General features: G+C 62.5%; 195 protein-coding genes, 2 pseudogenes and 1 riboswitch (1 of these 198 cut by a window edge). Of the genes and pseudogenes, 113 read left to right on the top strand and 84 right to left on the bottom strand.

The genetic code is table 11. The features are described from left to right. The 4 genes in view from AC1Q80_RS16980 to AC1Q80_RS16965 are tightly spaced (at most 1 nt apart) and all read left to right on the top strand, a layout consistent with a single transcriptional unit that may run on beyond the window. Positions 1-1,242: the 3' portion of an ABC transporter ATP-binding protein gene (locus AC1Q80_RS16980; RefSeq protein WP_492361209.1), read on the top strand. It extends 288 nt beyond the left edge of the window; only the last 1,242 of its 1,530 coding nucleotides appear in the window; its start codon lies off the left edge, out of view; the stop codon is at positions 1,240-1,242. Next, entirely contained in the window at positions 1,232-2,281 is a 1,050-nt protein-coding gene (locus AC1Q80_RS16975) for an ABC transporter permease (protein WP_492361208.1), read from the top strand. Before AC1Q80_RS16980 ends, AC1Q80_RS16975 begins: the two co-directional genes overlap by 11 nt. 1 nt (position 2,282) lies before the next feature. Next, positions 2,283-3,224 (top strand): ABC transporter permease, encoded by a 942-nt coding sequence (locus AC1Q80_RS16970; protein ID WP_492361207.1) that lies wholly within the window; start codon positions 2,283-2,285, stop codon positions 3,222-3,224. Then, positions 3,221-4,513 (top strand): amidohydrolase family protein, encoded by a 1,293-nt coding sequence (locus tag AC1Q80_RS16965; protein WP_492361206.1) that lies wholly within the window; start codon positions 3,221-3,223, stop codon positions 4,511-4,513. The genes AC1Q80_RS16970 and AC1Q80_RS16965 overlap by 4 nt, the downstream gene beginning before the upstream one ends. 915 nt (positions 4,514-5,428) lie before the next feature. On the opposite strand, the gene AC1Q80_RS16960 is transcribed toward AC1Q80_RS16965, so the two are convergent. Beyond that, positions 5,429-6,376 (bottom strand): LysR family transcriptional regulator, encoded by a 948-nt coding sequence (locus AC1Q80_RS16960; protein ID WP_492361330.1) that lies wholly within the window; start codon positions 6,374-6,376, stop codon positions 5,429-5,431. 124 nt (positions 6,377-6,500) lie between these two features. On the opposite strand from AC1Q80_RS16960, the gene AC1Q80_RS16955 reads away from it, so the two are divergent. From AC1Q80_RS16955 to AC1Q80_RS16910, 10 genes are all read left to right on the top strand, one after another. Next, on the top strand, positions 6,501-7,547 hold the full coding sequence (locus AC1Q80_RS16955) for an aromatic ring-hydroxylating dioxygenase subunit alpha (protein ID WP_173421622.1): 1,047 nt from the start codon (positions 6,501-6,503) through the stop codon (positions 7,545-7,547). A gap of 12 nt (positions 7,548-7,559) precedes the next feature. Next, entirely contained in the window at positions 7,560-8,660 is a 1,101-nt protein-coding gene (locus AC1Q80_RS16950) for a 2Fe-2S iron-sulfur cluster-binding protein (protein WP_492361205.1), read from the top strand. 53 nt (positions 8,661-8,713) lie between these two features. After that, on the top strand, positions 8,714-9,823 hold the full coding sequence (gene hisC / locus AC1Q80_RS16945) for a histidinol-phosphate transaminase (RefSeq protein WP_492361204.1): 1,110 nt from the start codon (positions 8,714-8,716) through the stop codon (positions 9,821-9,823). A gap of 115 nt (positions 9,824-9,938) precedes the next feature. Next, a complete protein-coding gene (locus tag AC1Q80_RS16940) occupies positions 9,939-11,903 on the top strand; it encodes a DUF2817 domain-containing protein (protein ID WP_492361203.1) in 1,965 nt (654 codons plus the stop codon). Positions 11,904-11,981: 78 nt separating this feature from the next. Continuing rightward, positions 11,982-12,779 (top strand): transporter substrate-binding domain-containing protein, encoded by a 798-nt coding sequence (locus AC1Q80_RS16935; RefSeq protein WP_492361202.1) that lies wholly within the window; start codon positions 11,982-11,984, stop codon positions 12,777-12,779. 99 nt (positions 12,780-12,878) lie between these two features. Next, positions 12,879-13,586, top strand: a complete 708-nt coding sequence (locus AC1Q80_RS16930) for an ABC transporter permease (protein WP_492361201.1) — start codon at positions 12,879-12,881, stop codon at positions 13,584-13,586. Between the two features lie 3 nt (positions 13,587-13,589). After that, on the top strand, positions 13,590-14,276 hold the full coding sequence (locus AC1Q80_RS16925; RefSeq protein WP_492361200.1) for an ABC transporter permease: 687 nt from the start codon (positions 13,590-13,592) through the stop codon (positions 14,274-14,276). A 47-nt stretch (positions 14,277-14,323) separates the two neighbouring features. Next, positions 14,324-15,451 (top strand): S-(hydroxymethyl)glutathione dehydrogenase/class III alcohol dehydrogenase, encoded by a 1,128-nt coding sequence (locus tag AC1Q80_RS16920; protein WP_457582949.1) that lies wholly within the window; start codon positions 14,324-14,326, stop codon positions 15,449-15,451. Positions 15,452-15,567: 116 nt separating this feature from the next. After that, entirely contained in the window at positions 15,568-16,149 is a 582-nt protein-coding gene (gene gfa / locus AC1Q80_RS16915; RefSeq protein WP_492361199.1) for an S-(hydroxymethyl)glutathione synthase, read from the top strand. 55 nt (positions 16,150-16,204) lie between these two features. Next, the gene (locus AC1Q80_RS16910) at positions 16,205-17,626 is read left to right on the top strand and encodes an FAD-binding oxidoreductase (RefSeq protein WP_492361198.1); all 1,422 of its coding nucleotides are present in this window, start codon (positions 16,205-16,207) and stop codon (positions 17,624-17,626) included. Between the two features lie 690 nt (positions 17,627-18,316). On the opposite strand, the gene AC1Q80_RS16905 is transcribed toward AC1Q80_RS16910, so the two are convergent. Then, a complete protein-coding gene (locus tag AC1Q80_RS16905) occupies positions 18,317-20,620 on the bottom strand; it encodes a rhodanese-like domain-containing protein (protein WP_492361197.1) in 2,304 nt (767 codons plus the stop codon). Between the two features lie 743 nt (positions 20,621-21,363). Here AC1Q80_RS16905 and rsgA point away from each other — a divergent pair. Continuing rightward, positions 21,364-22,386 (top strand): ribosome small subunit-dependent GTPase A, encoded by a 1,023-nt coding sequence (gene rsgA, locus AC1Q80_RS16900; protein WP_492361196.1) that lies wholly within the window; start codon positions 21,364-21,366, stop codon positions 22,384-22,386. A 270-nt stretch (positions 22,387-22,656) separates the two neighbouring features. Here rsgA and AC1Q80_RS16895 read toward each other — a convergent pair. The 3 genes and pseudogenes from AC1Q80_RS16895 to AC1Q80_RS16885 form a co-directional block, all read right to left on the bottom strand. Next, a pseudogene (locus tag AC1Q80_RS16895) lies at positions 22,657-22,857 on the bottom strand (hypothetical protein); the annotation flags it as partial. A gap of 238 nt (positions 22,858-23,095) precedes the next feature. Continuing rightward, positions 23,096-24,094 (bottom strand): ABC transporter permease, encoded by a 999-nt coding sequence (locus AC1Q80_RS16890; protein ID WP_492361195.1) that lies wholly within the window; start codon positions 24,092-24,094, stop codon positions 23,096-23,098. Between the two features lie 35 nt (positions 24,095-24,129). Beyond that, on the bottom strand, positions 24,130-24,927 hold the full coding sequence (locus AC1Q80_RS16885; RefSeq protein ID WP_234902986.1) for an ATP-binding cassette domain-containing protein: 798 nt from the start codon (positions 24,925-24,927) through the stop codon (positions 24,130-24,132). Between the two features lie 131 nt (positions 24,928-25,058). On the opposite strand from AC1Q80_RS16885, the gene AC1Q80_RS16880 reads away from it, so the two are divergent. From AC1Q80_RS16880 to AC1Q80_RS16865, 4 genes are all read left to right on the top strand, one after another. Further along, positions 25,059-26,039 (top strand): NAD-dependent epimerase/dehydratase family protein, encoded by a 981-nt coding sequence (locus AC1Q80_RS16880; protein WP_173421610.1) that lies wholly within the window; start codon positions 25,059-25,061, stop codon positions 26,037-26,039. 47 nt (positions 26,040-26,086) lie between these two features. Then, positions 26,087-27,076, top strand: a complete 990-nt coding sequence (locus tag AC1Q80_RS16875; RefSeq protein WP_173421609.1) for a sugar-binding protein — start codon at positions 26,087-26,089, stop codon at positions 27,074-27,076. Between the two features lie 285 nt (positions 27,077-27,361). Further along, positions 27,362-28,258 (top strand): NAD-dependent epimerase/dehydratase family protein, encoded by an 897-nt coding sequence (locus tag AC1Q80_RS16870; protein ID WP_492361194.1) that lies wholly within the window; start codon positions 27,362-27,364, stop codon positions 28,256-28,258. 410 nt (positions 28,259-28,668) lie between these two features. Beyond that, positions 28,669-30,825, top strand: coding sequence for an aq_1923 C-terminal domain (locus AC1Q80_RS16865; protein WP_492361193.1), 2,157 nt, complete (start codon positions 28,669-28,671; stop codon positions 30,823-30,825). Positions 30,826-31,011: 186 nt separating this feature from the next. Here the strand turns inward: AC1Q80_RS16865 and AC1Q80_RS16860 are convergent, their stop codons facing one another. From AC1Q80_RS16860 to AC1Q80_RS16815, 10 genes are all read right to left on the bottom strand, one after another. Continuing rightward, positions 31,012-31,971 carry an XdhC family protein gene (locus AC1Q80_RS16860; protein ID WP_492361192.1) on the bottom strand — a complete coding sequence of 320 codons (960 nt, stop codon included), beginning with the start codon at positions 31,969-31,971 and terminating at the stop codon, positions 31,012-31,014. Between the two features lies 1 nt (position 31,972). Beyond that, positions 31,973-32,554: a UbiX family flavin prenyltransferase gene (locus AC1Q80_RS16855; protein WP_492361191.1), complete on the bottom strand. Its 582-nt coding sequence runs from the start codon at positions 32,552-32,554 to the stop codon at positions 31,973-31,975. 4 nt (positions 32,555-32,558) lie between these two features. Beyond that, positions 32,559-33,932: a UbiD family decarboxylase gene (locus AC1Q80_RS16850; RefSeq protein WP_492361190.1), complete on the bottom strand. Its 1,374-nt coding sequence runs from the start codon at positions 33,930-33,932 to the stop codon at positions 32,559-32,561. A 61-nt stretch (positions 33,933-33,993) separates the two neighbouring features. Then, positions 33,994-34,938, bottom strand: coding sequence for an amidohydrolase family protein (locus tag AC1Q80_RS16845; RefSeq protein WP_209789444.1), 945 nt, complete (start codon positions 34,936-34,938; stop codon positions 33,994-33,996). An 18-nt stretch (positions 34,939-34,956) separates the two neighbouring features. Continuing rightward, positions 34,957-35,880 carry an amidohydrolase family protein gene (locus AC1Q80_RS16840; protein WP_077504493.1) on the bottom strand — a complete coding sequence of 308 codons (924 nt, stop codon included), beginning with the start codon at positions 35,878-35,880 and terminating at the stop codon, positions 34,957-34,959. A gap of 396 nt (positions 35,881-36,276) precedes the next feature. After that, positions 36,277-37,407, bottom strand: a complete 1,131-nt coding sequence (locus AC1Q80_RS16835; protein WP_492361329.1) for a CobW family GTP-binding protein — start codon at positions 37,405-37,407, stop codon at positions 36,277-36,279. 2 nt (positions 37,408-37,409) lie between these two features. Further along, positions 37,410-39,716 carry a xanthine dehydrogenase family protein molybdopterin-binding subunit gene (locus AC1Q80_RS16830; RefSeq protein WP_492361189.1) on the bottom strand — a complete coding sequence of 769 codons (2,307 nt, stop codon included), beginning with the start codon at positions 39,714-39,716 and terminating at the stop codon, positions 37,410-37,412. Continuing rightward, positions 39,713-40,195 carry a (2Fe-2S)-binding protein gene (locus AC1Q80_RS16825; RefSeq protein ID WP_492361188.1) on the bottom strand — a complete coding sequence of 161 codons (483 nt, stop codon included), beginning with the start codon at positions 40,193-40,195 and terminating at the stop codon, positions 39,713-39,715. The genes AC1Q80_RS16830 and AC1Q80_RS16825 overlap by 4 nt, the downstream gene beginning before the upstream one ends. Then, positions 40,192-41,055, bottom strand: a complete 864-nt coding sequence (locus tag AC1Q80_RS16820; protein WP_492361187.1) for an FAD binding domain-containing protein — start codon at positions 41,053-41,055, stop codon at positions 40,192-40,194. The genes AC1Q80_RS16825 and AC1Q80_RS16820 overlap by 4 nt, the downstream gene beginning before the upstream one ends. 63 nt (positions 41,056-41,118) lie before the next feature. Further along, positions 41,119-42,510: a nucleobase:cation symporter-2 family protein gene (locus AC1Q80_RS16815; RefSeq protein WP_492361186.1), complete on the bottom strand. Its 1,392-nt coding sequence runs from the start codon at positions 42,508-42,510 to the stop codon at positions 41,119-41,121. A 160-nt stretch (positions 42,511-42,670) separates the two neighbouring features. Here AC1Q80_RS16815 and AC1Q80_RS16810 point away from each other — a divergent pair, with 160 nt between their 5' ends. The 8 genes from AC1Q80_RS16810 (at position 42,671) to AC1Q80_RS16775 (ending at position 51,782) form a co-directional block, all read left to right on the top strand. Beyond that, entirely contained in the window at positions 42,671-43,567 is an 897-nt protein-coding gene (locus tag AC1Q80_RS16810) for a LysR family transcriptional regulator (protein WP_173421597.1), read from the top strand. A gap of 196 nt (positions 43,568-43,763) precedes the next feature. Beyond that, a complete protein-coding gene (locus tag AC1Q80_RS16805; RefSeq protein ID WP_492361185.1) occupies positions 43,764-44,552 on the top strand; it encodes an aldolase in 789 nt (262 codons plus the stop codon). Between the two features lie 222 nt (positions 44,553-44,774). Then, positions 44,775-46,070, top strand: coding sequence for an amidohydrolase family protein (locus tag AC1Q80_RS16800; RefSeq protein ID WP_492361184.1), 1,296 nt, complete (start codon positions 44,775-44,777; stop codon positions 46,068-46,070). A gap of 54 nt (positions 46,071-46,124) precedes the next feature. After that, positions 46,125-47,114, top strand: a complete 990-nt coding sequence (locus AC1Q80_RS16795; RefSeq protein WP_492361183.1) for a BMP family protein — start codon at positions 46,125-46,127, stop codon at positions 47,112-47,114. Between the two features lie 69 nt (positions 47,115-47,183). Then, positions 47,184-48,278 carry an ABC transporter permease gene (locus tag AC1Q80_RS16790; RefSeq protein WP_492361182.1) on the top strand — a complete coding sequence of 365 codons (1,095 nt, stop codon included), beginning with the start codon at positions 47,184-47,186 and terminating at the stop codon, positions 48,276-48,278. 80 nt (positions 48,279-48,358) lie between these two features. Beyond that, positions 48,359-49,291 carry an ABC transporter permease gene (locus AC1Q80_RS16785; protein WP_173421592.1) on the top strand — a complete coding sequence of 311 codons (933 nt, stop codon included), beginning with the start codon at positions 48,359-48,361 and terminating at the stop codon, positions 49,289-49,291. Positions 49,292-49,296: 5 nt separating this feature from the next. After that, positions 49,297-50,829, top strand: coding sequence for an ABC transporter ATP-binding protein (locus AC1Q80_RS16780; RefSeq protein WP_209789435.1), 1,533 nt, complete (start codon positions 49,297-49,299; stop codon positions 50,827-50,829). A 56-nt stretch (positions 50,830-50,885) separates the two neighbouring features. Continuing rightward, the gene (locus AC1Q80_RS16775; protein WP_173421590.1) at positions 50,886-51,782 is read left to right on the top strand and encodes a LysR family transcriptional regulator; all 897 of its coding nucleotides are present in this window, start codon (positions 50,886-50,888) and stop codon (positions 51,780-51,782) included. A 251-nt stretch (positions 51,783-52,033) separates the two neighbouring features. On the opposite strand, the gene AC1Q80_RS16770 is transcribed toward AC1Q80_RS16775, so the two are convergent. The 10 genes from AC1Q80_RS16770 to AC1Q80_RS16725 form a co-directional block, all read right to left on the bottom strand. Next, entirely contained in the window at positions 52,034-52,786 is a 753-nt protein-coding gene (locus AC1Q80_RS16770) for an SDR family NAD(P)-dependent oxidoreductase (protein ID WP_173421589.1), read from the bottom strand. 4 nt (positions 52,787-52,790) lie between these two features. After that, positions 52,791-53,543, bottom strand: coding sequence for an SDR family NAD(P)-dependent oxidoreductase (locus AC1Q80_RS16765; RefSeq protein ID WP_492361181.1), 753 nt, complete (start codon positions 53,541-53,543; stop codon positions 52,791-52,793). Next, entirely contained in the window at positions 53,540-54,571 is a 1,032-nt protein-coding gene (locus AC1Q80_RS16760) for a proline racemase family protein (RefSeq protein ID WP_492361180.1), read from the bottom strand. The genes AC1Q80_RS16765 and AC1Q80_RS16760 overlap by 4 nt, the downstream gene beginning before the upstream one ends. After that, positions 54,568-56,037, bottom strand: coding sequence for an aldehyde dehydrogenase family protein (locus tag AC1Q80_RS16755; RefSeq protein WP_492361179.1), 1,470 nt, complete (start codon positions 56,035-56,037; stop codon positions 54,568-54,570). Before AC1Q80_RS16755 ends, AC1Q80_RS16760 begins: the two co-directional genes overlap by 4 nt. A 56-nt stretch (positions 56,038-56,093) precedes the next feature. Next, positions 56,094-57,326 (bottom strand): NAD(P)/FAD-dependent oxidoreductase, encoded by a 1,233-nt coding sequence (locus AC1Q80_RS16750; RefSeq protein WP_492361178.1) that lies wholly within the window; start codon positions 57,324-57,326, stop codon positions 56,094-56,096. A 62-nt stretch (positions 57,327-57,388) separates the two neighbouring features. After that, positions 57,389-58,267 (bottom strand): dihydrodipicolinate synthase family protein, encoded by an 879-nt coding sequence (locus tag AC1Q80_RS16745; protein WP_492361177.1) that lies wholly within the window; start codon positions 58,265-58,267, stop codon positions 57,389-57,391. Positions 58,268-58,303: 36 nt separating this feature from the next. Further along, entirely contained in the window at positions 58,304-58,969 is a 666-nt protein-coding gene (locus AC1Q80_RS16740) for an amino acid ABC transporter permease (RefSeq protein ID WP_209789428.1), read from the bottom strand. Between the two features lie 11 nt (positions 58,970-58,980). Then, positions 58,981-59,649, bottom strand: coding sequence for an amino acid ABC transporter permease (locus tag AC1Q80_RS16735; protein WP_492361176.1), 669 nt, complete (start codon positions 59,647-59,649; stop codon positions 58,981-58,983). Between the two features lie 10 nt (positions 59,650-59,659). Beyond that, complete coding sequence (locus AC1Q80_RS16730) at positions 59,660-60,430, bottom strand: amino acid ABC transporter ATP-binding protein (protein WP_173421581.1); 771 nt, start codon at positions 60,428-60,430, stop codon at positions 59,660-59,662. A gap of 77 nt (positions 60,431-60,507) precedes the next feature. Continuing rightward, entirely contained in the window at positions 60,508-61,341 is an 834-nt protein-coding gene (locus AC1Q80_RS16725; RefSeq protein ID WP_492361175.1) for a substrate-binding periplasmic protein, read from the bottom strand. 199 nt (positions 61,342-61,540) lie between these two features. On the opposite strand from AC1Q80_RS16725, the gene AC1Q80_RS16720 reads away from it, so the two are divergent. Further along, a complete protein-coding gene (locus AC1Q80_RS16720) occupies positions 61,541-62,260 on the top strand; it encodes a GntR family transcriptional regulator (protein WP_173421579.1) in 720 nt (239 codons plus the stop codon). A 3-nt stretch (positions 62,261-62,263) separates the two neighbouring features. Then, a complete protein-coding gene (locus AC1Q80_RS16715) occupies positions 62,264-63,046 on the top strand; it encodes a pyrroline-5-carboxylate reductase (protein ID WP_492361174.1) in 783 nt (260 codons plus the stop codon). 200 nt (positions 63,047-63,246) lie between these two features. Here the strand turns inward: AC1Q80_RS16715 and AC1Q80_RS16710 are convergent, their stop codons facing one another. Next, a complete protein-coding gene (locus tag AC1Q80_RS16710; protein ID WP_492361173.1) occupies positions 63,247-64,269 on the bottom strand; it encodes a serine hydrolase domain-containing protein in 1,023 nt (340 codons plus the stop codon). Between the two features lie 109 nt (positions 64,270-64,378). Next, complete coding sequence (locus AC1Q80_RS16705; protein ID WP_492361172.1) at positions 64,379-64,963, bottom strand: TetR family transcriptional regulator; 585 nt, start codon at positions 64,961-64,963, stop codon at positions 64,379-64,381. An 88-nt stretch (positions 64,964-65,051) separates the two neighbouring features. On the opposite strand from AC1Q80_RS16705, the gene AC1Q80_RS16700 reads away from it, so the two are divergent. Continuing rightward, the gene (locus AC1Q80_RS16700; protein ID WP_492361171.1) at positions 65,052-65,960 is read left to right on the top strand and encodes an SDR family oxidoreductase; all 909 of its coding nucleotides are present in this window, start codon (positions 65,052-65,054) and stop codon (positions 65,958-65,960) included. Between the two features lie 34 nt (positions 65,961-65,994). On the opposite strand, the gene AC1Q80_RS16695 is transcribed toward AC1Q80_RS16700, so the two are convergent. Beyond that, positions 65,995-71,655 carry an alkaline phosphatase D family protein gene (locus tag AC1Q80_RS16695; RefSeq protein WP_492361170.1) on the bottom strand — a complete coding sequence of 1,887 codons (5,661 nt, stop codon included), beginning with the start codon at positions 71,653-71,655 and terminating at the stop codon, positions 65,995-65,997. A gap of 603 nt (positions 71,656-72,258) precedes the next feature. Here AC1Q80_RS16695 and AC1Q80_RS16690 point away from each other — a divergent pair. After that, positions 72,259-72,513, top strand: coding sequence for a hypothetical protein (locus AC1Q80_RS16690; RefSeq protein ID WP_077501204.1), 255 nt, complete (start codon positions 72,259-72,261; stop codon positions 72,511-72,513). 30 nt (positions 72,514-72,543) lie between these two features. Here AC1Q80_RS16690 and AC1Q80_RS16685 read toward each other — a convergent pair whose 3' ends face one another. From AC1Q80_RS16685 to AC1Q80_RS16645, 9 genes are all read right to left on the bottom strand, one after another. Further along, positions 72,544-73,164, bottom strand: a complete 621-nt coding sequence (locus AC1Q80_RS16685; RefSeq protein ID WP_173421573.1) for a pentapeptide repeat-containing protein — start codon at positions 73,162-73,164, stop codon at positions 72,544-72,546. 162 nt (positions 73,165-73,326) lie between these two features. Then, complete coding sequence (locus tag AC1Q80_RS16680; protein WP_492361169.1) at positions 73,327-74,361, bottom strand: DUF6925 family protein; 1,035 nt, start codon at positions 74,359-74,361, stop codon at positions 73,327-73,329. Then, complete coding sequence (locus tag AC1Q80_RS16675; RefSeq protein WP_492361168.1) at positions 74,354-75,169, bottom strand: ABC transporter ATP-binding protein; 816 nt, start codon at positions 75,167-75,169, stop codon at positions 74,354-74,356. Before AC1Q80_RS16675 ends, AC1Q80_RS16680 begins: the two co-directional genes overlap by 8 nt. Beyond that, positions 75,166-76,167 (bottom strand): FecCD family ABC transporter permease, encoded by a 1,002-nt coding sequence (locus AC1Q80_RS16670; protein ID WP_492361167.1) that lies wholly within the window; start codon positions 76,165-76,167, stop codon positions 75,166-75,168. Before AC1Q80_RS16670 ends, AC1Q80_RS16675 begins: the two co-directional genes overlap by 4 nt. Beyond that, positions 76,164-76,994, bottom strand: coding sequence for an ABC transporter substrate-binding protein (locus AC1Q80_RS16665; protein WP_492361166.1), 831 nt, complete (start codon positions 76,992-76,994; stop codon positions 76,164-76,166). The genes AC1Q80_RS16670 and AC1Q80_RS16665 overlap by 4 nt, the downstream gene beginning before the upstream one ends. A 38-nt stretch (positions 76,995-77,032) precedes the next feature. Next, the gene (locus AC1Q80_RS16660) at positions 77,033-78,946 is read right to left on the bottom strand and encodes a TonB-dependent receptor plug domain-containing protein (protein ID WP_492361165.1); all 1,914 of its coding nucleotides are present in this window, start codon (positions 78,944-78,946) and stop codon (positions 77,033-77,035) included. Between the two features lie 175 nt (positions 78,947-79,121). Next, positions 79,122-79,330: riboswitch (cobalamin riboswitch) on the bottom strand. A 92-nt stretch (positions 79,331-79,422) separates the two neighbouring features. Next, positions 79,423-80,535 carry an ABC transporter permease gene (locus AC1Q80_RS16655; RefSeq protein WP_492361164.1) on the bottom strand — a complete coding sequence of 371 codons (1,113 nt, stop codon included), beginning with the start codon at positions 80,533-80,535 and terminating at the stop codon, positions 79,423-79,425. Positions 80,536-80,537: 2 nt separating this feature from the next. Further along, positions 80,538-83,324: a ribosome-associated ATPase/putative transporter RbbA gene (gene rbbA, locus AC1Q80_RS16650; protein WP_492361163.1), complete on the bottom strand. Its 2,787-nt coding sequence runs from the start codon at positions 83,322-83,324 to the stop codon at positions 80,538-80,540. After that, positions 83,324-84,394: an HlyD family secretion protein gene (locus AC1Q80_RS16645; protein WP_209789414.1), complete on the bottom strand. Its 1,071-nt coding sequence runs from the start codon at positions 84,392-84,394 to the stop codon at positions 83,324-83,326. Before AC1Q80_RS16645 ends, rbbA begins: the two co-directional genes overlap by 1 nt. A gap of 300 nt (positions 84,395-84,694) precedes the next feature. Between AC1Q80_RS16645 and AC1Q80_RS16640 the strand changes: the two genes are divergently transcribed. The 10 genes from AC1Q80_RS16640 to AC1Q80_RS16595 all read left to right on the top strand — a co-directional run bounded on the left by AC1Q80_RS16640 (position 84,695) and on the right by AC1Q80_RS16595 (position 96,042). Then, positions 84,695-86,173: a sugar ABC transporter ATP-binding protein gene (locus AC1Q80_RS16640; RefSeq protein ID WP_492361162.1), complete on the top strand. Its 1,479-nt coding sequence runs from the start codon at positions 84,695-84,697 to the stop codon at positions 86,171-86,173. Between the two features lie 59 nt (positions 86,174-86,232). Further along, entirely contained in the window at positions 86,233-87,237 is a 1,005-nt protein-coding gene (locus AC1Q80_RS16635) for an ABC transporter permease (protein WP_492361161.1), read from the top strand. 84 nt (positions 87,238-87,321) lie between these two features. Next, positions 87,322-88,308, top strand: coding sequence for a substrate-binding domain-containing protein (locus tag AC1Q80_RS16630; RefSeq protein ID WP_492361160.1), 987 nt, complete (start codon positions 87,322-87,324; stop codon positions 88,306-88,308). 60 nt (positions 88,309-88,368) lie between these two features. Then, positions 88,369-89,142, top strand: a complete 774-nt coding sequence (locus tag AC1Q80_RS16625) for an SDR family oxidoreductase (RefSeq protein ID WP_173421561.1) — start codon at positions 88,369-88,371, stop codon at positions 89,140-89,142. Positions 89,143-89,171: 29 nt separating this feature from the next. Beyond that, positions 89,172-90,164: a dihydroxyacetone kinase subunit DhaK gene (locus AC1Q80_RS16620; protein ID WP_492361159.1), complete on the top strand. Its 993-nt coding sequence runs from the start codon at positions 89,172-89,174 to the stop codon at positions 90,162-90,164. Between the two features lie 15 nt (positions 90,165-90,179). Then, positions 90,180-90,821: a dihydroxyacetone kinase subunit DhaL gene (gene dhaL, locus AC1Q80_RS16615; RefSeq protein ID WP_492361158.1), complete on the top strand. Its 642-nt coding sequence runs from the start codon at positions 90,180-90,182 to the stop codon at positions 90,819-90,821. A 283-nt stretch (positions 90,822-91,104) separates the two neighbouring features. Continuing rightward, positions 91,105-93,192: a bifunctional sugar-binding transcriptional regulator/dihydroxyacetone kinase subunit DhaK gene (locus tag AC1Q80_RS16610; RefSeq protein WP_492361157.1), complete on the top strand. Its 2,088-nt coding sequence runs from the start codon at positions 91,105-91,107 to the stop codon at positions 93,190-93,192. Positions 93,193-93,249: 57 nt separating this feature from the next. After that, positions 93,250-93,897: a dihydroxyacetone kinase subunit DhaL gene (gene dhaL, locus AC1Q80_RS16605; protein WP_173421557.1), complete on the top strand. Its 648-nt coding sequence runs from the start codon at positions 93,250-93,252 to the stop codon at positions 93,895-93,897. A gap of 212 nt (positions 93,898-94,109) precedes the next feature. After that, positions 94,110-95,171: a L,D-transpeptidase family protein gene (locus AC1Q80_RS16600; RefSeq protein WP_492361156.1), complete on the top strand. Its 1,062-nt coding sequence runs from the start codon at positions 94,110-94,112 to the stop codon at positions 95,169-95,171. Positions 95,172-95,244: 73 nt separating this feature from the next. Further along, positions 95,245-96,042 carry a L,D-transpeptidase family protein gene (locus AC1Q80_RS16595; protein ID WP_173421556.1) on the top strand — a complete coding sequence of 266 codons (798 nt, stop codon included), beginning with the start codon at positions 95,245-95,247 and terminating at the stop codon, positions 96,040-96,042. 53 nt (positions 96,043-96,095) lie between these two features. Here the strand turns inward: AC1Q80_RS16595 and AC1Q80_RS16590 are convergent, their stop codons facing one another. Further along, positions 96,096-96,830 (bottom strand): L,D-transpeptidase family protein, encoded by a 735-nt coding sequence (locus tag AC1Q80_RS16590; protein ID WP_173421555.1) that lies wholly within the window; start codon positions 96,828-96,830, stop codon positions 96,096-96,098. Between the two features lie 251 nt (positions 96,831-97,081). Further along, the gene (recX, locus tag AC1Q80_RS16585) at positions 97,082-97,636 is read right to left on the bottom strand and encodes a recombination regulator RecX (protein ID WP_492361328.1); all 555 of its coding nucleotides are present in this window, start codon (positions 97,634-97,636) and stop codon (positions 97,082-97,084) included. 366 nt (positions 97,637-98,002) lie between these two features. Between recX and AC1Q80_RS16580 the strand changes: the two genes are divergently transcribed. Together AC1Q80_RS16580 and dinB are read left to right on the top strand one after the other, a co-directional pair. After that, the gene (locus tag AC1Q80_RS16580) at positions 98,003-100,069 is read left to right on the top strand and encodes an ATP-dependent helicase (RefSeq protein ID WP_492361155.1); all 2,067 of its coding nucleotides are present in this window, start codon (positions 98,003-98,005) and stop codon (positions 100,067-100,069) included. Between the two features lie 31 nt (positions 100,070-100,100). Next, positions 100,101-101,210: a DNA polymerase IV gene (gene dinB, locus AC1Q80_RS16575; protein ID WP_492361327.1), complete on the top strand. Its 1,110-nt coding sequence runs from the start codon at positions 100,101-100,103 to the stop codon at positions 101,208-101,210. 257 nt (positions 101,211-101,467) lie between these two features. On the opposite strand, the gene AC1Q80_RS16570 is transcribed toward dinB, so the two are convergent. Continuing rightward, complete coding sequence (locus AC1Q80_RS16570) at positions 101,468-102,439, bottom strand: 3'-5' exonuclease (RefSeq protein ID WP_492361154.1); 972 nt, start codon at positions 102,437-102,439, stop codon at positions 101,468-101,470. Between the two features lie 239 nt (positions 102,440-102,678). After that, positions 102,679-103,155 carry an SRPBCC domain-containing protein gene (locus AC1Q80_RS16565; protein WP_173421552.1) on the bottom strand — a complete coding sequence of 159 codons (477 nt, stop codon included), beginning with the start codon at positions 103,153-103,155 and terminating at the stop codon, positions 102,679-102,681. Positions 103,156-103,423: 268 nt separating this feature from the next. Here AC1Q80_RS16565 and AC1Q80_RS16560 point away from each other — a divergent pair, with 268 nt between their 5' ends. Continuing rightward, positions 103,424-104,287, top strand: a complete 864-nt coding sequence (locus AC1Q80_RS16560) for a GlxA family transcriptional regulator (protein ID WP_492361153.1) — start codon at positions 103,424-103,426, stop codon at positions 104,285-104,287. A 123-nt stretch (positions 104,288-104,410) separates the two neighbouring features. On the opposite strand, the gene AC1Q80_RS16555 is transcribed toward AC1Q80_RS16560, so the two are convergent. Further along, positions 104,411-104,833 carry a RidA family protein gene (locus tag AC1Q80_RS16555; protein WP_492361152.1) on the bottom strand — a complete coding sequence of 141 codons (423 nt, stop codon included), beginning with the start codon at positions 104,831-104,833 and terminating at the stop codon, positions 104,411-104,413. 390 nt (positions 104,834-105,223) lie between these two features. On the opposite strand from AC1Q80_RS16555, the gene AC1Q80_RS16550 reads away from it, so the two are divergent. Next, positions 105,224-105,475, top strand: a complete 252-nt coding sequence (locus tag AC1Q80_RS16550) for a hypothetical protein (RefSeq protein WP_077501159.1) — start codon at positions 105,224-105,226, stop codon at positions 105,473-105,475. A gap of 169 nt (positions 105,476-105,644) precedes the next feature. Here the strand turns inward: AC1Q80_RS16550 and AC1Q80_RS16545 are convergent, their stop codons facing one another. From AC1Q80_RS16545 to AC1Q80_RS16510, 8 genes are all read right to left on the bottom strand, one after another. After that, entirely contained in the window at positions 105,645-107,330 is a 1,686-nt protein-coding gene (locus AC1Q80_RS16545; RefSeq protein WP_492361151.1) for a Na/Pi cotransporter family protein, read from the bottom strand. Positions 107,331-107,359: 29 nt separating this feature from the next. Further along, the gene (locus AC1Q80_RS16540) at positions 107,360-107,965 is read right to left on the bottom strand and encodes a histidine phosphatase family protein (protein WP_209789340.1); all 606 of its coding nucleotides are present in this window, start codon (positions 107,963-107,965) and stop codon (positions 107,360-107,362) included. Next, positions 107,962-109,062 (bottom strand): ABC transporter ATP-binding protein, encoded by a 1,101-nt coding sequence (locus AC1Q80_RS16535; RefSeq protein WP_173421548.1) that lies wholly within the window; start codon positions 109,060-109,062, stop codon positions 107,962-107,964. Before AC1Q80_RS16535 ends, AC1Q80_RS16540 begins: the two co-directional genes overlap by 4 nt. Beyond that, positions 109,059-110,807 carry an ABC transporter permease gene (locus tag AC1Q80_RS16530; RefSeq protein WP_492361150.1) on the bottom strand — a complete coding sequence of 583 codons (1,749 nt, stop codon included), beginning with the start codon at positions 110,805-110,807 and terminating at the stop codon, positions 109,059-109,061. The genes AC1Q80_RS16535 and AC1Q80_RS16530 overlap by 4 nt, the downstream gene beginning before the upstream one ends. 54 nt (positions 110,808-110,861) lie before the next feature. Then, positions 110,862-111,980: an ABC transporter substrate-binding protein gene (locus AC1Q80_RS16525; protein WP_412728346.1), complete on the bottom strand. Its 1,119-nt coding sequence runs from the start codon at positions 111,978-111,980 to the stop codon at positions 110,862-110,864. Positions 111,981-112,007: 27 nt separating this feature from the next. Continuing rightward, entirely contained in the window at positions 112,008-112,844 is an 837-nt protein-coding gene (locus AC1Q80_RS16520) for a MurR/RpiR family transcriptional regulator (protein ID WP_209789338.1), read from the bottom strand. Positions 112,845-113,298: 454 nt separating this feature from the next. Beyond that, positions 113,299-114,153 (bottom strand): MurR/RpiR family transcriptional regulator, encoded by an 855-nt coding sequence (locus tag AC1Q80_RS16515; protein ID WP_492361149.1) that lies wholly within the window; start codon positions 114,151-114,153, stop codon positions 113,299-113,301. A gap of 101 nt (positions 114,154-114,254) precedes the next feature. Then, positions 114,255-115,334, bottom strand: coding sequence for a polyamine ABC transporter substrate-binding protein (locus tag AC1Q80_RS16510; protein ID WP_492361148.1), 1,080 nt, complete (start codon positions 115,332-115,334; stop codon positions 114,255-114,257). A 165-nt stretch (positions 115,335-115,499) separates the two neighbouring features. Here AC1Q80_RS16510 and AC1Q80_RS16505 point away from each other — a divergent pair, with 165 nt between their 5' ends. The 7 genes from AC1Q80_RS16505 to AC1Q80_RS16475 all read left to right on the top strand — a co-directional run bounded on the left by AC1Q80_RS16505 (position 115,500) and on the right by AC1Q80_RS16475 (position 124,402). Next, a complete protein-coding gene (locus tag AC1Q80_RS16505; protein WP_173421544.1) occupies positions 115,500-116,591 on the top strand; it encodes an ABC transporter ATP-binding protein in 1,092 nt (363 codons plus the stop codon). 1 nt (position 116,592) lies between these two features. Beyond that, positions 116,593-117,492: an ABC transporter permease gene (locus AC1Q80_RS16500; RefSeq protein ID WP_492361147.1), complete on the top strand. Its 900-nt coding sequence runs from the start codon at positions 116,593-116,595 to the stop codon at positions 117,490-117,492. Positions 117,493-117,501: 9 nt separating this feature from the next. Then, positions 117,502-118,332, top strand: a complete 831-nt coding sequence (locus AC1Q80_RS16495; RefSeq protein WP_173421542.1) for an ABC transporter permease — start codon at positions 117,502-117,504, stop codon at positions 118,330-118,332. 2 nt (positions 118,333-118,334) lie between these two features. Further along, positions 118,335-119,459, top strand: a complete 1,125-nt coding sequence (locus AC1Q80_RS16490) for a DmpA family aminopeptidase (protein ID WP_492361146.1) — start codon at positions 118,335-118,337, stop codon at positions 119,457-119,459. Between the two features lie 370 nt (positions 119,460-119,829). Next, the gene (locus AC1Q80_RS16485; RefSeq protein WP_492361145.1) at positions 119,830-121,167 is read left to right on the top strand and encodes an HlyD family secretion protein; all 1,338 of its coding nucleotides are present in this window, start codon (positions 119,830-119,832) and stop codon (positions 121,165-121,167) included. A 20-nt stretch (positions 121,168-121,187) separates the two neighbouring features. Beyond that, a complete protein-coding gene (locus AC1Q80_RS16480) occupies positions 121,188-122,432 on the top strand; it encodes a hypothetical protein (protein ID WP_492361144.1) in 1,245 nt (414 codons plus the stop codon). Positions 122,433-122,440: 8 nt separating this feature from the next. Next, a complete protein-coding gene (locus tag AC1Q80_RS16475; RefSeq protein ID WP_492361143.1) occupies positions 122,441-124,402 on the top strand; it encodes a glycosyltransferase family 2 protein in 1,962 nt (653 codons plus the stop codon). 61 nt (positions 124,403-124,463) lie between these two features. Here the strand turns inward: AC1Q80_RS16475 and AC1Q80_RS16470 are convergent, their stop codons facing one another. Then, positions 124,464-126,863 (bottom strand): thiamine pyrophosphate-binding protein, encoded by a 2,400-nt coding sequence (locus AC1Q80_RS16470; protein WP_492361142.1) that lies wholly within the window; start codon positions 126,861-126,863, stop codon positions 124,464-124,466. 123 nt (positions 126,864-126,986) lie between these two features. On the opposite strand from AC1Q80_RS16470, the gene AC1Q80_RS16465 reads away from it, so the two are divergent. After that, positions 126,987-127,478, top strand: coding sequence for an Lrp/AsnC family transcriptional regulator (locus AC1Q80_RS16465; RefSeq protein WP_492361141.1), 492 nt, complete (start codon positions 126,987-126,989; stop codon positions 127,476-127,478). A gap of 20 nt (positions 127,479-127,498) precedes the next feature. Here AC1Q80_RS16465 and AC1Q80_RS16460 read toward each other — a convergent pair whose 3' ends face one another. Beyond that, positions 127,499-128,137 carry a TetR/AcrR family transcriptional regulator gene (locus AC1Q80_RS16460; RefSeq protein WP_492361140.1) on the bottom strand — a complete coding sequence of 213 codons (639 nt, stop codon included), beginning with the start codon at positions 128,135-128,137 and terminating at the stop codon, positions 127,499-127,501. Between the two features lie 278 nt (positions 128,138-128,415). Here AC1Q80_RS16460 and AC1Q80_RS16455 point away from each other — a divergent pair, with 278 nt between their 5' ends. The 9 genes from AC1Q80_RS16455 (at position 128,416) to chrA (ending at position 141,224) form a co-directional block, all read left to right on the top strand. Continuing rightward, positions 128,416-128,979, top strand: coding sequence for a TRAP transporter small permease (locus AC1Q80_RS16455; protein ID WP_492361139.1), 564 nt, complete (start codon positions 128,416-128,418; stop codon positions 128,977-128,979). A gap of 10 nt (positions 128,980-128,989) precedes the next feature. Beyond that, entirely contained in the window at positions 128,990-130,270 is a 1,281-nt protein-coding gene (locus AC1Q80_RS16450) for a TRAP transporter large permease subunit (RefSeq protein ID WP_492361138.1), read from the top strand. 66 nt (positions 130,271-130,336) lie between these two features. Beyond that, positions 130,337-131,353 carry a TRAP transporter substrate-binding protein gene (locus tag AC1Q80_RS16445; protein ID WP_173421534.1) on the top strand — a complete coding sequence of 339 codons (1,017 nt, stop codon included), beginning with the start codon at positions 130,337-130,339 and terminating at the stop codon, positions 131,351-131,353. A gap of 62 nt (positions 131,354-131,415) precedes the next feature. Further along, positions 131,416-132,276, top strand: a complete 861-nt coding sequence (locus AC1Q80_RS16440) for a shikimate dehydrogenase (protein WP_492361137.1) — start codon at positions 131,416-131,418, stop codon at positions 132,274-132,276. A 25-nt stretch (positions 132,277-132,301) separates the two neighbouring features. Continuing rightward, positions 132,302-134,188 (top strand): bifunctional sugar phosphate isomerase/epimerase/4-hydroxyphenylpyruvate dioxygenase family protein, encoded by a 1,887-nt coding sequence (locus AC1Q80_RS16435; protein ID WP_492361136.1) that lies wholly within the window; start codon positions 132,302-132,304, stop codon positions 134,186-134,188. A gap of 251 nt (positions 134,189-134,439) precedes the next feature. Continuing rightward, positions 134,440-135,546 (top strand): efflux RND transporter periplasmic adaptor subunit, encoded by a 1,107-nt coding sequence (locus AC1Q80_RS16430; RefSeq protein ID WP_492361135.1) that lies wholly within the window; start codon positions 134,440-134,442, stop codon positions 135,544-135,546. Between the two features lie 2 nt (positions 135,547-135,548). Further along, positions 135,549-138,785, top strand: a complete 3,237-nt coding sequence (locus AC1Q80_RS16425; RefSeq protein ID WP_492361134.1) for an efflux RND transporter permease subunit — start codon at positions 135,549-135,551, stop codon at positions 138,783-138,785. Positions 138,786-138,994: 209 nt separating this feature from the next. Next, on the top strand, positions 138,995-139,816 hold the full coding sequence (locus AC1Q80_RS16420) for a chromate resistance protein ChrB domain-containing protein (RefSeq protein ID WP_209789322.1): 822 nt from the start codon (positions 138,995-138,997) through the stop codon (positions 139,814-139,816). Position 139,817: 1 nt separating this feature from the next. Beyond that, positions 139,818-141,224: a chromate efflux transporter gene (gene chrA, locus AC1Q80_RS16415; RefSeq protein WP_492361133.1), complete on the top strand. Its 1,407-nt coding sequence runs from the start codon at positions 139,818-139,820 to the stop codon at positions 141,222-141,224. Between the two features lie 57 nt (positions 141,225-141,281). Here the strand turns inward: chrA and AC1Q80_RS16410 are convergent, their stop codons facing one another. After that, positions 141,282-141,635 carry a winged helix-turn-helix transcriptional regulator gene (locus AC1Q80_RS16410; protein WP_173421527.1) on the bottom strand — a complete coding sequence of 118 codons (354 nt, stop codon included), beginning with the start codon at positions 141,633-141,635 and terminating at the stop codon, positions 141,282-141,284. 100 nt (positions 141,636-141,735) lie between these two features. Between AC1Q80_RS16410 and AC1Q80_RS16405 the strand changes: the two genes are divergently transcribed. The 3 genes from AC1Q80_RS16405 to AC1Q80_RS16395 all read left to right on the top strand — a co-directional run bounded on the left by AC1Q80_RS16405 (position 141,736) and on the right by AC1Q80_RS16395 (position 143,793). Next, positions 141,736-142,749 carry a zinc-binding alcohol dehydrogenase family protein gene (locus tag AC1Q80_RS16405; RefSeq protein WP_492361132.1) on the top strand — a complete coding sequence of 338 codons (1,014 nt, stop codon included), beginning with the start codon at positions 141,736-141,738 and terminating at the stop codon, positions 142,747-142,749. Positions 142,750-142,958: 209 nt separating this feature from the next. Beyond that, positions 142,959-143,270 (top strand): putative quinol monooxygenase, encoded by a 312-nt coding sequence (locus AC1Q80_RS16400; RefSeq protein WP_492361131.1) that lies wholly within the window; start codon positions 142,959-142,961, stop codon positions 143,268-143,270. A 238-nt stretch (positions 143,271-143,508) separates the two neighbouring features. Then, the gene (locus AC1Q80_RS16395; protein WP_492361130.1) at positions 143,509-143,793 is read left to right on the top strand and encodes a DUF6894 family protein; all 285 of its coding nucleotides are present in this window, start codon (positions 143,509-143,511) and stop codon (positions 143,791-143,793) included. A gap of 98 nt (positions 143,794-143,891) precedes the next feature. On the opposite strand, the gene AC1Q80_RS16390 is transcribed toward AC1Q80_RS16395, so the two are convergent. From AC1Q80_RS16390 to AC1Q80_RS16370, 5 genes are all read right to left on the bottom strand, one after another. Continuing rightward, the gene (locus tag AC1Q80_RS16390) at positions 143,892-146,213 is read right to left on the bottom strand and encodes a TonB-dependent receptor (protein WP_492361129.1); all 2,322 of its coding nucleotides are present in this window, start codon (positions 146,211-146,213) and stop codon (positions 143,892-143,894) included. 106 nt (positions 146,214-146,319) lie between these two features. Next, on the bottom strand, positions 146,320-147,258 hold the full coding sequence (locus tag AC1Q80_RS16385) for a FecR family protein (protein WP_492361128.1): 939 nt from the start codon (positions 147,256-147,258) through the stop codon (positions 146,320-146,322). Between the two features lie 150 nt (positions 147,259-147,408). Beyond that, positions 147,409-147,930, bottom strand: coding sequence for an RNA polymerase sigma factor (locus AC1Q80_RS16380; RefSeq protein WP_173421523.1), 522 nt, complete (start codon positions 147,928-147,930; stop codon positions 147,409-147,411). Positions 147,931-148,524: 594 nt separating this feature from the next. After that, a complete protein-coding gene (locus tag AC1Q80_RS16375) occupies positions 148,525-148,860 on the bottom strand; it encodes a hypothetical protein (RefSeq protein ID WP_173421522.1) in 336 nt (111 codons plus the stop codon). Positions 148,861-149,161: 301 nt separating this feature from the next. Next, positions 149,162-150,112, bottom strand: a complete 951-nt coding sequence (locus AC1Q80_RS16370; RefSeq protein ID WP_492361127.1) for a GGDEF domain-containing protein — start codon at positions 150,110-150,112, stop codon at positions 149,162-149,164. 249 nt (positions 150,113-150,361) lie between these two features. Between AC1Q80_RS16370 and AC1Q80_RS16365 the strand changes: the two genes are divergently transcribed. The 4 genes from AC1Q80_RS16365 (at position 150,362) to AC1Q80_RS16350 (ending at position 154,085) form a co-directional block, all read left to right on the top strand. Continuing rightward, complete coding sequence (locus AC1Q80_RS16365) at positions 150,362-151,288, top strand: LysR substrate-binding domain-containing protein (protein ID WP_492361126.1); 927 nt, start codon at positions 150,362-150,364, stop codon at positions 151,286-151,288. Positions 151,289-151,359: 71 nt separating this feature from the next. After that, the gene (locus AC1Q80_RS16360) at positions 151,360-152,523 is read left to right on the top strand and encodes an adenosylhomocysteinase (protein ID WP_492361125.1); all 1,164 of its coding nucleotides are present in this window, start codon (positions 151,360-151,362) and stop codon (positions 152,521-152,523) included. Between the two features lie 12 nt (positions 152,524-152,535). Then, positions 152,536-153,555: a Gfo/Idh/MocA family protein gene (locus AC1Q80_RS16355; protein WP_492361124.1), complete on the top strand. Its 1,020-nt coding sequence runs from the start codon at positions 152,536-152,538 to the stop codon at positions 153,553-153,555. Between the two features lie 167 nt (positions 153,556-153,722). Beyond that, positions 153,723-154,085 carry a hypothetical protein gene (locus tag AC1Q80_RS16350; protein ID WP_173421517.1) on the top strand — a complete coding sequence of 121 codons (363 nt, stop codon included), beginning with the start codon at positions 153,723-153,725 and terminating at the stop codon, positions 154,083-154,085. Positions 154,086-154,194: 109 nt separating this feature from the next. On the opposite strand, the gene AC1Q80_RS16345 is transcribed toward AC1Q80_RS16350, so the two are convergent. The 3 genes from AC1Q80_RS16345 to AC1Q80_RS16335 all read right to left on the bottom strand — a co-directional run bounded on the left by AC1Q80_RS16345 (position 154,195) and on the right by AC1Q80_RS16335 (position 155,782). Continuing rightward, positions 154,195-154,722, bottom strand: a complete 528-nt coding sequence (locus AC1Q80_RS16345; protein ID WP_282438136.1) for a pyridoxamine 5'-phosphate oxidase family protein — start codon at positions 154,720-154,722, stop codon at positions 154,195-154,197. Between the two features lie 99 nt (positions 154,723-154,821). Beyond that, positions 154,822-155,424, bottom strand: a complete 603-nt coding sequence (locus tag AC1Q80_RS16340) for a hypothetical protein (protein ID WP_173421515.1) — start codon at positions 155,422-155,424, stop codon at positions 154,822-154,824. A gap of 43 nt (positions 155,425-155,467) precedes the next feature. Beyond that, positions 155,468-155,782, bottom strand: coding sequence for a PepSY domain-containing protein (locus AC1Q80_RS16335; protein ID WP_492361123.1), 315 nt, complete (start codon positions 155,780-155,782; stop codon positions 155,468-155,470). A gap of 380 nt (positions 155,783-156,162) precedes the next feature. Here AC1Q80_RS16335 and AC1Q80_RS16330 point away from each other — a divergent pair, with 380 nt between their 5' ends. The 3 genes from AC1Q80_RS16330 to AC1Q80_RS16320 all read left to right on the top strand — a co-directional run bounded on the left by AC1Q80_RS16330 (position 156,163) and on the right by AC1Q80_RS16320 (position 160,678). Beyond that, positions 156,163-157,344: a low temperature requirement protein A gene (locus AC1Q80_RS16330; RefSeq protein WP_492361122.1), complete on the top strand. Its 1,182-nt coding sequence runs from the start codon at positions 156,163-156,165 to the stop codon at positions 157,342-157,344. A gap of 102 nt (positions 157,345-157,446) precedes the next feature. Continuing rightward, positions 157,447-158,667: an NAD(P)/FAD-dependent oxidoreductase gene (locus tag AC1Q80_RS16325; RefSeq protein WP_492361121.1), complete on the top strand. Its 1,221-nt coding sequence runs from the start codon at positions 157,447-157,449 to the stop codon at positions 158,665-158,667. A gap of 124 nt (positions 158,668-158,791) precedes the next feature. Then, complete coding sequence (locus AC1Q80_RS16320; protein WP_492361326.1) at positions 158,792-160,678, top strand: AI-2E family transporter; 1,887 nt, start codon at positions 158,792-158,794, stop codon at positions 160,676-160,678. 279 nt (positions 160,679-160,957) lie between these two features. Here AC1Q80_RS16320 and AC1Q80_RS16315 read toward each other — a convergent pair whose 3' ends face one another. Both AC1Q80_RS16315 and AC1Q80_RS16310 read right to left on the bottom strand, forming a co-directional pair. Further along, entirely contained in the window at positions 160,958-161,104 is a 147-nt protein-coding gene (locus tag AC1Q80_RS16315; protein ID WP_492361120.1) for a DUF1127 domain-containing protein, read from the bottom strand. A gap of 176 nt (positions 161,105-161,280) precedes the next feature. Next, the gene (locus tag AC1Q80_RS16310) at positions 161,281-164,316 is read right to left on the bottom strand and encodes a PAS domain-containing protein (protein WP_492361119.1); all 3,036 of its coding nucleotides are present in this window, start codon (positions 164,314-164,316) and stop codon (positions 161,281-161,283) included. Between the two features lie 321 nt (positions 164,317-164,637). Between AC1Q80_RS16310 and AC1Q80_RS16305 the strand changes: the two genes are divergently transcribed. Continuing rightward, the gene (locus tag AC1Q80_RS16305; protein WP_209789303.1) at positions 164,638-165,084 is read left to right on the top strand and encodes a PRC-barrel domain-containing protein; all 447 of its coding nucleotides are present in this window, start codon (positions 164,638-164,640) and stop codon (positions 165,082-165,084) included. A gap of 92 nt (positions 165,085-165,176) precedes the next feature. On the opposite strand, the gene AC1Q80_RS16300 is transcribed toward AC1Q80_RS16305, so the two are convergent. Continuing rightward, the gene (locus AC1Q80_RS16300; RefSeq protein ID WP_173421508.1) at positions 165,177-166,124 is read right to left on the bottom strand and encodes a LysR family transcriptional regulator; all 948 of its coding nucleotides are present in this window, start codon (positions 166,122-166,124) and stop codon (positions 165,177-165,179) included. Between the two features lie 193 nt (positions 166,125-166,317). Here AC1Q80_RS16300 and AC1Q80_RS16295 point away from each other — a divergent pair, with 193 nt between their 5' ends. Then, entirely contained in the window at positions 166,318-168,012 is a 1,695-nt protein-coding gene (locus AC1Q80_RS16295) for a GMC family oxidoreductase (protein WP_492361325.1), read from the top strand. A gap of 79 nt (positions 168,013-168,091) precedes the next feature. Here the strand turns inward: AC1Q80_RS16295 and AC1Q80_RS16290 are convergent, their stop codons facing one another. Further along, positions 168,092-168,955: an alpha/beta fold hydrolase gene (locus tag AC1Q80_RS16290; protein ID WP_492361118.1), complete on the bottom strand. Its 864-nt coding sequence runs from the start codon at positions 168,953-168,955 to the stop codon at positions 168,092-168,094. Positions 168,956-169,221: 266 nt separating this feature from the next. On the opposite strand from AC1Q80_RS16290, the gene AC1Q80_RS16285 reads away from it, so the two are divergent. Further along, entirely contained in the window at positions 169,222-169,899 is a 678-nt protein-coding gene (locus tag AC1Q80_RS16285) for a DUF8692 domain-containing protein (RefSeq protein ID WP_492361117.1), read from the top strand. A 25-nt stretch (positions 169,900-169,924) separates the two neighbouring features. Here AC1Q80_RS16285 and AC1Q80_RS16280 read toward each other — a convergent pair whose 3' ends face one another. Both AC1Q80_RS16280 and AC1Q80_RS16275 read right to left on the bottom strand, forming a co-directional pair. Next, on the bottom strand, positions 169,925-171,994 hold the full coding sequence (locus AC1Q80_RS16280; protein ID WP_492361116.1) for a prolyl oligopeptidase family serine peptidase: 2,070 nt from the start codon (positions 171,992-171,994) through the stop codon (positions 169,925-169,927). 181 nt (positions 171,995-172,175) lie between these two features. Continuing rightward, positions 172,176-173,081, bottom strand: coding sequence for a LysR family transcriptional regulator (locus AC1Q80_RS16275; protein WP_492361115.1), 906 nt, complete (start codon positions 173,079-173,081; stop codon positions 172,176-172,178). A gap of 143 nt (positions 173,082-173,224) precedes the next feature. On the opposite strand from AC1Q80_RS16275, the gene AC1Q80_RS16270 reads away from it, so the two are divergent. Then, positions 173,225-174,760: an MFS transporter gene (locus AC1Q80_RS16270; protein WP_492361114.1), complete on the top strand. Its 1,536-nt coding sequence runs from the start codon at positions 173,225-173,227 to the stop codon at positions 174,758-174,760. Here the strand turns inward: AC1Q80_RS16270 and AC1Q80_RS16265 are convergent. Continuing rightward, the gene (locus AC1Q80_RS16265; protein ID WP_492361113.1) at positions 174,738-175,577 is read right to left on the bottom strand and encodes a COG3904 family protein; all 840 of its coding nucleotides are present in this window, start codon (positions 175,575-175,577) and stop codon (positions 174,738-174,740) included. The genes AC1Q80_RS16270 and AC1Q80_RS16265 overlap by 23 nt on opposite strands. Before the next feature lie 584 nt (positions 175,578-176,161). Here AC1Q80_RS16265 and AC1Q80_RS16260 point away from each other — a divergent pair. After that, a complete protein-coding gene (locus AC1Q80_RS16260) occupies positions 176,162-176,605 on the top strand; it encodes a hypothetical protein (RefSeq protein ID WP_492361112.1) in 444 nt (147 codons plus the stop codon). Between the two features lie 166 nt (positions 176,606-176,771). Here the strand turns inward: AC1Q80_RS16260 and AC1Q80_RS16255 are convergent, their stop codons facing one another. Next, on the bottom strand, positions 176,772-177,017 hold the full coding sequence (locus tag AC1Q80_RS16255; RefSeq protein ID WP_115422369.1) for a hypothetical protein: 246 nt from the start codon (positions 177,015-177,017) through the stop codon (positions 176,772-176,774). A gap of 97 nt (positions 177,018-177,114) precedes the next feature. Here AC1Q80_RS16255 and AC1Q80_RS16250 point away from each other — a divergent pair, with 97 nt between their 5' ends. The 8 genes from AC1Q80_RS16250 (at position 177,115) to AC1Q80_RS16215 (ending at position 186,392) form a co-directional block, all read left to right on the top strand. After that, entirely contained in the window at positions 177,115-177,480 is a 366-nt protein-coding gene (locus tag AC1Q80_RS16250) for a DUF1127 domain-containing protein (RefSeq protein WP_492361111.1), read from the top strand. Positions 177,481-177,487: 7 nt separating this feature from the next. Next, positions 177,488-178,318 carry a helix-turn-helix transcriptional regulator gene (locus AC1Q80_RS16245; protein ID WP_209789292.1) on the top strand — a complete coding sequence of 277 codons (831 nt, stop codon included), beginning with the start codon at positions 177,488-177,490 and terminating at the stop codon, positions 178,316-178,318. A gap of 542 nt (positions 178,319-178,860) precedes the next feature. Further along, positions 178,861-180,645 (top strand): IucA/IucC family protein, encoded by a 1,785-nt coding sequence (locus tag AC1Q80_RS16240; protein ID WP_492361110.1) that lies wholly within the window; start codon positions 178,861-178,863, stop codon positions 180,643-180,645. Further along, positions 180,629-182,365, top strand: coding sequence for an IucA/IucC family protein (locus AC1Q80_RS16235; RefSeq protein WP_492361109.1), 1,737 nt, complete (start codon positions 180,629-180,631; stop codon positions 182,363-182,365). The genes AC1Q80_RS16240 and AC1Q80_RS16235 overlap by 17 nt, the downstream gene beginning before the upstream one ends. Next, complete coding sequence (locus AC1Q80_RS16230) at positions 182,362-183,642, top strand: AMP-binding protein (RefSeq protein WP_492361108.1); 1,281 nt, start codon at positions 182,362-182,364, stop codon at positions 183,640-183,642. Before AC1Q80_RS16235 ends, AC1Q80_RS16230 begins: the two co-directional genes overlap by 4 nt. Then, positions 183,639-184,949 (top strand): DUF6005 family protein, encoded by a 1,311-nt coding sequence (locus AC1Q80_RS16225; RefSeq protein ID WP_492361107.1) that lies wholly within the window; start codon positions 183,639-183,641, stop codon positions 184,947-184,949. Before AC1Q80_RS16230 ends, AC1Q80_RS16225 begins: the two co-directional genes overlap by 4 nt. Continuing rightward, positions 184,946-185,794, top strand: coding sequence for a sugar phosphate isomerase/epimerase family protein (locus tag AC1Q80_RS16220; protein ID WP_492361106.1), 849 nt, complete (start codon positions 184,946-184,948; stop codon positions 185,792-185,794). The genes AC1Q80_RS16225 and AC1Q80_RS16220 overlap by 4 nt, the downstream gene beginning before the upstream one ends. A gap of 436 nt (positions 185,795-186,230) precedes the next feature. Further along, positions 186,231-186,392: a hypothetical protein gene (locus tag AC1Q80_RS16215; RefSeq protein ID WP_173421493.1), complete on the top strand. Its 162-nt coding sequence runs from the start codon at positions 186,231-186,233 to the stop codon at positions 186,390-186,392. Positions 186,393-186,472: 80 nt separating this feature from the next. Here the strand turns inward: AC1Q80_RS16215 and AC1Q80_RS16210 are convergent, their stop codons facing one another. Next, complete coding sequence (locus AC1Q80_RS16210) at positions 186,473-187,123, bottom strand: YceH family protein (protein ID WP_209789276.1); 651 nt, start codon at positions 187,121-187,123, stop codon at positions 186,473-186,475. A 137-nt stretch (positions 187,124-187,260) separates the two neighbouring features. Between AC1Q80_RS16210 and AC1Q80_RS16205 the strand changes: the two genes are divergently transcribed. The 3 genes from AC1Q80_RS16205 to AC1Q80_RS16195 all read left to right on the top strand — a co-directional run bounded on the left by AC1Q80_RS16205 (position 187,261) and on the right by AC1Q80_RS16195 (position 190,738). Beyond that, the gene (locus tag AC1Q80_RS16205) at positions 187,261-188,718 is read left to right on the top strand and encodes a hypothetical protein (protein ID WP_492361105.1); all 1,458 of its coding nucleotides are present in this window, start codon (positions 187,261-187,263) and stop codon (positions 188,716-188,718) included. Positions 188,719-188,939: 221 nt separating this feature from the next. After that, a complete protein-coding gene (locus AC1Q80_RS16200; RefSeq protein ID WP_492361104.1) occupies positions 188,940-189,644 on the top strand; it encodes a GntR family transcriptional regulator in 705 nt (234 codons plus the stop codon). Positions 189,645-189,775: 131 nt separating this feature from the next. After that, complete coding sequence (locus AC1Q80_RS16195; protein WP_209789272.1) at positions 189,776-190,738, top strand: dihydrodipicolinate synthase family protein; 963 nt, start codon at positions 189,776-189,778, stop codon at positions 190,736-190,738. 106 nt (positions 190,739-190,844) lie between these two features. Here AC1Q80_RS16195 and AC1Q80_RS16190 read toward each other — a convergent pair whose 3' ends face one another. Then, complete coding sequence (locus AC1Q80_RS16190; protein ID WP_173421489.1) at positions 190,845-191,882, bottom strand: Ldh family oxidoreductase; 1,038 nt, start codon at positions 191,880-191,882, stop codon at positions 190,845-190,847. A gap of 143 nt (positions 191,883-192,025) precedes the next feature. Between AC1Q80_RS16190 and AC1Q80_RS16185 the strand changes: the two genes are divergently transcribed. The 8 genes from AC1Q80_RS16185 to lhpI all read left to right on the top strand — a co-directional run bounded on the left by AC1Q80_RS16185 (position 192,026) and on the right by lhpI (position 200,731). Continuing rightward, positions 192,026-193,543, top strand: coding sequence for an aldehyde dehydrogenase (NADP(+)) (locus tag AC1Q80_RS16185; RefSeq protein WP_209789270.1), 1,518 nt, complete (start codon positions 192,026-192,028; stop codon positions 193,541-193,543). 181 nt (positions 193,544-193,724) lie between these two features. Further along, positions 193,725-194,531 carry an ABC transporter substrate-binding protein gene (locus AC1Q80_RS16180; protein ID WP_173421487.1) on the top strand — a complete coding sequence of 269 codons (807 nt, stop codon included), beginning with the start codon at positions 193,725-193,727 and terminating at the stop codon, positions 194,529-194,531. A 179-nt stretch (positions 194,532-194,710) separates the two neighbouring features. Beyond that, on the top strand, positions 194,711-195,376 hold the full coding sequence (locus AC1Q80_RS16175) for an amino acid ABC transporter permease (RefSeq protein ID WP_173422233.1): 666 nt from the start codon (positions 194,711-194,713) through the stop codon (positions 195,374-195,376). Positions 195,377-195,388: 12 nt separating this feature from the next. Beyond that, on the top strand, positions 195,389-196,042 hold the full coding sequence (locus AC1Q80_RS16170; protein WP_173421486.1) for an amino acid ABC transporter permease: 654 nt from the start codon (positions 195,389-195,391) through the stop codon (positions 196,040-196,042). Next, positions 196,035-196,757 (top strand): amino acid ABC transporter ATP-binding protein, encoded by a 723-nt coding sequence (locus AC1Q80_RS16165; protein ID WP_173421485.1) that lies wholly within the window; start codon positions 196,035-196,037, stop codon positions 196,755-196,757. The genes AC1Q80_RS16170 and AC1Q80_RS16165 overlap by 8 nt, the downstream gene beginning before the upstream one ends. 7 nt (positions 196,758-196,764) lie before the next feature. Next, on the top strand, positions 196,765-198,015 hold the full coding sequence (locus AC1Q80_RS16160; protein ID WP_492361103.1) for an NAD(P)/FAD-dependent oxidoreductase: 1,251 nt from the start codon (positions 196,765-196,767) through the stop codon (positions 198,013-198,015). A 14-nt stretch (positions 198,016-198,029) separates the two neighbouring features. Beyond that, on the top strand, positions 198,030-199,031 hold the full coding sequence (locus AC1Q80_RS16155) for a 4-hydroxyproline epimerase (protein ID WP_025429445.1): 1,002 nt from the start codon (positions 198,030-198,032) through the stop codon (positions 199,029-199,031). Further along, complete coding sequence (gene lhpI, locus AC1Q80_RS16150) at positions 199,028-200,731, top strand: cis-3-hydroxy-L-proline dehydratase (RefSeq protein ID WP_492361102.1); 1,704 nt, start codon at positions 199,028-199,030, stop codon at positions 200,729-200,731. The genes AC1Q80_RS16155 and lhpI overlap by 4 nt, the downstream gene beginning before the upstream one ends. 88 nt (positions 200,732-200,819) lie before the next feature. On the opposite strand, the gene AC1Q80_RS16145 is transcribed toward lhpI, so the two are convergent. Continuing rightward, the gene (locus tag AC1Q80_RS16145) at positions 200,820-201,185 is read right to left on the bottom strand and encodes a hypothetical protein (RefSeq protein WP_173421482.1); all 366 of its coding nucleotides are present in this window, start codon (positions 201,183-201,185) and stop codon (positions 200,820-200,822) included. A gap of 250 nt (positions 201,186-201,435) precedes the next feature. Between AC1Q80_RS16145 and AC1Q80_RS16140 the strand changes: the two genes are divergently transcribed. Further along, a complete protein-coding gene (locus tag AC1Q80_RS16140; protein WP_209789266.1) occupies positions 201,436-201,666 on the top strand; it encodes a hypothetical protein in 231 nt (76 codons plus the stop codon). A gap of 167 nt (positions 201,667-201,833) precedes the next feature. On the opposite strand, the gene AC1Q80_RS16135 is transcribed toward AC1Q80_RS16140, so the two are convergent. From AC1Q80_RS16135 to AC1Q80_RS16125, 3 genes are read right to left on the bottom strand one after another with little or no spacing between them, the layout of a single operon-like run. Further along, the gene (locus tag AC1Q80_RS16135) at positions 201,834-203,804 is read right to left on the bottom strand and encodes an iron ABC transporter permease (RefSeq protein WP_492361101.1); all 1,971 of its coding nucleotides are present in this window, start codon (positions 203,802-203,804) and stop codon (positions 201,834-201,836) included. Then, the gene (locus AC1Q80_RS16130; RefSeq protein ID WP_492361100.1) at positions 203,804-204,667 is read right to left on the bottom strand and encodes an ABC transporter ATP-binding protein; all 864 of its coding nucleotides are present in this window, start codon (positions 204,665-204,667) and stop codon (positions 203,804-203,806) included. The genes AC1Q80_RS16135 and AC1Q80_RS16130 overlap by 1 nt, the downstream gene beginning before the upstream one ends. After that, the gene (locus AC1Q80_RS16125) at positions 204,664-205,410 is read right to left on the bottom strand and encodes an AraC family ligand binding domain-containing protein (protein ID WP_492361099.1); all 747 of its coding nucleotides are present in this window, start codon (positions 205,408-205,410) and stop codon (positions 204,664-204,666) included. Before AC1Q80_RS16125 ends, AC1Q80_RS16130 begins: the two co-directional genes overlap by 4 nt. Positions 205,411-205,746: 336 nt before the next feature. Between AC1Q80_RS16125 and AC1Q80_RS16120 the strand changes: the two genes are divergently transcribed. Together AC1Q80_RS16120 and AC1Q80_RS16115 are read left to right on the top strand one after the other, a co-directional pair. Continuing rightward, a complete protein-coding gene (locus AC1Q80_RS16120) occupies positions 205,747-207,972 on the top strand; it encodes a TonB-dependent siderophore receptor (protein WP_492361098.1) in 2,226 nt (741 codons plus the stop codon). Then, a complete protein-coding gene (locus AC1Q80_RS16115) occupies positions 207,966-208,844 on the top strand; it encodes an iron-siderophore ABC transporter substrate-binding protein (protein ID WP_492361097.1) in 879 nt (292 codons plus the stop codon). Before AC1Q80_RS16120 ends, AC1Q80_RS16115 begins: the two co-directional genes overlap by 7 nt. Positions 208,845-208,994: 150 nt before the next feature. Here the strand turns inward: AC1Q80_RS16115 and AC1Q80_RS16110 are convergent, their stop codons facing one another. The 5 genes from AC1Q80_RS16110 to AC1Q80_RS16090 are packed head-to-tail and all read right to left on the bottom strand — an operon-like array spanning position 208,995 to position 213,562. Then, positions 208,995-209,852 carry a transporter substrate-binding domain-containing protein gene (locus AC1Q80_RS16110; RefSeq protein ID WP_173421478.1) on the bottom strand — a complete coding sequence of 286 codons (858 nt, stop codon included), beginning with the start codon at positions 209,850-209,852 and terminating at the stop codon, positions 208,995-208,997. A gap of 38 nt (positions 209,853-209,890) precedes the next feature. Further along, the gene (locus tag AC1Q80_RS16105) at positions 209,891-210,673 is read right to left on the bottom strand and encodes an ABC transporter ATP-binding protein (protein WP_173421477.1); all 783 of its coding nucleotides are present in this window, start codon (positions 210,671-210,673) and stop codon (positions 209,891-209,893) included. Continuing rightward, positions 210,670-211,395: an ABC transporter permease gene (locus AC1Q80_RS16100; protein ID WP_209789260.1), complete on the bottom strand. Its 726-nt coding sequence runs from the start codon at positions 211,393-211,395 to the stop codon at positions 210,670-210,672. Before AC1Q80_RS16100 ends, AC1Q80_RS16105 begins: the two co-directional genes overlap by 4 nt. Continuing rightward, positions 211,395-212,114, bottom strand: a complete 720-nt coding sequence (locus tag AC1Q80_RS16095; protein WP_492361096.1) for an ABC transporter permease — start codon at positions 212,112-212,114, stop codon at positions 211,395-211,397. The genes AC1Q80_RS16100 and AC1Q80_RS16095 overlap by 1 nt, the downstream gene beginning before the upstream one ends. Beyond that, on the bottom strand, positions 212,111-213,562 hold the full coding sequence (locus AC1Q80_RS16090; RefSeq protein WP_173421474.1) for a M20 family metallopeptidase: 1,452 nt from the start codon (positions 213,560-213,562) through the stop codon (positions 212,111-212,113). Before AC1Q80_RS16090 ends, AC1Q80_RS16095 begins: the two co-directional genes overlap by 4 nt. Positions 213,563-213,737: 175 nt before the next feature. Between AC1Q80_RS16090 and AC1Q80_RS16085 the strand changes: the two genes are divergently transcribed. Together AC1Q80_RS16085 and AC1Q80_RS16080 are read left to right on the top strand one after the other, a co-directional pair. After that, positions 213,738-214,409, top strand: a complete 672-nt coding sequence (locus AC1Q80_RS16085; RefSeq protein ID WP_173421473.1) for a GntR family transcriptional regulator — start codon at positions 213,738-213,740, stop codon at positions 214,407-214,409. A gap of 105 nt (positions 214,410-214,514) precedes the next feature. Continuing rightward, positions 214,515-214,706 (top strand): hypothetical protein, encoded by a 192-nt coding sequence (locus tag AC1Q80_RS16080; protein ID WP_173421472.1) that lies wholly within the window; start codon positions 214,515-214,517, stop codon positions 214,704-214,706. Positions 214,707-214,771: 65 nt separating this feature from the next. On the opposite strand, the gene pdxR is transcribed toward AC1Q80_RS16080, so the two are convergent. After that, positions 214,772-216,244 carry a MocR-like pyridoxine biosynthesis transcription factor PdxR gene (gene pdxR, locus AC1Q80_RS16075; protein WP_492361095.1) on the bottom strand — a complete coding sequence of 491 codons (1,473 nt, stop codon included), beginning with the start codon at positions 216,242-216,244 and terminating at the stop codon, positions 214,772-214,774. Between the two features lie 154 nt (positions 216,245-216,398). Between pdxR and tauA the strand changes: the two genes are divergently transcribed. From tauA to AC1Q80_RS16020, 11 genes are all read left to right on the top strand, one after another. Beyond that, the gene (tauA, locus tag AC1Q80_RS16070) at positions 216,399-217,418 is read left to right on the top strand and encodes a taurine ABC transporter substrate-binding protein (protein WP_492361094.1); all 1,020 of its coding nucleotides are present in this window, start codon (positions 216,399-216,401) and stop codon (positions 217,416-217,418) included. Positions 217,419-217,499: 81 nt separating this feature from the next. Then, a complete protein-coding gene (locus tag AC1Q80_RS16065; protein WP_492361093.1) occupies positions 217,500-218,312 on the top strand; it encodes a taurine ABC transporter ATP-binding protein in 813 nt (270 codons plus the stop codon). Then, the gene (locus AC1Q80_RS16060; RefSeq protein ID WP_173421468.1) at positions 218,305-219,132 is read left to right on the top strand and encodes an ABC transporter permease subunit; all 828 of its coding nucleotides are present in this window, start codon (positions 218,305-218,307) and stop codon (positions 219,130-219,132) included. Before AC1Q80_RS16065 ends, AC1Q80_RS16060 begins: the two co-directional genes overlap by 8 nt. A gap of 168 nt (positions 219,133-219,300) precedes the next feature. After that, complete coding sequence (locus AC1Q80_RS16055; protein ID WP_492361324.1) at positions 219,301-219,687, top strand: nuclear transport factor 2 family protein; 387 nt, start codon at positions 219,301-219,303, stop codon at positions 219,685-219,687. A gap of 25 nt (positions 219,688-219,712) precedes the next feature. Continuing rightward, entirely contained in the window at positions 219,713-221,110 is a 1,398-nt protein-coding gene (locus AC1Q80_RS16050) for an NAD(P)/FAD-dependent oxidoreductase (protein WP_492361092.1), read from the top strand. A 40-nt stretch (positions 221,111-221,150) separates the two neighbouring features. After that, positions 221,151-222,926 carry a sulfoacetaldehyde acetyltransferase gene (gene xsc / locus AC1Q80_RS16045; protein WP_492361091.1) on the top strand — a complete coding sequence of 592 codons (1,776 nt, stop codon included), beginning with the start codon at positions 221,151-221,153 and terminating at the stop codon, positions 222,924-222,926. Between the two features lie 75 nt (positions 222,927-223,001). Continuing rightward, a complete protein-coding gene (locus tag AC1Q80_RS16040; RefSeq protein ID WP_492361090.1) occupies positions 223,002-224,039 on the top strand; it encodes a YeiH family protein in 1,038 nt (345 codons plus the stop codon). Further along, positions 224,039-225,037 (top strand): phosphate acetyltransferase, encoded by a 999-nt coding sequence (pta, locus tag AC1Q80_RS16035; protein ID WP_492361089.1) that lies wholly within the window; start codon positions 224,039-224,041, stop codon positions 225,035-225,037. Before AC1Q80_RS16040 ends, pta begins: the two co-directional genes overlap by 1 nt. Positions 225,038-225,225: 188 nt before the next feature. Continuing rightward, on the top strand, positions 225,226-226,713 hold the full coding sequence (locus tag AC1Q80_RS16030) for a nucleobase:cation symporter-2 family protein (protein ID WP_492361088.1): 1,488 nt from the start codon (positions 225,226-225,228) through the stop codon (positions 226,711-226,713). Between the two features lie 111 nt (positions 226,714-226,824). After that, positions 226,825-227,211, top strand: a complete 387-nt coding sequence (locus AC1Q80_RS16025; protein WP_492361087.1) for a CidA/LrgA family protein — start codon at positions 226,825-226,827, stop codon at positions 227,209-227,211. Continuing rightward, on the top strand, positions 227,201-227,926 hold the full coding sequence (locus AC1Q80_RS16020; RefSeq protein ID WP_209789239.1) for an LrgB family protein: 726 nt from the start codon (positions 227,201-227,203) through the stop codon (positions 227,924-227,926). The genes AC1Q80_RS16025 and AC1Q80_RS16020 overlap by 11 nt, the downstream gene beginning before the upstream one ends. A 25-nt stretch (positions 227,927-227,951) precedes the next feature. On the opposite strand, the gene AC1Q80_RS16015 is transcribed toward AC1Q80_RS16020, so the two are convergent. Both AC1Q80_RS16015 and AC1Q80_RS16010 read right to left on the bottom strand, forming a co-directional pair. Beyond that, on the bottom strand, positions 227,952-228,074 hold the full coding sequence (locus tag AC1Q80_RS16015; RefSeq protein WP_268833705.1) for a hypothetical protein: 123 nt from the start codon (positions 228,072-228,074) through the stop codon (positions 227,952-227,954). Between the two features lie 85 nt (positions 228,075-228,159). Continuing rightward, complete coding sequence (locus tag AC1Q80_RS16010; RefSeq protein WP_115422714.1) at positions 228,160-228,399, bottom strand: hypothetical protein; 240 nt, start codon at positions 228,397-228,399, stop codon at positions 228,160-228,162. A gap of 489 nt (positions 228,400-228,888) precedes the next feature. On the opposite strand from AC1Q80_RS16010, the gene AC1Q80_RS16005 reads away from it, so the two are divergent. Beyond that, a complete protein-coding gene (locus AC1Q80_RS16005; RefSeq protein WP_492361323.1) occupies positions 228,889-230,124 on the top strand; it encodes an alpha/beta hydrolase in 1,236 nt (411 codons plus the stop codon). A 366-nt stretch (positions 230,125-230,490) separates the two neighbouring features. On the opposite strand, the pseudogene AC1Q80_RS16000 reads toward AC1Q80_RS16005, so the two are convergent. Continuing rightward, a pseudogene (locus tag AC1Q80_RS16000) lies at positions 230,491-230,686 on the bottom strand (gfo/Idh/MocA family oxidoreductase); the annotation flags it as partial.

Genomic DNA, 230,686 nt, shown 5'->3' with positions numbered 1-230,686 from the left:
ACGGTGCAGGAAAACATCGCGCTTGGCACGCAAAGCCTCTGGCGCATGCGTCTCGACGGGACCGCAGCGCGACGACACATAGAGCAACTCTCCAGCGATTTCGGCCTCGCCGTCGATCCCGCAGTCACCGTCGCCACTCTTTCGGTCGGCGAACGCCAGCGCGTCGAGATCCTGAAGGCGCTTTACCGTGACGCCCGCGTCCTGATCCTCGACGAGCCGACGGCCGTTCTGACACCCGCCGAAACCGACGCACTCTTCCGGACGCTGAAGCTACTCGTCGCCAAGGGTTTGTCGATCATCTTCATCTCTCACAAACTGCACGAGGTGATGGCGGTCAGCGATCGTGTGCTGGTTCTTCGCTCCGGCCAGCTTGTTGGCGAGCGCGACACCGCCTCCACAGACCGAAAGGAACTGGCGGCCCTCATGGTCGGCCAGGAGGTCAAGTCGGCGAAGGTCAGCCTGATGAAACGGGGTGCACCGCTGCTGGCGCTCGAACGCGTGTCCACAGCGCCCTATAACGGGTCCGGCCTCGACGAGGTGTCGCTCACGCTTACAGCCGGAGAAATCACAGGGCTTGCCGGCGTTGCCGGCAATGGCCAGGCCGTCCTTGCCGCCCTCATCGCCGGCATCCGGCGCCCGGTGCGCGGGAACATTTCCATCGCCGGGCAAGACGTCGCCGACTGGTCACCCCGCGCAGCCCTCGCCCATGGCGTGGCCCGCATTCCGGAAGACCGCCACGCCATCGGCAGCATCGGCGACATGAGCGTGACGGAGAATGTCATCGCCGAACGCTACAGGAGCCCACGGTTCAGCCGCATGGGCTTCCTGAACTGGAAGGCATCCCGCCAGTTCGCCGAGAAACTCATCGCCGACTACGAGGTCAAATGTCCCTCGCCCGAGGCAAGGATACGCCTGCTTTCGGGCGGCAACATGCAGAAGCTCATCCTCGGGCGGGCCCTTGACCCAGACCCGACGGTCATCCTGGCAAGCCAGCCGACCCGCGGCCTCGATGTCGGCGCCGTCTCCTATGTCCACCGCATGCTGCTCGAAGCACGCGACAGGGGCGCGGCAATATTGCTGATTTCGGAAGACCTCGAGGAAGTCCTGGCCTTGTCCGACCGCATCATCGTCATGTCCAAGGGACGCCTTTCGACGCCGTCTTCGCGCGGCGAGCGGAGCATTCGGGAACTGGGAGAGTTGATGGCAGGCCATAGCGGGGAGCACAGCGACCATGCGGCTTGAGCCGAAGTCGGCACCGTCCCTGGCGGTCACCCTGATGTTTCCGCTGGCGGCCATCGCCACGACGCTTTTCCTGACATCGATGCTGGTGCTTGCCGCTGGCGCCTCTCCCCTCTCCGTCTTTTATCTCGTTGCCAAGGGCGCGGCCGGCTCGCAGTTCGCGCTCGTGGAAACCCTGACCCGCGCAACACCGCTGATCTTCACCGGCCTGGCGATCGCCGTCGCCTTTCGGGCAAAGCTCTGGAATATCGGCGCGGAAGCCCAACTCTACATCGGCGGTGTGGTCACGGTGGTGCTCGGAACCGGCGCACTGCCGCTGCCTTCGGTCATCCTGATCCCGGTGATCATGATCGCCGCCATGGCGGCAGGTGCGGCTCTTCTGCTCGGCCCGGCCGTGCTGAAGACCCGCTTCGGCGTCGACGAAGTGGTGACCACGCTGCTGCTCAATTTCATCGTGCTGCTGTTCGTGTCGATGCTGCTTGAAGGTGTCCTCAAGGATCCGATGGGGCTCGGCTGGCCGCAATCGCAGAAGGTCATCGCCGAGGCCCAGTTGCCGCGCATCATCCAGGGCAAGCGCCTGCATTACGGCTTCGTCATCGCCATCGTTTCGGCCGTTCTCGTCTGGCTCGTCATGAAAAAGACGGTTCTCGGCTACGAAATGCGCGCCGTCGGCCATAACCCGGAAGGCGCGCGGTTCGTCGGTATCCTGGTCAATCGCACGCTGATGAAGACGGCGTTGCTTTCGGGCGGTCTGGCGGCACTCGCCGGCTTTTCCGAAGTCTCGGGGCTCAAGGGCAACCTGACGCTCGATCTGTCGCCGGGCTACGGCTACAGCGGCATCGTCGTCGCCATGCTCGCCATGCTCAATCCGCTCGGCGTCATCGCATCGGCCATCTTTGTCGCCGGCATCTTCGTCGGCGCCGATGCCATGAGCCGTGCGGCCAAGGTGCCGAGTTACATAGCGGACGTCATGGTCGCCACCTCGCTTCTGACGATGGTTGTCGCGATCCTTCTGACGCGCTACCGGATCAGGTGGAGGTGACATGGACGCGCTTGAAATCCTCTTCACCGCCTCCTTCTGGGTTGCCGCCATCCGCATAGCGTCCCCGCTGATCTTCGCGACCATGGGCGAGTTGATCTGCGAGCGGGCTGGCGTTCTCAACCTCGGCATTGAGGGGATCATGACGGCAGGCGCTTTCGCCGGCTGGTTCACCGTCTACTCCGGCGGCGATCTTTGGGCCGGCGTGCTTGTCGCGGCCCTTGTCGGCGCCCTGTTCGGGCTTTTGCACGCCACGCTCACGGTTCCGCTCGGCCTGTCACAGCACGTCGTCGGCATCGGCGTCACGTTGCTTGCCACGAGCCTGACCTATTTCACCTATCGGCTTGTCCTGCCCGAGGTGACTTCGCCGCCAAAGATCGAGCCGTTCCAGCCGCTGCCGATCCCCGGCCTGTCCAGTATTCCCGTCGTTGGCGAGGCGCTGTTTACCCAGACGCCGCTGACCTATCTCGCATTCGTATCGGTCGCAGCCGTCGCCTGGATCCTTTATCGTACGCCCGTCGGCCTCGCCGTTCGCGCCGCCGGCGAAAACCCGTCGGCGGTCGAAGCGCAGGGCATTTCAGTCACCGGCATCCGCATGGGTGCGGTGGCCGTCGGCAGTGCGCTGATGGCGGTCGGCGGCGCCTTCCTCACCATCTCGGCCTTCAATTCATTCTTCTTCCAGATGATCAATGGCCGCGGCTGGATCTGTATCGCGCTGGTCGTCTTCGGTTCCTGGCGGCCAGGAAAAGCGCTAATCGGCGCCATCCTGTTTGCCGCCTTCGATGCCTATCAGGTTCGCCTGCAGCAGATATCCGGCGGCATCGTGCCCTATCAGGTTTTCCTGATGATGCCCTATGCGCTATCGATCCTGGCGCTGATCCTGGTCGCGCGGCGCGCGACCTACCCCAAAGCTCTGATGATCCCGTACCAGAAAGGCGAAAGATGAGTTTCGATCTGATCGTAAAGGGCGGAACGCTGCCCGATGGGGCCATCGCCGATATCGCCATCAAAGGTGACAGGATCGCGGCCATCGAGCCAGGCATCGATGCAGAGGCTGGTCGTGTCATCGACGCCTCGGGCAACCTCGTCAGCCAGCCCTTCGTCGACCCGCATTTCCATATGGATGCAACACTGTCCTACGGCCTGCCGCGCATCAATGCCTCGGGCACGCTGCTCGAAGGCATCGCGCTGTGGGGCGAGCTCAAACCGATCCTGACCCATGAGGCTGTCAAGGAACGTGCTCTGGCCTATTGCGACTGGGCCGTCTCGATGGGCCTGCTCGCCATCCGCACCCATGTCGATACCTGCGACGACCGTCTTCTTGCGGTGGCGGCGCTGCTCGAGGTCAAGAAGGAGATCGCGCCCTATATCGATCTCCAGCTCGTCGCCTTTCCGCAGGATGGGCTCTATCGCTCGCCGAATGCCCGCGAAAACACCATCCGTGCGCTCGACATGGGCGTCGACATCGTCGGCGGCATCCCGCATTTCGAGCGGACCATGTCCGACGGCACGCGGTCCGTGACCGAACTTTGCGAGCTCGCCGCCAAGCGCGGCCTGATGGTCGACCTGCATTGTGACGAGACCGACGACCCGCTGTCGCGCCATATCGAGCAGCTAGCCTATGAAACCCAGAGGCTCGGCCTGCAAGGCAGGGTCGCCGGCTCGCACCTCACCTCGATGCATTCGATGGACAACTACTACGTCTCGAAGCTGCTGCCGCTGATTGCGGAAGCGGGCGTCTCGGCGATCCCCAATCCGCTGATCAACATCATGCTGCAGGGGCGGCACGACACCTATCCCAAGCGCCGTGGCATGACGCGCGTGCCCGAGATGCTGAAGGCCGGCATCCGCGTCGGCTGGGGTCAGGATTGCGTGCTCGACCCGTGGTACTCCCTCGGCACAGCCGACATGCTCGACGTCGCCTTCATGGGATTGCACGTCGCCCAGATGTCCTCGCCAGCGGACATGCGCTCCTGCTTCGACATGGTCACCAAGGTCAATGCCGAGATCATGGGGCTCGATCATCTCGGGCTGGCCGTCGGCAGATCGGCAAGCCTTGTCGTTCTCGATGCAGGCAACCCCATCGAAGCGGTGCGCCTGCGCGCCGAGCGGCTCTGTGTCGTCTCGAAGGGCAAGGTCGTGGCGGAACGCGAAAAGCGCGATACGTCCCTCTCCATCAAGGGCCGTCCGGCGACCATCAACCGCCGCCACGTCGTAGCGCCACAAGCGCGTTGAACAAACTGGGAGAATGCAGAGCAGCCGCACCGCCATCGGCGGTCTTGATCTTTAAAGTGATGCAGGCGGCCGTTCTCATGGATCAAGAATGACTCCCTTGCCTCTTCTCTGCCCTTCCGCCGCAAAGCCTGAGCCGGGAGTTCTGCCCCCTTGCTGACCTTCACCAGCGGCACATCGCATGGCTGCCTTGCGCCTCATTCTGGCCATTCGCAACACCGGTTGAAGCTCCTGAAAGCTGTCCTTGCGCGTAGCCAGGGTTGTCACCCACGGAGCGGGCCGAAAGCGAGCTGCCACCCTCAAATCGAGCTAGCGCAAGCCAGCCTCTCGACATCGGCGACTGATCCAAAGCATCGAACTGTTTGGACTTGGAAATACGATTTGGGACGCAACCCCCGCAGCTCAGGCAGGTATCGGGTCCGACAGTCGCCATGTCCACTATCGCTCGCGTGACAGCTCCCCCTGAAGGGTGCCTCAATGGGGATTGGCCATTGACCTGGGTGTCCCCAAAGCGGGCCGTTTACTCGCCGGAACACAGCTTGCCTAGGATCGGCGTGGACCAAACCCGCTGTTGTCTAGTCGGTTCTCGAGGGCAGCGACAACGATCCACGTGACTGGCTGGTCACCGTGCTGATCATCGTCTGGCGCTTCGGCAATAACCTCTTTCACTGCGAGAAATGGGCATGCCACTTCCAGGATCAGCTCGCTAACTTCACCCATGCCAACGGGGTCTTGATGCGTCTCCACGGTAGTACAATCAAACCCAGGACCGCAGCTTTCAACAACAGCTATGCGGCATCTATCTCTCTGAATTGCCCGTCCGCTTTCGGCCCGAGAGCCAACTATCGATCCCTCGCCTTGAACGGAATCGAACCGTCCATCACGCACAGCCTAGGGCAGACAACACGTTTCTTGAGACTAAATTCTCATGTTAGCCGGGTCGAACGAGGAGCCTGGAGCTGACATTTGATCTTGCTGTCTAGCAACGCCAAGCAACCATTTGTGAAACTTCTGCCCAAATGGTTTTTCGAGGGCGGCCCGATCCCAGGCGAGATAGTAGCTTTCGGGCAGTTTCATACGAATGTCGAAGGGCACAACCAGAGATCCAGAGGCGATCTCATCCTTGATCATGGAAACCTGCGCGAGAACAAATCCCCTACCGTTCACGGCCGCGTCAATCGCACTGCTCGACAAGGTGAAGGAGAGACCTGAGAACTTTTGGCCGCCATCGGCGTGCACCAGCGCCGCCCAGTCATTCCATTGCGGCGAAGCTTTGTAGTCTGCCTCCCACTCCACGTTAAGAAGGGGAAAGCTCAGGATATCGCACGGCGTTTCAAGGCCGCGTCCGGCAATCAGCATCGGCGAGCAGGCAGGGACCATCCAGTCCGTGAACAGGGTGGCCACGTGCTCATGCACGTAAGAGCGCCGACCGTAGGTAATGCGGAAATCCACTTGATCGGCACCGATGCGCGGTTCCTGCTCCTGCCCGAGAATGCGGACGCTCGATTCCGGACAGAGCGTTTGCCAGTCGAAAATCTTGCGGTTGACCCACTTGTTGGCGACCGACGTCAGGGCGCTCAGAACGATCCCGGTCTCGTTGCGGGCGCGGGTGAGAACGTTGGCGGCATGGGAGAGCTGCTGGAAGCCTTTCGCGACTTCCCGGTAGTACAACCGGCCCCAGGAAGAAAGCTCAACACGCCGCCCGCGCCTCTCCAATAACGTCAGCCCGAGACATTGCTCCAGGTTTCGTACCAACTGACTGACGGCACCGGGCGATACCCCGAGGTCCTCCGCCGCAGCGCTGACCGTGCCACATCGTCCGATCGCCTCAAAGGCCTGCAAGCCGCGCAAGGACGGGTTCGGCATCGTAAAGCACTCCTTCTGCCAGTCGCTCCAATTTAGAAAATCTAAAAAAGAACGCAGGCGCTGGCAACTTGTTGGCACAAAGAAAAAGCCGAACACTGAATTAACAAAACGCAAGGAGAGCGAAATGTTTCTCAAGAACGCCTGGTATGTCGCAGCCTGGGATCACGAGGTCGACCGCGAGCTGAAACCGGTGACGATGCTCGGCGAAAACATCGTCCTTTACCGCAAGCAGGACGGCAGTGCCGCGGCACTCGAGGATGCCTGTCCCCATCGCAAGCTGCCGCTCTCGATGGGGCGCATCAAGGGCGACGACGTCGAATGCGGCTACCATGGCCTCACCTTCGACTGTTCGGGCATCTGCACGCGCGTTCCGGGGGCTGAGCGGATCCCGCATGTCGCCAAGGTGCGTTCCTACCCGGTGCATGAGCGCTACGGCCTGCTTTGGGTCTGGATGGGAGATGTCGACAAGGCGGACCCGAAGGATATCTTCGAAGTCGAGCATTTCGGCGACCCGGCCTGGGGCGTCAATCGCGGCGAGTCGATGACGCTGAACTGCAATTACCTCTATATGACGGACAACCTGCTCGACCCGTCCCATGTCGCCTGGGTCCACCAGTCATCCTTCGCCAGCTCCGCCTGCGAGGAAACGCCGCTTGAGACGACCGTCAAAGATGACGGCGTCACCGTCTGGCGCTGGATGATCGATTCTGAACCGGCCCCGTTCTATGCGCCCTTCCTGCAATTTGAGGGCAATACGGACCGCAAGCAGCACTACGAAGTGCGTTATCCGAGCAACGCGATCATCAAGGCGATCTTCGCGCCCGCCCACACTGGCGGCGAAGGCCGGGCGCTGCCGGAAAATACCTTCCTGATGGACAGCTACAACTTCATGACGCCGGTCGATCAAAACCGGACCAAATATTACTGGTTCCAGATGCGCAACTTTGCGCCTGACGACGTCAAGGTTTCCGAGAGTTTTGCCAAGTCCGTGCGCGGCGCTTTCGAAGAGGACCGCGTCGTTCTGGAAGCCGTTCATCACGGGATGGCGAACCAGCAGACGCCGAACCTCGACCTGAAAATCGACGTCGGCCCGATGCGCTTCCGGCGCAAGCTGGCTCAGTTGATCGCCGCCGAGACGAAAACCGATCCCGCCAGCGTCGCAGCCGAGTAGGGAGCGTTCCGGATGCTCGATGCAGCTGCCTCGCGCTTCCTTCCCTTCGAAGTCATCTCGAAGGTACGCGAAAGCGCCACCATCACCTCGTTCCGCCTTGCCCCACTCGAACGCCAACACTGGCGGCCATTCGAGGCGGGACAGTTCCTGACGATGCGTGTTCCCGACCGCAAGGGAGGACATGTCCTGCGCAACTACACCGTCTCGTCTTCCCCACGAGAGGAGGGAACCTACCGGATCACCGTGAAGCGTGAGGCCGCACCGTCGAGCGACGTGCCGGATGGCCTGAGCTCCTGTTGGCTGCATGACGAGATCGAGCCTGGCGCCGTTATCGACATCGACCCGCCGCGCGGCGCCTTCAAGCTCGACAGCATGAGCTCCCGACCCGTCGTCCTTCTTTCCGGCGGCGTCGGGCTGACGCCGACAGTTTCGATGCTCGATGTGCTGGCGAGGGACAGCGACCGCCCTGTCTGGTTCATCCATGCCTGCGACCATGCAGGCGTGCATGCGCTGCGCGAAGAGATGGAAAGTCTCGCGGCGCTGCGTTCCGGCATCGCCATCCATTTCTGCTACCGCTTTGCCGAAGGTGCAGATTTGGAAACTGCCCGCTGCCACTCCACGGGCTTTCTGACCCGCACCACGCTTCAGAGCCTTCTGCCGCTCGACGACTACGAGATCTACATGTGCGGGCCGCCGCCCTTCATGCAGGCGCTCTACGGAATTCTGACCGGCCTCGGGGTGCGCAAGGAACGCATCGCCTACGAGTTCTTCGGGCCGGCGAGCCTGTTGACGGAGCCTGGGCAGACGACGGCGCGATCCGCAATAACAACAACCGCCCAGCCGGCCACCAATGCGGATGGTCCACGCATTGTTCTGCGGAAGTCGGGCCGCAGTCTCGCCTGGGATGGAACGAGCGAATCCATCCTCGCCTTCCTGGAGGCGCAGGGCATCGAGCCCGAGTTTTCCTGCCGGGCCGGCGTTTGCGGGACCTGTGAACAGAGTTTGGTCTCGGGCGAGGTCGCCTACTTCGAGGAACCTCTCGACGAACTGCCGGCCGACCGGGTGCTTCTGTGCTGCACCAGACCGAAATCCTCGATCGTGCTCGATCTCTGATCGCCCAAAAAGGCGCCGTTTCAACCAGATGTCCAAGCCTTGAAGGAAGATCCGTGACGAAACCGCTTCATACCGAACTCCCGCTCAATCCGCATGTGGCGGGCCTTCCGCCCTACAATGCCGGCATGAACATTGCCGATGCGCGGCAAAAGAGCGGTCGGCAAGACATTGCAGCACTTGCCAGCAACGAGAACCCGGACGGGTGTTCACCACATGTCGCACCCGCACTCGGACACCTTGAGCCCTCGCGCTACTCGGATCCTGCCTGTATGGCGCTGCGGGCGGCGCTCAGCCAAAAGCTCGGCGTTTCTACCGACCGGATCGTCGCCGGCAACGGCTCGGAGGAAATGATCGCCGCGATCTGTCGCGCGGTGCTGCGCCCCGGCACTCTCGCGGCAACGGTCTGTCCCGGCTTCGGATTGCACGAGATCGAGGCGCTTGCCAATGGCGCCAGGGTCGAGAAAGTCGGCATGCGGCCAGATCTCGATTTCGACATACCGACGATTACCACCATGCTCGAGCGCGCACCGGCGATTTTCTTCCTCTCGTCCCCTTCCAATCCGGTCGGTCCGGCGCTCGATCGCAAGGGACTGGCGCGCATTCTCGCAGCGGTGAGACATGAAACGCTTCTGGTGCTCGACGAGGCCTATTTCGAGTTCACGGACGAAGACACGCCCGACGGTCTTGCCACGCTCTCGGCGACGGACCTCTCCTGGGTGGTGCTCAGGACCTTTTCCAAGGCCTATGGGCTTGCAGGCCTGCGCGTTGGTTATGCCGTGACATCCGATGTCCGGCTGGCGCGGGCTGTGAGCGCCGCCAAGACGCCATTCAACGTCAACGCCGCTGCGCAGGTGGCAGCCGTCGCCGCCCTTGCGGACGAATCATGGATGCGGTCCTCGGTTGCAAGGCTGAAACGCGAGCGGGCGCGGGTCGCCAGTGCCGTCGCCGACATGGGCCTTTCGGCGGGCAGATCGCAGACCAATTTCCTGTTCATCGACGTCGGGCGGGAAAGCCGGATCGTGTTCGATCACTTCCTGTCGCAGGGGATCATCGTCAAGCCATGGAAGGAGGAAGGTTACGACACCTTCATCCGCGTAACGATCGGCACCCCCATAGAAAACAACCGCTTCCTCGATGCGCTTCGCGACCTCATCAGGACGTGATGGCTGCGGCGTCCTTCAAGTCAAAACAGAACAGGGGGTCGCGGCACGGCCCCACGGGAACGAGCAAATGAGCGGAAACGCAAGCCTGCACAGAGTAAACCGGGAGCCCCATCGCATGTCCCCTTCAGCGCCATCCGGCCTTTTCTCCGGTGACTTTTCCGCCTTGCGCGCCCGTTTTCTCGCTGCCGCGCGCACCGCGGGCGCCAGCCTGGTCGAGTACCTGCACCCGTTGCACGGCCCGAAGGGGGAACGGCTGGCGACCGACGTTGCCTATCTCGGGCGCAACGATGCCGAAAAGCTGATGGTGCTGATCTCCGGGACGCACGGCGTCGAAGGTCCCTTCGGCTCGGCCTGCCAGACAGCGTGGCTTTCGCAAAACTCCCCTTGGAAACTTCCAGATGATACCGCCGTTCTGGCGATCCACCTCATCAACCCCTGGGGCACGGCATGGGCACGCCGGGTGAACGAAGACAATGTCGATCTCAACCGCAATTTCATCGACTGGCGAAAGGCGCCGCCGAACAACGAACGCTATGCCGCATTGCATCAGGCCCTGGTCTGTCGCGCCTGGGACGGCCCGGAGCGTGACGCAGCCATTGAGGCATACGAAGACGCCAAGCGGCGGTTTGGTGGCCACGCCGGCATCGCCCCGATCGTGGAAGCGGGACAATACGACTTTCCGGACGGTCTGTTCTATGGCGGCGACGGTCCGGTCTGGTCCAACCGAACCCTGATCGAGATCCTGTCGACATTCGCACAGAAGGCGGCCGAGGTTGTCGTCTTCGACCTGCACACCGGCGCCGGGCCTTACGGCTATCCCGCCCTCCTCTCGGTCGCCGAGAGCGAGCACCCCGGTCTGGAATGGGGCCGACGCATCTTCGGTCCCGCGCTCTCGGTCGTCTTGACCGGTGAGGACGCGACGACAGATACCGGCATCGCCGCGACCGCCACCGGCTATGTATCGGCCGCTGTACGTGGTGCGCTACCGAAGGCGCGTGTGCTGCCGCTCGTCGTCGAATGTGGCACTCTGGACGGTTCAACCGTCTCGGATGCCGTCCGGGCGGACAATTGGCTTCACCTGTTCGGCAAGATCGATACGCCGCTCGGCCGCCGGATCAAGAAGGACCTGCGCGCCGCCTTCGTTCCGGAAGACGCCGACTGGCAGAGCGCCTGTCTTGAGGCATCCTTGCGCCACTTCGACCGCGCCTTTGCCGATCTCAAGGCATTAGGCGGCGCGCGACCCGAAAAATCCGTGCCCACAGCAGCTGCGGTCATCGTCGTCGCCCATCCGGAGTCCGGCGGCCCAAGGCTTGGCGAAAGACCGGCGATCGAGGTGCACGAGATCCACAAACGCTTCGGCCCCCTCTCGGTGCTCAACGGCGTCAGCGTCTCTGCACAACCGGGTGAGGTCGTGTCGATGATCGGCTCTTCCGGTTCGGGAAAGAGCACCTTCCTGCGCTGCATCAATCTGCTCGAGCAGCCGAACGACGGAAGCATCATCATCGACGGTGAAGAAATCCGCATGAAGAAAACGCCGGACGGCAGTGCTGCACCGGCCGACATCCGGCAGGTCGAGCGCATCCGCTCACGCGTCGGCATGGTGTTCCAGAACTTCAATCTCTGGCCACACATGACGGTCCTCGAAAACATCATCGAGGCGCCGATACACGTCCTGAAGGAGGGACGACAAGCAGCTGTCGATCAGGCCCATGCGCTCCTGAAGAAGGTCGGCCTTTCAGACAAACATGCCCAGTATCCCGGGCAGCTGTCCGGTGGCCAGCAACAACGCGCCGCCATTGCCCGCACGCTCGCCATGCGTCCGAAGCTGATCCTCCTCGACGAGCCGACTTCCGCGCTCGATCCCGAGCTGGTCGGCGAGGTCCTGCGCGTCATCCGGCAGCTGGCCGAAGAAGGAAACACGATGATCCTCGTGACGCACGAAATGCAGTTCGCGCGCGAGGTCTCGCACAAGATCCTCTTCCTCCACCAGGGAAAGGTGGAGGAAGAGGGTGCCCCGGCGGATGTCTTCACCAACCCGCGCTCCGAACGCATGCGCCAGTTCCTGGCCCGTACGCTCTGACAGCCCGCCGTCATTACCCGTCCGGGGCTCACCCCGGAACGGGAGCCAACAAGAATGCTCAGCAAGGGGAACCAAAACATGAAGCTGAAAAGTCTATTGCTCGCCACGTTCTTCGCCACGGGCCTTACTGCGGCCCACGCAGCCGAGGGCGAATTGTCGATCGGAACGGAGGGCGAATATCCGCCGTGGAGCATGGCCGATGCCGCCGGCAACGTTACCGGTTTTGACGCGGATGTCGGAAACCTGCTCTGCGCCAAACTGGAAATGAAGTGTCACTTCGTCGTTCAGGCATTCGACGGCCTCATTCCGGCGCTGAAGGCCAAACGTTTCGACATCATCATTTCCGGCATGTCGATCACCGCCGAGCGCAAGAAGCAGATCAACTTCTCGGTCGGCTACGCAGAGCTCGCCAACATGTTCGTGGTCAAAAAGGATTCAGATCTTGCCGGCGTCAAGGACATCGAGACGCTGCTGACATCGCTCGACGGCCGTACGGTCGGCGTCCAGGCCGGCACCACCCATGCGCATTTCATGGAAAAGCGTGCCTCGTCCGCCGTCCTGAAGACCTATGACACGCTCGACCAGATGCAGATCGACCTCGCCAGCGGCCGCGTCGAGGCGGCATTTGCCGATTCATCCGCCCTTCAAGACTTTCTCGGGCGCCCGGACGGCAAAGACTTCCAGTTCGTCGACGTCAAGGTGCTGAGCACTTTCGACCCGACGCTCGGCGAAGGTATCGGCGTCGGCATCGCTCAGGAGAATACCGAACTGAAGGCCCGTATCGACAAGGCGCTCTGCGAAATGGTCGCCGACGGCTCTATCGGCAAGGCAAGCCAGACCTGGTTCAAGACGGATATCTCCCGTCCCTGCCAGTAACGGCAACCGCACCCCTCCCGGGAAGGCGAAAGACCGGCAGGTCTCTCCTTTCTCGGGAGGCTTCATCCGACAGGACAAAGCATAGGTTGGGCGTGTTCGATGGAACTTGGACTTTGGCAGGTGTGGGAAGGTGGCTGGATATCGGCAATCCTGCGCGGGGCGGCAATCACCATCGCCCTCGGCATGGCGAGTATGGCCTTTGGCGCCGTCATCGGCGTTGGCTGTGGCCTGATTAAATGGGCCCGGATTTTTCCGCTGACGCTTGTCGTGGACTTCTACACGTCGGTCGTGCGGGGCGTGCCAGAACTTCTGATCATCTATCTCCTCTTTTTTTCCTCCGTCGAGTTCGTGGCCCGAGTGGCCGCGGCGTTCGGCTACGAGGGACTGGCCGGCAACGGTTATGCCTTCACCATCGCGGTCGTCGCGATCGCCGCCATATCGGGGGCCTATTCGACCGAAGTGGTGCGAGGGGCACTCGCTGCCATTCCAAGCGGGCATATCGAGGCGGCGCGGGCACTCGGGATTCCGGGCAGGCGGATCTTTCGCCGCATTATCGCGCCGCAGATGCTGCGGATCGCCATTCCGGGCATGAACAATGTCTGGCAGACAACGATCAAGGATACCGCTCTCGTCTCGGTGGTCGGCCTGCAGGAGTTGATGCGCGTCGCCTTCGTCGGGGCCGGTTCGACCCGCCACCCCTTCATTTTCTACCTCATCGCCGCTCTCGTCTATCTCGCGATCACCTTGGTCAGCCAGGGTGGTTTCGACTGGATCGAACGCCTTCTGCGCCCCCGTACGAGGAAATAGGTCATGAATTTCGAGCTCGTCTTCCTCGCGGTTCCGACCCTTGCAAAGGGACTGTGGCTGACCGCCATGCTCACGGTCGCTTCTGTCGCCATCGGCTTCAACCTTGGACTGGCGCTTGCGGTCATGCGCCTGTCGAACAACAGGGCGCTCAGCGGCTTTGCCAAAGGCTACAGCACTGTCTTTCGCGGCACGCCGCTGCTGGTGCAACTCTTTCTCTTCTACTACGGCCTCGGCCAGCTTTCCTTCGTGCGGGACAACCCCGTGCTCTGGTGGATCGTCGGCGACGGTGCCCATTGCGCAGTGACGGCACTCGCGCTCAACACGGCGGCCTATACGTCGGAGATCCTGCGCGGTGGCCTCATGTCCATCCCGGGAGGGCTCGTCGAAGCAGCACAGGCCTGCGGCATGTCGCGGCTGCTGCGCTTTCGCCGGATCACGTTTCCTCTTGCCATCCGGCAAGCGCTGCCGGCCTACGGCAACGAGCTCGTCCTCGTCGTCAAGGGAACGAGCCTCGCCTCCACCATCACCGTCCTGGAGATCACCGGCCATGCGAAGCGGCTGATGAGCCAGACCTATGCGATCCTCGAAATATTCGCCATCGCTGGTCTGCTTTACCTGCTGATCAACCTGGTGCTGATCACGCTTGTCCGGCTCCTGGAAGCCCATCTTACACGCTACCTGCCCCGGTAGGCTTCGCCGCCTGACCGGCTGAAAACCTTAAGAGAAAGAGACACAAAATGGATGTACGCGCCGCCGTCGCTGTTCAGGCAGGCAAGCCGCTGGAAGTGATGACCGTTCAGCTCGAGGGCCCGCGGGCCGGAGAAGTGCTGATCGAAGTCAAGGCCACCGGGATCTGCCACACCGACGATTTCACGCTGTCGGGTGCTGATCCCGAAGGTCTGTTCCCGGCAATCCTCGGCCACGAGGGTGCCGGCGTGGTCGTCGACGTCGGCCCGGGCGTCACCTCGGTCAAGAAGGGCGATCATGTCATTCCGCTCTATACGCCGGAATGCCGCTCCTGCCCGTCGTGTCTGTCGCGCAAGACCAACCTGTGCACCGCGATCCGTTCGACCCAGGGCCAGGGCCTGATGCCGGACGGCACCTCGCGCTTCTCGATCGGCAAGGACAAGATCCACCACTACATGGGTTGCTCGACCTTTGCCAATTACACCGTGCTGCCGGAGATCGCCGTCGCCAAGGTCAACCCTGACGCCCCCTTCGACAAGATCTGCTACATCGGCTGTGGCGTCACCACCGGTATCGGCGCCGTCATCAACACCGCAAAGGTCGAGATGGGCGCGACCGCGATCGTCTTCGGTCTCGGCGGTATCGGCCTCAATGTCATCCAGGGCCTGCGTCTCGCCGGTGCCGACATGATCATCGGTGTCGATCTCAACAACGACAAGAAGGCCTGGGGCGAGCGCTTCGGCATGACCCATTTCGTCAACCCGAAGGAAGTCGGCGACGACATCGTGCCCTACCTCGTCAACATGACGAAGCGGGGTGCCGACCAGATCGGCGGCGCCGACTACACCTTCGACTGCACGGGCAATACCAAGGTCATGCGCCAGGCGCTCGAGGCATCGCATCGCGGCTGGGGCAAGTCGGTTGTCATCGGCGTTGCCGGCGCCGGCCAGGAGATCTCCACCCGTCCGTTCCAGCTCGTCACCGGACGCAGTTGGATGGGCACCGCCTTTGGCGGCGCACGCGGCCGCACCGACGTGCCGAAGATCGTCGACTGGTACATGGAAGGCAAGATCGAGATCGATCCAATGATCACCCACACCATGCCGCTAGAAGACATCAACAAGGGTTTCGAGCTGATGCATTCCGGCGAAAGCATCCGTTCGGTCGTGATATACTGAGCGCGGGTTCAAGACCGCATTCCGAATGCAATCCGTGCATCGCATCGTCGGCCTCCGGCCGACTGCGCCAGTGATCGGCCGCGCATCAAGCGTCGGCCATGAAGGAGGAGAAGCCCATGCCCAGCATTGCCATACATCCGTCCCTCGACGGCGGCTTCAAGGCGACCGACGCTGCATTTTCCGGCGGCACGCTTGCCTGCAACTGCACCAGCAATCCGGTGAAGATCCGCATCAAGGGCGACATCGCCCACAACCACGCCTGCGGCTGCACGAAGTGCTGGAAACCTGACGGCGCTGTCTTCTCAGTCGTTGCCGTGGCACCGACCGCCAACGTCGAAGTCCTTCAGAACGGAGACAAACTTGCAGTCGTGGATCCAGGCGCGCTGATCCAGCGGCATGCTTGCAAGGACTGCGGCGTGCACATGTATGGACCCGTGGAACGCGATCATGCGTTCAAGGGGCTTTCCTTCCTGCATCCCGAGCGGTTCCAGGAAACGGGATGGGCTAAGCCCGGCTTTGCTGCCTTCGTCTCCTCGATCATCGAAAGCGGCTACGATCCGGCAAGGATGGACGGCGTGCGCGCTCGTCTCAGGGAGCTTGGCCTGGAACCTTATGATTGCCTCAACCCCGTTCTGATGGACGTTATCGCCACCTGGACGGCCAAGAAGAGTGGCACACTGAAGACGCAGGCGGCCTGATCAGGCCGGTGCACAACCTCTCTCCGTTCTCAACGCCACCAACAGGTAACATCGAATGGACTGCCTAAGGCCTGAATTCAAAGACGAACTTCGCAAGATTGTTGGTGACGGAAATCTCAAGGACGGCGAGGCCCTTTCCTCGATCGACCACGGCGTCGCACCGGAAAATCTCGGGGCCGGCGTCGTGGTCCTTCCGAGAACAACCGGCGAGGTCTCGGCGGTTGTCAAATGCTGCGTTGCCAACGGAGTTCCGCTCGTTACCCATGGGGGACGAACCGGCCTTGTCGGCGGCGCTATGTCGAGACCAGGCGAGCTTGTGCTCTCGACCGCCCGCCTCGATAGAATCCTGCATGTTTCATCCGTCGAGCGCGTTGCCGTGGTGGAAGCCGGTGTCACGCTGCAGGCGCTGCAGGCAGCGGCCAGTGAGCATCGACTTGAAACGGGGATCGACTTGCCGTCACGTGGTTCCGCAACGATTGGAGGAATGGCGTCAACGAACGCCGGCGGCATCGCGGCCTTCCGGCACGGGGTCATGCGGCATCGCATCCTTGGCCTGGAGGTCGTGCTTGCGGATGGCTCCATCTATTCCGACCTGACACGGGTGGTGAAAAACGCCGCCGGCTATGATCTGAAGCATCTGTTCGTGGGAGCCGAAGGCACACTCGGCATCATCACGCGTGTTGCCGTCAAGCTCGAACCCCAGCCCCTTGCCAACGCCACGGTCCTCTTTGGCCTACCGTCTGTGGACGCCGCGCTCGAGACGGTCCGCAGAGGGCTCGACGCGAAGTACGGGCAACTGCGTGCGGCAGAAGCGATCTGGAACGGCTATTTCCGCCTGACATCAGGCCATCATCGCTGGTCGGTCACGGACTACAGTGCCGATCATCCGGTAAACCTTCTGGTCTCGCTGGGTGGGGCCGAGGAAGAAGCGTTGCAATCGGAACTTGGACGTATCTACGAAGACCTCGTCGAGGATCACCCCGACGCTTCCACAGTGATCGCGTCGTCCGTCGCACAGGAGGCGGATCTTTGGCGGTTGCGCGAGGACACAGACCTCATCTACCGAAAGCATCCTGGTGCGCCGTCCTACGATGTCTCGGTCCCTCTTTCGGAAATCGGGACGTATCTTGATCGCTGTCTTGCGGGATTGAAGGAGGTCGATGCGACCTTTGATCCCTTTGTCTTTGGCCACCTTGCCGACGGAAACCTCCACATCGTCCTCAATGCGGCCGGTCGAGAGGTTACAGGCGAAAAGGCGAGAGCCGTCGAAACGGTGCTGTACCGGGACATCGCTGTAATCGGCGGATCATTCTCCGCCGAGCATGGGATCGGCCTCAAGAGGGTGGGATCCCTGTCAGCCATTTCGAACCCGGTGAAAGTGGCGCTCATGCGTCGGGTCAAGGACGCGCTCGATGCATCCGCAATCCTCAATCCAGGAAAAGTGCTGCGCGCAGGCAAACGGGAGGCATCGTTGTAACGGACGGCACGCCCGCGGCGGCCAACGGATCGGTCTTGTGGAACAGGACGCCCCACAGTTGTGGCTGGGGCGTGGGCTAGTGGTGCATACCTATCTGATACCAGACGGCATCGCCATTTCGTACGACTGCAATGCCCCTATTCCCTATGAGCGCTGTCGGCTCAAAGCGCCGCGACCTCGCAAGCCAGAGCTCATCTCCTGGCAGCATCCGCGCGAGTAGAGTCTTCAGTTCCTCCTCTGGAGTAGGAATGCGGTCCCAAAACTCGGCGGGCAGAGCCTCGATGCCGCCCATGAGGGCAATGAGCCACTCGCGATATCTTTGCGGGTTGGCTCGCTCCAACAACACAACTTCGTCTCCAGCGACAGGGCGGTCGATTCCGGCTGGCATTTTTCTTCCCGTGGTTATGGTGAGGACCAAAGCAGCCTATTTCGCTATCACTCGGAATACGGTGCGGACAAGTCTTCGTCCCGCCTAGACAACGGTTGCTCTAGTTGGTGCATAATCCAACAATCGTGCGGTACTTTTCGGCCACTGCCAATTCAACGGCTTGCACGGCGCAAATTTCAGGGTCAGTTTAGTGGCCGCTTAGGGCCGAACTCGGCCCTGGTAGGGATGCGCCAGTCGCAGTCCTGAGATCGCGGATGGCGTTTGGCAACCCAGATGGTTTCATGTGGCAATTCCTGCCCAAGCTAGTTCTTGACCTCAATCACTAGAGGATAGCCCTCGTCCTCCCACTCCGAAAATCCGCCCGCAAAAAGGAGCACGTGCGTGTAGCCCCAGGCAACCGCCTTGGCCGAGGCATAGGCGGAATAGTGGCAATGCTTGCCGTGGCAATAGAAGGCGACCTCGTCGTCCTTGCCCGCCACCTTGGCGAGGCTTTCCTTCGACAGGCCGGTGACCAGCGATAAATTGATGGCCTTGGGGATGTGGCCGTTTTCGTAGCTGAGCGGGGCTCGCACATCGATAAAGGGCACGCCGCGGGCGAGCAGCGCCTTTGCGTCTGCTACATTGACTTTCATCGTGCCGTCGACACTGGGTTCGCCGTTCGTTGTCGTTATAAACTTGAGATAGTCGTCAAGGGCGAGGTCGGTACCGGCCCCATCGGGCACACCGGCTTTCCGTAGACCGTCCTGCAGGCGCGTTATGTAAGGTCTGTAGTAGGCGAACGCACTACCGTACCAATCAAATGCACTTTCCTGGATTGTGAGCGGATCGCACAGGGAAGACTCCGCCAATTTATTGTACTTGTCGACGAGAGCCTGAGCGCCCTCAGTACGTCCGAGGTGGCCGTAGCTCGATATCAATGTGGTGTAGTCCGCAAGGACGTCGGATTTTTTTGCCATCACACGTTCAAAGTTTCCGGCAGCTTCGTCGTACTTTCCCTGGGAGAAGAGGGAGATTGCGAGCATGCGCAGTGTTGCAGGCGAGAAACGGGGATCGAATCGCATCGCCTGGCGGACCTGCTGTTCAGCCTCTACCGCTTGTCCCGTCGCGTTGAGAATCCGCGCCATGCTGACATGGTTGTCGGGATCATTCGGCGCAAGGTTCATCGCCCGGCCGATGGCAGAGAACGCTTCGTCGTAGCGCCCCTGCTGCGCGAGCAGCTGCGCTGTTATCGCATAGGCAAGCGGCGTCGGCCTCTCCATTGCCTTTGCAAGATTTCGGTTCAGGTTCTGGGAAGCGTTCTCCCTGCCATACCAGGTTGAAACGGTAATCCTCCAGTTTGCCGCCGCCAGCGATGCATAGGCGCGACTATAGTTCGGATCGAGTACGATAGCCTTCTGGAAGAAAGCGGCAGCCGTGACCGTTTCCGACTCGGTGTCCCGGCGGAGGTGATCCCATCCCTGCAACAGCAGATCATAGGCTTGCGGATTGGCTGTCTCCAGCGCAACTGAGGCTTTCTGTTCCGCACTTGTCAGCTTCACGGCGAGCGTCGACACGATCTGTCCTATCACCCTGTCCTGCAGCCCAAACACGCCGCTCATTTCACCATCATAGCGCTCAGCCCAGAGGTGGTGTCCTTCGATCGCGTCGATCAACTGGGCATTGACTCGAACATGGTTTCCTTCTCGACGCACGCTGCCCTCGAGGATGTAGTGGACGCCCAATTCCTCGGCCACCTGCTGCGCCGTGGTGGGCTTGCCCTTGTAAGTGAAGGTCGAGTTTCGCGCGATCACGAAAATGCCGGACAGTTTTGAAAGTTCAGTGATCAGGTCGTCAGTCATTCCGTCGGCGAAATAGCCCTGCTCGGCATCGGAACTAAGATTGTCGAACGGCAGGACGGCGATCGACGGCTTTTCTGGCAGCGGAAAAACCGTCCGCGCGACGGACGACGTGTCGGCGCTCGTGTTCCTCTGGGCCAGCCACATTGCAGGAACGCCTATCAAGAGGAGGAGGGCTAAAGCGGCTGGAATTCCCCAATTGCGAAGGCTCCTGACGTTGAACCGCCGATGCTGCGCATCCCCCTCGAACCTCACCCGATAGACACGCACCGCCCGCTCGATATTCTTCACATGTTGCTCGCCGATGAATTCCAGTGGCAATTCGAGCTTGCCTTGCAAGTGATCGAAAGTGGTGCCGGACACGAAAAGTCCTCCCGGCTCACATATCTGCTCAAGGCGGGCCGCAACGTTGACACCGTCGCCCAGCAAATCATCGCCGTCCACGACGACATCGCCGAGATTGATACCCATGCGGAAAAGAAGGCGAAGTTCGGGTGCAACATCTACCTGGCGCGCGGTGACCTCTCTTTGTGACGCGACGGCGAATGTCACAGCATCGACGACGGAGCTAAATTCCACGATCTCGCCGTCGCCCATAAGTTTCACGATGCGCCCGTGATAATCTTCTAATAGGGGATCGAAGATTTCGGAACGCAACGCTTTCATCGCAGCCAGGGTCCGGGCCTCGTCGGCTTCGATGAGACGCGAATAGCCAACAATGTCGACGGCAAGAATTGCGACCAGCCGCCGTTCGGCGCGAACCGCTCCCATGGCCGCCTCTCCCAAAGGTATAGAAGGCCTCACTTTTGCGTTGGTTCAGGGAGGGAAACTTCCCAGCCTCATAGCCTTCGCAAGCTACTCTTGTTTCCGCGCTCGTGCCAGATTTATTGCCTGACTTGGGACCGTGCCGGAATGGCCACTTAGCGCTGAATTCCGACGACGATGTTATCTCGTCCTGGCCAGGGAAAAGCTCGAAAAGCGCTTGACCATGACACGCCGATTAGAGAAGCGTTGCCGGGACCGAACACCCTCGGCAACTCGCCCTCACCTACCTGCTCTAACCAGTGACCGCGCAATACCGATGATGCTGTCGCGTGCGGCCGTCGGGTCGTCCTTGGACCAATGCGACCCCCGCCAGTCCAGGATGTCGATTCCGATCCCTCGCCTTGATGGGATACGAACCGGCGTTGGCTAGTTCGTCTTTTGTGCGGGCACGTGATATTGCGATAGATTGCGAAGTATGACAGCCGGACATCATTTTCAGAGTTTGGAAACACTGGACCGAAACTGGAGAGCATTTATGGGTTGGAAAACGCCAAAATTTGAATACGTGAATGGGTATAAGATCGTCGAAGTCGATGGACCAGCCTTCAAAGTTTATGACGGTGACAGTCAGTTAGGGGACCATTTCCCCTACTCCGGCGAGGCTGCAGCTTACGCAAATTCTTTGCCAAAACGAGATCATCAGCGCAACTAGGCAAGAAGCCTGCAAAAAATCAAAGGCGAAGCAAAATTTGACGAACTCCAGTCTCCACTCAGCGTTGGAATTGCTTGGTTGGTCCGGCTTTTTTGCGGATCAGGTAAAGCCGACCGAAGCAGATCTCGTACCCAGGCGCATTGCGTCGGTTCACCGGGCACGCATTGAGGCGATGGGCACCACGGGATCGATCAGGCTAGAGCTACCTGCCAATGCCAATACGGCTGATTTCGCCGTGGGCGACTGGGTGCTTGCCGATCCCCGGTCCGACATGCTTGTCAGGCGGCTTGACCGGAAAACCGTGTTTAAGCGACGCCCGGAGGTCGGACGTGGCCAACAACTTGTTGCTGCCAACATCGACACACTGTTGATCGTGACGTCGTGCAACGCCGATTTCAATATCGAGCGGCTGGAACGTTACCTCATCATGGCTAACCAGGCGGGCAGCAAACCGGTGGTCGTGTTGACCAAGGCTGACACCGCGGAAGACGTTGGCATATTTCAGGCCAAAGCCGAGGCTTTGCAGCGCGACCTACCTGTCGTTGCCCTGAATGGGCGCTCAGCCGATGCAAGCTCCCTTTTGAGTTCCTGGTGCGGCGCTGGCCAAACGATCGCCCTGGTTGGATCGTCGGGAGTGGGAAAGTCGACATTGGTCAACACGTTGACCAGACTTGAATCGAACGCACAGCAGAAAACCGGGACTATTCGCGAACATGACGCGCAAGGCCGTCACACCACGACCGCGCGCTCGCTACATCCTATTCCGGGCGGCGGCTGGGTCATCGATACGCCTGGAATAAGAACACTGTACGTCAGCGATATCACCGATGGCATCGACACGCTTTTTTCCGACATAAAGGAACTGGCACAGCTTTGCCGCTTTCGCGATTGTACCCATGCGCATGAACCGGGCTGCGCGGTTCAGGCAGCCGTCAAAAGCGGCACTCTGGCCGCCGACCGCGTTGAACGCTGGCGAAGCCTGGTTTCTGAAAACCGTGACAGAACACCTGTCATCAGCGGACCACGTGGCAACAAGATCGTTCGCAAAAAGAAATATTGAAGGTCTGACGCCTTGATTGGATCAGAACCCTCGGTGCATCTAGGGGACTGTCGAGCTCATGAACCAGTCACTTGGCAAATGAGCGTACCGGGCGTTGGCAGCGTCGCTGCCAGCGCCAGTTTGTGCGCGGCTTGACCGGTTGAAAGGGGTCGCGCGCCAAGAGGTTCAGCATAGCACCGCCTGAAAGGCGGGAACCGGGACTGAATACCCCCCCCGGCAGACCGTTCCGCCCGATAGGGGGACCGCCCAGTCACGATCGCCCAACCTCACTCACCTGCCAGCCCTGACCAGCGACCGCGCGATATCGATGATGTCGTCACGGGTAGCCGTTGGATCATCCTTCGACCAGGCGACACGGAGCCCAATCCCGAAATCTGCGCCCCTCACCTTGTGAAGCTCGAAGTTGCGATTGGGCAGATCCAGCGTCTATTCCGGTGCAAAGCCGATGCCGAGGCCGGCAGAGACCAGTGAGAAGGTGCCGTCGCCCAACCATCTGCGCGGTCAACCACCAGGTTCTAGCGGCTGCCTGATAGCCACCTCAAGTGCGGAAGATTGCACTGCCACCCACAGCCGAACCACCTCCAGAAGACAATGCGTGTGGCCTGCGTCAGGGCGCCAATTCCACCCGCCAACAAGATGAATTTGATCTCCTGGAAGGTGGCCCCAGGAAGCACCGCGTATAGTGCCGTCCTTACATGGGATTGGTGAGCTATTCAGACTGCCGGAAATTGCGGATGCGGTCGAAAAGGACCGCGAGGATGGTCGCGCCGCCGATGAACGTCCCCTGCCAGAATGCGTTGATGCCGAGCAGCCCGAGGCTATTGCGGATCACTTCAATGAGCGCTGCACCGACCAGTGCTCCAAGGGCCGTGCCTGTGCCGCCGGCCAGGTTGGCACCGCCGATCACCGTCGCTGCGATGACCTGCAGCTCCATGCCGGCGCCAATGTTGGTTGTCACCGCTCCGAGCCACCCAGTCTGGACGATGCCGGCGACGCCGGCCGAGAGGGCGGAAATCATATAGACACCGACCTTGATCGGTCGAACCGGAATACCGGTCGCGGTCGCCGCGTGCTCGTTGCCGCCGATGGCGTAGATATAGCGACCGAGCCTCGTCCACCGCAGAACGAAGCCAGTGAGCAGCGCCAGCACGATCATGTAGATTACCGGGTTGGCGATGCCGAACAGCCATGCCCCACCGCCAAGAGCCAGCAGCTTGTCGTGGTCGGGGCCAAACTGAAAAACGACAGTGTTGTTGGAGGCGACCATCGCCAGGCTTCGCGCAATCGAAAGCATGCCAAGCGTGACCACGAAAGGTGGAAATCCCAAATAGGCAATGAGGACACCGTTGAACGCGCCGATGACAAGCGCCGTTGCCACCGAGGCAGCAATTCCGACCTCGATACTGTAGCCGGCATGCATGACCACCGCCAAAATCATACTGCATAGGCAAAGCACCGATCCGACAGACAAGTCTATCCCGCCGGTGATGATGACCAGCGTCATGCCAAGGGCAATGATGGCGACAAAGGTGGTGTTGCGGGTGATGTTGTAAAGGTTCTTCGACGTGGCGAAGGAATCCGTCGCGAAGGACAGGAAAACGCATGCCAACACGACGGCGAGCAAAACCCAGAAGGTCTGGTTGGCGAGGACGGCAGCCCCCAGCGTGCGCCGTTTCTGAGCCATGGTCTGGTCGAGCATCGTTGCCATCGTCTACGCGTTCCCTCGATGCAGCCTTGCAGCGCTCATCCTCTTTCGATGGCGCCGGTAATCAGTCCAGTCACTTCCTCAGGCGATGTCTGCGAGATCGGCTTGTCGGCAACCTTTCGGCCACGACGCATGACCACCACGCGATCGGCAACGTCAAAGACGTCCGGCATGCGATGGCTGATGAGCACGACCGCAATGCCGCGGTCGCGCAGTCCTCGGATCAGATGCAGCACTTCGGCGACCTGCCGCACGGATATGGCGGCCGTCGGTTCGTCCATGAGGACAATCTTTGCCTCGGAAATCATCGTTCTCGCGATCGCGACCGCCTGCCTTTGCCCTCCGGACATCTGCCGGACGAGGTCACGGGGGCGCGTTTCGGATCGAAGCTCCCTGAAGATTTCTCCAGCGCGCCTGTACATCGCCTTATAGTCCAGCACACGCAAAGGGCCGAAGCCGCGCCTGAGTTCGCGCCCAAGGAAGACGTTGGCCGCCGCCGATAGATTGTTACAGAGCGCCAGGTCCTGGTGAACGATTTCGATGCCGTGCTGCCTAGCCTCGATCGGTCGATGCAGCACGATTTCGCTGCCGTTGAGCCGTATCGTTCCCTGGCTCGGCCGATAATTCCCGGCAATCATCTTGACCAAGGTTGATTTGCCGGCGCCGTTATCTCCCATGAGGCCGACCACCTGCCCCGCCTCCAGCGAAAGCGAAACGTCGCTAACCGCCTGAATGGCACCGAAGTGCTTGGAAATGTTGGTGATCTCAAGTGTCGCCACCAGCCGTCTCGCCTCCCGAAGCGCGCCGGCACGCCAGGGGGCGCGATCGTTCCTCAGTCTTCACCCAGCGGTCGACAGCTTATTTACGCAAATCCTCATGAAGGCGTCAATGACGTCCTCTGCGTAGAAACTGTTTTGTATGACAAATACACGTTGCCCTGTATATTAGACATCGGTGGGAGACGAGCATGCTTATCCTTGTCACCGGTGCAACGGGCAAGGTCGGGCGGAACCTCATCGCGAGGCTGCTTGACCAAGCACGTTTTTCGAGGGCGCGAATCCGTGCGCTCTGCCACAATCGGCGGCTTGATCCGTCCGAGCGAATGGACGTGGTTTGCGGAACGATTGCCGACCGCAATGTGGTCGAAGCCGCAGTGAAGGGTGTGACCCATATCGTGCACCTCGCCACCTGCAAGGAAACGCCCGACGATGTCATGGACACCACGATCAAGGGCATGTTCTGGCTGCTGGAGGCCTTCCGGATCAGCCCTGCCGCGCGCCAGTTCATCCTCATCGGGGGTGACGCGGCCGTTGGTCATTTCTTCCAGCGCCACGATGGACCCGTGACCGAGAACACCCCCCACCGCGCCTACCCCGGCTGCTACGCGCTATCGAAGGTTCTCGAGGAAGTGATGCTCGAGCAATACGCGGTTCAATATGGAACGAATGGTTGCTGCCTGCGTGCACCGTGGATCATGGAGAAGGACGACTTCAAGCACACGTTGTCGTTCGGCGACGATCTATTCGGCGGGCCTGACTGGAAGACCTTCTTTGCGCCTGAAGAAGCGCGGCGATACGCCGAAACCGGTACCGTGCCGCTCCTGCGTGACGCCGATGGTCGGCCGCTCAAACGCAATTTCGTCCATGTCGGCGACCTGGTCTCAGCGATCTTGGCGGCGATCGACAACCCGCGTGCCGAACGGCAGCTCTTCAATGTCTCCATGGATCGCCCGGTCGACTACGGGGAGGTCGCAAGCTACCTCGCACGCACGCGCGGCCTCGCTTCAGTCGACGTTCCCAGCGCATTCCACTCGAACTGGATGGATAACAGCAAGGCCAAGTACCTCTTGGATTGGCGCCCTGACTACGATCTCGAAAAGCTTATCGACTCGGCCTGGCAATACGAGCGTCAGCCGAACGATCCTCGTGTCGTCTGGTATCCGGGTTGATTTGTGCCGCGGACAGATGCTGTCCGCTTGTTCAATGGGAGGAAAGAATGAGAAAAACTGTATTGTTGGCTGCCGTCGCCGTCCTGGCACTCTGCGCCGGTCAGGCATTGGCCAAGAAGCAACTCGTCATCGTCGTGAAGGGCCTCGACAACCCCTTCTTCGAAGCGATCAATCAGGGTTGCCAGAAATGGAACAAGGAAAATCCGGATTCCGAATATGAGTGCTTCTACACCGGACCGGCCTCGACGTCGGATGAGGCAGGCGAAGCGCAAATCGTTCAGGACATGCTCGGCAAGGCCGACACGGCCGCAATCGCCATTTCGCCCTCGAATGCCAAACTGATCGCTCAGACGCTGAAGACAGCCAACCCGACCATTCCGGTCATGACGCTCGACGCCGACCTCGCCAAGGAGGACTCTGCCCTGCGCAAGACTTATCTCGGAACCGACAACTACCTGATGGGCGCGCGGATCGGTGAATACATCAAGAAGGCCAAGCCGAGTGGCGGCAAGATCTGCACGATCGAAGGCAATCCGGGAGCGGACAATATCTTGCGCCGGGCCCAGGGCATGCGCGACACGCTAACCGGCAAGGAGGGGCTGACGGAACTGAAGGGCGAAGGTGGCTGGACGGAAGTCGCAGGCTGCCCGGTCTTTACCAATGACGACGGGGCCAAAGGCGTCCAGGCGATGACCGACATTCTTGCAGCCAACCCGGACCTCGACGCCTTCGGCATCATGGGCGGCTGGCCACTGTTCGGGGCACCGCAGCCCTACCGCGATCTCTTCAAGCCGATAGCGGAAAAGATTGCCAAGAACGAATTCGTCATCGGCGCCGCAGACACGATCGGTGACGAGGTGGCCATCGCGAGGGAAGGACTGGTGACAGCTCTCGTCGGGCAGCGCCCGTTCGAAATGGGGTACAAGGCGCCGTCCGTGATGATGGACCTGATCGCCGGCAAGCCGGTAGAAGATCCGGTGTTCACCGGACTTGATGAATGCACCAAGGACACGGTCGATACGTGCATCCAAAAGTGACGGTCTCGTCCGGGGCCTCGTCGTGGGTGCCCGGATGAAACCCCTCGCAGTCTGCCGCGCCCGCGTCGCGCCTTCAAGGCGCGGACGCGGGCCGTATCAAGGTCTTCCCTGTTGACGCGAGCGAGACGTATCGACAGCATCGTAGAGTATTGATCGACAGCCGCAATTCATACTTCGCGGCTTTGTCGGCGGGTTCGCAATGCCGATCATTTGAGCCATCGGCTCAATGGTTCCTGAGCGCATTGGCGAGAGAGAACACATGTATATCACAGTGTGGGGAGCAGAATGACAAAGAGGATCATCTTCACCGGCGGCAGCGGCAAGGCCGGCCGCCATGTGGTTGAATACCTGGTCGAAAGAGGGCACCAGGTGCTCAACCTCGATACCCGGCCACTCGACAATCCCAAGGTCAGGACACTCATCACCGATATCACCGATAGCGGCCAAGTCTTCAACGCCTTGTCGAGCTACACCGGGCTGCACGAGTTCGACCCGTCCTTGAGACCGCAGCCCATCGACGCCGTCGTGCACTTTGCCGCCATTCCACGCATCATGATCGCTCCCGATAACGAGCTTTTCCGCGTCAATGCGCTCGGCACCTACAACGTCATCGAAGCGGCGGTGAAACTCGGTATTCGCAAGATTGTCATCGCATCCAGCGAAACGACCTACGGCCTCGTCTTCGCCAACGAACCCCGCAACCCGGCCTACTTCCCACTCGACGAGGAGTACGACGTTGACCCTATGGACAGTTATGCCCTGTCGAAAGTCGTCAACGAACAGACGGCACGCGCGTTTGCGGCGCGCAGCGGCATCGACATCTACGCCTTGCGCATCGGCAACGTCATCGAACCGCATGAGTACGCGTTGTTTCCCGGATGGTTTGCAGATCCGGGTTTCCGCAAGCGTATCGCCTGGAGCTACATCGATGCGCGCGACCTTGGCCAGATCACGCTTCGCGCCGTGGAAAAGGACGGGCTCGGGTTCCAGATTTTCAATGCTGCCAACGACGACACCTCCTCCGATCTGCCGACCCGCGAACTGATCGACCGGTTCTATTCCGGCACACCGCTCAAGCGGGAACTCGGCGAATTCGAGACACTTCTGTCGAACCGGAAGGTCCGGGAGGTGCTGGGTTTTCGCGGCGAGCATGGCTGGAGAAAATACGTCTCCGTCGGCTGAAGCCGCGCGCGAATAGAGACGGCGTGATTGGCAAGCTGACGCTTGGCAGCCCTCGGGATCGCGGGGGTGTAATGGCTTTTCGGAAGGCTCAGACTTCGAACGGTTAGCCGCAACGTCGCATCAACTGGGCAGACGCGACGTCGCCCTGAATGATCGAAACGCACTCAGCGCCCTGATTGCGCGACCGTCGTCGATTTACGCCAGATCCAGAATGACCGCGGTGGCTATCGTCATGGGAACGACGAGCGACTGCTATTCACCCGGACTAACCCGCGACACACGGTCTGATGGTCCGGTGCAGGAACGATGTGCTTCAACGCTCGCAAAACTTGCATAAAGCGAAGCCGCTCATTAGTCACACGGCACGCAAGGAATCGTTGTGAGTCTTGTTTGGTGAAGGAACAAAAATCGTGCCGCAAGCAGAAATTGGAACCGGTCGTGGCGGGCGCAAGGCGTTATGGGCCTCGGTAGCGATCATCGCGCTCGCAGTGGCGGGCGCAACCGCCGGCAAGTTCATGATCGCAAGGGAGGCCGATCGATTTCTTGTCGAGCGCGGTGGCAAGGCAGGTTCGGTTGAAGCCGACTTTTTCGGGCGCATTCATATGCGTGACGTCACGCTTCCTTTCGCCAGCGGCGGCAGTGTGCGCGTCGCTGCGATTGACGGGCGACCCACGATTTCCTTCCTGAAGGGCGGGTTTGAGCTGCAGGGGCTCGAGCTCGAACTGGCGATGGGCAAACTGTCCGTGCCACAGGTGAGCATCGAAGAACCCGATTTCGCCACCGTGGCAAATGCAAAGAGCGGCGATCAAGCGAAGGTGCCGCTGCTGAAACGCATTGAGGGCTTTGCGGCAAAGCGTGTGCTGGCGCCGGAAGTTACGATCAGCCAGGCTGTCGCCGGCTCTGAGCAGAAGACAGTCTACAAGGATGTTGCTTTGGAGGATATCGGAGGCGGCCGCGTGGCACGCTATTCTGCAAGCGGGGCGAGCTTCGGTTTGAAGCTGGACATCCCGAACGGAGAAGGCGAGCCGACACGGGAGGAAATGAACGGCTCCATGGGCGCCATGAATGGCAAGGATTTCGACGCCGCCTATCTCGCCCGGATATACGGGGACAAGGCAGGGCCTGACGACAAAGACCCCAAACCACTTTACGGCCCCGTCTCGGTCAAGAACATCGTGCTATCGCATGGCGCGTCGAATTTCAGCTACGACGAGTTGCGCAGCAGTGGCTTGAGCATCCGCATGCCGGCCGAACCGCTCCTTGAAACGCTTCAGAAGCTGCAAGTGGCCGATCCCGACGCACTGCCGCCTGCTGAGCGTCAGGCGTTTTTCAAGCGCGCCCTTTCGCTTGCCGACATCATCGGCAAGGGCGACATCGAGATGCTCGGTCTCAAGACACAGATCTCGGAAAAGGATGACGACGGCGGAAGCAGGACAATCAAGCTGGACGTCGACAAGATGGCGTTTCATCTCGAAGGTCGCACCTTCGACGGCGCGATGCATGGCGTTTCCATCGGCGAAGGTGCCGATTACGCCAGATTCTCGGAAGCGAGCATCACAGGCTTCTCGTGGCACCCGACCATGGAAGCGCTGACGAAACTGGCGGCGTTGAACGAAGAGCAGATCGACAGCTTCCCTCTCACCACGCTCATGCCGGAATTCGGCACGATCCGGTTGAAGGGTCTGGACATCGATATGCCGGGGGAAGCGGCAAGCACGTCTGCCACCGAAACTGTCACGGAAGAAGACAGCTCAACCGACAGCGCCACAGCGCCGCCTGAAACCACCGACGCATCGCCCGAGGCGGATCCGTCCAACGAAGCCGCCAACCCGAACGCGGAGTTGAACGAGGAACCGGTGGACCAGGCTGCCATACCTTCCGTCCCCGAGCGCATCCGGTTTACGCTGGACAGCTATGAAGTGGCATTGACCAAGCCGCGCAACGGCATCCCGACCGACGTTCGCATTGCTTATCAGGACCTCAGCGTGCCGCTCCCTTCGGACGCCGTGGACGAAGGCTCCAAGACGCTGCGCCAGCTTGGCTTCGACAAACTGGTCTTTTCTTCCAACGTCGAACTGGCCTGGGACGAGCCGAATGAGAACCTCGTCATCAAGGATATTTCCTTGAGCGGCAAAGACATGGGCAGCTTTTCCTTCTCGGGGATCATGGGCGGTGTCACCACGGACTTCTTCTCCGGCGACATGACCGCCGCTCAGATGGCACTCTTCGGCCTCACGGCCCGGGAGGCGAAGGTCAAGATCGAGGACAAGGGGATCATGGCGAAGGGCATCAAGCTCTATGCCAATGAGAACGGCCTGACCGAAGACAGCGTGCGCGGCATCCTTGTGATGATGACGACCGCTGGACTGCAGCAGTTTGCGTCCACGCAACCAAAACTGCAGGAGGCAGCCACGGCGCTTTCTCAGTTCATCACCAAGCCGGGAACCTTCACCCTGACGGTCAAAGCCAAGGACGCTGCCGGCATCAGTGCGCTCGACCTCGTCGGAGCCGCAGAGGATCCCGCGCTTCTTCTCGGCAAGATCGATCTCGGCGCCAACGCGCAATAGAGCAACGCCGGGCTTCGAACGGAGCCCGGCTTGCCTCTGTCTGCTTGTTGACCTGAAATGATGTCGCATGTGATAGCCCGCTTTTCGCAACGAGAGGCGGGCGTGGTTCGGATCGGTGCAGATCGGAACCGGTGATGTGCAATGGCGGCTGAGCGCAAATGAGGTCCGAAGCTTTCGAGACGGCTCTCAGCGGTGAGAATTTGGATTGAAGGCTGTTTCCAGCCGCGTCCGTGCATGCGCGATATCTGCAACGACGGAGATGGCGAGTGCACGTGCATCCCTTGCCTTGTCAAATATGCCTATCGGCGCCCTGATGCGGGCAAGCATGCTCTCGGTTTGCCCGCACGCAAGCAGGGCCCCGCAACGCTTGGCATGCGTGCGACGACTGCCAAGGGCGCCGACGTAGAAGGCGTCTGACGCGAGCGCCGCGGTAAGCACCGGTAACTCACGGTCAACATCGTGAAATAAGAGAGCGACGGCCGTGTCCGCGTCGAGGTCGCCTGGTGACGGCACCTGGCCACCCTCAAGCGCTACGGTCTCGTAGCCGGCCGCGACGGCAACGCGGGCAACCGCTCCGACCTCCAACGGCGTGCCGGCAACGACGATCCGCGGCTTCGCCCTATAGGCCCGCACGAACCACTCTCCATCCCAACCGCTTGCTGCTTCGCCCTTGCGCAAATGGAGGGCGCGCTTACCCGGATGATAAAGCAGCCCCACCGGCATGCGGCGATCAAGGGCGGCCAGTGCCTGGCGCAAGACTGCGGCGTCCGCCAAGACATGGATCGCAAGCGTAATGCCGCCGCCGCAGGGCAGAACGATATCAAAAAAGGGCGACCCTTCACCAAGAAGAAGGTGACGATCCATGCCCTTCGCAAGGGCGATCATCGCTTCGGCAGCGACGGCAGCCTCCGTACAGCCACCCGAAACGAACCCGCAATAAAGACCGTCGTCCCGCACCACCATTTGCGCGCCGAGACGGCGCGCCGCACCACCGCGGATTTCGACTAGCGTGATGAGGGCGGCGGCGCGCCCCTCTTCGAGAGACTGAACGGCGAAGGCAAGGATATCAATCGCATCATCCGAGATGAAGGCGACGCGGGGTTCTGGCGCAAGCGTCTCCGGATCGGCGGCGATGCGGGCAGTCATGTCATTCCACTCCCTGCGTTCCCGGCCAGCGGCGCACAATGCCCGGGTCAAGGTCGAAGAGATCGAGCACCCGACCGACGGTGTGGTCGACCATGTCTTCGATACTCTGGGGCTTCGCGTAGAAAGCGGGCACGGGTGGATAGATGATGCCGCCCATTTCGGTCACCTGTGCCATGTTGCGGATATGGCCGAGATGAAGCGGCGTCTCTCGCAGCATCAGCACGAGGCGACGCCGCTCCTTCAGCACCACGTCGGCCGCGCGAGAAATGAGGTTATCCGTCGTGCCCGTGGCGATCTCGGCAAGCGTCTTGACCGAGCAGGGCGCGACGATCATGCCGAGGGTCCTGTAGGAGCCGGAGGAACAGACCGCGCCGATATCCTTGTTGGAATGGGTCGTCGTCGCCAGGGCTTCAAGGTCCTGTCTGGTAAAGACCGCCTCGGCCGCAAGCGTAATGCAGGCGGCGCGCGACATGATCAGGTGCGTCTCGATTTCGAGATCACGCAGCAGTTCGAGGATGCGCTTGCCGTAGACCACTCCGGAGGCGCCTGAAATACCGACGATCATGCGTCGTGGATGCGTCATCGCCCTATCTCGCGCTTTTCAGGAGTGCTGCGGCGCGCGCGCAGGCCTCATCGCTGATGCGGGCCCGCACGCCGTGGAAATTCGGGCCGCGCGTCGCATCGAGCCCCATCCGCGAAGTCGTCCCGATGCCGCTGGCCGAAGGATCGAGAGCGTTGCCCGGCAGGCCCTCGATGATGACCACGTCCTTGTGCGGCTGGAAATGGGTGGCGAGCGCCCAAAGCACCTCACTGTCACGGGTGATATCAACATCCGCGTCCACCACGACGACGGTTTTCAGATACTGGTCCCAGCCGAGAAGCCCGAGCATAACCTGCCGCGCCTCTCCCTCGCGCGTCTGGTTCATGGCGATATAGGCGTGGAAATGCGTGCCCGATGAGGGGTAGTGCACCGCGGTAATTGAGGGGAAGCGGGCCTTCAGCTTCTCCACCACCTCCGCCTCGCGCGGCACACGGCCAAGGTTCAGGTGCTCGGCGGAATTGCCGCCCGCTACGCTGACAAGCATGGCATCGCGCCGACGCATGATCGTTTCGACGCTGAAGAGGTTGTTGGTCGAGCGGTCAGAGGAATAGCCGGTGAACTCGCCGAACGGCCCCTCCTCCACATGCGCCTCGGGATCCAGCACGCCTTCGAGCACGATCTCGGCATGGGCGGGAACGCGGATTCCGTACTTCGGCGTGCGCACGACCTGAAGCGGTTCACCCAGCAGGCCGCCGGCGACATCGCGTTCGTCTTCGCCGAAGGCAAGGCGGGCGGAGGCGGCGATCATGAAGAGCGGATGGCCGCCGATGACCATGGCTACCGGCATCGGCTTGCCCTTTTCCTTGGCCATGTTCATCAGCCGCCAGAGATGGCCGCGCGAATGCAGTGAGGTCGCAAGCGAGTTCTTCGAATGGATCATCGCGCGGTGGTAGCTGAGATTGCCGGCGCCGGTTTCCGGATGCTCGCCGATGATAATGCCGCTGGTGATGTATTTCGCTCGATCCGTGTCGAAGTGCTTGAGCATCGGCAGCGCATTGAGGTCGACGGCATCGCCGGAGATGATCTCCTGCGTAATCGGGCCCTCTTCCAAGACCTGAGGCGTAAACGGCCGATTGGCGCGCGCCTGGTAGGCCTCGTGCAGCCTGTCGGCGGTCGAGCCGAGAAGGCGCCCGATGCGGTCGCGCGAGGCGAAGATGTTGCAAAGGACCTCGCTGCCGATGCCGCTTACGCTTTTGAGGTAGAGCATGGGGTGCTGGCCCCTATCGGCCAGGTTCCAGATCAGCGCCGTCGCATCCTGGTCGTCCAGGACTGGCTGGTCGATGGTGATCACGTCCTCGGGGTGTTCTGCCCGGTAGTCGGCCAGGAAGCGACGAACGTCTTGCTTGTGGTACTCGGTCATAATCTCGGCCTCGGCGCAGCGGTTGGGTGACGGCGCCCCCGGAAGGGCGCCGTCGACTTGTTCAGGCAAATTCCCTGTGCTTGCCCGTGGCGCGGTCGACGCCGGCGTACGAGTCCTTCAGGCGCGCCTGGGCGTCCCTCAGGTCACGGGGCGGCGGCGACGGATCGATGCCGACGAGCCTGGCGATGTTGTTGCCGAGGTAACCTTCCAGATCGTCCTCAGAGAGGTTGATCCCGTGCGGCGGATCCTTGCAGAGCACCTCCAGTTCGCGCAGCCACATACCCGGATCGTTCGGCGGGCTGTCGGTGCCGAAAACGATCTTGTTCTTCGGCAGCTGCTGGGCGAATTCGACGATGCGCGACTGGAAGCACCAGCCGGATTCGCAGTAGACGTTCGGGGTATCCATCGCCATCCAGAAGGATTCGAACGAGTAGTTGCCGCCCGTCTGGATGCCGAAGTGACCAATGATGAAGTTGACCATCGGAAACTCGCGGATGATCGGGTAGAACATCGTCGGGATGGTGTACGGGCCGTCGCCGGTGTGGATGAGGACCACCACCCCAAGTTCGGCGCATTTCTTCATCGCCGGACGCAACCAGTCGAGCGCCCGGTCAGGACGGTAGCCGTGCATGTTGGCGTGCAGCTTCAACATCTTGAAGCCGTATTCCTTGACGTGGAATTCCAGCTCCGCCGCGCCGTTTTCAGGTCCCCAGCGCGGGTTGTAGTTGAAGTTGCCGATGAAGCGGTCCGGGTACTTCTGGCAAAGCTCGGCGCAATAGGCCATGTAGTCGCGAATGCCCTCGCGACCCTTGCGGTTGCCGTCGCGGTAGCCGGTATTTCCCGGCGGCGGCTGGATGAAGCCCATGTCGATCCGGCGCGGCTTGCCGTTGATCATGTAGGGGCCATCCATCAGCTTGAGCATGCGCTCGCCCGTGAAGGGCTCGCCTGTGTGGCGCCACGCCTCGTCAACGAGGTTGGTCGGGTGAAGGTGGGTATCGATGATCATTGTTCACTCCGTTCAAATTTACGCGGCAAGTGCTACGCCGTGCTGGCGCAGATACGCCTCGGCTTCCTCGACGGTGGCCGGCGGCTTCGTCGCTTCCAGGCCGATCATCCGGGCGACGTTGTTGCCGAGGTAATCTTCGAGCGTATCCTCATCGAGGTTGAGGCCCTGCGGCGGCTCGTGGCAAAGGACCTCCAGAAGGTTGATCCACATGCCCGGCTCGTTCGGCGGTGTGTCGGAGCCGAAGAGGATCTTGTGCTTGGGGAGCACCTTGGCGAACTCGACGATGCGCGACTGAAGGCACCAACCGGATTCCACGTAGACACTCGGCGTGTCGAGCGCCATCTGCATAGGCTCGAACACGTAGACGCCGCCGGTCTGAACGCCGAAATGCGCCAGGATGAAGTTGACTTCCGGAAACTCGCGGATGATCGGATAGAACTCCGTCGGGATCGAGTACGGACCGTCACCGGTATGCACCTTCACCATCAGCCCGAGATCCGCGCACTTTTTCAGTGCCGGGCGAAGCCAGTCGAGGGCGCGGTCCGGGCGGTAGGCGTGCATGTTTGCCTGCAGCTGCACCATCTTGAAATCAAACTCCTTCGCATAGCGTTCGATTTCTTCGGCACCGTTCGTGGTGCCGTAGCGCGGGTTGTAGACGAAGCAGCCAAGGAACCGGTCTGGATGCTCGGTGACCATCTTTTCCGTGTAGGCCATGTACTGGCGGATGGCGGCCTTGCCCTCCAGATCCATGACCTCGTGGGTGTAGATGGTGTTGCCCTGCGGCGGCTGGATAAAGGCCTTGTCGATCCGGCGCGGCTTACCGTTCACATAGTACGGGCCATCCATCATCTTGAGCAGTTTGTCGCCGGTGAACGGCGGTCCGTCGTGTCGCCAAGCCAAGTCCACCAGATCGGTGGGATAGCAGCTCAGGTCAATAATCATAGGTTTCTCCTGTCGTAGAGGGTCCGGTCGATGCGGGGCCGCGCGATGAACGCCATGCCGGCCGAAGCCGGGCGTGGATCCGCGATCTCAGGAAATGCCGAAGACGGAGGGAACGGGCCGGCGCATAAGCTCCCAGGGCGGGGCAACCGGGCATTCCTCTATTCGTCAGCATCGACATCGCAGCCTCATCTTCCAACAGACGGTGAGCAATTGTCGGTGCTTCTACTCGCCTTCAAAGGAACCACTCCGCGTGGTTTCTGTCAACACAAAAATAGATCTAAGTCATTATTTTTAAATAGATTTTTAGAAAAACAGCAGCAACCGCCCGCGCTGGAGGTGCGCGGGCGGCTCAGACAGAAAGGCTTACGCAAGCGCCGTCCGGCGGGAGACTCGCTGCTAGGGCACCAGGCATGCACGCAAGTTTCTGTCGATGCTGACACGGTCGAGATTGCGGCCGATAAACACGAATTTCGACTTCCGCCTGTCTTCGCCCCAGGCGTGGTCCGGGCGGAAATCGACAAGCTTGTGCACGGCCTGGAGCACAAAGAAACGGTCGTCGCCGGCAACGGAAACGATGCCCTTGGTGCGAAAAATGTCGCCACCGTGCTCGCCGAGATAGTCCTTCAGGAACCCTGCGAGCTTCTCGCCATCGAAGGCTTCGGAATAAACGAAGGAGTGGGAGTTCACCGTCGCGTCATGCAGGTGTGGCCGCAGGGCGGCTACATGCGGATGTCCATGGTCATGGCCGTGATGGTGGTGCCCATGATCGTGATCGGGGTGGTCGCAACAGGGCTCGGAGCAATCATGATGATGGTGGTCAACACCGTGATCGTCATCCATGTCGATGTCGAGGATTTCCGCCCGCTCGCGCACGTAGGACGGCCGGAAACCTTTGACGCCGAGGATATTGGAGAGGTCCACCTTGCCGTAGCTGGAGCGCAGGATGGGTGCCGTCTGGTTGAGCCGACGCAGCGAGCTTTCCAGCGAACCGAGGGCATCCTCCTCAGCAAGGTCTATCTTGTTGACCAGAATGCGGTCCGCCGCGACGATCTGGTTGACCGCCTGATTGTCGCTGCCGTCGAGCACCGGATCGTATAGGTGCTGGTCGATATGCATTGCATCCACCAGCGTCACGACGGCGTCGAGCTCCACCTCGTCGGCCACACTGCGGTCTACGAAGAAGGCGGTGGCAACTGGCGTGGGGTCGGCAAGACCTGAGGTCTCGACGATGATGTGGTCGAACTTGTCCTTGTGGCTCAGGAGCTTCTTCATCACGTCGATCAGATCATTGCGCACATCGACGAAGCAGCAGATGCAGCCGTTCTGCATCTGGAAGATTTCCTCGTCGGAAGCGAGGACCAGATCGCTGTCCACGTCGACCTCGCCGTATTCGTTCTCGATCACCGCGATGCGATGGCCATGACGCTCGGTAAGGATGTAGTTGAGCAACGTCGTCTTTCCCGACCCCAGGAACCCGGTAAGGATCGTGATCGGGAGTTTCTGCTGGCTCGCAGGCTCGATATGCATGTTCATGCGCCCTTCTCCCTCAAGGCTTTGAGAACGTCTTCCGGAGTAATCGGATAGTGGTGGAAGCGAATGCCGATCGCGTCGTGAATGGCGTTGGCGATGGACGGCCCGATCGCGATGATCGGATCCTCGCCCACACCCTTGGCGCCCCATGGGCCGCCCGGATCGGGCGCTGCCTCGAGAATGATCGTCTCGATATCGGGCATGTCCATGGAGAGCGGCATCTTGTAGTCGACCAGGCCAGCATTGAGCGAGCGGCCGGTTTTCTTGTCGATCAGGTAGTCCTCGGTCAGTGTATGGCCGATGCCCTGCTGGATACCGCCTTCGATCTGCCCCTGCGCGGCGATCGGATGGATCACCCGGCCGACATCGTGCACCGGCACGACACGCTTGACCTCAACGATCCCGGTTTCCGTATCAACGTCGACCTCAGTGAAGTGCGCCGCAAAGGAATAGGACTTGGTAGGTTCATAGGTACCGTTGCCGACAATGTTGGCGGCGGGAATTCCGCGCGAGGGCCCCATGGCTTCCGAAACCGTCATGGAGCGGTCGGGCTCGGCGGTGACGAAGACCTTGCCATCGCAAAGGTCGATCTCATCAGACGAGACCTGCAGCTTCATGGCTGCCCGTTCGAGCACGGCGGCGCGGACCTTGCCAGCGGCCATCTTGGCGGCGGTACCGACCAGATAGGTCGTGTGGCTGGCGAAGGCGCCGATGTCCCACGGAACCACATCCGTATCGCCATGGATCACGCCCACGTCCTCGAAGCGCACGCCAAGTTCTTCCGCAACGATCTGCGCAAGGGCTGTGTGCGCGCCAGTGCCGAGGCCGGCCGCACCGGTCAGGAGCGTCACCGTGCCGTCCTCGTTGATCTTCACCGTGGCGTTGCCCTGCTCCTTGATGCCAGGGTAAGCGGACGAGCCGTGCATTTCGCAGCCGATGCCCCACCCTTTGCGGATGTGCGGGCGCTTCGGATCGGGCGTCCGGTCACGGCCCCTCAGCGTCTTCCAGTCCAGCACGTCGATGCCGTGCTTGAGGCAGATTTCAAGTCCGTGGCCAATGATCGGGTGGCCTGATGGCGCGATGTCACCCGCCCGCACAACGTTCTTCAACTTCAAATCCGCCGGATCCATGCCGAGCCTTTCGGCCGCCTCGTCCATCTGGATGTCGAGCGCATAGTAGCTCTGCACCACCCCGTAACCGCGGAAAGCGCCGTTAATCGGGGTGTTGGTATAGACGCAGCGCCCTTCCAGCCGCACGTTCTCGCAGCGATAGAGCGAGGTGGCGGCGGTGGTTCCGACAATGGTCACACCCGGACCGTGGGAACCGTAGGCACCGGAATCATAGACCAGCTTCATGTCGCGGGCGACAAGCGTGCCATCGTTCTTGAAACCCTGTTTCAGCCAGATCCTGCAGGGGTGACGCGAGCGACCAGCCACGAAGGTCTCGTGGCGGGTGAACTCCATTTTCACCGGCCGGCGGGTTTCCTTCGCCAGCAGCGCGCACAGAAACTCGTGCTGGAAGAGGTCCTGCTTGGCTCCGAAGCCACCGCCCATATGATCCACGAGCACGCGCACCTTGGTGAGTGGCAGGCCGAGCACTTCGGCGAGGATGCCGCGGACCATGAAGGAGGTCTGGGTCGAGGTCCAGAAGGTCAGCTTGTTGGAGCCGTCCCAGTCGGCGATGCAGACGTTCGGCTCCATGTAGGCCGGGTGCGGCCGCCCGCCGGCAAAGGTGCCCTCGAGAACGAAATCCGCCTCGGCGAAACCCTTGTCGATGTCGCCGCGGTTGACGCGCACGGGGTCGAGCACCAGGTTGCCGCCGGGGCCGATGTCGTGGATCAGCGGTGCGCCTGGCTGCGCGGCATCCTCCGGTTCGAAGACGGCCGGCAGGGCTTCATATTCCACCTCGATCAGGTCGAGCGCCTCGTCGGCGATCTCCTCGCTGATGGCAGCGACGGCGGCGACGCCCTCGCCCCAAAACCGCACTTTGTCGTCGAGAATGTATTGGTCCTTGGTGCAGGAGGCCGAGCGAGGGTGCGGCGAGCCGTAGTGCAGCACGCGCGGCACGGTCTCATGGGTCAGGACGGCCTTGACGCCCGGATAGGCGAGCGCCTTGCTGACGTCGATCGCCTTGATGCGGGCATGGGCGATCGCCGCGCGCTTGATCTTGCCGTGCAGCATACCGGGGAGCTTGATATCGCCGGTGTACTGCGCCTCGCCTGTCACCTTCTCGAGCACGTCGTCGCGCTTGACGCTCTTGCCGACGATTCTGAACTCGCGCTGTTCGATAGGGGTGGTGATGTTCATGGTCTTGCAGCCTCCATCTCGCGCGCGGCGGATTTGATCGCGTCGAATATCTTGGTGTAGCCAGTGCAGCGGCAGATATTGCCGGAGAGCCCGAAGCGGATTTCCTCATCGGTCGGGCTCGGATTGTCGTCGAGCAGCTTCTTCGCCATCATCAGAATGCCGGGCGTGCAGAAGCCGCATTGCGAGGCGCCGTGCCGCATGAAGGCATCCTGCAGCGGATGCAGCCTGTCGACGCCCGGCTGGAGCCCTTCGACTGTCTCAACCGAGCGGCCCTCGGCTTCCACGGCAAGCATCAGGCAGGCGTTTACCGGCTCGCCATCGACGAGCACGGTGCAGGCGCCGCAGTCGCCGACGTCGCAGCCCTTCTTGGTGCCGGTGAGACCGACATCGTCGCGCAACGCATCAAGCAGGGACCGGCAGCCATCGACGGCCATCTCGCGCTCCTCGCCATTCACGATGAATTCGATCATCCGTTTCATGCGAAATTCTCCAATGCCTGTCTGATGGCCCGGCCGGTCAGGACGCCGACCATGTCGCGCCGGTAGTCCGCGCTTGCGCGAACGTTGCTGATCGGTGTGCATTCCTCCATTGCCTTGTCGGCGGCCTTCCTGACCGTCGCGGCGTCGAGCCTCGATCCACGCAGCATGGCTTCGGCTTGCGGCGCGCGGAGCACGGTGGCACCGACCGCACCGAGCGCAATGCGGATGTCGCTGCAGACACCCTCGTCCATCGCCAGGCTCACGGCGACGCCGACGGTGGAAAGCTCCATCGCCTTGCGGCGACCGTGCTTGAGATAGGCCTTGCCGATATTGTCCGCCGCTGGCGGCACGGTGATGCCGGTGACGATCTCGCCCTTGGCGAGAACGGTCTTGCCGGGGCCGGTGAAAAACTCGGCGATCGGCACGACCCGCATGTCGGTGCGGCTGTAGATGTGCACGAAGGCGCCGTCCGCGACCAATGGCGGAATGGTATCGGCCGACGGTGAGGCGCGACAGATATTGCCGACGACGGTCGCGCGGTTGCGCACCTGGATGGAGCCGAGCGAGGCGAGTGCGGCACGCAGATTCGGATATTGCTGGCGCACCAGCGACAGGTTCTCCAGCCGTCCGACGGTCACCAGCGCGCCGAAGGTCAGGCCGCGCGTCTCGTCGTAGGTGATGTCGGACAAGCCAGGGATCTGCTTGATATCGACGACGTTGCGCACGCGTCGCAGCCGCTCGCGGATCTCGACCAAAAGGTCCGTGCCTCCGTTGAACAGAAATGTATCGTCGCCGAGTTCGGTGAGAAGGCGGGAGGCATGCTCCAGCGTTTCCGCCCGATAATAGTCGAAGCGTCTCATGGAATTCCTCTTGGGGTTCGGAGCTCCGGCGGCGCGCGGCCGCCGGACTAATGGTGTTGCTCTCTAGGCAAGGTCGGCAGCCGGCGTGCCGTCCGCGAGCTCTGCTTCCTCCGGCTCCTTCGCCGGAACGCCGTTGAAGAGAATGTTGAGCAGCGCTGCCGCGAAGGTACCGACGAGGACGCCACTGTGCAGGAACTTCTCGATCGCCGAGGGCAATTGGTCGAAGATGTTTTCGGCGACAACCGGCACCATGGCGAGGCCGACGCTGACGGCGACGATGTAGAGGTTGCGCCTGTTCGCTGCGAAATCCACCTTTGTCAGGATCTTCACGCCAGTTGCCGACACCATGCCGAACATCACGATGGCAGCACCGCCGACAACGTAGCTCGGGATCGAAGCGCTGACGAAAGCAACTTTCGGCAACGAGCCGAGCAGGATCAGGATGACGCCGCCCGCCGCCACCACGAAGCGGCTGAGCACGCCGGTGATCTGGAGAAGGCCGACATTCTGCGCATAGGTCGTGTACGTAAAGGTATTGAGCAGGCCGCCGATAATGTTCCCGACACCGTCGGTTCTCAAGCCCCGGGTCAGTTCAGCCTGGGTGATCTTGCGACCGGCCATGTCGCCTACCGCCAGGAATTGTCCTGTCGATTCGATCATCATGACCGTCATGACCGCACAGAGCGACAGGATCGACCAGAACTCGAAGATCGGCCATCCGAAGGCGAGCGGGTGAATGATGCGCACCCAGTCGGCCTCTGCAACGCCGTGGAAGTCCACCTTGCCGGCAGCGATCGCGATCACGAAGCCGACACCGATGCCAAGCAGGACCGCAAGATTGGCCATGAAGCCCTTGAGGACGCGGGTGAGCAGCAGAATCGACAGGAGCACGATGGCGGCGACGGCGAGCGCGAAGGGCGCGCCATAGGCGGGGTTGGGGATCATGCCGTCCGGGCCCTTTATCATCGGCTGGCCGCCCGCCGCCCAGTTGACCCCGACGCGCATCAGCGAGAGGCCGATGACCAGCATCACGGTACCGGTGACAACAGGCGGAAAGAAGCGCACCCAGCGGCCGAAGAACGGCGCGACCAGGACCGTGAATACCCCGGAGCCTATGACGGCGCCAATGACGCCCGGCATGCCGAGATCGGGATTGGTGCCCGTAGCGATGATGGAGGGCACGGCGGTGAACGAAATCCCCATCATGATCGGCAGTCGAATGCCGACGTTCCAGATGCCGAGTGCCTGGATGAGGGTAACGATGCCACAACAGAACAGGTCGGCGCTGACGAGCATCGCGATCTGTTCCTTGGGCAAGTGAAGCGCGCTGCCGACAATGAGCGGTACGGCGACCGCTCCGGCATACATGACGAGAACGTGTTGCAGGCCCAGAGCCATCAGGCTCGGAATCGGGTACATCTTTTCGACTGGATCCGTCGTGTCGGACTTACGCATTCGCTTTCCTCCCAGCGAACAGCTTCCGGCGCGGTGGGGCATCTTGGCCTCATGATCTTTTAACCGCACGCCGTACACCGAGGATCATGCGGCTGGTCAAATCAGCAAACAATCGGCACAATTAGATTTATTCATATAACAATTGAATGAATGGGTCGCGATGGACATCACGCTGAAACAGCTTAGGGCCTTCGTCACCGTGGCCAACCTCGGACAGTTCACCCTGGCTGCCGACAAACTCGGCTCGTCGCAGTCGGCCGTCAGCACGCTCGTGCGCCAGCTGGAGCAGAACCTCAATCTGCGTCTCTTCGACCGTCACACGCGACTTCTGCGCCTCACGGAGGCCGGCACGGACATATTGCCGGTCGCAGCACGCGCCGTGGCCGACATCGAAGGCATGGTGGAGAGCTCGCGTGAATTGAATGCGCTCCGGCGCGGAAAGGTTTCGATCGCAGCCGGAACTGTGCAGGCCGCTCTGATGCTGCCGCAGCTCGTCAACGCCTTCAACAAGCTCTACCCCGAGATCTCCGTCGCCCTGCATGATGTCGCGGAGAAAGCCGTCTTGGAACAGGTCGCCAACAGCTCGGTGGATCTTGGCATCGGCACGGTACCGGAGGACGACAGCGAACTCATGGGCACCCGGCTTACGACCGATGAATTCCTCGTCGTCCTTCACCCGGACGATCCGCTCGCCAAACTGACCGAGCTGCGTTGGACAGATCTTGTCGACAGGAAGCTGATCGGGCCGCAGCGGGGCAATCCGATCCGAGACCGCCTGGAGAACGAACTGGCGCGCAACGGCATCGTGCTGCCCTTCGACAAGACGATGCAGGAGGTCGCGCTGCCGCTGACAATCATCGGCATGGTCGAGGGCGGTCTCGGCGTCGCGATCATGACCTCGGCGGTCACGCGCCTCGCGACGTCGATGGGCCTCGTCGTGCGGACGCCGACCGAGCCGCACATCAAGCGGGAAGTCAGCCTGATCCAGAAGCGTGCGCGTTCGCTCTCGCCAGCCGCCCGACGGTTTCGGGACTTCCTGCTGAAATCCGTGCACTAGGCTTTTACCGTAAAGGGTCAGCGGTGCCGGACCCCCGGACCACCAGCCCGCAATTGACCGCGCAAGGCTTCGAGCGTTATCTGGTGGCGCTGCTGGACCGCGACGACTCGGGCAGGCAGGGCGCAGCCGCACGACGCTGCGCGCGGTAGCCTTCGGGCCAGCCGCCGCTCCCAGCCCAACCATGCCCAGGAGCACCATGGCCCATTCTTTGAAATGCCACACCGATGCGGACCGTCACAACCGGCCCGATCTTTCCGCCGATGCCGTCCGTACGGCGAAGGAAGACCTTGCCGCCTGTTTCCGCATGGCAGCGCGCAACGGTTTTGAGGAGGGGATCTGCAACCATTTTTCGGCGGTCGTGCCTGGCCACGAAGATCTCTTCATCGTCAACCCCTACGGCTATACCTTTCGCGAACTGACGGCGTCAAAACTCCTCGTGTGCGATTTCAATGGCACCGTCATCGACGGCGAAGGCGAACCGGAGGCGACAGCCTTCTACATCCATGCGGAGATACATCGCCGACTGCCGCGTGCAAAGGTCGCGTTCCACACCCACATGCCCTATGCGACAGCGCTCTCCATGACCGAGGGTGCTCCGTTGATCTGGGCTGGACAGACGGCGCTGAAATTCTACGGACGCACCGCCGTCGACGAAAACTACAATGGCCTGGCGCTCGACCACCAGGAGGGTGCGCGCATCGCTGCAGCCGCCGGCGACGCTGATATCGTTTTCCTGAAACACCATGGCGTGCTGGTACTGGCGCCCACGATCGCCGACGCCTGGGACGACCTCTATTACCTGGAGCGAGCGGCCGAAGTGCAGGTGCTCGCCATGTCCACGGGCAGGGAGGTCTTGCCGGTAGATCCCGCAATTGCCGAGGCGGCCTACAGACAGATGCGCGAAGGCGATCCCGCGTCCGCCAAGGCCCATCTCGCAGCCCTTCGCCGCCAGTTGGATGTCGAGGAACCGCAGTATCGTCACTGATTATGGGTGGTCGTCTGCCGTAGGTGATGGGTCACAACCCTCGACCCATCGCAGTCGCAGCACGTTGATTTAGCTTACTACTTTCTTTGGAGATCTTTACTTGCGCGCATTCCGGACGAAAGCAATTATTGCGATTTACTTATCAAATGATTGAAATAATGAATTTGTTTCAATTAATGACCCGTGCTTAGTCTTCCGCCATGACAAGAAGGTGGGGACGGAATGGCACGTGATAATCTAACGGCGTCGCTCGCAAAACTGACCGGCGGTCAGTCTTTTGCTCTCACGGGCGGAAGCGTCATTCATGACGACGGCTCACAATCGGTGAGCGACATTGTCGTCGGCGCCGACGGGCGCATCGCCATTGTCGAACCCTTTCTCGACAGCGGGTCCTACAGCGCCCATGTGGATATTACAGGCATGCTCGTTTCGCCGGGTTTCGTCGACGCGCACCAGCATCTCGACAAAACGGGCGTACTGCGCTTTACCCCCAATCCGTCAGGCACGCTCCAGGGCGCCCGCGAAGCCTTCGCGAAATATGCCCGTACCGCCGGCCCTGACGACATTCGCAAGCGCGCCACGCGCACAATCGGGCGATGTCTTTCCCGCGGCACGACCGCGATCCGCAGCCATATCAACGTCGACAAGGATGCCGGCTTCCACGGCATCGAGACGCTGGCGGCCATTCGCGATGCTGAGAAGCACCGGATCACGCTTCAACTGGTCGCCTTCATGACGCCCCATCCCGGCCAGGATTTCGAGTGGCTGGGCAAGAACATCGACGGCGCCGTCGCGCTCGCCGATGCCGTCGGCGGAACACCGGCCGTTTCCGAGGACCCGCCGCGTTACCTCGACATCTTGTTTTCCGCGGCAGTGAAGTCCGGCAAGCCGATCGACCTGCATCTCGATGAACACCTCAATAGCGGGGTGCATCTCCTCGACGCCGCTCTCGATCGCGTGGAGCACTTCGGCATGCAGGGGCGCACCGTCTTCAGCCACGTCTCTGTGTTGAGCGCCCTGCCCCGTCGGCAGTTCCAGCGGATTGCCGAGCGCCTGCACAAACTGAATGTCGGCGTCGTGACGCTGCCTGCGGCAAATCTCTATCTGCAAGGCCGCGACTACGAGGTCCTGCCGCCGCGCGGACTGACGCGCGTCGCCGAGCTCTATCGTGCCGGCATCACCATCGCCACGGCCTCGGACAATATCCAGGACCCCTTCGTCCCGACCGGCTCGGGCGACATGCTGGAAATCGCCCGCTGGACGCTGCTGGCCGGCCACCTGCGCGGTGATGAACTCGCCGCAGCGCACGGCATGATCACGACGGCCCCTGCCCGCCTGATGGGCCTTGGAAGAGACTATGGCCTGAGGCCCGGCGCGCGCGCTGACTTCGTGGTCACTGACTGCATCGATACCGACACGCTGGTGGCCGGCGGACCGGATCGGGCCTTTGTCTTCTCGAACGGGCGCCTGGTCTCGCAGAGCGCCACCGAAAATATCCGCCTGCAGGAGAACGCATAAAAGGGAACGGCTGCTCCGGGGGGATTGTGACTTCAATCTAATGGGAGGAATGAAATGATAACTGAAATTTCGCGTCGTTTACTGCTTGCGTCCACTCTCGGAATGGCCCTGACCGGAATGCTCCGGCTCGACGTCGCGCATGCGGAAGACTTCAAGATGGGCCTTCTAGTGCCCGGTAGTGTCTCCGAAGAAGGATGGAACCGGATCGGTTACAACGCGCTCAAGGGCGTGGAGGAACAGCTTGGCGCCAAGATCAGCTATGTCGAGCTGCAGCAGAACCCGGCCTCCTTCGAGAAGGCGTTTCGCGACTATGCCAGCCAGGGTTACAAGGTCATCCTCGGCCACGGCTTCGAGTTCCAGGACGCCGCGCGCGATGTCGCCCTCGACTACCCGGATACCTATTTCCTTATCTCGTCGAGCGCGATCCACGAAGGCAACGTCATCGGGCTCAATACCGATACCAGCCAGCCCTTCTACCTGATGGGCGTCATCGCCGCGAAAATGGGCGGCAAGGCCGGCCTCGTTGGCGGCATGGAAATCCCGCCGATCCAGCAGGCCTTCACCGGCTTCAAGAACGGCGCAAAAAGCATCAACCCGGACTTCTCGATCAGCGAGGCCTATATCGGCAACTTCACCGATACGACCGCCGCCAAGGAAGCCGCATTGAGCATGATTTCGCAAGGCGCGGACTTCGTCGTACCGAACGCCTCGGGCGCAACGGTCGGCGGCTACCAGGCCATCGCAGAGTCCGGCCCTGACGTGCGCTCCTTCTCGATCTTCAGCGATTTTACCGAGGTAGCGCCCAACAACATCCTGGGGCTCTACGTTGCCGACTACGCGCAAGGCGTGGTCGAGGTGGTCCGCGCTATCAAGGACGGTCACCCGCCGGCGGCAAACGTCGTTTTCGGCCTGAAGGATCCCAAGGTCATCTCGTTTACGTTTCGCGACGACGGCCCGGTCACCGTGCCGGAGGACATCCGCGCCGAGGTGAAGGCAATCAGCGACAAGATCGCCGCTGGCGAGATCAAGACCGGCGCAGAATAGCCGGCTTCACGCTGCGGCAGGTCGTCCGGCCGCAGCCCTCCCGCCTCACACCAACATCCGGACCGACCCATGGCTGAGATAAACCAGGGAGTGCGTGAGACCGTGAATTCTCAAGCAACCCACGCCTTCACCCACACGCTCTCGCGCGCCGCGATCAGCGCTCTGACACCCATCGCGGCGGTTCTCGTCGCTCTCGCCTTTGGCGCCGCCCTTTTATCGCTCAACGGCTTCAACGGCAGCGACGTCGTTACCGTGATGGTCTTCGGCTCGTTTCAAGACATGCGTTCGGTCGGAGAAATTCTCCTCAAGGCGACCCCCCTGATCCTGATCGGCGCGGGCCTCTGTGTAGCCTTCCGCTGTTCGATCTGGAACATCGGCGCCGAGGGCCAACTCTATGTTGGTGCGATCGCTGCAACTCTTGTCGGCACCAGCATCGATGGACTTTCCGTGTGGGTGCATGCGCCGCTCGTGATGCTGGCCGGGGCGTTGGCGGGCGCTGCCTGGGCCGGCATTGCCGGCTACCTGAAGGTGCGCTTTCAGGCGAGCGAGATCGTCACTACGATCATGCTCAACTACATCGCCCTCATCCTCACGAGCTATCTGGTCACCGGTCCGATGCGCGACGCGAGTGCTGCCTATCCGCAATCGGCAAGGCTGGTGCGCGAAGCCTGGACACCACGTCTGGTGACCGACCTGCGGCTTCACATCGGCATTCTCGTCGCTGTGGTTCTGGCCGTCGGCCTCTACATCTTCCTGCGAAGAAGCAGTCGCGGCTTTGCGCTGCGCGTCGTCGGTCTCAACCCCCACGCCGCCCGCTATGCCGGCATGAACGTTGCACGAAACGTCATGATCGCTATCTGCATCAGCGGCGCGATGGCCGGGCTTGCCGGCGCCTTCGAAGTGGCGGGCGTCACCCGACGGCTCTATCAGAACATCTCGCCCGGTTATGGCTTCGAAGGCATCGCCGTGGCGCTGCTGGCGGGCAACAATCCGTTGGCAGCGATTCTCTCGGGCGGCCTGTTTGCGACGCTGCGCTCCGGCTCGGAAGTCCTCCAGATCACCTCGCAGGTCCCGCAGGTCCTGGTGCTCGTCATCCAGGGCATTGTCATCCTCTCGGTCGTCGCCTTCGCCAAGCTGCGCGACGTCCTCAGGATCGTGGCTTGAAAGCATGGAAACTCCCGCACGGCCCTTTGCCTTCCGCGGGAAAACAAAATCTTTGGCGACATTCCTAGAGGGTATAACCGATGGACGACATGATGCTCCTCACCTTCCTCGCGACGCTCGTCGGCGCCGCCTGGAGGCTCGCCACCCCCTTGATCTTCGCCTCGATCGGCGAGGTCTTTTCCGAGCGCGCGGGCGTGCTCAATATCGGACTCGAGGGCACAATGCTCGTCGGCGCATTCTGCGGCTTCGCTGCGGCCTCGGCCACCGGCAACATTCCGCTCGGGCTCTTGGCGGGCGTTGCCGGCGGGATGCTGTTCGGGCTCGTCTTCGCCTTCTTCACGATCACCATCAAGGCAGACCAGATCGTGGTGGGCGCGGCACTCAACCTGCTCGGCATGGGCCTGACGGCCTTCCTCTTCCGCACCTATTACGTCTCGACTGGCAAGGGCATCGATATCGCCCAGCCAGTCCACATACCGTGGCTGAGCGACCTGCCCTTCCTCGGGGAGGCGTTCTTCCGGCAAAACCTGATCGTATACTCGACGATACTGGCCGCCATCCTCGCCACACTCGTGCTCTACCGCACCTCGTTCGGCCTGACGCTTCGCGCCGTCGGCGAACACCCGAAAGCCGTCGACGTCGCCGGTCGCAGCGTGCCTGGCTACCGTTATGCCGCCGTTCTCGTCGGTACCGGGTTTGCGGGGCTCGGAGGCGCGTTCCTGACGCTTGGTCACTCCAACCAGTTCGTCGAAGGCATGACCTCCGGCCGCGGCTTCATCGCCCTGGCTGTCGTGGTCTTTGCGCGCTGGTCGCCGATCGGGGCATTCTTCGTCTCGCTGCTCTTCGGCCTCTTTTATGCCCTGCAGCTCATGCTCCAGGCGCAAGCGTCCATCGTCGTGCCCTATCAGGTGCTGCAGGCGCTTCCCTATATCATGACGATCATCACGCTCGTCGTGTTCCGCGGCAAGGGTGCTGCACCCAGCAAGCTCGGCCAGCCCTACGAGATGAGGTGATCGACATGTCGACAAGACCCTTCCTGCGCATCGACAATATCCGCAAACGCTTCGGGCCCATCGTCGCCAGCGACGGTGTATCCCTCGAAATCGAGGAGGGCGAAATCCACTCGCTGCTCGGCGAAAACGGCGCCGGCAAGAGCGTGCTGATGAGCATGATATGCGGCATGGTCCGGCCGGATGAAGGCGATATCGTCTACAAAGGGCAATCGGTGAGCTTCGCCAGCCCGCGCGACGCGATCCGCCAGCGCATCGGCATGGTGCACCAGCATTTCATGCTGGTGCCGAACCTCACGGTGGCGGAAAACTACATCCTCGGCCAGGGTTCTGCACTCAGCGTCATCTCCGACATGGACAAGGTCCACCGAAAGATCCGCGCGCTTTCCGAACGCTACGCCCTCGACGTGCGTCCCGACGCAATCGTCGAAGATCTCTCGGTCGGCGAGCAGCAGCGGGTGGAAATCTTGAAAGTGCTGTTCCACGGCATCGACCTGCTGATCCTCGACGAGCCGACCGCCGTTCTGACCCCGCAGGAGACCGACCGCCTCCTCTGCCTGATGAGCGATCTCGTGAAGGATGGAAAGACCGTCGTCTTCATCTCGCACAAGTTGGACGAGGTGATGCGCGTCAGCAATCGCATCAGCGTCATGCGCGACGGACGCGTCGTACACACGGTCAAGGTAGGGGAAACGAATGCGCGGGAGCTCGCCCGCATGATGGTGGGCCGCGACGTTCGCATGGAGCTGCCGCGCAACCCCGAGCCACCCGGCCCTATCGTGCTCTCTGTTGAAAACCTTGCCTGCCGCGCAGAGAATGGCATTCCGGCCGTGCGCGGCGTGAGCTTCGACGTGCGCGCCGGCGAAATCGTCGGCATCGCCGGCGTTTCCGGCAACGGCCAGACGGAACTCTCGCTCGCACTTTCCGGACTGCTGCCCGTCGATACAGGGCGCGTCGTTCTCAACGGAAAGGAGATTACCGGTCTTGATCCCGCCGCGATCAATGCCAGGAGCTTTTCCCACATACCGGAGGACCGTCACAAACATGGCATCGTGCTTCCGCTGTCGCTCAGCGAAAACACCATCCTCCAACGCTACGACCAAAAACCCTTCGCGACGGGCGGCATGCTGAATGGCCGGGTGATTGCCGAGCATACCCGCGACCTGATCAAGCGTTTCCGTGTGAAGAGCCGGGACGAGAACCAGCCAATCGCTGCGCTGTCAGGTGGGAACCAGCAAAAACTGGTCGTCGCGCGGGAGCTGGCGCGCAATCCCGATTTCATCCTCGTCAACCAGCTTACCCGCGGTATCGATATCGGCGCGATGGAGTTCGTGATGGAGGAGATGCTGAAGCAGCGCGACAGCGGTCGCGCCATTCTGCTGATCTCCACGGAGCTCGAGGAGCTGTTCGCAATCTGCGACCGCATCCTGGTGATGTTCCACGGCGGGATCCTTGGCGAACTGCCCCCGGACCGCACTCGTCTCGACGAACTAGGCTTGCTGATGGCCGGCAACAAGGAACAGCCGGCACCTGCGGGGTAGACAAGCGAAGATTTGGCAGGCTTTGATGGGGCAGGACAACGGGAGGTCGCGCGTACATGAACATAACCCTGCGGCAACTCAGGGCCTTCATCGCAGTGGCCGAGCTCGGCCAGTTCAACATCGCCGCACGCAATCTCCATCTCACCCAGTCCGCGGTCAGCATCCTCATCCGCGACCTTGAGACGGAAATCGGCGTGCGTCTGTTCGACCGGCATACGCGCATGGTCTCCCTCACTCTTGTCGGCCAGGAGTTTTTGCCGCAGGCGCGAAAGATCCTGAAGGACCTGGAACTGGCCGTCGGCGACGTGCGCGACAACGCCATGCTGAAGCGCGGCCAGGTGACGGTCGCCGCGGCGATCGTACTTGCCGCCACCATCGTTCCGCCGATCATCGCGCGCTTCCTGCGCATGTACCCGGAGATCTCCGTCAATATTCGCGACATGCCCGAGGAGCAGATCACCCCGGCGCTCAAGCGCCACGAGGTCGACATCGCCGTCGGCACCCTCTCCGAGGAGGATCCGGAGATCACCGCGACGGCCTTGCTGCGCGACAAGCTGATGCTCGTCTGCCGGGAAGATCACCGGTTTGCAAAGCGCAAATCCGTGCGCTGGGCACAACTCAAAGACGAGACCCTGATTACGCTTGCCGCTTCCAATCCACTACGCAACATCGTCGAGCACAATCTTATCCGCGTCGTCCCGAACTATCGGCCGAAGTACGAGGTGCGTTTCTCGACGACCGCGATCAGCATGATCGCGGCCGGGATGGGTGTTTCGGTGCTGCCGGAGAATTCCGGACAACTCGCCTCGGCCGTCGGGGTGACCACAATCGATCTCATTGACCCCATCGTCATGCGCGATGTCTCACTGCTTCAACGGCGCCATCACAGCCTTTCTCCCGCTGCCGAGCATCTGAAGGCGGCCTTCATTGCCAGCGCTGCAAGAAACAATTGAGTGTTCGACAAGGCCCCGGGACGCTCTACCAGCGTGCTCGTCGCTTGCGATGACGAACTCTTAAACCTCGCCCCTTCTTTAAATCCCGCGTCAGTTCACCGATCCGGCTGCTCCGCCCTGACCTGCTTTGAGCAAAGTGTCGTCAGAGCAGTGCGACACAACACCGACGGCTTGAAGCGATATCGAACTGCGAACCTTCTCATCAGGCCAGTGTCCGATCCGTGCCTACTGCCGAAATGCTGGCCCCAATCTCAGGCAACCGCCTGTGCGCCGGTGATTTCGACAAGTGAACCGCACATGAAGGCTGCTTCGTCGGAGGCCAGGAAGGCGACCAAGGCTGCGACCTCCTCGGGTTTCCCGATGCGGCCGAAGGGAACGAGCTTGTCGAGATCGGCAATGGTGCGTCCGGAACGCTTCACTCCGGCTTCCAGCATCGGGGTGTGGATCTCGCCAGGGCAGACGGCGTTGACGCGGATCTTGTTCGGCGCGTAGTCGCGCGCAAGGTTCTGCGTGAAGCTGGCCACCGCGGCCTTCGTGACGTTATAGGCGATGTGATTGGGGGCAGGATAAAGGCCCCACTGGGAGGCCGTGTTCACGATCGCGCCGCCGCCTGCCTCGATCATGTGAGGTAGCGTCGCCTGGCACAGGTGGAACATTGCATCGACATTGACCGCAAAGCTCAGCCGCCAATCCTCCGGCATCAGCGAGAGGAGATTGCCGCGGCGGTTGATGCCGGCATTGTTGCAAAGCACGTCGATATGCCCTTCGGTCGCAATGACGTTATCGATGATGGCGCGGCAACCCTCGGCAGTGGCGATGTCGCTGGCGAGCGCACGGGCGTTGCCGCCCTCGCCCGAAATCTGCGCGACGGTCGCTTCCGCGCCTTCGCCGTTCATGTCCGTGACGATAACGCGCGCCCCCTCGGCAGCGAAGCGGGCGCTGATCGCTCCCCCGATGCCGCCAGCAGCTCCAGTGACGATGACGACCTTATCCTTGAAACGCATCCTGTTACCTCATGTAGCTGCCGCCGTTCACGTCCAGCACGGCGCCGTTGAGAGAGGCCTGCGAGGGACGGAAGGCGAAGGCGGTGATCTCGCCGATTTCCTGTGGGTCGACCATCCTGGCGATGGGGATGCCGGCCAAAGCCGCCGCCTCACCGTGTTCGGCGATATAGGCTTCGGCCATTTCGGTGCGCACCCAGCCGGGCGCCAGCGCTAACGCGGTCACGCCCTCATGCCCGTGGCTTTGCGCAATCGATTTGGTGAGATTGATCAGGGCGGCCTTCGAGGCGCCATAGGCCATGGCACTGGAGGTGTAGCCGCGCTGACCGGCACGGCTGGCCATGTTGACGATCCGGCCGCCGCCATGCACGCGAAAATGCTGGATGGCGAGCTTCGACAGATCGACTGCCGAAAGGAAGTTGACCTGCATTTCGCGCACCCAGACCCGCTGCCACTCTTCCATCGGCGCGTCGATCGTAACTTCTGACCGGATACCGGCATTGTTGACGAGGCCCGTCAGCCGACCGGCAACGGCCAGGGCCTGATCCCACAGGGCCTGCGGCCCGGCCGGATCCGACAGATCGGCTGGCACGCACCAGCCCCTGCCGTTAAGCGATTTCACAAGCACCTCGGCGGCATCGCGATTTCGGCTGTAGTGCACGACGACGTTCGCTCCGTCCGCCACGAGAGCATGGCAGATCGCCCGCCCGATGGCGCCCGTCGCACCGGTGACGAGAATGGACTGTCCCGAAAGCTTCATAGTTCACCCACCTGCGGACCCCAGGTATCCGACAGGGCAAAGCCTTGCGCGAAAGGATCCTGTGGATCGAGCCGAAGTTGCTGGCGGCCGAAGACGTAGCCCTGGCCGGTGATGCGCGGCAGGACGGCCGGGCGTCCGCCGACGGTTGTCTCTCCGACAATCTCCGCCGTGAAGGTCCCCCCAATGATGCTGCGCGAAATGCGCCTGTCACCGATCCGTGCCAGCCCCTTTGCATGCAGGATCGCCAGATTGGCCGAGGAGCCAGTGCCGCAGGGCGAGCGGTCGACCCGGCCCGGTTTCAGTGTTGTGCAGGTGATGACCGATCCATCAGGTTGATAGTCGCGGAACATCACATAGGCGATCTCATCGAGACCCGGGATCTCAGGATGATCCACCTCCACCTGCTTGGCCAACAGCGCCTTGATCTCCGTCCCTGCCTCGGCCAGGGCGCGGGCCGCCTCCGGCACGATCCTTAAGCCCACTCGATCAACGTCGATCTGGGCATAAAAGACACCGCCAAAGGCGATGTCCCCGGTGATGCGCCCCCATTTCGGCGTGTCGATCACGACATCGAGCGCGTGAACGAAGGCCGGGACATTGTCGAGGCTGACCGACAGGCATCGGCCATTCTCACACTGCGCGCGGGCGACGATCAGCCCGGCTGCGGTATCCAGACGGACCACCGTTTCCGGCTCGATCATGGCAACACGGCCGGTTTCGATAAGCGCGGTCACCACGCAGATGCAGTTGGAGCCCGACATCGGATGGGCACGATCCGGCTGCAGCACGATGAAGGCGGCATCGGCATCCGGCCGGGTCGGCGGCAGCAGCAGGTTGGTCGTGTGGACAACCTGTGCCCGCGGCTCGCGTGTCAGGAACAGACGCAGCGACGGGTCCACGTTGTTGAGATGGTTCATCTTGTCGAGGATGGTTGCGCCCGGAATGTCGGGGGCGCCGCCGATGAGGACATTGCCGCTTTCGCCCTGGCAATGCACGAGCAGGATATCGAGCACCTTGTCGAAGGTCATTTCAGATACCATCCCCACGGCTCATCACCAACCAGACGCGTGATCTGCTTTGTCTCCAGATAGTTGTCGAGGCCCCATCGGCCGAGTTCCCGACCAATTCCGGACTGCTTGTAGCCGCCCCACGGCGCTTCGGTGAAAGTCGGCTGCGAGCAGTTGATCCAGACGATCCCGGCGCGGAAGGCGGCGGCCACGCGTTCGCAGCGTTCATCATCCGCCGACATGACGGCGGCGGCGAGGCCGAAGCGGGAATCATTGGCAAGATGGATCGCCTCCTCCTCGGTCTCGAAAGGACGAATGCAGACGACCGGGCCAAAGATTTCCTCGACCCAGGCATCGCTGTCGAGCGGCATGTCGGTGAGGATCGTCGGCGCGACCCAGAAACCCTTGTCGAAGCCCTCGTATCTGCCGCCGCACGCGACGGTCGCGCCCTGCTCTATCGCACGGTCGATGTGGCGCAGGACGTCCTCGTACTGGCCCTTGTTGACCAGTGGCCCGAGCAGCGTACCCGCGTCGAGGCCGTTGCCCATCTTGATCTTCCTTGCTTCCTCCACCAACCGCGCCAGAAGCTTCGGGTAGAGCGGGGCTTCCACCAGTACCCTTGACGTGGCCGAGCAGACCTGGCCCTGGTTCCAGAAGATGCCGAACATGATCCATTCGACGGCCTTCTCGATATCGCTGTCGGCAAAGACGACGAACGGCGACTTGCCGCCGAGTTCGAGACTGATGCGTTTAACGTCTTTCGCGCCGGCAGCCATGATGCGCGAACCAACCGGCCCGGAACCCGTGAAAGCCACCTTGTCGACCGCGGGATGCTCGACGAGGGCCTGCCCTACGACCGAGCCTTTGCCCGAGAGAATGCTCAGCACCCCCCGCGGCAGCCCCACTGCCTCGGCGATCGCGCCAAGCTCCAGCGCCGTCAGCGAGGTGGTTTCGGCGGGCTTGAGGATCATGGTGCAGCCGGCTGCAAGAGCAGGAGCGACCTTCCAGGAGGCCATGAGAAGCGGATAATTCCAGGGAACGATGGCAACCGCGACGCCGAGCGGTTCGCGCACGGCCTTGGAGACGAAGCGCGCATCCGCAAGCGTCACCTCCTCCAATTCGCCATCCAGCTCCTCGGCAAGATCGGCATAGAAATCGAAGCAGCCTGCGGCGTCCGCCAGGTCCCATTCGGACTCGGGCAGCGGCTTGCCGTTATCGCGGGTCTCCATGCGCGCAAGCTCCGACAGGCGATCGCGGATGCCCTTAGCCATGGCGCGGAGATAGTTCGCGCGCTCCTTGCCCGAAAGACGCGGCCAGGGCCCGTTGTCGAAGGCTTCGCGCGCCGCCTTCACGGCAGCTTCGGCCTCCAACGCGCCGGCGGCGGCAATGTGATGGAAAACTTCTTCGGTCGCCGGGTCGATCACCGCGAGCATCGCTCCGTCGGCGGGAGCGACCCATTGGCCATCGATGAAAAGCTTGTTCTGCATGATATCCTCACAGGTAATGCATGGGCGGCATCAGTCCGGACTACGGACAACGCCCTTCAGAAACGGTCGACACGATAAGGACGCATATCGACAGGCGGTGTCACGCCGGTCATCAGGTCGCCCATCAGGCGCGCGGTCGTTGCGGCATAGGTAACGCCCAGATGACCGTGGCCTGTGGCATAGAAGACACCCGAGACCTTCGCCGAGGCAGACATGACCGGCACGGTGTCGGGAAAAGCCGGACGATGACCCATCCACTCCGAAAAGTCCTCGCAGCGCAGCCTCGGTAGGGCCGTCTGCGCCCGCCGCACGGTTATCTTCGAGCGGCGGTAATCGGGTGGCGCGTCAAGGCCCGCCATTTCCACCGTGCCGCCGACGCGGATGCCGCCCGCCGTTGGCGTGACCATGAAGGCCCGTGCGGGCCAGATGATCGAATGGCGCATGGAAATGCCGGGAGCCATGATCTGCGTATGATAGCCACGCTCGGTTTCGAGCGGCATCGGCTCTCCCAGCATTTTCGAGAGCAAGCCGCTATAGGCACCCGCGGAGATCACCACCTCATCGGCAGCGATGCGATCGCCTCCCGCGAGCCGCACGGCGGTGATGCGGTCGGATCGGTCAAACCCCGCCACCGCTGCGCGCCGGATTTCGCCGCCGCGTTCGCGGAAACGTTGCGCCAGGCGGTTCACCAGGCGAAACGGATCACGCAGGCTGCGGTTCTGCGGAAAGAGGACGGCGATGCCGATCGTGTCCGATAGTTCCGGTTCCAGTTCCCGCGCCTGCGCACCCGTCAACCGGCGGTACGGAAAACCGAAGCGCTCGAGGATTTCGATATGCTCACGGTCGGCGCGAAACTCCGCCTCGTCGCTGTAGAGCGAAAGGCAGCCCTGTTCCGTCAATTCGTCTTCCAGCCCAGTTTCGCGCAGCAGAGGCAGGAGGTCGTCATAGACACGCCTGCAGAGGGCCGCACCCTCGGCCTCCAGCCGGCGCAGCTTGCCGGGCCGCGAGGCGGCAACGAAACGCGCGAACCAGGGAAGGAGCTTTGGCATATAGCCAGGACGAACGCGCACCGGCCCCTCGGGGTCGAGCATCCAGCCCGGGATCTGCCGCCAGATCGACGGGCGTGAAGCCGGCATGAACTCGGTCACGGCAATCGAGGCCATGTTGCCGTAGGACGCGCCGCGCCCGACCTCGTCCCTATCGAGAAGGATGACCTGGCGGCCGCGCGTCTGCAGCTCGTAGGCAATCGCCGTGCCGATGATCCCTGCGCCGACAACCACGGTCGTCATGCTCGCCTCTTTCCGTTGTTCATCAGTCTGGTCGGGCGGCTCATCCGCCTGGTCATGGGGACTTACCAGTTCAGGATCGGTTGCATGGCGGCGCGGAATTCGGCCTTTTCCTCGGCCGTCAGGGGCCCGAGCGGCCCTCGGCATTCGCCGACCGGCAAGCCCTGCAATTCGCAGCCATACTTGATCTTCTGGACGAACTTGCCGGACTCGAGGATGTTCATCGCCCGGTAAAGGGTCTTCATCATTTGGCGGGCCTTGCCGAGGTCCCCCGACCTATACGCCCGATCGAGATCGCAGCAGGCCTTGGCCATGCAGTTCGATGGACCGCAGATCCAGCTTTCCGCGCCCCAGAACATGAAATCGAGCGCGATGTCGTCCGAACCGCTGACAAGCTGGATTTTGCCTTCGTAACGACTGGCGATGTCGATCGCCCGTTGCAGCACGCCCGAGCTTTCCTTGATGGCAACGACGCGCGGATTGTCGGCAAAATGATCCATCAGTTCGAAGCTGATGTCCGACCCATCCTTGGCGGGATAACTGTAGAGCACGAGATCGACGTCAACGGCGGCAAGAACGGTCTCGTAGTGCTTGATGAGCTCGGCCTGGCTCGGGCGGGTGTAGAACGGCGGCGCGAGCAGGACCGTGTTGTAGCCGATCTGTTTGGCAATCGCCGTCTGTTCGATGACCTCACGCGTGGCCGGCGCATTGGTGCCGGCGATCAGGATTTCACCTGGCTTGGCAAAGTCTTTGACGAACTGAAGAACGTCGCGACGCTCCTCTGTCGACTGGCTGAAATATTCTCCAGTGGAGCCGTTCGGCACCCAGCCCGTGACACCGGCTTCACGCAGGTGAACCATGAGCCTTTCGAAGGCCTTGAAATCGATCTGACCCTTGGCATCGAAGGGGGTGACGAGGGCCGGCATGACGCCTGACAGTTTCATGGGAATCTCCATTCGGATGTTCGTGTGGCGGGCGCGTCAGACGGCCAACCGCTTTAGGATGCGTTGTTCGATGACCGTGACGGCGCGCGTCAGCGGGAAGGCGATGACGAAGTAGATGAGGGCGACGACGGTCAGCACCTCGATGGGCCGGGCCGTGTTGTTGGATATGTTCTGGCCGACGAACATGAGGTCCGCCATGCCGACAGCCGAGACCAGCGCGCTTTCCTTGAAGAGGCTGATGCAGTTGGAAAGCAGCGTCGGTGCAGCGCGCAGCACCGCCTGCGGGAGGACGACGTTCGCCGTGCGCGCCCAGGGAGAAAGGCCCAGCGCCACGCAGGCGTCCAACTGCTCGCGCCCGACGGACTTCAGCGATGCCCGGAACGTTTCGCTGCTGATCGCCCCCATGTAGAGCGTCAGCGCTATTACACCGGACGCCATGTTGGAGAGTTCGACGCCGAGGACCAACGGCAGGCAGAAGAATATCCAGAACAGCTGCACGAGCACGGGCGTGCCGCGGAAGAACTCCACATAGACGCTCGATGGGCCTCGCAGGATTGCGTTCTTGGAGGTTCTGGCAAGGGCGACAAGGAAGCCGAGGATGCAGCCGAGCAGGATGCAGATCAAAGTCAGCTTGAGTGTGGTCCAGAGGCCGAGCAGGAGTGCATGCTGGAATTTCAGCACAATCGCGAAGTCGAAGGTCATCGTTGAACTCCTCAGCTTGCCAGGGCTTCGCGGCGGCGTTCCAGATAGCCGACGACCTGGGAAACCGGGAACGACATGGCGAAATAGAACAGTGCGACGATGGTGAAGGTCTCGATCGGGCGGTATGTCTGCGTGGCCAGGGTCTTGCCCTGGTACATCAGATCCTGGACGGCAACGATGGCGACCAGCGCGCTCTGCTGGAAGATCCCGATCCCGTTGGTGAGCAGCACCGGCATCGAGTTGCGCACCGCTGTCGGCAGAACGAGATAGAGAATTCTCTGGAATGGGTTCAAACCGAGCGCCACGCCGGCATCGAGCTGCTCGCGCGGCACGGCCTGGATCGAGGCACGGTAAGCCTCCGCATTGAAGGCCGCGAGATTGAGGCCGAGCGCCAGGATCCCCATCGTGACTGAACCGAGGAACACGTTGAACAGCATGGGGACGCAATAGAAGAACCAGACAATCTGGATGATCGCCGGCGTGCAACGGAAGAATTCGATGAAGAGCGTGACCGGGAGGCGGATCACAGCAAAGCGGCTCATCACGAGCAGCGCCAGTCCAAAGCCAAGCGTCAAGCCGATGGCATTTGCGGCAATCGTGAGTTCGACCGTGACGAGCAGGCCATCCCAAAGCGGTCCGAAATTGCGAAAGACGGACGCGAAGTCAAAACTGTAGTTCATGGCGTCCTCCTCAGTGCTTGATGTGGAACACCCGCTCGATGAACTCGCGCGTGCGCTCCTCCTTGGGAGAGCCAAGCACCTGCTCTGGCGGACCATCCTCGACGACCACGCCGCCGGCGCAGAAAATCACGCGGGAAGCAATGTTCTTCGCAAACCACATGTCGTGGGTCACAATGACCATCGGCATCTGCTGCTGGGCGAGCTGCAGGATCACCTGTTCGACTTCGGCCACAAGCTCGGGATCGAGCGCCGAAGTCACCTCGTCGAACAGCATGAGTTTCGGATCGAGCATCAGGGCGCGGGCAATGGCCACGCGCTGCTTCTGCCCGCCGGAGAGCTGGGCTGGATAGGCTTTAGCCTTCTGCGCGAGGCCGAAACGCGTCAGCAGCGCCATGGCCCTCGCCTCTGCCTCGGCCTTCTTCTCTCCCCGTACCTTCATCGGCGCGAGGATCAGGTTTCCGATCACGTCGAGATGCGGAAATAACGTGTAGTGCTGAAACACCATTCCGATCGACCGCCGGACCTTGGCATCAATCGTGGTCTTGCCGTTGCCGTTTGCGCAGATGTAGGGCTTTCCACCGAAACCGACGGACCCTCTGTCGATCTGTTCGAGTCCCATCAGAACACGCAGAAGTGTGGACTTGCCACCGCCGGAGGGCCCGATAACGACGACGCGGTCGCCCGCCTTCATTTCGATATCGAGGCCCTGCAGCACCTTGACGACGCCGCCGTAGCTCTTGTGCAGTCCTTCGATCTTAACCAGCGGGGCGGTGTCCGACATCGTCCAAACTCTCCTCCTTGAGACAGGGAAGCGGAGCCGCCGCGGGGCGGCTCCGGCATGGCTGATAGTTGCCGGGCTCAGTTGCCGGTTTTGAGAACCTGATCGACCGCCTTGCGGATCAGTTCCTCGATGTGACCGGTAGCAACCCGCTCTTCGAGGAAGATATTGATCACCTCGACATCAGCGGCGGAAAGCTGATGCGGCAGGCCAAAGGCGACGCCCTGTTTTGCAAGCGCCGGCGTGGGGTTCAGCGCAACGGCCCAATCCGGATTGGACTGTGTGAAGAGCTGGTTGGTATCGGACGCGTCGACAAGTATGTCCGCGCGGCGGGATACAACGGCAAGGCGTGTTTCATCGTTGGTTGGCAAGCGCAAGATCGTGGCAGTCTTGACGACCGAGGAGATCGCCTTGTCTTGTGCCGTGCCCGACATCACCGCGAGCGTGACGTCGGCCTTGTCGATATCGGCGACTGCGGCCGCGTCAGTCGGGATCTTGGGATTCTCCTTATTGTAGGCAAGCGAGATCTGATACTCCATCGCAGGAACGGAGAACTGCACGGCCATCGCCCGTGCCGGTGTCCGGTTGAGCGCCAGCGACACGTCCCATTTCCCGGCCTGCAGACCGGCGACGATATTGTCCCAGGTCGTGTCTACGAATTCGGGCTTGACCTTCAAAACCTCTGCAAACTCGCGGCAGAGGTCGGCAAAAAAGCCGGAATACTCTCCGCTTGCCGGATCGCGCATGACATAGGGCGGGGCGACAGCTGCTCCGCACCGCAGCGCCCCGGTTTTCTGGACGCCCTGCCAGTATCCGTCTGTGGTCTCAGCCGATGCGGCTGTGGGAGAAAAACTCGCCACCAGGACGAGCGCCGCCGTCGCCCGCAGTGCGGACGTCATCACTCTCGAAAGCATGTGCATTCCCCAATTTTTGTGCGCGTAAAGCGCGGTTCCACCGGTCGGCTGCGGCCGTTCTTTTTGTTTTTCGTGTCGGCTCCGTGTCGACTGAGTAATTTATGTCGTCTCCGTGTCGACAAAGTCAAGCGGAAATTTTACAATTGCTGCGCGGTCGTTTTTCTGGCCCAATGCCGAAGAAATACGGAAAGGGACGTAAGTGTCTGACGAGATTGATACGAAACGGGTGCGCGGCACCGGCTGGAAAAGCGTCTACGACACGCTGCGAACTGAAATTCTCGCGCTAGCCCTGCCGCCGGGCCAATTGCTGGATGAGACGACGCTTGCCGAGCGTTTCGATATGTCTCGGTCGCCGGTGCGCGAGGCCCTGATCCGGCTTGCGGGCGAGGATCTGGTGGTGACGCTTTCCAATCGCAGCACGATCGTGGCGCCGATTGAGGTCGCAAGCTTTCCAAAATATGTGGAGGCGCTTGATGTCGCCCAGCGCATGAACACGCGGCTTGCCGCAGCGCTCAGGACCGACGCCGACCTTAAGATCATAGCCAAGCGTCAAAAGGAATTCGAGGCGGCCGTCAGGACCGGCATGCACCTGAAGATGTCGGAGGCCAACAAGCAATTCCACATGGCCGTCGCTTACGCTGGGAAGAACACCTATCTCGCCTCATTCTACGAGCGCCTCCTCAATCAGGGCCAGCGGATGCTGCACTTGCATTTCGAATATCTTGAGCGCACCGGCGACGGCTATCTCCTGACCGACGAGCATGAGTTGATGCTGGAGGCAATCCGGGCGAAAAACGTCGAGCGCGCCGACGAGCTGGCCCATGCCCACACCCGCCAGTTCCAGGATAATTTCATCTCGTTCCTGCGCGAAAATTACACGACCGATGTCGCCTTCGGGCCGCTTGCGGCTGCGGAATAGACCATGCCCCTGCCCCAGAAGATCGGATTCATCGGAACAGGCGCCATCACCGACGCCATGGTGCGCGGCCTGCTCGCAAAGCCCGCTGCGGTCCCGCATGTTATGGTGTCGATGCGCAGCGCGGATATTTCGACGGCGCTCGCCGCCGAATTCCCGCAAGTGCTGGTCTCCAACGACAACCAGGCGATCGTCGACGGCTGCGATACGGTCGTCCTGGCGATCCGCCCGCAGATCGCCGAGGACGTCATTCGCCCCTTGCGGTTTCGTGACGACCAGAGGGTGATCAGCGTCGTCGCCGCTACCGGGAGACAAGCACTCCGCGACTGGATCGGCGCCGACGTTGAGCTCACCCAGGCCATCCCCCTACCCTTCGTCTCCCGGCGGAAGGGCGTCACCGCCGTCTACCCACCGGATGAGGGCACGGCCGCTATCTTCAACGTGCTCGGCAACGCCGTCGAATGCGAAACCAAGGCGGAATACGACCTCCTCGCTACCGCGAGCGCCCTGATGGCGACCTATTTCGGCATCATGCACCGCACGACGGAGTGGCTCGCGGAAAACGGGTTGCCGGAAGAAAAGGGCCGCGCCTATCTCACGCCACTCTTTGCCGGTCTCGCAGAAGCAGCAGCTCATGCCGAAGAAGATATCAAATTCATCGATTTGAGCCGCGAATTCGCCACCAGGGGCGGTTTGAACGAGCAAGTGTTTCAAGACTTCGACGGTGAGGGCGGGACGGATGCCCTGAGACGAGCGCTCGATGGTGTTCTTAAACGCATCTCCCGCTGAATCAGCGTTGGACCTTTGTCCGGTTGGGCGAATACGGCCCCCTGCCCAGCCAGAGTCCTGACATCAACAGCTGCGGAATAGCTCACCCCTGGAATGGCCGGGATTGGGTTAGATCGAGCTTGTTTTCGTCACAGTCGAGTTCGACCCGTGCCGACCATCGGTTCAGATGATGTTCGAATGGCGGGGCTCGCGAACCGCCGTTATTCACCGAAACGTGGCGCGGCCTTGACCGTGTCGATGATGTTGCCGAGCAAGAGGTGCAAGGCATCGCGGTAACCGGTGCGTGCCGACGGGCCGCTCTCCTGCGAGGTCAACACCACGGTCAGTTCGAGCGCCGGCACGATATAGAGCATCTGGCCTCCATACCCCCAGGCGAAGTGCACGGTCTCGCCGGCGATCTGGCGCTGAAACCAACCATAACCGTAGATGTCCCCGGAGAAGCGCGAATTGGTGCGCGGTTGCCAGGACTGCGCGATCCACTCAGCCGGCACGACCTCTCGTCCTTCGGCCGTCTTGCCGCCGTTGCGGTACATCTCGCCGAAGGCCAGCAACGACCGCGCGCTCATCGCCATCTGGTTGCCGCCCAGATAGATGCCTTGGGGATCGCGATCCCACGCATCGATGCGAAAGCCCTTGATCGGACCGAGCCATTCGCGGGCAAGAGCAAGGGTCGGCTTGCCGCTAACCCTGGTCAGAATTGCGGAAAGCAGGTGAGTGGACGCAGTCGAATAGAGCATCTCCCCGCCGGGTTCATCGTCGAACGGCTGTGCCAGCGCGGAGCGAACCCAATTGCGGCTCGACACCCAGCGGCCGTAATTGGGGCCGGACATTCGTCCAAGCCCGGCCTGCATCGACAGCAGATGACCGATGGTGATGTCCTGAAGCCGCGGGTCCGGGGACGCCGGCAGGTCTGCCTCGAGGATCGGCGCAATCTTTTGCTCCGGCCCCTGCAGCAGCCCCTTGTCGATCGCGATGCCGACGAGCGCCGACACGATCGATTTGGAAGCCGACTTGATGTTGGTGCTGTCCGAGGGGCGATTGCCGCGATATCCGCGTTCGGCGACGACGGAACCGGATCGGGCGACGATCACCGCCTTCAGCGGCGTCAGGTCGTCTCGCGCTGCAAGTCCCTCCAACAGCGTCGGAAGCGAAGGCCGCTCCTGTGCGACTGCCAGGGAGCACATCGCCAGAAGCCAGAACAATGCAGCGGCAAATCTGATCATGTCTTCCGATCTAGGGTGAAAGCGCGGCCGCGTCATCGGACGACATGCATTGTCACGCTGATTTGAAGCCCGGTGAAAAGCCCAGTCTTGGCGTATCCGTGCACCGGTTTCACGCTTCCTGTGGGCCGGCAGCGCCTGCGGCAAGCACCGACACGAAACGGCGCAGGCTCTGCCGGACGAAATCCGCAACCGGGATCTGCGGGTCGAAACTCCACCAAAGCAGCGCCCCCTGCCAATGGGACGCCATCAGCAAACCGATACCGGGCACCGGCCCCGACGGACCGGCGAGACGTACGTCCAGCGCTTCAGAAAGGGCTTCGCGCCACCGCGCGCCGCGGGCGCGAAGCGCCGGGTCGCGCAAATCCTCGCGCAGGACCCGCAACCCGTCGGCGTAGGCTTCGATGCCACCATAATCGCCCGACAGTCCGGCGAGCAGATCGACGGCACCTTCCGGTGTCATCGGCAGGGTGGCCGCAAGCTCTGCAGTCAAGCGGTCGAGCCCGTCCCAGGCCTGCAGAAGCGTGCGCTGGACAAGGTTCTGCTTGTTTTCGAACCGCTGGACCAGCGTGGAGGCGGAGAGCCCCGTGCTCGCGGCAAGGGCGGCGAAGGTCAGGCCCTCCGGTCCGCTTGCATGCATGATCGCCAGCGCGGCGGCCAGCACGTCTTCGTCGGGCATCGTTTTGGGGCGTGGCATCTTGACTCTCATTAATAACCGAATAATCGTTTATATATCTCATTCCCGCCGCCACGACCAGATGGCGCGGATCGCCGATGGAGGAAAAATGATGCTCAAGGGAAAAATAGCGCTGGTCGCAGGCGCCACGCGCGGCGGCGGACGCGGCATTGCCGCTGAGCTCGGAGCCGCGGGCGCGACGGTCTATGTCACCGGCCGCACCACGAGAAGCCAGCAATCGGACTACAAGCGCCCGGAAACGATCGAGGAGACGGCGGAACTCGTCAGCGCGCTTGGCGGCGAAGGTATCGCGGTGCAGGTCGACCATCTGCAATCTCAAGAGGTGAAAGCGCTCGTCGAGCGCATCCGCAGGGAACAAGGTCGGCTCGATATTCTCGTCAACGATATCTGGGGCGGCGAAAACCTTTTCGAATGGAACAAGCCGGTATGGGATCATGACCTCGACAACGGCTTGAAGCTGCTTCGCCTGGCAATCGACACGCATCTGATCACCGCCCATCACGCCCTGCCGCTGATGATCGAGCATCGCGGCGGCCTGCTGGTCGAGGTGACGGACGGGACTGCCGAATACAACGCAGAACACTACCGGCTCTCGCCGTTCTACGACCTCGCCAAGGTCGCGGCCAATCGTATGGCCTGGGCACACGCCAAGGACCTGGAGCCGCATGGGGCCACTGCCATATCGATCACACCCGGCTGGATGCGATCGGAGATGATGCTCGAGCATTTCCAGGTAACGGAGGAGACCTGGCAGGAAGCAACGAAGCTCCAGCCGCATTTCGTCATTTCCGAAAGTCCGCGCTTCGTCGGCCGCGCCATAGCCGCCGTTGCCGCGGACCCGCAGAAAGCGCGATGGAACGGACAATCGCTGTCGAGCGGCAGCCTCGCCCAGGCATACGGCTTCACCGACCTCGACGGCTCGCGCCCCGATTGCTGGCGCTATATGCGCGAGGTGATGGAAACGGACAAACCCGCTGATGCGGCAGGATACCGCTGAACACCCGCCCGCGGGCAAGCCGCGGTCAGATCCGTCAGATCGCCAGCGTCTGCACCGCGCCATCGCCGAACTCGCAATCGAGTTCCCACCCGGTTTCAGCCCGGCGAACACGCAGGAATGTCGCCCCGTCCCGAGGAGCCGGCCGCGTTGCGTTGACCGCGCAGCGATAGGCCTTCGCGCCAGACCGGAATTCGATCGTTTCGCTTTCGACGATTTCCTCATCGATGCCGTTGGCGAAGGGATAGGGCGCAAACATCGCCGCCGTATGGATCGAATGAATTCGGGTGACGGAACCATCCGCGTCGAAGAGGTCGGCCGTCGCGACACCAGCACGGTGTTCGCCTCCAGAGAGGAACACCACATGCTCGATCCGGTTCTCGGCGATATAGCCAAGCACCTCGCCAAGCGTGTTGGGATAGCCGTCCCATCCATCGGAATGCAACGCGGACAAGTTCGTCCAGGAAAGGCTTTGATCGCGCTGGGTGGCGCGCCGATGCCGCGGCAGCAACATCGCAGGAGACACGACGAACTTCGGTCCGGGGGCCAGCAACAGCCATTGCTTCAAGCTGTCCATCATCGCCGGCGCGAACATCGCGGCCGACTTCAGGCCATCACCCGCCTTTCGGTGGGTTCGCTGTGTGCGCGTGTCGAGCATGAAGAAATGGAACCCGTCGAAATCGAACATATCGAGCTTGGCATTTTTGCCGCGTTGATACTTCCGGTAGGCGTCGATGCCGCGCATCGCCCTGCCGACATTGTCATCGACATCCGGATCGGAGATCGGCTCCCAACTGTCGTCGATCTCCTGGTCGTCGGGCAGCATGAAGGACGGGATCTGTCGCAAAACGTTGCGCACGCTGCTCTGGCTCAGCCAGGCCTCATAGGGCAGGCGGTAACGATCATCCCGTCGGGTAGGGTCATAGAGCCCCACCGTCGGATCGACATAGACCTGGCCACCGACGAAAAGCGCGAAGCGCGGCTTGATCCCAGCACGGGCCTCCAGCCGTTCAGCAATGCGCCCATAGCCGCGGTAGGCGACCGCCGCGTCGAGAAACCCAGCCGGATACTGGCAGGAAGTGAGCGAGAAACTGGTTCCGTTAGGCGCCGGTTCCAGGGGCGGAAGTGCCGGTGGATCATAGGGGACGATGCCGTCCCTCAGATCGAAATCCTGCTCGGCAACAGGTGGATGCGCCGACTGCATGAAGCCCTGGCGCCCTGCCCTCGGCGATGGAAAGGCCATCGCGCGCTCCACGGCCGCGGCCATCTTCTCAAAACGGCTGTAGGCGAACGCGACAGCCTGCCCGCAAGCGGCATTGCCGGCCGCTCCCGTCGGATCGAGCCGCCGCATCCGCCTTTGCCCGATATCGGCAACGAAGTAACCATAGGCAGGCGCCAGGGCGGCAGGACCGGGCACGACGCGTTCAAGCGGCGACGGCGGCTCTTCACGACCGAGGTCCGGTGCGGCCACCGCCGCATCCTCGTCATAGGCCAGCAGAACCAGAAGGGCATCGCTGCGATCGGCAATTCCATGGCCGGGCATGCGGGCGAGCAATGGAACTTCGAACGCATCCCACCCATCGTCCTCAAGTGCCTTCGAGGTATAGGCTACGAGATGCTCCAGGAAATAGGCTGTGTCCCAGGGCTGTGTCGGATCATCCGGCCGACAGATACGATCATCGACCATCCGGATGCGCAGGAGCAATGCGGCTTCGGTCGCCCGATGCGAGGGCGCCGAACCGAGGCGGATGACCAGCGCCGGGGTCTTCGGGCGCTCTTCGGTAATGATCGGACCGATCCAGGGCGGATAGACCACTTTTTCACTGTCGGCCTTGACGACGCCCGCCGGTATGTCGGCGTCGAAAAACTGCTGTATCTGCGCCAAGGCCGCGTGCCGCGTCGTTCCGACCAGCGCGTCCTGGTGGCCCGCGCCCGGAATGACGAAGGGAGGCATATAGACCCGGCTGGCGGCGCCAAAAATCTGCCGCATGCGATCAACGGTCGAGACATGGGACTGTCCGTTTTCTCCCCCATGCACGCTGAAGGTCGGGAACGACCAGTGCTTTGCCAGGTTCTGGCGCGAGACCAGACCGTTGCGCCCTTGAAAATCCGTCATCGTCGAGGAACGCACGAAATGCAGGTAGGACGACACCGTCGACAGGCTCGACGGACCGAAATGCTCGTCGATGTAGCGCAGCACTTCGGGCTCCATGTTGCGCACATCGAAATGGCGTCCGTAGAGCGCGTCCATGCGATGCCGCGTGCGCGTCCAGGGCGTGCGCTTCGTTGGCCATAGCGGGTTCTCGACGTCGAACTCCTCGACCGGATAGGGCAGCGACGACAGAAGACGATCGAGAAGATCGTCCGCAAGCGTCGGTTCCTTCGGGTTGAAACTGTAGCTGCCCGGCAGGAAATCGATGAGGTAGCGCGTGAGAGAGGCGCGAAAGATGTTGGCCGGCGCAAAAACGACGAGCGGCCCGACCTGCGTGAAGGCGGCGCGATGGACGAGCCCGGTCGCATGGCCGTTCAGCACGGCGATGCTGAAGACGACGGCTCCCATGCAATGGGCGATCACGTCGACCGTCCCGTCCGGCGACGTTGCCGCCACGGCCTTCAGTGCCGCCGGTACGTCGACATTGCCGATCTGGTCGAAGCTCCACGCCTCTGTCGCCGTCGGTTGGCCCGCGCTGGTTCTGAGATCGGCGATCCATATGTCGCGCCCCGTACACCAGAAATGGCTGGCGAAATTGGGATTGACCGCGTGATGCGCAAAGGTGGTGCCGCTGGCGCTATGGCCGTGCAACATAATGAGCGGGCGCTTCTTGCTGTTGGGATGGCGGTAGCGCGTCAGCCGCACCTCGCCGGCCACATCGCTGCCTCCGCCATCCGGCCGTTCCGGCGCAAGCGCGATGCGATGCAGCTCGGCAGTGATCGACGCGCCGCCCGGGAGCTTCAGCGTCGTCGGTGGCAGGCGGTTGACGGTCGCCGGTCGCGGTCGCTTGTCCTGGTCGGGAGCACGAAAGCTCCAGAGATGCAGACCGAGCAGAAGCCGCGCGATGAAGCCGAAGACTGTCAGCAATTCGGCGATGGTGTTGACGCCGTCGCGTTGATCTACGACCCGGAACAACGGCACACCGATCCGCGCGAGATAACCGACGTCGAGTTTCAGCACGCGCTCGCCGCTGCCGGGGCTCAAGCCCGGAAACGTGTCGAGCGTCATCTCCATAAGCTGGCGCCAGGGATTGCAGCGCCGCTCATAGGTGAAGGTCTTGACGCCGACGATACGGTTGCCGGCGAGCGCGATCTTGCCGCCGACGTCCTGCGGCCCAATGGTCAGATCATAGCCGAGCGTCCTGATCTCGCCGGAGCGGCTGGCAATCGCAAAAGCCGATTTGAGCCGCGACCAGAGGCCGGGGCCATCGTCTCCATCGGCGAGTGCCTGATAGCCGTCCCGGAGTCCCCGGTTCAGCACCCAGGCCTTGCCCGCGCGCCACACGCGCCCAGGCATCGAGCTCTGCTGGCGCTCGAAGAGCCGCAGACTGCCGGAGATCGGCGCGCTGAATTCGGCGGCGGCATCGAGCCTTCGCTCCTTCACATGCAGGGGCAGCCAGGTCGTCTCCAGCGTTTCCCAGACGTCCCGAGGGAAAATCCGGATCTGGCTTCGGATGGCACCATCCGGCACTTCGGTTGCGACACGAAGGATCGGGTGGCTGCCATTGCTCGGCGTCAACTGCAAAAGCGAGATGGGCGCGAAGCGCATGGTCAGCTCGACGATCCGGGTTTCCTCGATCCCATCCACCGGCGTCAAGCTGATGGGGCCGACAAGCCTTTCGGTGATTTCGACCTCGCTTGACTGCGCCCGCGCGGCGACGTCTGTGTTGCGAAAGACCGGCCGAACCAGCGGGGAACCGATGGGCCGAACTTCGGCTGCAACATAGTTCCATTCCTCGGCCAGCGCTTCCGCGGCGCGCAGCGCAATCGCAGCAATCGTCAGGGCTGGGTTTGTCGCAAGTGCGGTCGGAACGATCGACCCGTCGAGCACGACGAGATCGTCATGCACCGCGTCGGAATCCACCGATGTGAAGACGCGGCCAAGGTGATCGACCACACCGTCCGCGCCCGTATCGGCCATCGCGCAGCCGCCAAGCGGATGGAAGGTCGCCAGCGGCCCGCGCTGATCTTTCAGCAACCAGGTCAGGTCGGCCGGCAACAGCTTCCAGACCGGATTGGGAATAAGCCGGCCACCGGTGCCTTTCGTCAGCGCCGCGAGTGCCTCGACTTGCCTGTCGAAAACGGGCAGAGTTTGCAGCTTGTCCCAGCGGATCCGCGCAATGCCATCCCGATCGACCGCATTTGGGTCGCCATCGAGTTCGATCCGGCCCTCAGCTCCATCATCGGCCATGACGGCGTAAAGTGCCGAGCGGCCGATGCGTGCGGCCGGCGCTGCGTAGATATCGTCATCCGGAAACCCCTGGCGATGCCGCGTACTATCATGCCTGGCGAGGCCGTGCAGCGTATTGAGGGTGGTGAAAACCTCGGCGAAGGCAATGCGCAGAGCCGCCGGCACCGACATTTCCTCGATCATCACACCCTTTGAGGCACGAAGGTCGATTACCCCGGTGATCATCGGCCCGATGGCCCGGGTCGATGGCTTGATCGTTTCGTCGGCGACGGTGTTGACATCGGCTGCGGTCGCGTAGTCAGCAACCAGCATGTCGCCATTGGTCGAGCATCCTGTGCCGAGGTTCCTGTCCGCCAGTTGCAAGCCTGCGCCGCGAGAGCGCATGAGGATTTCGCTCGATCCGAGCGCACCGGCGGCGAGCACGACCTTGCGGGCCCTGATCGCCACCGGGTCGGTGTCGCGCTTGCGGAGCTTCGTATTGGTGTGCACGCTCCTGACGAGCCAGCCGACATCTCCATCCCTGGCCAGGCTGAGGACCGTTGCGCCGCTGAAGATTTCTGCACCGTATTGGTTCGCGCTCACCAGCAGATTGACGTCGAGCGAGTTCTTTGCGCCACCATTGCAGCCGGTCGCGCAATCACCACAGCGCAGACACTTGTTCAGGCGCACATTGCCGGAACTGGTGGTGTCACTCATCGCGACCGTGATCGAAGCCGGTCTGAAATTGCCGTCCGGCGCGATGGCGCGCACCGACCGAAACTTTTGCGGCACGCCATCGACATGGTCGGCAATAGTGTTTGGAGCGCCCATGACGGTGCTACCGAGCAGATCGCGGGCACGATCGAAATAGGATTTCCAGGCCGAGAGATCCTTGAGGGCGGCCGGCCACCGCTTGTGGAAGACGCTTGGCAGCGGCGTTTCCATGACACCGGCATTGATCAGCGATCCTCCGCCGATCCCGTTGGCGACGACCGCAACGACCTCAGCACCGATCCTGATATCGATCAGGCCCTCCTTGTTGTTGTCGCCACGAATATGGCGCGGCAATTCGCCAAGGCCTGTCGGAAAGGAGCCCGGCAGGTATTCGCGCCCGCGCTCCAGCACGCCGACCGAAATCGGCCTGCCCTCATGCGTGCGCCCGGCGAAAGTCGAAGCGGCAATGGCGCCGCCGTAACCGCTGCCAATGATCAGGACATCGAAATGCACAGCGGCAGGAGCCTTGCGGACGCGATCGACCAGCCGCTCGAAGCCCTGGGAAATCCAGGCCGTCTTCGATTCCGTGTCGAGGTCGCTCATGCCAGCCCCGGCATCGAACCATCCCCACACGCGAGGGTGACGCGGCGCCCCGCATCATCGGCAGATGCGCCCGTTGGTCTGACAAGCTGCGATGTGCCGTTACCGATGTCGTCTGTCTGCACAGTGTTCTCCATCAGATTTGCCGCCGCGATCAATCGCGGTCGCCTTCCCTCCGGTCGTTCCATGCCTGCAAAATATGCTCGCACCGTCTCCACGGCTCGAGGGCAACAGATGCGATCTTAACTTTAAGTTGCATTCGAACACAAAGAACCGCGTCAGGCCTTCCGACCCGCACCCTGATTTTCAATGAAGCTGAGAGACCCCTCTTAGCGCCGAGCGGATTATATGCGAAAGTTCGCAGATACGTGAGAGGGGGACTACTAATCCAGAAGTAGTAGCCTTCTCGGCCGGATGCATGGCGCCAATGGCAACCACCCATCGGCCGTCGCATTTCCGGCCGCGACGTTGTTCCCGGTAGGACAACACCTGACCGGCAAAAGGCAACCCCCAGAGCGCCGCGATCCAGCACCGTTTCGATGGACGGTCTTGAACGAGCCCCTCGCCTCCTGTAGTGCGGGTCCTCATTGATTTTGGATTGGGACAATCGTGTCGAGAGATCGTTATTCGAGAAAACTGGAATGTGCCAAATGCGGTGCGTCCGGCTTTGCAGAGGCCTCGGAGAACGACGATCCGAAAAGCAGGACCCGTGGTTTTCTCATCGACCAGATGCCAGCGGGCTTTTCGACGGAGCGCCCATCGAGCGATCCAGCGAAACACATGATGCGGTGCCGCTGCGGCAATATCTTCGCTTTCAAGCAGAAGACGGTCTACGCGCCGAGCGGAGAGCCGCGAAACTGAGCAGGTTCGTGGGGCCCGCCGCTCGACGATTTAAGATGCCCGAACGACCAGGCCCATGGCCTCGCAGATCATCACCGACTGCTCGATGGTGATGACGGCGCGCTTCAGCGTCACCGTTTCCGGTTCGATCGACGTTAAATCGCTGCCACGCAGGTCACATCCACTGAAATTGGCGCTGTGAAGCCAGGCGCCCGACAGGTCGAGGCCGGTCATCGTGCCGCTCTCGCAGCGGGCGCCGGTCAGGTCGGCCTCGCGCAGGACCGCGTCGGTGAAAACGGCGCTGCGAAGGTCCGCACCCGGCAATCCGACGAACGACCAGTTGCCGCCCTTCACCCTTGTCGCATCGAACTTGCAGCTGTCGAACATGCTGCCGACGAACTTGCAGTCGTTGAAGTCGACGTCGTAGAAATTGCACCCGACGAAGGTACAGTTGATGAAGGCGCTGCCCTCGTGGCGCGAGCAATTGAACTTGGCGCGACGGAAGGTGCATTCCTTGAAGACGGCACCAGCGCTGGTGGCCTCGGTCATATCCAGATCCGAAAACAGCGTGCGGCTGTGGTTGCGGTCGGAAATATCGAGCCCGTACCAGTCGGCACCGGCGATGGTCACGTCCGTGGCGGGGGCTGTTTCTCCGTGTTTGCGTTCGGCCATCGTCGCCTGCCCTTCGTCAATTCGATCACTGTTCGGATCACGTGTCTGGCGTGAAAACGCGCGTCAGGCAAGGCAGCAGAAAGCCATTTCCTCCCCTCTCGCGCCTTGCAAGGCGGCTCGGAGACGTTTCAGACTTGCCGCAGCAGCCGCAGTGCCTCGCCCTTAGTGGCCAGGCGCTTCGTCGTCGGTGTCCGCAGCGTCGACGGCGCGATCGTACACCGCGCGCCAGGCGAGGACCGTTGCGAGGCGCCTATCATCACCGCCCTGACGGGCGAGGTGCTCCTGCTGCCTGAGGCCAACGCGCATGGCCGCGCGGGCCGACCGGTCGTTCGGGCAGGCAAAGTTCTGCGGATGGTCATTGCGGGCCAGCGCCGCAATGAGATCGGCCTTTACGGCGACCGTCGACGCATTGCCGTAACACTCCAGAAGCCCCCGGAACCGTTCGTGCAGGTGCGGATCGAAACCCCTCTCCTCGCCCATCGGCCCGACGACCGGATTGCCGGGATGCAGGCTGCCGAGCGGCAGCAGGCCCGGCGGGATCGGAGTATTGGCGGAATGCGTGCGGCCGCTGCGCAAGAGTTGCGGCAACACGTGCGTGTGCGGACCGGGCGGAGATATGCCGCCGGTGTCCGGCCCGCCGATCTTCTGATAGACCTCGACACGGCCGATGGCTGTGACGGCAACGCGATGGGGATGGGCCTTCAAGATAGCCTGCATTGCCGGATTGTCGGCTTCGAACAGCGAGCGTCCGACACACCGCCTCATGACCTCAAGCAGCGCGATGTCTTCGGTGCGAATGCAGAAGTCGCATTGCGGCAGCGAAAGCCCCATGTCAAAGAGGATGCCGTGGCGATCGCCGGGGCGAATGGCCCCTTCGTCAGGGCCGAGTTCGGTCAGGAGCGCACGCGCCTCGCGCCGCGCATCGCCTTCCGGCAGGCACATAGCGACCGCGTGGCTCCAGCGGTGCGCTCTCGGGCTCAGCGCTTCGTAGGCGACCGGCACGAGATCGGCGACGCAGGCCGGATCGATCCGCACGCCACCTCTCTCCGTGGCCCTGCAAAACATCTCCGGCGCGTCGACAACGAGCGCTTCACCGGGATCCTGGTGGAACTCGGCAATGGCGCCGAAGGTCCCCATGCTCCACCCGGCCTCCGGGTCTTTCAGATGCGTGCTGAGCATGTCGGCGAGTTCAGCCATGGATATTATCCCCTGCAATCTGTTGTTCGATGCCGGCTTGCGCAAGGCGCGTCGGCTGCACGATCAGTCCCCCCGCGGCCTCGGTGACATAGGCTTCGATGCCGTATACGCGCCGCAAGAGGTCTGCGGTCAGCACCGCGGCAGGCGGGCCGTCGGCGACGATGCGGCCGCCTTCGAGAAGCACGAGCCGATCGCACCAGCGCGCCGCCAGACCGAGATCGTGCATCGAGGCTACGACCGAAGTGCCCTGCCGCGTCAGATCGCGGAACACCTGCATCAGCGCTATCTGGTGCGCCGGATCGAGGCCCGCGACCGGCTCGTCGGCCAGAAGCAGGTCGGCCTGCTGTGCCAAGGCTCTTGCAATCAGCGCGCGCGCTTTTTCGCCGCCGGAAAGATCGGTTGCCCGGCGCGATCGCAACTTGTCGATATCCATGCGCTGGAGCGCTGCTTCAACGGCTTCCTGGTCGGCGAGCGCCGATCGTGCAAAGGCGCCCCGGTGCGGCTGTCTCCCGAGGTCGACCAGAGCTTCCACCGTGATCGGCCAGGCGATATCCCTGTCCTGCGCGACATAGGCGACGTGACGGGCAAGGTCGGCTGCAGTCATCCGCCGCAGATCCCGCCCAGCAAGCTGAATTTCGCCGCTCGACGGGATCAGCCCCAGGCAGGCGCGCAGAAGCGTCGATTTGCCGGCACCGTTTGGCCCGATAAGACCAACGAATTCGCCCGGCCCGACGCTAAGAGCGATGCCCTTCAGCACCGTATTGCCGCCAAGCGAGGCGGAGAGATTGGAAACGGCAAGCCGGCTCATGCCATCTGCCTCCGCGCGCGCATCACCAGAACAAGAAAAAACGGCGCACCCAAGACAGCGGTCAGCACGGCGAGCTTGAGATCGCGTCCGGGTGCAACGACGCGCACGAGAATGTCGGCGGCAAGCAGCAAGGCCGCCCCGCCGAGCGCGCTGGCAAAGAGCAACCGCGAGGGCCGCGCCCCGACAAGGGGACGCAGCAGGTGCGGCACGACCAGGCCGACGAAACCGATCGCGCCGGCCACCGCCGTTGCCGCACCGACCGAGGCAGCCGTGCCGATGACCGCGAGCCGCTGCACCCTTTTCATATCAATCCCCATGCTCGCTGCCGTCTCGTGGCCGAGTGTCAGGGCATCGAGCGCCCGGCCGAGGCTTGCCAGCATCAGCCAGCCGAGCACCATGAAGGGCGCGGCCAGCCAGACATGGGTCATTGAGCGATCCGTGAGCGAGCCCAGCATCCAGAACATGATCTCCATCGCCGCGAACGGGTTTGGAGAGAGATTGAGCGCCAGCGAGGTCATCGCGCCTGCAAAAGTCGAAACGGCGACGCCGGCAAGGATGACGGAGAGCGGTCGGGCATCAGCCCCGGCCATCAGCCGGACGACCAGGACGGCGCAGAGCGCGCCGCCAAGCGCCATCAACGGCAGCGCAAGCGGTAGCAGGGCCGACAGTCCGGTGTAGATGGCGATCACAGCACCAAGCGACGCCGAGGCGCTGACCCCGATCAGCCCGGGTTCGGCAAGCGGATTGCGCAGATAGCCTTGAAGGGCGGCACCGGAAAGCCCGAGCGTCGCGCCGATCATCAGCCCGAGGATTGCCCGCGGCAGGCGGATTTCCCGCATCACCAGCCCGATCAGACTGTCGTCTCCAGCGAAAAGACCGGCGAGGCCCTGCCATGGGCTGACATCTGCAGGGCCGACCGTCAGCGAAAGGACGAAAAGCGAGGTGACAAGAATGGCAAGCAAGACGATGAGCAAGCGGTATCGGGCGGTTTCCGTCATCTTTTCCCCAAGTCGAGTTGCGTGGCATCGAGTTTCATGGCGGCCTGCTGCAGGATACCTGCGGCAACCAGGGTGAACGGTCCGCCGCAGATGGTGTAGCGACTGTCGAGCTGGACGGCCTGGTGCTGCGAGGTAACTGCTCTGAAGGCGGGATGGGCGAAATTCTGCTTGGCGAGCGCCGGTCCGCGTTCGCTGCTGGCATCGATGGCGATCAGGTCCGGACGTGCAAGCACCAAAACTTCCAGTGGCAATTGCCCGGTGCCGGAGATGCCCAGCTTGTCGGCGAGATTTTCCAGTCCGGCGATGCCGACGATATCGGCAACCAGCGTGCCGCTGCCCGAGGTGAAGCCGTTGGCATAATAGAGCGCCAGATCGACATCGTGCACCTTGATCGTCTTCAACCGCCCGATCTCGGCATCCATTTCCGCCACCAGTTGATCCGCACGCTGTTGACGACCGAGAAGCTTTCCCATGCGTTGGAGGTTTGCCCGGACCTGCGCAATCGATGCCTCCGGCGCGAACTCCTCGACTGCAAAACCGAGCCGCTTCAACAGATCGACGGTCGTGCGCGTCGTGTAGGTGCCGGCGATGACCAGATCCGGCTTCATCAGGAAGATTTCTTCGGCAAGCCCATGATTGACCACATAGGAGTTCGCCTCGGCGGCAAGCGCCGAGGTCGAGCCATCGGTGGCCAGATAGGATACCGAATGGAGTTGCCCCTTGTCGGCCACCAGCATCGCCATCTGGTCGGTGCAGACGTTCATGGAGACGACGCGGCGCGGCGCTTCGCCTGCCCAGGCGCCAAAGGGCAAGGCTGTGCAAAGCACCCCTGCAACCAGATATCGCCTGCACCAACCGGATGTCATCAGAACGAGGCCTTCAGGCCGGCAAAGGCGGTCACGCCTTGCGTGTTGTAGCCGTAGATCTCCTCATAGTCCTCATCGAAAAGGTTGTCGACGCGGCCGAAGATCTCGAGCGTGTCGTTGACCTTGAAGCTGCCGCCAACATTGACCAGCGTATAGGCGCCGAGCGGCACCCGCTCAGAGCCCGGCCGATAGGCCACATCCTGCATGCGGCCATTGAGGATGACTTCGCCGAAGACCCTGATACGATCGTCGTGGAAGACATACGCGGCATCGAGCGACGCGGCATGGCGCGGGCGGCGAACTTCCTGCAGACGCGGACCACCGGCCAGCGTCTGCTCGCTCGAAGCGGTGTAGGTGTAGGTCGCCGTCGTCGTCAGTCCGTTGAAGAAGTCGACCGTCGCGGAGACCTCGACCCCGTGGCGCAAGCTTTCGCCGGAGCGATTGACCGGCGTCGAACGGAAGCTGGCGTCGTCGACGGTGGCGATCTCGTTTTTAAGGTTCTGGTCAAAGTAGGTGACATCGACGGTCAGACCGTCGTCGAAGAAGCGCTGCTCGACACCGATGTCCCAGCCGAGGCTTTCCTCCGGTTTCAGGTAGGGATTGCCGATGAAGGTTCCCGGGATATATCCGAACTGCTCGTAGAAGGTCGGATTGGTCACGCCGGTGCCGACGGATGCATGCAGGCGGGTATCGCTGCCCGGTATCTCCCAGGAGGCGCTGAGGCTCCATGTGGTCGCGTCCTCGAAGCGATCGTTGAAATCGCGCCTGAGGCCTGCATTGACGAAGAACTGGTCGGCGAACTCGCCGCGATACTCGCCGACGAGCGAATGCGCATTGCGGCTGAAGGTCTGCTGCAGATGCGACGGCGTGAACGTCTCGCGCTGCCACTCGTAGCCTCCGGTGATCTGGTGGCGGATACCGTCTCCACCATCGAAGCCGTAGCTCGCCTGATAGCTGCCGTTGTAGCGGTTGCCGTCGTTCCAGGATCGCCCGAAGCCGCTGACATTGTCGCGATGAACGTCAAGGCCGGAGACGCGCGCCTTCTGGGTGAGATCGCCGTCGAGCGCCGAATGGGTGAGGCCGAGCGAACCCGAGAGCTCGCGCGACCGGGTGTAGTCAAGCGTGTCGTAGGTCAACGCGGTCATGTAGTCCTGCGCGTCGAGGTCGGTCTTGCGGTTGACCGCGCGCAACGTCGCGTCGAGCTGCAAATCCGGCGAGAGATCGAAGGTGAACTTGCCGTTGACGGTGCCGTTGCGGTCGCCGTCGTCCTCGGACCCGGTATCGGAGATGTTGAAGCCGCCGGTCCGTTGGAAGACACCCGACAACGCATAATCATAACCTTCGCCGCCGCCGCGGGTGGAGACACCGCCGAGCCAGGTACCGTCGCTGCCGACTTCGGTGCGCGCGCTCGACCTGGCGCCCTCACGGCTTCCCTTCTTGGTAATGATGTTGATGACACCGGCCATGGCATTGGCGCCCCAGAAGGTGCTTTGCGGTCCGCGCAGGATTTCGATGCGCTCGATGTCGTCGGCAACCAGGCCGCCGAAGTCGAACTCGCCCTGGGACACGTCGTTCGCCTCGACGCCATCGATCACCACCAGTAGCTGATTGCCTTCCGCACCGCGCACGCGCACCTGCGTCAGGCCGCCGGAGGCACCGGTGCGCGAAACCGAGAAACCGGGAACGAGACGCAGGGCGTCGGCGACGTAGCGGATCTGGTTTTTCTCGATCTGATCTCCGGTAATCACGGTAAAGGCGCGCCCGGATTTGCGCTGTTCGGTCGGCGTCAGGCCATCGGAAACCAGGATCTTTTCAAGTTTCGTCGGCTGTTCGTTTGTGCCCTGGTCCTGTGCCTGAGCCCCGCCCACGAGTGTCAGAACCAGCACTGCTGCGCCGGTCAAATGCTTCGTCATATCGTCCCACTCCGGCGCGATGGGCACGATCCGGCCCACGCGCGATCGACCGCGGGCAAAGGGTGGCAGGGGCAAGACGACAAGCGACCACCCCGGCGCCGTCTGCGGCACGCGGCAACATTGCTCCAATGTCACCGCTACGGACGGCCGCGCCTCGACACCCCTCGTGTCCAGGCATGGGTGACCGAAACAGGCAGGTCTCCTGACTTCCGCGTCGTCGCTTCCTCCCGCCTTCCCACGCGAGAGTTCGCGCAGTGGCTTCATGGGATTCCGCTCGGCGGTTACAGTTGCGGGGGCAGTCGCGGTTTCGGTCCCTTGCGGGCAATCCTCACCGTGTTCCCTTTTCATCCGTCGTCAGACGGAACCTGTTTCGCAAGAAATGCACTATCAGATGCCGGCGGCGCGTCAACCGCCGGTCGCATTTTCCACTGGTAAAGTCTGCGCGCGCAGAGCTCGCAAGGCCCATGGCGCAAAGGCTACTTCAGGAACGCCCGGAAGCGCCGCATGGCGAAGGCAAAGAGAATGGCGCCGATCACCAGCAAGGCAAGGAGCTGCGGCCAGACGACATCCAGACCGGCATCGCGAAACAGGACCGCCTGCGCCAGAATGACGAAATGGGTGTTTGGTGCCGCCAGCATGATATTCTGGATGATCTCCGGCATGCTTTCGCGCGGTGTCATGCCACCGGAGAGCGCCTGGAGCGGCAGAAGAACGAGCATCAGCAGCAGGCCGAACTGCGGCATCGAGCCGGCAATCGTGGCCAGCAGGATTCCCATCGACGTGGTGGCAAAGAGTTGCAGGGCGGTGGCGAGCAGGAACAGCGCAAACGAACCCTGCACCGGGACGGCAAGCACCCCCTTGACCACGAAGATCAGCGACACCGCAGAAGCCAGCAGCACCACCAGCCCCATCGACCAGACCTTGCTGACCATGATTTCGAACGGGGTGACGGGCATGACGAGCAGATGCTCGACCGTGCCATGTTCGCGTTCGCGGATGAGGGCAGCTCCTGTCAGGACGATCGACAGGATGGTGATGTTGGTGATCACGTTCATCACCGCGCCGAACCAGCCCTTGTTCAATTCGGCATTGTACCGCGCGCGCAGGACCAGATCGACCGGCAGTTTCTGCTCACTGCGGTGACGGTCGAGGAAGCCCGCAACCTCGCCGGTGACGATCTGCTGGATGTAGCCGTTGCCGGAGAAGGCCTGGCTCATCCGGGTCGCATCGACATTCAGCTGGATCGTCGGCGTGCGCCCGGCGAGCAGATCCGTCTGGAAATTCGGCGGAATGTCGAGCGCGAAGGTATCGAGCCCCTGATCCATCCGCCGGTCCATTTCCGCCGGCGTGATCATCTGCGGCGGCACGAAATAGGGCGGATAGAAAGCCGTCGATATCCGCGTCGACACCGGCGAGCGGTCCTCATCGACGATCGCGACGGCGGCGCGGTTGAGCGTCTCCGGCATCGCCGTCGAGCCGGTATAGACCGACAGCGTGAAGGAATAGACGATCAGGATCAACAGGATCGGGTCGCGCCAGAGGCCCCAGAGTTCCTTGATGCCGAGGTGGTAGATGTGGGACAGGCGCATCGTCACCTCGCCTGCTTCTTGAGGGACAGGGTTCCGATCACCAGCAGCACCGGCACCGCAATCAGCATCGGCACGAAAGCGCCCGCGAGATCGCCGAAGCCGAGCGCCTTGGAGAAGGTGCCGCGAGCGATGGTCATGAAATGCGTCGTCGGGTAGATCTGGCCGATGAAGGCGCCCGCGCCCTCCAGCGACGAGACCGGATCGATCATGCCGGAATACTGGATGGCCGGAATGAGCGTCAGGATCGCCGTACCGAAAATCGCGGCAATCTGGCTGGACATGAAGGTGGAGATGACGAGCCCCATCGCCGTTGCCGCCGAGACGTAGATCAATCCGGCGACCGTCCAGGCCAGCAGGCTGCCGGTGAACGGCACCCGGAAGACGAAGATCGCAAAGGCGGTCAAAAGCGCGAAATTGAGCATCGCCAGGGCGATATAGGGGAGTTGCTTGCCGACCAGGAATTCGAGCCGCGTCACCGGCGAGACGTAGAGGTTGACGATCGAGCCCAGCTCCTTCTCGCGCACGACGCTGAGCGCCGACAGCATGGCCGGGATCAGCATCAGCAACAGCGGAATGACGGCGGGCACCATGGCGACGATGCTCTTGACGTCGGGATTGTAGCGGAAGCGCGTCTCGATCTTGAAGGTGCCGGCGGTTGCCGCATCGCCGTAGCGTTCGCGGATCTTTCCGGTCAGCCAGTGGGCGTGCAGGCCCTGCACGTAGCCTTTGACCGTTTCGGCGCGGCTCGCCATGGCCCCATCTATCCAGGCGGCAATTTCGACCGCGTCGCCACGGGCCGCCCGTCTGGCAAAACCCGGCGGTATCTCGATCGCAAGGCTCAGTTCGCCATTGCGCATGCGCCGGTCGAGGTCGGCATAATCGGTGATCGGGTCCTTCTCGATGAAGTAGCGCGAGCCTGCGATTTCGAGAATGTATTCGCGGCTGGTGGTGGTCTGGTCATGGTCGAGCACCGCGAAGGTCAGGTCTTCGACATCCATGTTGATGCCATAGCCGATGACGAACATCAGGATGACCGTGCCGATGGTCGCGAGCGTCGCCCGGATGGGATCGCGCACCAGTTCCAGCGCCTCGCGACGGGTGTAGCTGAACATGCGTCCGACGTCGAAAAACGCCGACGTCGCCGACGCCTTTCGTTCGACCTCCTGCGCGATTGCCGGCTTCGACGGGTCGTGCGCCCTGACCACGGAAGGCGCCGCCGGCTTCGCGCCGGCGATCGCCTCTTCGAGATAGGCGATGAAGGCTTCCTCCAGCGTCGACGCGGAGCGGCTCTTCATGATGCCCTCCGGCGTGTCGCTGACCAGCACCTTGCCCGCATGCATCAGCGACATGCGATCGCAGCGCATCGCCTCGTTCATGAAGTGGGTGGAGATGAAGATCGTCACCTGCTCGTTGCGCGAGAGGTCAACGAGGATCTGCCAGAAACTGTCGCGCGCGACGGGGTCGACGCCGGATGTCGGCTCGTCGAGGATGAGGATGTCGGGCGAATGGATCAGGGCGACGGCCAGCGACAGCCGTTGGCGCACCCCGAGCGGCAAGGCGTCCGGCAGCGCCTCCATCACGCCGGCGAGATCAAAGCGATCCGCAAGCTCCTCGATCCGCTTTGGAATGGTGTCAGCTGCCATGCCGAAGAGCTTGGCATGCAGCTCGAGGTTCTGCAGGACCGTCAGCTCGGTATAAAGCGAGAAGGCCTGCGACATGTAGCCGACACGGTGACGCACTTCCATGTCGCGCGGGTCGACTTCGCGCCCGAAGAGCTTGGCCGTGCCTTCGCTGGCGGCGAGCAGGCCCGTCAGCATTTTCATCGTCGTCGTCTTGCCGCAACCGTTGGAGCCGAGAAAGCCGAAGATCTCGCCGCGGCCGATGCGGAAGCTGACATTGTCGACGGCGACGAAATCCCCGAAGCGCATGGTGAGGTTGTTCGCCTCGATGGCGATGTCGTCGCCCACCTCTTCCGGACGCGGCGGAATGACGACGTCGTGGTGCTCGCGCCTGAGATCTTCCGGAAGCAACGCGATGAAGGCGGCATCGAGCGTGTCGACGCCGGTCTTTTGCAGCAACTCGTCAGGCGTGCCCGTTGCCAGCACCCGGCCGGCATCCATCGCCACCAGCCAGTCGAAGCGGGCCGCCTCTTCCATATAGGCGGTGGCAACGATGACGCTCATGCCAGGCCGCTCGGCGCGGATCTCATCGATCAGCTCCCAGAACTGCCGGCGCGACAGCGGGTCGACGCCCGTGGTCGGCTCGTCGAGAATGAGGAGGTCAGGGTCATGAATGAGCGCACAGCACAGTCCCAGCTTCTGCTTCATGCCGCCGGAAAGCTTGCCCGCGGGACGGTCGGCGAAAGGCGCAAGGCCGGTGCTTTGGAGCAGACTGGCGATGCGCCGTTCGCGCTCCTCGCGATCGTGGCCGAACAGGCGGCCGAAGAAATCGACGTTCTCGAAGACGGAAAGCGTCGGGTAAAGGTTCTTGCCGAGGCCCTGCGGCATATAGGCGATGCGCGGGCAGGTCCGCCGCCGGTGGCCGGCATCGGCGATGTCTCCGCCGAGCACCTCGACGCGACCGCCCTGGACGGCGCGGGCGCCGGCGACAAGCGAGAGCAGGCTCGACTTTCCAACCCCGTCCGGCCCGATCAGGCCGGCCATGCAACCGGAGGGGATGTCGAGCGTCACGTCGTCAAGCGCCCGGGTCTTGCCGTAGGAAAGCGTGACGGCGTTGAGGCGTACCACGGGCTCTGCCGGCGACAGGCCGGCCCTGTCGGGATCCGCCATCACTGCACCAGCGTGCCGGTCTGGCTCGCCGGCCACTCGGCCTTGGGATCGACCTTGACATAGGCGACCCCCGGAAGCCCCGTCTTGACCATGCGGATATACTTCTTCAGCAGTTCCTTCGGGATCTGCGCCTTGATCCGGAAGGTCAGCTTCTGGCGCTCTTCGGCGGTCTCGACCGTCTTCGGCGTGAACTGCGCGACATCGGCGACATAGGAGACCTTGGCGGGAATGATGTATTGCGGTGCTGCGTCCAGCACCAGCCGGACCTCGCTGCCGATAGACAACAGCCCGGCCTGATCCGTCGGCAGGAAGAAGGTCATGTAGACGTCGCCGAGATCGACGAGATTGAGCACCCGGCCGCCGGCGGCCAGCACTTCGCCGGGCTGGACCACCCGATACTGGATGCGACCGTCGCGCGGCGAAACAAGCGTGCTGTCGTTGATGTCGGCAACGATGCTCTCGACCGACGCCTTGGCGGCCTCGACCGAGGCTTGCGCATCGATAACCTGGGATTTCGCCGAATTGATCGCCGCATCCGACGCGGCAAGCGAGGCTTCCGCGGCACTGGCGGCAGCTCTCGCACCTTCCGCGGTGGCGCGGTCATCATCAAGCACCTGCTGCGAAACTGTGCTCGTCTTGACGAGTTGCTCGGAGCGGGCGAGGCGCCGCTCGGCAGCGTCCAGTTGTGCCCGGCGTTGCGCCAGCACGGCTTCGGCTGCCGCCTTTTCCGCCTCGCGCTGGGTCACAAGGTTCTTTGCCGCCTCGACGCCGACAATGGCGCGCTGCTGTTGCGCTTCGGCCTGTCGCTTATGCGCCTCGAGCTGGACCGTATCCATCTGGGCGAGCACCTGCCCGGCAGTGACGAAATCGCCCTCGTCGACCATGATCTCTTTGATTCTGCCCGGCGTTTTCGTCGAGATATCGATTTCGACCGCCTCGATGCGCCCGTTGCCACTGGCGATCCCGGCGGGCAGCGCGTTGCGATCGAGATTCTGCCAGGCGTAGTAGCCGCCGGCCAGGGCCAAAACGATCAGGCCGAGCACGAGCCAATTCTTCCGGGCTTTTTCCATTTCAGCGTCCCACCTTCAAATGCACACCACGACAATAGCCAGCGGCCGCCCAAACACAACCGGGAATAGGTTGCGCGTGATGAACCGTCACCGCGACGTAAACGGATCGCTAAACCAAGCCCGTGGGAACGGGACCCTGCATTGACTCATGTCAATTCGAGAGATGAGTGGATACAAATTTGACAAAAGCCGATCAAAAAAATCAAAAGTAAAATCTCGATATTGACAGATGTCGATCATCATGTGATTTTTGTCGAAATCGATAGCGGCAAAATCGCCATCGCAGCGTGGGAGGACACCATGCAACCGCTTTTGAAGGTTGAAGGACTGAAGAAATCATTCGGGGGCGTCGCAGCCTTGCGCGACGGTCGCCTTGAACTTCAGGCCGGTTCCGTTCACGCGCTTTGCGGCGGCAACGGCGCGGGAAAATCGACGTTCCTGTCGATCCTCATGGGCATCCAGCAGCGCGACGGCGGCACGATCTGGCGGCGCGGCGAGGAAGTCCACTATGGCAACCCGGCTGAGGCGCTTGCCTCCGGCATTGCCATCATCGAGCAGGAACTGAGCCCCGTTCCGCACATGACGGTCGCCGAAAACATCTATCTCGGCCGCGAACCTTCGGGGCGCTTCGGCGGCATCGACTTCAAGAAGATGAACCGCGACGCGCAGCAGCTTCTCGATCGGCTCGAATTCGGCATCCGCGCCACCCAGACGATGATGACGCTTTCGGTCGCGCAGATGCAGCTGGTCGAAATCGCCAAGGCTTTCAGCCACGAAGCCGAGGTCATCTTCATGGACGAGCCGACATCGGCGATCGGCGAGAAGGAAGCGCAACACCTGTTTGCTGCGGTTGCTCGCCTCAAGGCCGAGGGCAAGGGCGTCGTCTACGTCTCGCACCGACTGTCGGAAATCTTCCAGATCGCCGACAGCTATACGGTCTTTCGCGACGGCGGCTATGTCGGCAGCGGTCTGCTTTCCGACATCGATCGCCCCGGCCTGATCAAGATGATCGTCGGGCGCGAACTCGGCGAGGAATACATCAAGACCAACGACCCGACCGACGAGATCGGCCTGGAGGTCTCGGGCCTGACACTGCCCGGCAAGATCGAGGACATCTCGTTTTCGGTGCGCAAGGGCGAAATCTTCGGCATCTACGGGCTGATGGGCTCCGGCCGTACGGAGATCTTCAACTGCCTGTTCGGCCTCGACCGCCCGTCTCACGGCGATGTCATGCTCGAAGGTGAACGGATCACCGTCAGCAAACCGGCCGACGCGATGGCGAGCGGTATCGCGCTTGTCACCGAAGACAGAAAAGTCAGCGGCCTCAATCTGGCCGACAGCGTTCGCGGCAACATCTGCCTGGCAAGCCTTCCGGAGATGAGCCCGCGCTTCGTCATGAAGGGGCGGGACGAGGCCGCAGCCAGTGCCGAGATGATCGCCCGCTTCGGCATCAAGGCGGCGCGCGACACGATGCCGGTCTCGGGTCTTTCGGGCGGCAACCAGCAGAAGGTCGTGCTCGGAAAATGGTTCCTGCGCCAGCCGAGATTGCTTCTGCTCGACGAGCCGACCCGCGGCGTCGACGTCGGGGCCAAACGCGAAATCTACCGCATCATCTGTGATTTCACCGCGGCCGGCGGCACCGTCGTCATGATCTCCTCCGAGATCGACGAGGTGCTGGGCATGTCCGATCGCATCCTCGTCATGCGCCAGGGAAAATCCGCCGGCATCCACGATCGCCGGGCGACGGACGCCCAGTCGCTCGTGCATCTATCGACCTGAACCACCCGCGAGATCGACGCCAAAAAGCGCTTGTCCGACATCAAAGGGGCCTGAGAACCGTGTCCAACATCGAAAACAACGCATCCAGAAGCTGGTTCAGCGCCGAAAAGCGCGGCACGCTGATACAGGAATACGGCATCTTTCTCGCCTTCCTGCTGCTGGCGGTCATCCTGTCGTTCTCCAACGAGTATTTCCTGACGCCGGGCAACATTTCCAACGTACTTCTGCAGACGTCGATCAACGGCGTGCTGGCGATCGGCATGACCTTCGTCATCCTGACGCGCGGTATCGATCTTTCCGTCGGCTCCGTGGTCGCCCTTGCCGGCATGGTCAGCGCCAGCTTTGCGACGACATCGGCAACGGCCGGTGTTGCCGGCGCGCCCTACCCCTTCTTGATAGCGCTTGCGATCGGCATTCTCGTCGGCGTCGCCTGCGGCATCATCGTCGGCTTCATCGTCTCGCGCTTCTCCGTTCCGGCCTTCGTCGCCACCCTCGGCATGCTATCTGCCGCCCGCGGCATGACGCTGATCTACGGCGGCGGCAAGCCGGTACCGGCACTGTCGCCGGAATTCCGCTGGATCGGCACCGGCAACATCCTCGGCATCCCGATGCCGGTCATCCTGCTTGGGATCGTCTTTCTCGCTTCCTGGTGGATCCTGACCCGCACGCGTTTCGGCCGCTACATCTACGCCGTCGGCGGCAACCCGCATGCGGCCAAGACCTCCGGCATCAACGTCACCCGCATCCGCTTCCTCGTCTACGTCATTTCGGGCGGACTTTCGGGCCTTGCGGGCATGATGCTGTCGGCGAGAACAGGTTCCGCCCTGCCGCAGGCCGGCATCGCCTATGAACTGGACGCGATCGCCGCGGTCGTCATCGGCGGCACCAGCCTTTCGGGCGGCGTCGGTCGCGTGACGGGAACGCTGATCGGCGCGCTAATCATCGGCGTGATGAACAACGGCCTCGATCTGATGGGCATCCAATCCTACTACCAGCAGGTCCTGAAGGGCGCGCTGATCGTCGGCGCCGTGATGCTCGACCAGAAACGCAATCAGGGTCTCTGACCCCCAAGACATCGGCCGCCCTGCGGCGGCCGTACACCAATCCGTGCGCCATGAAGGCGGCGGAAACCACAATGGAGGAGTAGCATGAAGAAACTCGTGATCGCCCTGGCTTCCGCCACGGCCCTCTTCGCGTCATCAGCTGTCGCGCAGGAAAAGCTCAAGATCGGTGCCGCACCCTACGGTCTCAATGCCGAATTCATGCAAATCTGGTCGGCGGCCCTTGAAGAGCACCCCGCCGTCAAGAGCGGTGAAGTCGAACTGACCGTGTTCGACGGCCGCTACGACGCACTGGTCCAGCAGGAACAGTTCAACACGATGATCACGCAGAAGTTCAACGCGATCATCTTCGTGCCGATCGACATCGAGGCTGGCGCAACCGCCGTTCAGGCCGCCCATGATGCCGGCATTCCGGTCGTCGGCTCCAACACCCGCGTCAACTCCGAGCTTCTGACCGCCTATGTCGGCTCCGACGACACCGTGTCGGGCTACATGGAAGCCAAGACCGTTCTCGACAAGATCGGCTGCAAGGGCAACGTGGTGATCATCGAGGGTCCGATTGGCCAGTCGGCGCAGATCTCGCGGCTGGAAGGCAACAAGAAGGCGCTGGCCGAGTGCCCTGACGTCAAGGTTCTCGAGCAGCAGACTGCCAACTGGTCGCGTGCCGAAGCCCAGACGCTGATGGAAAACTGGCTGACGGCTCATTCGGGCCAGATCAACGGTGTCATCGGCCAGAACGACGAGATGGCGCTCGGCGCGATCGAAGCGATCAAGTCGGCCGGCCTCAAGGTCGACGACTTCGCCATTGCCGGCATCGACGGCGTGACCGATGCTCTGACGGCCGTCAAGGAAGGCACGATGACCTCGATCCTGCAGGATGCCCGCGCCCAGGCGCAGGGCGCGCTCGACCTCGCGATCTTCCAGGCCAGGAAGGGCGACTACAAGCCGCAGTCCGACATCTGGGCGCAGTATCCCGACATGCCGTTCAACGACGGCAAGGACAAGGAATACAACGTTCCGTGGACCCCGGTCACGACCGAGAACGTCGACAAGCTGCTTGAAGCCCGCAAGTAAAGCCAACACAGGCGGGGCGGCTTGCCCGCCCCGCTTTTCAACTGCCGAGGGAAAACCGACATGACTGAGACCACACCCCAGATCGACCTCAACTTCCCGCTGACCGGCAAGGTTGCCCTCGTCACCGGCGGCGCCTCCGGCATCGGTGCGGCTGTCGCCAGCGCTTTTGCCGCCAAGGGCGCGAAAGTGGCCGTGCTCGACATCAACGAGGATGTCGCCCGCGCCAAGGCCGAGGCTCTCGGCGGGGATGCAAAACCGTTCGTCTGCGACGTTTCGGACGCGGCCTCGGTCAATGCGGCTGTCTCGGGCGTCGTCGCGGCTTTCGGCGGCATCGACATCGCCGTCAACAGCGCCGGCGTCGTGTTCCTCGCGCCTGCCGAAGAGCTGTCGCTCGACTATTGGGACAAGACCATCGCCATCAATCTGAAGGGCAGCTTCCTCGTCACCCAGGCCGTCGGCCGGGCGATGATCGCTGCCGGCAGGGGCGGCAAGATCGTCAATCTCGCCTCGCAGGCCGGCACGGTCGCGATCGAGGACCATGTCGCCTACTGCGCCTCGAAATTCGGCGTCATCGGCATGTCGAAGACCTTTGCGGCCGAATGGGGCAAGCACGGCATCACCGTCAACACCATCTCGCCAACCATCGTTCTGACCGAACTCGGCAAGAAAGCCTGGAGCGGCGAAAAGGGCGAGGCCGCCAAGAAGCGCATCCCGGCCGGCCGGTTCGCCTATCCGGAAGAGATCGCGGCCGCTGCCGTGTTCCTGACGTCGGCCGGAGCCGACATGATCAACGGCGCCGATCTCCTGATCGACGGCGGCTACACCATTCTCTGACGAAGCACGACCCATCTACAGGAGACACCATGCAAAGGTTCATCAACAATCCCGACGAGGTCGTCGAGGACACCGTCAAGGGCTTCGTCAAGGCTCACTCCGACATCGTCCGTCTGGCTAACAATCCGCGCGTCGTTGTCGCCCAGGGCGCGCCGGTCGCCGGCAAGGTCGGCGTCGTCACAGGCGGCGGCTCAGGTCACGAGCCGGCCTTCATCGGCTACACCGGCCGCAACATGCTCGACGCCGTCGCCGTCGGCGAACTGTTTTCGTCGCCGACCGCCAAGAGCTTCCATGATGCCATCCGCGAAGCCAATGGCGGCAAGGGTGTCGTCTGCCTCTATGGCAACTATGCCGGCGACAACATGAACGTGAAGATGGCAATCAAACTTGCGGCCAAGGACGGCATCGACGTCCTGACCGTCGTTGCCAACGACGATGTCTGCTCGGCACCGCCCGAGGAGCGTGAGAAGCGCCGCGGCGTGGCCGGCGAGATCTTCATGTGGAAGATCGGCGGCGCCAAGGCCGCCGAAGGCGCAAGCCTTGAAGACGTGCGTGCCACCGCACAGAAGGCGATCGACAATTGCCGTTCGATCGGCGTCGGCCTTGGACCCTGCACGCTTCCGGCCGTCGGCCATCCGAATTTCCAGATCGAGCCCGGCACCATGGAAGTCGGCATCGGCCACCACGGCGAACCGGGTGTGCGTGTCGAGGCGCTGAAGACCGCCGACGAAGTCGCCAAGGACATGTGCCAGATCGTGCTCGACGATCACAACCTCGCGTCTGGAACCGAAGTCGCGGTGCTGGTGTCCGGTCTCGGCGCCACGCCGCTCAACGAGCTCTATATCCTGAACGACACGATCGAGAAGGAAATCACCGGTCGCGGCCTCAAGATCTACCGCACCTATATCGGCAACTACTTCACCTCGCTGGAAATGGTCGGGGCGACGCTGACCGTGCTGGCGCTCGACGACGAACTCAAGGCGCTCCTCGACGTCGAGGTTCGCTGCACCACCATCCTGTGACGAAAGAGGCGCATCATGCAGACGTTTAGCAACGCCAATTCCGGCGCGATCGTGCTGTCGCTCGCAGAGCGCATCATCGAGAACCGCGCTTACTTGAGCGAAATCGACGGCAAGATCGGCGACGGCGACCATGGCGTCAACATGGCCAAGGGTTTTGCCATGGCCGCCGACCGGCTGAAGGACAGGGAAACCACCCTGTCGGAGGCGCTCGACACGCTCGGCACCGTGCTGATGACCGAGATCGGTGGCTCGATGGGCCCGCTCTACGGGGTGATGTTCACCGAGTTCGCCGAAAAGCTCGACGGCGTGCCTGCCATCGATGCCGCGACCTACAGCACCATGCTGCATGCCGGCCTCGAGGGCATCCAGTCGATCGGCTCGGCCAAGGTCGGCGACAAGACGCTGATCGACACGCTCGTTCCGGCAGTCGAAGCCTTCGACGGCGCGACGGCCGATGGCAAGCCGTTCGAGGAAGCGCTCGACGCGCTGGTTGCAGCCGCCGAGGCTGGCCGCGATTCGACCATTGATCTCGTTGCCAAGATCGGTCGCGCCAGCCGGCTCGGCGAGCGTTCGCTCGGCGTGCTCGACGCAGGCGCCACCTCCTGCGCCATCATCCTGAAGGAACTTTCGCTCGGCGCCCGCGCGCGCCTTGCCTAATTCACGACGAGGGCGACGGCACGGCTAGCGTGCCTTTGCCTGAACGCTACGCCTCCCAGGGCCGGCGCGATCCCGCTGAAAACGGCGGGATCGCGCACAGCGACGACGGGAAATCCAGCCGACGGCACCGGTCGGCGCCGGCACCAAAATGCGTAGCCCACCAATTCGACTGTATAAACACGGGACTTCCATCGGCTCGGCGGAAGTCGCACTTCTGCAAGGTTGCAAAAGCACGACGTTGCTTCCATGTTCACCAACCAAAACAGGGAACGAACGCAACCAGATGACATCGAAGACATCCTCACCACGCAAGGGCGGCGCGAACAGGAGCGGCGCGACCGACGCGTCCGATGCCATCCCGCTGCGCTATGGTGACGATCCCTATGTCTGGGCCTGCTGGCTCTACTACGAAGATGGAATGACCCAGGGCGAGATCGCCGATGCCATGGGTGTCTCGCGCGCGACCGTCAACAGCTACCTCGCCGATGCCCGCGAGAAGGGTATCGTCAACATCTCGCTTGAGCCGGCCCGGCTCGCGTCACTGACAATCGCCCAGGAACTGAAGCGCCATTTCGGCCTTGCCGACTGTCTCGTCGTTCCGAGCGACGACAACGCCCGGCCGTTGATCGACCGGCTCGGCGTCGCTGGGGCAATGGCGCTGCAGAAGTTGATGAAATCCGGCGACACCCTGGCTGTCTCCTGGGGACGCACTGTGATGTCGGTCGGTGAGCACGCGGATGTGCAGGCACTGCAGGACGCAACCGTGGTGCAGGCGACCGGTGGCACGACGGCGGCGTTCTCCTACACCCCGGAACTCTGCGCCGCTTCGATCGCCCGCGCGATTGGTGCACGCTGCGTCGGCATCACCGCGCCGGCGATCGTCAAATCGAGGGAATTGCGGCAGATGCTGCTCGACGAGCCGCTGCTGCAGGAGCAATTCGCGACGTTGGCGCAGGCCAACCGCATTCTTTTCGGCATTTCGTCGCTGCGGCCAAACTCCACCATCCACACCAGTGGTTTCTTCGAATCCGTCTCGCTGCAGGATTATCTTGCGGCCGGTGCCGTCGGCGTAGTCGCCGGGCGTTTCATCGACGAACGCGGACGCCCCGTCGCCGGACCGCTCGATGACAGGACGGTCGGCATTTCGCTCGAGATGCTGCGCCGGATCGGCACGCGCATCGCCGTTGCCGGAGGCTTCGACAAGGTGCCGGCCCTGCTGGCGGCGCTTCGCGGCGGCTATGCCAACGTGCTGATCACCGACGCTGCAACCGGCCACGGCATTCTCCGGGCTGATGGCGTCACCGGCCTCGACACCCGGATTTCGCAAAAACCGAAGCTTGTCCAGGCGCCCAGCTCCTACCGCACCCACGTCAAGAAATTCCTCAACAATCCCAATGAGGTGGTCGAGGAAATGCTCGACGGCGTCGTCAGGGCGCACCGCGACTACATCGAACCGATCAATGGTTCGCACCGCGCGCTCGTCGCGAAATCCGGGCCGCGCCCGGGCAAGGTCGGCCTCGTCATCGGTGGCGGCACAGGCCACGAACCGTGCTTCCTCGGCTATGTCGGGAAGGGTTTGGCGGACGCGGTCGCTGTCGGTAACATCTTCTCGTCGCCGCCGCCGGATCCGATCGTGCAATGCGCCGTTGCCGCGTCGGGCGGCGAGGGCGTGCTTTTCGTCTACGGCAACTATGCCGGCGACGTGATGAACTTTGAGATGGCGGCCGAGATCGCCGAGGAAAAGGGCATCAAGGTCCGCACCGTCTTGACCACCGACGATATCGCCTCCTCGCCGATCGAGGATCGCGAGGGCCGGCGCGGCGTCGCCGGCAATTTTTTCATCTTCAAGATTGCAGGGGCGGCCTGCGACCGGGGCCTTTCGCTCGATGCTTGTGAGGCTGTCACCCGCAAGGCGAACTTGCGCACCTATACCGTCGGCGTTGCGCTCGAGCCCTGCTCGATGCCGCAGACGCGGCGGCACAATTTCGAGATCGGCCCCGACGATATGGAAATCGGCATGGGCATCCATGGCGAGCCCGGTGTAACGCGCGAGCGCATCAAGCCAGCCGACGACATCACCGACGCAATCATGGACAACATCTTTAAGGAGATGAAGGCAACGGCGGGCGATCGCGTGGCCGTTCTCATCAACTCGTTCGGCGCGACGCCGCTGATGGAGCTCTACATTCTCTACCGGCGCGTGGCGCAGCGCCTCGCCGCCAAGAACATAGAGATTGAAGCGAACTGGATCGGCCATTATTGCACGTCCCTCGACATGGTCGGCGCATCGATCTCGATCCTCCATCTCGACCAGGAACTGACCGATCTGCTGCATCACCCTTGCGAAACGGCTTTCCTGCGTATCAATTAGCATTCCGTCAGGGATCCATGATCAAGCATGGGTATCGGGCGTTCTGGGAGGACAATGATGTCGGAAAATGCGGCGCGCCGCTTGGTCAGCATGTTTCAGGCGATTTCCGATGCCGTGGAAGCCGAGAAGGATCATCTGTCGGAGCTTGACGGTGCCATCGGCGATGCCGATCACGGCACCACCATGTCGCTCGGCTTCCTGGCGGTGAAGGCCGAACTGTCAAAGCTCGACCTTGATCAGGCGCAGATCTCCGACGTCATGGCCACGGCGGCAGGCGCATTCCTCAATGCCGTCGGCGCCTCGACCGGCCCGCTCTATGCCACGGCCTTTCGCCGTGCAGCGCAGGCCGTTGCCGGCAAGACGGAACTCGACCTTGCCACCTGCGCGGCCATCATCGAGGCCATGGGCTCGGGAATGCGCGAGCGCGGCAAGGGGCAGCGCGGCGACAAGACGATGCTCGACGCCTGGCTGCCGGCAGCCGATGCCGCCGCGGCAGCGCTTGCCGAAAACAAGGGTGCCGACGGTTTCTGGCGCGATATCGTCGCCTCGGCGGAGGCTGGAGCCAACGCAACGCGCTCGATGATTGCCACCAAGGGACGCGCGGCACGGGTGCGCGAGCGCTCGCTTGGCCATGTGGACCCCGGCGCCGCATCGTCGGTGGTGATCCTTCGCGCCATGGCGTCTTCGCTCAACCGGGCGGCCTAGCGAACGGGCGGCGACAAGGGCCGGACGAGTCACGCGCACGTGATGCCGCTGTTTGGACAAAATTTACCATCACATGCCAAGGCTGGTGTGCACCGGAGATGCAGGCGCGTTCAAGTTTTGTTGAACCGCCGCGTCACGAAAGCCAGCGGCAAGCGCTTGCAGCTAAAGCCGCTAGAGGTCTTATGGTCCGGTCGCCATTTCAAGGAGCCCGCATGCGGCGCATAACGAGACATCTTCTTTCCCTGTCATCAGCAAATGCCGCTGAATTGCTGGGCAAGACGAAGCAGGCCCGGCGCGCCACCCTTGCCGTGTCGGTCGCCATCGCCCTTTCCGGCTGCATGTCGGCCTTCGACGACGTGCGTGCGCCGCCGCCGATCCCGGCAAAGCTGATCGCCGCCATGGCCAAGAATGGCTCCAAGCCGGAAAGCCCGGTGCTCGTTCGCATCTTCAAGCAGGAAAGCGAACTGGAGATCTGGAAACAGAACAAGTCGGGCCAGTATGCGCTCTTGAAGACCTACCCGATGTGCCGTTGGTCCGGAAAGCTCGGGCCGAAGACCAAGTCGGGCGACCGCCAGGCGCCGGAAGGCTTCTACCATGTGTCGGCACGCATGCTGAACCCGAAGTCGCAATATTACCTGTCGTTCAATCTCGGCTATCCGAACCGGCTTGAGTCGGCGCTCGGTTATACCGGCGAGGCGCTGATGGTGCATGGCGCCTGCTCGTCATCCGGCTGCTACGCGCTGACGGACCAGGGGGTTGGCGAAATCTATCCCGTGGTTCAGCGTGCGCTCGCCGGTGGCCAAGGGCAATTTCAGGTGCAAGCCTACCCGTTCCGCATGACGGCAACGAACATGGCCAAGCACAGCAGCGACCCGAACTTCGATTTCTGGAAGAACATCAAGCAGGGCTACGATATCTTCGAGGCGACGAAGCGCCAGCCGAAGGTTTCGGTCTGTGGGGGCCGTTATGTCTTCAATACCGTGTTTGCCGATGGCGAGCCGACCGATCCGCTTGCCGCCTGCCCTGCAGCAACCACAGCTCCCGACGCCGGGCTAATGGCAAGGCTGCAGACGGAAGACGCAAAGATTGCCGGCCTGGTCGCCAATCAGACGCCCGCACCTGTCAATGCCTATGTCGACGGCGGCATGCACCCGAGTTTCCGGGCACTGCTCGAGAAAAACGGTGCTGAAAAGCTGGCCGCAAAGATATCGGCAACTAAATACCCCATTAGCCGACCGGATGCGGCACTGGCAGATCCCTATGCCGGCCTGTGATCGGCGTCGGGAGATGAGCGACAGCAATGCGTCATTCCCGGTGATCATCGAACACAGGTAACTGAGGACCCCCATGCCCCAACGTGACGTCGGTCGCCGATCCTTCCTCAAGCTTTCCGCCGGGATAGCGGCGCTCGGACTGGCGGGTTGCGGGTCGACGCGCGAGCGGGTTTCGCAGCAATATGCCCCGGCACCGGAACCGGTGCCGGCCGCCAATACCTTTGTTGCCGAGATGTATGGCGAGCGGCCGGGAGAAACTTACCCGCTGCCGGCGATCCCCTACGAGAAGATCGACCCGCGGTATTACAGGCAGATGGTTCCCGACCCGACCGGCGAGCGGCCAGGCACACTGGTCGTCGATGTCGGCAACCATTTCCTCTACCGTGTCTACGAGAACGGCCAGGCGATGCGCTACGGCGTCGGCTTGGGCCGCGCCGGCTTCGCCTGGGCCGGGCGTGGCGTCATCCAGTACAAGCGGCCATGGCCGCGCTGGAAGCCGCCGAACGAGATGGTCGCCCGCCAGCCGGAACTGCAGCAGTACAGCATCGAGGCAGGAGGCATGGAGCCGGGGCTGAAGAACCCGCTCGGCGCCCGCGCCATGTACATCTTCCAGAATGGCGAAGACACGCTCTACCGCATCCACGGCTCGCCGGAATGGTGGACCATCGGCCAGTCGGTATCGTCGGGCTGCGTGCGCATGATCAACCAGGACGTCGTCGATCTCTATGATCGCGTGCCGAACGGCACGCCGATCGTGGTGACGGACCTGTCGGGCGGCGGCATGGCGGCGCAACAGGCGGAGCCGTTGCCGCAGGACAATCTCCTGCCCGGAGAAGGCGGCATTCCCGGTGCACCGCCGCCTATCTATTAAGACGGACCAGTCCACGTGGGAGCAATGGATGCCCCCACGAACGAAATCCGGCCTTAGATAACGAGCAGCGGTGTCTTGCCGCGGACGCGGTTGTAAAGATCGATCGCATCCTGCTGCAGCATCCGCACACAGCCGGCAGACGCATTCTTGCCGATCGAGCGCCACTGCGGCGAACCGTGGATGCGATAGAGCGTGTCCTGGCCATCCTGGAAGATGTACATCGCCCGCGCGCCGAGCGGATTGCTGAGGCCCGGATCCATGCCGCCGGCCTCGATACCGTATTTCTTCAGGTGCGGCTGGCGCGCGACCATGTCATCCGGCACCGTCCAGCGCGGCCACTTGCGCTTCCAGTGCACGACGGCCCTGCCCTTCCAGGCGCGACCCTGGGCGCCGAGACCGACGCCGTAACGGATCGCCTTGCCGCCGGGCAGCACCCAGTAGAGGAACATCTTCTGGGTATCGACGACGATTGAATAGGCCGGCTCGTTGGTCGCATAGGCAACTTCCTGCCGCAGGAATTCGGGCTTGATCGCACCGAACTCGACTGCCGGAACATCATAGCCCTCGTCCTTAACCGGGCCGTAGATCTTGGCGTAGTCGAGCTTCGGCGCCGGTTCGTCCTTGCGCTCAGGCTCGATCGGATCGATCTCGCGAGGGGTAATGACGTCCTTGTTGGCCTTGTCGGCGGCTTTTGCCTCGAGACCGGGCTTCGGGACCTGGGTACAGGCGCTCAAAATGGAGCTTGCGACCACTGCAAGCAGCGATCGGCGGGACAATTGAAAAGACACTGTTTTATTCCGGGGTTGGGGACATGCGCGGAGAGAGGTCTGCTTTTGGTCCCATTCGTGACCGAAATGTGGTCAAATCCGATCTCACTGGTGGATGATCACCGCCAGGGGTTCGCGGTCATCCGACTGTTGCAAAATTCACTCGGTCGGGCGCGCGCGAGGAGCTGATGCGGCCCATGCCGGAGCAACATCCAAAGTCAGCCAGGGGCGAAACAACCCGACAGAGCAGATGAATTCGACGGGCCTTGCCTCTATCGGACGGCATCCTTCCGCAGCGCGCTTTCCGCCTCGCCGAGGCTCATGTCGAATACTTTTCTGCCGATCTCGAAGCCGAAGCCGTTGCGGGCAAATGCGGACAGTTCCTTGGCTTTGCGCTTGTCGTCGAGCTCACCGCGACGAAAAGGACCGAAGCCGCGCTTGCGGGCAAAGACGACGGCCGCGTAGAGATCATCGGTCGCCTCGAGCGCGAGGGCTGCGGTTTCCCGGTCTATGCCTTTTACTTGGAGTTTCTGGGCAATCGCCCGTTTCGATTTTCCGCTGCGCACCGCCGATTGGGTGCTGACCTGCGCGTAATCGGTATCGTTCAGGGCGTTCAGATCATAGGCGAACTTGACCGCGAAGTCGGCAACAGCCTTCAGCTGCTCCTGGCTGATATCCTCGAACTTCTGTCGCGCCTTCCGGGTGATGGCGTCGAACAATTGCTTCTCGGTCATCATCTGGCGCTCGAGGCGATAGACCGCCGAGTTGCGCGCCCACGACAGCATGCGCGCGGTGGGCGTGTCAGAAGGCGGCGTATCGGAGGACAAATTGTCGGCTTGCAGATCGTTTGGTGTCACGGTGCGGGCGGGCTCGTTTGCAATGCGCTCGTTGGCTGAAGTCTGGCGCGAAGGCATAACCTGCTAGCACGCGGCTTCGATAGCCGCCAGCAATGGGACAGATTGTCGTGCCGCCGGATCGAGAATTTGCGGACGGAAACCGCGGCGCATCTTTGCCATTGCCAACGGGGGCCTTTGCAATATGTCCCACGGCTGATATGTTCCTTATTCGTTCCCCGTCAAGAATCGCTCATTTCGTGGGCGGGGATGCCTCGGCATTGCCCGGAGCGCCGGGCAATTTGCGCCTACGCCTGGCGCATGGGGTAGAATCGGCAGAGACTTACCGGGGACTTCGGCGTGGCGGCGACCTATCTGGAAAAATTGAACGACCGACAGCGCGATGCCGTCGAATTTGGCGTGACCGCTCCGGGCGAAACGATCGCCGGGCCACTTCTGATCATCGCCGGCGCCGGGTCGGGCAAGACCAATACGCTCGCCCATCGCGTCGCCCACCTCATCGTCAATGGCGCCGATCCGCGCCGTATCCTGTTGATGACGTTTTCGCGCCGCGCGGCATCCGAAATGGCCCGACGGGTCGAACGCATCTGCGCCCAGGTGCTTGGCGCGAACGCGTCGGTGGCCACCGATGCGCTCACTTGGGCCGGAACGTTCCACGGCATCGGCGCGCGCCTCTTGCGCATCTACGCCGAACAGATCGGGCTCAATGTCGATTTTACCATCCACGATCGGGAAGACAGCGCCGACCTGATGAACCTCGTGCGGCATGAGTTGGGCCTCTCCAAGACCGAGACACGCTTTCCAACCAAGGGCACGTGCCTGTCGATCTATTCGCGGGCGGTCAATTCCGAGACGTCGCTCGGCGAAGTCTTGCGCGCGCACTACCCCTGGGTTTCCGGTTGGGAAGAACAGTTGAAGCAGTTGTTTGTCCGTTATGTCGAGGCGAAGCAGGCGCAGAACGTGCTCGATTACGACGACCTGCTGCTCTACTGGGCGCAGACCGTCAGTGTGCCGGAACTCGCCGAGGATATCGGCAACCGTTTCGACCATGTGCTTGTCGACGAGTATCAGGATACCAACCGCCTGCAATCCTCCGTGCTGATGGCCTTGAAGCCCGGCGGTCGAGGCCTGACAGTTGTCGGCGACGATGCGCAGTCGATCTATTCGTTCCGGGCGGCGACCGTGCGCAACATCCTGGATTTCCCAGGAACGTTCACACCGCCGGCCGACGTCATCACGCTTGATCGAAACTATCGCTCCACCCAGACGATCCTCGCTGCCGCCAATGGTGTCATCGATCTCGCCCGCGAGCGCTTCACCAAGAACCTCTGGACCGAGCGCCAGTCACCAGAACGACCTAAACTGCTGGCGGTCGCCGATGAGGCCGACCAGGCGCGCTATATCGTCGAGAAGGTGCTGGAAAACCGCGAGGTCGGCATGACGCTGAAACAGCAGGCAGTGCTGTTTCGCACATCGAGCCACAGCGGACCACTCGAGGTGGAACTGACCAGACGCGACATCCCCTTCGTGAAATTCGGCGGGCTGAAGTTCCTCGACAGCGCCCATGTCAAGGACATGCTGGCCGTGCTGAGGTTCGCCCAGAACCCCAGAGATAGGGTCGCAGGCTTCCGCCTTCTGCACATGATGCCGGGTGTCGGCCCGCAGACCGCCGGAAAGATCCTCGACGCCATTGCCGCCGATCCGGAACCGCTGGCGGCACTTGCGGAAATCCCCGCGCCGCCGCGCTCCGGCGACAGCTGGAGCGCTTTCGTGACCCTGATCGAGAGCTTGCGCAAACAGGCCGGCGGCTGGCCGGGCGAAATTGCCCAGGCGCGCGAATGGTACGAGCCGCATCTCGACCGCATCTACGAGGATGCGGACACACGAAAAGCCGACCTCCTGCAATTGGAGCAGATTGCCGGAGGGTATCCCAGCCGCGAAAGGTTCCTCACCGAGCTGACACTCGATCCGCCGGATGCGACCAGCGACCAGGCAGGCGTGCCGCTGCTTGACGAGGACTACCTGATCCTGTCGACCATCCATTCGGCCAAGGGGCAGGAATGGCGCTCCGTCTTCATGCTCAATGTCGTCGACGGCTGCATCCCCTCCGATCTCGGCGTCGGCACGACGCATGAGCTCGAGGAGGAACGCCGGCTGCTCTATGTCGGCATGACGCGGGCGAAGGACAGCCTGACACTGATCACGCCGCAGCGGTTCTTCACAAGCGGCCAGCACGCGCAAGGCGATCGTCACGTCTACGCCGCGCGCACGCGCTTCATTCCGGCAACCCTCCTGCAGTTCTTCGAGACGGCTTCCTGGCCACTGGTCAGCGCCTCCGCGTCCGAGCGCAGCGCTCGTCAGATCCGCATCGATGTCGGCGCGCGCATGCGGACCATGTGGAAATAAGGAGCGGCACGTGGCCGAGCCTATCGAAAGCATGAACGAAAGGCAGCCGTCGGCGAATGCGTCTGTAGCCGAGCGGCAGCGCAAGATCATCCACATCGACATGGATGCCTTCTATGCATCGGTCGAGCAGCGCGACAATCCGGAATTGCGGGGCAAGCCGGTCGCCGTCGGCGGCGCCGCTGCGCGTGGCGTCGTTGCCGCCGCCAGTTACGAAGCGCGCAAGTTTGGCGTCCACTCCGCCATGCCGTCCGTCACGGCGAAACGAAAATGTCCCGACCTCATCTTCGTCAAGCCACGCTTCGACGTCTATCGCGGCGTATCGCAGCAGATCCGCGAGATTTTCGCCGAATATACGCCTGTCATTGAGCCGCTCTCACTCGACGAAGCCTATCTCGACGTGACCGACAATCTGAAGGGCATGGAGATCGCCACCGAGATTGCCGAGGAAATCCGCGCAAAAATCAAGGCGACAACGAAGCTGACGGCGTCAGCCGGCATCAGCTACAACAAGTTCCTCGCCAAGATGGCGAGCGACCAGCGCAAGCCTGATGGACAGTTCGTGATCACGCCGAAGAACGGACCGGCCTTCGTGGAAGCACTTCCGGTGAAGAAGTTTCATGGCGTCGGGCCGGCCACGGCAGAGCGGATGAAGCGACTGGGAATCGAGACCGGCCTTGATTTGCGGCAGCAATCCCTGGCGTTCCTGCAGGAGCATTTCGGCAAATCCGGCCCATATTTCTACGGCATCGCCCGTGGCATCGACGAACGGCGCGTCCAGCCAGACCGGGTACGCAAATCGGTGGGCGCGGAGGACACGTTCATCGAGGACATCTTCGAGCTCGAGCCGGCCTGTGCCGAATTACTGCCCTTGACCGACAAGGTCTGGCGCTATTGCGAGGCGCATGGAATGAGCGGCAAGACCGTGACGGTCAAAGTGAAATACTCGGACTTCACCCAGGCGACGCGCAGCAGAACGCTCAGTGGTCCCGTCGCCGGAGCACCCGAGATGCTGGAGGTGGCGGTGTCGTTGCTGACGTCCGTCCATCCGTTCAAGCGCGGCGTACGCCTGCTGGGCGTCACCCTGTCGTCGCTCAACGGCAATGATGCCGACGAACGACCTCAGCTCGAGCTTTCGTTCTGAAGTACCCGCACGCCCAAATGAAAAAGCCTGCCGCGGGAGGAGGTGCGGCAGGCTCTTAAAGGGATTGAATGGCAACTGGGAGGAGGAGTGTTGCCATTCCGACAGGCGCTCTTTGGGAGGAGGAGAAAGCGCCTGCATTCATCGAAGCTCTGCGGGAGGAGGTGCATCACTTCGATGAGTGCAATATACAGGAAGGCGGCCACTTTCGTAGCGCCGACTTCGCAGGGCAGCCATGCGCTGAGCGCCGGTCGGACGGGTCAGCGCGCTTTGAACCGGTCGAAGGCGGTCAGCCGCACCATAGGCGGGTCGGCCTCGCTCCAGCGATAGATTTCGCTTCTGAGGTAGCGAAGCTCCTCGTCCAGCGCCTCTTCGCCGATCTCGATCCACCAGGATTTCGGGCGACCATCGCTGCCATCAGACCATCGGTAGCCGCGACCCTTCAGGTGGTCCTTCATCTCGAAGGGGCTGTTTTCCGCGTAAAGGCGGACGCGCGAGCGCTGGCTTGCCGCATAGAGTTCGGCAAAGGGTGTCTGCTGCGATTGATCTGCAGGCCCGGCGATCACCTCAAGCAGCGCAAAGCAGTCGTCGACGGCACGATGACCATCGTGAAAATATCCCGCCTGGCCGATGAGGTAGCCGAGCTTCGTGCCTTCGAAACCGCGGTCGCTCCAGCCGATCTCGGAAACCGAGCACGCCCAGGCCTTCTTCTCGAAGATCGGCGAAAAGGCTTCGCAAAACGGCCGGTCGAACCCGGCATTGTGGGCGATAATCAGGTCAGCACGTTCAATGATCGCCTGGAGCCGCGGAAGGTCGATCGTCTGGCCGGCGACCATGTCGTCGGTAATGCCGGTGATGCGCGTGATCTCGGCAGGAATAGGACCGCTCGGCTGCCGCAGACCGCCATAAACGTCGATGACGTCGCCGATCGCACCATGGGCGTCGAAGGTAAACGCGATCACGCCGATCTCGATGATCTCGTCCTTGCGATGATTGAGGCCCGTCGTTTCAGTATCGAGAATGACGCCGACGAGCGGAAATTCCGCACGTGGCTGCGTCACGACGGGACGCGCCTCAAGCTTTTGCAGCACGCGGTAGCGACCCGTCGCCTCGAGATGATCGACCATCGCCCCGGCAGTCATGCCGGCAGCCGCGCGAGACGATGCGCGCTTGGAGCGTGCTTCCTTTTCGTCCGGATCGGACGAAACAAACATGTCGTATTGCAATGCCATCAGCCTTTCTCCCGGAACTTTTGGTGAAAGGGAAGACCGAGTGGCCATCGCGCCATCACTTTCCCGCTCTGTCAACAGACCTGTGTCGAGAGCGCCGGATTTAACGCGGGAAAACCTGTCATTGGGCCCGGATGCTGCGGGCGGGATGCCCGCAGCCCGCCGTCACGCGGCGTGGGCATCCTGCGCCTCATCGAGTTTGGGTAACGACAGCCACCGTGATGAGGCATGGGGGCACGATGTCACGCGGCACGCCGCAGGCGGCGCATCAGATAATCTCCGAGACTGTCGAGCATCGCCGCCCAGCCATCCTCGTGCCCGAGCGCGCTATCGCTGCCATCGAGATAGACGCCACTCTCGGTCATGACGACACGCGTCGCGTCGTCGACGGCCGAGAATTCTACGGTGACAACGCCGGCAAAGATAAGGTCGCCCATGTAGGAGATCGTGCTTGTATAAACGATGCGTTGGTTCGGCTTGATCTCTTCGTATCGCGTGGTGTTGATATAGGGCTCGGCATCGATCGCGCCGAACGTGCAGATATCTGTGTGCCCGACGGTGAAATCGAAGGCGCGCCAGGCCAGTTCCCAACCATCGCCGGGCGCACTCCAGGTTGCGAGCACATCGCGGTCCGACCAGGCGGCAAAGACGAGATGCGGCGGGGCTGCATAGGTGCGTTCGACGATGACGGTGGCGTGTTCGGCTTTCGACGTTTTCATGGCGCTCTCCTTGATATGCCGGTCGGGATTGACCGCCTGCAGGAAAGCTAAGCCGGGGGCTGTCGACCTGTTAGAGCCGATGTGGACAGGAGCGGGGCATTCATGCCAATCATCGGCGATGTTTGCGAAAAACACCGATGGCGCCGATCTCACCGTCAGCATTCTGGTCCTGCCTGAAACCGGCCCCATGGCAGTTTACGGCCTTTACGAGGTCATGAGCCATGTCGGCAGGTTTGATGCCGGCACGAGGCTGCCTCCCGTTCGCCGATTGCGCCCGCGCATCGTCGCGCGGCAGATGGAACCGTTTCCTTCCGCCATCGGCGTGCCGATCGCGCCGCAGGAAACTATCGACACGCAAGCCGATGCAGACCTGATCATCATTTGCGATCTGGAGCTGGGGCCGACGGACGTTCCCAGCGGACGCTGGAGCCAAGAAATCGCCTGGGTGCGCGAACAGTTGCGGCGCGGCGCGACGGTGTGCTCCACCTGCAGCGGCTCGCTGCTGCTCGCCGAAGCAGGCCTGCTCGACGGCAAGGACGCGGCATCGCACTGGACTGCCGCCGGGCTATTCCGTGACCTCTATCCCGCTGTCCGTTTCCGGCCGGAGCGCATCCTGTGTGAAAGCGGCTACGATGGACGGCTGATGACCAGCGGCGGCGCCTCGGCCTGGCAGGAGCTTGTGCTTTACCTGATCGGCCGCTTCTGTGGCCCGACAGAGGCGGCACGGATCGCCAAGCTCTTTCTGATCGGCGATCGTCGGGACGGGCAACTGCCCTTTGCGGCGATGGCGCAGCCACGGCGGCATGAGGATGCCATCATCGCCGGCAGCCAGATATGGATCGCCGACCATTATGCGGTGAGCAATCCCGTAACCCGGATGGTCGAGCAATCCGGGCTGCCGGAACGCACGTTCAAGCGTCGCTTCAAGCAGGCCACCGGCTACGCGCCTGTCGACTACGTGCAGGCCATCCGCATCGAGGAGGCCAAGCAGATATTGGAAACCAGCGACGGCGGCATCGACGACGTCGCGGCCGACGTTGGGTATGAGGACCCGACCTTCTTCCGCCGGCTGTTCAAGCGCATGGCGGGCATCAGCCCGGCGCAATATCGCCAGCGCTTTCGCAAGCGCTAGCCGCGCACGCGCCATCCTGGATGGGGCATTTCACCCTGCCTCAGCCAAAGGGGATAGTGGCGCGATGAACCCGCCACGCAGGCTTCGGACGGGCGCCCAGGGTGACACCCGTCCTCGTTCCGGTTAGCCAAGCGCCGCAACAGCCTCGATCTCAAACAGCATTCCGTCGAGCGCCAGCCGCGGAACCGGGATCAGCGTGCATGTCGGCTTGGTACCGTGGCCGAGCGCCGCTTCCAGTTCGGCGCCGAAGACGTGCAGTCGCTCTTCGGAGTGATCGACGATCAGCACCGTCTGTTTGACGATATTACTTGGCCCAGCGTCCGCCGCGGCAAGCGCGGTGCGCAGATTGGCAAGCGCCCGGCGAACCTGCTGCCGGAAATCCGGATCGAGGCTGCCATGCTCATCCTCCCCGCCCTGGCCGGCGATGAAGACCAGCCGCACGCCTGATGGAACCACGCCGACATGGGAATAACCATTGACCGATGCATCATAGAGCCCGACCGGGTTAAAGAGACGGACAGGCGATTTCGAAAGTGTCGATGCCATTGTTTTGCTTTCCGTTTGTTGCACGAGGAAGCCTTGGAAAGCGCATTTGCACGATCGTCGATACGGTGTGCCGTCGTGCGCACCTTCCGGCTCCATATCACCTTGACGAACCGGCAACGCCCGCTGTGACGCGGTCGCGTGGCATTTTTTTCGCTTGCTCATGCACGTCGCGAACACCAGCCGGCGCGCCCGCCGGGAACTTCGCAGCGAAACAGACAAGATCCGACGCCGACGCCCCCGCGACACCATGGACGAACTGCTTCCACCCTCGCAAAGTTGGATAGCCTCCCGGCGACGCTGAAGGCGGCCTTGATTGCCCCAGCGGCAATGGCGTAGCTAGAGGCAGTCGGTTCGACGGATCGATCCAACCGACATGGCAAAAGGTGTCGCATGAACGAAGAACCGAAAATCGTCCTGTCCCCGCTCTCGCAGGAATTCTCGCGCGACGGAATCACTGTGACAGTCGAAATCTCCCGCGTCGAGGACGGCAACGAATGGGCGCTCGAAGTCACCGATAGCCAGGGCATGTCGACGCGCTGGGAAGACCTGTTTGCGACCGATGCGGCCGCGCTCGCCGAATTTCTGAGCGCCGTCGAAGAGGACGGCATGTCCGTGTTCGTGATGCCCTCTGCACTGCACTGACAAGCGTCAGCGAAGATAGATCGTCACGAGATGCGATAGGGGGGCGAGGGTTGCCCCTTACGCCTCGGCATAGCACTCCGTCCGTTGCCAAGAGAAGACAACCTTGTTCGTCTGTAGACAGACGCGACAAGGCCATCCGGCCGGTCATTGCACCGACCCCGTTGGTCTCTCACGCGAGCCGTTCGCTTAAGGCAGACGTGCGAAGGCGGGTCTCGTTCAGCAATCCCGCCGCCTGGATCAGCGGGTAGGCCGCAGCGGCTATGTGCGAATTGATCCGGTGCAGGTCGCCGACGAGATCGATGAACAGGGCGTTGCTGCTCAAACTGACGCCCTTTTCCATGCCTTCCCGGCCGAGATGCCCGTTGATTGCGCGCTCTTCAAGCGCGCGGAAGCGGTCCTTCTGCGAAGCCAGACGAGCTGCCGCACCGACGTCGCGTGACGAAAGGGCCGCGGGCACCAGCCGCAGCGAGGAGGCCACCTCCTCGCAAAGCCTGTCGATGGCCTCGCGCTGGCTCGGCGCGAGCTCAATGTCCTGCCTGATCTTTGCCCGGATGCGGTCAGCCAGGTTGAGCTTGATGACGTCGCCGGCATGCTCGATATTGCTGGCAAAGAGCATGATCTCGAAGGCACGGCGGGTGTCGACTGCCGAAAGCTCGCCTTGGGCCAGGCGGCCGAGATAGGCATGGACCGAGCCCATGTAGGTCCCGAGCTTGAGATCGATGGCGTTGACCTCCTTCAATGCCTCCAGCCGACTGGAAGACAGCGCGGTCAGCGACGTCAGGAACATGCGCTCCAGCAACTCGCTCATCCGGATCGTCTCCATCGTCGCATTGGAAAGCGCAATGGCTGGCGTTGCCAACGAGGCGCTGTCGAGATAGCGCGGCGTCGCCAGGGGATCGTCGGCGGTCGCGGCATTCGGGATCAACCGGTCGACAATACGCACGACGACTGGGGTGATCGGCAGGAACACGGCTGCGACCACAAGATTGAACGCGGCATGGAGCCCGACCGCAACATGCAAGGGGTCTATCGGCAGATGCCCGGCAAGATCGACGATCTGTCGTGACAGCGGCAGCAGCACCACGGCCAGAAAGCCACGGCAGAGCAGATTGGCGACCGGAAGCTTGCGGGCGACAGACGGCTGATCGAGGGTCGCGCTGACGGCAGGCAGGCCGCCGCCGAAATTGACGCCGAGGATCAAAGGCACGGCGCCGGCCACCTCCAGGCTGCCATTGGTCATGAGCGATGCGATCAACAGAATGACCGCCAGGGTCGAATGGCAGAACCAGGCGAGGATCGCACCGACGAGGAAGCCGAGAACCGGCTCGTTGGCAATCGCCGCCAGAACGTCGTGAAACAGCGTGGCCTCCCGCAACGGAGCCGTCGCCGAAACGATGACCTTCAGTGCCAGGAGCATGAGACCAAGCCCCATCATGATCCGGCCGGCATTTCGCGGGCGAAACTCGCTCGACGCGCCGAAGGTGAGATAGCCCGCGAACAGAAAGAGTGGCGCCATCGTCGTTGCCAGCGACGAGCCCGACGCGAACAGGCCGGAAACGAGCGCCGAGCCGATATCGGCCCCCAGCAGCACCGCAAGGCCCGTCGCCGACCCGATAGCGCCAGCCCCTGCCAAGCCGGCGATGATCAGCGCCATCGCCGTGGCGCTACCGAGAACGGCGGTGGCGGCGATACCACCACCGAACGCGGTCAGCCGGTTGGAGAGCCGCTGCTCGACGAAGCGCTGCAGCCGGTCACCCCAACCGCGCATGACCCCGGTCCGCACCATCCGCACGCCCCAGAGCAGCAGCGCGACGCCGCCGAGCAGTTCCACAATGACAAACGTTCCGGAATTCATGTTGTGCGAGGCCCTTGCGCTTCAGGCGATCAATCGGCGACAGATATGTCGGGAGCGACAGATCCAATGTTGTAGCCTTCGAGCTGCGCTGCAGACCGGTCCGCCACGGGGAAGTTCAGGATGGTTGCCGTTCCCGGCGTGACGGGAACGACGCGCGAGGGTGGCAGGTCCAGAAATTCGTGGCAGGCCGCGCGGATGACGCCGCCATGCGCCACCACGAGCAGGTCGCCATCCGTTCGCGACATCCAGTCGCGAACCCCGTCGGCGACGCGGTTGCGAAAGGCGATCCAGGTTTCGGCATTGGCGGGCGTGAATGTCCCGGCGCGCCAGGCGGTGTAATCCTCCGGGCGCTCGGCGATCAGCTCCGGCTTGCGCCGCCCCGTCCATTCTCCCATGTCGAGCTCGCGAAAGCGCTCGTCGGAGGGTGCATCTGGATGCCCGATGAGCGCAACGGTCTGCCGAGTCCGGCCGAGATCGGAGGCGATGATGCGCGCAGGCTTTAGCGCCTTGGCATAGGGACGGAACCGCCGGACCTGGGCCATGCCGCGCTCGGACAGAAGCGAGTTGTCCTGGCCCTGTAGTCGTTGTTCGGCGTTCCACTCGGTTTCGCCATGGCGCATGAGGATCAGCCTCATTGAGTTATCCTTTCTCCGCTGACGGCAAAGACTGCGTCAGGGGTCCGTATGAATGACAGTGTGACGGGGTCGCCAGGCATGGCGCTGAAATAACCTTCCGCCATGCCGGTGATCCTGAGTTCGCCGAGCATGGCCGTGACCATCGTGCGTCCGGCAATCGGCGCGGCCTCCGCGAAACGCGCGGTGACCGAAGGCTTGTCCGCCACCGCGCCAACAGACACGTCTTCGGCGCGATAGAGGAGCTGTACCGCGTCGTGACCGGGCGCGATGGAACCCGAGGTCAGCGGTGTATCGTTGAAGACGAACATGTCCGCGACCCGGCGTGCCGGCAAAAGATTGGCCGGCGGCGTGCCGAGAAAGGTGGCGACGAAGGTCGTGGCCGGATTGCGCAGCAGTTCGATCGGCTTGCCGAACTGCTCGACGCGGCCATTGTTGAGCACGGCGACATGCGTCGCCATGGTCATGGCCTCTACCTGATCATGCGTGACATAGACAGAGGTAGCACCGGTTGCCCTGTGGATCCGCATCAATTCGCTGCGCATCTCGATACGCAGCTTGGCATCAAGGTTCGACAGGGGTTCGTCAAACAGCAGAATGCTCGGCTCCGGCGCGATGGTGCGGGCGATCGCCACGCGCTGCTGCTGGCCACCGGAGATTTCCGCGGGATAACGCTCGGCAAGCGCGCCGATGCCGAGCAGGGCGAGCACCTCTTTGACACGGCGATCGCGCTTTTCGCGCGGCCACCGAGCAACCTTCAAAGGCCATGCGATGTTGCCGGCGACCGTCATGTGCGGCCAGAGCGCATAGCTCTGGAAGACAAGCCCGGCGTTGCGGCGACCGGCATCGGCAATCACGCCCCCCGCACCGCTCGACACGGTCTGGCCGACAAAGGCGATCTCGCCTTCACTCGGACCTTCCAGTCCCGCCAGCATACGCAGCAATGTCGACTTGCCGCAGCCCGAGGGGCCTACGAGGACCAGGAACGAGCCGGCTGGTACCGATATGTTGACATCCTTGACCGCGGTGAAGGCGCCAAATCGCTTGACGAGGTTGCGGATCTCGATGGCGTCCGCGGCGCCGGTTGCAAGTGCGTTCATGGTTGTTTCCATTTCTGGACGCGGTTCTGGAGGCCATGGGCCAGAAACGAGGCCGCAAGGCAGACGATAAGGATGACGAGGGTGATGGCATTGGCGAACTGCATGAAGCCCTCCGCGGCATAACGATAGGCGACCATGCTGAGCACGGGCGACGTCGCGGTGAACAGGAGCACGACCAGCGAGAGATCACGCACCATCTTGACGAAGACGAGGATCGCTCCGGCAAACAGACCGCGGATTGCCAGCGGGAAGATGATCGCGAACAACCGGCGAAGCAGGCCTGCCCCAGTCAGCCGCGCGCTCTCCTCAATGTCGGCAGAGATCTGGCCGAGGACCGATCGGCCGGACTGCACCGCGAAGGGGAGATTATGCGCAGATGCCGCAATCACCAGCAGCGCGAAGGTACCATAAAGCGAAGGCAGCGGACCGATCGGTGCACCAAAGAGGGCAATATAGGCGGCGGCAAAGGCGATGCTCGGCACCAGAAGCGGGACGAAGGCAAGCTGGGAAAGGATCGTGGCCAGCAGGCTGCCACGGCGCTGGACGATGGTGTAGGCGAGCGCGAGGCCCAGCAGCATCGTCGTCAGCGCGACGACAAGGCCAAGGCGGATCGTGTTCCAGAGGGCGTCGATCAGCACGGGGTTGCGGAAGATACCCGCCTGCCCCTGCGCAATTTCGCCGCCGCCTTCGCCAATCCAGAAATGCAGCGTCCAGTTCGAAAACAGCGCGCCGCTTTGCGGCGCAAGGCTTGAGGCGGCGAGCACCAGAACCGGTACCACGGTGGTCAGAAGACCGATGGTTACGGCAACCGCGAAGAGCGGCCAGCGCCAGGCACCGAGCGGAAAGCGTTTCGTGCGACCGCCCTTGCCGGTGACCGTGACGAAGGCCTTGCGGCCAGAGACGATGCGGTCCGACATCCAGAGAAACAGCGCCGACACGGCGATCAGAAGCAGAGCGAGCACGAAGCCGCGCTCGTTTTGACCGGTTTCGATCATGCCGAAGAGGCGGGTGGAAAGCGTCTGCATGCGCACCGGCAGGCCAAGAAGTGCGGGCGCTGCGAAGTTGGCGACGGCGCCGGCAAAGGTAAGAGAAGCGGCGGCGATCAGGGCCGGCGTGACCACGGGCAGGATGATGCCGAAGAAGATGCGCGGCCGTTTGGCACCGGCCATCTGCCCCGCCTCAACCAGATCCGCGCCGACCGAACTCAGGGCTGCGGCGATAATCGTATAGGCGAGCGAGTAGTAGTGGGCGATCAGTACGATCGCGGTCGGCACCAGCCCCCAGGCGAGCCAGTCAGGAATGGCAAGGCCATTGGTCTCGAAGAAGCCAGCGGAACCGCCGAGGCGGGAATTTCGAAACAGCGTTCCCCAGGCGAGCGCCGCAGCGAAGCTCGGGATCATATAGGGCAAGGTCCCCATAAGTCCGAGCAGGCGACGTCCGGGCACGTCGGTCAGAACCACCAGCCAGGCCAGAAATCCGCCGAGGATGAGGCAGCCGCTGGCGACCCCGAAGCCGAGAACCATGGTGTTGAACAGCGGTCGCCACCAAAGATTGAAGGACAGCGGGCTGACAAGCACCGCCTGCCAGGCCGCGATGCCTTCAGGGGTGAGCGTCGACAGAAGAATGCGCACAAGCGGCGCCACCACCAGGATGGCGACGATGGCAACGAGGATTGCCGGCATGACGAAGCCTGATCGGAGCAGCCGGCGACCGCCCGATGGCGCGAAGGTCGATATGAATGTCATTTGCGAACCTCGGCGTTTGCCGGCGCAAGCTCAGTTGCGCCGGCAAACAGCCTGTTATTGAAGCGTGATGATGAGATCGGAGACGCGTCCGCGGGCGGCGGCGGTCTTGGCCGGGTCGATAGTCCAGGCCTTCAGCTCCCCGAGTTTGACGGAGTCCGGATGGTGGGCGATGGTCGTGCGCGTGGCATAATCGCCGGGAACGTTGAAGGGCTCAAAGCCGGCACCTCCCGTCGGCGTGTCGTCGCCGAACATGAAGTCGATCAGCAGCCGCGCGGCGGCCGGATGCGGTGCCTTGTCGGCAATCGTCAGAATCGCGGGAAACAGAATGCCGTTGGCCGGCTCGACATTGTTGGCGACCTGCAGCGCCCATCCTTCCTTCTCGTTGTCGCGGCGGTCCGAATAGGTGCCAAAGCCGACGGGCGGGTTCTTGGCCGTTGCGTCGCCGACCGACTTGTTGAGCACGTCGCTGTTGGGGACGAGGATCAGGTCGTTGGCAAAGAGATCCTTGATGAACTGCTCGCCGGCGCCCTGAAGATCGGCGTCCACGGCAATATCCTTGCCGAACTGCGCCTTGTAGGCCGCGGCCATCTCATCCGGATGGAGTGCGATCTCGGTCAGGAGGTCGAGCAGTTCGCCACGCTGGCTCGGATCGACCATCAGCACCTTGCCCTGCCACTCCGGCTGGGTCAGCTGCCACAGATTGGTGACCGGTGAGCCGCCGGGAAAAGCCTTCTCGTTGTACATCAGCACCTTGGTCGACAGGCGCTGGGTGAGCAGCGGCCCCTTGTAACGATCGTCGATCTGACCTGCCACGCGCGGCGGCACGTAGTTGACGATGCGCTTGGCTTCGAGAAGCTTGCTGAAGACCACCGGCGTGTCGGCGATGTAGAGCACGTCGACGGCATGCACGCCGGCCTGCTGCTCGGCTTCCAGGCGCGCGATCTGCTTCGTCGAACTCATGTCGAGACCGATCAGATCGATGCCCGGATAGGTTTCCTCGAAGGCTTTCTCGATCTTGGCGATGCGGCTCGATAATGAGAAGACGGTGACGCTGCCCTCCTTCTGTGCGAGCGGCAGCAGCTGCTCGGGTGTCATGCCATCCAGATCTGCCGCCGTAACTGCCGTCGGCAGCACGACGCAGGCCGCAAGTGCGGACTTCATCAGTCGTTTCAACATGGTTTCCTCCTCCATTTTCCCCAGTCAATCGAAGTCGTTGAACAGCTCCGACAGTTTCTCCAGCCTGCCGATCACCTCGCGCTCATGCCTGCCGGCAATCGTCAGGACGATGCCGTTGACGATGGCAAACGGAATGGTCGGTGTCTGAAACTCGCTTCCCGAACGCCCGCGGGGTGCTGCGAGCATCAGGTCCGCAACCGGCTCCATCAGCGGGCCGGCAAGGTCCGAAATCAAAATCGTCCGCGCGCCGACGCGCCGGGCATGTTGCACCAGCGGCGCATAGCTTTGCGGCTGCTTGCGAAAGGCGAGTGCGACGACGATGTCGTTCTTGTCCATGCTGACCATGCGCTCGGCGATATCGCGACCACGGCCGGTCAGCGCGATCGTCGTCATGCCGAAGCGGTCGAGCCGGCGCTGCAGGAAGCCGGCGACCGACTGCGCGTGCCCCTGACCGAACACGAACACCCGGCGCCCCTCGAAGATCATGTCGGCGGCCAGGTCCACGTCACCTTGCGGCACCGAACGCGCGAGTGTCTCCAGGGCCGAAATCTCGGCCGCGATCAGGTCGGTCAGGTAGTCGCCGTGCTCGACCTTGGCGACCGAGCGGCGCATTCGGGTCGCGGCATCCTGATCGTCAAGCACCTCACGCTGCAGCTGCGCCCGCAGGTCGGGAAAGCCGCGGTATCCGAGCTTCTGCGCCAGGCGGGTCACCGTTGCCTCATGAACGCTGGCGCGCTGCGACAGCTGCGGCCCGGACAAAAAGGCAGCCTCCGCCCGGTTCTCAAGCATCGTCGCGATCAGCTTCTGATCCGCCTCGGTCAGCCTTTTCGATTGTGCCTTTATGCGATCGATGAGTGTCATGGCGCTCTACAAGTTTCTTTGCGTGACCCATCGTTCAAGCAAACGATCTTGCAGTCAAGGCAACACCCGCAAGAATCCTTGCAAGACCCTGCAAGGCTTGGTCCAATGCTCGAAAGTCAGTCCAATTTCTGGGGTTTTCTGCAGCTATCGGACGAAATCGGCGCCAAAGTCGGTAGAAAACTGGCACTTGCGACAGTGCAGAATGGTGCCGACAAAAATCTTTGCAAAGACCCGCAAAGGATCGGACGCCGTGCCGCCGATCAGCGGGACGGCGGTCGAAGGCGCGGGCGGCTGCAACGGCGGTTGGCACCGAAACATCGGTATGGTCAGCAGGGCATCCATTGGCCACCACGATGTTCAATCGCGGCCCATGGGAAAGCATTTTGGAAAGGAGGCAGCAGGCCTCCCGCGACGACTAACGAAGGCAGCGCAAGTGGAGCGCCCTTGGCGCTGCTCAAGCCTCGAAGTCGCCGAACACGTCCTGAAGCCGCGTCAACATGCCGACGCGCTCGCTGACCTCGTCGCCGAGAACGACGATAATGTTGCTGAGCATCAGGTCCATAACGGCGATGGTCGTCGCCGCGCCGTCCCATAGGGGGCCGTGCGAACCCGGGACAACCAGGCAGATATCCGACACTTCCGCTGCCCAGGGGCAATATTCGTCGGTGTAGAGGATAACCTTGACGCCGGCGCGGCGCGCTTCCATCGCAAGCGGCTTCGCCTTGGCCGCAAAGCGCCTGACATCGTGCAGGAACAGCACGCGCCCCTCGACCGAACCGTCTAGCAGTTCCGAATAGGTGCCGTTCAGGCCATCGACGAACTGAACCCGCGAGCGGGTATAGGAGAGCTGGCTGGCAAAATACTGGGCGATGCCGCGCACGTTCTGATAGGCGGCGACATAGACCTCGCTGGCGCCGATCAGCGCTTCGATCGCCTGTTGCCACTCCGGCGAGGTCGTCAGCTCGTAGACCAGACCGAGATTGTTGATCTGTTCCTGGATCAAGCCGGCGAGCAGCTTGCCCTCGCGAATGTCTTCGCGCAGTCGGTCGACCGGCCCCTTCACCTGCCAGGCCGGGTTGGAGCTGCCGCGCCGCAGTTCGTGCTTCAGCTGGTCGAGCCCATCGAAACCCATGCGCCGGAGGTAGCGCCCGACGGTCATTGGCGACAGCTCGAGACGGCTTGCGATCGACTTTGCCGTCTCGAACGGGATCTCGGCCAGATTGCGCTCGATGTAATGCGCAATCAGCCTGTCGGATTTCGACCGCCTGAGTTCCTCGCTCTGCACGAGCTTCAGGATTCGTTGTGCCACATCCCCTCCCCGGAGGTATTTCCGCCCGCTTGTAGTGCCGCGCGCCCGATATCCGACGCAAAATATGCTGCATGCGGGCGGAATTGCCGATCTTTCCGCCGTTACTGCGCCGTCTTCACCTTGGTCCAGACGCGATCGAGTTGGCGCACGCCGGAGCCCAGGTCCTCGAAGATCTGGAGCCGTTGCATCGTTTCGGGCGTCGGATTGATTTCCTTGCTATTCTTGATCTGGTCGGGGGTCAATTGCCGCGCCGGCACGTTGGCGGTGCCATTGGTCTGCTGGGAAACGTTGAGGGCTGCCACTTCCGGACGGGTGTAGAACTCCATGAACTTCATGGCGCTGTCCTTGTTGGGCGCGGTCTTCAACACGCACATATCCTCCTGGTACATGGTCGCCCCTTCCTCCGGGATCACGTAGCCGAGGTCCTTCTGGTTGGCGAAGACATCGACCATCGCGCCGACGAAGAAATGGCCGGCGGCCACGTCGCCAGACTGCACCATCGGCCGCGTATCGTAGGTGAATGCAGCGACGTCAGGCTTCATCGCGATGATCGTATCGGCCGCCTGCTGCAGCTCGGCCGGGTCGGTCGAGTTGACCTTGTGGCCGTTGAGAATCAAACCGACGGCCAGAACTTCGCGCATGTCGTCGAGCAGGGTGAACTTCAGCCCCTTTTCCTTGACGGTCGCGATCAGGTCCTTCCAGCCGACGACGTCCTTGCCGAGCACCTTGCGATTGTAGACGATGCCGACGGTTCCGAAGGCATAGGGCAAGCAATACTCGCCCTTCGGGTCGCTCTTTGCCCTCAGGAATGCCGGGTCGATGTTCTTGAAACCTTCATAGGCATTGATGTCGGTCTTCTCCAAGAGGTCGAGCTTGGACATGATGTCCTGCATGTGGACCGACGGAAAGACGACGTCGTAGCCGGTGGCGCCGCCCTGGATCTTCGCCAGCATCTCCTCGTTGGAGGAATAGGTGGAAAGATTGACCTTGATCTGCGTCTCTTCCTCGAACTTCTTCAGGACGGCCGGATTGATGTATTCGCCCCAGTTGTAGATGTTGAGTTCGGCCGCCTGGCCAAGGCCGGCCATGGCGAACAAGGCGGACAGCGAGAATGCGGCGGCCCGCGTGGAGCCCAAGAGTTTGGCCTTGGTCGCCCAGACGACGCGGCTTGCTTTTGTCATCGATAGTCTCCTCTGATGGTTCGTGGGGCTTGGCGCCCCAGGATCGGACCGTTCCCTGGTCCTTGCCGGCTCCGGCTTCTGCGGCCGTTGACACCGATGAACAAATGGTATCCATATATCCAAAACGCACAAGCGTTATTTAAATAACATTTTGGGGAATGACTGATGCAGGATTCCATTGTCCGGCTGGAGGGGGCGAGCAAAGCCTTCGCCACTCCGGAAGGCGGGAGCGTGACCGCGCTCGACGCCATCGATCTTCAGGTGCGGCGCAACGAGTTCCTGACGCTGCTCGGTCCATCCGGCTGCGGCAAGACCACGCTGTTGCAGGCGATCAGCGGCTTCGTCGAACTCGACGGCGGACGCATCCTGATCGACGGCGAGGACATGACCGACAGGCCGCCCTACCGCCGCCCCGTCAATACCGTGTTCCAGAACTACGCGCTGTTTCCGCACATGACCGTCGGCGAAAACACCGCCTACGCACTTGAAGTTGCTGGCGTCGCCAAGGCAAAGCGACGCGAACAGGTGGCAGCGGCACTGAAGATGGTGGGACTTGAAGGCATGGAGGGCAGGCGTCCGCGCCAGCTCTCAGGCGGCCAGCAGCAGCGCGTCGCCCTGGCCCGCGCCATCATCGCCCGTCCAAAACTGCTTTTGCTCGACGAGCCGCTTTCCGCCCTCGACAAGAACCTGCGCCAGGCCATGCAGATCGAGCTGAAGACGTTGCAGCACGAGCTCGGCATCTCCTTCATCTTCGTAACCCACGACCAGCAGGAGGCGTTGACGATGTCGGATCGCGTCGCGGTTCTCTCCGGCGGTCGCATCCAGCAGCTCGATACGCCGCGGGCGATCTACGACCGTCCGGTTAACAGTTTCGTCGCCACCTTCATCGGCGCGAGCAACCTGTTCGAGGGGCGGATCGATGGCGACCGGTTGATGACCAGCGACGGCACGGAAATTCGCTATCGGCGAACCCCGTCGACAACGTCGGGTGCCGCGACTGCGCTGATCCGTCCGGAACAATTCTTTCTCGCCGACGCGGGAGAGCCGTCCCCCACGCTTGACGTCGACCTCGAAGCGATCGTGTTCGTCGGCTCGACCTTCGAATTGTTCGGCCGCACACCGGCAGGCAGAAAGATCGTCGCCGAGATCCCAGCCGGCCGCCGCAGCCTGATCGGCGAGATCGAGCGAACGCGCCGCGCCAGGCTCGCCTATGATCCGGCCGCCGTTCACCTCATTCAACCGTGCGCGGAGGCGTGAGATGTCGATCGCCATTCGCCGCCGCGTCCAGCTCGCCGTCCTGCTCGGTCCCGTTTCCCTGTTCCTTGCCGTGTTCTTCCTTGGCCCGCTGGCGATCATGATGGTCACGAGCTTTCTGGCACCGGGGCTTTACGGCGGCGTCGAGTGGACCTTCTATCCCCACAACTTCGGCCGCATCCTCGGTTTTGCCGATCCGATGTTCGAGGATTTCGATCCCGTCTACATCGCCATCTTCCTCCGCTCGGTAAAGATCGCGGCACTGACGGTTCTGGCCGCCCTGCTCGTCTGCTATCCCGCAGCCTTCTGCATTGCCCGGTTATCGGAGCGGTGGAAGAACTTCTGCCTGTTCCTCATTACGCTACCCTTCTTCACCAGCCTGATCGTTCGCCTGTTCGTCTGGGTGCTGATCCTGCGCCAGACCGGCCTCGTCAACGAGATGCTGCTGTCGACGGGCATGATCGCCCGGCCGCTGGACCTGATCTATACGGACGGCGCCATCATTCTCGGCATGGTCTATGTCTTCATCCCGTTCATGTTCATGCCGGTCTATGCCAGCGTCGAGAAGCTGGACTGGACGCTGGTGCGCGCCTCGCTCGATCTCGGCGCCGGCCCAATCCGCACCTTCTGGCGCATCATCCTGCCGCTGACGGCCCCCGGTATCGTCGGCGGTGCGATCATCGTCTTCATCCCGGCGCTCGGCAACTTCGTCGTTCCGGCCATCCTCGGCGGCGCCAAGGTGATGATGCTCGGCAACCTGATCGAGCAGCAGTTCCTGGCCGCCCGCAACTGGCCCTTCGGCTCGGCGCTGGCGATGATGGTCATGAGCGTGATGCTGGTGCTGCTGCTCGTCTACGTGTTCGCATCGGGCCGCCGCGGCGCCGACGCCGCGCTCAATCGTTGAGGTCTCCCCATGAAGATCGCTCAATCCCTCTTCCGCGGCAGCCTCGTCGCCTACACCGGCCTCTTCTTCGCCTTCATCTACATTCCGCTGGTGGTGATCGCCGTCTATTCATTCAATTCCAACCCGGTCAACATGATGACCTGGACCGGCTTCACCACCGAATGGTACGCGCAGGTGCTGGGCTTCAAGACGACGGTGTCCGAAAACGCGCTCTATATCGAATCGACCGGCCAGCTTCTCCAGGCCGTGTGGAACAGCCTCGTCATCGCCACCTCCACGACGCTGATCGCCACCGTGTTCGGCACGGCAATCGCGATCGGCCTCTACCGTTTCGACTTTCTCGGCCAGCGCTTCTATCGGGTGATCATGTTCATGCCGATGCTGATGCCCGACATCGTGCTCGGCATCGCGCTTTTGATCTTCTTCGTCAATTCGGGCATCCACCTCGGCCTGACGACGATCATCATCGGCCAGTGCACCTTCCTGATTTCCTATGTGTTCATCGTCGTCTCGGCGCGCCTTGCGGGCATGGACCGCACGCTGGAAAACGCCTCGGCCGATCTCGGCGCCGACGAATGGACGACCTTTCGCCGCGTGGTGCTGCCGCAGCTTCTGCCCGGCATCGTCGGCGGCGCCCTGCTCGCCTTCATCATCTCGATGGACGATCTTGTCATCACTTACTTCATCGCCGGCGTCGACGTGACGACACTGCCGATGTTCATCTTCGCCATGCTTCGGCGCGGCATCAAGCCGGAGATCAATGCGATCGCCGTGATGATGCTGACCTTCTCCTTCGTCGTCGCCTCGCTTGGCCTCTACCTCCGCTCCCGGCAGAAATGATCATGGACAATAAGAACACTCCCACCACCAAAGCCCGCGCCCGCGACCTCGGCCTGCCGTTTTCCGGCCGCACCGGCCCTTTCAACGCCATCACCGATGTCGAAGGCATTGCCGTCGGCTTCCACACTATCTCTGAGGACGTACCTCGCCCGGGCCGCAAGCGCCCGGTGAGAACCGGGGTCACCGCCATCCTGCCGCACGCGGGCTCGGACGTGCCGGTCCCGGTCTATGCCGGCGTGCATCGTTTCAACGGCAACGGTGAAATGACCGGCACCCACTGGATCGAGGATGGCGGCTTTTTCCTCGGGCCGGTGATGATCACCAACACTCACGCTGTGGGCATGACCCATCACGCCACGATCAAGTGGATGCTGGAGCGTTATGCCTCCACCTATGACAGCGACGATTTTCTCTGGATCATGCCGGTGGTCGCCGAGACCTATGACGGCGTACTCAACGACATCAACGGCCAGCCGATCGGCGAGCCGGAGGTTCGATCGGCACTCGACGCGGCCGTGGGCGGACCTGTTCAGGAAGGCAATTGCGGCGGCGGCACCGGCATGATCGCCTATGGCTTCAAGGGCGGCACCGGCACCGCCTCGCGGCTGGTCGAATTCGGCGGGCGTGATTACACGATCGGCACGCTTGTGCAGGCCAACCACGGTCAGCGCGACTGGCTGACGATCTGCGGCGTACCGGTCGGGGAACACATGCGCGATGGCACGCCGCAGAGCCAAATGCAGGAACGCGGCTCGATCATCGTCGTCATCGCCACCGATCTGCCGATGGCTCCGCATCAGTTGCAGCGCCTCGCCCGCCGCGCGGCTATCGGAATCGGCCGCAACGGCACGCCCGGCGGCAACAATTCCGGCGACATCTTCCTGGCGTTTTCGACCGCCAATCCGCAGCCGATGGCGCACCGCGCCCCGCCGCGCCTGACGCTCGAAATCGTCAATGACGAAATGCTCGATCCCGTCTATCTGGCCACGGTCGACAGCGTCGAAGAGGCGGTGGTCAATGCCATGTTGGCGGCGGAAGATTCAGGCGGTACAGCGCACGACCGTTTCAAGATCGATGCCATCAAGCATGGTCCGCTGGTTGAGGTCATGCGCAAATACGGGCGCTGACACCGCCCGCTCCCGGCCGGGCGCAATCTCGATTGCCCCACGCCGGCCGGCACTCCTCGCCGTTTGCGGTGACCCCGGCAGTGGATTTGGCGTGCCGCTCATTTCTTGTGCAGCTGATCAACGCAAGGACAGATGCCGTTAAACGATGCAATAAATGCGTATATATTGATCAATAATTTACTAATATTCGACCTTGACGGGGTATCGACGACATGTAACCCTTAAAAACATGGGAGGATGCGTAGCATAAAAATCACCGTTGGAGATTAAAGCTATGTCTTCCAAGACAAACAAAGACATTTCTACAAATCATACTAAATCAGTCAGAATTTTATCTCTTGGTGTGCTCGGTGTTGTCGGATCGACGTTCATGACAACGATTGCACCGCCGGTCTTCTCATCATCAACGACACGCGCCGTCACCAACGCCCCGGTCGTTTCAATCACCTCGCCGATCGGCGGGCGCGTGGTCGAGGTCAACAGTGAAGCCGACGGCAACCTCCCGCTTGCAACGATCGAAAACGACCGCGTCGACCGCTCGACCTTGATCGGCCTGACGATCGAGCTGACGTCGCTTCAGAACGATCTGGCGCTCAAGCAATCGATCCACGCGGACTATCTGCGCCGCATCGCCGATCTCGAACGAGACCTGGACCGCCAACAGGCGGCGATCATCATTCGGTCAGACAACGACCTGCGCAACGCGCAAGCCCACCTGGAAATCGTCAGCCTGTCGTCCGCCAACGAGAAGAACGCCGCGGTGCGGAAACTCGGCCTCGTGAAAAAGGGCGTGATCGCCGGCAACCGGGATGAGCTTGCCAATACGCTGAAACTTGAGGATACGAAGATCGTAGCCGCCAGATTGCGGGTCGAGATGTTGAGTGCGGATCTCGGCAATGCCCGCTCGGGCATCTTCGTCGGCGGCGAACAGCAATCGTTGCAGGACCTTCAGCGAGAAATCCGCAATGTGAAGGCCGACCGCTCGCAGATCAGCATCCAGACTGCAACCATCCAGGCGCGCATCGACCAGCTGAAGGCTCTGGCGAAAGCGGAAGAAGAACGCATCGCCAAGCTCGTTCGCGCCGATGTGGCGATCTCCGCGCAGGCAAAGCTCTTCAAGACCGTGGCACAGGTCGGAAAGCAGGTCAGCGGTGGCGACACTCTGGCAGAATCCGTCAGCTGTGCCGATGCCTTCGTCGTCGCCATCTTCTCCGAGCGCCAGGCACAAAGCCTATCATTGGGGGCAAGCGTGACGGTGGAGGCCGACGGCTGGGACGGTCCGGTTCATGGCCGCGTCGAGCGACTGGTGCCAAAGACGACGGAGCGGGTCGATCTCGACTATGCCGTGCCATTTCCGCCGACGGAACGGCGCGAACTCTACGCCTTCATAACCCCCGATGCGGCGCATTCGGACAATGGGGTCGTGAACAAGTTCTGCGAAGTCGGCACGTGGGTGACTGTCAGCATGCCGAAAACCTGGGTCGTGTGGACCCGCCGCCAGCTCGACAACACGTCGAGCGCGCTTGCCGGTTATGCCGGCCAGCTCCGGCAGCACCTGGCAGCGTTTACGGACGCTCCCACGGCAACCCCAGGCGAGCAGGCGAAGATCACGCGTGTTTCGCCCCGCGGTGCCCGCCTTGCCGCCACCACCACGCTGGCCGTGGCGATGAAGCCCGACAGCACCGGCATTCGTGAGAAAGCACTCTGACGTTTGTGAGGTTTCGGCTGATGTCTCGCTCACCCCTTGCCCTGGGATCACGGGCCGTGGCGATCGCCTGCCTTGCCTGCCTTGCCTCGCCTGCCACGGCCGCCGAGGGCACGGCGCAGGCGCTTTGCGATGCGATCGCAGCCGTGCAGCACGAAACGGTCGGGCAGCCTCCGGCGGTCGGCTTCATCCCAAGTTATCGGCCGGGACCGAACGAAACGGCCTTGCCGCAGCCGCTGGCGACGGCGGCGTTCACTTACGACAACGCGCTTGCAGTCATGGCCTTGCTTGCCTGCGGCAGGATTGCTGCAGCCCGATCGATCGGTGACGCATTGCTGGCCGCATCGAAGACAGACCGGCAGTTTCGCGACGGCCGCCTGCGCAACGCCTACCGGATCGGCGAAATCACCGTGCCGGTTGCCCTTCCCGGATGGTGGGATGCCGACGGGGGCCATTGGGCCGAAGACGAATATCAGGTCAGCACCGCCCTTGGAAATGTCGCCTGGGCCGCACTCGCCCTGCTCCAGCTTCATGCTCGCACGCGCGAGCCCGCCTATCTCGAGGGCGCCATCGATCTCGGTACGTGGCTGAAGAGCGGACTTCGTGAAGACAGCGCCGGCCTGACCGGCGGATATTTCGGCTTCGACCCGGTATCAAAGCCCATCCCGTGGAAATCGACGGAACACAATATCGATGCGCTTGCCGTCGCGCGCTGGCTGAAGTCGGAAACCGGAGACCCGCAATGGGATCCACTTGCGCGCTCGACCCTGCATTTCGTCACGAGCATGTTCGACGGCGAGCAAGGGTTCCTGATCGGCACCGACACGTCAGGCAAGCCGGTGCGCAACGGCATCACCGTTCTCGACGTGCAGATATGGCCGCTGATGGTCGTGCCCGCAGGCGAGCGACCGGCGGGGTGGAACGAGGCACCCTTGCGCATCGACGCCAAACTCGCAGTCCCAGGCGGCTACGACTTCAACGACGACCGGGACGGAATGTGGATCGAAGGAACGGCGCAGGCAGCACTGATGTTTCGGCTGGAGGGTGACGAAGAGCGTGCCGAAGGGTTGATGGAAAGCGTGATGGACAATCGCGACGCGGCGTCGGGCTGGCTGTTTGCCACCCGCGACGAGGAATTATCGACCGGGCTTACGATCGACGCTGCGGGTGTCGGGGGGGCATTTCGGTACTACCGACGGCCGCATCTGGGCGCCACGGCCTGGGCCGTTCTCGCAGCCACAGCTTACAATCCCTTCCGCGCCAATTGATTGCTGCCATGTTTTTCCACCTCGATTCCGATCTCACAAGCGTCCTTCTGTTCGATCTCGGCGTTGCACTGGCGTTCCTGGCGCTTGCCGCCCTCGCGGATCCGCGAAACCCGCTGGAGAGGGTTGCCTTCAGCATCGTCACCGCAGCGTCGCTCACGCTCTATATCTGCTGGCGACTGCTCGACACCCTGCCCGACCTGGAACCGACTGCGGAAAGCCTCTGGCCCTATGTCTATTTTTCGTTCGAGGCTATCTCGATCGTCTACGCGGTCGCCTCCGTCCTGATCCTTTGCCGCACCACGGACTGGACGGCCGAGGCGGATGCCGCAGAGAGCGAACTTGCCGCAAACGGCCGCTATCCATCGGTTGCCGTTTTCATCTGCACCTACAACGAGCCGATCCATATTCTGGAAAAATCAGCCGTTTGCGCCAAGGCGATGGATTACCCGGATTTCCAGGTCTATGTCTGCGACGACACCCGTCGCCCCGAAGTGCGCGAATACTGCGAGACTATCGGCGTCAACTACATTACGCGCCCGGACAACCGGCATGCCAAGGCCGGCAATCTGAACAACGCGCTGCATCTGACGAACAACGAGAGACCATCCGATTTCATCATGGTCCTCGACGCGGACTTCGCGCCACAGGCAAACTTTCTCAAGCGCGTCGTCGGCCTGTTCAGAAACCAACGCATCGGCATCGTCCAGACACCGCAGTTCTACTTCAACGCCGACCCGATCCAGCACAACCTGCACATCGCGTCGAGCTTTGTCGACGATCAGCGCGTCTTCTTCGACACGTTCCAACCGGCAAAGGATGCGGTCGAGTGCGCCTTCTGCGTGGGAACGAGCTTCGTGGTGCGCCGGGCTCTCGTCAACGAAATCGGCGGTTTCCCGCACGAAGCCCTGTCGGAGGACATGCTGCTCTCCTATCGTCTGATGGAGCGCGGATACGTGACCCGATGGCTGAACGAGAAACTCAGCGTCGGCCTTTCCGCCGAGGGCATTCCCGAATACATCACCCAACGAACCCGGTGGTGCCTCGGCACGATCCAGATCGGTCTCCTGAAGGATGGACCGCTGTGGCGGGGGCATTTTACCCTGCGCCAGCGCTTTCACTATCTGCACGGACTGCTGTGCTGGCTGTCGAAGCCCTTCATTCTCTGCCTGCTTTTCGCGCCGTCGATTTACTGGCTCTTCGGAATTTCCGCGCTTCAGGCCGACGAGCTTCTGTTCATGAAGTACGGCATCTCGTCATTGCTGGTGTTCTGGGTCTACGCATCCTGGATCTCGGGAAAACGGACATTGCCGCTGTTTACCGAGGTCACCCATGCGCTGACGGCGCTGCCGGTCACGCTTACGCTGCTGCAGGCGATCCGCCGTCCGTTCGGCCGCCCCTTCAAAGTGACGGAGAAAGGCGGCGACCGTGCGCGCATGCGCGTACACCTGCCGACGGCGCTCTTCTTCGGCCTGGTGACGGTGCTTTCCGGTCTTTCGGTGCTGCAGACGGTGCTCGCGTGGAACGCGCCCACGGATTTTTCCGAGCGAGAAATCCTAAATCTCGTCTGGTCACTCGTATCGATGACCATCGCCTTCGTCAGCCTGCTCGTCTGCATCGAACTGCCACGATACGGGCAGGAAGAGGTCATCGACGTGTCGCTGGACGGGCAGTATCGGCAGGCGGGGCAGACCATCGACATCAGCATAGGCGGGCTGTCGGCGGACCGCGTCCGCATCCCGGGCCTGGACGCGGCGCGAACAGATGATGCAGCGGTCTACCTGCCGCAGATCGGCTGGGTCCGCATTGCCGAAGGCCATGAGGCCGATGGCGGATTGACGATCCTGCCGACAACCGAACAACGCAACGGCATCCTGCGCCTGCTGTTCGGCGTGTCGCGCGCCCAAATTGCCGATCGTGGCAGCTTGCGCGCATCGATGGCCGGCCTTCTGCGGCGCGCCTTTATCGGTTGACCCTTGCCGGAAACGGTGGGTTCGTGGTGCTCCGGCACCCCGGTCATCGCGTGTGGCGCTCCTATCCGGCCTGCCTGAACTTGCGGTGATTGCGGCGGAGAGCGACCGCTTCGGCCGCTTCGATGATCGAGTCCGTATCGATGCCGAAATGGGCGTAGAGGTCGGCGATCGTGCCCGTCTGCCCGAAATGCTCGACCCCCAGCGAAACGGTACGGTGACCGTGCACCGATCCGAACCAGCCGAGGGTGGCGGGATGACCATCGGTGACGGTGATGATCTCGCAGGCATCCGAAAGCGGTGCCAGCAGCGCCTCGATATGGCTTTCAGCGGCGTGATGGCCGTGCCGTCGTGCCCGCTGCGCCGCCGTCCAGCCGGCGTTGAGCCGGTCGGCCGACGTCACCGCCAGCACGGCGACGTCACGGTGGCGCTCGGCCAGCCGCCCGGCCGCCATCAGCACTTCAGGCGCGACGCACCCCTGATAGGCCAGCACCAGCTGGGTGTTCGGTCGCGGCTCACGCAGCCAGTAGGCACCGTCGATCACGCCCTGGCGGAAGGCCGCATCCTCGCGGCGCTGCATCTGCTCGAGCGGGCGGGTGGTCAGCCTGAGATAGACCGAGCCGCCGGTCGTATCGCGCAGCCACGTGCGTTCGTCGTGCACTGCATCGCCGTCGCGCTGCATGTAATCGAAGGACCAGTCCATGATCACGGAGAGTTCGTCGAGATAGGCAGGTTCGAAGCTGGCAAGCCCGTCCTGGCTCATGCCGATCAATTGCGACCCGATCGACTGGTGGGCGCCGCCTTCCGGCGCCAGCGTCACGCCCGAAGGTGTGCCGACGATCATGAAGCGTGCATCCTGATAGCAGGCATAGTTGAGGGCATCGAGTCCGCGGGCGACGAACGGATCGTAGACCGTGCCGATCGGCAGCAGGCGTTCGCCGAACACCGAATGGGAAAGGCCGGCCGCGCCCAGGAGCAGGAAGAGGTTCATCTCGGCAATGCCGAGTTCGATATGCTGCCCGCCAGGGCCGAAGGCCCATTTCTGCGCCGAAGGAACCTTCTCGTCTCGGAACGTGTCGGCCTGGGTTTCGCGGGCAAACAGGCCGCGCCTGTTGACCCACGGCCCGAGATTGGTCGAGACGGTCACATCGGGCGCCATCGTCACGATGCGGGCGGCGAGCGCATCGTCGCGCTGCGCCAGCGCATCGAGGATCTTGCCGAACCCCGCCTGGGTCGAAAGCTCGCGGTCGTCGAGCAGAACCGGACCGGCAGATTGCACCGGCTGCGACGTGAACCGCCGTGTGCCCTCGGCAAAAAACGGCACGCTCTTCAGAAATTCCTTTGCCGCCCCGGCGTCGGCGACCGCCGCGAACTCTTCCCATTCCTCGCCGGCGCGAACGCCGATCTTCTGCTGGAAATCCTGCATCTGCGCCTTGGTCATCAGGCCGGCATGATTGTCCTTGTGGCCGGCCAGCGGTGTTCCCCAGCCCTTGATCGTATAGGCGAGAAAGACCGTCGGGCGATCGTGATCGATGCTGGCAAAGGTCTCGGCAAGCGTCTGGATGCAATGGCCGCCGAGATTGCTCATCAGCTCCGACAGTTCGTCGTCGCTGCGCGATGCGAGCAGTTTGCTGACATGACCCTGGTCGCCAATCTCGTCCTGAAGCCGCTTGCGCCAGGCGGCCCCGCCCTGGAAGGTCAGCGCGGAATAGAGCTGGTTCGGGCAGCGGTCGATCCAGGCGCGCAAGGTTTCGCCGCCGGGCTCCTTGAAGGCCGCCTCCTGAAGTGAGCCGTACTTGACGACCTTCACGTCCCAGCCAAAAGCGGTGAAGATCGCTTCGATCCGCTGCCACAGGCCCTCGCGAACGACGCCGTCGAGGCTTTGCCGGTTGTAGTCGATCACCCACCAGGTGTTGCGCAGATCGTGTTTCCAGCCCTCCTGCAGGCACTCGTAGATATTGCCTTCGTCGAGCTCGGCATCGCCGACCAGCGCGATCATGCGGCCGTCGCTCTTCTTCTGCGCCCAGGATTTCGCCGCGATGTAGTCCTGGATGATCGAGGCGAAGGCGGTAATGCCGACACCAAGCCCGACCGAGCCCGTTGAGAAATCGACGTCATCGATATCCTTGGTGCGGCTCGGATAGGATTGCGCGCCGCCGAAGCCACGGAAATTCTGCAGCTTCTCGCGCGTCTGGTTGCCCATCAAGTACTGGATGGCATGGAAGACCGGGGCCGCATGCGGCTTGACCGCGACACGATCTTCCGGCCGCAGGATATGGAAGTACAGCGCCGTCATGATCGACGTGATGGAGGCAGACGACGCCTGATGCCCGCCGACTTTCACCTCACCCTTTTCCCGGATGTGATTGGCGTTGTGGATCATCCAGCACGCGTGCCACAGCACCTGCCGTTCCAGATCTTTCAGGCAATTCAGCGTGACGGTCGAAAGTTTATGCGCTTGCATGTCGGCTCCTCCCAGAACATGAAAACGCTACACCCGGTCGCGCGAAATATCCGGTCTATCTTTGTTGGAAATTTTGTCATTTCCGGCAATACTGACCGACAAAACGCCATATCAGGAAATTTCATGCCGAAGAAACTGCCAAGCTTTGACGCTGCAACCATCCGCATCCTCGACCTCCTGCAACAGAACGCCGAAATCAGCACGGCCGAGCTTGCGGAGGCGACGGGGCTATCGGCCTCTCCCTGCTGGCGGCGCGTCAATGAACTGAAGGAGAGCGGCGTCATCAAGGGCTCGGTCGCGCTCGTGGATGCCTTCGCGCTTGGCCTTGCTGTCAACGTCTTCGTGCACGTGTCGCTGAAGCAGCAGGACCGCGCCTCGCTCGACGTCTTCAGCGCCGCGATCAAGACCAAACCCGAAATCGTCGAATGTTACCTGATGACGGGGGAGTCGGATTACATGCTGCGCGTCGTCGTCGAGGACCTGATGAAATACCAGGCGCTTGTCGTCGACTTCCTGACGACGATCCCCGGCGTCTCCAGCATTCGCTCGAGCTTCGCGCTCAGCCAGATCAAGTACACGACCGCGCTGCCGACGGAGCATTTGCGCAACGGTTAGATGCTCCCGGCAAGCAGCATTTAGCTCTTGAGATAACTCACCACGGCGTCGGCGATCATGCCCTTGTGTCGCTGCATCGTCTCCGGCTCCGAGAGGTCGCGGCGAAAGATGGTGCCGAAGGTATAACGGTTGGAGACGCGGAAGAAGCAGAAGGCGCTGATCAGCATGTGGACGTCGATCGGATCCGCCGTGCGCTGGAACACGCCCTCCGCGACGCCGCGCTCAAGAATGCCGGCGATGGTTTCGATGACCGAGACATTGAGATCGCGGATCGCCTCCGAACGCATCATGTGGGCGGCATGGTGGATGTTTTCGATGCTGACGAGACGGACGAATTCCGGGTTGGCCTGGTCGTGCTCGAAGGTCGTCGAGATCAGGGTGCGAAGCGCCGCCTCGGGCGAAAGGCTCGACAGTTGCAGATCGGCCTCCAGCGTCCGGATCTTGCGGTAGGACCGCTCGAGCACCGAGAGATAGAGCCCTTCCTTGCTCTCGAAATAATAATAGATCATCCGCTTGGAGGTGCGGGTCTTCTCAGCGATCGCATCGACGCGAGCGCCGGCCAGACCATGGGTCGCGAACTCGTCCGTCGCGACGATGAGGATGTCCTCCTTGGTGCGCTGTGGATCGTTCTTGCGTCCGTTCTCTGCTCGCGCCGCCATGCTCAGCCGCATCCTCCACCCTTGATTCTCAACGCGAAATGGCTGCCGCCGCCACGCGTTGGCCGCGGCTCCACTCCGCGACCTGCCCCAAGTCTTATTGGGCTTGCGCGCTTCTTTCAAGACATGCCGCTTGACATTCGAACTAGTTAGTACATTTTGAAATGGCATTCGGTCGCTTGGAGGAGAGATCGGCATGTCAGCCTTGCACACCTGGATGTCCTGACCGATGACGGACGTCACAGGCCGCAAGACGCGGTTGATCGCCTGGGAGGAGCGAAATGGTGAGGATAATCGAATTCTGCTTCCTGCTGCTGAAGGTCGCCATCGCGCTTCTGCTTGCGGGCATGGTCGTGCTGGTCTTCGGCAATGTCGTGCTGCGCTACGCCTTCAATACCGGCATCACCTATTCCGAGGAATTGTCGCGCATCTTCTTCATCTGGCTGACCTTCCTTGGCGCCGTCATCGCGATGCGCGAACACGCCCATCTCGGCGTCGATTCGCTTTTGCGTCGGCTGCCGCCCAGTAGTGCAAAGGTCGCCATCCTTAGCGGCCAGGCGCTGATGCTGGGCGCAACGTGGTTGATGATCAGCGGTAGCTGGTCGCAGACGCTGATCAATCTCCATGTCGCGGCACCCGCCACCGGCATTTCAATGGGGTTTTTCTACGGTGCAGGCCTCGCCTTCGGCATTCCCGCCTTCCTGATCATCCTCTGGGACATGTTCTCCATCCTCACCGGCCGCGTCGACGTGGCGACGGCCGAGCTCGTGCGTGACAGCGAGGATCAGGCGGCGCTCGACGAGCACCCGGGATCCCCGCTCGCCCATCCCGGCGCCAAGCCCTGAGGAGAGACCGATGACCGTCACGATTTTCCTCGTCGCCCTGCTTGGCCCGATGGCGCTCGGCGTGCCGATCGCGTTTGCGCTGATCATCACCGGCGTCGCGCTGATGATGTATCTCGGCCTCTACGACGCCCAGATCGTCGCCCAGAATGTGCTGAACGGCGCCGACAGCTTTCCGCTGATGGCCGTGCCCTTCTTCATGCTCGCCGGCGAGGTGATGAACACCGGCGGCCTGTCGCGACGCATCGTCGATCTCGCCATGGCCCTGGTTGGCCATATCCGCGGCGGGCTCGGTTTCGTCGCCATCTTCGCCGCCTGCATCATGGCGAGCCTCTCCGGCTCGGCCGTGGCCGACGCGGCAGCCCTTGGTGCCCTTCTCTTGCCGATGATGCTGAAATCCGGTCACGACCCGGCCCGCGCCGGCGGGCTCTTGGCCTCCGCGTCGATCATCGGCCCGATCATACCGCCCTCGATCGGCTTCATCCTCTACGGCGTCGTCGGTGGCGTCTCGATCACCAAGCTGTTCCTGGCCGGCATTTTCCCCGGCCTGATGATCGCCGCCGCCCTCTGCATCACCTGGATGATCGTGTCGCGCAAGGAGCAGCACCAGTTGCCGCCGCGCCAGAGCGGCGCGGTCAGGATGAAGACCTTCATCGACAGCCTCTGGGCGCTGTTCCTGCCCGTCATTATCATCGTCGGCTTGAAGTTCGGCGTGTTCACGCCGACGGAAGCCGGCGTGGTGGCGGCCGTCTATTCACTGTTCGTGTCGATGGTGATTTACCGCGAGCTGCCGCCAGCCAAGCTGTTTCACGTCTTCGTCGCGGCTGCTAAGATCACGTCGATCGTGATGTTCCTCGTCGCCTGTGCCGCCGTTTCGGCCTGGCTGATCACCGTTGCCGACGTGCCCGGCGATCTCGTCGCCCTTCTCGAGCCGCTGATGGACAACCAGACGCTGCTGCTGCTGGCCATCATGGCGCTCGTCGTCGTCGTCGGCACCGCCATGGACATGACGCCGACCATCCTGATCATGACGCCGGTGCTGATGCCTATCATCAAGCAGGCCGGCATCGACCCGGTCTATTTCGGCGTGCTGTTCATCATCAACAACTCGATCGGCCTGATCACCCCGCCTGTCGGCACGGTGCTCAACGTCATCTGCGGCGTTTCCAAGCTCAAGATGGAAGAGCTGATGAAGGGCGTCATGCCGTTCCTGATCGCCGAGCTGATCGTGCTTTTCCTGCTCGTGCTGTTCCCGCAACTGGTGACCGTTCCGGCCTCCTGGTTCGCGCGATAGGCACCACGCAACATCTGCAAGCTTAACCGGCCGGAGGGAGAAACCGGCCAAACCTGGGAGGGAAATATGTTCAACAGACTGATGAAAATGGCGCTCGGCGTTGCAATACCGGTAGCGCTGATGGCGGCAAGCCCGGCACTCGCCGAGATCCGCGAGCAGCAACTCAAGTTCGCCGCCGCCAACAACAAGGGCCATCCCCAGGTCATGGGCATGGAGAAATTCGCCGAACTGGTGAAGGAGAAGAGCGGCGGCAAGATCGAGGTCAAACTCTTCCCCGGCGGTGTGCTTGGCGGTGACGTCCAGACCGTCTCGGCGCTGCAGGGCGGCGTCATCGAAATGACGGTCCTGAACGCCGGCATACTTGCCGGCAACGTCAAGCAGTTTGGCGCGGTCGACCTGCCCTTCCTCTTCAACAATGGCGAAGAGGCCGACAAGGTGATGGATGGCCCCTTCGGCACCAGCCTGACAGAATTGCTGCCCGCGACCGGGCTCGTCGGCTTGGGATACTGGGAGCTGGGTTTCCGCAATCTCACCAACAACCGCCACGCGGTCACCAAGCTCGAGGATATCAAGGGCCTGAAGATCCGCACGATCCAGTCGCCGATCCCGATCGAGCTGTTCAACAATCTCGGCGCCAATGCGGTGCCGCTGCCCTATACCGAGCTTTACACCGCGCTTGAAACCGGCACGGTCGACGGCCAGGAAAATCCGGCAGCCAACATTCTCAACGCCAAGTTCTACGAGGTGCAGAAGTACATGACGGTGACCCGTCACCAGTACAATCCGCAGATCGTACTCATCAGCAAGAAATTCTGGGACGGCCTCAACGACGAGGAGAAGGCGGTGCTGCAGGCATCGGCGACCGAAGCCCGCGACTACCAGCGCAAGGCCTCGCGCGAATTCGACGCCAAGGCGATCGCCGACATCAAGGCGACCGGCATGGAAGTCACCGAGCTGTCGCCGGAAGAAACCCAGAAGCTGCGCGACGCCGTCAAGCCGATGATCGAGAAATTCAGCGCCGAGATCGGCCCCGAAACGGTCGCTGCCCTGTTCAAGGAACTTCAGACACTTCGCGGCCAGTAAGCCTGCCGCCGGTCCGCAATGTCCGCGGGCCGGCACCCCGTCCCATCATGAAAGCCGTCGAGATGACCGAGACCCTTCTCAGACCGTTGAAAGCCGGATTGATCGGCGCCGGCATCCAAGCCTCGCTTACACCGGCGATGCACATGCGCGAAGGTGCGGCACAGGGGCTCGCCTATGAATACGAGCTGATCGACCTCAGCCAGCGCGGTGCTGGTCCCGAAGACCTACCGCAATTGCTCAGCGAGGCGGAACGGCGAGGCCTTTGCGGGCTGAACATCACTCATCCGTGCAAGCAGTTGGTCATCCCATTTCTACACGAGCTGTCGGACGAAGCCCGCGATCTCGGCGCAGTCAACACGGTGGTGCTTCAGGCAGGCCGTCGCATCGGTCACAACACCGACTGCTGGGGTTTCTCCGAGAGCTTTCGCCGAGGCCTACCAGACGCGGCTCTGACGCACGCCGTCCAGCTTGGCGCCGGCGGCGCCGGCGTTGCGACGGCCTACGCCATCCTTTCGATGGGGCTGGCGTCGCTGACCGTTTTCGACCGGGAAATGGAGCGTGCGGAGGCATTGGCATCCAGCATGTCGGCGCTGTTTCCGCAGGCCAACATTGCTGCAGCCACGGACCTTGCCGCGGCGATGCAGGCAGCGGATGGCCTCATCCACGCGACGCCGACCGGCATGGCGAAATACCCCGGATTGCCGCTTCCCGCCGATCTGCTCGAGGCCCGCCACTGGGTGGCGGAAGTCGTCTACTTCCCGCTGGAGACAGCCCTTCTCGCAGAAGCCCGGCAGCGCGGTTGCAGCACGCTCGACGGCGGCGGCATGGCGGTGTTTCAGGCCGTCGGCGCGTTTCGTCTGTTTACCGGTCGGGAGCCGGATGCGGCACGCATGCTTGCCCATTTCAAGGCCCTGACCGCCTGACGACAGGGCAACGAAGGAGACACGCATGAAAACCTCGATCGCCACCGTCTCCCTGAGCGGCGACCTGCGCAGCAAGCTGGAGGCGATCGCCAAGGCCGGCTTCGACGGCGTCGAGATCTTCGAGAACGACTTTCTCGTGTTCGACGAAAGCCCGCGTCAGGTCGGGCAGATGGTGCGCGACCATGGTCTGGAGATTTCGCTGTTCCAGCCGTTCCGCGATTTCGAGGGCATGCCGGAGCCGCTCCGAACCCGGACATTCGACCGGGCGGAGCGCAAGTTCGACCTGATGCAGGAGTTGGGCACAGACCTGGTGCTCGTCTGCTCCAACGTTTCTCCCGCAGCCCTTGGCGGGCTAGACCGGGCAGCCGCCGACTTTCACGAGCTTGGCGAGCGGGCGGCAAACCGCGGCCTTCGCGTTGGATACGAGGCGCTTGCCTGGGGACGTCACATCAACGACCACCGCGACGCCTGGGAAGTGGTGCGCCGCGCCGACCACGCCAATGTCGGCCTGATCCTAGATAGTTTTCACACGCTGGCGCGCAAGATCGACGTCAACTCCATCCGCTCGATCCCGAAGGAGAAGATCTTCATCATCCAGCTGGCCGATGCGCCGCTGATCGACATGGATCTGCTCTATTGGAGCCGACATTTTCGCAACATGCCCGGCGAAGGCGACCTGCCCGTGCTCGAATTCATGCGGGCAGTGGCGGCCACCGGCTATGACGACTATCTGTCGCTCGAGATCTTCAACGACCAGTTTCGCGGCGGCTCGGCAACGGCGATATCCATCGACGGCCAGCGCTCGCTGCTCTACCTCGGCGATCAGGTGCGGCGGGCCGAGCCGGACATTGCGCTTCCCGTTCCCGAAATGCCCGATCGATCGGGCGTCGAAGGCATCGCCTTCATCGAATTCACCATCGACGAAGACGAGGCGCCGCACCTCGAGGCACTGATCCGCACACTCGGTTTCCGCAAGGCCGCACGACACAGAACGAAAAGCGTCACGGTCTTCCAACAGGGAGATATCCGGCTGGTGATCAACACGGAAAGCCGTGGCTTTGCCAACTCCTCCTACCTGGTGCACGGCGCTTCGGCCTATGCGATGGGCCTTCTCGTCGACGACGCGCGCGCCGCGCACCGGCGGGCGTTGGCGCTCGGTGCCGAGACCTTCGTCCAGCCGCTGGACGACGGTGAAATCGAAATGCCGGCGGTGCACGGCGTCGGCGGCGGCATCATCTACTTCCTCGATCGCGACAGCGAACTCGGGAGAATATGGGACGTCGAGTTCGAGCAGATCGAAGACCTTATCGAGACCGCCGTCGGGCTGCGTTCGATCGACCACATCGCCCAGACGATGCACTACGACGAACTGCTGACGTGGCTGCTCTTCTATACCTCGCTGCTGAAGGCCCATAAGACGCCGCTTGTCGACATCATCGATCCCTCGGGCATTGTGCGCAGCCAGGTGGTGGAAAATGCCTCGGGATCCCTGCGCATCACCATGAACGGGGCCGAGAACCGCAACACGCTGGCAGGACGCTTCATCGCCGAGACCTTCGGCTCCGGCATTCAGCATCTGGCCTTCACGACAGACGACATCTTCGCGACAGCAGACGCGCTTGCCGCAGCCGGCTTCGTCTCGCTGGCGATCTCGCCCAATTACTACGACGACCTGGAAGCCCGCTTCGGCCTCGATCCCGATTTCACCGAAAGGCTGAAGGCAAAGAACATCCTCCACGACAGGGATGAAAACGGCGAATATTTCCAGCTCTACAGCCCGACCTTTTCCGGCGGCTTCTTCTTCGAGATCGTCGAGCGGCGCGGATACCGCGGCTATGGCGCGGCGAATGCGATCTTCCGCATCGCGGCGCTGCGCAAGTTCCTTGACCCGGCCGGCATGCCGCGCGCGTAAGCATCTGGCATGCGCATGTCCTGGATTACTCCATGGACAGGTCATGGCGCCGTAACGCCCGTTCGCCGGCAGCACGACATTCCGATCGGACCGCACGCAGAATTGACGGATCGCGTAACATTGCTTCGAACGCCGATGTAACAGTTACGGAAGGGCGATTTACGCTTCAAAGGCAGAGTATTCGTGACTACTGTGCGGGTTGAGCAGACTCCGTGGGACTGAACCTGGCTTTGTTGCCGAAAGGGTGTCGCATGACCGTGCCGAAAGCTGCCTTCTCTGCCTTTTCCGTCCTTCTCGCGTTCATGTTCAGCGCACCGACTGCCTACGCGCAGCAGGCGCCCGCCGTGGTGGTAGCGCCCGCGCGGATCGTGGACCTTCGCGAAAGCGTCGATCTGACGGGTCGCGTCGTCGCAACCCAGAAGGTTGATATTCGCGCCCGCGTCGCCGGTTTCCTTGAGGCCGTGAACTTCAAGGAGGGGCAGAAGGTAACGGCCGGGACCCAGCTCTATCAGGTCGAGGATGGCGCCTATCGTGCGGCCGTGCAGGAAATCGAGGGCTCGATCGAGGCCGCCGAGGCGCAGCGGGATCTGGCCGTGCTTGAGCAGGAGCGCGCCAAGCAACTGATTGCGACCAATACGATCTCGCAGGCCAAGGTCGATACAGCCAATGCCGAAGTCAAGAAGGCGGAAGCTGATCTCGTGAAGCTGCAGGGCAGCAAGCAGAGCGCAGACCTCAACCTCTCCTACACCAAGATTACCGCACCCTTCGACGGCGTACTGGGCCTGAGCACCGCCGATGTCGGCGCGCTGGTCGGTCCGGATACCGGCCCGCTCGTCACCTTGACGAAGCTGGACCCGATCTATGTGGAGTTTCCGGTCTCGACGTCCTTGCTGCTGACCTATCGGGAACGCGTGCTGAAGGGGATGACGCCTGGCGGTGCCAATGTCGGGCTGACGCTGCCAAATGGTACCGAGTATCCATTGAAGGGCACGATCGATTTCATCGGCAGCAACGTCGCGCAGGGGACCGACACGGTGACTGTACGCGCGCAGTTCGACAATCCCAACGCACTGTTGCTCGACGGGACGCTGGTGCGGGTCACGCTGGAACAGTCCGACAAGCAGGATGTCTTGGCAGTTCCGCAAGAGGCGGTGCAGCGCGACCAGCAGGGTGCCTTCGTCATGGTTGTCGACGCCGCCTCCAAAGTCGAACTGAGGCGTATCGACGTCGAGCGCTCGGCTCGTGGGCTCTCCGTGGTCAGAAAGGGGCTGAAGGAGGGCGAAAACGTCATCACCGAAGGTGTCGGCAAGGTCAGGCCGGGCATCGTCGTTGACGCAGCAGCGGCGACGGGTGGCTGAGCATGATCTCTGAAATCTTCATCGATCGTCCGCGCTTTGCCGCCGTCATCTCGATCGTATTGACGCTCGCCGGCCTGATCGCGCTTACCCGGCTGCCGATCGCCCAGTTTCCAGACATCGTGCCGCCACAGGTCAGCGTCACCGCAAGTTATCCCGGCGCCGGCGCCGAGGTGGTCGAAACCACAGTCGCCCAGCCGATCGAGAGCAAGATCGTCGGCGTCGACGACATGCTCTACATGAAATCGACGAGCGGCGCTGACGGTTCCTATACGCTGACCGTCACCTTTGCCGTCGGCACAGACCCAGACATCGCCACCGTCAACGTGCAGAACCGCGTGTCGCTGGCCGAGGCCGGGCTGCCTTCGGAGGTCAAGCAGACCGGCGTCAGCGTGCGCAAGAAATCGTCGGCGCTGATGCAGGTGATCACCATCTACGGCAAGGACGGCAGCGACTTCGATTCGCTGTTTCTTTCGAACTACGCGACGATCAACGTGCTCGACACGATCAAGCGGGCGCCGGGTGTCGGCGATGCCTCGCTGTTCGGCGCCAAAGACTATGCCATGCGGATCGTGCTCGATATCGATCGCCTGACCAATCTCGGTCTGACGCCGACCGATGTGATCAACGCGCTGAAGACGCAGAACGTCCAGGCCGCCATCGGCCGGATCGGCGCGCAGCCGATGACCGACGATCCGCTGTTTCAGCTCAATCTGACGACCCAGGGCCGCCTCACCGATCCTTCCCAGTTCGAGGACGTGGTGTTGAGGGCCGAGCCGGACGGGTCGTTCGTGCGTATTCGCGATATCGCCAAAGTCGAGCTGGGCGCAGCGAGTTCTGACTCCAGCGCTCGTTTCAACGGCAAGCCGGTGGCGATGATCGGCACCTATCAGGCACCAGGAGCCAATGCGCTTGCCGCCGCCGAAGGCGTCAAGCAGGCGATGGAAAGGCTTTCCCAATCGTTTCCCGAGGGCCTGACCTACTCGATCTCCTATGACACGACCCAGTTCGTCGAGGCGAGTGTGGAAAATGTCGTGCATACGCTGCTCGAAGCCTTCGTGCTCGTCATCATCGTCGTCTTCCTGTTCCTCGGCAATGTCAGGGCGACATTGATCCCGCTTGTCGCCGTGCCCGTCGCGCTGATCGGCACCTTCGCGGTCATCCTCGCCATGGGTTTCTCGCTGAACACCGTTTCGCTCCTGGCGATGGTGCTGGCGATCGGCATCGTCGTCGACGACGCGATCGTCGTGGTCGAGAACATCGAGCGGGTGATGGAGGAGAACCCCGGCATGCAGGCCCCCGAGGCGGCGCGGCTCGCCATGGGCGAGATCACCGGTGCGATTGTCGCTATCACGCTCGTTCTCCTGTCGGTGTTCGTGCCCGTCGCGTTCATTCCCGGATTGAGCGGTCAGCTGTTCCAGCAGTTCGCCGTGGCGGTGTCCGTGTCGATGGTGATCTCCGCCATCAACGCGCTGACCTTGAGCCCGGCCCTCTGCTCGATCCTGCTGAAGCCCCATCACGGCCCGAAACGCGGCATCCTCGGCTGGATCTCGCGGCGGATCGACAACGGACGCGACGGCTATGTCCATGTCGCCGGGCATATCGCCCGTCGGGCTGTCCTTGGCCTTCTCCTCCTGGCAGTGGCGATCGGCGCCAGCGGTTGGCTGTTCCGCGTCGTGCCGACAGGCTTCCTTCCAAGCGAAGACCAAGGCGCCTACTTCACCGAGATAAGGCTGCCTGAAGGAGCATCCTACAACCGCACCGATGCGGTCGTTCGCGACGTCGAGAAAATGCTCGGCGGCATCGATGGCGTTGCCGACGTCATCACCGTCACCGGCTACAGCTTCCTCGACGGCCTGTCCAAGTCGAACAGCGCCTTTGCCATCGTCACGATGAAGCCGTTCGCCGAGCGCACCGGCAAGGCGAGCTCCGTCGACGCAGCGGTTGCAACGACCATGGCCAAAGGCACGGCGATCCGCGCCGCACAGATCTTCGCCTTCAACCTGCCGCCGATCATGGGCCTCGGCACTGGTTCGGGCTTCGAATACCAGTTGCTCGACCTCCAGGGCCGAACGCCCGCGGATCTGGCGGCGACAGCCGGCGGCCTGATTGTCGCCGCCAACCAGAGCCCGCTGCTCGGCCCCACCTTCACCACCTATTCGGCAAGTTCGCCGCAGCTCTACCTCGATCTCGATCGGGACCGCCTGCAGGCGCTCGGGGTCTCGGTGAGCGATCTCTTCACCACGCTGCAGGGCACGCTCGGGTCTTTCTACGTCAATGACTTCAATCTCTTCGGGCGCAGCTGGAAGGTCAACATGCAGGCGGCCGAGGCCGACCGCGCGTCGGTCGACGACATCTCGCGCCTGCACGTACGCAACGCCTCGGGTGGCATGGTGCCCGTCGCCTCCGTCGCGCGCGTCGAATATATCATCGGGCCGCAGTCGATCGTCAGGTACAACAATTACCGCTCGATCACGCTGAATGGTCAGCCGGCACCCGGCGTGTCTTCCGGCGAGGCGCTCGCCGCGATGGAGGCGCTGTCGGCGACCACCCTGCCCCCCGGCTACAGCTACGAGTGGACCGGAACCGCGTTGCAGGAACTTGAAGCGGCGGGACAGACGACGGCGATCCTCGCGCTGGCGGTGCTGTTTGCCTATCTGTTCCTGGTGGCGCTCTACGAAAGCTGGACGATCCCGATCCCTGTCCTTTTGTCGGTGGCGGTCGGCGTCGCCGGCGCCCTCGTTTCGATCCTTATCGCGGGTCTGTCGTTCGACATCTATGCCCAGATCGGCCTCGTCGTGCTGATCGCGCTCGCCTCCAAGAATGCGATCCTGATCGTCGAATTCGCCAAGTTTCATCGCGAGAAAGGTGCCGGCATCGTCGAGGCGGCGGTCGAGGGCGCCCGCGCCCGCTTCCGCGCAGTGATGATGACGAGCTTCGCCTTCATCGTCGGGCTCATTCCCCTGGTGACGGCCGAAGGCGCCGGCATGCTGAGCCGGCGCGCCGTCGGCACAGGCGTTGCGGGCGGCATGCTCGCGGCCTCGCTGATCGGCATTTTCATCATCCCGGCCCTTTATGTGGTGTTCCAGTGGTTGCGCGAGCGCGGCCACAAGCTTGGCGGTCTCTCGACCACGGGCGGCGTCCACGCATCAGCGACAAAGGCCGATGCCGGAGCCACGCCCGTTTCCGCAGAGAGCGGTGAAGATGCCCAGCGCGCCGCTGCCGAGCAAGGCAGCCCCTAGCTCGAGTACGTCGTCACACCTGTTTTACAGAAGCGAATTATGCCGTGTGTCCGCAGGCAACGCGGCGGCCATCGCTCCGGCAGGCGCAGAGCCGCGACTTGACAGTCTGGGCGAAACGGCGGCAATAATCCGACATGGGGTCGCGATCACCCCACGAGGCGACAGCCGAAGTATCGCGTCCATTCAACCGCTCAGACGGAGGACGCGTTATGCCGTCACTTCTTGAAATTTCCCCCGACAAACTTGCCCGCCTCATCGGCACGCCCAAATGTCCTGTGCTCGTCGACGTCAGGACCGACGAAGATTTCGACGCCGATCCGCGCCTGATCCCCGGATCGCTCCGGCGCGACTACCGGCTGGTTCAGGACTGGGGTCAGGATTTCACTGGCCGATCCGCCGTCATCATCTGCCAGCGCGGCAAGAAGCTGAGCCATGGGGCCGCCGCATGGCTGCGACACGCGGGCATTCCGGCCGATGTCCTGGAAGGCGGCTTCGAGGCCTGGGCGGAGGCCCCCTATCCGGCTGTGCCCGTCTCCGCCATGCCGAAACGCCAGGCAAGCGGCCACACGCTCTGGGTCACGCGCGCACGCCCGAAAATCGACCGGATCGCCTGCCCATGGCTTATTCGGCGCTTCGTTGATCCGAACGCCGTCTTCCTGTTCGTGGCACCCGCGGAAGTCGAAGCTGTTGCGGATCGTTTCGACGCCACGCCGTTCGACATCGACGCTCCGATTCAATGGAGCCATCGGGGCGACCACTGCACCTTCGATGTGATGGTGCAGGCGTTCGGGCTGGAAACGGAACCGATGCTGCGGCTCGCAACGATCGTGCGGGGCGCGGACACATCACGCCTCGACCTTGCTCCCGAGGCGGCGGGCCTGCTTGCCGTTTCTCTCGGCCTGTCGCGCATGTATGCCGACGATCATGAGCAATTACAGGCAGGCATGCTGCTCTATGACGCCTTTTACCGCTGGTGCCGCGATGCCACCGGCGAAACGCACAATTGGCCCTCGCCCAAGAAGGGGGCATGAAATGACCGATATCACACACACGACCGAAACCGGCAGGGCGTCGGTGCCCCATGGCCATGGCATTTCATTCTCCGAAGCGTTCTGGGTCTGGATCCGGATCGCCGCTCTGAGTTTTGGCGGCCCGGCAGGGCAGATCGCGGTGATGCATCGCATCCTCGTCGATGAAAAGCGCTGGATTGGCGAGCACAGGTTCCTGCATGCGCTCAACTACTGCATGTTGTTGCCCGGGCCTGAGGCGCAGCAGTTGGCAATCTACATCGGCTGGCTCCTGCACCGTACCGCCGGTGGCCTCGTCGCCGGCATCCTGTTCGTGCTTCCGGGCTTCCTTGCCATCCTCGGCCTCAGCTACGTCTATGCGGCATTCGGCAATGTCGACCTGATCGAAGGACTGTTTTTCGGGTTGAAGGCGGCCGTGCTTGCCGTCGTCATCCAGGCTGTTTTCCGCATCGGCAGCCGGGCGCTGAAGAACAGACTGATGATCGGCATCGCGGCTTTGGCCTTTGTCGCAATCTTCTTCTTCCGCGTTCCCTTCCCGCTGATCATCCTGACAGCCGGCATCGTCGGCTACATCGGCGGACGCGCGGGCTCGCCACTTTTTCGCATCGGTGGCGGCCACGGCAAGGCAACCGGACCGGTCCTCAATGACGCGGATTCGGCGCTCGGCGAGCAGGTGCCGATCCATGCCCGCCCCAACCTCGCTTGGTCCCTCAAGATCTCGTCCGCGTTTCTCGCCTTGTGGCTCGTGCCGCTGGCGTTGCTGTTTGTGGTCCTCGGACCGACCAACGTCTTTACCGAGATCGGATGGTTCTTCAGCAAGATGGCGGTCGTCACATTCGGCGGCGCCTATGCGGTGCTCGCCTATGTCGCACAGGAAGCCGTGCAGCATTACGGCTGGCTCCGGCCGGGCGAAATGCTCGACGGTCTCGGCATGGCCGAAACGACGCCTGGACCATTGATAATGGTCGTCCAGTTCGTCGGCTTCATGGGCGCTTACCGCGATCCCGGTACGCTCAACCCGATGACGGCGGCCACGCTTGCAGCACTGCTGACGACCTGGGTGACCTTCGTGCCCTGCTTCCTCTGGATCTTCTTAGGCGCACCCTTCATCGAGAAGCTGAGGGGCAATGTCGCGCTCACCGGCGCCATGTCGGCCATCACCGCCGCCGTCGTCGGGGTCATCCTCAATCTGGCGGTCTGGTTCGGCCTTCACACGTTGTTTTCACAGGTCGTCCCGTGGCGTCTCGGCTACCTTACACTGGATCTGCCTGTCTTGAGCTCGCTGGTGTTGCCCTCGCTCTTGCTGACACTTGCGGCGGCACTGGCGATCTTCCGCTTCAAAGCCTCGGTGATCGCGACGCTGCTCGCCTCGGCGCTGGCCGGCATGGCGTGGGTCCTTGTCGGCGCATAGGGGAACGACCGAGACCATGGTGCAAGGCTGCGATTGCCAAGCGCAACGTCGCGGCCATCAGGCCGCGGCATTTTCCGTCGCCGGCATGTTGGCGTCTCCCCAGACTTTCAGCGCCAGGATGACCGGCTCCAGCGTACGGCCTCGTTCCGAGAGATCATAGTCGACCCTGGGCGGGACCTGGGCAAACACCGTGCGCGTGATCAGGCCGTCGGCCTCGAGCTCGCGCAACTGGTTCGTCAGCATGCGCTGGGTCACGTTCGGCAGCTTCCGGCGGATTTCGTTGAAGCGCAGGGTGCCGGACATCAGGTGGTAGAGCACCACCCCCTTCCACTTGCCGTCGATCAGGCTGAGCGTTGCCTCGACCGCACATCCCGGGCTGCAGTCGAAACGATCGTGGCGCGTGCGTCCCATCCAATGGTATCCTTTTCGACACTATGGGCTTTATATGTGCGTTCTTGCGATTTCATATCATAGTGCGCATCTTGGCTGTGTTCAACCGATGGAGCATTCAATGCGAGCCGTAGCCTACCAAGTCCCCCAAGCGATCGAAGCAGAAACCTCGCTGGTCGATGTCGACCTGCCGCGCCCGGAGCCCAAGGGCCGGGACATCCTCGTCGAGGTCAAGGCGATCTCGGTCAACCCGGTCGATACCAAGATCCGCCGTGGCGCGACACCCGAAGCGGGCCAGTGGAAGGTGCTCGGCTGGGATGCGGCCGGCATCGTCCGCGCCGTCGGCCCGGACGTGTCCTTCTTCAAGCCCGGCGACGAAGTCTTCTATGCCGGCGCCATCAACCGCTCCGGCACCAATGCAGAGTTTCACCTGGTCGACGAACGTATCGTCGGCCGGAAACCCAAGTCGCTGGATTTTTCCGCCGCGGCCGCCCTGCCGCTGACATCGATCACCGCCTGGGAAATGCTGTTCGATCGCCTTGACGTCACCCGTCCTGTACCGGGCGCTGCCCAAGCGATCGTCATCATCGGCGGTGCCGGCGGCGTCGGCTCGGTTGCCATTCAGATCGCGCGGGCGCTGACAGACCTCACCGTCATCGCCACCGCCTCGCGTCCCGAGACTGTGGAATGGGTGAAGTCACTCGGTGCCCACCATGTCGTCAATCACCGTCAACCGATTGCTGCGCAGATCGAAGCCCTCGGCATCGGCCAGCCCGGCTTCGTGTTTTCGACGACCAATACGGACGATCATATCGGCGAAATCGTCGAGCTGATCGCGCCGCAGGGCCGCTTCGGACTGATCGACGATCCCAAACAGTTGGACGCGCTCCCGCTCAAGCGCAAGAGCATCTCGCTGCACTGGGAGCTGATGTTCACCCGCTCGCTGTTTGCGACCGCCGACATCGACAAGCAGAATGCCCTGTTGAACGACGTGTCCGAACTGGTCGATGCCGGCAAGATCAAGTCCACGCTCAACGAGGATTTCGGAACGATCAATGCGGCAAACCTCAAGCGCGCGCACACGCTGATCGAGTCCGGCAAGGCCAAGGGCAAGATCGTGCTTTCGGGCTTCTAGCCGCGCGGGCGAAAGGGCCTACGCGTCCTGCGCAACGGCATGGTGCCTGTCGCAAAGCCGCCCCGTCGGGGCGGCCATCGCCGGCGCATGTACAAAATCAACCGAGAACACGACGACGAGATGGTCGCGGATACGACACGCGCGCCGCCCGGCGGCCCCATGCCGTGCAACCGGCCGCGCCTCCCTCCGCCCGTCGTCCAAGGAAAAAGATGATGATACAGTCAACGGAGAAGCTCATTTCTCTGGCAATCCTGACGGCCCGGCCCGGCAACCGAGATGCATTGCGTGACGGGCTGCTTGCCCTGGTCGAGCCGACCCGCAAAGAACCCGGCTGCCTCGACTACGTCCTGTTCGAAATGCAGGACGCGCCGGGAACGTTCTACATGCGCGAGGCCTTCACGAGCCGCGCCGCGCTCGACGCGCACTTTGAGACCCCGCATTTCCGAGCCTTCGCTGCGACGGTCGAGAGTTTGCTTGCCCGCCCGCTGCAGCTGGTGTTTCTCGACCAGCTGTCAACCTGAGGAAATCCGGGCTTTCGTCCTTCGTGATGCGCCTTGCCACCCTGGTGGCGGGGCGTTTTCGCTTTCGCGGTAAAACCGGCGAGCACCGCAGTGATTGCCCGTGTGCGAGCGTTCGGATGGCCCAGAAAGGCGTGTCACGCAGCGGTCACGCGCAAAGGGAGAAGAGGCGTGCTACCACAACCATACCCGAAGCGGCGCGAGTGTTTTTCGTCAATCGCCGCATAGTGTGAGTGAGATCATGCAACGCTATCTTTTCCATATCCACCTGGCAGGTATCGCAAGCCGCGACAGCGTCGGCATGCTGCTTGCCGATGACCGTCAGGCAGTCGAGCATGGCCGCCTGGTTGCGGACGAGATCGCCGAAGAGGATGACTACCGCGGCGTCATCGTCGCGGTAGAGAATGCCGAGGGCCGTTTGCTGGCAAGGCTGACGGCTTCCAGGGCCATGCCCCCCTGGCTGATCGCGAGATCAAGGTTCGAGCATGCCTGGGCGGAAATGCGAATTGATTTCAGCAAATTGTAATCTGAAGATTTCAGTACGAACATATTAGACAAACGGCTGGAGCAACCTGCCGGCAAAGAGGAAGAGGCATCGGCGATGCCTCTTCCTTTGATACCATTTCAGAATGTCGCCTTGGCGCTCAGGATGAAGGAGCGGCCAGGCTCGTAGAGCGGCGTGACCGTGCCGAATTCCTGGCCATATGTGGCGCGCTCCGAATAGGTCTCGTCGAAGACGTTCTTGATTTCGGCGCGCAGCGTCAGGTTGCTGTGGCTCGGCGGCTGATATTCGACGAAGGTGTTGAACACCTTGTAGCCTTCGAGCGTCGGCGTTCCAACCACGACATCATCATTGTCGAGCGCGATCTCGACATCGCCGCCGACGGTGACGCCCCAATCGATGAAGCTATGCGCGGCCACCAGCGTGATGAACTGGCCGGCGGGCGCTGCCAGATAGATCCCGGTGTCGGAGTCGGCCGGCTTGCCGTCGATCGAAACATCGATGTTGGCGTACTTGACCTTGAAGTACCCGTCACCCCAGTCATAGCCCGCGCCAAGCTCGAAGCCCTTCGAGCGCACGTCATGGTTCTCGATCGCCCTTACCACCGCGTACTTGGCGGTGCGCGCGTTGTCGATATCGGTGCGGAACAGGCTGCCCTCCACGGTAAAGCCGTCATGCTTGGCGACAAGGCCGAAGGCGTAGTTGTCGGCTTTGCTCGTTTCCGGTCCGTCCCCGTAATTCCATCGCGGGTTCATGATAAAGTTTTCGGCAAGCGGAACACCGGCCCATACGTGGGAGTAGCCTGCTTTCGCCGTCAGCAGGTCCTCGATCAGGTCATATTCGCCGGAGATATTGCCGCTGAAACCGGCATTGTCCCACTTTTCATTTGTCGTGCCGGTGAACCATTGCTGGTCGCCGCGCATGCCGAAGGAAAGACGGGTGCGTTCCCAGGGCTCCAGCCGCGCCTGCGCATAGATGCCGACATTGCGGGCGCGCTCCGTCGAGGCGTCGAAAGGATCTTCGAGATCCGCCTTGTCGTTGTAGAAATCGACGCCCGCGGTGATGCTGCCGAGATCGAAGCCGAACCGGTTTTCGAACTTGCCGTTGAAGCTTCCGGTTTCGCCGGCACCGGGATAGGGAACGGATACCGTGCTTGGCGCCACCGGCCGGGGAAAGATCGGAATCTCGAGCCGGGTCGAGCTGTAGGCCAGCACCACGGTCGGATCCCACCAGCCCTCAGGCGTGCTGTCGGTATAGGAGAAGACCGTGTTCTGCCGGTCGAGCGTATAGTCGCGCACACGCGGTTCCCACGGCGGGCGACCGCTGATGAAGCCGGTATTGGCGCGGAACGGGCGCGGTGCATCGTCATAGACACGCTCGTGGCTGAGCTCGAACCGATCGCCACTCTCAAACTCGTAGGCGACCTTGCCTATGCCGCTCAGCAGATCGGTGCTTGTGCCTTCAACGATGCTGCCGTTTCCAGCTTTGAACTCATCGCCCTTGGCGAAGTTGAAATAGCCTAGAAACTCCAGCCCTTCCTGCATGCCATAGGCGGAAATCCCGGTCTGGAAAACCTTGCCGTTGAAATTGTAGTTGGACGAGACAAACCCACCATATCCGTCGCCGTCGAGCAGGTCGCGGGCGTCCTTCGTCTCATAGGCAATGGCGCCGCCGAGCGCGCCCGGTCCCGCATCCGCCGGCGCAATGCCGGCGTCGACCCGTACCGCTTTCAGCAGGCTCGGATCGATGAGGTTGGTACCGTTGTGATGGAAGACCTTGTTGTTCTGGCGGCCGCCATCCATGGTGACGGCAAGATTGGTTTCCTCGATACCGTGGACATAGACCTTCTGCGACATCGGCAGCGAGCTTCCCACCGAGATGCCGGGCTCTCCGCGAAAGACGTCGGCGATCGTCGCTGGGTTGCGCAGTTCAAGATCTCTCTGGCTGATGACGATTTCACCGACCCCGGTTGCGTTCCCGAACACAGAGATCGGATCAAGCGCCGTGGAGCCATCGGCCGGCACAACCCCCGCACCGCCGCCGGCCGCGCCTGTCCCGATGACAGCCGTCCGGCCGCCAGAGATGCGATGTTCGATACCCGTGCCCGAAAGCAGCCGTGCAAGTGCCTCCTCCGGCGCGTAGGAACCGACAACGGCCTTGGACATGACGCCGCGGGAGACCGAAGCGGCGAGCGTCACCTGCAGGCCCGATTGCCGGCCGAAGACGTTCAGCGCATCGGCAAGCGGTTGGGCAGGCACGTTGAAGCTGCGTGCAGCGCTCGCCTGGGACGTTGCATCCTGCGCAAGTGCCGGGCTCGGCCAAGTCAGCGTCGAGGCCAGGCAGATCGCCATTGCCGTCGTTGCCATCAGCCGTCCGATCGGACGCCCGCCGTCGTCGCCCCACTTCAAACGACGGGATCCCTTGCGGCCTTGCGATATGCACATCGTACTCTCATCTCCTTGAACTGCGCCCCGTTGCCGAGCGCTTTCCAACAAAGACGAGGACCTCCATCTTTTTTCTCAGATAAATTGAATCTTTTTGTCAGGATTTTCAGTATTGCGTCAGGAGGCGACCGTAGGTCGAAAATGTCCGCACGCGGCCGCCATAGGGCTCGACCAGCGCCTTCAAGGCACTGTCCGGATCGTGAAGATCGTAGAGACCGGTGACCTTGAGACTGGCGAGCTTTCGATCCGGCACCGCGATCCACGCCGAATGATAGCGTTGAAGCTGTTCGGCGACCGCACCGATGGAAGCATCCTTGACGAATATCCGTCCGCTGCGCCAGGCGGCGACCTGATCGAGCTGGATGGTATTGCGGGTAACCGCACCGTCATTCCTGTTTACGACAGCCATCTCGCCTGGAAGCAGCCGGAAGTCCGGCGTTTCCCTGGCTTCAGCGACCGACACCTGGACGACGCCTCTTTCCAGCTCGACGATCGTTTCCTCACCCGCAAGCCGGACGTCGAACGCGGTGCCGACGACCAAAACCTCGACACCTCCAGCCTCCACCGTGAAAGGGCGCGCCGGATTGTGGGCGACATCGAAAAACGCTTCGCCGGCAAGCAGGGTGACGTGGCGACCGGCGGCCGTCATTTCGGTCTTGATGGCACTGTCACCGCCAAGCTCGATGACCGTTCCATCCTCCAGCACCACCCTGGCATTCTGGCCGGTGGCGGTGATGTGGTCCGCCTGAAGGCGGATCAGCAGCGACGGGCCTGCAAGGACGAGGAACAGGGTGGCGGCAATGGCAGCGGCGGAGGCGATCACCGGGCGGCGCCAGCGGCGGCCGGTGATCGGAATGACGTTGGCGCGCGGTGCGTCCGCCCACAGTTGCTCATGCACCGGGGCGACTTCCCCCATAAGCTGCCATGTGCGAAGCGCATACTCCCACGCCCGCCGATGATCATCAGAGCGATGCAACCAGCGCTGGAAATCCGCGGCCAGATCGGGACAATTGGGCTCAGCCTTCAACCGCAGAAACCAGTCCATGGCCTCTTCCAGGGTAACAGCTGCGATTTGCTGATCTTGGGTCAATGACATCCTACGCCGGTCTGGCCTCTTCAGAGGCACTTCTACCCGAACAATCCCTCTTTTGACAAAGACGAATGACGCGCTTTTTTTTCTCAGGGAGCGACCACTTTAAGTCGCGTTGACCAGAAGTGCTGTGGCAACCTTCATCATCGCCGCGGTGACGTAGCGATGCGCGCTGGCCGTGGAGATGCCGAGATGGGCTGCTACTTCGTCAAGCGTGTAGCCGCCGAAGCGATGCATCTCGACAGCCACCCTCGCTTCAACCGGCAGTTCGGAGAGGATCTGCGAGATCCGCCTGATGTCGTCGCACAGCAAAGCCGACTGTTCCGGCGTCTGCACGTCGGCAGGAACCGACCAGAATGGGACGTCGTCCTGATGACCGATTGCGGCCACCTTCCGGCGCCTCAAAACGTCGAGCGAAAGGTTCCTGACCGTACGGTAGAGATAGGCGAGGAGCTGGCCCTTCGAAACCGATCGGGTGCTGGAAGGCAGGAACCGAACAAACGCGTCCTGGACGATATCTTCGGCAGCATCGCGCGAACCGAGCAGACGAACCGCATAGGCGATGAGCGCCGGACGGTGGGCAAGAAAGATATCGACGCGCGTTTCGGATTGGGTCTCGGTCGTCATGGGATCCTGGCCGGGAACGGGTTCGTCCGCGCGTGGTGCTTTGCGCGAACGGGCGTAAAATTGAAAACATGCCTATAATAGTCAAGTTTAAAATTCGACCGAACACCAACTTTTGCCGCGGAAGAAGGCGAGTGTGTCTCAATCGCCGCCATGATCGACGGGGGGTGCCCTTGCACCCGCGAGGTGACGTGAGCGGCGCAAGGCCGCCCAGTTCAAGAGATGCCGGATGACTATCACCACAACCAACGGGCATCACCAACCACCGGTGGCCATGGCGTTCCGGCACGTCTGAAGAGGCTACATCAGGCCATCACCGCAACCTGGACATCGAACCGGCATGGCGCCGCTGCGTGAGGCCAGACACGCCTCCAGCCGGAAGCAGCAGACCACGAACGCGGTACAGTCGCGGCATGACATGTGACGATTGGCCCGGGTGGGGAATGGACGGACGTGGCCGGTGTCGGCCGCAGGAGACTAAGTGGGCAGTTGATCGCCGGCGCCCTGCCAGAGAGAACAGCACGTTCCGACGACAATAGCTTACGGCCAACATGCGGTTGCCGGATATGGCCGTGCCGCTGTTTGCAGACTGCGGGACTAGCCGCCCATAACCTTCCGCATGGTGTCGTCGCGGACGACAGCCTCGGAAGTGCCACTAAAGACGAGAACCTTCTTCGCCGCGTCTTCGGCGAGTGTCTCCCAGCTGTTTCTGATCGTCGTCGCCATCTGGATCCAGGATCGGTCGACGCTGTTCTCCTCGAGCGCCAAGATCAGCGCGTCCATCCGCTCCACGCACTCGTCAATGTTCACATGCAGCCGGGAAGCCTGGTCGAGCGTGATGCCCGGATGCTGCAGCAGCCTCGGAATGGTTGTCGCTGCCTTTTTGACGAGTTCGTCTTCTTCGATCAGCGATCGCTGCCACGCCTCACACATAGCTGCCCCCATCCTGTCCTTGAGCGACAGGATCGGTGCGCGCCCCGCAACGGTCAACTAAGCAAAACGGGCATGGCTGCGGCAATGCATCCGTCATCCGGACAGACGCGTAGTCCTTCTGGACGTACTACACGCTGCAAGGGTTCGGCATTGAGCAAAAGGTGGAGATCGCAAGCCCTTGCCGCCACCTGTCCTCGCCCGCCGGCTCACTCGCCGTCACATCGATCCATCTGCACGCCGCTGTGCAAATCGACAGCTATCGCAGAGACGTCACCGCACTGGGCCGCTCGCCGGCGCCGCATCAAACGATGGTGATCTGGTTGCGGCCGTTGCGCTTGGATTGGTAGAGGCCATCGTCGGCCCGCCGCAAAATATCGCCGATGCTGGCGTCGGACCGGGAAATTTCAGTGAGCCCACCGCTAATCGTGGAGAAAAGCGCCAGCTTGCTCTGCAGCTCCAGTGAGATCTGCTCACGCAACTCATTGGCAATGAGGTCACCTTCGCCGCTTGTCGTTGCCGGCATCAAAACCACGAACTCGTCGCCGCCCAGGCGCGCCAGGACATCGCCGGACCGCAATGCGCGTCGGCAGACAGTTGCAATCGTCGCCAGCAGCTCGTCGCCGACGGAATGCCCCAGCTCGTCATTGACCGCCTTGAAGTTGTCGACGTCGAACATCAGAAGGGATGTTGGCGTGCGGCTGCTGGAGGAGAGATCGAACTCGACTGCAAGCACATCGAGCAGCTTTCGGCGATTGTAGAGCCCGGTCAGCGGATCGGTTTCGCTTTGCAGGCGCAGTTGATGCTCGACGGCATTCTTTTCCGTGATGTTGCTGGCAACCCAGACCACCGCGTCTTCGTCGTCGACGGGGAAATCGAGGGCCTGCACCCGTCCTTCAAACCAGATCGGGTGGTCGGGGCCGGCTTCCTCCAGGCCCTTAACGTCGCTGCCGGCGAGACTGTATTCGACGATGTGCAACGCCCGCGAAGAAAGCGCCTTCTCGATCTCCAAAGCAAACCAGCGCGCCTTGTCATGGGCCAAGACGTCGAAGACACTCTGACCGACAAGATTGCTTCCGTCGTGATAGTAGCGGTGATCCGATCCGCCAAACAGGGCGGCATAGCGCCCACTGCGCGTCAGGATGAAAGCGGGATCGGGCAGCGCCGCCAGGATGAGATTGAGTTGATCGAGCGAGAACCGCACCGCGTTTTTCACGGGTGCATCCGCGCCGGCACGACTAGGCGGTACGCTCATGACGATGGTATCCAGGCATTGACTTCTTCCCTTGTCTCTTCTGCCCATAAACGAAAGGGCAGGCTGCACGGACTTGGCTCAAGGCGATGCTGTCGCAAAAATCCTTCGAAATATTCAATTTTTCTAAGCTACATCCATCAGCGTTCTCGTGAGGCTCGGAGCCATTCGAACCGCAAGTGCGAATGCCGCGTTCGACAGCGGGTAGCCTCTTGGCTTATGCACCAGGCTCCGATGTCGGCGGAGGGCATTATGCCAACAGATGATCTGCTCCAGAAATCGCAGCGCCCTTTGCCGCCGCTAAACGCGCTGCGGGCCTTCGATGCGCTCGCCCGCTGCGGCAGCCTGCGCGCGGCCGCGATCGAGCTCGGTGTCGTGCCCGGTGCCGTACGCCAGCAGCTTGCAAGCCTTGAGGAACATTTCGGTTTTGCACTGCTCGATCGCGAAAGCGGACGGGTGACGCTCAATCCGGCCGGGCAAAGGCTCGCCGATGCCGTCGGCGTCGCCTTTGCCATCGTGTCTCGGGCCGCGGAGGAGATTTCGTCGAACGGTAGCACGGTCCGGCTGCGGCTCGGTGTTCCAATGCCGATGGCATCCGCATGGCTGATGCCGCGTCTGGCGGCACTGTCGAGCGCCGTTCCTGGGCTCGAGGTCGACATCATCCCGGTTGCCGTCACCCAGTCGCTGACCGACATGCCCGAAATCGACGCCCTGATCGTCGGCGGAGAGTACCGGCCGCTCCCCGACATAACGGCGGTCGCCTTCATGGCCGATCGGTTCGGCCCGGTGCTTGCAGCCGGACAACCATCGCGCGTCGATCTGGCAGACATGACGGCGCTGATCGCCCGCAACGTGCCGTATCTCTGGGACGACTGGTTTCGCGAAAGCGGCAATCCACCCATCCGCTTTCGCAAGCGCATCGAGGTGGACGACCTGACGCTGGCCCTCAGTGCCGCCCGCAGCGGGCTCGGCGTCACCATCGCGCCGGCGGCATCGATCGAGGCTGAGCTTTTCTCCGGCGCGCTCGATGCGCCCTTTGGTTTCGTTAGCCGACCGACCGGCTATCGTTTCTGCTGTCGCATCGCCGACAGGGATCGCAAGCCGATCGCAGCGCTTCGGGCCTGGCTTCTCGCAGAGGGGCAGAACCTGGAAGGAAAACTACCCTCCGCCGCAGTTTAATGTCTCTGCCCGAGGGCATGTTGCCCGGACTATGCTGCCGGCACCACAGACAGACAGTCAGGACCCTCACCATGACCACTCCCAGCCATCCGTCCCGCATCGAGTGGGTTGGGCAAAGCTGCGCCCTGCTGCGCACCATTGCCGCCGAGTTCGAGACGACGCGCCCGTTCAACGGCCTGACCATCGGAACGGCGATCCATCTGGAGCCGAAGACGGTGGCGCTGCTGATGACACTCAAGGCCGGCGGCGCCAAACTCGTGGCGACCGGCAATCTAAACAGCACCCAGCCGGCGACAGTCGATTATCTGAGACGTGAGGGCATCACCGTCATCGGCGGGCAGACCACCGATGCGGCCGCGCATTCCGGCTTCATCAACGAACTGCTCGATCATCAGCCCGACCTGCTGCTTGACAATGGCGGCGACCTTTTCGCCCGGTTCGCCGAACGGCCCTACGCGACATTGCTCGGTGGTACGGAAGAGACCACTTCCGGGCGAGCCCGGCTACGGCCGATGCGCGACGCGATCGGCCTGCCCGTGCTGGTGATCAACGACAGCCCCATCAAGCAGTTCGCGGAAAACCGCCATGCAGTTGGCCAAAGCCTGTTCGAAAGCTACATGCGGTTCACAAATCGCTCGACCAATGGCAAACGGGTGACCGTTTTCGGTTATGGCGCCTGCGGCAAGGGCACCGCTGCCTGCTTTCGCAATGCCTACAGCGCGGTCAGCGTCGTCGACATCGACCCGGTCGCCGCACTCGAAGCCCATCTCGACGGCTTCTCGACCCCAAGGCGCGACGACGCCATACGCTCGGCCGACGTCATCGTCACGGTTACGGGCTCCGCGAACATCCTGACGGCCTGCGACCTCGCGGCGTTCAAGAACGGCGTCATTCTCCTCAACGGTGGGCATTTCCCGCACGAGATCGACATCGCCGGCATGCGCGCCGACACCGCGGTGGTGTCGGCGGAAAACTACCTCGATGAAGGTATCGAGACGCTCGCCCTTGCCGATGGACGGCGCGTCCACAGTCTCGGCGCAGGCCACATGGCCAATCTTGCCGGGCCAAGGGCCCTTGGCAATTCGGTCGAATCCATGGATCTCGGCTTTGCGCTCCAGGCCCGCTGCCTGGAGCGGGTGGCGAGCCGGACGCTCGACGCTTCGATGTGCGTCGTGCCGGTCCCCGGCGACATCGACGCCATGGTCGCATCCGCCTATCTCGAACTGAACCGCTGAGGGAACGGACACATGCTGCACTGGGGAATTCTTGGAACGAGCTTCATTTCCGACACCATGGCCGAGGCCATCACCGCAAGCGACGGTTCGCGCATCGAGGCAGTGGCGGGCCGCGATGGGTTGCGTCTTTCCGACTTTGCCGCCCGGCACGGTATTGCCAAGCACTATTCCGGCTACGACGCCCTGCTCGACGACCCTGCCATCGATGTCGTCTATGTCGGCCTGCCCAACAACTTGCACCATGAGGCGGTGATCCGCGCTGCGGCAAAGGGCAAGGCCGTGTTGTCGGAGAAGTCGCTGACCACGACGATGGTCGAAGCAGACGCTCTGGCACAGGCGGTGCGCGACAGAGGCATCTTCTTTCTCGAAGGCCTGATGTATCTCTGCCATCCGTTGATGGCCAAGGCCGGCGAAATCCTGTGCTCCGGTCGGCTCGGTGCGATCCGGTCGGTTTCGGGGCTATACGCCGCCGACATCTGGAAATTCGTCAACCCGATGGGCAAAGGCACGATCTTCAATCTCGGCTGCTACCCGGCTTCGCTGCTGCATTACGTGATCCAGACGGCCTGCGGGCCGGATGCCTTTTCAACCCGGGTGACCAGCGCTTTCGGCAACGTCTCGCCGCATGACGGCAACATCTGCGATGCAAGCCTTTCGGTCCGTTTCGACAACGGCGTTCTCGCCACGCTGCAATCGACCGACAGCTTCGGCATGTCTTTCGCGTTCTCCATCCACGGGGAGCGCGGCAGCCTGCGGTTTCTCACCAACCCATGGCTGCCGGTGGCGGGCGAAAACCGGATGGAGCTTTGCGAATATGGTCATCCGGCAGAAGAGATCGTCGTGCTTTCCGATCACGACGCCTTCGGCCATCAGGTGAAGCTGGTCGAGAGCTGCCTGAAGGCGGGCGTGAAGGAAGCGCCGCGCCCGGCGCCACGCCTGTCCGATTCGCTAGAGATCATGTCGCTGCTGTCGGCTTGGGATGAGCAGGCACGAATGTCAGACGGCAGAAACAACCCGCAACGCTCCTTCTGATCAGGTCGGAGCTACTTAGTCTGCCCATTTTCAGCAACCCAGGCCAGGCACCAGGCGACGCCACCAAAAATGAATGCGGGCCTACCTTGCGGACCGTTTCAAACGTCATGGTTTGTGCGTAACAATTGCGAACCGCGCGAGGGGCGCGCGGGTTTCTTGGGGGACTTATGAAGAGAATGTTGCTCACCGCGGCGCTGTTTCTCGGCGCGGCCGCGGCCGGGAACGCCCAGACCGTCAACGCCGGCAAGTACACCGTCGAAGGCACGAACCTGGACGGTTCCAGCTATTCCGGAACCGCGGAAATCACGCTTGCCAGCGAAACCACCTGCGTCATCGAATGGGACACGGCCGGCGTGAAATCCACCGGCGTCTGCATGCTGAACGGCGATGCCTTTGCCGCGGCCTATGTGCTCGGTGATGCCCTTGGCCTCATCGTCTACAAGGTCAACGGCGACGGCTCGCTGGACGGCACCTGGACGATCACCGGCAAGGATGGAAGCGGGACTGAAACGCTGACCGAAGCGAAGTAGCCTTCACGGCGGGATGGCCGTGTGTCGAACGAGCGATGACAGCATCTTCGACACTCAAGCAAACGCGTGCGGCGGGCAAATCCCCGCCACACGCGTTTTGGCGAGACGCTCAGGAGAGTTCCACCTTCGCGGTCTTCTCCCTGTACGCCTCCTTCGGATCGCTGCCGAGAAGCAGCTTGATGCCGGCAAACAGGCTGGTCTCGTTGAGCCAGATTTCGGCTTCGCTCGGCTCGAAACGCAAAAGCGCGAGTTCGGGATCGTCCTTGCCACCCTCGTACCAGGCGGCGACAAACTGGTTCCACAGCCGGTCGATCACGGCGCGGTCGTTGTCGAGGCGAAGCGTGCCGTGAGCGGTCGCAAACAGCTCGTGATCCTTCGACGCGAAGGCGAACATGGCGGGCGTGTCCGTGTGCACATTCTGTGCGACGGCTGCACTGCGAACGGTGAAGAACCAGATCGGACCGTGCTCGCCCTCGACCTGTGCGGTCATCGGACGCGTGTGCCCATGCTCCGTTTCAGGCAAACCAAGCATCACGGTCATGTCCGATTTCAACGTTTTCCAGAATTTTCTTTTGAGCTCTTCGGGGCTTGCCAATGTCCTATCTCCTTGACGGTTCGGCGCGCCGGCACGGCTCATCTTAGAGGATGACCTCCGGGGCAGACGTGAACGGCGTGAAACAAAAAACAGGGGCCGACCGATCGGCCGGCCACCTGGCGTTCCCATGCTGGCGTGCAGCTAGCGGTTGGCGTAGCGTGCCCGCTGTTCTTCGACCTGCGTGGGGCTATAGGGATCGAGGCTCTCGTCGAACCTGCTCCAGCCTTCCGCGCGGTAAGCCGAACGGCGGTCTTCGAGATCGACCCAGTTGGAGCGCTTGAGGATGGCCTCTGCCTGCGCAACGTCATCGTCTGCGACTCGCGCCGTCACCAAGGTGCCGCCACGGCGAACGCCCTCGGCGTAGACGTGGGCGTCTTCTTCCGGCACGCCGGAATCGGTCAACGCACCGATGATGCCGCCGACCGCGCCTCCGGCAACGGCACCGGCGGCAGCGCCTGCAGCCGTCGCCGCCAGCCAGCCGGCCGCCACGACCGGACCGACGCCTGGGATCGCCAGCAGACCGAGGCCGGTCAGAAGACCGCCTGCGCCGCCGACGGCAGCGCCGAGCCCGGCGCCAGTTCCGGCACCCGTTGCAGCGCCTTCGGCATCATCAACCTTGTATCGACCCTCGGCATTGCTTGCGACCATGCTGACGTCATCATCGGGGATGCCGAATGCCTTCAGTTCGCGCACGGCCTGCGAAGCCTGGTCATAGGTGTCGAACAGTCCTGAAACAGTTTTCATATCGATTTGTCCTTGAATGGGTTTGCTGATCTTCCGGCCAACATCAGTTGGCGACGATGTTGCCCTGGTAGTCGAGTGCGACGTTCACGGGCTTTCCGTCCTTGGTGGCAGCCGCCTGCCAGATGCCCTTGTCGTCGAGCTTCAATCCGCTGACGGCGGTGTAGCCGCCTTCCTGCAGCCGGGCGCGCGCCTGCTCTTCGGTGAAGCTGTTGGCGCCGGCCACCGGTGCAGTCGGATTTGTGGTATCGGGCGTCGCTACAGCGGGGGTTTCGGCCTCGGGTGAAGGCGTCGGCGTTTGGGCGTATGCACTAAGCGCACCTGCCATCAGAAAGGCCGTCGCGGCGATCATTTTTTTCATCGTTGTCTCCTTGGTCGGTCATTGATCGATGCTGGGACAACGCGGGTGATTGGCGATGGTTCCTGCTTCACCGCAGAAGAAAATGAATATTATCCAATCAACTGAATATGTTACCTGCGCCCAACAGGACATCGACCGGGCGCGATGAAGCCCGCCGGTTTCACGACAGCGCCCAGCCAAACGCTTGTCGCGCCCGAAGGTTCAGGCAGGACCTGCTACCGTTCGCACTGAGCGCAAGGCCGACGAGGCGCCGGAAGGCATCAACATTGTGCGCTTCGCCGATCACGTTCCTTCACCCCATCCAGAAACGGCCGTTGTTGAATTTCGACAACGCCCTAGTTCCCGTTCGAGTTTTGATCGGATCAGCATCGGCGACCTGAATGGCGAGCAATCAGAAAAGTGACTGGATCAGGAAAGCAGATGCCGACCAGACGCGGGCGAGCTTTCCCGAGCTGTTCTTCGACCTCGTCTTCGTCTTCGCGCTCATTCAGCTCGCCCACAAGCTCGCGTCCGATTTCAGCGCCACGGCCATCATCGAGGCTGTTCTTTTGATCCTTGCCGTCTGGTGGGTCTGGATCCACACGACCTGGGTGACCAACCTGCTCGATACCGAGAAGGAGCCTGTCCGTCTGCTGCTGTTCGGGCTGATGTTTGCGGGCGTCCTGCTGGCGATCGCCCTGCCCGAAGCATTTGGCGATCAAGGTCTGGTGTTTGCGGCAATCTACAGCGGGATGCAGATCTGTCGGTCGGTTTTCACCCTCTATGCCTTTCGCCATTCCGATCGGCGATCGTTCCTGACCTTTCTGCGCATTACCCTTTGGATGCTGCTATCGAGTGCCTTCTGGCTTGCCGGCGGGCTGATGGCGCTCGAAGGGCGCCTGGTCCTGTGGACACTTGCCCTGCTCGTCGAATACGCCTCGCCGGCCCTCCGGTACTACGTGCCGTTTCTCGGCAGATCGCCCGACGAGACCTTGGATGTGTCCGGCGCTCACATGGCGGAGCGCTGCGCGCTGTTCGTCATCATCTGTCTCGGCGAAACCATTCTGACCACCGGCCGCAACGCGACGGAGCACATGACGGATGACATGACCTTTGCTGTGTTTTGCAGCGCATTCCTCAGCACCGGATTCATGTGGTGGATCTATTTCCACCACGGCCAGGAAAAGGCCGCATCGAAAGCAGAGGCGACATCGAGGCCGGAAACCGTCGCACTCAATCTGTTCACCTATGGTCACCTGCCTGTTGTCGCCGGGATCATCCTGACTGCGGTCGGGGAGGATTTCAGCCTGTCGCATGCCGAGGAACCCAGCTCACTGAAACACGCGCTTGCCATGCTCGGCGGCCCGGCTCTCTTCCTCGGGGGAAACATCTGGATCAAGGCCGTCGCCACGCGCCAGTTCCCGGTCTCGCATATCGCCGGGCTCGTGCTTCTGGCGGTCGCGGTCCTCATCGTGCCAGTTGCCCCCAACTACGTCGTTCAGGCCGTGGCGACGGCGGTTCTGTTCATCGTCGCCCTGTGGGAGTACCTGGCGCTGCGCCGTGTATCGGCGTCGACAGCCTGAGGACGTCGGGGCGGAACTTAATCCGCATCTGCGCATTCCCGAATGCGGAGATCTGGCCCGAATGCGCAGACCTGGCCCGAATGCGCAGACCTGGAGGAACACTTGCACACATTGACCCGCAAACGGGATCTTCGGAAGGCCGAGCCTCTGTGGGCCGATAGGCCGCACCACGCGGTACGCGCGCGGAAACGGGTCTCTGCTCACGATGTCGACGTGCTGATCGTCGGCGCCGGGATCAGCGGCGCGCTGATGGCCAACGCCCTCATCGGGCACAAGCTACGTGTGCTGATGGTCGACCGTCGAAAGCCGATCAGCGGCAGCAGCATGGCCAGCACAGCCATGATCCAGCACGAAATCGACGTGCCGCTGCACCAATTGAACCGGGTGCTTGGCGCGGACAACGCCGCGCGCATCTGGCAACGCTCGGCAAAAGCCGTCGAACACCTCGCATCGCTGGTCGACGCCCTGCGGATCTCCTGCCAGTTCGAGCGAAAGAACACGCTTTTCCTCTCAGGCTCCAGCTATGGCGCCCGTGCACTTCAGGCGGAAGTGGAAGCGCGGGCGGAGGCAAAGCTCGAAGCGACGCTTCTGTCCCAGGCGGATCTGCGCGCGAGATTCGACATCGATCGCACGGCGGCTATCGAGACGAGAATCTCCGCATCGGCCAACCCGGCCCAATTGACATCAGGCTTCCTCCGCCACGCTCAGGCCAACGACATCCCCATCGCCGAAAACGTGGAGATCACCGATATCCGGGAGATCGAGGGCCGAAATGCGGTCGCGACATCCGATGGCCAGATCATCATCGCGACCCACGTGGTCTTCTGCACCGGCTACGAGTTTCTGGAGGCCGTGGCACACAAGGACCATGCCATCGTCTCGACCTGGGCACTGGCGACCAGGCCCCGTCATCATCGGCCGGAATGGCTCGACGATTATCTCGTCTGGGAAGGTGCCGACCCGTATCTGTACTTTCGCTCAACGCGAGACGGCCGCATCATCGTCGGCGGCGAAGACGAGAAAAGCGCAGACGCGTTCCGGGATCCGGCAAAGCTGAAAGCGAAGTCCGAGATCCTGCGGCGGAAGCTTTCCGACCTCCTCGGGATGAAGATCGGCGAGCCGGACTATCGATGGGCCGCCGCCTTCGGCGTCACCGCGCAGGGCCTGCCGATGATCGGGCGTGTTCCGGGCATGCGGAATGCCTTCGCAGCCATGGGCTATGGCGGCAACGGCATCACCTTCAGCCAGATCGCCGCCGAAATCATCTCGTCGAGCATCCTGGGGCATGCCGACCCGGACGCTTCACTGTTTCCGTTCGTCTAACGGCAGGCCGGTCGGTAGGCGCAACGTTTACGACACCGTCATTCGTGATAGCTTCTGACAAATCCGAGAGGGAATAGACTTGGGCAAGGCAATCGATCAGATCCGCGATCTCGGTGCGCCCTCGATGCAGGGCGTGCGCCCGACCATGCCGACATCGCTGACCCTCGTCGGCGCCGCTGCCATCCTCTATCTGGCCCGCGACGTCTTTCTGCCGATCGCGGTCGCGCTGCTGTTGACCTTCGCGCTTGCCCCCGTCGTCGCGGCCCTGCGCCGCATCGGTCTACCCCGCGCATTTGCGGTGATCTCCACCGCGTTGATCACCTTTACCTTGATCGGCATTTTCAGCCTCGTGGTCGCCTTGCAGGTAGCAGAACTGGCGAAAAACCTTCCCGCCTATCAATCCAACATCGTCACCAAGGTGAAGGAGCTGAAGGAGGCCGGTGCCGAAAACGGCATCGTCGATCGCATTGGCAATGTCATCGAACGCATCAACCGCGAGATAGATCGGCCGACGGCGGAGGCGCCCACCGGCGTTGAAAGCCCGAAGAGAGACCCGCTGCTGGTCGAGATCTATTCGCGCGACAATCCGATCCAGGTCCTGACCAACATCATCGCGCCGCTCGTTGGACCAGTGGCGATGGCCGGCTTGGTCGTGGTCGTCGTCATCTTCATGCTGCTGGAGCGGGAGGATCTCAGGGACCGGTTCATACGGCTCGCCGGCTTCGGCGACCTGCATCGAACCACCGAGGGCCTGCAGGATGCCGGCACGCGCGTCGGCCACTACCTGCTGATGCAGTTGATCGTCAACACCGCCTATGGCCTGCCCGTTGCCATCGGCCTCTGGTTCATCGGCATACCCAATGCGGTACTGTGGGGGTTGCTGGCGATCGTCCTGCGCTTCGTTCCCTATATCGGGCCTATCATTGCGATGGTGCTGCCGTTGTTCCTGTCGGTCGCAGTCGACAGCGGCTGGTCGATGCTTTTGTGGACAGCCGGGCTGTTCATCGCGATGGAGTTGGTGATCAACAATGTGATCGAGCCGATGCTCTACGGCTCCAAGACCGGGCTGTCGCCTCTGGCAATCATCGTGTCAGCGATCTTCTGGGCCTGGATCTGGGGCCCTGTCGGCCTGATCCTGTCGACGCCGCTGACGGTCTGCCTTGTCGTGCTCGGCAAGCATGTACCGCAGTTCGAGTTTCTGCAGGTTCTTTTCGGCAGCGACCCGGTACTGGCGCCGCACGCACGCCTCTACCAGCGGCTTTTGGCCGGCGATCCCGATGAAGCGACCGATCAGGCCGAAGAGATCCTCGAAGACGAGTATCTCGTCGATTACTACCGCGCAGTGGCAATCCCCGCTTTGGCGCTGGCGGAACAGGACCGCGCCCGCGGCGTCATGAGCGACGAGCAGCGGCTGCGCGTGGCGGCAAGCGGCCTGTCGCTGGTGTCCAACCTCGAGGACGTCGCGATCGAGGAAAGCCAGGACGACGAGCTCGAAAACGACGATGAGAAGAGCGAAGCTGCAAGCCAGCCCATTCCGGACGGCGAAGGCATGACCATCCTTTGCGTCGGCGGCAGAGGCGAGATCGACGACGTCTCGGCCGCCATGCTCGCCCAGGTGCTTCGCGCTGAAGGGGCGTCGGCGACGGCGCTGAATTTTCACGAGATCGAACCGGCCAATATCCGCAAACTCAAGATCGATGCCGTCGATGCGATCATCGTCTGCTTTCTCAATCAGGATTCGATCAAGCACGCCCGCTTCGTCGTGCGCCGGCTGAAGCGCGTCAACACCCGGGCAAGGGTGGGTATCGCCATCTGGGATACCTCAGCCGACGACGCAGCGGGCCAGCGCAAGCCCGATACCAGCCAGGAGCAAGTTCCGGGTGCTGACTTCGTTGCATCGGACATGACTTCGGCTGCAATCGAGGCATTGACGAAACGACCATCGCTTCCGCTTGCCCCGCCAAGCAGGACCAAGGCACGCCGCCGCCTGGTGCCGCAGCCCGCACAATGACGCCTGCAACGCCACTGGAGCGGACCTGGCTGTTTGGGATCGTGATCGGTCCTGCGCGGCAGAACAGGATCGCGCATTGCGACACGGCGTCGTTTCAATAAAAGATGGTACCAAGACGAGCGCAGCCGCCAAGGAAATCAGCTCGGCCAAAGACGTGACGCGGCCACCCTTTGGCCAACCGTCGATTTCGCCTCGCAGCCGATGGACCGACAAAACAAAAGCGCGCCCGCTCGTTGCCGAGCAGGCGCTTCGTGAATTGGTCAATTGTCTCAGGCGCGATTAGCGGCCGTAGGCAGTCCGGGCAATGCTCTGGATGTCGGCGCGTTCGATGCCGAGGTCGCGCAGTTCACGCGAGGACATGCGGCCCAGTTCGGAGACCGTCTGCCGGTACTTGAGCCAGTTGTTGAAAGAGCGTGCTACGTTCATGATGATCCCCTTTCCTTGGGCTTTCGAAGCTCAGCTGCCAGTCCTTGGCGCTTCGTTCGCTTCGATGAGAGGAATATAGGCGATCACCCCCGCCGGCAGTAGCGCCAAGACCTCAGCCCACCCCTGCAAGCCGTGCATGGATCGTTGTTCCCAAGGGGACTGCAGCATCCATAGGGTCAGGACCGCGCCGCGTCGGTCTCGCGCACGCTGGCGCTGTCTATCGCCCGTTTCAGACTTCGCTCGTTGTAAGGCTTGACCAACAGAACGGCGGACGGATCCGCGCCCGGTGGCATCGACGTTTCGCCCGTGGCAAAGACAATTCCAATGCCGGGACGGATCTCGCGTACCGCCACGGCCAGATCGCCGCCCTGCATATCCGGCAGGCCGATGTCGGTCAGCAGGATGTCGATGCTTGTCGCTTCTGCCGCCGAAATCGCCTGCGCCGCAGTCCCCGCTTCGATCACGTCGTGGCCGAGGTCGCGCAGCACCTCCGCCGTATTCATGCGAATGAGAAAATCGTCCTCGACGAGAAGAAGCTTCAGCGGCAAGCGTTCCTCCCCAGGCGCATTCGTGGCCGCGTCACGCTCGCGCTGCATCGCCTGCCGACTGTTGGCCAGAAGATGCCGAATGCGACGGTCCAGCGCCTCGCGGGTATAGGGCTTCGACAAAAGCTCGACGCCATGGTCGAGCTTTCCGCCGTGCACGATCGAATTCTCGGTATAGCCTGAGGTAAACAGCACCACGAGATTTGGAAGGCGCGCCTTGGCGAGCTTTGCCATTTCCGGGCTCTTCAATGTTCCCGGCATCACCACGTCTGTGAAGAGCACATCGATGGCGATACCGCTTTCCACCACCGACAATCCGCTCTGCGCGTCGCGCGCCGTCAGCACGCGGTAGCCAAGATCGCTGAGCGTCTCGACCACGGTGTCGCGGACATCGTCGTCGTCCTCCACCACGAGCACGGTTTCCGTTCCGCCGACGGCAGGGCCGGCGGTATGGACGACCGTTTCGCGCGCTTCCTCGGCAATCTCTCTCGGCAGGTACAGCTTGACCGTCGTTCCATGGCCGACTTCGCTATAAATCTTCACATGGCCGTTGGACTGCTTGGCAAAGCCATAAACCATGGAAAGGCCGAGGCCCGTCCCCTTGCCTTCGGGCTTGGTCGAGAAAAACGGTTCGAAGACCTGCTCGAGGATGCCGGGCGGCATCCCGGATCCGGTATCGGACACGGCGAGAATAACGTATTGGCCGGCGCTCACATCGGGATGCGTTGCCGCGTAGTGATCGTCGAGGAAAGCGTTGCCGACTTCGATGGTCAGCTTGCCGGCACCGTCCATGGCGTCGCGCGCGTTGATCGCCAGGTTGAGGAGCGCGTTTTCCACCTGGGTTGGATCCGCGAGTGTGTTCCAGAGCCCACCGGCAACGATCACTTCTATATCGACGCCCTCGCCGATCGAACGGCGCAGCAGATCGTCCATGCCTTTGACGAAGCGGCCGACATTGATGATCTTGGGTTCCAGCGCCTGCCGCCGGCCGAAGGCCAGCAACTGGCTCGCGAGTTTCGCACCGCGAGCGACGCCCGCCAGGGCATTGTCGACCCGGCTCGCCGCCCGCTCGTTGCCTGAGACGTCCCTCGAAAGAAGCTGGAGATTTCCGGCAACAACCTGCAGCAGGTTGTTGAAGTCGTGCGCCACCCCGCCGGTCAGCTTGCCGATGGTCTCCATCTTCTGCGACTGCTGCAGCGCCTTTTGCGACAGGAGCAGCTGCTCACTGCGCTCGGCGATCCGCTCTTCGAGCGTCGCGTTCAGATCCGCCAGAGCCGCCTCGTTCTTCTTTGCGTGATCGATGTCGGTGTTGGTGCCGACCCAACGGCGCATCTCGCCGCACTCGCCCCGGACCGGAACGGCCCTGACCAGGTGCCAGCGATAACGGCCGTCAGCCCTGCGAATGCGAAACTCCGTCTGGTAGACCTCATTTCCTGCCACTGCCGCCGACCAGGCTGCCGCCGCCGTCTCCAAATCGTCCGGATGCACGATCGACGCCCACCCGTTGCCCGCAAGCTCCCCGGCGCTCTTGCCGCTGAACGCGAGCACGCGATCGTTGAACCAGTCTAGCTGACCATCCGGTCTTGCCGTCCAGACGTGGTTGAGCATCGATTGCGACAGTGTTCTGAACTCCGCCTCGCTTGCCTTCAACGCCACTTCTGTGCGTCGGCGGTCGGTAACGTCGCTGAAGAGAACGGCGACATGTTCCGATCCCAAACCATCGATCGGAAAGGCCTGGACTTGATACCACCGGCCAAGCGCCTCGGCGGAGTTCTCGAAGCTGACCGGCTCACCGGTTCGGGCCACTTTGCCGTAAATATCGAACCAGTATTGTTCATGGTCGGCGGCGACATCGCGGCGCACGCGTTTGCCGATGGCCGAAGTGATGCCCGTGTGCTTTTCGAACGCGGAATTGACCTCAAGAAATTCGTAGTCGACCGGCACCCCATCCGCATCCCAGATCATCTTGATGACGCAAAAGCCGTCAGGCAGCATTTCGAACAGCGATCGATAACGCTGGCGGTTCGCGTGGGCATCGCTCTCGGCCAATCTGCGGGCGGTGACGTCGAACAGGACACCCGGGAAGCGCGCCGGCCGATGACCCTTGGCCTGGACCAGCCGACCCCGCGCCAGGACATGCGACAGCGATCCATCGGACCGAAGGATGCGATATTCACTGTTGAACGCGGGACCGCCAGCAACCGCAACCTCGATCTCCCGGGTCACCCGTGCCCGATCGTCCGGGTGGATGCCGGCGGCAAAGTGCGCCAATGGCAGCCCCTCTCTGGCTCTCTCGGGATCAACGCCAAACACCTGTGCGAAGCGCGTGTCAGCGACCACCCGATCAGCGGCAATGTCCCAGTCCCAGGCGCCGATGACATCGGCATTGGCAAAGGTCAGCTCAAGCTGCTCTTCCAGCAGTTGCCGGCCGTTGCCTCTCAGCGCCCATACGGACCCACCATCCGGAGACGGCACTTTTTCGGCGTCGAGATCCTGGGGGCCGGTCGAACCGATGAAAAAACCAAGTTCATCGAAAATCGTCGACAGAGGCTGCCCGACCACGTCGTCGCGAGACCAACCGAGCAGGCGTTGAGCCCCTTCGCTCCAACCGGAAATCACATTGTCGGAACTGACGAAAACAAGCGGCGGCGTGAGCGTGGTGTCCATGGTTCATTTCGTAGCGCCGCGACGGGGTCTGCAGGCAGTTGAGAGTGCAATGAAAGCGTTGGTTGGCCCGAAGGGCCCTGCGGGCAAGAAGCTACGTTAAATGTCCGATTTCGGTCGAAGTTCAAGTCCGCCGAGAGATATTTCGAAACACAATCGAAAGCAGGCGTCCGCGGCCGATCAGCGATCGTCGGCATGACCAGCTGCGTAAGCAGCGCGGACGAAAAGCGATACTTTTCAGATGGGTAGCGGAACACTTCGGACGGAAGGCCGTTATCGACCTGTCACGGCAGATCAACTGCCGGTATCATGCAGGAGTTTCATATGAAGTTGTTTCCCATCGTTGCCGCGACCGTTTTCTCCCTGTCTGCGTCCGCAGCCCTGGCACAGGAAGCCGCCGCAACGGGCGCCGACGCAACGTTGGCCGGCCCGGGCCTGACCATGGGCAAGGCTGCGACGATGCCGCTGAAATACGTCAACATCCAGGACAGCGACCTGGTCGTGTCCAAGCTCATCGGCGTCGATCTCTACAACAAGAATGACGAAACGATCGGCGAGATTTCCGACGTCGTCATCGGCGGCGGCAAGTCGGTTATCGGCGTCGTCGCCAGCGTCGGCGGCTTTCTTGGCGTCGGGGAGAGCTACGTCGTTCTCGACCCCGCGTCGATTGCCCTTGCCGAAGAGGACGGTGCCTGGAAGGCCTATGTCGACACCACCAAGGACGATCTGACGAAAGCGCCGAAACTCGACTACTCCAAACTGAAGAAGTAGGCAGGCGAAGCCAGCCCCATCGCTGGCTGAGCGTCCACCTGCACCGGGCTTCAAGCCCGGTGCAGGTGGACGTGCCGTTGCGATGACGATCGTCAGGCGGTGTCTCTGCGGTCCGTTCGCCATATCCTGTCGATGACGTCAAACGCCAGCGCGACGTTGGGATCGGTGCGCCGGGGCCGAAGACAGACAAAGCCGAGCGTGGTTTCGAGCTTGACCCGGTTGGCGATGACAAGCCCGTTTGCCTGTTGCTCGCTGAGCGCAATCGACTCCCGGCAGAGGCTGAGCCCGAGCCCGGTGCGCACCATGGCCAACATCGACGTTTCCTGATCGACCAGAGCGACCACGTTCTGCCTGAGGTTCAGGCCGCCGAGTTTCCGCGCAAGCAGCCGATGGTGGACCGACGCCGGCGGCGTTCCGATCCAGGGCAGGCCTGCAAGCTCGCTCCACTCCTTGTCCGCGACGATGCCGGCAAAGGCCGGAGGTGCGACGACGCGATAGGTCAGCCGCGACAGCGGCTTGACGAAGAACTGCGCATCGGTCTCGCCAGCCAACGCATCTGTACTCGTCCCGAAATCATCGAGGTCGCCGAGAAAAAACCCGACATCGAGTTCGTTGCGCTTCAAACCGGTCGCGACTTCACCGCTCATGCCCTGGCGCAGCGTCGTTTCGATGCCCGGACCACTTTCGACCAGTGCCTGGAGGAAAGCGCCGAGCCGGGTGAATTCCGGGTCGATGATCGTGCCGATCCTGAGCGTGCCGCGAAGCTGCGCCGTCAGATGCATGGCCGTCTGCCGAAACTCGGTCACCGACGCCAGCACCTGTTCGCCCTTGGCCGCCAGCAGCGCGCCATCGCGGGTCAGTTCAAGCCCGCTGGCTGTTCGGTGAAACAGCGTGAGCCCGAGCTCCTGCGACAAGCGCTTCACTTGCAGGCTGACGGCAGGCTGAGTCAGATGCAGCAATTCGGACGCCCGAGTGACGTTGCCTTCCCGCGCCACGGTGACGAAGGCCCTTAGCAATCGCAGATCCAGATGATCAGCCATATAAATTTCCTTTATAATGCCGAGCTCTATTTATCATTGGATTTCGTGATCGGGTAGCCGTTTACTGATCTTTGGGAGGATCGCAATGCTGCGATCGCTGATGAACGTTATAAAAGTGGGATGATCTTGGTCCGCTGCACAGTGCAAGCTGCGGCTCGTTCATCCCCTTTCGCCGGATTGGGAAATGCTTGCGATGAAGCCCTACGCCTCGACTGCTGACGCCGCCGTTTTCGACTATGTGATCGTCGGAGCCGGCTCGGCCGGTTGCCTGCTTGCCAACCGCCTCAGCCGCGACCCCGGCAAGCGGGTGCTGCTGATCGAGGCAGGCCGGCGCGACAACTATCCCTGGATCCATATTCCCGTCGGCTATCTCTATTGCATCGGCAATCCGCGAACCGACTGGCTCTACAAGACCGAACCGGAAGCGGGATTGAACGGTCGCTCGCTGCGCTATCCGCGCGGCAAGACCCTTGGCGGCTGTTCTTCGATCAACGGCATGATCTACATGCGCGGGCAATCGCGCGACTATGAAAGCTGGGCAGCCCAGACCAACGACCGCGAATGGTCCTGGGAGAATTCTCTGGGCGATTTCAAGGCCCATGAGGATCACTACCGGCTCGACGATGGCGCCGATCCGGCAACCGGCGACAACAGCCGCTTTTCCGACATGCATGGCCGCGGCGGCGAGTGGCGCATCGAAAAGCAGCGACTGAAGTGGGATATCCTCGAATCCTTCGCGGAAGCCGCAGTCGAGGCGGGCATTCCGCGATCGACGGACTTCAACAGCGGCGACAACGAGGGCGTCGGTTACTTCGAGGTCAACCAGAAGGCGGGCTGGCGCTTGAACACCTCCAAGGCGTTCCTGCGGCCGGTGCGGCATCGCCGCAATCTGGTCGTCTGGACCGAGGCCGAAGTCGAGACGCTGGCGATAGAAACGTCAGCGGACGGGGCCAAGCGCTGTACGGGCGTCTCGCTCTACCATGGCAGCGCCAAGGTGACCGTTCGGGCGACCGCCGAGGTCATTCTCTCGGCAGGCGCCATCGGCTCGCCGCAGATCCTGCAGCTCTCGGGCATCGGACCGGCCGGGCTGTCGCAGGCCATGGGCATCCCTGTCGAAAAAGAGCTCCCCGGTGTCGGCGAGAACCTGCAGGACCACCTGCAGATCCGCGCCGTCTTCAAGGTGAAGAACGCGAAGACGCTGAACACGCTGGCGAGCAATCTCGTTGGCAAGGCGCGGATCGGGCTCGAATATGTGCTGAAGCGCAGCGGACCGATGAGCATGTCACCGTCGCAGCTGGGCGCCTTCACCCGCTCCGACCCCGACCGCGCCCATGCCAACCTGGAATATCACGTGCAACCACTCAGCCTCGATGCCTTCGGCGAGCCCCTGCACAGCTTCCCGGCCTTTACCGCCAGCGTCTGCAATCTCAATCCGACAAGCCGTGGCCACGTGCGGATCCGCTCGCGTCACCGTGGCGATCCGCCAGCCATTGCCCCGAATTATCTCAGCACCGACGAAGACCGCAGGATCGCTGCCGACAGCATCCGGCAGATCCGGTCGATCGTCAGCCAGCCGGCGCTTTCACGATACCAGCCGGTCGAATGGAAGCCCGGGATAGAATTCCAGAGCGATGGCGAACTGGCGAAACTGGCCGGCGATATCGCCAACACCATCTTTCATCCCGTCGGCACCGCCAGAATGGGCGGCAAGGACGACGGCATGGCTGTCGTCGACAGCCGGCTTCGGGTTCGCGGCATCGAGGGACTGCGCGTGGTCGATGCAAGCGTGATGCCGACCATCACCAGCGGCAACACCAGCGCGCCGACCATGATGATCGCGGAGAAGGCCGCACGCTGGATTATCGCAGACGCTCAAACCCGGGCCTAGAGGGGCTACCCTGAGGGCGGCCTCACGACGCTTATGACGGATGCGCCTCGCCTGAAAGGACAAGGCGCACCGGTACTTGCTATTGGAACATCCCCTTTGGCGTCTCGCCCTTGAAGAAAGGCACGACCAGAGCTTCCAGCAGCTCCGGCTGATTGATGACGGCCGTGTGCGAAGTGGCAGGCAGGATGGCGAGGCGCGACGCCGGCAACGGCTTGCCCATGTCGCCCATGCCACCACCGCCAAGCAGCCGGAACATCGCGACCGTATGTTCCAGGGTTGCGACATCGGCATCGCCGGCAATGATCAGGACGGGCGTCTTCATCGCCTTGACGTCCTTTTCCCAGGCCATCGGCTCCTTCTCGAGCGCGATCAGCTTGGCGACGAGCGCAGGGAAGCCGTCGGGATTGGCAGCAAGCTTGCGATAGTCCTCAGCGAAAGGCATGCCGACGAACATTTCGACGTTCATCTGCGGGATGAAGGCCTTGAATTCCGGCTGCCAGCCCTCGGCGTCGTAGCCGACGGAAGCTGCCGCCAGCTTGTTGACCTTTTCGGGATGGCGGATGGCGAGCTGCAGCCCGGCAGCCGCCCCCATCGAGTAGCCGAAGACATCGGCCTTCTTGACGCCGACGGCGTCCATGAATGCCGCCACGTCGTCGGCGAGATTTGGATAAGTGATCGGCCGGTCGATGTCGGTCGTGCGGCCATGCCCCTGGAACTCGATCGCGTAGACCTTGTTGGTCTCGGCAAGATTGGGAATGATCGCGCCCATCGATGGAATGTTCATATAGGCGCCGTGCAGGACGATCAGCGGCTCGCCTTCGCCGGACACCTCATAATACATCTTCATGCCGTTGACTTCGACCCGCTCACCGACCGGCTGGCTGCCGGCAAGTGCCGGCCCGGCAATGATGAGGGCTGCGGCGATAAGGGCAATACGAAACATATCTCTTTCCTCGCGGTTTCACGCGTCTTCACCAACGCTGACAATAGGACGAGCGGGACCCGCGCGAGCCGACACGGTCCCTGCGATTTTTTTCGCAACCGCGCGCTCTAGCCCCATGCAACACCCGGTTTTGGGCCACCTGCGAAACACGTTCGCCTCCGCCGCGTGCAGCCAAAAGCATCCAAAGTCACAAAACTGTCACAAACAAGAGGCCGGATCGCCCCATTCGGTTCATGTTTGCCACGACAATGCGAGGACGAGACGCCATGAGTGCCAAGGCACAGACGCATTCGCCCCCGGCACCGACCGGCAGGTGGCATCGATCGGAGGCCGGCACGATCATCGCCGTCCTCCTTGTTTCCGTCGTCATTCTCGCATCGCTCGTTGTCGCCGACAGGGTCTTCGGCATCGATTACTACGATCTCGTTCGCGACCCGAACGCGATCGCCCGCAACCCCGGCTATTTCGGCATCGTCTCCAACATCGGGGTCATCATGTGGATCGTCGGCGCGGCCGCGGCACTCCAGGCCTTTGCGGCAACGTTTGACGCGGGGACCACGGCTCTTCGGCGGACGTTGCTCGCCGGAGGGCTGTTTTCAACCCTGATGGGTATCGACGATTTCCTCATGCTGCACGAGGCGGTGGCGACCATGGGCATACCGGAAGAAGTCGTTCTCGTGCCGCATATGATCCTGCTCGGTGCGCTCTGCTATTGCGCCTACACCGTTCGGGCGGCAACACCGCGATTGCTGCTTGTCGCTTCGGTGCTGTCGATGGGCCTGTCCTTCGCCGCCGATATGGCCCCGATCCATGTCGGCGGAGCGACCTTCGTCGAAGAGGCCTTCAAGCTCATCGGCATCCTGTTCCTGACCACCTATCTCGTCGCGATCAGCCACCAGGCGCTGCGACATGGCGGGGCGTCGAGACGAACCGCCATCAGATAGAAGCCGGCATCGGCTGATGCTGCGGTCACTTCGTCGCGCCCGTCAGCGCCTGCTCCAGGAAGACATACTTCATCGCAGTCTGCGCTGCCTGTATCCGGCGGTCGCCGCGCCCGCCATGGCCGCCTTCCGTTTCCTCGAAGAACAGCACATTCGCGTGACCGGCGGCCTGCAGGCGCGCCGCCATCTTGCGCGCATGGCCGGGATGCACCCGGTCGTCGGCGGTGGACGTCGTCAGCAGCACGGGCGGATAATCGGCGTCGTCAGCGACGTGCTGATAGGGAGAATAGGTTGCCAGCCACGCCGCCTCCTCGGGCTTCGACGGATCGCCGTATTCGGCCATCCAGGACGCGCCCGGCGGCAATTCCGTATAACGAAGCATGTCGAGCAAAGGCACTTCGATGATGACGGCACCGAAAAGCTCGGGCCGCTGGACCAGGGAAACGCCGGTGAGCAAGCCACCATTCGACCCGCCTTGAATGCCAAGCATCGAAGGGGTCGAGATACCGCGGCGCACCAGATCTTCGGCAACGGCGGCAAAGTCGTCGAACGCGTTCTGCCGCTTGTCCCTGAGTGCCGCCTGGTGCCACCGCGGACCGAACTCGCCACCACCGCGGATGTTGGCCTGGACGTAGGCATAGCCCTTTTCGAGCCACAGCTTGCCGCGCAGACCGGCATAGGCAGGCAGAAGCGGAACTTCGAAGCCGCCATAGCCGTACAGCAAGGCCGGCACCGGCTCCTGCTGGTCGCGACGCCGAACGACAAAATAGGGAACGAGCGTGCCATCTCTCGAGCGTGCCTCGAACTGCTCCGAGACCAGTGCGGATGCATCAAAACGTGCGGGCTGAGCCTTGACCGTCGTCAGCGTATCGCCGTCGTCGTCGGACCAGATGATCGAGCTCGGCGTCAGGAAGTCGGTGAAGGAGAACGAGACACTGGAGCCGAACTGATTGATGTGGCTGATGTCGACATTGCCGTTTTCGGGCAAGGCAACCGGAGTGAGCGACCACCCGCGCACACCGCGCTCCGCAAACACCACCCGACCGCGAACATTGTCCATGAGACTGACGAAGAGCCGGTCGCGTGTGCTCGCGACATGCGCGATCGAAACGCGCGCTGCAGGCGCCAGCACCGTCTCGATGCCACCAATGTCACCGGTCTCCAGCCAGCGCGTGAAATCGAAGGCGTAGAGCCCGTCCGGCAGGCATGTCGTTCCGCCCGGGGCCGACCAGGGGCTGCGCACGCCGAAGACCATTTGACCCTTCAAAAGGGCGATGTCGCCGACATCGTCCGGCAACGGCAGCCGCCGGTTTTCGCCCGAAGCCAGCCTGACAAAATGATGGCCGGAGTAGAAGTCGATCGATCGCGTCAGCAGCAGGTATTGCGCGTCGCCGTCGAACTCGAGTGCCCCGCCGACAGCAAGATCGTCGACCTGCCCCTCGAAGATCGGTACCGCCTCGGCGAGGCTCGTTCCGCGTTTCCACAATTTGACCACGCGAGGATAGCCGGATTGCGTTCTCTCTTCCGCCTCGAATGCGGCTGCGACGATGACCGTATCGATATCGAGCCAGCTGAAACTCGATTTTGAAACTGGGGCTTGAAATCCGCCCTCGACGAAGGTCCCGTTTTCGATGTCGAACTCGCGCATTTCACTGGCATCGCCGCCATCCGGCGACAGGTTCAGGAGGCAACGGCTGAAATCCGGATAGAGACGGCGCGCGCCGCTGAACACCCATCTGACGCCCTCCTTTGCCGAAAGCGCGTCGAAGTCGATGATCGTCTGCCACTCCGGCTTGTCGGTCTTGTAGGAGGCGACAGGGGTGCGACGCCAGAGGCCGAGGACGTTGGCCTTGTCCTGCCAGAAATTGTAGACATGGCCGCGCAGCTCATAGCCGACAGCGATGTTGTCCTCTGCGGTCATCAGTTCCAGCGCCGTTTCGTACTGCGGCGGATACGAAACATCACCCTGCAGCCTCTCCTTCGTCCGCGCGTTCTGACCATGAACCCAGTCGAGCGCCGGTTTGGACGTCCTGTCCTCCAACCAAAGGAACGGATCTTCGCCAATCGTGGGAAGCGGTGCGTGGATGGGTTTGGTCATGAAATCTCCAGAGGCAACATCAGAAGGGCAATCGCGAGGTGCCGCAGCGGTATATGTTGTCTCGTCACCTGGCTTTGCAATGTCAAAGGCCGATTAAAGGCGGACGAATGTTGGGCCGGCATGGCTTGCAAATTGGTCGCCCGGCAGCCTCGGCCACGCCAAGCCCGAACGACCCACCCATTCAGTGATCGGCAAGCTGTTCCAGGCAAGCCTCCCGAACGCAGCCGCGCAGCCATCGATGCGCCGGATCGGCATCGAGCCGGGGGTGCCAGAGCATCGAAACCGTAACCTCGGGCACCGGGACCGGTAGTGCAAAACTATACATGCCGGCGCGCAGATTTCCGGTATGCCGCTCTGGCACGCTGGCGATCAGGTCCGATCCTCGCGCCAGCGCCAGCGCCGACGAGAAGCCTCCCACCGTGATGACAATCTGCCGCGCCAAACCGAGCGTTTCCAGGGCGTCGTCGATAGGACCCCGGTCAAGGCCGCGCCGGGAAACGAGCACGTGCCGGCCGCCGGCATAGCTGGCCGTCGTCACCGCGCCCTGGTTCAAGGGATGCTCTTTGCTGACGGCACCGATGAAGCGGTCGCGGAACAGGGCCTGCGTGCGCACTTCAGGGCCGATCGAAGCCCCGATCACACCGGTTTCCAGATCGACGCTACCGTCGCGCAGCGCGGTGCTCTCCTTGTTCGGCTTTGGCAGGAAGCGCAGGTTGACGCCTGGCGCTTCAGAGGTGATGCGCCGGAGGAGGTCTGGACCGAAGTTCTCCACGAACCCCTCGCTCGTGCGCAATGTGAAAGTCCGAACGAGCCGACTGAGCTCCAGCATGTCCACCGGGCGCAGGACCGCCTCGGCGTCATCGACGAGTTGACCGACGCGTTCGCGCAACTCCAGCGCCCGCGGCGTCGGAACAAGGCCGCGTCCCGCCCGCACCAGAAGCGGGTCTCCCGTCACTTCTCTCAGCCGCGCCAGCGCCCGGCTCATGGCCGAAGGACTGAGCCGCAACCGTTCGGCCGCACGCGCGACGCTGCCCTCCGCGAGCAGGACGTCAAGTTGAACCAGCAGATTGAGATCAGGTTTCGACATCCACCCATTATAGCGCAGTGTCATCGGGATGTGGCGTCATATGCATGAATAAAGTGCAAACCATGCGTGTTCCGCCATGCCGCGTAAAGACCTAGGCTTCTGACAGCTCCAATTCGGAGAATTGCCAGCAGATGGAGTTAGTCTTGAAAAGAGATGTTTCAGCACCCACCGGGTCAAGTTTCGAAGGTGGCGAACGGACGCGGTCCGTCCGGTGGTCACTCATCGGCCTGTCGCTCTCCATGTTGTTGTCCGCACTCGGCACCAGCATCGCCAATGTCGGCCTGCCGACGCTCGCCCATGTTTTCCAGGCGCCATTCCAGGACGTGCAATGGGTGGTCCTTGCCTATCTGCTCGCAATCACCGCACTGATCGTCGGCGTCGGTCGGCTCGGCGACATTGTCGGGCGGCGCCGGCTGCTGCTCGGTGGCGTCGCGGTCTTCACGCTGGCCTCTGGATTGAGCGGCCTTGCCCCGACGCTTTGGCTGCTGATCGTCGCGCGCGCGGCACAGGGGCTCGGCGCGGCGGTCATGATGGCGCTCACCATGGCCTTCGTTGCAGAAACAGTACCGAAGGCACGCACCGGCAGCGCCATGGGTTTACTCGGAACGATGTCCGCCATCGGCACTGCACTGGGGCCGCCCCTCGGCGGCGCGCTGATTGCCGGCTTCGGCTGGCGTGCACTTTTCCTCATCAACGTGCCGCTCGGTATCCTGACATATGGGGTCGCGCGTCGTCATCTGCCTGCCGACCGCAAGGCCACGACACGCGCGGACGCTCGCTTCGATTTCCCCGGTACGCTCGTGCTGGCATCGACGCTTACCGCCTACGCGCTTGCCATGACCATCGGGCGCGGCCACTTCGGTCTGCTCAATGGCGTACTTCTATTGGCGGCGGCCCTGGGCGTCGGGGCTTTTGCAATGATCGAGACAAAGGTCGCCTCTCCATTGATACGCCCGACGACATTTCGCGATCCGGCCTTGAGCGCGAACCTGATCACCAATGGGCTGGTCTCGACGGTCATGATGACGACTTTGGTTGTCGGTCCCTTTTATCTCACCCGCGCTCTGGGGCTCGATCCGGCCGTGATCGGGCTGGTCATGGCGGTCGGCCCGGTCGTGGCGGCAATCAGCGGCGTTCCGGCGGGCCGCTTCGTCGATCGCTCCGGCGCTCGACCGGTGACACTGGCCGGACTGGCGGCAGTCGCGACTGGCGCCGTCGGGTTGTCCATTCTGCCGACAACGTTCGGCATCCCAGGCTACCTTGCACCCATCGTCATCGTTACCGCCGGCTACGCCTTCTTCCAGGCCGCCAACAACACGGCCGTCATGGCAGACGTGCCACCGGATCGCCGCGGCGTGATTTCAGGCATGCTCAACCTGTCGCGCAACTTGGGGCTCGTCACCGGCGCCTCGGTCATGGGTGCGGTATTTTCCCTGGCGTCGGCGGCCTCCGACATCGCCACGGCATCACCCGAGGCCGCCGCATCCGCCATGCGCGTCACCTTCGCAGTCGCGGCCGGCCTCATTCTTCTGGCAGTCGCCGTTGCAGTTTTGGGTCGCGCTTTCGCCCTCCGCTCGGCGTCGTCAGGCGATGGCTCCGAAATTGAACACGGTGAAGGCAGGCTGGCATTTGCGCCCGTAGCGAGCAAGCCGGCCTCTACTCCAGATCCACCGAGGTAAACACCCGGCAGTTGGCAGCCGCCGGCACCGTCGCGCAGACTTCGATCGACGTCAGGAATTCGACGCCCCCCAGTTCGGTGGTCAGCTTCATCTCCAGCATCGCGACAGGCTCGATCTTGCGGATATCGGTCGCGGGCGTGACCTTCATCAGATTGACGACGGCACGGTCGACGCCCATGTCCGTGAGGTACGTTTCCAGCTTGCGCTCGGTCGCCTTGCTCATCTCATAGGTCTTGTAACCGCCGACATTCCTTCGGCCGACGACTTTCTTGCTGGTGACTTTCTTCTTGCCGTTCACGACGCGGTATTTCATCCGATACTGCGTTTCCATCTGAACGTAGGTCGTGGTGATCTGGTGCACGCCCAGGAACGCCCACTCGCCGACCACGCGCCGCGTTCCACCGGCAAACATCAGCGGACAGGCCGAATTGCAATAGGCTTCCCCGGAATAGGCGATGCCGATGTGACGCGCGCCCTTGCCGTCGTTGGCCCTGCAATCCCGCTGCTCCGGCTGGCAGCCGACGAAGCGGGTCTTGCCGACCGCCACGTCAAGCTTTCGCGCCCTGATCATGCGCCCGATCGCCAGCGCAGCATCGACGTCTCCGCCGGGCGACGTCACCACGATCGGCAGGCGACGATTGCCGAGCGCTTTGAGCAGCTTCTTGAAGCGGGCCGGGCTTTCGTCAACGATAGTGCCTTCTGCCGATACCCATTCCGGGCAGGTCGGCTCGCACCCCGGCTGGCCGCTGCGCACCACGAAGAACTGCATATCCGCGCCCTCCGGCTGCGATGCGCGACCGGTTGTGGCTGAGAGCATGAGCCCAACCGACAGGCAGCCGATGGCCAACGAACGCTGAGATAGATCGCGTGGAAATGCCCTGCCGAACAAAGAAGCACACCTCCTCCCGCCTGGTTCCGCCCCCGCCTGGTTCCGCTTCGGCGTTCGAAACGGTGCGATCTTCCGGTCGCTTGCATCACCGATGCGTTGCCGGACGAAACAGATTTTTATGCTGCAAATATGAGTATCGAAACGAACAGCGCTTCCGATGCGGCCTCGGAGATTGTGCACCGGAATGCGAAATGAGAATGCGGGTTGCACCCATTTAGAATGAAATCAAGGATAGCATGGACCACGAATATAAGGCAATACTCATATAATCAGGAATAGATGAGACCCCGGGCGCGGTCATCGAAGCGGTTGCCTGTAGGCCGAGGACTCTTGCCTACCGAAAAATGCCGAATTCCCCGCCCGACAGTTACCAACAACTGCCCTATCAACCGGGGTCAAGCCCCTGCTGCGAAAGGATAAACGCGCGTACTTCGTTGATCGGGCACTCTGGGGACTAGATACGTCGCCGACGCTTTGACAACATAGGCGCTCAAGGCAGGGTTGGCGATTCGATGACGATATTCTTCAAGGCAGCGATTTCCGATGACGTGGCGTTCGGGATGATCGAGCGGTGTTTCTCCGATCCGGACGACTATGACGGTTATCTCGACATCTTTAGCGATCACACCGAGCAGACCATTTCGTGGAGCAAGGGCAGGTCGGCGGACGAGTTCAAGGACCAGGTAACCGAGGCATTGCGATCGGCCTGGGAGACGGCACGTTTCTTTCAGGTGTACGAGCGGCGGGAAGATAGAGACGATGCCGGCACCAATGAAATTCGCAGGGCCGCAATCGATCTGACGCGTTCCTATGGCGGCGTGGTCGTGATCACGCTCAGCCTGCTTGGGCGGCGTAGCAGCGCGAACGATCTCGAACTGGTGTTCCTCTGCTTCCAGGAGGACGCGCAGCGCCGGAATTTTCGCGTGCGATACGATGGAAAATTCGTAGCGGCCTAAGCCATCGATCCTTGACCTAGGTTCCGAACCGAGAAGTCAGCCGCTTCAAGACGACGGCGGATCGCGGAGCGCCGCGCGTTCAGAACAACGCTCGAAGAACGCTCTCGCACCTTGATTGGGGAGCATCCTATCCGTCGTCAGCGAACCCACCTGCAGGCGGGATTCTCTAATGGAGCTTTCTTGAGAGCAGCAGCGAGGACGTGATCTCCTCGAGCATGTGGATGTCCTCGTTAAGTGTCGTGCGATGCTTGTGCGACAGGTTGACGAGACAATCCGCCACTTCGTCCGACGTCCAGCCCGCGGCCTCCGCACGCTCGACCAAATCCAGGAAGGCATCTTCAACCGCGCATTCGCAATCCGGCTCGCGATCCGGGTGTCCGTGACTGACCAGCGGTACGGCTATCTTGGTCATGATTGATCCTCCCGGACAAAGAATAGTCCCGCGGCAGGGGCCTGCAAAGCGACTAAAGTCGTACTTTTAAGGCGACTTTGGTATTCGCCGATGCCCCTTGTCAGGTGCCAAGCCAAGCTCTGATCGATTGCTAAACAATCTGACAGCCGCCGCGGCCGCAACGCGTCATTCTGCCATCATCGGAAACGACATGAAGGGAGATGACCCGATGTCCGACACAGCTTCATTCCATGACAATCTGATCCATGTCTCCACCCGACGGATCGCCCCGCGACAAAGGTTTGTGGCTCCGGCCGAACTCGGCGCGCGAGGCTTGCCCTGGCGGCTGTTTTGGCGCTTTTCGCGCTGGATGAAAACCCGGCGGGGACGTCTGGACCTGCTTGCGCTTTCCGATCATCAGCTGAAGGATATTGGCCTGTCGCGCGGGGACGCCTATAACGATTTCCACCAACGCGACGAGTAGGACTGCAATGTCCCAGTTTTCGTGCCAGACGCTTCTCGACACGTCGATCGCCTCGCTTCGGGACGTGGTGTGCGATGGTTCGTGCCGTGGGAAAAGTGGCGAGGAATGTGCGCATCGAACAAGCCTCGTCTATCCCTATCGCGGTGTCTTCATGCGGCACGTCGGCAAGGCCGACACGGTGGCTGAATCCAATCAGGTGATCTTCTTCAACCGCGGCGAGGACTACCGCGTCAGCCACCCGGTCGAAGGTGGCGATGCCTGTCTCGATGTGCAGGTGGACGAAGCCGTTCTCAGCGAGCTCGCGCCGAAGGAGCAATTGCGCTCGGGCGCGCTTGCCTCGTTCAAAAGACCGCGCCGGCGCATCGATCCACGGGCGCAGGCGCTGGTCGCCTTGTTGCGCTACAGCCTTCATCGCGGGGTCGCAGAAACGCTCGAAGCCGAGACCATGACGCTGACATTGATCCGGCGCTCGCTCGGCGAGCGGACGTCGCACAGCGCTGCAACCACCTACGGCCGGGAAAAACTCGTCGATCGGGCGAAGCTGGTTCTGTCGAGCGATCTCGCCCGCCGCTGGACCCTGGCCGAGGTGGCAACTGAGGTCGGCGTGTCGCCGGTCTATCTCACTCAGATGTTCCAGCAGGTCGAAGCCATGCCGCTCTATCGCTACCAGCTGCGACTGCGGCTTGCCCGGGCACTGGATCTGCTCGGCTCCTGCCGTGACTTGACGGCCCTCGGCCTCGATATCGGCTTTTCAAGTCACAGCCATTTCAGCGCCTCCTTCAAGCAGGCCTACGGGCGCACGCCCGCAGAATTCCAACGCGCCCTCCATCTTCGCTAACCTTCAGCGCCGTTGCACGCGGCGGCGGCAACGGCCAAGTGGCTGTCGCGGGCGAAGTTTAACTGGACAAAAATAATCATAAAAAAATCCGGGATCGGTGAAAAAAAATCCGGAGCCGGTCGTCTTAGTTTGAAAGCGCATGCTGAAGCACCGCGCCGAAAGCAGAGACGGGTGGAAGATGAGCGCACCGGAATGCCCTAACGGACGCCTGCCTTTGGAAGCGGAACGCGGCCGCACTGGTCCATTTCTGCGTGGAGCGCTGGCGACAGACGCGTTTGCGTTCACGACCTTGCAAGCAGTGGCCAGCAACCACTCCAGCGGACGTCGCCAATGGCGCCCGTCCGGATCGCGCTCATGTGGCGCTTGGCTAGCAGCCGGCCGCATCCTGCGCCAAGCCCATCCGCCTCCACGGGCGGCTGACAGACCGTGCGTGACGCACACCGCGCCGACCTAAGCCAAATCACCACGAAAATTCAATGCGTTGCGCCTCCCACGCGACGCGATTGCGCGACTTTGCATGTCGCGTGCCGAGGATTGAAAAAATGAAATCGTCTAGGCAAATCGCAGAAACTGCGACATTTCAAAGCTTCGCCAACTGCTACCTCCGCGAGGTCAATCCCGGCGTGCCGGTGATGCACCGGACCGCTGGCGGCGCCTGCGACAGCATCGAATGGTCGCTTCCCCGCCAGCAAATGATGCTGCGTGTCGAGGTCACATCATCGTCTCTTTGCGGCCCGCTTCACTTCGGCAGGGCCTGGGGGCGCCATGTCTCCGAACCGTCGTGGCGGCCGATCGAGCTGATGTCCGCCCTTCATATGCTGGTCCAGGCCGCCTATCGCCAGGACGATGGCGGCCAGACGGATGCTCTGCGCGGCTTCGAACTCGAGCTCCTGATCCGCGTGCTCGAAAGCTACCAGCAGACGGCACTCTACCTCGACAGGACGATGCCCACTCGAGAAGGCGTCGACGATTTTCTCGAGGCCGAGCAGTCGCTCGTCTTCGGGCACTGGTTGCACCCGACGCCGAAGAGCCGGCAGGGCATGAGCTACTGGCAGCAGGAGAGCTACGCGCCGGAACTGCGTGGCCAGTTCAGGCTGCAGTATTTCGCGGCGAAGACGGCCCATGTCCGCCACGCGTCCTCGCGCCCGATAGAGGCGCCGGACATCGTGCGCTCCCTGTCCAGCCTCGATGCGGCAGATCTCCGCCTTGCCGGTGACGAATGCCTGTTGCCGATGCACCCGCTCCAGGCGGAAGCCCTGCTCCTCGACCCGCGCATTCAGGCGATGTTGCACGCCGGCATCCTGCGTCACCTCGGCCCGGCGGGTTCCCCCTTCAGCGCCACGTCCTCCGTCCGTACCGTCTATGGCGCGAACGAAGACTGGATGCTGAAATTCTCGCTTCCGGTTCGCATCACCAATTCCGTCCGCCTCAACCGCATGCAGGAGCTGGAAGCCGGCGTCGCCATGGCCAAGCTGATCGACAGGATCGGCTTTTCGAAGCGCTCGGCCAATTTCCGGATCATCCAGGACCCGGCCTATGTCACGCTCGATCTGCCGGGTGAAAGCGAGAGTGGCTTTGAAGTCATCCTGCGTGAAAACCCCTTCGCCCACGGCAGGGGGCAGGGCGTCATAACCGTGGCGGCGCTGACGGCCGACCCGCTTCCGCAAACGCAATCGAGGCTTGAGACGCTCCTGCGCATGCTTTCGATCCGCGACGGAGAAGCCGTTGCCGACGTCAGCATCGCCTGGTTCCAGCGCTATCTCGATTGCGCAGTCGAACCGCTGATCCGCCTCTACGACGACTATGGCATCGCGCTCGAGGCGCACCAGCAAAACAGCCTGCTCGACGTCGGCGCCGGCTACCCCGCCGTCAGCTACTATCGCGACAATCAGGGTTTTTATCTCTCCGAGCGCTATCGCAGCCTGCTGTCGGCCCACGTTCCGGAAACCGAGACGATCCCGTCACTCTACTTCCCCGAAAGCGAAATCCGCGACCGCTTCGCCTATTATCTCATTGTCAATCAGGTCTTTTCCGTCATCAGCCGCATGGGCCATGACGGGCTTTGCGACGAAGGTGCGCTGCTGCGGATGCTGCGCAACCACCTGGAGCAGTGCGCGCTTTCGATGACTGGCGCTGGACGCGACTTCGCAAGGCACGTGCTGGACCTGCCGACGATCGCATCCAAGGCCAACCTGACCACCCGGCTGTTCAATGTCGACGAACTGCAATCCGACCACGCGCCGATCCTCTATCGCCCCGTTGCCAACCCATTGCGGGCGCCGGCGGCACTGACGGCAGCAAGGACAACCCATGCCATTGCCTCTTGATATCAAGGGACGCCCCGATGACCGGGTGCTTCGCCAGTTGATCGCCGCCCTCTTGTTCGAAGGTATCGTCGACGCACATCGAAGTGACGGCGACGGCACCACGCATTTTCGCTGGACGCTCGGCGATCACGACTTTCGGTGCGACGCCATCCTCAGTGCATTCGGGCGAATTTGGCCGTTGCCGGGATCCGTGCAAATGCGGGAAAGCGACGGAAACTGGAATGAGGCGTCACTCCCGCTTGTGGTTTCCTCCCTGCCCGGCACCGGCATCACCCGGGCCAAGCTCTTGAACGAGATGAAGCAGACGATTGCCTTTTCCGAGTGGAACGATCGCCATCTGATCGCCCGTCCCCGGCGAGAAATGTCCTTCGCCGCGCTCGAAGGCACCATTGACGAGGGGCATCCTTATCATCCCTGCTACAAGGCGCGCATCGGCTTCTCCTACGCCGACCATGCGCTCTTCGGCCCGGAGGCAGGCCAGCCTTTCCAGCTCGTCTGGCTGCTCGTCGCCCGCCGCCATCTGCGCCAGGCCCTTCCCGACAGCGAAGACGCGTTCTGGCAGGCAGAACTCGGCACGGAGACCTGGTCGTATCTTCAGGGCATGCGAGAGCAGCTCGGCGCATCCGCCCAAGAATTCGGGCTCATACCCCTGCATCCCTGGCAATGGCGCAATCTGGGCGAGACGCTCGCCTCCGGCTGGATCGCAGCCGGCGAGGCCCATTGCGTTGGCCCTGCCGGCGACCGCTATACGGCCACGCAATCGGTACGCTCCTTGCTCAACCGGGATCGACCGCTGGCGGCCAGCATCAAGCTGCCGCTCAACATCGTCAACACATCCTCGCGGCGCATCCTCGAACCGCACTCGGTGTGCACGGCGCCGGTCATCTCACACTGGATTGGCGAGATCGTCGCTTCAGACCCAGTGTTTCGGGACGACTATCCGCTGACCATCCTGCAGGAATATGCCGGGATCATCGCCGATGCCGATGAACCGCTGGCGGGCCAAGTGGGCGCAATCTGGCGCGAGAGCGCGGAGGCGACGCTCAAAGCCGGAGAAGCCGTCATTCCCTTCACCGCGCTGATGATGGTGGAGACCGACGGACGGCCCTTTGCCGACGACTGGATCAGGCGCTTCGGGCTGATGCCATGGCTCAACCGGCTGCTCGAGGTCGCCGTCCTGCCGGTCTGGCATCTGCTCGTCCATCACGGCATCGCCGTCGAGGCCCATGGTCAGAACATGCTGCTCGTCCACCGCGATGGATGGCCGGTGCGGCTGATCCTGCGCGATTTCCACGAGAGCATCGAGTTCTCACCAAGCTTCCTGCGCGAACCGGAGAAGGCCCCCGATTTTCTGTCTCTGCATCCGTCCTACCGCGACGCCGAGCCCGACCAGTTCTACTGGACGGACAACCTGGATTCCCTGCGCGAACTGGTGATGGACACCCTGTTCGTCTACAACTTGAGCGAAGTCAGCCACCTTCTCGCCCATTGCTACGCCCTTGGTGAACCGCTGTTCTGGCAGCGGGTCGAAAATCTGCTGTCATCCTACCCGCACAGGCACGGCATGGCTGCCAGGCAGACTCAGCTCGGCCACGACAGGCCCGAAATCATCACCGAATCCCTGATGACGAGGAAGCTTCTCGCACGCAAGCCGGAGTACCACCACGTGGTGCCCAATGCGCTCGCCGCGGACAGACTTCAACGAAGGAGAAAGCCATGATCCGCATCGACGACAGGCTCTATGATCGCGCCTATTTCGACGAGACATCCGCACGGCTTGCCGGACAGATCGGCCTGAAAGAGCGAGACGACGGTCGCTATGCGGTCTGCTTTACAGAGCCTGCCGACTGGCTGGCGCTGTTCTTCGCCATCCGCAAGGCCGGCGCCAGCGTCTTGCCGATCCATCCGGGCACGCCCTATGCCGCAGCACGCAAGCTGGCGATCGGTGCCGGTTGCGACCGGCTGTTCTACAACAGCCTGACGGCGGAAGTGTTGGAACGACCGACCAACATTTCGTCTGAAGGCACGCTGCTGCAGATGAGTTCCGGCACGACCGGCGCGCCGAAATGTGTGGCGCGAACCTGGCAGGACATCGACGCCGAGATCGAAAGCTATATCGCCGCCTTCCGCGAGCCGGTGGACATGACCCCGATCGTCGCCTGCCCGACTACCCATTCCTATGGCTTGATCTGCGGCATCCTTGTGGCGCTGAAGCGCGGCCAGACGCCCGTCGTCGTCAACACCGCCAATCCGAAATACCTCCTGAAGGTCCTGCGCGAAACAGAGCGACCACTGCTCTATTCCTCGCCGGCGATCCTGCACACGCTGGCCCGGCTCCTGCCGGAGGGCGAACAGATCCACGCGACGATGACATCCGGCACGCTTCTGCCGGACCCATGGTTTGCCCAGATCCGGGCGAAGAGCCGGCACATGTTCCAGCAATATGGCTGCTCGGAAGCCGGATGCATCGCCATCAATCCTGACGTTACCGCCGCCGGCGACATGGGGTTCGTGCTGCCGCATCTTCTGCCACAGACTGGCAGCAGCGCCGAGGATACCGGCGAAATCGTGGTGACCAAGGACGACGGCATCGCCATCCACACCCGCGATCTCGGCTATCGCCGCGGTGACGGCATGCTGGTCTTCGTGTCGCGCATGGACGACATGATCAATGTCTCCGGTCTCAACGTCTATCCCCGCGACGTTGAAGATGCGGTGATGGCGATGCCCGAGGTTTCCGATGCCGTTGCCTTCCGCATCGGCGACCGCTTCGCCGGCGAACGTGTCGCGCTTCTGTTCAGTGCAGGAGAAACCGTGGCACCGCAGGCGATCCGCGAATGGTGCAACAAGCACCTCGCCAGCCATCAGTTGCCGATGGACATCCGCCAGGTCGAAGCCATCCCGCGCCAGGCCAATGGCAAGATCAGCCGCCGCGAGGTTGCCGCCCGGCACGCCGCCGGCGAGTTCAGCAAAACAATCGCCGGAGCAGCATCATGACCAGCGAAGAAACCCTGGAAGCAATCCATACGGTCCTCAGCGATCACATGATGCATCCGCATCTCGACGGCTTCGGTCCAGAAGCGCGTCTCAACGAGGATCTCTATCTGGATTCGGTGCTGATCCTGCAGATCTTTCTCAATCTGGAGCTGGAATACGGGCTGAGTGTTCCCGAAGAGGCGATCGCGCGCCAGGACGTGCAGACGGTCGCCGACCTCGTCGCCCTCTACCAGCCGAAGGCGGCAGCGACAGTCATCCCGTCGTTTCCGATGACCGGCGGTACGACCGACGAAGGGGTGCACGGTGAAGCCTATTATGACATCAAGGTGCATTGCTTCGTCAGCTGCGTCTGCGACGGGCTGAAGCGCCGGGGCCTCGACCACCGGCCGTTCTACTTCGGTGTCTGGGACGCGAAATTCGCGCTCAGCGACCGCTTCCAGCTGCTCTATCACGCACCCGAAATTAGCCAGGAATTCTTCCGTGCGTGGTTTCAGCGGCTCTACGGCGTCACCGTCCGCGAGTGGTACGACCCCGACATCAGCAAGAGCGACAACCTCGCGGTTATGCTCGATCTCGTCCGTCGGCGCCCGGACACCGGCTCCGTCATGGTCATGCTCGACATGTTCCACCTGCCGGAGCGCGAGAACAAGTTCAACCAGAACCCCTTCCCGCATTACCTCATGCTGCAGGAAACCGTCGATCCGGATACCTGGTTCGTGCACGACCCCGATTATCGCTGGGAAGGCGAGATCACGCGCGACAAGGTGATCCATGCGGTCATGCAGCCGACCGTCGGCGGCGGCTATGTGTTCGACAATGCCGAGGCGCACGCGCCGGCCGCTGAAGACCTCAAGGCTTTCTTCGAGGCGTGCTTCATCAGGGACAACAATCCGCTGGTCGACAGCATGCATGAGATCGTCACCGCCCATCTGGAAGGACGCGGCGGCATCGGTCTTTCCGATCTGGCGGCGGCCGTGCGCGAACTGCCCGTCATCACCATCCGCAAATATGCCTACGAGCACGGCTTTGCCTTCTTCTGGCGCGCCTTGAAGCTGCCGGCGCGCGAATTCGAAGGCTGGTGCGACGAGATCGAGGCACTCGTTCAGGCGCTGAAGACGCTGCATTACGACTGCATGAAGCTGAGCCAGACCGGTGAGCGCGCATTGGCCGCCCCGGTTTTCGAGCGGCTGGCTGAAGCCGACCGGATCGAGGCGAAGCTGAAAGGCAAGCTGGCGGAAATCTTCGATCTCTGGTGCGACCAGAACATTCCTGCTGACGCTCCCATGCTCAAGAGGGTTGCGCGATGAACATCTCGCTGTGCACGATCACGTTCCGTCATCATCTGATGTCGCTTGGCGAAATCGCCGCCTGGGCGCAATCCAACGATTTCCAGGGCATCGAGCTTTGGGGCGCGCATGCGCGCAACCTGGCGCAACAACCCGACCGCAATGCCGATTGGCTTGATACGTTCGGATTGAAGGTGCCGATGCTCAGCGACTATCTGCCGCTCGATGGCGACCCGGAAACGCTCAGGCACAAGACCGTCGAGCTGTGCAGGCTCGCCCGCCGTTGGCGAACCCGCAAGATCCGCACCTTCGCCGGCAATCGCGGCAGTCTCTCCGTCTGCGAAGAAGGACGGCAATTGATCGTTGACCGGCTGAAGGAGATATGTGCGATCATCGCGGGCTATGGCATTCGGCTGCTGGTCGAGACGCATCCGAAGACGCTGGCCGATACCGCCGCCTCGACATTGCGCCTGATCGAGGAGGTCGATCACCCAGCCTTTGCCATCAATTTCGATACGCTGCACGTCTGGGAAGGCGGCGACGACCCCATTGTCGTTCACCGCCAAATGAAGCAGCACATTCGCCACTACCATCTGAAGAACGTTCGTGATCGGTCGGATCTACAGGTCTTCGAGCCGGCGAACGTCTATGCCGCTGCCGGCAGCCGCGACGGCATGACGCCGTTGTTCGAAGGCACGGTCGACTATGTCGATCTTCTCCTGGAGATCGCTGACGGCGAACAAATCGATGCATCGCTGGAGTGGTTCGGCAATGATTGCCTCGACATCCTCAGGCGCGATCGCCGACAGCTGCGTCGCGTGATCGAGAGACAGGAGCCCGTTCGGCGTGCAATCAACTTTTCGTGATTGCACCGGCAGGGACCATCGCCCCTCAACGACGCACCCGACAAAAAAATGGCCCTGGCTAAATATGCCGGGGCCTATTTTTTGTTTGTTGTTTTCGTATGGAAAATTCTTAATCGATATCGTTTCGGAGCACCGAAATACTGCCTCGCCCGCATCTTAGCTCATTTTTGTCGTGAAGCGGACGAGCTGTGCTCTACCTCGCTACTGTGGCTGTCTTGCCGATGAAAATCAATCAACTTTTATGGGGTAATTTTTCATAGAACTGTGCTGGAGCATCGGGCATGATTCCAGTCTCCACACAGCCACGTCCCCCGTGGCGAGCGACGGAAAGATCGGCATTAGCCACATCAGATCGCTAAAGAATCTGACAGCGGCGCAACCGTTCCAAATGGTCTTTTACGATGGTTGAAACCACGACCAAGAGGAGACGAAGACGATGAGCCAGAAAACCTGTGCAGCCTGCGACTGCGAACTCGATCAGAACAGCATCAAGGTCAAGCTTGGGGGCAAGACGGTGGAAGTCTGCTGCGAGGAATGCGCTGCCGCGATCGGCGAAGCGGAAGCCGCAAGACAGTCGGCCGCTCCCGCCGGAAAGTGATGAAAATTCCGGGCGTTTCGCGCCCGGAATTTTCATGGAGCACCAGCCCCGCGAAGCCAGGGATTGCTTGTTGCGGGCAATCAATTTTCCCTGAGGGCAGCAACTTCCGCCTGGAGTGTCGCCACAGTCTCTTCCAGAGTCCGCAGGCGCTGCTCCAGTTCGGAAAGACCGTTCCCGCCAAACGCGGCTGCACCTGGCGTGGCGACGGCCGTCTGGTCGACCTCGCCGCACAGGAGATGCGCAAACCGGTCCTCGCGCTGGCCGGCGCCACGGTTGAGCTGCACGATCAACGGCGGCCGGCGCCCGATCATCAGATCGAGATTGTCTTTCAGATCCTCCACCGACTGGAACCGCGCCATGCGTTCGCTGCGGGACCAGAGCTCGTAGGCGGTCTGCGGACCGCGCAGCAAAAGCAGCCCGAGCACGACGATTTGCGGCGAGGTCAGCGAAAAGCGGTTGGCGGCGAGGTGCTCGTAGCGTTCGACGCGCGACGCGAAGGCCTGTCGAACCAGGCCCTTCTGGGAGAGCGAGTTGAGCGCCCGATGCACATCCGCCTGTTCCAGCGCCATCACCGGATCGCGCGCCGTCTTCTGGTTGGCGGCGGAGTGGAGGGAGTTGAGCGTCAGCGGATAGACGTCAGGCGTGGTTTCCTTCTTCTCGATCAGGCAGCCAAGAACGCGCGCTTCGATCGCATTGAGTTCAGGGAAATCGGTGTCTGGATTGGTGTTCATAAGCTCACTCTTCACGGCACGAGTTCAATGGCAGCCCGGGTTCTCCGACCGGAATGATCTTGCCCAGATCGTCCACCCATCTTGGGGCGAACGTTGCGAAATCTCCAGCCGGCCGAACCGCGTCCCTCGATAAACCGTTGCGCGACCAAGGCCAAGTTGCTTTGCACTTGCCATGGTCGATATGTGGTCGGCGGCGACCGCTGCCAGGCGCGAAGCAGGGGCCCATACGTCGCCTCGTTTTATTTCATCAACCAGGCTCAGGGCGTTTGATCGATCACGATTGCGCCGCAGTTCGCGTCGATACGGTGCCGGTCAATTTCAAGCTGATTCCACCCACTGCCCTCCCTTGCCTCACGTCGCCAGATCGCCAGCGGTTACCCAAACGGGACCGCCGCCGCGTCGCTCGGCGACAGCCCTCGAAACCAAGTTCACAGATGCCTCCCATGCCCCGTGTCACGAAAAGGGTCGTCCTGCATTTTCCGGGCTTTGAGCCCTTCGATGCGGAAGCACACCGCCTGCGTTATCAGCGTTCAGCACAACAAAGCGCCACGGCATGGGACTTCAGATCCGATGTCGGACCATTAGTCAGAACGAAACAGGCAGCGCGTTTCGATGTCGATTGCGCCGGGTCGGACTGGCAGGCGTCGAGCCGCATCCATGTTTTCGATCACGATGTGCTCGTCGACGCCTTGAGCCGGCGGTCGTTGGCGCGTCGGCTGGCGGGGGGATTTGCCAGCGCGCTGCATGTGGCGTTCAACGGCGGGCTTTGGGGTTACTTTCGCCACGCCTGGCGCTTCGGCCTGTTCGCGCTGTTCCCCTTCCTGTTGGCCGGCCTGATGACGGCGGCCGCCCTTGTCGTCGCATTCTTTCCGCACTGGTTAGACCTCTCCTCCTGGAACCTCCTGTGGAGCGTGCCGCTGGCAGCGCTTCTGGTCAGGCAGGTCCTGCTGCCGTTCGCGGCGAAGTTCCACACGTTGCATCTGTTTGCCGACTGGGAAATGGCCGTTGCCTTGGCGAGACTGGATCGGCCCGATTTCAACCTCTGGCTCGAAAGCTGTGTGGACGGCGCCCGCGAAGCGTTCAGCGAAAACGCCGACGAGTATCTGATCAGTTCGCACAGCATGGGTTCAAGCGTCGCCGCGCATGTCATCGGCCTGTTGATCGAGCGGCACCCGGATATTCTGGCCGGCAAACGGGTGGTGTTCGCAACGCTTGGCGGCGCGATCCTGCAATGCGCGCTGATGCGGCCGGCACAAGCCCTTCGCGCCCGGATCAGGGCCATAGCGCGCGCCAAGGAGATCTTCTGGTTCGAGGTGCAGTGCCTGACGGATGTGGTCAATTTCTACAAGACGCGGACCGTCACGCTGGCCGGACACCCGCAGGAAAAGCAACCGTCCATCGCCTATATCAGGGTCAAGCACATGCTGTCGGCTGACCGCTACCGTAAGATCAGACGCAACTTTCTGCGCGTGCATCGTCAGTACGTCCTCGGCCCAGACGTTCGCGCATGCTTCGATTTTACCTTGCTGACCGCAGGTCCACTGCCGGCGGCGGCGTTTGCAAGCTTCTCGCGAACGAACATGCCGGTCCTTTGAGCTTTATGACCATTGATCGTTGATGCCCGTGCCAGGGCCATCTTCGCCGGGCTGACGGCGTTTCGATTTCAACCGGCTTTTGCGGGCTTCGCGACGCCGGAGCGGTCGCGCGCGTCTGCATAAGGATCGCATCGCCTCGATCAAGTGACGGTCAAGTGACACGCGAGTTGATCCGAGGGGCCGGGAGAAGTATTTATCATGTCGACATAAGGATTCTCGACATGACCGACACCGATTCCAGCCCAACACTCGAGCGCAAGCGTGGCTCCGGCGTAAAGATGGTCTATGACCTTCTGCGTGACGAAATTCTCGATCTGGCGCTGCCGCCGGGCAGCCCGATCGACGAGGTCCAGCTTGCGGAACGCTTCAAGATGTCCCGCACGCCGATCCGCGAAGCGCTGGTGCGACTTGCCGGTGAAGGCCTGATCGACACGCTACCGAACCGATCGACGATGGTTTCGAGCATCGACTTCCTCAACATGCACACGTTCTTCGACGCACTCGTGCTGATGTATCGCGTCACGACGCGGCTTGCCGCGCAGAACCATCGGCCGGAAGATCTGCCTGTTATTCGCGGCTTCCACGAAGACTATGCCGCAGCCATCAAGTCGGGCGACGCGCTGGCGATGATCGCCACCAATGCCGCCTTCCACGCGGCGATCGCAGAAGCCGGCCGCAATCCTTATTTCACCAGCCTTTTCCGCCGGCTTCTGGACGAAGGACGGCGCATCCTGCGCCTCTACTACCAGTCCTACGAGGAGCAATTCCCGCAGCGCTTCGTCGACGAGCACGCCGAAATCATCGCCGCGATTACAGCGCGCGACCTCGAGGCCGCCGACCGTCTCGGCAAGGCGCATGCCGAGCAGATCGTCCAGCAGGTGCAAAAACTCTTCGCCCGGAAAAACACGCTCGACATCGCTCTGTAGCGATCTTTGTATTTTTCTTGTCGACAAATAAAATACAAACAGATATATCTGATCTCCAGAGGCACGGGAAACGTCCGCCGCGGATGGCGCATACGAACCGTGCCGAGTGACCAAGCCGAGAGGAGTTTCAGATGAAGGCACAGATTTTCACCGGCGTCATTCCGGCGTTGATGACCCCCTGCAAGGAAGACCGCACCCCGGATTTCGACGCGCTGGTGCGCAAGGGCAAGGACCTGATCGCCCAGGGCATGTCGGCAGTGGTTTATTGCGGCTCGATGGGTGACTGGCCGCTTCTGACCGACGCGCAGCGCATGGAAGGCGTCGAGCGCCTGGTCAAGGCCGGCATTCCGGTCATCGTCGGCACCGGCGCCGTCAACACCGCATCGGCCGTCGCCCACGCGGCGCATGCCGAGAAGGTCGGCGCCCAGGGCCTGATGGTCATCCCGCGCGTGCTGTCGCGTGGCTCTGTTGTCGCCGCACAGAAGAACCATTTCAAGGATATCCTGTCGGCCGCCCCGAGCCTGCCGGCAGTCATCTACAACAGCCCCTACTACGGCTTTGCCACCCGCGCCGACCTGTTCTTCGCATTGCGCGCCGAACATCCGAACCTCGTCGGCTTCAAGGAATTCGGCGGTGCCGCCGACATGCGTTATGCGGCTGAGAACATCACCAGCCGTGACGATGGCGTCTCGCTGATGATCGGCGTCGACACGGCGGTGTTCCACGGCTTCGTCAACTGCGGCGCGACCGGTGCGATCACCGGCATCGGCTGCGTGCTGCCGAAGGAAGTCATCCACATGTGCAACCTGTCGCGGGCAGCCGCCGAAGGCGACGTCGATGCACGCCTTCGCGCGCTGGAGCTGGAACAGGCGCTCGCCGTGCTTTCCTCCTTCGACGAAGGCCCGGACCTGGTTCTCTACTTCAAGCACATGATGGTGCTGAAGGGCGACAAGGAATACACGCTGCACTTCAACGAGAGCGATGCGCTCTCGGACAGCCAGCGCGGCTACGTCGAAGCCCAGTTCAAGCTGTTCAACAGCTGGTACGCCGAGTGGAGCAAGCTCCCGGGCGCGGTCCAGAAGTACAAGGCCTGATCGTCCGCATCGGCCCTAAAAACAGAAGGCCCTCCGGTTGGAGGGCCTTTTTCGTTTGGCATTCCCGTCTTTGCGCCGAGGGATTGCGGCGCGGCTGCGCCGTCGCTTATGCGACGGCGTCGAGCCCGAGTGCGAGCAGTCGGTCGAGCTGCTCCATCTCTGCCTTGTTGAGGACAATGCCTTCGGCTTGCGACTTGGCGCGGGCCACGAAACGGCGCTGCGACGGCAGGCGGGCGCCCTGGCCGACGATCGCCTCGAACAGAACCTCAGCACGATCGAACGGATTGCCCGGTCGTCCAGCCGCGAATTTCTCCGGCGAGAAGGCGATGATCAGCTCGCCATGGAAAGGTGCCAAGGTCGTGGTGCCGAGATACTCCAGTACTTCGGGGCTCGTCAGGTCGCCGATCATGATGCCGGCGAGAAGTTCGACCATGGTGCCGATGGCCGACCCCTTGTGACCGCCGAAGGGCAGCATGGCGCCGGCAAGGGCTGCTTCCGGATCGGTCGTCGGATTGCCCTCGGCATCGATCGCCCAGCCCTCCGGCAGCGGCTTGCCCGCACGTCGATGCAACTCGATCTCGCCGCGCGCGGCAACCGAGGTCGCAAAGTCGAAAACGTAGGGCGGCTGGTTCTGGCGCGGCCAGCCGAAGGCGAAGGGGTTGGTGCCCAACAGCGGCTTGTTGCCTCCGGTCGGCGCGACCGTCGCATAGCTCGGGCACATGACAAGGCCGGCAAGCCCTTCTCCGGTCAAGCCTTCCACTTCAGGCCAGAGCGCCGAGAAATGGGTGCAGTCGTTGATGACGAGTGCGGCCATGCCCAGCGTCCGGGCACGTTCGGCGAGCACTGGCAGACCAAGTTCGAAGGCCGGGTTGGCAAAACCGCCTTTGGCATTGACCTTGACGATGGCCGAGCCTTCCTGCGCCAGCAGTTCGGGGACCGCGTCCGGTTTCACCTTGCCGGCCTTGACGGTACGCAACGCTCCTTCGATACGGTAGATGCCGTGCGACTTGCAGGCGTCACGCTCGCCCGCCACGATCACCCGTGCAAGGGCTCCGGCCTGGACGGCGTTGAGCCCGCCTTTGCGGAAGATCGCCTCGACCCGCTCCTGAACTGCGGAGATCGTCAGGGTGGTGGTCTCACTCATCTTGTACCTTTCTGGCTGCGTATGACCCTATGCGGGCGGTTGAAGTTCTGCATACATAGAGTATACAAAGATCCGACAAGTGCAAATCGGCTGCGAGCTATTCATGCCGAAAGACACCGGTGTTCTCAAGAAAGGATCCGCAGATGGTCTTCACCCCCAAAGGAAAACATCTCGTCGCCGGCGAGTGGCTTGACGGCGCAGGCACCTTCGCCTCGTCACCGGCCCATGGCCCGTCGCATGATTTCGCCGTCGGCACCGTGGAGCTGGTCAACCGTGCATGCGAAGCTGCCGAGGAAGCGTTCTGGACCTACGGCAATTCTTCGCGGGCCGAGCGCGCCGCCTTCCTGCGCGCCATCGCCGACGAGATCGAGGCCCGCGCCGAGGCGATCACCGAAATCGGCAGCCAGGAAACCGGCCTTCCGGAAGCGCGCCTGCAGGGTGAACGCGGCCGCACCACCGGTCAGCTGCGGCTGTTTGCCGACCATATCGAGGCGGGCGCCTACCTTGACCGTCGTTTCGACGCCGCCCTTCCCGAGCGCCAGCCGGCGCCCCGCCCCGAAATCCGGCTGATCCAGCGGCCGATCGGCCCGGTTGCCGTCTTCGGCGCCTCCAACTTCCCGCTCGCGTTTTCGACCGCCGGCGGCGATACTGCCGCAGCGCTTGCCGCCGGTTGCCCCGTCGTCGTCAAGGGCCACTCGGCCCATCCCGGCACCGGTGAGATCGTCGCCGAGGCTGTCGAAGCCGCCATCCGCAAGACCGGCGTCCATCCGGGCGTCTTCTCGCTGATCCAGGGCGGCAACCGACAGGTCGGCGAAGCACTGGTGCAGCATCCGTTGATCAAGGCCGTCGGCTTCACCGGCTCGCTCGCCGGTGGCCGTGCGCTCTTCAATCTCTGCGCCGCACGGCCGGAGCCGATCCCGTTCTTCGGCGAACTCGGCTCGGTCAACCCGATGTTCCTGTTGCCGCAAGCGTTGAAGGCCCGTGCCGAGTCGCTTGGCCAAGGCTGGGCAGGCTCGCTGACGATGGGCGCAGGCCAGTTCTGCACCAATCCGGGCATTGCGGTGGTGATCGAAGGCTCCGACGCCGACCGCTTCACGGCGGCGGCGACCGAAGCACTCGGCAAGGTGGCGGCGCAGACCATGCTGACCGACGGGATCGCCAAGGCCTATCGCGACGGGCAGGAGCGGTTCACCACCCGCAACAGCGTCAAGCCGCTGCTGGTGACCAACTCGGCAGACCGCACCGCATCGCCCAATCTGTTCGAGACCACCGGCGCGCAGTTTCTGGCCGACCACGCGCTCGGCGAGGAAGTCTTCGGTCCGCTCGGCCTCGTCGTCCGCGTGAATTCTGAAGACGAGATGGAGCAGCTCGCGCGCGGGCTCCAGGGACAGCTGACGGTCACCGTGCACATGGATGCGGGCGACACGCAGCCAGCCCTGCGCCTGCGCCCCATTCTTGAGCGGAAAGCTGGCCGCCTCCTGGTCAACGGTTTTCCGACCGGGGTCGAAGTGGTAGATTCCATGGTGCACGGTGGGCCTTATCCGGCCTCGACGAACTTTGGGGCAACCAGCGTCGGGACCATGTCGATCCGTCGGTTCCTGCGTCCCGTCGCCTACCAGAACATGCCGGAGGCCTTGCTGCCCGAAGACTTCGGCAACTGACACGCGACCGATCGCTGCGTTGGGATCCCGTTTGACGAAATAAATGGGATCCCCGCACGCGGCCGGCGTTAGGATCATATACTTTTTGTATACTGTTTGTATTTTTAGGTTGATTTACGCTCTCCAAAGCGGAATATTGCGGTCGCCGTCAAACGGCACACCAATTCAGGGAGAGAGAAAAATGAAGACCTCGGTCCTAGCCTTCGGCCTCGTTGCCGCCACTGCTCTGACCAGCCCGGCCCATGCCGACAAGCTGGATGACATCATCGGCTCGGGTACGCTGCGTTGCGCAGTGGTTCTTGACTTCCCGCCGATGGGTTCTCGCGACGAGAACAACAACCCGATCGGCTTCGACGTCGACTATTGCAACGACCTGGCAAAGGCGCTTGGCGTCACCGCCGAGATCGTTGAAACTCCCTTCCCCGAGCGCATTCCCGCGCTGATGTCCGGACGCGTCGACGTCGGTGTCGCGTCGACCTCCGACACGCTCGAGCGCGCCAAGACTGTTGGCATGACCATCCCCTACTTCGCCTTCGAAATGGCCGTCACCGCCAATGAAAAGACCGGCATCAAGTCCTTCGAAGACATGAAGGGCAAGGTTGTCGGCGCCACCGCCGGCACCTTCGAAGCCATCGCTCTCGAAAAGCAGGTCAAGGAATGGGGTGCGGGCGAATTCCGTCCTTACCAGACCCAGGCCGACGTCTTCCTCGCTCTCAGCCAGGGCCAGATCGATGCAACCGTGTCGACCTCGACCGTTGCGCAGGCCAATGTGAAGACCGGCAAGTTCCCGGGCATCGCAGTCGTCGGCAAGGCGCCGTTCGACACCGACTACGTCGCTCTCTTCACCAACCGCGAAGAATACGGCCTCATCAACTATCTTAACCTCTTCATCAACCAGCAGGTCCGCACCGGCCGCTATGCCGAACTCTACGAAAAGTGGGTCGGCGGCGAGCTGCCTTCGCTGGCGGTGAACGGCGTATACCGCTAATCTGTCCGTTTCTCTGGCGGCGCGAGGCAAACACCTCGCGCCGTCATACCAAGATGCGTTGATATTGACTGATTGCGTGGGGCCGCAAGGCGGCCCACCCGAGAGGCCGGGCACTCCGGATTGATCGGCCAATGTCAGCGCATATTGGTATCGCCCATTTTCGAAAAGGTGAGACGGCGATGTTCAATTACACCTTCCATTGGAACCAGGCGCTGAAAGCATTGCCGCAAATGCTTGACGGCGCGCTGGTCACGCTGCAGATCGCGCTGCTGTCGATGCTGATCGGCGTGATCTGCGCACTCGCGCTGACGGGGTTCCGCCTGTCCGGCAACCGCGTCCTCAGCGGCTTTGCCACCACCTGGATCGAGATCGCGCGCAACACGCCCGCGCTCTTCCAGATTTACATGGCCCATTTCGGCCTCGGCAATTTCGGCATCCATCTGAGCCCCTACACGGCCCTCCTGGTCGGCATCGCCTTCAACAATGCGGGCTATCTGGCCGAAAACTTCCGCGGCGCCCTGAAGGCGATACCGGACACCCAGACCAGAGCCGGCCGTTCGCTTGGCATGTCGGCGATACAGGCCTTCCGCTACATCGTGCTGCCGCAGATGCTGCGCATCGCGTTCCTGCCGACCACCAACCAGATGGTCTGGGCAATCCTGATGACTTCGCTCGGCGTGACCGTCGGCATGAACACCGATCTTGCCGGTGTCACGCAGGAGCTGAACGCACGGTCGTTCCGCACCTTCGAATTCTTCGCGCTGGCTGCGGTGATCTACTACATCATCGCCAAGGCCGTTACCCTCGCTGCCCGAGCAATTGCCTCGCGCATGTTCCGCTACTGAGAGAGGTGAGAGATGTTTAATACCGCCCTCACCTGGAGTGATCTCGCCTTTCTGGCACAGGGTGCGGCGATGACCCTCGCCGTCACCGCCGTCTCGGTCACCGCCGGCACGCTGCTCGGCATCCTCTTCGGGGTGATCCGCGTTCAGGCCGGACCCTACTGGTCCATGCCGCTGACCTTCGTGCTCGACGTGTTTCGCTCCGTGCCGCTGTTGATCCAGCTGGTGCTCGCCAATGCTTTCCAGTCCATCGCGAAGTTGGGCTGGGCTCCGTTCACCACCTCCTGCGTGGTGCTGTCGCTCTACACCGCCGCCTATTGCACGGAGATCGTGCGCGGCGGCATTACGTCGGTGCCGCCGACCACGCGCCGCGCCGCGCGCTCGCTCGGCATGACCTGGTGGCAGGACATGCGCTACATCGTGGCGCCGCTTGCCACCCGGGTCTCGCTGCCCTCCTGGATCGGCCTCACGCTCGGCGTCATGAAGGACTCCGCGCTCGTGCTCTGGCTCGGTCTGATCGAGCTTCTGCGCGCCTCGCAGATCCTCGTCACTCGCCTGCAGGAACCGCTGTTCATTCTTCTGATCTGCGGTGCAATCTACTTCCTCATCAGCTTCCCCATCGCCCGGCTTGGTGGGTATCTCGAAAAACGGTGGTCCCCCAATGATTGAGATTGAAAACGTCCGCAAATCCTTCGGCACGCTGGAAGTTCTGAAAGGCATCGACCTTACCGTCCAGAAGGGTGAAGTCGTCACCGTCATCGGCGGTTCGGGCTCCGGAAAATCGACCCTGCTCACCTGCATCAACGGCCTCGAGCCGATCGATGCCGGTCGGATCAAGGTCGACGGCACCGAAGTTCATGCCAAGAGCACGGATCTCAACAAGCTGCGCAGCAAGATCGGCATCGTTTTCCAGCAATGGAACGCATTTCCGCACCTGACCGTGCTTGAAAACGTCATGCTCGCCCCGCGCAAGGTGCTCGGCCAGTCCAAGCAGGCGGCAGAGGAAATGGCCGTCAAGCAGCTGACCCATGTCGGCCTCGGTGAGAAGCTCCAGGTCTACCCGAACCGTATGTCCGGTGGCCAGCAGCAGCGCATGGCGATTGCCCGCGCCCTTGCCATGTCGCCGGAATACATGCTGTTCGACGAAGTGACCTCGGCGCTCGACCCGCAGCTCGTCGGCGAAGTGCTCGACACGCTGCGCATGCTCGCCTCCGAGGGCATGACGATGATCTGCGTCACGCACGAAATGAAGTTCGCCCGCGAAGTGTCCGACCGGGTGGCCTTCTTCCACAAGGGCGTGATGGCCGAGATCGCCCCGCCGGAGGCGCTGTTCGGTGCACCGAAGGATCCAGAACTGCAAAAGTTCCTGGCTGCGACACACTGAGCCGATCATGAAGGATGCAGCTCAGCCTGACGTCATCGTCATCGGCGCCGGCGTTGTCGGCCTTTCCGCCGCAATTGCGGCCCAGGCGCGGGGGCTTTCGGTCACCGTGCTCGACCGGGAGGGCCCCGCGGCCGGGGCTTCGGCTGGTAATGCCGGAGCCTTTGCCTTCACCGACATCCTGCCGCTCGCCTCGCCCGGCATTTTGAAAAAGGCGCCGAAGTGGTTGCTCGACCCGCTGGGGCCGCTGAGTGTCCCGCCCGCCTACGCCGCGCAGATAGCGCCGTGGATGTTCCGCTTCTGGCGGGCGTGCTCGCCGAAGCGGGTGGCCCATTCGACCGCCGCCCAGACGGCGATGATGGATCTGTCCAAGGCGGAGCTGGAACCGTTCCTTGCCGCCACCGGCACGCTGCCGATGCTGCGCAAGGAAGGCAATCTTCAGGTCTATGAAAGCGACGCCGAGCTCAAGGCTTCGCAGCCCGGATGGGACGCGCGGTCTAAGCACGGCATCGAGTTCCGCCATATGGGTGCCGCCGAGATGGCCGGGATCCAGCCGGGTCTCGCACCCCGCTTCACCCATGGCACGTTTACGCCGGGATGGTACTCGATCGCCGACCCCAAGCTCTATACGCTGGCGCTCGCGGAGCATTTCCGCTCCAGAGGCGGCGCCATCGAGCGCGCCGAGGTTACGGCCCTTGCGACGATCGACGACGGTGTCGAAGTCCGCACGACGAACGGCAACACGCGGCGGGCAGCGCAGGTCGTGCTTGCAGCCGGCGCCTTCTCCCACCGGATCGCCAAATCCCTGGGCGAGAGCATCCCGCTCGAAACCGAGCGCGGCTACAACACCACGCTGCCGGCAGATGCCTTCGACCTGCGCACGCAGGTCACCTTCGGCGGCCATGGCTTCGTCGTCACCCGCCTCTCGACCGGCATCCGTGTCGGCGGTGCGGTGGAACTCGGCGGCTTGACGCTGCCGCCGAATTATCGCCGGTCCGAGGCCATGCTCAAGAAGGCCCAAACCTTCCTGCCAGGCCTCAAGCCCACGGGCGGCGTGCAGTGGATGGGTTTCCGCCCGTCGCTGCCCGACAGCCTTCCGGCCATCGGCCGCGCCCGCGCGACGGCGCGGGTCGTCTATGCTTTCGGTCACGGCCATCTCGGCCTGACCCAATCGGCGGGCACCGCCCGGCTGGTCGCGGATCTCCTGACCAACCAGTCCCCGACGATTGACATCGCCCCCTTCTCGCCGCAACGGTTCTGACAGAGGTTTCGACCATGGCCACCTACACCTTCTCCTGCATCGACGGGCACACCTGTGGCAATCCCGTCCGCCTCGTTTCCGGCGGCGGCCCTCGTCTCGAGGGCGCCAACATGCTGGAAAAGCGCGCCCATTTCCTGCGGGAATTCGACTGGATCCGCACCGGCCTGATGTTCGAGCCGCGCGGCCATGACATGATGTCCGGCTCGATCCTCTACCCGCCGACACGCCCCGATTGCGATGTCGCCGTTTTGTTCATCGAGACCTCCGGCTGCCTGCCGATGTGCGGCCACGGCACCATCGGCACGATCACCATGGCGATCGAGAACGGGCTAATCACGCCGCGCGAGCCCGGCAAGCTGTCGATCGACGCGCCTGCCGGCAAGGTCGACATCAGCTACCGCCAGGAGGGCCGCTTCGTCGAGGAAGTGCGCCTGACCAACGTGCCCGGCTTCCTCTACGCCGAAGGCCTGACGGCCGAGGTCGAGGGCCTTGGTGAGATCGTCGTCGACGTCGCCTATGGCGGCAACTTCTACGCCATCGTCGAGCCGCAGAAAAACTTCCGCGACATGGCCGACCACACGGCCGGCGAACTGATCGGCTGGAGCCCAAAACTGCGCGCCGCCCTGAACGCCAAGTACGAGTTCGTCCATCCCGAGCATCCGGAGATCAAGGGGCTCAGCCACATCCAGTGGACGGGCAAGCCGACGCAGGCCGAAGCGCACGCCCGCAACGCCGTGTTCTACGGCGAAAAGGCGATCGACCGCTCGCCCTGCGGCACTGGCACCTCCGCGCGCATGGCGCAGCTGGCCGCCAAGGGCAAGCTGAAGGTCGGCGATGAATTCGTGCATGAATCGATTATCGGATCGCTGTTCAAGGGTCGGGTCGAGGCGGCGACCAAGGTCGCCGACCGCGATGCGATCATCCCCTCCATCGCCGGATGGGCGCGCATGACCGGCATCAACACGATCTTCATCGACGATCGCGACCCCTTCGCACACGGCTTCGTCGTCAAATGACAAATTCGATCTCCGCTCACAGCATCCTTGGCGGCACCGCCGAGGGACCCGTCGTTGCCGCACCGGAAGCGTTGAGCTTCTGGGGGGGCGTCGATCCGGCGACCGGAGCGGTGATCGATGTTCACCACCCGCTGCACGGGCTCTGTCTGACCGGCAGTATCCTGATGATGCCGTCGAGCCGGGGCTCCTGCACCGGCTCCGGCGTGCTGCTCGATCTGGCGCTGACCGGCCGCGCTCCGGCAGCGCTCGTCTTTTCCGAGGCAGAGGACGTGCTGACGCTGGGCGCGCTGATAGCCGCCGAGATGTTCGACAAGCGGCTGCCCGTCCTGCGCCTCTCACGCGATGCGTTCGCAGCACTCGCCAAGGCAAAGTCTGCGCGCATCACCGAAAAGGCGATCGAGGCCGAGGGGCTGACGATCGAGATTGCACCGCCTGCGACCGCAAGGCTCGACCTTGATGACGCTGATCGAGCCATGCTTGACGGCCGCGACGGCGTGGCGGTTGAGGCAGCCATGCGCATCATCTGCGCCATGGCGGCGCAACAGGGCGCCACCCGCCTTGTCAGCGTCACCCAGGGGCATATCGACGGCTGCATCTATGCCAGCCCCGCCAACCTGACCTTCGCCGAGAAAATGGCTGACATGGGCGCGCAAGTCCGGCTGCCGACGACGATGAACGCCATCTCGGTCGACCGGGCCAACTGGCAGGCGCAGGGTGTGCCCTCGTCCTTCGGCGACCCGGCCGCCCGTCTTGCCGACGCCTATGTCCGCATGGGCTGCCGCCCGACCTTTACCTGTTCGCCTTATCTGCTCGACAGCGCGCCTGAGGCCGGCGAAGCGATCGCCTGGGCGGAATCGAACGCCGTCATCTACGCCAATACCGTGCTCGGCGCTCGCACGGCAAAACACCCTGATTTCCTCGACCTGTGCATCGCGCTGACCGGCCGCGCACCGCTCTCCGGCGTCTATCTCGATGAACACCGCAAGGCGAGCCGCGTCATCGACGTGGATCTGCCGGAAACCGTGGATGACGCCTTCTGGCCGCTGATCGGCTATCTCGCCGGGCGCGCCGCGCCGGATCGTATTCCGCTTTTGCGCGGCCTTGCCGCTGCGAAACCTTCGCCCGACGACCTGAAGGCACTCTGTGCCGCCTTCGGGACGACGTCCGCTTCGCCAATGCTGCATATCGAAGGCGTCACACCCGAGGCCGAAGGCGCCGCGGCAGACGACGCCGATACCGTAACGATCACGCGCGCCGAGATGGCGGCCGCCTGGACGGTGCTGAACAGTGGGCCGGAGGATGTGGACCTCGTCGCGATCGGCAGTCCCCATGCGTCGCTTGCCGAATGTCGGGCACTCGCCACGGCCCTCGGCGGTCGTCCGCGGCACAAGCATGTTGCCGTCATCGTCACCGCCGGCCGCGACGTGATTGCCGCTGCCCGCACCGAAGGCGTGCTGGCCGCCCTCGAGGCAAGCGGCGTTCAGGTCCTGCCCGACCTCTGTTGGTGCTCGATTTCGGAACCGGTGTTCCCGACGCAGACCCGGGCGCTGATGACCAATTCCGGTAAATATGCCCATTACGGCCCCGGCCTATCCGGCCGTGCTGTTCGCCTTGGCAACCTTGCCGATTGCGTGACAGCGGCGCTGACGGGCCGCGTGTCGGCGCGGATGCCGGACTGGCTTTCCCCCGCGGATCGATAACGTCCGCCGACAGGATGCCGGCTGGGCATCTTGACCTGAATGCGTTTCCGCCTCGCCGCCGCAACACTTGCGGCGGGTTCGGGTGCGCTTAAAGATCAGGCGCGCGGTCGACCAGCGTCTGAAACAGGACGTTTGCGGCCTCCTGCGGGGTCGAGGCGGCAAACCAGACAGGATCGGTCATCAGGACGACATGATCCTTTCGGGCGGCGGGGCCCGATGCTTCGCTTTCGTAAATGCCGCAGGCGCGACGCTGCTTCCGATTGAACGCGATTTCGAGAACCCCCGAAGGCGGCGCATCCAGCGCCTCGAAGATCTGCAGGACGTAGCCGCGAAATCCGGTCCGCCCCCCATTTGCGTCAATCTCATCGAGAACGGACGGATTGAGCTCCGCCTGCCCCACTGGAATGGGTCGTGTCCAGAATGGCCCTCGGTCACTGCGGTCCGCGCTCAGCATGTCACTCGCCCTCGTCGCCTTGGAGCCGCGATCTTAACACTTGATCGGCGCGCATTCAGCCGATCCAGAATAGAATATGGCTCGCCGCACCCGCCTGCTGGGTTGCAAAGCGCAGCTCTTCCAGGCGAGGATCGGGTTGGTGGGCATGTTGGCACCATCCTGGAGACTGGGCAGCGCGCTGCAAGCGTCACAGCATCGACGCAGGCTCATGCGATCATTTACCGTGACGCAGCAACAGGGGGATGGAACAATGCGCAGAATGCTCCGCGGACTGTCGGTCATTGCAGTGCTGGCCTTTACGATCGGCACCGGCGTCGCGAACCCCGCCGCAGCCCAGGGCGGATCACAGGACCGCTCACGCAATGCCGAGGCATCGGGAAAGCCGTCCGCCGCGCCTGCGAAAAACAAGCGTCCTGCCGTGGTCGTCAACCACCCTCCGCCGAGGAACGGAGCCTACTACAAGGGCATATTCCGCAATTAAGAGCAGCGGCTGAAGGCGCAGCGGGCAGAGGGTTTTCACGTTGATCCGCCTGCGCACGTCAACCGAGGCTCCCCATGGACCGACATCCTGACCGGTCTTCGAAAAGGCTTCGGGGCGAAGGCGTGAGCAACGCCGAAGGTTATCGCCGCCTGCCTGGCCTATCCTCTTCAGGAACGACGACGGTGCAGCAGCAGAGAGAACACCGGCGCCCCGACCAATGCGGTCACGATGCCTGCCGGCAACTCGCGTGGCGCAATGACACTGCGTCCCACCATATCGGCGACGACGACGAGAACACCGCCGAGGACCAGCGAAACAGGCAGAAGGCGCGCATGTTTCGGACCGGCGAGAAGCCTTCCGGCATGCGGCGCGAGCAGACCGACGAAGCCGATAGCGCCGACGGACGACACCGCGCCGGCGACGAAGGCGGCGGCGCACGCGGCCGCAGCAAGACGGGTTCTGCTGGTCGAGAGCCCCAGCGACCGTGCCGTGTCATCACCGAGGACCAGCACATCGAGCCGCGAGCAGAACGACACGGCTGCAACGAGCAGAAGCAGGAGCCAGGGTAGGAGGGCTACCGCGTCGTCCATGCCGCGGGCATGCGTGGACCCTGCCAGCCACGACAAGGCCTGCGTGGTCTGCAGCCGCGCCTCGACGACGACGATGGTGCCGCAGGCGCCGAGGCTCGCCGCAAGGGCAATGCCGTATAGCACCAGCCTTTCCGGTGTCCGGTGAACGCCGAAGGCAAAGAGGCAGAACATGGCGGCAAAGGAACCCGCAGCCGCCACCAGCTGGAAGCCCGGCGAGCCCGGCAGCAACCCGCCGAGAAGCGCCACAAGACTGAAAAGGGCCGCCCCCTGTGCCAGACCCAGGGTCTCCGGCCCGCACAGGGGATTGCGGGTGGCCGCCTGAAGGAAGACGCCGGCGCCAGCCAGAAGCATGCCGGCGCCCATGGCGACCAGAAGGCGCGGCGCCCGCAAATCGAAAACGGCCACCAGCTCCGACACGGTCCTGGCGACGCCGTCGCCGACGGCGAGTGCCGACGCGACGGCAACCGCCGATGCGACCAGCAGAACAGCAAGGAGGAGGCTGGCCGGCAGCCGAGAGGATATCGAAAGCGCCCGCGGCCGCTGTTCCTGGCCGATCCTGGCAAATCTGAGCAGGACCAGCATTGCCGGGGCTCCAAGGCAGGCAACGATCGCGCCGGTCGGGATCGACGAGCCTTCGGCGCTCAGCCACTGTGCCGTGACGTCGGCAATCAGAACAGCCACCGCGCCCCAGATTGCCGAAAGGGGAATGACATGGCGATGCCGGGTGATGCCGATGCCACGGAGCAGATTGGGAACGGCAAGTCCGACAAAACCGATGGGACCGCCGAGCGTCACGGCCGATCCGGCCAGAACCACGCTGGCACTAAGGGCAAGCAACGTCACCGCCCGGGTCACGCCAAGGCCCCTGGCCGAATCCTCGCCGAGCCCCAGCAAATCGAGAGACGGCGCCATCAAGCTGACCACGAACAGCCCCGCGAAGACGGCCGGCCCGATGGTTGCGATCTTCGTCCAGCCTGTCTGGTCGAGGATGCCGGCCGACCAGAGGACGATGCCGGAGGCCCTATCGTCGGCCATCAGCACGATGGCCGACGAAATCGCCGCAAACGACAGCGAAACCGCGATGCCGGCAAGCGCCAGACGAACCGGCGGCGCACGGAGGCCACCACCCAGCGTCAGGCAGGCGAGCCCGCCGAAAACGCCGCCGAAAACGGTCGCCGCAAGGCTCGGCACATAGAACGGCAGAAGCAGCGTGACGATGACCAGCGCAAGCTGCGCGCCCGTCGTCACCGCCAGAATATCAGGTGCCGCAAGCGGATTGCGCAGCACGGTCTGCATCACTGCGCCGGCGACAGCGAGACAGATGCCGACCAGGATCGCAGCCGAAAGCCGGGGCGCGCGAATGGTCTCGATGATGGCTTGGGCCAGCGTCTCCGGGCGCGAGGGGGCCGCGACAATATCGCCCCAGGCGACGAGGCTGCCGCCCTGTTTCAGCGCCAGGAGCGCAAGGCCGATCAGCAGGACCAGCCCCAACCCGAACATCAGCCTCAGTGAAACTGCGGTCGACGCATGCAACGATGCCGAACGCACTAGCGATCGTCTCCAACGCGATCGCGACCGCGATCGTCGCCGACCCAGTCGATCAGGCAGAAGGGTCGACCTGTATGCGGATGCGCGACCACATCGACCTTGCAGCCGAAGGCATGGCTGAGGCTCTGCGGCGTAAAAATATCGGCCGGCGCACCCGTCGAAAGCACCTGCCCCTTTTTCATCAGGATGACGTCGTCGGCAAATTCGATCACCTGATTGAGATCATGCAGCACCGCGATGATCGTCAGCCTATCCTCGCGGTTGAGCCGGCGCAGCAGCGTCAAAAGCTCTGCCTGATGGCGCACGTCGAGGAAGCTCGTGGGCTCGTCGAGAAACAGGATCTGCGGCTCCTGGGCGAGCGCCATCGCCACCCAGGCACGCTGGCGTTCGCCGCCGGACAGCGAGGCGAGCTGGCGCTTGCGCATGTCCGCGAGATCGACGGCGGCGATTGCCCGCTCGATCGCGTCCCTGTCATTGGCCCTCAGCCGCGTCAGCCACGGCCGATGCGGGTATCGCCCTTGCTCAACCAGTTCCTCGACGTTCAATCCCGCCGGCGTTTCGGGGTTTTGCCCGAGCACGGCAACCTGTCTTGCGATGTCGCGGCGGCTGAGGCCGCCAAGGGCTTGACCGGCGAGCCGGATATCGCCGCCGGTCGGCGCCTCGATGCCTGAAAGGCACTTCAGCAGCGTGCTCTTGCCCGAGCCGTTGGCACCACAGATCGCAGTGATCCGGCCGGGATGAATTGCCACGGAGGCCCGATCGACGGCAGCCACGCCATTGAAGACAACGCTGACATCCGTCGCCTCGATGATTGCGGCACGCCTTGTCTCAGCGGTGTCCACCGCCATCGCCGCGACGGTCACGACAGCACCTCGCGCAGTGCATTGCGCAGGGCCGAAACGGAGCGATATCCGACGTCCACAGCCGCCTCCTCCAGCCGTGCGCCTTCGGCACGACGCCGCATGACATGGGCGATGCGCAGACGCCGCCGCCACTCGGCAAAGCTCATGCCGGTCTGCGTCCTGAACTTGCGGGTCATCGTGCGCCGGCTCATGCCCAGCATGTCGGACCAGCTGTCGATATCGAGATCGATGGACGGCCTGTCGGAGAGATCCATGCAGAGTTTCTGCAACCGCTTGTCCTGCGGCATCGGCAGGGCGAAGGGACCTTCCTTGGCGCGTGTGATTTCCTGCAGGATCAAGGCGACGAGATGCCCGCCCCGACCATCCTCGTCATAGAGCACGGGCTCTTCAAGCAGGGCAGAAACGGTCGCCGACAGCAACGGCGAGGTGGGAATGACCCGAACGGGCTCCCAGCCGAGCACCGGATCGGTCACCGGCTCGATGTAAAGCGACTGCATCCTTACCCGGCCATGACTTGTCACCGCATGCGGCAGGTTCGGTGCGATCAGCAGGCCATGCCCGCTCGGCACGATGAACGATGCATCCAGCGTTCGCGCCGTCATGAAGCCTTCGACACTCTGCAGCAATTGCCCGCGCCGGTGGCTGTGCCAGCCGAAATCGACACTCGTCTCGTAGAGACGTGTCATCGCCGCAACGGGCCGCGGAACCGTCTGAAGATCGATGGCTTGCTGCGGGCGCTTCACTTCATCCTCATCAATTGCTATCCGCTGAGCGCGACCTTGCGTTGCGCCTCTCGCTCGTGCCCGGCGGGATTGCTCTTCCGGCCCATATTTCGGTGAGCAATAGACACGGCACCGGGTATTTTCAAAGCGATATTTGGCCCATTTCCCTTATTCAATTACTTCGCACTTCATCGGGCCATATATTGGCCCGATCGCGATCGTTTTTGACCTGACAATGTTGACTACAAAAGTCTAGTTAGTCGCCGAAAGCGGTTCGACAGACCCGCAAGAAGACGACAGGCACCGACCCGCAGGCGGGTCCGCCGCTCTGGACATGCAAGGTCAGGAAAATTGGCAATGGTACACAGGCATTCGAGTTCCGCGCGCTCCTCCAACGGCGACCTGCCGATGCGTTCCGCGCAAAAAGCCCGCTCGAAGACCCATGGCCTGCTGATTTCCAGTGTTGCCGGTTTCGCAATTCTGGCGCAGATGCCACTCGCCCATGCGCAAGATGGCCAGCCGGCGACAAAGCTGGAGACGATCACGGTCGACGGCAGCCGCGCCTCGACGGAGACCTCGCGCTCGCCCGGCGAAGGCTATGTTGCCAAGGACAGCGCATCGGCCACCAAGACGCCGACACCGGTCGCCGAGACGCCGCAATCCATATCGGTTATCACGCGGGCCAGCATGACGGACCGTGCCGTGCAGTCGGTCGCCGACAGCCTGGTCTATAGCGCCAACGTCAACGGCCAGCGCTACGGCAACGACACGCGCTCCGACTACTTCACCGTGCGCGGCTTCCCGGCCGATCTTTATCTCGACGGCCTGCGCATCCCGCAGATCGCCAACCAGACAGGCGGCTATGCCGGCTTCCGCGTCGAGCCATATTTCCTCAACCGCGTCGAAGTCCTTCGCGGCCCGAGCTCGGCGCTGTTCGGCCAGACCAATGTCGGCGGCGTCGTCAACATGATCAGCAAGGACCCGTCCGACGAAGCAAGCGGCGAAGTCTACGCGCGCTACGGCAGCTTCAGCCAGAAGGAAACCGGCTTCGACCTCACCGGCCCGCTCGGCAAGGACGGCGATCTCGCCTATCGCCTTATGGGCATCTACCGTGACAGCGAAACGGGCATCAAGCTCGGCAAGAACGACCGCTTCGCCATCAGCCCGACGATCTCCTGGACGCCGGACGAGGACACGAGCCTCACCGTCTACGGCGCCTACATGAAGGACGACGCCGGTCAGGCCGGCGCGATCATCCCGGCGCGCGGCAGCGTCCTGCCCAATAGCCTGGGAATGGCGATCCCACGGAACTTCACCGATGGCGACCCGCGCTATGACACCTATGAGAAGGAAACGGCCTATGTCGGCTATCGCCTGGAACAGGCGCTCAGCGACGACCTGACGCTGCGACAGAACTTCCGCTACTCCCGTCTCGACGCAAACTATCAGAACCTGTTTACCAGCGGCCTGCTCCCCGATGAGCGGACCATCACGCGCACCGTCTACAATGCGCAGCCGGTGCTCGACGCCTATGCGCTCGACACCAACCTCGAGTACAAATTCGATACCGGCCCGATGCAGCACACGATGCTGGCCGGCGTCGACTTTCAATGGCAGCGCCTGATCAACAACACCGGCTCCAAGGTCGGCCCGACTCAGGATCTGTTCGATCCGACCTACGACCAGCCGTTCACGCCCGCGGCGCTTACGACCCGCCTCGACCAGATCCAGCGACAGGTCGGCATTTATGTCCAGGACCAGATCGAGCTGGGCGGACTGCGCCTCACCGCCGGCGGGCGCCAGGATTTCGTCAACATCAGCTCTCAGTCCAAGGCGCTGGCAACCGGCGTGACGACGCCATACACACAGGATCCGAGCCAGTTTACAGGCCGCGTCGGCGCGGCCTATGTCTTCGACAACGGCGTCGTGCCCTACGCGCTCTATTCGACCTCGTTCCTGCCGGTGCTGACGCTGGCCAATACGCCGCTGAAGCCGACGACCGGCACGCTCAAGGAAGTGGGCGTCAAGTACGCGCCTGACGAAGCAGACTTCGACGTGACGCTGTCGGCCTTCGAGGCGACGCAGCAGAATGTGGTCAACCGTATCGCCACCGTCTATTATCAAACCGATGAAGTCCGGGTGCGCGGCGTCGAGATCGAGGCCAATGCCAGCCTCTGGGACGGCCTCAACCTGACGGCCGCCGCCAGCTTCCAGGACCCTGAGGTCACGGAGAGCCGGACCCCAGCGCAGGTCGGAAAGATGCCCTATACCGTTCCCAAGCAGCAGCAGTCGCTGTTCGTAAGCTATGACATGCCCTTGCCGGACGCCTGGGAAGGCGAACTGGTGATCGGCGGCGGCGTGCGACACATCGGCAAGACTGCAGGCGACACCGCCAATTCGTTCTTCGTCCCCGGGTACACGCTCGTCGATGCTTTCGTTCGCTACGAACACGATCGCTATCGCCTGCAGCTCAACGGCTACAACCTCGGCGACAAGACCTATGTCGCCGGCTGCAACACCACCACTCAGTGCTACTACGGCCAGGGCCGGTCCGTCGTCGCCACCGCGAGCATCAAATGGTAATCAGTCAGACACGACGGGGTTTCGTTTTCGGCGCCCTGTCGCTTCTGGCCGCACCGCGCCTTCATGCCGGCGAGCCGCGCAGGCTCGTCACGCTCGAATGGCTGCCAACCGAGATCGCCCTGCTGCTCGGCGAACGTCCCGTCGGCGTGGCCGATCTCGACGGCTATCGCCGCTGGGTGTCGATCGAAAACGACGGGCTTGTCGATGCGATTGATGTCGGCGGGCGCCAGCAACCGAGCATGGAGGCTCTGAACCGTCTTCGGCCGGACCTCATTCTGTCTTCCGCCCTGCGGCACCGCGTGCTCGAACAGCAGCTTTCGGAAATCGCCCCGACGCGGCTCCTCGATGACCAGCCGCAAGACGGTAACCTGCTGGCCGCAGTCTACACCGCGACCAAAGCTGCAGGCGAAGCGCTCGGCCGCAGCGAAGCGGCCAACGGGCTGCTTGCGGATTTCGACAGGAAGCTTGCCGACATCGCGGCCAATATCACCGATAGCAAGCTTGGCGGCCAGCCAGTGCTGATCGCCCAACCGCTGCCGGGCGTGCCGCGCCTGCGCATTTTCACATCGAACTCGGCGGTGATGCAGATGTTCGTCCGGGCCGGCTTTGCCGCGGCCCTCGATCTGCCGGCCGAACCGTTCGGGTTCAGCACCATCGGGCTCGAGGGCCTCGCTGCGCTCGATGGAAAATCCAAACTTATCCTGCTTGCCGACGAAGCGCCGGTAGAATTGGAAAATAGCGCGCTGTGGCCGATGCTTCCGGTGGTCGCGTCGGGAGGCATGGTTCCCGTGGGCCTGCCAAGCTGGCCATTCGGCGGTCCCGCGTCGCTGCTCGGACTGGCGACCAATGCGATTGCGAAAATGCAGGCCTGATCGACGCGGGTCCGGCCGGGTCTATACGCTTGGCAGATCAGGGGCGAAGGCTCAGTTTTTCGCCCGTCAGGCAAGTCGGACGCCGCCGCGATCGTGCGCGACGGCGTCCGGTGAAAAAGCAATCAGCTGTGTCTGATCGAGATGCTTAACCTATCGCGGCGTGACGTCGAAGCCGAACCACTTTTCTGAAAGCGTCTTGATCGTTCCATCCGCCTTGGCGGCTGCGATCGCCGCGTTGAACAGTGCCTTCAGTTCCGGATCGGTCTTGCGCAGGCCAACCGAACTGCCACGACCGAGAAAGCCGCCCTGGAAGCGGGGGCCGGTCGTGGTCATGTCCTCGTTTCCGGGCTTTTCGGAAGCGGTCGTCAGATAGGCCATCGAGGCCATGACCAGATCGACGCGGCCGGCAGCCAGATCAAGGTCGTGTTCTTCGGTGGTCTTGTACTCGCGCACCTCGACCACGCCCTTCAGATACTTGTCGACGAAGGCGGCACCGGTCGAGGCGATCTGGACGCCGATCGTCTTGCCTTCGAGCAACGGCTTCAGCTTCTCGATCTCGGCGACAGCGCCTGCCTCGTTCGATGCGAGCGAAAACACGACGCCCTTTTCAGGCAGCGCCGCGAGCGGGCCCGACTTCGAGGTAGCAAATGCCTGGCCCGTCGAACCGTAGGAGTCGCTGAAGTCGATGACCTGTTCGCGCTTCGCGGTCGCCGACATGCCGGAAATGATCGCGTCGAACTTGCCGGCGTTCAGCGCCGGGATCATGCCGTCGAAGTTCTGGACGTTGATCTCGCATTCCACCTTCATATGGGCGCAGAGATATTTGCTGAGCTCGATCTCATAGCCGTCGAGCGTGCCGTCGGGCTTTGTGAAGTTGTAAGGCTTGAACCCGCCTTCGGTTGCGATCGACACGCGCGTCCACGTCTTGTTTTCCGCATGCACGCCGGTGGCCGAAAACATCATCGTCGCGATGCACAATGCCTTCATTGCCGATTTCGTGTAGTTCATTGGTAGTTCCCCTTTTTTGAGTGGTTAAGGCCGCCGGTTCACGCCTTGATGAACCGCCGGAAGCGTTCGGATTTGGCGTTGCCAAATACCTCGTCTGGTCGACCGTCTTCCTCGATCTGACCCTGGTGAAGAAAGATGACCCGGCTCGAGACATCGCGCGCAAAGCCCATCTCGTGGGTGACGACCAGCATCGTGCGCCCCTCTTCGGCGAGCGCGCGCATCACGCGCAGCACCTCACCGACGAGTTCGGGATCGAGTGCCGATGTCGGCTCGTCGAACAGCATCACCGCCGGACGCATGGCGAGCGCCCGGGCGATCGCCGCCCGCTGCTGCTGGCCGCCGGAAAGATGCGCCGGGTAGTGATTGCGCTTGGCTGCGATCCCGACCTTGGCAAGAAGCGCTTCAGCCTCCTCGATGCATTCGGCGCGCGGGCGCTTCTGCACGTGGATCGGGGCCTCGATGACGTTTTCCAGCACCGTCTTGTGGGACCAGAGATTGAAGCTCTGGAACACCATGCCGAGGCGCGAGCGGATGCGATCCACCTGGGCGCGATCCCGCGGGCGGCTCTTGCCGTTGCCGGCAGCAAGCATCTCGATGGTCTCGCCTGCAACCGTGACCGCGCCACGATCGGGCGTTTCGAGCATGTTGATGCAGCGAAGCAGGGTCGACTTGCCCGAGCCGGACGAGCCGAGAATGGAGACGACCTCACCTTCGCGCGCGTCGAGCGAAATGCCCTTCAGGACTTCGATCGGGCCGAAACTCTTGTGGATGTCCCGAACGCTGATGGCGACGGGCGCAACGGACGACGCGGGCGAACTCAATGCGCTTCTCCTTCGATGATGGCGGGCAACACCGCGACCGGCTGCCTGAGGTGTGGGCTCAGCCGGAACTCGACGAGCTGCACCAGGCGGGTGAGCAGAAAGTTGATGGTGAGATAGATGGCGCCGGCGACGACGAAGACTTCGATCGCGCGGTAGCTCTCGGAGATGATGCGCGCCGCAACGCCCGTCACTTCCATGAGCGTGATGATCGATGCCAGCGACGTCGCCTTGACCATCGAGATCATCTCGTTGCCGTAGCCGGGCAGCGCCTGCCTGACGCCGAGGGGCAGCGTGATGCGCCGGAAGATCATGAAACGTGACATGCCGCATGCCCTGGCCGCTTCGATTTGTCCGAAGGGAACCGAAAGCAGACCGCCGCGGACGATCTCGCTGGCATAGGCGGCGGTGTTGAGCGCAAGCGCCAGCACTGCACACCAGTAGGGCTCCCTGAGGATCGGCCAGAGCGGACTATGGCGAATGGCCGGAAACTGGCTGAGGCCGTAGTAGATGATGAAGAGCTGGACGAGCAGCGGCGTGCCGCGGAAAACGAAGACATAGGCCTGCGCCAACCAGCGCAGCGGCGCGAAGACTGAAAAACGGGCAACGGCGATGCCGACCGCCAGGACCGCGCCGAACGCGATCGCGTTGACCGCCAGCAGCAATGTCAGCGGGACGGCAGAAATGAGACTGACGAAGGTCTCCTGAAGGAAGGTCCAGTCCATCAGCTTCTCCTCACGCCGCGGCTGAAATGATGCTCGGCCCGGTGCAGGACGGCACTCGATACCGTCGAGATCGCCAGATAGATGCCGCCGGCGATCAGGTAGAAATCGAAGGGCAGGCCGGTGGAGCCCGCGGCAACCTGGGACTGGCGGAGCAGTTCCGCGACGCCGGTAATCGAGACCAGCGCGCTCTCCTTGAGCACGACCTGCCAGACATTGCCGAGACCGGGCAGCGCGTGCCTGAGGGTGAGCGGCGCGACGATGCGCCGGAAGCGCAGCCACCGCGGCATGCCGCAGGCAATCGCCGCCTCGATCTCTCCGGGTTGCACTGCCCTGAACGCGCCACGAAAAACCTCCGTATGCTGTGCGCCGGAGGTAATCCCGACCGCAAGCATGCCGGCAAGGAAGCCCGGAAAGCTGATGAAGCCTTCGGCACCGAACAGATGCCCAACCGCGGAGATTGCGGCGGAACCGCCGAAATAGAGCAGATAGATGACCAGCAGATCCGGAATGCCGCGCAGCACCGTCGTGTAGACATCTGCGACCAGACGCGTGACCGGCCCGCCCCTCACTTTCGCCCAGGCGCCGAGGACGCCGATGACAGCACCGGTCGCGTAACCCGACAGTGCGATCAGGATCGTCATCATCGCGCCGGCAAGCAGGATGTTTCCCCAGCCGTCGGGGCCAAAACTGAGGAGTTCGAGGATACCGGGTTGGGTCACAATGCCTGCGCTCCCTTTTCGGCGAAGCTTGCCTCGCGCACAGGAAGAGGCGGATCGACATCATCAGGGATCGGATTGACGAAGGGCGTTCCGTCGAGCCGGCTGCGATGGTCCGCCTTGGCGGCGGCCACCAGTTCGGGATCCGACATCAGGTCGATGGCAAGGCTCGCCATGGCTTTCGCCGCATGGGCCATGCCCTTGTGGGCCGCCGGCAGTTTTCCTTGGGCGACCAGCTGCCAGGAATGGCCCGGCGTGCCGATCGCATAGGTCGCGCCACGCATCTGCACCGTTGGGACGACCCAACTCACGGTGCCGACGTCAGTGGAGCCGACGATGCTGCCGTCGCCGCCATAAAGCGGATAGATCATGTCGCACAGTGGCTGCCCCTTGCGCGGCGACAGGCCGAAGCGGGCGTAGGATGCGGAAATATCGTCAGGCGTATAGGTGGCCTGGAACTTTCGCGCCGTCTCCAGGTCGGCGGCATCGAAGGCGGCAGGCCCGAGATGCTCGAGACAGGTGTGGAGCCGCGCCTCGAGCGGACCGTTGCCGACAAGATTGGCATCCCCGCTGATGACCTCATGGCGCACGGTCGTTTCCGTCATCAGCGCGGCCCCTTCAGCGATCTTCTTGACGCGCTCGATCAGGCCGAGCAGGTCCGGCAAGGAACGAGCGCGAATGAGATAACGCACCGTCGCGCGGGCCTGCACCACGTTCGGTGCGTTGCCGCCGGCATCGGTGATGGCATAGTGCACCCGGGCGCTCGATGGCATGTGCTCGCGCATGTAGTTGACGCCGACATTCATCAGCTCGACGGCATCCAGCGCGCTGCGACCGAGGTGCGGCGTCGCCGAGGCATGGGAGGCGCGACCGGAGAAATGAAAATTGATCTCGTTGCAGGCAAGCGAGATCGGATTGTTGACGCCGGAGAAGGCTGCCGGGTGCCAGGAGATGGCGACGTCGACATCGTCGAAGGCGCCGGCCCGCACCATGAAGCCTTTGGACGAGCCGCCCTCTTCGGCCGGGCAGCCATAATAGCGCACGCGCCCTTTCAGACCATTGGCCTTGAGGTAATCCTTGACCGCGGCAGCCGCAAGCATGGAGCCGGAGCCGAGCAGATTGTGGCCGCAGCCGTGGCCGTTGCCGCCGGGAACGACCGGGCGCTCTTCGGCCAGACCCGCGACCTGGCTCAGGCCCGGAAGCGCGTCGAACTCGCCGAGGATCGCGATCACCGGGCCGCCTTCGCCGGCCTCGCCCGTCACCGCAGTCGGCAGGCCGGCGACATTACGCTCGACGCGAAACCCCTCGGCTTCAAGCAGGCGGGCGTGCTCGCTGGCGGATTGAAACTCTTCGTAGTTGGTTTCGGGACTGTCCCAGACGCGGTCGCTGAGCGCGAAGAAGGCCGGGCTCTTTTCCTCGACGATCGACCATACGTGTTCCGTATTCTTCATTGCGTTTAGCGTCCCACATGCGATAGTTACCAAAATTGGCGCCAATTTAGGATACAAAAATAATTTGCGCAATGGGCGGCGATGGATATTTTCGGTATCCATCTCACGCCGAATTCGCACCGATCGCGGATCGAACCAAACGAGCCCGCCGGCAAACGAGAAAACAGGAATGCCCATGACCGAAATGCACGATGTGACCGAAAATGCGGCCAACGACCGAGATGTCACCGATCTCGTTCTCGAAGACATCCTGACCGGGGTGCTTCCGGCCGGCACCTGGCTCAAGCAGATCGACCTGGAAAAGCGCTACGATTGCACCCGGCCGGAGGTTCGTCGGGCTCTTGACCGGCTGTCACAGAAGCGTCTGGTCGAACACGTGCCCAACCGCGGCTATCACGTCTACCAGCCGGACGGGCGGCGCGCGCAGGAAGTCAGTGACATCCGCGTCATCCTCGAAACCGCGGTGGCGGACCTGATGGTGGAAAGGGCCACGCCCGAAAGCATCGCCAAACTGCGCCAACTCGCCAGCCATTTTGACCGGATGACGATGGAGGGCACGGTACTGGAGCACTACGAGGCAAACCTCGCCTTCCATCGCGAACTCTTGCTCCTGTCGGGCAACAATGAGCTTGTGGATCTCGTTTCCGAAATCCGCCAACGCACCTCGTCGGCACCGGTCTCGCAGTGGCGCACACGAGCCCGCGTAGAACGCTCGGCGCGCGAGCATCACATGATGGTCGATGCGCTCGAAGCCCGCGATGTCGCCGATCTCAAACACCTGATCGAGGCGCATATCCGCCAGACGGGCGATGCCGCCCCAACTGAAAGCGCTGCGCGTCAGGCATGACGTACCGTGCTTTCTGATGGGTAAAACGGCCGGTTCCCCCTGATTTCTCAGAGTTGTGACGGAGTGGTGCAGAACCTAAGCTCAAGCCGAAAATGAGGTTCTGCCATGTCAAACACCCGCAATCCGCCAGCAACCGATATCATCGAGATGCGTGAAGCTCTGGCCGAGTGGTGCACCCAGAACAATTGCACCCAATCCGACCCACCCGCCAACCGGATCGCGCTTCGGATTTTCGACGTCGCGAGCGGCAAGAAGCTTAACCGCACCGAGATCCTGGCCCTTCTGTCGAACGGCTAGAAAGCGGCAGGCACGCCGATCTCGGCTGACGGCACGGAGCCCCGGAGACGCCGGGGCCGTTTCCATCAGCGTTGCGCCATTCGGCTTGCCGTCAACTTGACGCCGTCGGCAATGCGGTCCCGGCCGATCGACGAGTACCCCATGCGGAAGAAGCGGCAGCTTTCCTCTTCGGTCGGAAAGAACGGCGATCCGGATTCGATCAGCACCCCGTCGTCCCGCAGGTCGGCCATCAGCCGATCGGCATCGAGACCGTCAGGCCCTTCGATCCAGAACGAGGTGCCGCCGAAGGCCGCCGATCCGGCGATCTTCAGTCCATTGGCATTGAGCGCCTCTGCCATAACCCGATGGCGCAGGTGATATTCCTCCCGCATCCTGTGAAGCACGGCATCGTAGTGGCCGAGCGCCAGGAAATAGGCAGCTGTGCGCTGCAGATGACCCGGCGGATGGCGCAGCATCAGGGCGCGCAGCGCCCGCGCCTCCCGGATCACAGGCGCCGGCGCCACGAGATAGCCGAGCCGCAGACCGGGAAAGAGCGATTTTGAGAAACTGCCGATGTAAAACACCCGTCCGTTTCTATCAAAGGCCTTCAGCGCCGGCGACGGCGGGGCGAGAAAGCTCATTTCGAACTCGTAATCGTCCTCGATGATGACGAAGTCCCGGCTTGAGGCGGCTTCGAGCAGCGCCACGCGGCGATCCATCGGCATCGTTGCTCCCGTCGGGGAGTGATGGCTCGGCGTCACGAACACGGCGTCGACCTGCTCAGGCAGGTTCGCCGGCGGCAGCCCGCCGTCGTCGACGTCCAGCACCGTGACCTTGGCACCGCTCAGCCGCAGCGAGGCACTCATATCCGGGTGGCAGGGGTTTTCACAGACGGCATGCGAGCCACGCCGCAGCAACAGCTGAATAACGATCCAGAGCGCATTCTGCGCCCCCACCGTCACCAGGATCTCATCGGGATTGGCCCGGATGCCACGCCCGGGCAGCGTGCGCGAACAAATGTAATTGACCAGTTGCACGTCATCCGACGCGGCGAAATCGCCGGCCATCAGTTCGAAGTCTTCGCGCGCCAGCGCCCGTCGGGCACAATCTCGCCAGGCGGAGAGATCGAACAGAGACGGGTCCATCTGGCCGTAGAGAAAGGGGTACGGATACCGCCTCCAGTCGAGCGGCTTGCGCATCTGCTTGGCGACACGAAAGGTCGAGCGCAGCTTGGACGACCAGTCCACGGCTTCCGCGCCCGGTGGCGCCAAGTCCGCGCCGAGCACGTTGAAGGGGGGCTTGTCGGCGACCCGGAAACTGCTGCGGTCGGCCGCGTCGAGATATCCCTGGGTCGCCAGTTCCTGATAGGCAAGCGTGACGGTCAGGCGGGAAATATTGAGATAGTTTGCAAGCTTGCGGGTAGAGGGAAGCTGGGCACCTGGCGGCAGTCGTCCCGACAGCACGGCGGAAACGACCGTCTCGCGGATCTGGGCCTGCAAGCTGGCGCGGCCCGCCCGGTCGACGAAGAACACGGTTTCCGGAACAGAGATGCGCGCCACGTCCGATCTCCCAACGACCAAAACTGGACTTATCTAACTTTCAATCTGGCTATAAAGCAAACGGCAAAGCTGCTCTATTCCTAATGGTCGAAAATGAGATCGGCAAAACAGTCGACAGATCCCGAAAAACGGGGTCGGAACCAGAGGGAAACACATGTTCTACTCCAACGCCTTGAAATATATGGCGGGGGCAGCCACGATTGCGGCCAGCCTCCTGACATCAAGCCTTGCCCGCGCCGAGACCAACGTGATCATCGGCTACCAGCAGATCGTCGGTCCGTTCATCGCGGCGATCGCCGACGGCCGCTTCGACGCCGCCGCCAAGGAGGCTGGCTATATCGTCGACTGGCGCCAATTCAGCTCCGGCGGCGACATCTCGACGGCGCTTGCATCCGGCAACGTCCCGATCGGCGTCATCGGCTCGACCGGCACCACGGCCGCTGCGACGCGCGGCGTCGATCTCGAACTGTTCTGGATCCTCGACAACATCGGCAAGTCGGAGGCGCTCGTAGCTCGCGAAGGTTCCGGTATCGAGAAGCCCGAAGATCTGGTCGGGCGCTCGGTAGGCGTGCCGTTCGTCTCAACCTCGCATTTCCATCTGCTGGTCGGCCTTGAGCAGGTATGGAAGGTCGATCCGCGCGAAGTCAACATTCTCAACATGAAGCCGCCGCAGATCGTTGCCGCCTGGCAGCGCGGCGATATCGATGCCGCCTATGTCTGGCCGCCCGCCCTGTCGGAACTGCTGAAGACCGGCAAAGTGATCTCCGATTCCGAAGTGATCGGCGCGGCGAGCGTGCCTACCTTCGACGGACTGGTGGTCGACAAGAAATGGGCCGCCGAAAACCCGAAATTCATGGCCGCCTTCACCAAGGTACTGGCCGAATCCTATGCCGACTACAAGGCGAACGGCGCCAGCTGGACGGCGGACTCCGCACCGGTCCAGAACATCGTCAAGCTGATCGGCGGCGATGGCGCCGGCACCGTGGAAGCACTGAACCTCCTGTCGTTCCCGACGGCTGAGGAGCAGGCCTCCGAAACCTGGCTTGGCGGCGGTGCGCTTCGCGCGCTCACCGAAAGCGCAAAGTTCCTTGCCGACCAGAAGCAGATCGACAAGGCGCTCGACGACTACGCGCCCTATGTCAACAGCGCCTACGCGAAAGAGGCTGCGAAGTAGCCGACGCTTAGCTCCTGGCCACCCGTCGGCCAGGAGCGCCGCCAACGCCACTCAACAGCCGTTTTTCGAAAGGCCTTTCCAATGGAAACTCTCAATGTCAGCAATGTGAGCCTGACCTATCCTGGTCTCTACACGAACGAGGCGGTCATCGCGCTCAAGGGCGTCAACCTCGAGATCAAGAGCGGCGATTTCGTCGTGGCACTCGGCGCCTCCGGCTGCGGCAAGACCACGCTGCTCAATCTGATGGCGGGCTTCATGGCCCCGAGCGCCGGCGAAATTACGCTCGGACACCGCCGCGTCTCCGGCCCCGGTGCCGACCGCGGGGTCGTGTTCCAGAAGCACGCGCTGCTGCCTTGGCTCAACGTCATCGACAACACCGAATTCGGACTGAAACTGCGGGGCGTCGACAAGGCGACGCGCCACGAGGTGGCCGCCAAGAACCTTGCCCTCGTCGGCCTGCAGGATTTCCACCGGCACATGATCTATCACCTGTCCGGCGGCATGCAGCAGCGCGTCGGCATCGCCCGGGCCTTGAGCTGCGATCCGTCGATGCTGTTGATGGACGAGCCGATGGCAGCACTTGATGCGCTGACCCGCGAGACCATCCAGGAACTGCTGCTGAAAGTCTGGCAGCTGACCAACAAGATGTTCTTTTTCATCACCCACAGCGTCGAGGAGGCGTTGTTCCTCGGCTCGCGGCTGATCGTGATGTCGCCACGGCCCGGACGGATCACCCACACCTACGAGCTCGATTTCAACAAACGGTTCCTGGAAGGAGGCAATGCCCGTGCAATCAAATCCAGTCGCGACTTCATCGACATGCGTGAACAGATCCTCAGCATCATCTACGGCGACGAGCGCCAGTCCGGAAACCCGGAGCTCCTCCATGCTTGAGCGCGTGATGAAGGCCAAGCCGGTCAAGCCGGGCCGGATCTACGGCGCCCCCGGCGAAGGCATGAGCGGGCATATCAGCCTCCTGACCGCGCTGACGCTCGTCGCGCTCTGGCTGCTGATCACCGAGATGCAATGGGTGAAACCGCTGTTCCTGCCGTCGCCTTTGGCCGTCTGGGACAAGTTCGTGATCGCGCTGACGGAGGGCGTCTCCAACTCGACACTCGCCCAGCATACGCTCGCAAGCCTCGGCCGCGTGCTCGGCGCCTTCGCGCTGGCGCTCGTCACCGCAGTTCCGATCGGCATCCTCATGGGCGTCAACCGGGTGATGCGCGGGCTGTTCGATCCGATCATCGAGTTCTACCGCCCCCTGCCGCCGCTTGCCTACCTGCCGCTGATCATCATCTGGCTCGGCATCGGCGAGTTTCCGAAGGTCTTCCTGATTTTCCTCGCGATCTTCGCACCGATGGCGATCGCCGCCCGGGCCGGCGTGCGCTCCGTCTCGATCGAACAGATCCATGCGGCCTATGCGATGGGTGCGAGCCGCCGTCAGGTCATCAGCCACGTCATTTTGAAGGCGGCGCTGCCCGAGATCTTCACCGGCATGCGCATCGGCATCGGCGTCGGCTGGACAACGCTTGTCGCGGCAGAAATGGTCGCCGCCCACAGGGGTCTCGGCTTCATGGTCCTGAACGCCGCCGAGTTCCTTGCCAGCGACACCGTGATCATGGGCATCATCGTCATCGGCGTCTTCGCTTTCGCTTTCGACCTCCTGATCCGCCATCTCGAAAAGGCGCTCATTCCCTGGAAGGGCAAGGTGTGACGATGCTCCCTTCGACAGGACGCCAGCCGCCGAGCGGATAACCGCTCGGCCCTAAAGGCCCCATCACCAGACAGACAAAGCCGATCCTGCCGGTTCATCCGGCCACGGCGAAGCCATGCCCGAATTCATCGCCTGCAACACGCAAGGAACTGACATATGACCGCCCCGATCACCGCCAACGACCTCTCCGACCTCTTCGACGCCTTCAACCGGCACGACATCGACGGCGTGATGTCCTTCTTCGCCAGCGACTGCATCTTCAACACGGTCGCCGGCAGCGAAGCCCACGGCACGCGTGTCGAAGGCGCCGATGCGATCGCCACCGCCTTCAGCGGCGTGTGGGGAACGATGGCGGATGCGCACTGGGCGCATCACGGCCACTTCGTCCACGGCGACCGGGGCGTTTCGGAATGGACCTTTTCGGGCACCAACGCCGACGGCAGCCGCATCGAGGCGGAGGGCTGCGACCTCTTCACGCTGCGTGACGGCAAGATCGTGCGCAAGCAGGCCTTCCGTAAGAACCGGCCGCTGATTGCGGCTCCCTTCCGCTACTGAGCGAAAGCCAGGCCAGGAAACCGACATGGAACAGCTTGTCAGAACAGTAAGGCCGAGCAAGCCCTTCGATCCGGCATATGACCCCAACCGCGCCGCCAATCCCGGCGAGGGCAAGGACTATGCGCCGACCTACTGGATCGCAACGGCCGGCCCGCCCCCCGCCGACGACGGTCCCGTTTTGAAGGATATCGACGTCGACGTCGCAATCGTCGGCTCGGGATACACCGGCCTCTCCTGTGCCATCCACCTGGCCAGGGAGCATGGCATCAAGGCGACAGTGCTGGAAGCCAACGGCGTCGCATGGGGTTGCAGCACCCGCAACGGCGGACAGGCCCAGATTTCGGCCGGCCGGCTCAAGCGCTCGCAGTGGATCGAGCGCTGGGGCGTCGACGTCGCCAAGAAGCTTCACGTGGAGATCAGCGAGGCTTTCGATCTCTTCCGCGACCTGATCCGCTCGCCGGAAATCGCCTGTGACCCGCAGGACGGCGGACATCTCTATATCGCGCATCGCAACAAGGTGATGCCGTCACTGGAGGCGGAGTCCCGTGTCCTCAACGACGTCTTCGGCTACCGCACCCGCATCCTCGGCCGCGACGAGATCCATCGCGATTTCGTCCGTGACAACGAGGCGGTCGGCGCCCTTTACGAGCCCGACGGCATGGGCATCCATGCCGCCAAGCTTGCCTTCGGCTATCTCGCTCTTGCGCGCAAACTCGGCGCCCGCGTTCATACCTCGAGCCCGGTCCTCGCCTGCACTCAAAAGGGCAACGTCTTCCACCTTCGCACCCCCGGCGGCATAGTGCGGGCAAGGGCGGTGTGTTTCGCGACCGCCGGCTATACCTCGCCCGGCCTGCATCCGCTGACCAAGCACCGGCTGATGCCTATCCTCTCCAACTCGATCGTCACCCGCGTGCTGACCGAAGACGAGCGGGCGGCGCTGAACTTCCGGACTCACGTTCCGCTCACCGACACCCGTACGTTGCGCCACTACTACCGGCTCCTGCCGGATGGGCGCGTGCAGATCGGCAGCCGCAGCGCCATCACCGGCACCGACGCGGTCAACCCCAAGCACCTCGACCGTCTGCTCGAGGGCCTCTACCGCAAGTTCCCGGTGCTAACCGGCATCAAGGTCGACTACTCCTGGTGGGGCTGGGTCGATGTCAGCCACGACATGATGCCGCGCATCTTTCGCCCGGATCCGAAACAGGCGCTGTTCTACGCCATGGGCTATGGCGGCAACGGCGTCATGTACTCGGCCCAGGCCGGACGACGCATGGCGCAGATGGTCGCCGGCAAAGGCGGCACCCTCGACCTGCCGATCTTCACCTCTCCTCTTCCCAGCCACGGGCTGCTGACGCCGTTCCGGCGCATCGGCCAGTGGGGGATGTACCGCTGGTACTACCTCAAGGACGAAATCCTCTAGCCGCTCGGTCGGCCCCAAACTCAACATGAAAGGAAACACAATGAAAATGACGACCGAAGAGGCTTTCATCAAAGTCCTCCAGATGCACGGCATCGAACACGCCTTCGGCATCATCGGCTCGGCGATGATGCCGGTCTCCGACCTCTTCCCGAAGGCGGGCATCACCTTCTGGGACTGCGCCCATGAAACCAACGCGGCGCTGATTGCCGACGGCTACACCCGCGTCACCGGCAACATGTCGATGGCGATCGCCCAGAACGGCCCCGGCGTTACCGGCTTCGTCACCGCGGTCAAGACCGCCTACTGGAACCACACGCCGATGTTGCTGGTGACGCCGCAGGCGGCCAACAAGACGATCGGCCAGGGCGGCTTCCAGGAAGTCGACCAGATGGCGCTGTTCGAGGAAATGGTCTGCTATCAGGAAGAAGTGCGCGACGCGAGCCGCGTTCCCGAAGTGCTCAACCGCGTGATCGAGAAGGCCTGGCGCGGCTGCGCTCCGGCTCAGATCAATATTCCGCGCGATTACTGGACGCAGGTGATCGACGTCGAACTACCGAGCATCGTCCGGCTGGAACGTCCTTCCGGCGGCAAGCAGGCGATTTCCGAGGCGGCAAGGCTGCTGTCGGAAGCGAAATTCCCCGTCATCCTGAACGGTGCCGGCGTGGTCATCGGCGGCGCGATCGCGGAATCGATCGCGCTTGCCGAGCGGCTCGACGCCCCGGTCTGCTGCGGCTACCAGCACAACGACGCCTTCCCCGGCGGCCATCGGCTGGCAGCAGGCCCGCTCGGCTACAACGGCTCCAAGGCGGCAATGGAACTGATCGCAAAGGCCGATGTCGTGCTCGCACTCGGCACCCGCCTCAACCCGTTCTCGACGCTTCCGGGCTACGGCATCGACTACTGGCCAAAGAATGCCGCAATCATTCAGGTCGACATCAACTCCGATCGCATCGGCCTGACCAAGAAGGTGTCCGTCGGCATCTGCGGCGACGCCAAACAGGTGGCAAGCCAGATCCTCGATCAGCTTTCGCCCACGGCCGGCGACAGCGGCCGCGAGGAGCGGAAGGCGCTGATCCACACGACCCGCTCGGCCTGGCTGCAGCAGCTGTCGTCGATGGACCATGAGGACGACGATCCGGGCACCGAATGGAATGCCTCGGCACGTCGCCGGGAGAGCGACCGCATGTCACCGCGCCAGGCATGGCGGGCGATCCAGGCGGCGCTGCCCAAGGACGCGATCATCTCGACCGACATCGGCAACAACTGTGCCATCGGCAACGCCTATCCGAGCTTTGAGCAGGGCCGGAAATACCTGGCGCCCGGAATGTTCGGCCCCTGCGGCTACGGCTTCCCGTCGATCGTCGGCGCCAAGATCGGTTGCCCCGATGTGCCGGTGGTCGGCTTTGCCGGCGACGGCGCCTTCGGCATTTCGATGAACGAGATGACCTCCATCGGCCGCGCCGGCTGGCCGCCGATCACCATGGTGATCTTCCGGAATTTCCAGTGGGGAGCCGAGAAGCGCAACACGACGCTCTGGTACGACAACAATTTTGTCGGCACCGAGCTCAACCCCAACCTCAGCTACGCCAAGGTAGCCGACGGTTGCGGCCTGAAGGGCGTGACGGTCGACACGCAAGTCGATCTGACCGCCGCCCTGCAGCAGGCATTGCAGGACCAGGCAAAGGGCGTGACGACATTCGTCGAGGTCATCCTCAATCAGGAGCTGGGCGAGCCCTTCCGCCGCGATGCGATGAAGAAGCCGGTGCAGGTCGCCGGCATCGAGCGCTCCGACATGCGGCCGCAGCAGCACGTCTGACATCCACCCCATGCCCGGCTGCTGATGTCGCCGGGCATGGGCTCCAATTTGGTATTCTCGGACGGGAAATTTGACATGAATGCGGTATCCGAAACGACCCGACGGTTTCAATGGCTGCCTGAAGCCCTGTCGACCTATGGTCCCGGCCTCCTGGTGACGGCGGCCGTCGCCATGGCGGCGCAGTTCCTGTCGGATCACTATGGCGCCCCGGCCATGCTGATGGCGCTGCTGCTTGGCATCGCCTTTCATTTTCTCTCCGAGGAAGGCCGCTGCGTTGCCGGCATCGAGCTATCCGCCAAGATGATCCTCAGGATCGGCGTCGCCCTGCTCGGCATGCGCATCAGCGTCGACCTTCTGATCGGGCTCGGTAGCGGCACCATTCTCCTCCTGGTCGCTGCGATCGCCGCGACGATCCTGTTCGGGCTGGCGGCAGCCAAGGTCCTTGGCAGGGGCTGGCGGCTGGCGCTTCTGACCAGCGGCGCTGTGGCGATCTGCGGTGCATCCGCCGCGATGGCAATCGCCGCCGTCCTGCCGAAAAACGAGTTCTCCGAGCGCAACCTGATCTTCACCGTGCTGTCGGTGACGGTTCTGAGCACGCTGGCGATGATCGGTTATCCCATTCTCGCCCAAGCTCTGGGGCTTGACGCCCGCGGCACCGGCATCTTCTTCGGCGGCACCATTCATGACGTGGCCCAGGTTGTCGGGGCCGGTTTCTCGGTGTCGCCAGAGGCCGGCGAGACGGCGACGCTCGTCAAGCTCATCCGCGTGACGATGCTGGCGCCCGTCGTCCTCATCTTCTCCATCGCGCTTCGAAACGTTCCCCAGGAAGGTGTCGAGGCAGGCAAGCGCCCACCCCTGCTGCCCGGCTTCGTCGTCGCCTTCCTGATCCTTGCCGCCACCAACTCCGTCGGGATGGTGCCGGCTGCCGTCGCCGAGCTCGGCATGGAGGCATCGCGCTGGTCGCTGCTGGCGGGCATCGTCGCCGTCGGCATGAAGACGTCGCTGCGCCGCGTGCTCGATGTCGGCGGCGACGCGGTCGCGCTGATCGTCGCCGAAACCATCTTCCTCGGCGTCTTCATTCTCGCTGGCATGCATTATCTGGGGCACCTCTAATGAAACCGCTCGACAAGATCATCGAAACCGCAAGAAAAGCGCCGCGCCACATCGTGCTTGCCGAAGGAGAGGACGCGCGCGTGGTGGCAGCCGCCCTGCGTGCCAAAGGCGAAGGCCTCGCCGAGATCACCCTTGTCGGCCGACAGGATGTCATCGCCGAGCGGCTGAGGGAGCAGGGCGGCGATGAACATGCCTTCCGGATCGAAGACCCTGAGACGTCAGCGCTGACAGAGCGGTTTGCCTCCCGGTATCACGAACTGCGCCGGAGCAAGGGCGTCGACCGAGAGGCCGCAGAGAAGGCCGTGCGCGAGGATTTGGTCTTTGCCGCCATGATGGTACGCGAGGACGAGGCGGACGGCACCATCGGCGGGGCGGTGGCAACCACCGCCGACACGGTGCGCACCGCACTACAAGTGATCGGCCGCGCGCCGGATGCCGGCCTCGTCTCCAGTTTTTTCCTGATGATGCTGTGCCAGCCCCACCATGCGAAGAAGGGCGCCTTCGTCTTTTCCGACTGCGGCCTCGTCGTCGACCCGGACGCCGCCGGCCTTGCCGATATCGCCCGCATGTCGGCACAGTCCTATCAGTCGCTTCTGGGGGATCGGGCCAAGGTCGCGATGCTTTCCTTTTCGACCAATGGCAGTGCCGCCCACGATCGTGTTTCAAAGGTGGTCGAGGCGACGAACATTGCTCGGGCCGCCCAGCCCGACCTGCTGATCGACGGGGAATTGCAGTTCGACAGCGCCTTCGTTGAAGCCGTATCGTCCTCCAAGGCACCCAATTCGGCGCTGCACGGGCAGGCAAACGTTTTCGTCTTTCCCAATCTCGATGCCGCCAACATCGGCTACAAGATCGCCCAGCGCATCGGCGGCGCGACTGCCATCGGCCCGGTTCTCCAAGGGCTCGCCAAGCCCGCCAACGATCTGTCCCGCGGCTGCACGGCAGACGATGTCTTCCACATGATTGCCGTCACCGTGGTGCAGGCGGCGTCGCGATAAAGGCACCGTCTAGCCCGCGGCCGTGGCCTCTTTCGCGGCGATCCGGCCAAAAGGCATTACCGTCCACAAACCGAAAACAACTTCAAATCACCCGCATGCAATGGTGCCGAAGATCTCGGCCTATAGTTCTGGCATCGCGTTTGAGGAGACGCGCAGATTAGACAGCACACGCATCTGGGAGGAGACGCATGGATGTTTCGCATCGAAACGATCACATCGAACAGACGATCGAGCGGCCGGAGGACAAGCGCCTGGGCGCGGGCGCGAACCTCGTCTACGGCCTTCAGCACGTGCTCACCATGTATGGCGGCATCGTCGCCGTCCCGCTGATCATCGGCCAGGCCGCCGGCCTGTCACCCGCTGACATCGGGCTTCTGATCACCGCGTCGCTGTTTGCCGGCGGCCTCGCGACCATCCTGCAAACCATCGGCATCCCGTTCTTCGGCTGTCAGCTGCCGCTGGTTCAGGGCGTCTCGTTCGCCGGTGTCGCCACCATGGTGGCGATCGTCACCAGCCGCGAAGGCGGCGGGCTGCCTGCCGTGATGGGCGCCGTGATGGTGGCCTCGCTCGTCGGCCTCGCCATAACGCCGATCTTCTCGCGCATTACAAGGTTCTTTCCGCCGCTCGTCACCGGCATCGTCATCACCACAATCGGCCTCACCCTGATGCCGGTCGCCGCGCGCTGGGCCATGGGCGGCAATCCGACCGCGCCCGACTTCGGCAGCGTCAGCAATATCGGACTCGCGGCCGTGACCTTGATGACCGTCCTGCTTCTGAGCAAGGTCGGCAGCTCCAGCATTTCGCGCCTGTCGATCCTGCTTGCGATGGTCATCGGCACGCTGATTGCGCTTGCATTTGGTATGACGGACTTTTCCAAGGTCGCCGAGGGTCCGATGCTCGCCTTCCCCTCGCCCTTTCATTTCGGCGCACCGGTGTTCACGGCCGCGGCGATCATCTCGATGTTCATCGTTCTCCTGGTGATCCTGGTCGAGACATCGGCGGATATTCTGGCCGTCGGCGAGATCATCGGCACCAAGGTCGATTCCAAGCGGCTCGGCGACGGCCTGCGCGCCGATATGATATCGAGCCTGTTTGCCCCGGTCTTCGGCTCGTTCACGCAGAGCGCCTTTGCCCAGAACGTCGGCCTTGTCGCCGTCACCGGCATCAAGAGCCGCTACGCCGTTGCAACCGGCGGCCTCATCCTGGTGACGCTCGGCATTCTTCCTGTCATGGGACGGGTGATTGCCGCCGTTCCGCCGGCCGTGCTCGGCGGCGCCGGTATCGTGCTATTCGGCACCGTGGCGGCAAGCGGCATCCGCTCGCTCTCCAAGGTCGACTACCACAACAACATGAACCTGGTCATCGTCGCCACATCGATCGGCTTCGGCATGATCCCGATCGCAGCACCGCATTTCTACGATCACTTCCCGGCCTGGTTCGAGACCATCTTCCACTCCGGCATCAGCTCGTCGGCGATCATGGCGATCTCGCTCAATCTGCTCTTCAACCACTTCAAGGCTGGCAACTCCGATCAACAGTCGGTGTTCGTGGCCGGCACGGAGCGCATCATCCGCTACCAGGACATTTCCGCCCTGCGCGACGGCGACCACTATCGCGACGGCAAGCTCTTCGACCGCGACGGCAACGAGGTACCGGTCGCCGCAGTTCATCACTGAAGCGCATCACGAATTATGCGGTAGGCATCACGGAAGGATTTCAGCTACGAAGCACAAATTGATGCGACGAATGCGCCGCGGGGTCTCCCCGCGGACCCGCTGGAGACGGTGATGGAAGGACTGTTTGTCATACTGGTCTGCCAACTGATCGGCGAGATCGTTGTCAGAACGCTCGACCTGAGCATGCCTGCTCCGGCACTCGGCATCGTGCTTCTGCTCGCCTATCTTTGGCTTGCCGATAAAAGAGCGGGGTCCGAGGACGGCGCTGCCCATACCCGCATCAGCGGCGTCGCCGACACCCTGCTCAAGAACCTCGGCGTGCTGTTCGTGCCGCTTGGCGTCGGGGTGATGCAGAACTACCGGCTGATCTACGACTACGCCGGCACCATCGTCATCGCCGTCGTCGTGTCGACAGTTGTGACGCTGATGGTCACAGTCGGCGCTTTCCTGCTGGTCAGCCGAGTGTTCGGCGCAAAAGGAGCTGGCGATGGACACTAGCGGCCGCGTTTTCGAACTCTGGGTCTATCTCTCGACCAGTCCGCTTCTGTGGCTGACGGTAACGATCGGTGCCTATATCGCCGCTCAAAGACTGGCCGCCTGGAGCGGCTTCAACCCGATCGTCAATCCCGTGCTGATTGCCGTTGGCCTCGTCGTCGCGATCCTGGCGGCGACCGGAACATCCTATTCGACCTATTTCGACGGGGCGCAATTCGTGCATTTCGCACTCGGCCCCGCGACTGTGGCGCTGGCCGTTCCGCTCTATAGAAACCGCACCCTGATCAGGCAGAACTTCGTACCCGTCATCGTCGCGCTTTTCGCCGGCAGCCTGACGGCGATCGTCTGTGCGACCGGTGTCGCCATCCTGCTCGGCGCACCCGACAGCGTCGCCGTCTCGCTTGCGCCGAAATCGGCAACGGCAGGCATCGCCGTCGGCATCTCACAGCAACTCGGTGGCGATCCGGCCCTGACGGCGCTTCTTGTCATCTTCACCGGCGTCCTCGGGGCGATCATCGTGACGCCATTGATGAACCTGCTGCGCATCAAGAATTATGCGGCACGCGGGTTTGCGGCCGGCCTGACGTCACACGGCATCGGTACCGCGCGTGCCTTTCAGGTCAACGAGATTGCCGGCACGTTTTCGGGCCTGGCCATGGCACTCAACGGCATATTGACCTCAGCCATCGCCGCGATTGTCCTCGGGCTGCTGCTCTGAGCAGCCAGCCTTCCGGGACAGCCCGCTACCAGAAAGCGCCGTAGAGGGTGACACAGCCGACGACACCCAGCACAATTGCCAGCGACGATCGGACCGTGAAATCGAGGAACCTGAACTGGTATCCGAAACTTCCGACAGATGGCTTCATGGATTTCTCCCTTGGTTGTGTCTCAATGCGATAACGGCCAGGGTCGCCGGCAACCGGCGTCGCCATGGCCAATGAAATTGCGGCCTCAGGCCGACTTTGCATATTTGCCGTCGTGGTGACGGTAGAAAGCCTCGGCCGCAACCAGCAACGCTTCCTCGTCCAGAGGGCGACGAAATTCGCTCATGAGAAACCGGGCCAGATGCTGGATCTGCTCGCCATCTCTCGGAATGTCGTATTCGATGCACACCGTCTCGAAGACGCGCCAAAGCATGGAGACTTCCGCCTTGCTCAAGGCGGCAAGCATGTCGTCGGGAATTCCACGCATAGGAACCTCGCTCTGCATTCGCGCCGGCCTATCCGCAATGAGGACACGGACCATATACCCATGGAGGGGTCGATAACCGGGCGCGTTGGCAGACCTGCGGTCGCCGCCGCAGCGAAAAGCCAGATGAGCCAGAGAATGACCATAGAGGGTTAGCCGGTGATTGGGGCTTTACTGAGATGATCTGCCACGTCGCCGGAATGCCGCAACGTATCCGCGTGGCGACGGCAAAAGAGCGATCACCGGGCGGCGCCTTGCTACCCCCCAAACCTCGGGAACGACCTCTGCGAAACCGGGCACCGTTCTGCCGAGCGGGCGTTGATGCACTTGCATTGTAACTGCTCCGTGCATTAGCATCCCAGAAATAAGACAGGAAGCCGGCTGGGGACTGCTTGCACTGCGCTTTGACAGGGGGATGCAATGAGCCGGGATACCAGCGGCAGGACGTGCGATGCACCTCCTGAACGATTTCGAACCGGCGCAATCGTCGCCATGCTTGTCTTTGTGCTGACCGCATGCGGAGGCCATCCCAAAGGCGTGCTGACACCGGTCGCCGATACCTCTCCAGGTTCGAGCCGTGTCAACATGCTCATCACCACGACACGCAGCCATTCGCCGAACCCTGGAGAGATGTACAGCGGCGAACGGGCCTTGGCCGCCACCTTCGCCGATATGACCGTGTCCATTCCGCCGGTGCGCAAGGCGGGCGAGGTTGCCTGGCCTAAGCGTTTGCCCCCCAACCCGGCAACGGATTTTGCAACATTGAAGGCTGAGGAGCTGGATGTCGCTGCCGCCAAGTCCTGGCTGAGCACCAGCGTGCGCAAAAGCCCCGACAAAAGCGTCTTCGTCTTCATTCACGGTTTCAACAACCGCTTCGAGGATTCCGTCTATCGCTTTGCCCAGATCGTCCATGATTCCGGCGTCCGCAGCGCGCCTATTCTCGTGACGTGGCCGTCACGTGGAAGCCTGCTGGCCTACGGTTACGATCGAGAGAGTGCCAACTACACCCGCAATGCGCTGGAAAACCTGTTTCAATATCTCTACCGCGATCCGGAAGTGAAGGAGGTCTCGATCCTCGCGCACTCCATGGGCAACTGGCTCGCACTGGAGGCGCTGCGCCAGATGGCGATCCGCAATGGCGAACTGCCGGCAAAGTTCAAGAACGTCATGCTGGCGGCCCCCGATGTCGACGTCGATGTCTTCCGCCAGCAGATCGAGGACATGGGCGAGAAACATCCCAATTTTACGCTGTTCGTCTCGCGCGACGACCGTGCGCTCGCTGCCTCGCGCCGGGTCTGGGGTGACGTGGCCCGGCTCGGGGCGATCGACCCTGAGCAGGAACCCTACAAGAAAGAACTCGAGGACAACGAAATTACTGTGATCGACCTGACGAAGATAAAGGCGGGCGACCGCCTCAATCACGGCAAGTTCGCGGAATCCCCGGAGATCGTTCGCCTTATCGGTTCGCGCATTTCCGAGGGCCAGACACTGACCGACAGCCGGGTCGGCTTCGGCGACAAGATCCTGGTGGCCACGACCGGAACGGCCGCGGCCGTCGGCAACGCTGCCGGTCTGGTTCTTGCAGCACCGGTCGCCGTTGTCGATCAGAACACCCGCGACAACTATGCCGACCACCTCGGAGGGGCTGCTGCAAGGAACAACAATCGTGCGGCGACGGCGAAAGGATGCGACCGGACAAACCCGACGGCGCCAGGATGTGCCCGCTAAGATAAACACGACAGAGGTTCGCGGTCATCGTAACGCTCGATGGCCGTTGCCCCAGGGGACGTCGAGCGAAGTGAGACGCACGGGTGCGAACCACACGTTCGCATCCTGACGGCCCCGACGGCAGTCGAGGTTGCTCTGGTCGATTGTATCAGGGCTGGTCCGGAAATTCGGTGATGGCGGCCGAGCGCAGCTGGCGACCGCCTAGGGCCATCAGCTGCTGCTCAAGCCGCGACGGCGCTGATGTGAGGACACACCGCCGCATGTTTCCTGACGTCCGATCAGGTTCAGGGACAGAAACCATGCGGCCATGCGACTGAAGACAGCGACCTTTAAGCGTCTGAAAAGACACGCGGCGTTGTGGGCCCCCTACACCTTTACCCATGCCCCGTTTCGTTTTGACGACTGGACGCAGGCGTCGACGAAGGCCATGCCCTTCATGCCGTCGTCGATGGTCGGATAGGTGACGGCGGCATCGATCGCCTCGCCCTTCCGCTTGGCGAAGATCGCCCGCGCCGCCTCGCTGTAGATGTTGGCAAAACCCTCAAGATAGCCTTCGGGATGA

The sequence above is a fragment of the Ensifer sp. GW823-FHT05D09 genome (assembly GCF_058795755.1).
Note: the sequence above shows the minus strand (reverse complement) of the source record. Positions and strands in the feature narration are given on the sequence as shown.

Bases quoted from the DNA above. Each gene is read 5' to 3' on its own strand.
- AC1Q80_RS16975 (WP_492361208.1), top strand. From the start codon at position 1,232: ATGCGGCTTGAGCCGAAGTCGGCACCGTCCCTGGCGGTCACCCTGATG.
- AC1Q80_RS16970 (WP_492361207.1), top strand. From the start codon at position 2,283: ATGGACGCGCTTGAAATCCTCTTCACCGCCTCCTTCTGGGTTGCCGCC.
- AC1Q80_RS16965 (WP_492361206.1), top strand. From the start codon at position 3,221: ATGAGTTTCGATCTGATCGTAAAGGGCGGAACGCTGCCCGATGGGGCC.
- AC1Q80_RS16960 (WP_492361330.1), bottom strand. From the start codon at position 6,376: ATGCCGAACCCGTCCTTGCGCGGCTTGCAGGCCTTTGAGGCGATCGGA.
- AC1Q80_RS16955 (WP_173421622.1), top strand. From the start codon at position 6,501: ATGTTTCTCAAGAACGCCTGGTATGTCGCAGCCTGGGATCACGAGGTC.
- AC1Q80_RS16950 (WP_492361205.1), top strand. From the start codon at position 7,560: ATGCTCGATGCAGCTGCCTCGCGCTTCCTTCCCTTCGAAGTCATCTCG.
- AC1Q80_RS16940 (WP_492361203.1), top strand. From the start codon at position 9,939: ATGTCCCCTTCAGCGCCATCCGGCCTTTTCTCCGGTGACTTTTCCGCC.
- AC1Q80_RS16935 (WP_492361202.1), top strand. From the start codon at position 11,982: ATGAAGCTGAAAAGTCTATTGCTCGCCACGTTCTTCGCCACGGGCCTT.
- AC1Q80_RS16930 (WP_492361201.1), top strand. From the start codon at position 12,879: ATGGAACTTGGACTTTGGCAGGTGTGGGAAGGTGGCTGGATATCGGCA.
- AC1Q80_RS16925 (WP_492361200.1), top strand. From the start codon at position 13,590: ATGAATTTCGAGCTCGTCTTCCTCGCGGTTCCGACCCTTGCAAAGGGA.
- AC1Q80_RS16920 (WP_457582949.1), top strand. From the start codon at position 14,324: ATGGATGTACGCGCCGCCGTCGCTGTTCAGGCAGGCAAGCCGCTGGAA.
- gfa (WP_492361199.1), top strand. From the start codon at position 15,568: ATGCCCAGCATTGCCATACATCCGTCCCTCGACGGCGGCTTCAAGGCG.
- AC1Q80_RS16910 (WP_492361198.1), top strand. From the start codon at position 16,205: ATGGACTGCCTAAGGCCTGAATTCAAAGACGAACTTCGCAAGATTGTT.
- AC1Q80_RS16905 (WP_492361197.1), bottom strand. From the start codon at position 20,620: ATGGGAGCGGTTCGCGCCGAACGGCGGCTGGTCGCAATTCTTGCCGTC.
- AC1Q80_RS16890 (WP_492361195.1), bottom strand. From the start codon at position 24,094: ATGGCAACGATGCTCGACCAGACCATGGCTCAGAAACGGCGCACGCTG.
- AC1Q80_RS16880 (WP_173421610.1), top strand. From the start codon at position 25,059: ATGCTTATCCTTGTCACCGGTGCAACGGGCAAGGTCGGGCGGAACCTC.
- AC1Q80_RS16875 (WP_173421609.1), top strand. From the start codon at position 26,087: ATGAGAAAAACTGTATTGTTGGCTGCCGTCGCCGTCCTGGCACTCTGC.
- AC1Q80_RS16870 (WP_492361194.1), top strand. From the start codon at position 27,362: ATGACAAAGAGGATCATCTTCACCGGCGGCAGCGGCAAGGCCGGCCGC.
- AC1Q80_RS16860 (WP_492361192.1), bottom strand. From the start codon at position 31,971: ATGACTGCCCGCATCGCCGCCGATCCGGAGACGCTTGCGCCAGAACCC.
- AC1Q80_RS16855 (WP_492361191.1), bottom strand. From the start codon at position 32,554: ATGACGCATCCACGACGCATGATCGTCGGTATTTCAGGCGCCTCCGGA.
- AC1Q80_RS16850 (WP_492361190.1), bottom strand. From the start codon at position 33,932: ATGACCGAGTACCACAAGCAAGACGTTCGTCGCTTCCTGGCCGACTAC.
- AC1Q80_RS16845 (WP_209789444.1), bottom strand. From the start codon at position 34,938: ATGATCATCGATACCCACCTTCACCCGACCAACCTCGTTGACGAGGCG.
- AC1Q80_RS16840 (WP_077504493.1), bottom strand. From the start codon at position 35,880: ATGATTATTGACCTGAGCTGCTATCCCACCGATCTGGTGGACTTGGCT.
- AC1Q80_RS16835 (WP_492361329.1), bottom strand. From the start codon at position 37,407: ATGCATATCGAGCCTGCGAGCCAGCAGAAACTCCCGATCACGATCCTT.
- AC1Q80_RS16830 (WP_492361189.1), bottom strand. From the start codon at position 39,716: ATGAACATCACCACCCCTATCGAACAGCGCGAGTTCAGAATCGTCGGC.
- AC1Q80_RS16825 (WP_492361188.1), bottom strand. From the start codon at position 40,195: ATGAAACGGATGATCGAATTCATCGTGAATGGCGAGGAGCGCGAGATG.
- AC1Q80_RS16820 (WP_492361187.1), bottom strand. From the start codon at position 41,055: ATGAGACGCTTCGACTATTATCGGGCGGAAACGCTGGAGCATGCCTCC.
- AC1Q80_RS16815 (WP_492361186.1), bottom strand. From the start codon at position 42,510: ATGCGTAAGTCCGACACGACGGATCCAGTCGAAAAGATGTACCCGATT.
- AC1Q80_RS16810 (WP_173421597.1), top strand. From the start codon at position 42,671: ATGGACATCACGCTGAAACAGCTTAGGGCCTTCGTCACCGTGGCCAAC.
- AC1Q80_RS16805 (WP_492361185.1), top strand. From the start codon at position 43,764: ATGGCCCATTCTTTGAAATGCCACACCGATGCGGACCGTCACAACCGG.
- AC1Q80_RS16800 (WP_492361184.1), top strand. From the start codon at position 44,775: ATGGCACGTGATAATCTAACGGCGTCGCTCGCAAAACTGACCGGCGGT.
- AC1Q80_RS16795 (WP_492361183.1), top strand. From the start codon at position 46,125: ATGATAACTGAAATTTCGCGTCGTTTACTGCTTGCGTCCACTCTCGGA.
- AC1Q80_RS16790 (WP_492361182.1), top strand. From the start codon at position 47,184: ATGGCTGAGATAAACCAGGGAGTGCGTGAGACCGTGAATTCTCAAGCA.
- AC1Q80_RS16785 (WP_173421592.1), top strand. From the start codon at position 48,359: ATGGACGACATGATGCTCCTCACCTTCCTCGCGACGCTCGTCGGCGCC.
- AC1Q80_RS16780 (WP_209789435.1), top strand. From the start codon at position 49,297: ATGTCGACAAGACCCTTCCTGCGCATCGACAATATCCGCAAACGCTTC.
- AC1Q80_RS16775 (WP_173421590.1), top strand. From the start codon at position 50,886: ATGAACATAACCCTGCGGCAACTCAGGGCCTTCATCGCAGTGGCCGAG.
- AC1Q80_RS16770 (WP_173421589.1), bottom strand. From the start codon at position 52,786: ATGCGTTTCAAGGATAAGGTCGTCATCGTCACTGGAGCTGCTGGCGGC.
- AC1Q80_RS16765 (WP_492361181.1), bottom strand. From the start codon at position 53,543: ATGAAGCTTTCGGGACAGTCCATTCTCGTCACCGGTGCGACGGGCGCC.
- AC1Q80_RS16760 (WP_492361180.1), bottom strand. From the start codon at position 54,571: ATGACCTTCGACAAGGTGCTCGATATCCTGCTCGTGCATTGCCAGGGC.
- AC1Q80_RS16755 (WP_492361179.1), bottom strand. From the start codon at position 56,037: ATGCAGAACAAGCTTTTCATCGATGGCCAATGGGTCGCTCCCGCCGAC.
- AC1Q80_RS16750 (WP_492361178.1), bottom strand. From the start codon at position 57,326: ATGACGACCGTGGTTGTCGGCGCAGGGATCATCGGCACGGCGATTGCC.
- AC1Q80_RS16745 (WP_492361177.1), bottom strand. From the start codon at position 58,267: ATGAAACTGTCAGGCGTCATGCCGGCCCTCGTCACCCCCTTCGATGCC.
- AC1Q80_RS16740 (WP_209789428.1), bottom strand. From the start codon at position 58,969: ATGACCTTCGACTTCGCGATTGTGCTGAAATTCCAGCATGCACTCCTG.
- AC1Q80_RS16735 (WP_492361176.1), bottom strand. From the start codon at position 59,649: ATGAACTACAGTTTTGACTTCGCGTCCGTCTTTCGCAATTTCGGACCG.
- AC1Q80_RS16730 (WP_173421581.1), bottom strand. From the start codon at position 60,430: ATGTCGGACACCGCCCCGCTGGTTAAGATCGAAGGACTGCACAAGAGC.
- AC1Q80_RS16725 (WP_492361175.1), bottom strand. From the start codon at position 61,341: ATGCTTTCGAGAGTGATGACGTCCGCACTGCGGGCGACGGCGGCGCTC.
- AC1Q80_RS16715 (WP_492361174.1), top strand. From the start codon at position 62,264: ATGCCCCTGCCCCAGAAGATCGGATTCATCGGAACAGGCGCCATCACC.
- AC1Q80_RS16710 (WP_492361173.1), bottom strand. From the start codon at position 64,269: ATGATCAGATTTGCCGCTGCATTGTTCTGGCTTCTGGCGATGTGCTCC.
- AC1Q80_RS16705 (WP_492361172.1), bottom strand. From the start codon at position 64,963: ATGCCACGCCCCAAAACGATGCCCGACGAAGACGTGCTGGCCGCCGCG.
- AC1Q80_RS16700 (WP_492361171.1), top strand. From the start codon at position 65,052: ATGATGCTCAAGGGAAAAATAGCGCTGGTCGCAGGCGCCACGCGCGGC.
- AC1Q80_RS16695 (WP_492361170.1), bottom strand. From the start codon at position 71,655: ATGAGCGACCTCGACACGGAATCGAAGACGGCCTGGATTTCCCAGGGC.
- AC1Q80_RS16685 (WP_173421573.1), bottom strand. From the start codon at position 73,164: ATGGCCGAACGCAAACACGGAGAAACAGCCCCCGCCACGGACGTGACC.
- AC1Q80_RS16680 (WP_492361169.1), bottom strand. From the start codon at position 74,361: ATGGCTGAACTCGCCGACATGCTCAGCACGCATCTGAAAGACCCGGAG.
- AC1Q80_RS16675 (WP_492361168.1), bottom strand. From the start codon at position 75,169: ATGAGCCGGCTTGCCGTTTCCAATCTCTCCGCCTCGCTTGGCGGCAAT.
- AC1Q80_RS16670 (WP_492361167.1), bottom strand. From the start codon at position 76,167: ATGACGGAAACCGCCCGATACCGCTTGCTCATCGTCTTGCTTGCCATT.
- AC1Q80_RS16660 (WP_492361165.1), bottom strand. From the start codon at position 78,946: ATGACGAAGCATTTGACCGGCGCAGCAGTGCTGGTTCTGACACTCGTG.
- AC1Q80_RS16655 (WP_492361164.1), bottom strand. From the start codon at position 80,535: ATGCGCCTGTCCCACATCTACCACCTCGGCATCAAGGAACTCTGGGGC.
- rbbA (WP_492361163.1), bottom strand. From the start codon at position 83,324: ATGGCGGATCCCGACAGGGCCGGCCTGTCGCCGGCAGAGCCCGTGGTA.
- AC1Q80_RS16645 (WP_209789414.1), bottom strand. From the start codon at position 84,394: ATGGAAAAAGCCCGGAAGAATTGGCTCGTGCTCGGCCTGATCGTTTTG.
- AC1Q80_RS16640 (WP_492361162.1), top strand. From the start codon at position 84,695: ATGCAACCGCTTTTGAAGGTTGAAGGACTGAAGAAATCATTCGGGGGC.
- AC1Q80_RS16630 (WP_492361160.1), top strand. From the start codon at position 87,322: ATGAAGAAACTCGTGATCGCCCTGGCTTCCGCCACGGCCCTCTTCGCG.
- AC1Q80_RS16625 (WP_173421561.1), top strand. From the start codon at position 88,369: ATGACTGAGACCACACCCCAGATCGACCTCAACTTCCCGCTGACCGGC.
- AC1Q80_RS16620 (WP_492361159.1), top strand. From the start codon at position 89,172: ATGCAAAGGTTCATCAACAATCCCGACGAGGTCGTCGAGGACACCGTC.
- dhaL (WP_492361158.1), top strand. From the start codon at position 90,180: ATGCAGACGTTTAGCAACGCCAATTCCGGCGCGATCGTGCTGTCGCTC.
- AC1Q80_RS16610 (WP_492361157.1), top strand. From the start codon at position 91,105: ATGACATCGAAGACATCCTCACCACGCAAGGGCGGCGCGAACAGGAGC.
- dhaL (WP_173421557.1), top strand. From the start codon at position 93,250: ATGTCGGAAAATGCGGCGCGCCGCTTGGTCAGCATGTTTCAGGCGATT.
- AC1Q80_RS16600 (WP_492361156.1), top strand. From the start codon at position 94,110: ATGCGGCGCATAACGAGACATCTTCTTTCCCTGTCATCAGCAAATGCC.
- AC1Q80_RS16595 (WP_173421556.1), top strand. From the start codon at position 95,245: ATGCCCCAACGTGACGTCGGTCGCCGATCCTTCCTCAAGCTTTCCGCC.
- dinB (WP_492361327.1), top strand. From the start codon at position 100,101: ATGAACGAAAGGCAGCCGTCGGCGAATGCGTCTGTAGCCGAGCGGCAG.
- AC1Q80_RS16570 (WP_492361154.1), bottom strand. From the start codon at position 102,439: ATGGCATTGCAATACGACATGTTTGTTTCGTCCGATCCGGACGAAAAG.
- AC1Q80_RS16565 (WP_173421552.1), bottom strand. From the start codon at position 103,155: ATGAAAACGTCGAAAGCCGAACACGCCACCGTCATCGTCGAACGCACC.
- AC1Q80_RS16555 (WP_492361152.1), bottom strand. From the start codon at position 104,833: ATGGCATCGACACTTTCGAAATCGCCTGTCCGTCTCTTTAACCCGGTC.
- AC1Q80_RS16550 (WP_077501159.1), top strand. From the start codon at position 105,224: ATGAACGAAGAACCGAAAATCGTCCTGTCCCCGCTCTCGCAGGAATTC.
- AC1Q80_RS16545 (WP_492361151.1), bottom strand. From the start codon at position 107,330: ATGAATTCCGGAACGTTTGTCATTGTGGAACTGCTCGGCGGCGTCGCG.
- AC1Q80_RS16540 (WP_209789340.1), bottom strand. From the start codon at position 107,965: ATGAGGCTGATCCTCATGCGCCATGGCGAAACCGAGTGGAACGCCGAA.
- AC1Q80_RS16535 (WP_173421548.1), bottom strand. From the start codon at position 109,062: ATGAACGCACTTGCAACCGGCGCCGCGGACGCCATCGAGATCCGCAAC.
- AC1Q80_RS16530 (WP_492361150.1), bottom strand. From the start codon at position 110,807: ATGACATTCATATCGACCTTCGCGCCATCGGGCGGTCGCCGGCTGCTC.
- AC1Q80_RS16520 (WP_209789338.1), bottom strand. From the start codon at position 112,844: ATGACACTCATCGATCGCATAAAGGCACAATCGAAAAGGCTGACCGAG.
- AC1Q80_RS16510 (WP_492361148.1), bottom strand. From the start codon at position 115,334: ATGACAAAAGCAAGCCGCGTCGTCTGGGCGACCAAGGCCAAACTCTTG.
- AC1Q80_RS16505 (WP_173421544.1), top strand. From the start codon at position 115,500: ATGCAGGATTCCATTGTCCGGCTGGAGGGGGCGAGCAAAGCCTTCGCC.
- AC1Q80_RS16500 (WP_492361147.1), top strand. From the start codon at position 116,593: ATGTCGATCGCCATTCGCCGCCGCGTCCAGCTCGCCGTCCTGCTCGGT.
- AC1Q80_RS16495 (WP_173421542.1), top strand. From the start codon at position 117,502: ATGAAGATCGCTCAATCCCTCTTCCGCGGCAGCCTCGTCGCCTACACC.
- AC1Q80_RS16490 (WP_492361146.1), top strand. From the start codon at position 118,335: ATGGACAATAAGAACACTCCCACCACCAAAGCCCGCGCCCGCGACCTC.
- AC1Q80_RS16485 (WP_492361145.1), top strand. From the start codon at position 119,830: ATGACAACGATTGCACCGCCGGTCTTCTCATCATCAACGACACGCGCC.
- AC1Q80_RS16480 (WP_492361144.1), top strand. From the start codon at position 121,188: ATGTCTCGCTCACCCCTTGCCCTGGGATCACGGGCCGTGGCGATCGCC.
- AC1Q80_RS16475 (WP_492361143.1), top strand. From the start codon at position 122,441: ATGTTTTTCCACCTCGATTCCGATCTCACAAGCGTCCTTCTGTTCGAT.
- AC1Q80_RS16470 (WP_492361142.1), bottom strand. From the start codon at position 126,863: ATGCAAGCGCATAAACTTTCGACCGTCACGCTGAATTGCCTGAAAGAT.
- AC1Q80_RS16465 (WP_492361141.1), top strand. From the start codon at position 126,987: ATGCCGAAGAAACTGCCAAGCTTTGACGCTGCAACCATCCGCATCCTC.
- AC1Q80_RS16460 (WP_492361140.1), bottom strand. From the start codon at position 128,137: ATGGCGGCGCGAGCAGAGAACGGACGCAAGAACGATCCACAGCGCACC.
- AC1Q80_RS16455 (WP_492361139.1), top strand. From the start codon at position 128,416: ATGGTGAGGATAATCGAATTCTGCTTCCTGCTGCTGAAGGTCGCCATC.
- AC1Q80_RS16450 (WP_492361138.1), top strand. From the start codon at position 128,990: ATGACCGTCACGATTTTCCTCGTCGCCCTGCTTGGCCCGATGGCGCTC.
- AC1Q80_RS16445 (WP_173421534.1), top strand. From the start codon at position 130,337: ATGTTCAACAGACTGATGAAAATGGCGCTCGGCGTTGCAATACCGGTA.
- AC1Q80_RS16440 (WP_492361137.1), top strand. From the start codon at position 131,416: ATGACCGAGACCCTTCTCAGACCGTTGAAAGCCGGATTGATCGGCGCC.
- AC1Q80_RS16435 (WP_492361136.1), top strand. From the start codon at position 132,302: ATGAAAACCTCGATCGCCACCGTCTCCCTGAGCGGCGACCTGCGCAGC.
- AC1Q80_RS16430 (WP_492361135.1), top strand. From the start codon at position 134,440: ATGACCGTGCCGAAAGCTGCCTTCTCTGCCTTTTCCGTCCTTCTCGCG.
- AC1Q80_RS16425 (WP_492361134.1), top strand. From the start codon at position 135,549: ATGATCTCTGAAATCTTCATCGATCGTCCGCGCTTTGCCGCCGTCATC.
- AC1Q80_RS16420 (WP_209789322.1), top strand. From the start codon at position 138,995: ATGCCGTCACTTCTTGAAATTTCCCCCGACAAACTTGCCCGCCTCATC.
- chrA (WP_492361133.1), top strand. From the start codon at position 139,818: ATGACCGATATCACACACACGACCGAAACCGGCAGGGCGTCGGTGCCC.
- AC1Q80_RS16410 (WP_173421527.1), bottom strand. From the start codon at position 141,635: ATGGGACGCACGCGCCACGATCGTTTCGACTGCAGCCCGGGATGTGCG.
- AC1Q80_RS16405 (WP_492361132.1), top strand. From the start codon at position 141,736: ATGCGAGCCGTAGCCTACCAAGTCCCCCAAGCGATCGAAGCAGAAACC.
- AC1Q80_RS16400 (WP_492361131.1), top strand. From the start codon at position 142,959: ATGATGATACAGTCAACGGAGAAGCTCATTTCTCTGGCAATCCTGACG.
- AC1Q80_RS16395 (WP_492361130.1), top strand. From the start codon at position 143,509: ATGCAACGCTATCTTTTCCATATCCACCTGGCAGGTATCGCAAGCCGC.
- AC1Q80_RS16390 (WP_492361129.1), bottom strand. From the start codon at position 146,213: ATGTGCATATCGCAAGGCCGCAAGGGATCCCGTCGTTTGAAGTGGGGC.
- AC1Q80_RS16385 (WP_492361128.1), bottom strand. From the start codon at position 147,258: ATGGACTGGTTTCTGCGGTTGAAGGCTGAGCCCAATTGTCCCGATCTG.
- AC1Q80_RS16380 (WP_173421523.1), bottom strand. From the start codon at position 147,930: ATGACGACCGAGACCCAATCCGAAACGCGCGTCGATATCTTTCTTGCC.
- AC1Q80_RS16375 (WP_173421522.1), bottom strand. From the start codon at position 148,860: ATGTGTGAGGCGTGGCAGCGATCGCTGATCGAAGAAGACGAACTCGTC.
- AC1Q80_RS16370 (WP_492361127.1), bottom strand. From the start codon at position 150,112: ATGAGCGTACCGCCTAGTCGTGCCGGCGCGGATGCACCCGTGAAAAAC.
- AC1Q80_RS16365 (WP_492361126.1), top strand. From the start codon at position 150,362: ATGCCAACAGATGATCTGCTCCAGAAATCGCAGCGCCCTTTGCCGCCG.
- AC1Q80_RS16360 (WP_492361125.1), top strand. From the start codon at position 151,360: ATGACCACTCCCAGCCATCCGTCCCGCATCGAGTGGGTTGGGCAAAGC.
- AC1Q80_RS16355 (WP_492361124.1), top strand. From the start codon at position 152,536: ATGCTGCACTGGGGAATTCTTGGAACGAGCTTCATTTCCGACACCATG.
- AC1Q80_RS16350 (WP_173421517.1), top strand. From the start codon at position 153,723: ATGAAGAGAATGTTGCTCACCGCGGCGCTGTTTCTCGGCGCGGCCGCG.
- AC1Q80_RS16345 (WP_282438136.1), bottom strand. From the start codon at position 154,722: ATGAGCCGTGCCGGCGCGCCGAACCGTCAAGGAGATAGGACATTGGCA.
- AC1Q80_RS16340 (WP_173421515.1), bottom strand. From the start codon at position 155,424: ATGAAAACTGTTTCAGGACTGTTCGACACCTATGACCAGGCTTCGCAG.
- AC1Q80_RS16335 (WP_492361123.1), bottom strand. From the start codon at position 155,782: ATGAAAAAAATGATCGCCGCGACGGCCTTTCTGATGGCAGGTGCGCTT.
- AC1Q80_RS16330 (WP_492361122.1), top strand. From the start codon at position 156,163: ATGGCGAGCAATCAGAAAAGTGACTGGATCAGGAAAGCAGATGCCGAC.
- AC1Q80_RS16320 (WP_492361326.1), top strand. From the start codon at position 158,792: ATGCAGGGCGTGCGCCCGACCATGCCGACATCGCTGACCCTCGTCGGC.
- AC1Q80_RS16315 (WP_492361120.1), bottom strand. From the start codon at position 161,104: ATGAACGTAGCACGCTCTTTCAACAACTGGCTCAAGTACCGGCAGACG.
- AC1Q80_RS16310 (WP_492361119.1), bottom strand. From the start codon at position 164,316: ATGGACACCACGCTCACGCCGCCGCTTGTTTTCGTCAGTTCCGACAAT.
- AC1Q80_RS16305 (WP_209789303.1), top strand. From the start codon at position 164,638: ATGAAGTTGTTTCCCATCGTTGCCGCGACCGTTTTCTCCCTGTCTGCG.
- AC1Q80_RS16300 (WP_173421508.1), bottom strand. From the start codon at position 166,124: ATGGCTGATCATCTGGATCTGCGATTGCTAAGGGCCTTCGTCACCGTG.
- AC1Q80_RS16295 (WP_492361325.1), top strand. From the start codon at position 166,318: ATGAAGCCCTACGCCTCGACTGCTGACGCCGCCGTTTTCGACTATGTG.
- AC1Q80_RS16290 (WP_492361118.1), bottom strand. From the start codon at position 168,955: ATGTTTCGTATTGCCCTTATCGCCGCAGCCCTCATCATTGCCGGGCCG.
- AC1Q80_RS16285 (WP_492361117.1), top strand. From the start codon at position 169,222: ATGAGTGCCAAGGCACAGACGCATTCGCCCCCGGCACCGACCGGCAGG.
- AC1Q80_RS16280 (WP_492361116.1), bottom strand. From the start codon at position 171,994: ATGACCAAACCCATCCACGCACCGCTTCCCACGATTGGCGAAGATCCG.
- AC1Q80_RS16275 (WP_492361115.1), bottom strand. From the start codon at position 173,081: ATGTCGAAACCTGATCTCAATCTGCTGGTTCAACTTGACGTCCTGCTC.
- AC1Q80_RS16265 (WP_492361113.1), bottom strand. From the start codon at position 175,577: ATGCTCTCAGCCACAACCGGTCGCGCATCGCAGCCGGAGGGCGCGGAT.
- AC1Q80_RS16260 (WP_492361112.1), top strand. From the start codon at position 176,162: ATGACGATATTCTTCAAGGCAGCGATTTCCGATGACGTGGCGTTCGGG.
- AC1Q80_RS16255 (WP_115422369.1), bottom strand. From the start codon at position 177,017: ATGACCAAGATAGCCGTACCGCTGGTCAGTCACGGACACCCGGATCGC.
- AC1Q80_RS16245 (WP_209789292.1), top strand. From the start codon at position 177,488: ATGTCCCAGTTTTCGTGCCAGACGCTTCTCGACACGTCGATCGCCTCG.
- AC1Q80_RS16240 (WP_492361110.1), top strand. From the start codon at position 178,861: ATGAAATCGTCTAGGCAAATCGCAGAAACTGCGACATTTCAAAGCTTC.
- AC1Q80_RS16235 (WP_492361109.1), top strand. From the start codon at position 180,629: ATGCCATTGCCTCTTGATATCAAGGGACGCCCCGATGACCGGGTGCTT.
- AC1Q80_RS16230 (WP_492361108.1), top strand. From the start codon at position 182,362: ATGATCCGCATCGACGACAGGCTCTATGATCGCGCCTATTTCGACGAG.
- AC1Q80_RS16225 (WP_492361107.1), top strand. From the start codon at position 183,639: ATGACCAGCGAAGAAACCCTGGAAGCAATCCATACGGTCCTCAGCGAT.
- AC1Q80_RS16220 (WP_492361106.1), top strand. From the start codon at position 184,946: ATGAACATCTCGCTGTGCACGATCACGTTCCGTCATCATCTGATGTCG.
- AC1Q80_RS16215 (WP_173421493.1), top strand. From the start codon at position 186,231: ATGAGCCAGAAAACCTGTGCAGCCTGCGACTGCGAACTCGATCAGAAC.
- AC1Q80_RS16210 (WP_209789276.1), bottom strand. From the start codon at position 187,123: ATGAACACCAATCCAGACACCGATTTCCCTGAACTCAATGCGATCGAA.
- AC1Q80_RS16200 (WP_492361104.1), top strand. From the start codon at position 188,940: ATGACCGACACCGATTCCAGCCCAACACTCGAGCGCAAGCGTGGCTCC.
- AC1Q80_RS16195 (WP_209789272.1), top strand. From the start codon at position 189,776: ATGAAGGCACAGATTTTCACCGGCGTCATTCCGGCGTTGATGACCCCC.
- AC1Q80_RS16190 (WP_173421489.1), bottom strand. From the start codon at position 191,882: ATGAGTGAGACCACCACCCTGACGATCTCCGCAGTTCAGGAGCGGGTC.
- AC1Q80_RS16185 (WP_209789270.1), top strand. From the start codon at position 192,026: ATGGTCTTCACCCCCAAAGGAAAACATCTCGTCGCCGGCGAGTGGCTT.
- AC1Q80_RS16180 (WP_173421487.1), top strand. From the start codon at position 193,725: ATGAAGACCTCGGTCCTAGCCTTCGGCCTCGTTGCCGCCACTGCTCTG.
- AC1Q80_RS16175 (WP_173422233.1), top strand. From the start codon at position 194,711: ATGTTCAATTACACCTTCCATTGGAACCAGGCGCTGAAAGCATTGCCG.
- AC1Q80_RS16170 (WP_173421486.1), top strand. From the start codon at position 195,389: ATGTTTAATACCGCCCTCACCTGGAGTGATCTCGCCTTTCTGGCACAG.
- AC1Q80_RS16165 (WP_173421485.1), top strand. From the start codon at position 196,035: ATGATTGAGATTGAAAACGTCCGCAAATCCTTCGGCACGCTGGAAGTT.
- AC1Q80_RS16160 (WP_492361103.1), top strand. From the start codon at position 196,765: ATGAAGGATGCAGCTCAGCCTGACGTCATCGTCATCGGCGCCGGCGTT.
- AC1Q80_RS16155 (WP_025429445.1), top strand. From the start codon at position 198,030: ATGGCCACCTACACCTTCTCCTGCATCGACGGGCACACCTGTGGCAAT.
- lhpI (WP_492361102.1), top strand. From the start codon at position 199,028: ATGACAAATTCGATCTCCGCTCACAGCATCCTTGGCGGCACCGCCGAG.
- AC1Q80_RS16145 (WP_173421482.1), bottom strand. From the start codon at position 201,185: ATGCTGAGCGCGGACCGCAGTGACCGAGGGCCATTCTGGACACGACCC.
- AC1Q80_RS16140 (WP_209789266.1), top strand. From the start codon at position 201,436: ATGCGCAGAATGCTCCGCGGACTGTCGGTCATTGCAGTGCTGGCCTTT.
- AC1Q80_RS16120 (WP_492361098.1), top strand. From the start codon at position 205,747: ATGGTACACAGGCATTCGAGTTCCGCGCGCTCCTCCAACGGCGACCTG.
- AC1Q80_RS16115 (WP_492361097.1), top strand. From the start codon at position 207,966: ATGGTAATCAGTCAGACACGACGGGGTTTCGTTTTCGGCGCCCTGTCG.
- AC1Q80_RS16110 (WP_173421478.1), bottom strand. From the start codon at position 209,852: ATGAACTACACGAAATCGGCAATGAAGGCATTGTGCATCGCGACGATG.
- AC1Q80_RS16100 (WP_209789260.1), bottom strand. From the start codon at position 211,395: ATGGACTGGACCTTCCTTCAGGAGACCTTCGTCAGTCTCATTTCTGCC.
- AC1Q80_RS16090 (WP_173421474.1), bottom strand. From the start codon at position 213,562: ATGAAGAATACGGAACACGTATGGTCGATCGTCGAGGAAAAGAGCCCG.
- AC1Q80_RS16085 (WP_173421473.1), top strand. From the start codon at position 213,738: ATGACCGAAATGCACGATGTGACCGAAAATGCGGCCAACGACCGAGAT.
- AC1Q80_RS16080 (WP_173421472.1), top strand. From the start codon at position 214,515: ATGTCAAACACCCGCAATCCGCCAGCAACCGATATCATCGAGATGCGT.
- tauA (WP_492361094.1), top strand. From the start codon at position 216,399: ATGTTCTACTCCAACGCCTTGAAATATATGGCGGGGGCAGCCACGATT.
- AC1Q80_RS16065 (WP_492361093.1), top strand. From the start codon at position 217,500: ATGGAAACTCTCAATGTCAGCAATGTGAGCCTGACCTATCCTGGTCTC.
- AC1Q80_RS16060 (WP_173421468.1), top strand. From the start codon at position 218,305: ATGCTTGAGCGCGTGATGAAGGCCAAGCCGGTCAAGCCGGGCCGGATC.
- AC1Q80_RS16050 (WP_492361092.1), top strand. From the start codon at position 219,713: ATGGAACAGCTTGTCAGAACAGTAAGGCCGAGCAAGCCCTTCGATCCG.
- xsc (WP_492361091.1), top strand. From the start codon at position 221,151: ATGAAAATGACGACCGAAGAGGCTTTCATCAAAGTCCTCCAGATGCAC.
- AC1Q80_RS16040 (WP_492361090.1), top strand. From the start codon at position 223,002: ATGAATGCGGTATCCGAAACGACCCGACGGTTTCAATGGCTGCCTGAA.
- pta (WP_492361089.1), top strand. From the start codon at position 224,039: ATGAAACCGCTCGACAAGATCATCGAAACCGCAAGAAAAGCGCCGCGC.
- AC1Q80_RS16030 (WP_492361088.1), top strand. From the start codon at position 225,226: ATGGATGTTTCGCATCGAAACGATCACATCGAACAGACGATCGAGCGG.
- AC1Q80_RS16025 (WP_492361087.1), top strand. From the start codon at position 226,825: ATGGAAGGACTGTTTGTCATACTGGTCTGCCAACTGATCGGCGAGATC.
- AC1Q80_RS16020 (WP_209789239.1), top strand. From the start codon at position 227,201: ATGGACACTAGCGGCCGCGTTTTCGAACTCTGGGTCTATCTCTCGACC.
- AC1Q80_RS16015 (WP_268833705.1), bottom strand. From the start codon at position 228,074: ATGAAGCCATCTGTCGGAAGTTTCGGATACCAGTTCAGGTTCCTCGAT.
- AC1Q80_RS16010 (WP_115422714.1), bottom strand. From the start codon at position 228,399: ATGCGTGGAATTCCCGACGACATGCTTGCCGCCTTGAGCAAGGCGGAA.
- AC1Q80_RS16005 (WP_492361323.1), top strand. From the start codon at position 228,889: ATGCTTGTCTTTGTGCTGACCGCATGCGGAGGCCATCCCAAAGGCGTG.